Origin of the sequence: Pimelobacter simplex (assembly GCF_900114845.1) — a bacterium.
GTDB lineage: Bacteria > Actinomycetota > Actinomycetes > Propionibacteriales > Nocardioidaceae > Nocardioides > Nocardioides simplex.
Genome location: NZ_FOUK01000001.1, coordinates 722,479 through 947,192, shown reverse-complemented (window position 1 = coordinate 947,192; position 224,714 = coordinate 722,479). Strand labels below are relative to the sequence as shown.

Genomic DNA, 224,714 nt, shown 5'->3' with positions numbered 1-224,714 from the left:
CGTCGAGACCGCCCTCAAGGTCGCGCGCAAGTGGGGCTACGAGATCAAGGCGGTCCCCGCCGACAGCGCCCGCGTCGTCGTCGCGTCCGGCAACTTCCACGGCCGGACGACGACCATCGTCGGCTTCTCCGACGACCCCGACGCCCGCGGGGGCTTCGGCCCGTTCACCCCCGGCTTCGACCTCGTCCCCTACGGCGACCTCGCGGCCGTCGAGGCGGCGCTCACGCCCAGCACGGTGGCCGTCCTGGTCGAGCCGATCCAGGGTGAGGGCGGCGTCGTCATCCCGCCCGCCGGCTACCTGGCCGGCCTGCGCGCCCTCTGCACCCGCGAGCGGGTGCTGCTCGTCGCCGACGAGATCCAGTCCGGCCTCGGCCGCACCGGCGCGACCTTCGCGTGCGACCACGAGGACGTCGTCCCCGACCTCTACGTGCTCGGCAAGGCGCTCGGCGGCGGCATCGTCCCGGTCTCGGCCGTCGTCGGCGACCGCGACGTGCTCGGCGTGCTGCGCCCCGGCCAGCACGGCTCGACCTTCGGCGGCAACCCGCTCGCGTGCGCGGTCGCCATCGAGGTGGTCGAGATGCTGCGCACCGGCGAGCACCAGGCGCGCGCCGCCGAGCTCGGCGTCCTCCTGCACGACCGGCTCGCGGGGCTGGTCGGCAAGGGCGTCGTCTCCTTCCGTTCCCGCGGTCTCTGGGCAGACGTCGACATCGACCCCGCGCTCGGCACCGGCCGCGACATCTGTGCCCGGCTGCTCGCCCACGGCGTGCTGGCCAAGGACACCCATGGCTCGACGATCCGGCTCGCCCCGCCGCTCGTCATCTCGGCCGACGACCTGCACTGGGGCCTCGACCAGCTCGAAGGGAGCTTGCGATGACCGCGTCCACGAAGCGATCCATCAACCAGGTGGGGGTGATCGGCCTCGGCAAGGTGGGTGAGCTGGTCGCCGGCCTGCTGACCGACAGCGGCTTCAAGGTCAGCGGGTACGACGCCAGCCCGCGCCCCGGGCTGCGCTTCGAGACCGCCGAGCTCGACGTCAGCGATGCCGCCGCGCTGCGCGAGGCACTGCGCGGCGTCGACGCCGTCGTCTCTTGCCTCCCCTACGACCGCAACATCGAGGTCGCCGAGGCCGCGGCCGCCGTCGGCTGCCACTACTTCGACCTCACCGAGGACGTGCCGACCACCCAGCGGGTCATCGAGCTCGCCGCGCAGACACCCGGCGTCGCGTTCGTGCCGCAGTGCGGCCTGGCGCCGGGCCTGATCGGCATCGTCGGCGCGTCGCTGGCCAAGGGCTTCGACGAGATCCGGTCGATCGAGCTCAAGGTCGGCGCGCTCCCCCAGAACCCCACGGGCCTGCTCGGCTACGCGTTCAACTGGTCCGCCGAGGGCGTCGTCAACGAGTACCTCAACGACTGCGAGGTGCTCCGCTCCGGGCGGCGCCAGATGGTGCCCGCGATGGAGGAGAAGGAGCGCGTCGTCATCGGCGGCATCGAGCTCGAGGCCGCCCTCACCTCCGGCGGCCTGGGCACCATGTGCCAGACCTACGAGGGCCGGGTGCAGCGCCTCGACTACAAGACGCTGCGCTACCCCGGTCACTTCGACCAGATGCACTTCCTCTTCGACGAGCTCGGCCTGCGCGAGTGCCGAGACGAGGTCGGCCGGATCCTGGTCAAGGCCAAGCCGCCCGTCAACGACGACATCGTCTACCTCCACGCCGCCGTCGAGGGGATCAAGAACGGCCAGCCGTTCCGCGAGAACCACGTCCGCGGCTACCTGCCCGTCGAGATCCCCGACGGCCAGGGCGAGGTCCGCTCCTGGCGGGCCATCTCCTGGACCACCGCCTCCGCCGCCGTCGCCGTCGTCGAGCTCGTCGCCGAGGGCGCGCTGCCGCAGGAGGGCTTCGTGCGGCAGGAGGACATCACCCTGGACGACCTGCACGCCACGCAGGCCGGCCGCCGTTTCGCCGACTACGGAAAGATCGCCTGATGAGCACCCTCGACCTGTCCACCCGCACCCGCGAGATCCTCTCGGCGCTCGGCGCCGGTGACCCGTTCACCGACGACGGCGCACTGGTCGCCCGCTCCCCCATCGACGGCTCCGAGCTGGGCCGCCTCGCCGCCCAGAGCCCCGACGACGTCGCCGCCGCGGTCGGCGCCGCGCAGACCGCGTTCGAGGCCTGGCGCGTCGTCCCGGCGCCGGTGCGGGGTCACCTCGTCCGCGAGCTCGGCGAGCTGCTGCGCGAGCACAAGGAGCTGCTCGGCGAGCTGGTCTCGATCGAGGCCGGCAAGATCCGCTCCGAGGGCCTCGGCGAGGTCCAGGAGATGATCGACATCTGCGAGTTCGCCGTCGGTCTCTCCCGCCAGCTGCACGGCCTGACCATCGCCTCGGAGCGACCGGGCCACCGGATGATGGAGCAGTGGCACCCGCTCGGTGTCGTCGGCGTCATCTCGGCGTTCAACTTCCCGGTCGCGGTCTGGTCCTGGAACGCCGCGCTGGCGCTGGTCGCCGGCGACGCCGTCGTCTGGAAGCCGTCCGAGAAGACCCTTCTCACCGCGCTCGCCTGCCAGGCGCTGCTCGACGAGGCCGCGCGCCGCGTCGGCGCCCCGGCCGGGCTCGCCTCGGTCGTCGTCGGCGACGCCGCCGTCGGCGAGGCGCTCGTCGACGACCCGCGCGTGCCGCTCGTCTCGGCGACCGGCTCGACCCGCATGGGCAAGCTCGTCGCGCCCCGGGTGGCCGCCCGCCTCGGCCGCTGCCTGCTCGAGCTCGGCGGCAACAACGCCGCCATCGTCGCCCCCTCGGCCGACCTCGACCTCGCCGTGCGCGGCATCGTCTTCTCGGCCGTCGGCACCGCCGGCCAGCGCTGCACCTCGCTGCGCCGCGTGATCGTCCACGAGTCGGTCCACGACGAGCTCGTCGCCCGCCTCTCCAAGGCCTACGGCACGCTCTCGATCGGCTCGCCGCTCGACGCCGCCACCCTGGTCGGCCCGCTCGTCGACGACGCCGCCACCGACGGCTTCCTCGCCGCGGTCGCCCAGGCCCAGGCCGACGGCGGCCACCTGGTCACCGGCGGCGGCCGGGCCGACGGCGTCGCCGGCGGCCAGTACGTCGTCCCGGCGATCGTCGACATGCCCGCCCAGACCGACATCGTGAAGCAGGAGACGTTCGCGCCCCTGCTCTACGTGCTGACCTACCGCGACCTCGACGAGGCGATCGCGCTGCACAACGAGGTCGCCCAGGGCCTGTCGTCGGCGATCTTCACGCTCGACGTCCGCGAGGCCGAGACGTTCACCTCCGCGACCGGCTCCGACTGCGGCATCGCCAACGTCAACATCGGCACCTCCGGCGCCGAGATCGGCGGCGCCTTCGGTGGCGAGAAGGAGACCGGCGGCGGCCGCGAGTCCGGCTCCGACGCGTGGAAGGCCTACATGCGCCGCACCACCAACACGATCAACTACTCCACCGAGCTGCCGCTGGCCCAGGGGGTCGAGTTCGGATGAGCCTGATCGCCCCCACCGAGCTGCGGGCGCGCTTCGCCCGCAGCCTGTCGGCGCTCTACGGCACCGAGGTGCCGGCGTACACGACGCTGGTGGAGGTCTCCGAGGCGGTCAACGCCGACGTGCTCGCGGCGCGGGGACCCGAGGCCGAGCGCCTCGGGTCCATCGCCCGGGTGACCGCCGAGCGGCACGGCGCGATCCGCGTCGGCACCCCCGACGAGCTCGCCCAGGTGGCCCGGATCTTCGGCGCCTGCGGGATGCACCCCGTCGGCTTCTACGACCTGCGCGAGGCGAACCCGCCGATCCCCGTGGTGTCCACCGCCTTCCGGCCGATCGACGGCGCCGAGCTCGCGGCCAACCCGTTCCGGGTGTTCACCTCGCTCCTCGTCGTCGACGACCGGCGCTTCTTCGACGCCGCCACGCAGGCCCAGCTCGAGGAGTTCCTCGGGGCCCGGCGGCTCTTCCCCGACGAGCTGCTGCACCTGGCCGACCTCGCCGAGAAGGCCGGCGGTCTCGAGCCGGCCGACGCCGACCGCTTCCTCGAGCTCGCCACCGCGTCGTTCGCGCTCTCCTCCGAGCCCGTCGACCGCGCCTGGTACGACCACCTCCAGGCGATCTCGTCGGTCGCCGCCGACATCGGCGGCGTCGCGTCCACCCACATCAACCACCTGACGCCGCGCGTGCTCGACATCGACGATCTCTACCGCCGGATGACCGAGCGCGGGATCGCCATGATCGACCGGATCCAGGGCCCACCGCTCACCACCAAGCCGGCGGTGCTGCTGCGCCAGACGTCCTTCCGCGCGCTCGCCGAGCCGCGCGCGTTCCGCGAGGCCGACGGGACCGTCGTCCCCGGTGAGCTGAGCGTGCGCTTCGGCGAGGTCGAGGCCCGCGGCGTCGCGCTCACCCCCGCCGGCCGGGCGCTCTACGACGAGCGCGGCATCGACGCCTTCCCCGACACCGAGCAGGAGCTCCACGACGCCGGCCTCGCCTACTACCGCCGCGACGCCGACGGCGTCCTGCAGCCGGTCGTCTACGAGGACTTCCTGCCCAAGTCGGCCGCCGGCATCTTCGCCTCCAACCTCACCTCCGACGGCACGGTCGACGCCGCCCAGCGCGCCGCGGCGCGCGACGCGGCCTGGCTGCGCGAGGCGCTCGGGCGCGAGCTGCACGATCCCTACGCGCTCTACGCGGCGCAGGTCTGACGTCAGCCGCCCTGGCCGGCCAGGTCGGCCACGAGCCGCTCGGCCAGGGCGTGCGACGACTGCGGGTTCTGCCCGGTGTAGAGGTTCCGGTCGACCACCGTGTGCGGGCGCAGCGGCAGCCGGCCCTTCGTGTAGACGACACCGGCCTCCTTCATCCGGTCCTCCAGCAGCCAGGGCGCCTTGCGGGCGAACCTGTTGAGCAGCTCCTCGCGGTTCGACAGCCCGGTCATCCGGTAGCCCGCGAACGACGACGACCCGTCGGCCCGGTGCGCGGCGAGGATCGCGGCCGGCGCGTGGCACAGCAGCGCGAGCGGTCGCCCGCTGTCGAGGCGGCGGGTGAGCAGGTCGCCGGAGACGGGGTCGACCGCGAGGTCCTCCATCGGGCCGTGACCCCCGGGGTAGAACACCAGGTCGTAGGCGTCCGGGTCGACCTCGGCGAGCACGGCCGGGTGGGCGAGCACCGGCGCCAGCGCAGCGAGCCGCTCCTCGAGCCGGCGACGCTTGCCCGGCAGGCCGCCGGCGATGCCGAGGCTGAGCCGGTCGACCGTCGGAGCGACACCTCCGGGCGTCGCGACGGTGATCTGCCAGCCGGCGTCCTCGAAGATGCCGTAGGGCACGACCAGCTCCTCGGCCCAGAAGCCGGTCGGGTGCTTCGTGCCGTCGGAGAGGGTCCAGTGGTCCGCGGCGGACACGACCATGAGCACGGAGGTCATCGGATCTCCTTCATCGAGGTGGGGACGGGCAGGTGGAGGGCGAGCTGGCCCTCCGTCATCACGTCGAGCCGGACGGCCCGGGTCGGGCTGAGCGAGCGCAGGTCGTCGGAGACCCGGCCCGCGCCCAGCCGCAGGTCGATCCCCCGGGGCAGGCTGCGGCTGCCGGTCGCGAGCACGTTGACCTGGCTCTGCGTCGCGTGCCAGTCGCCCGCGATCGTCGTGTACGACGTCAGCGTCGCGACGTGCTCGCCGCTGCGCCGGGTGCGCTGGCGCGGGGTGGCAGCCGCGAGCGCGACGTCGGTGCCCCCGTCGTCGTTGGCCACCCGGGCCGTCGTCCGCCGGTCGTCGATGCCGACGTCGAGCCCGGTGACCCACTTGGGGAAGCCGTAGCCGTCGTGCCCGCGCACCTGGGCGATCTCGCTGCTGACCGGCAGCGAGAGCACGTACGTGTGCAGGTGGTCGTTCTTCAGGCCGGCGACCAGGTCGACCAGGCCGAGCCGGCCGTGCCGCGCCGGGCGCACCGCGATGCCGAGACCGGCCTCGGTGTAGAAGTCGATGTCGCACACGTCGTAGCGGAACAGCATGAGGGAGACCAGGCCCACCCCGGGCGCGACCTCCAGCGGCGCGAGCTCGGCGGGCAGCCGGCTCCGCAGCGTCCGCGCGGGCGCGAGCATCGTGACCCGGGCCGTGCTGATCCGGTAGTAGAAGTTCGGGGTGAGCGTCGGGCCGATCGGGCTCTCGACCCGGCTCTTGGGCAGGCCGCGGAAGAAGTCGACGCTGCTGACCCGCGGGTCGCGGGCGACCTCGTCGAGGTCGGTGGCCATCCGGTAGCGGTCGTAGAGACCGCCTGCGGGGACGGCGACCGTGCGGCCGCCGAGGTCGACGTCGACCGTGGCCGGGGCTGGGGACGGGGCTGCCATGGATTCCTCCTGCGGGATGTGTGCAGTGCTCACATCAGGATGACCGCCGATGTGAGCACTGTCAACACCCCGTCGCGGAGGACCGTCAGCCCACGTTCGCCGTAACCGCGGCGAACGCCGCCCGCACCCGGGCCTCGACCTCGCCGGACGAGCCGGCCACGAGCTTGCCGTCGAGGTAGAGGCAGGCGAGCCCGTGCGCCAGGCCCCACCCGGCGTCGGCCAGTGCGCCGGCGTCCGCGCCGGGCGCCACCTGGGCAAGCGCCTGGGCGAGCAGTTCGTTGAGCGCGGCGGCCGCGCGCACCCGCTCGTCGTTCTCGTCGTCGCACGGCGTGCCGAACATGAGCCGGAACAGCGCCGGGCGGCGCAGCGCGAAGGAGACGTAGGCGACGCCGAACTCGGCGAGGTCGTCGAGCGAGGCAGGCAGCTCGCCGTCGCCCACCAGGTCGGCCCGCAGGTCGCGGAAGCCCTCGCCGGCGAGCGCCGACTCGAGCGCGTCGCGGTCGGCGAAGTGCCGGTAGGGCGCGGTCGCCGAGACGCCGGCGCCGCGGGCGACCGCCCGCAGCGAGAACGACTCGCCGGCCTCGAGCATCTGCATCGCGGTCGTCAGCAGGGCGGCCCGCAGGTCGCCGTGGTGGTAGCCACTCTTCTCCGATGTTGACACTGCTTACTTTCGCCTCCTACGCTCGGTGAGCACTGTAAACATACCGCACCCGGAGGTCGCGATGTCGTCCCCGTCCCCCTTGTTCGCACCGCTCACCCTGCCCAACGGCGCGGTGCTGCCCAACCGCCTCGCCAAGGCGGCCATGGAGGAGAACATGGCCGCCCCGGGACAGCTCCCCGGCGCCCGGCTCGCCCGCCTGTACGAGCGGTGGAGCCGGGGCGGTGCCGGCCTTCTCGTGACCGGGAACGTCATGGTCCACGCGGCGGCGCTGACCGGTCCGGCGGGCGTCGTCCTCGACGAGCACGCCCCGCTGGAGCCCTTCCGGCGCTGGGCGGAGGCGGCCCACCGCGGCGGCGCCCAGGTCTGGATGCAGGTCAACCACCCCGGTCGCCAGGTGCAGGCGAACATGCCCGGCGTCGCCTGGGCGCCGTCCCCGGTCCGGGTCGACATCGGGCGCAACAGCAAGCGGCTGGCCGACCCGGTCGCGATGACGCCGGAGCAGATCGACGCCACCGTGGCCCGGTTCGCCACCACCGCGCGCCGTGCCGAGGAGGCCGGCTTCGACGGCGTCGAGGTCCACGCGGCGCACGGCTACCTGCTCTCCCAGTTCCTCTCGCCGCTGGCCAACCGGCGCACCGACGACTGGGGCGGCTCGCTCGAGAACCGGGCCCGCCTGCTGCTCGACGTCGTCCGCGCCACCAGGGCCGCGGTGAGCCCCGGGTTCGCGGTCGCGGTCAAGCTCAACTCCGCCGACTTCCAGCGCGGCGGCTTCGACGCGGACGACGCCCGGGCGGTCATCGACCTGCTCGCCCCGCTCGGCGTCGACCTGGTCGAGCTGTCCGGCGGCAGCTACGAGAGCCCGGCCATGACCGGCAACGCCGCCGACGAGCGCACCCGGGCCCGCGAGGCCTACTTCCTCACCCTCGCCGAGGAGCTCGCCGCCGCCAGCCCGCTGCCGCTGATGCTCACCGGGGGCATCGTCCGGCGTCCCGTCGCCGAGGAGGTGCTGGCCGGCGGCATCGACCTGGTCGGCATGGGCACCGCCCTCGCCGTCGACCCCGACCTCCCCGCGCGGTGGCGCACCGAGGCCGGCGCCGGCGCGCAGGTCCTCCTCGCGCCGGTCCGGATCAAGGACAAGGCCGTCGCCTCGACCGCCGGCATGGCGCGCGTCCGGTTCCAGCTGCGCCGGCTCGGACGCGGCCGCCGTACCCGGCCCGGGATCTCCCCCGTCGTCGCCTACCTGCGCGAGATCCCCCTGCGCCGCCGGGCCCTGCGCCGCTACCGCACCTGGCTGGCGGCCCGCCCGGCCTGACCCACGGACGCGTCAGCCGAGGCCCTCGACGTTGCGCACGAGGGCCTCGCTGGAGTGCTTGACCGCGATCCCCACCACCGGCTTGACCGCCCCGGCGATCGCCTTGCCGGCCGGGCCGCCGGGCAGCGTGTACGAGATCCACGCGTCGACGCGCGTGCGGTCGTCGTCGAGGGCGGTGAACGTCCAGCGCTGGGTGGTCTCGATCCCCTTGACCGACGTCAGCTCGACCAGGCGGTCCCGCTCCCAGGCGGTGCACTCGATGCGGGCCTTGAGGGGGACGCCGACCTTCATCACGCCGTCGTACTGGGCGCCGACGCCGTGGAGCTGGTCGGTGACCGGCTCGATCTTGCTGAGGCCGTACATCCAGTCCTTGGTGGTGCTGAAGTCGTCGACGTAGGCGAACACCCGGCTGACCGGGGCCTGGATCTCGACACTCTGCTCCACCACGTTGGTCACGCGCCGGATTCTGGCACGCCGTGGCCGCGGAACCGCGTCAGCGCGGCGGCGGCAGCGCGTCGGTCGACTCGAGCTGGCCCATCCCGGTGACCATGAGCAGGTCGGCGACGATGGCGCGGAGCTGGGACAGGATCGCCTCGACCGCCAGGACGCCGCTGCGCTCGACCTGCCCGGTGGCGGCACCGACGGCGAGCACGTCGTCGCGGGCGGCGGTGGCGATCCGGTTGGCCCGCAGCTCGTCGGCGATGGCGTCCGCGGCGGCGGCGAGGTCCGCCGCCAGTCCGGCGTACGACGGCGGCACGGGCAGCCGCCGGTAGGCGGTGATCGAGGTCTGCCGGACGAGCACGCGCGTGCTGCGCAGCGCCCGGTCGAGGGGGTCGACGAGCTCGACCATGCGGCGCAGGGGCTCGCGGTGCCGGAGCCGGAAGGGCGAGGAGTTGACCACCGACATCCCCTCCTCGGCGGCCGCCTGGAGCTCGCGGATGAGCCGGTCGGTGCCGCGGGCGTCGGCGAGCAGCTCGAGCGCCGGGGTGACCTCGCCGTCGATCATGACGTCGGACGCCGCCCGCAGCAGCTGGGCGATCTTGCGGGCGACCGTGGCGGCCTGCTCGCGCGGCCGGCGCAGCGGTGCGGCCGGGACGACCATCGCCGCGACGAGCGCGACGCCGCCGCCGATCACGGCGTCGGTCCAGCGCAGGAAGGCACCGCCGGCGCCCGGCAGCAGCACGGTGACGACGATCGACTGCACCGCGGCCTGCGAGACGAACATGATCCCGGCGTCGAGCAGCAGTGCCAGCGACATCGACAGGAACACGATGAGCCCGAGCTGCCAGGCACCCGAGCCGATCCCCGAGACCAGCACGTCGGCCATGAAGACGCCGATCGCGACCCCGAGGGTGACCTCGATGACGCGCCGCAGCCGCTGCCCGTACGACGTCCCGAGGCAGAGAACGGCGGCGATCGGCGCGAAGAACGGCAGGTGGTGGCCGAGCAGGTCCGAGGCGATGAACCAGGCGACGCCGGCCGCGATCGAGCACTGCGCGACGACCCACAGCTTGCTGCGCCAGCGATCGATCCGCCCGCTCACCGACAGCCGGCTGCGGGTCCACATCCGGTCCAGGACCCCGTCGTTCGACACCTCCACCCGCGCATCGTCCCATGCAGGGACGGGCGCGGGTGGAGCGACGGGCTCAGACCGCCTTGGCCGGGAGCACCCGCTTGGAGACGAGCGCCACGACGTCCTCGTAGCGTGAGCCGGTGAACTTCTGGAACTGGTGGAGCGCGTGCGCGTCGAGGCCGACGAGCACCCGGGCCTGGTTCTTGAGGATGCCCTTGACGATGATCTCGGCCGCGCGCTCGGGCGTCATCTTGGCGAGCTTCTCGTCGAACAGCTTCGCCGTCGCGGCCTTGTCCTCCTTGTCGGAGACCCGGGCGTTGCGGGCGATCGCGGTCTTGATGCCGCCCGGGTGGACCGACGTGACGCCGACCTTGTGCCCGGCGATGAGCATCTCCTCGCGCAGCGCCTCGGTGAACCCGCGGACCGCGAACTTCGTCGCGTTGTAGGCGCTCTGGCCCGGCATCGCGAGCAGGCCGAAGAGCGACGACAGGTTGACGACGTGGCCGTCGCCGGACGCGATGAGGTGGGGCAGGAACTCCTTGGTGCCGTGCACGACACCCCAGAAGTTGATGCCGACGATCCACTCCATGTCGTCGTAGTCGAGGTCGACCACGTCACCGGCCAGCGCGACGCCGGCGTTGTTGACGATCACGTTGACCTGGCCGAAGTGCCCGGCCACCTCGGCGGCGTACGCCGTGAACGCGGCGCGGTCGGCGACGTCGAGGTGGGCGGTGTGGACGTCGGGGGAACCGGCGTCCTTGGCCAGCGCGGCCGTCTCGTTGAGCCCGGCGTCGTCGACGTCGGAGAGCGCCAGGCGGGCGCCCTTGCCGGCGAGGTTCACCGCGAGGGCCCGGCCGATGCCGGAGCCTGCGCCGGTGATGACGACGACCTTGTTGCTGAGGTACTTCACGCGTTGACTGCCTCTCGCTGGTGGGAGACCTGGACGTCGTACTTGTCGAGGTCGAACTTGCTCAGGTGCTGCCGGAAGGTGAACGTCTGCCCCGGCCACAGGGTGGTGTTGTTGCCGAACTTGTCGAGGTACCAGCTCGCGCAGCCGCCGGTCTGCCACACGGTGGGCTTCATCTTGCGCCGGATCTGTGCCGTCCACGCGTCCTGCGCGGCCTGCGTGGGCTCGACCGCGGCGAGGCCCTCGCGACGCAGCGCCTTGGCCGCCTCGACGACGTAGCGGACCTGGGACTCGATGATGAAGATCATGCTCGAGTGGCCCAGCGCGGTGTTGGGGCCGACGATCTGGAACAGGTTGGGGAAGCCGTGGATCGTCGTCCCCTTGTACGCCGCCATGCCGCCGCCGTCCCAGACGTCGGCCAGCGTGCGGCCCTCGCGCCCGGTGATGTGCTGGGCGATCGGCGGCTCGGTGACGTAGAAGCCGGTCGCCACGACGAGGACGTCGATCGGCCGCTCCACGCCGTCGGCGGTGACGATCGCGTCGCCGGTGACCTTGGCGATCGGGTCGGTGACGAGGTCGACGTTGTCGGCGTCCAGCGCGGGGTACCACTTGTTGGAGATGAGGATCCGCTTGCAGCCGGCGCGGTAGGCCGGGGTGACCTTGGCGCGGAGCTCGGGGTCGGAGATGCCCTTCGCGATGTTCTTCCTGCCCTGCGCCTCGACGGCCTTCATCAGGACCGGGAAGCGGGCGAACGCCGGGACGCGCGCCTCGAGCGTGGCGTAGACGAGCGAGCGCAGCGCGCGCTGGGCGCCGGGGACCTTCGCGAAGACGGTCTTCTCGATGCTGCTGAACTCCCGCTCGTTGCGCGGGATGATCCAGTTCGGCGTGCGCTGGTAGACGTCGACGTGCCCGGCGACCTTCTGCAGCTCGGGCACGAGCTGGACGGCCGAGGCACCGGTGCCGATGACCGCGATCCGCTTGCCGGCGAGGTCGACGTCGTGGTTCCAGCGGGCGGAGTGGAAGATCTCGCCCTGGAAGCCGTCGATGCCCTCGATCTCGGGCAGCCGCGGCTCGGAGAGGCCGCCGGCGCCGGCGATGACGGTGCGGGCGGCGTACTCGCGCGGGCCGTCGGGGCCCTCGGTGCGGACGATCCAGCGCTGCGCGGCGTCGTCCCAGCGCGCGTCGAGGACGGCCGTGTCGAACACGAAGCGGTCGAGGGTGCCGGACTCCTCGGCGACCCTGCGGGTGTAGTCCCAGATCTCCTGCTGCGGCGAGTAGACCTTGGACCAGCCCGGGTTGAGCGCGAAGGAGTACGAGTAGAGCTGGCTCGGGACGTCGCACTCGGCACCCGGGTAGGTGTTGATGTGCCAGGTGCCGCCGACGTCGCTGTCCTTCTCGATCACGACGAAGTCGCGCTCGGCGGCCTCGTCGAGCTTGATGGCCGCGGCGAGGCCGGCGAAGCCGGCGCCGACGATGAGGTGGTCGACGTGCGTGCGACCCGGAGTAACGCTCATGGGCAGGACGCTATTGGCGCTATTGAACATCTGTCAATAGGATGGACGACGTGACCGCGACCACCCCCTCCTCCTCCGCGCGCACCCGGCTTGCGCCGGGCGAGCGCCGTACCCAGCTGCTCGACCTGGGGGTCCGGCTGCTCGCGACGCGCTCGCTCGACGAGCTCTCGATCGACCTCCTCGCCGAGGAGGCGGGCATCTCGCGCGGCCTGCTCTACCACTACTTCGGCGGCAAGCAGGGCTTCTACGAGGCCGTCGTCCAGCACGCGGCCGACGACCTCTACGCCCAGACCGCGCCCCCGTCCGAGGGCGAGCCGCTCGAGCGCCTGATGGCCTCGCTGACCGGCTACGTCGACTACGTCGTCGCCAACCACACCGGCTACCGCTCCCTGGTCAAGGCCGCCTCCGGCAGCAACGACGCCCTGCGGGCCATCTACGAGACCACCTTCACCGCCCTCGCCGAGCGCTTCTTCACCGCCGACCCCGGCGGCCTCGTCATCCCGGACACCCCGGCCGTGCGCCTGGTCCTGCACGCCTGGCAGGCCATGGTCGAGGACCTCGTCCTCACCTGGTGCGACACCCCCGCCGACCTCACCCGCGACGACCTCCTCCAGGTCATCACCGGCTCCCTCCCCGCCCTGATCGACACTCTCCCCCCGCCGAAGTAGCACGGTCCGGCGGGCGAAGGAGCACGGTCCGGCGGGCGAAGGAGGACGATCCGGCGCGCCAGGGAGCGATCGGCGGCAAGGGCGGCCGAGCCCGCCGTCCCACCAGCACCAGAACCATCCCGTTCCCGGCGACGAGGCTGTGGACGACGCCCTCGATCCCCAGCCCGACGCGAGCGCCTCGTCGTCGTACCGGCTCAAGCCGGACGCTCGACCCCGTGTCCTCCCTCCCCGTCCCCAGCGGTACGCCGTTCACCTCCGCGATGGCCGCAGCCGGCGGCCTGTCCCCGCGCGGCCTCCGGCGCCTCCTCGCCAGCGGCCAGGTCCGCCACCTTCTCCACGACGTGTACGTCGGCGCACCGACCCCCGACTCGCTCGACCTCCGCGCCCGCGCTGCGGCCTTGGTGCTCCCCGAGCACGCCGTCGTCTGCGACACCAGCGCGGCCTGGCTCCACGGGATCAATCTCGTCCCGCTGGCGGCGCTCGACGTCTCCCCGCGACTCGATGCCGTGTCGATCGACGGCAGCGCCGTCGTACGACGGCCGGGCATCCGGGGCGGCAAGCGGGTGCTGCGCCGTGACGAGATCACCTCGGTCGAGGGCATCCGCGTCACCACCCCGGTCCGTACGGCGTGCGACGTGGCCCGGCTCCGCGGTCGACTGCGCGCGATCGCGGCGCTCGATGCCTTCCGGCGCAGCTTCGCGATCACCGAGGCGGAGCTGTGGCACGTCGTACCGCGTCTGGCGGGCCATCGAGGGGTCATCCAGCTGCGCGAGCTCGTCCCGCTCTCGACCGCCCGGGCCGATTCGCAGCCGGAGTCGTGGGTCCGGCTGATGATCCACGACGAGGGCCTGCCGATGCCGCAGCCACAGGTCTGGACGATGCTGCCCGACGGGCGGCGGGTGCGCATGGAGAACGCCTACGCGCACCTCCGCATCGCCGTGGAGTACGACGGCGAGGAGTTCCACACCGCGCCCGACGACCGGGAGCACGACGAGGAGCGCCGCGAGGAGCTGCGCCGCGCGGGGTGGCTGGTGATCGTCGTACGGAAGGACGGGTTGGGGGTCCGCGAGCGCATGGTCTGGTTGCGGCGCCTGGCGTCCGCGATCAGCGACCGCGAACCCGCTCAGTCCGGCAAGCGGATGTACTCACGCGGTCCGGACGAGCCGAACCGCCACCGGCGACGCTGAATCGTGCACCCTCAGGCGCCGGAACTTGCTCCTTCGCCCGCCGGAACGCGCCCCTTCGCGGGGTAGGCGGGAGGGGGAGGGTCAGGCGTGGCCGTCGAACATCGACGTGACCGAGCCGTCCTCGAACACCTCGCGGATGGCCCGGGCGACGAGCGGCGCGATCGACAGGGTGGTGAGCTTGTCGAACTGCTTCTCGGGGGGCACCGGGAGGGTGTTGGTGATGACGACCTCGGTGGCCTTGCTGTTCTTGAGGCGGTCGACGGCGGGGTCGGAGAGGATCGCGTGGGTGGCGGCGATGATGACGCCGGCCGCGCCCTCGGCCATCAGGGCCTCGGCGGCCTTCACGATGGTGCCGCCGGTGTCGATCATGTCGTCGGTCAGGACGCACATGCGGCCCTTGACGTCGCCGACGACGCGGTTGGCGACGACCTCGTTGGCGACGTCGGTGCGGCGGGTCTTGTGGATGAACGCGAGGGGGGCGCCGCCGAGGCGGGCCGCCCAGCGCTCGGCCACCTTGATCCGGCCGGCGTCCGGGGAGACGACGGCGAGCTCCTGGTCGCCGTACTTGTTCTTGATGTAGTCGGTGAGGATCGGCAGCGCCATCAGGTGGTCGACCGGGCCGTTGAAGAAGCCCTGGAGCTGGTCGGCGTGGAGGTCGACGGTGATGATCCGGTCGGCGCCCGCGGACTTGAACAGGTCGGCCATGAGGCGCGCGGAGATGGGCTCGCGGCCGCGGTGCTTCTTGTCCTGGCGCGAGTAGCCCCAGAACGGCATGACCACAGTGATCCGCTTGGCCGAGGCGCGCTTGAGCGCGTCGACCATGATCAGGTGCTCCATGATCCACTCGTTGATCGGAGTGGTGTGGCTCTGCAGGACGAAGGCGTCGCAGCCGCGCACCGACTCCTCGTAGCGGATGTAGATCTCGCCGTTCGCGAACTCGCGCGCCTCGGTCGGGACCAGCTGCTGGTCGAGGATCTGGGCGACCTCGTCGGCCAGCTCCGGGTGTGCTCGACCCGAGAAGATCATCATGTTCTTCTCGGTCGTCCGCTTCAGACCGCTCACGTCTGTGACTCCCCTGGATCGCCGGAGCTGATGGCTACGATTCTGCCCGCTCGGCCCGGTCGTCCCCAAGTCCGGGTCCGTTTTCGGACTGTTCACCCGTGGCGTCCGCCACAGCCGGCCCGGCAGCGGCCGCCGCGGCCTCCGCCTGGGCGGTGCCCGCGCGCCGCGAGAGCACCCAGCCCTCGAGGTTCCGCTGGGGCGAGGTGCTGACCGCGAGGGCACCCGCCGGCACGTCGCGCCGTACGACGGTCCCGCCGCCGGTCGACGCCCCGTCGCCGATCACCACGGGCGCCACGAAGGTGTTGTTGGAGCCGGTCTTGGCCTGCCGCCCGACGACGGTGCGGTGCTTGTTGACGCCGTCGTAGTTGGCGAAGATCGTGCCGGCGCCGATGTTGGACCCGGCCCCGATCTCGGCGTCGCCGACGTAGGAGAGGTGCGGGACCTTCGCCCCGTCGCCGATGGACGCGTTCTTGGTCTCGACGAAGGTGCCGATCTTGCCCTTCGCGCCGAGCAGCGTCCCGGGCCGCAGGTAGGCGAACGGACCGACGGTCGCGCCGGCGCCGATCACGGCCAGCTGCCCGTGCGTGCGTACGACGCGCGCGCCGGCGCCGATCTCGCAGTCCTCGAGCGTGGTGTCGGGCCCGACCACGGCGTCCTCGGCGACGACGGTCGCACCGAGCAGCTGCACGCCGGGCAGGATCGTCACGTCCGGCGCCAGGACGACGTCGGCGTCGATCCAGGTCGTCGCCGGGTCCATCACGGTGACCCCCTCGCGCATCCAGCGGGTGACGATGCGCCGGTTGAGCTCGCGGCCGAGGTCGGCGAGCTGGGCGCGGTCGTTGGCACCCTCGGTCTGGAGCGCGTCGTCGACGGCGTGCGCGGCGACGGTGAGCCCGGCCTCGCGGGCGAGCCCGATGGCGTCGGTGAGGTAGTACTCGCCCTTGGCGTTGGCGTTGCCGATCCGGCCGATCGCGTCGAGCAGGAAGGCGGCGTCGAAGGCGAGGATGCCGGAGTTGATCTCGGTGATGGCGCGCTCGGCGTCGGAGGCGTCCTTCTCCTCGACGATCGCCTGCACGACGCCGGCCTCGTCGCGCACGATCCGGCCGTAGCCGAACGGGTCGTCGACGATGCCGCTGAGGATGCTCACCGCCGCGCCCGCGGCCCGGTGGGACGCGGTGAACTCGACCAGGGTGGTGCCCTCGAGGAGGGGGGTGTCGCCGTAGGCGACGAGCACGGTGCCCTCGCGCGGCGCGTCGGGGAGCGCCTCGAGAGCCATCCGGACGGCGTGCCCGGTGCCGAGCTGCTCGTCCTGGACGGCGAGCACCGCCTCGGGTCGCGCCTCGCTGACGTGGGGCGCGACCAGCTCGCGCTGGTGACCGACGACGGTGACGACGCGAGCCGGCTCGAGCGCCCCGACGGCGACGAGCACGTGCTCGATCATGCTGCGCCCGGCGATCCGGTGGAGCACCTTGGGCGTCTTGGACTTCATCCGGGTGCCCCCGCCGGCGGCGAGGACGATGACGGTCAGCTGGTCGGTCACCCGGCCACCTTAGTGCGGGCCGCTCAGCGTCCGTCGAGCCAGGCGAGCACCGCGAGCACCCGCCGGTTGTCGTCCCCCGCCTGCGGCAGGTCGAGCTTGGTGAAGATGTTGTTGATGTGCTTCCCGACGGCCTTCTCGGTGACCACGAGCCGGGCCGCGATGGCGGCGTTGGAGCGCCCCTCGGCCATCAGGGTGAGCACCTCGCGCTCGCGGTCGGTGAGCCGGTCGAGGGGCCGGGAGCGGGCCGAGACGAGGGTGGCGACGACCTCCGGGTCGAGCACCGTGCCCCCGCCGGCGACCTGGCGGACGGCGGCCAGGAAGGCGTCGACGTCGGCGACCCGGTCCTTGAGCAGGTAGCCGACGGCGCCCTCGCCGCCGGCGAGCAGGTCGCGGGCGTAGAGAGGCTCGACCCACTGGCTGAGCACGAGCACCGGGAACGCCGGGCGGGCCGCCCGCAGCGTGGTCGCGGCGAGCAGCCCCTCGGTGGTGTTGGTCGGCGGGAGCCGGACGTCGAGCACGGCGATGTCGATGTCGTCGCGGTCGAGCGCCCGGGCCAGCGACGGCGCGTTGTCGACCGCCTCGACGACCTGGATGCCGCCGGACTCGAGGATCCGGGTCAGGCCCACGCGGAGCAGTGCCTGGTCCTCGGCGAGCACGGCCCGCAGGGGGACTAGGGAGTCCGGCACGGCACCTCCATCCGGACCGTGGTCGGTCCGCCCTCGGGACTGTCGACGCTGAGTGTGCCGTCGAAGGCGTCGAGCCGCCGGGCCACCCCGCTCAGCCCGGAGCCGGCGGGGTCGGCGCCGCCGCGGCCGTCGTCCCCGACCAGGAGCCGGAGGGTGTCGCCGTCGTAGGAGCCGCTCACCCACGACCGCCCGGCCGCGGCGTGCTTGACCGTGTTGGCCAGGCACTCGGCGACAGCGAAGTAGGCGGCGGACTCGACCGGCGCCGGCAGCCGCGGGACGTCGACCGCGACCGCCACGGGCAGCGGCAGCGCCACGGCGAGCGCCTCGATCGCGCCGGCCAGGCCGCGGTCGGCGAGCACCGGCGGGTGGATGCCGCGCACGACCGAGCGGAGGTCGTCGAGCGCGTCGATGGTGGTCTCGCGGGCCTCGCGCAGCAGCGCGGCGGCGGCCTCCGGGTCGCTGTGCAGGAGCTTCTCGGCGAGGCCGACGCTCATGCCGACCGACGCGATCCTGGCCTGGGCGCCGTCGTGCAGGTCGCGCTCGATCCGGCGGACCTCGGCGGCGTTGTGGTCGAGCGTCTCGGCCCGGGACTCCTCGACGCGCTCGACCCGCTCCGCCAGCTCGGCCACCCGGTCGTGGCCGAGGATCGCCCGCTCGGAGCGGGCCCGGGCCGTGACGAGCGGCTCGGTGACGAACCACCAGGCCAGCAGCATCGGGCCGCTCAGGAGGAGCAGCAGGAGCCACACCCACTCCCCCGCGCTGAACGCGAGGATGAGCCAGGTGACCGGCGTGGTCAGCAGCGCCACCGGCACCAGCGACATCACGAAGCCGCCGGTCGCCGAGAAGCAGAGGAAGCCGAAGTCGCGCCACCGGGCCGGGTCCCGCACCCACCGCACCGGCCAGGCGAGCGCGAAGCTGCCGGTCGGCGCGTAGCGGGCGGGGATGGTCTCGCCCAGCACCCGGCCGCTGACCTGGCGGTGCGCGGCGGTGAGGGCGGCCGTCATCGGGACCACGGCCAGCGCCAGCACGAAGCCGACGCCGGCCAGCCCGAGCGGGATGCAGAGCAGGGTGAGGATCGCCAGCGCGAGCGACGGGACGAACGAGACGGCATAGCCGGCGGAGAGCAGCGTGAGCCGCAGTCGCTCCACCAGTCCGTCGACAGTGACCGTGGCGTCCATCGCGGGCCAGTCTGTCATCGGACGGCGCTCCGCACCGCGCCCCGCGCCGACCCCAGGGTGACCGCGGCGACCGCGGCGACGACCGCCGGGACCAGCCACAGGCCGCCGTCCGGGACGACGCCCTCGTGCCGGGCGATCGCGAACGGGACCACCGTGGTCAGCGCGGCGAGGAGCCCCAGGCCGACCCCGATCAGCGCGACGACGGCCGCCTCGGCGACGACGGACCCGCGCACCTGGCGCGGCGTCGCACCCAGCAGGCGCAGCCGCTCGAGCTCGGTCCGCCGGTGGGCGACCGTGGCGACGAACGCGTTGACCACCATGATCGCGGCGAACAGCGCGATCATCGCGACGACGACGTTGTTGAGCAGGTTGATGGTGTCGCTGTCGGGGGTGCCTGCGGGCACGCTGCGGGTGTCGATGTCCACCAGGAGCAGGGTCCCGGCGGCGGCCGCGGTCAGCACGATCACCGGTGCGAGGACGCCCGAGAGCAGGTGCGCCCGCCGCGTGGTGTTGTACGACGCCAGGTGCGCGCTCGCGCTCGACGACGCCCCGCTCAGCAGCCGGACCGGGGTGGCGCACCAGCGCAGCAGCACCGGCGCGAGGACCGCGAGGCCCACCCCGACCAGGATCGAGCTCGACCCGCTCGTCGACATGGCGGCATAGGGGTCCTTGTCGTGCGCGGTGACGGTGATCGTGATGACCGCCATGCCCAGGCCGTAGCCGATGAGCAGCACCGCGATGGCGACGCGCCACCAGCGCATCCGGCCCTGCTCGGCGACGCTGTCGCGGACCAGGACGCCCGCCGGCCCGCGGGTCGCGCGGCGGGCGGCCACCGCGGCGGCGACGCCGGCGGCGAGGAGGACGAGCAGCGCGGCGGCGCCCACGGAGGCCCGGCCGGCGTCGTACCGGGTGGCGTCGGAGACCATCCCCCCGGACTGGAGCAGCGCGAACAGCAGCCGGCCGGTGCCGGCCGCGACGAGGGCGCCGAGCACGGCACCGAGCACGGCGACGCCCGCGGCCTCGCGGGCGATGAGCCGGCGGGCCTGCCGCGGAGTGGCGCCGATGGTGCGGAGCAGGCCGATCTCCGCGGCCCGCTGGGTGGTGGTGATGCCGACGGTCGAGGCGACCGAGAAGAGCACGATCAGCGCTCCCCAGCCGCCGACGACGGCGCCCATCACGACGAGGTTTCCGGTGTCGGCGTCCGCCGCGGTGAACGAGGTCTCGACCAGCGTCGCGAACGAGCCGATCAGGGCGGTGCCGAGCAGCACCGCGAGGAAGGTCGCCGTCGCGCCGAGCGGACGGTGGCGCAGGCTGCGCCAGGCGAGGGTCGTGGTCCCGGCGCTCATCGGGCCACCACCAGGTCGTCGAGGTGCGCCATCTGACCGGCGACCGCGTCGGCGGTCGGCTCGGCCATCCGGCCCGCGACCCGGCCGTCGACGAGGAAGACCACCTCGTCGGCGTACGACGCGGCGACCGGGTCGTGGGTCACCATCACCACCGTCTGGCCGAGGTCGGTGACGCTGGCGCGCAGCATCCCGAGCACCTGCCGGGCGGTCGCGGAGTCGAGCGCGCCGGTCGGCTCGTCGGCCAGGACGACGTCCGGGTCGGTGACGAGCGCGCGGGCCAGCGCGACCCGCTGCTGCTGGCCGCCGGAGAGGCTGCCGGGCAGGTGGTGCGCCCGGTCGGCAAGACCGACCCTCTCGAGCAGCGCCCGGACCCGCGCCCGGTCGGGGCGCTTGCCGGCGAGACGCCGCGGGAGGCCGATGTTCTGCTCGGCGGAGAGGTAGGGCAGCAGGTGGAAGCCCTGGAAGACGAAGCCGATGCGCTCGCGGCGCAGCGTCGTCCGGCGCTCCTCGTCCCAATCAGTGACGTCCTCGCCGCCGATGAGGACCCGGCCGCTCGTGGGCCGGTCGAGGCCGGCGGCGCAGGTGAGGAAGGTGGACTTGCCGGAGCCCGAGGGCCCCATCACGGCGGTGAAGGTGCCGCGGCGGAACGCGAGGTCGATGCCGGCGAGGGCGACGACGCCGGCGGCGCCTTCGCCATAGGTGCGGGTGAGGCCCTGGACCTCGAGGGCGACGGGTGCGGACATGGGCTGCTCCTGGGATCTTCGGGGGGTCGGGATCGGTGTCTCCGACGCTAGGAAGATCCGGGGCCGCTCTCGATGGGCCTGATCCGCCAGTGGGGGGTGGGGTTTTCCCTACCCCCCGGCTCGGGCAGGGTGGGTGATCGTGCCCGATCTCGTCGCCGACCGTGTCCGCCAGCTCGCCCGCCGGAGCCTGGTCACCGCGGTGGTGACCGCGGTGCTCGCGGCCGCCGGGATCGTCGGTGCCGGTGTCCTCGGCTACCGCGCCTCCTCCGCGCAGGTGGCCGAGCCGGTCACGGTCACGGTCCGGAGCGAGGGCACCCACCAGGAGCGCCGCGGCGGGCGGCGCTCGCGCCGGACGGTCGAGGTCCGCCACGTCGACGTGACCACCGCGGACGGCCGCACCGGCCGGGTGAGCAGCGAGGACCTCCAGGTCGGCGACACGGCCCGGGTGTGGCGGCGGACCGACGGCGGCGCGATGTCGGAGGACGAGCCGTCCGGGCTGGGCGTCGGCGACGTCCTGCTGGCCGGCGGCACCGGCCTGGTCGGCCTGGTCCTGCTCGGCGTCGCGATCGGGTCGGCCCGGCGGGCCCGCCGGCTGCGGGCCACCGACGTCGCGAGCTCTCCTCGGGTGGCGTTCGCGCTGGACGAGGAGAAGCTGCGCGCCGAGCCGCACCGGGTCCAGCAGAGGGTCTGGCACCTTCCGCTGACGGTGACGACCTCCGAGCACCGCAAGGTGGCGGCCGGCTCGTCCCACGACCTCTTCCTCGAGCCCGGCGAGGACCCGGTCGACGTCTCCGCGGGGGCGCCCCGGCAGTGGGAGGGCCGGGTGCTGCACGCCGGCCTGCTCTCCACGGTGGTCGCACTGCGCACGTCACCGCAGGCACCGTGGTGGGTGACCGACGTCTGAGCGGGGGTAGCCTGGCCCCGACCTAGTCGGGCCGCGGAAGGTGAGCAGGCGGGTGGCGAACTCTCGGCCCTCCACACACGCAGCAGCGCTGCGTCTCGTCGCGCTCTTCATCGCCGGCATGCGGGTGGCGACGCTCGTCCAGATGGCGCCGTCGCTGGCGACCGCGCTGACCGCCGAGGACCGCCACCCGGCCACCGTGGTCACCTGGCTCGTCGCACTCGTCGCGCTCACCGTCCCCTCCGTCGTCGTCCTGCTGCGCCGGCGCCCGCTCGGCCCGGCGGCGGCCGTCGCCGACGTCGCCATCGCCGTGCTGCTGCTCGTCGCCGGGCTGTGGACCGTGCCGGTCGACCTGCGGCAGGGCACCTGGCTCGGCTTCCAGGCCGGCTACGCGATCTGCGTCGCGTGCTCGCTGCTGACCGGCGTGACCTCGCGGCGGCTCTACGTCCCGCTGCTGGCGACGCTCGCGACGGCGACCGCGGTCTACCAGGCGCCGACGGTGCACCGCTGGAGCGACGTCCCGGACCTGCTCGGCAACGTGCTCACGATCCTGGTCCTCGGCCCGCTGGCCTGGACCTGCACCCGGATGATCATCCGGATCGGCGCCGAGGCCGACGAGGCCCGCCAGCTCGCCGCCGACGCCGCCCGCACCGAGGAGGAGCGCCGGGCCCGCACCGCCATCCACAACGGGACGGCCGTGCTGCGGCTGCTCGTCGAGACCGGCGGGGACGCCGACCAGCCGGCCGGCCTGCGCCAGCAGGCCGAGATCGAGCTGAGCCGGATGCGGGCCTACCTCACCGGCGACGCCCTCCCCGCGGCCGGGACGACGAGCCTGGCCGCCGTCGTCACCGCGGCCCGCGCCGAGTTCGACGACCTGCCGATCACGGTCGTGGCCCACCTCGCCGACGAGGCCGAGCTCAACCGAGCCGTGGCCGACGACCTGGCCGCCGCGCTGCGCAGCCTGCTGCTCAACGTGCGCCTGCACGCGGGGGCCCGCGAGGTGGTGCTCCACGCCGAGGAGCACGAGGACGGCGACGGCTGGGAGGTCAGCCTCCACGACGACGGCGTCGGCTTCGCGGTCGACGAGATGTCGTACGGCGTGGGCATCCGCGACGTCGTGATCGGCCAGCTCGCCCGCTCGGGGGTGGCGACCGTCGTCGACAGCGTGCCGGGGCTCGGCACCACCGTCACCCTGACCTGCACGCCCGCCCGCAGCCCCGCCCGCACCGAGGAGCCCGTGTGACCGTTCCCCGGTTCGCCCACGTCGACGACACCACCGCGCTGCGCGCGTCGCTCGGCCTGCTGCTGCCCGACCTCGACTTCGTCTCGGCGCACCCCAACGTCGAGGACCTGCTCGCGAAGCGGCCCGCGGCCGACGTCGTCGTCCTCGACCTGCACCTGGCCACGGCCGGCCAGCCCGAGGCCGCCCAGGGGCCGGTGGCGATCCGCGCGCTCGTCGCGGCCGGCTACCGGGTCTGCGTCTACACCCAGGAGCAGCGCCGCTTCGTGCTCGCCGCCTGCCTCGCCGCGGGTGCCACCGGCGTGGTGTCCAAGACCGAGACCCTCGAGGCGACGGCGGCCGCCTTCCGCGCGGTCGCCGACGGCGAGCTCGTCGTACCGCCCGCGGTGGCGGGCCTGCTCGAGGTGCTGGTCCGGCGCGGCAGCCTCACCGTGCTCTCACCGCGCCAGCGCCAGGTGCTCGCCGCCCGCGCCCGCGGCCTGACGTTCGCCGAGATGAGCCGGACCATGTTCCTGGCCGAGTCCACGCTGCGCGGCTACTGGATCGACCTGAGCCGGATCGTCGAGGAGTACCTCCAGGAGACCTCCGCCGGCGACATCGAGCGCGCCCTCGGGCTCAGCCCCGGCGACCTGCTCGACCCCTGAGCCGGTCGGCCCGGGCCGCGGCTTCGGCCGCATGAGAGCCTGGGGGGATGAGGCAGCTGGGCCAGCTCGAGGCGGTCGTCATGGGCCGGCTGTGGGACTGGGCGCGGCCGGCGTCGGTGCGTGAGGTCGTCGACGACCTCCAGCGCTCCCGCGCCATCGCCTACACGACGGTGATGACGGTCCTCGACAACCTGCACCGCAAGGGCCTGGTCGCGCGCGAGAAGGACGGTCGCGCCTACCGCTACACCGCTGCGCTGACCCGCGAGGAGCACGCGGCCGCGCTGCTCGAGGACGTCCTGGCGCAGAGCCCCGACCGGGGCGCCACGCTGCTGCGCTTCGTCGGCCAGCTCTCCGCCGACGACCAGGTCCGGCTGCGCGCCGCGCTCGCCGACGCCGAGGCCGAGGACGCCTGACGCCGTGCTCGCCCCGCTCTCCCTGCTCGCCTTCGCGGTCCTCGCCGCGACGGCCGGCCCACGCCTCCTCCTGCGGGCCCGGTGGGTGCACCGCGCGCCCGGCTGGGGCGTGCTCGCCTGGCAGGGCCTGGCCGGCTCGGTCGTCGTCGCGGTCGCGCTGCTCGGCGTGACGCTCGCCGTCCCGCTGCCGCCGGTCGCCGCGGGCCTGTCCCGGCTGACCGGGATCCCGACCACCACCGTGGTCGCGCACTACCTCACCCCCGCCGGCCCCGAGGTCGCCGCGCTCGCGGCGCTCGCCTGCCTGGGGCTGGCGCTCCGGCTCGCCTGGCTCGCCGTCGCCGCGGTGCTCGGCACGGTCCGCGCCCGCCGCGGCCAGCACGACGGGCTACGCCTGCTCGGCCGCGAGCACCCCGACGGCTACGTCGTCCTCGACCACGCCACGCCGCTCGTCTACTGCCTGCCCGGCCGGCACCCGCGGATCGTCGTCACCAGCGCCGCCCGCGCGGCGCTGACACCCCACGAGCTCGCCCAGGTGCTCGACCACGAGCGCCGGCACCTGTCCTCGCGCCACGACCTCGCCCTGGCCGTGGGCGGCGTGCTGCGCCGGGCCTTCGCGCCCGTGCCGCTGCTGCGCACGCTGCTCGCGACCGCCCACGAGCAGGTCGCCGTCCTCGTCGAGATGCAGGCCGACGACGCCGCCCGCGACCCACGCGGCCTCGCCCGGGCACTGGTCGCCCTCGCCTGCGGAGCGCCCGCCGCGCCCCCGTCCGGCCTGGCCGCGGGCGACGTCGCCGCCCTGGCCCGGGTCCGCCGGCTGACCGGCGGCGCGGCCGGGTGGTCGCACCCGCGCAGCGCGGCGGTCGGGTCCGGCACGGCGGCCGTGCTCGCCGTCCCGGTGGTGCTGGCGGCGGCGCCGCTGATCGAGATGGTCCTCATCGGCTGCCGCGCGATGCTCGCGTGACGCGCGCCGCGGTCAGCCGAGCGTCTTCCAGTAGTACCAGAACTGCTCGATGATCAGCACCAGCACGAGCAGCACCGCCAGCGTCAGCACGAAGACGTGCCACTCCCGCAGCGTCCGCACCACCCGCGACCCCGCGACCCGGGCGCCGAGGAGCCCGGCGCCGGCGTTGCGCAGCGTGACGTACCAGAACACCGGCAGGACGACGGCCCACACGACCATGCAGTAGGGGCACAGCGCGCCGATCCGGTACAGGCTCTGGAAGATCAGCCAGCCCACGAAGCCGAGGCCGAGCGTGACGCCGGCCTGCAGCCCCGCCCAGTACCACCGCGCGAGCCGGGCACCGGCCAGCAGCGCCGCGCCCGTCGCCATGACGACCGGGAACGCCGCGATGCCGAGGAGCGGGTTCGGGAAGCCGAGCACCTCGGCCTGGTCGGTGACCATCACCGAGCCGCAGTTGAGGATCGGGTTGATGCTGCACGTCGGCACGTAGTCGGGGTCCCTGAGGAGCTCGAGCTTCTCAAGCAGGAGGACGAACGCGGCGACGAAGCCCAGCGCCCCGCCCCCGAGCAGGAGGCCGCCGAGACGCTGGTCCTCGCGCTGCTGCGGGTCGGTCATGACCGGCGTCGCGCTCACTCGCCGAGGGCGTCGACGAGGGCGCGCTCGAAGTCCGCGACCGACGCGGGCTGCAGCAGCTCGCCGTCGAGGAAGAACGTCGGCGTGCCCTGGACCCCGAGCGCCATGCCGTCGTCGACGTCGCGGCGCACCCGGCTCGCGACCTCGTCGGAGGCGTAGTCGGCGTCGTAGCGGGCGAGGTCGAGGCCGAGCTCCTCGGCGTAGTCGCGGAAGAGGTCGTCGAGCGGCACCCGCTGCTCGCCCCAGGCAGCCTGGGTGTCGTACATCTTGCGGTACATCTCCTCGAACCGGCCCTGGCGCGCGGCCGACTCGACGGCGCGCGCGGCGCGGTCGGCGTTGAAGTGCCCGGGCAGCGGGAAGTAGCGCACGACGAAGGTGACCCGGTCGCCGTACCGCTCGCGGAGGTCCTCGACGACCGGGTACGCCGCGCCGCAGGCCTCGCACTCGAAGTCGAGGAACTCGACGAGCTCGACGTCGCTGCTCCCCCGCTCGCCCAGCAGGCGGCTGTCGTCGCGCACCAGCCGGCTGTCCGCCGCCGCGCCGCCGGTACCGGTGCCGGCTCCGGCGTCGGCCGGGTCGTCGCTCCCGCCGGCCACGAGCAGTCCGGCCACCACGGCCACGAACACCGCGGCGACCAGCAGGGTGGCCTTGAGCTGAGGCTTCACGGGGGCTCCTCCGTCGTTATCTACTAAGGAGCATCGTAGAAGGTGGGCGCAAGGCGCCACGGGACCAGCGGCGCCATCGCGACCTCGACCCGCTCCTCCTCGGGCAGCCCCTCGTTGGCGCGCAGCTCCTCCTCCATCGCGCACAGCGCGCTGAGCCCGTCCGGGAACGGCCCGCTGTACTGCGTGCTGTACGCACTGCGCAGCACCAGGACGTACGGCTCGTCGATCTGGCCGGACAGCGACGCGACCACCAGGTCGACGACACGGCGGATCGCGCCCGGCGGGCGCGACGGGTCTTCGGGGTTCTCGAGCGGCGACGGCATGCCTGGGAGACACCGGCACCGCCGCGTGCTGACGCGGGTTCGGCGGCTGTCGTGCGGATCACGCCGGCGTCCCACCCGGGGAGCGACGACAGAAATCGCCACCGAATCGGCGGATTCGTGACTCTTGGCCCCGGACGTGGCGGGCGAGCGGCACGCGCTGGAAGGCTCCTCCCCAGGTGGATCGACCGAAAGTCCCGAGACACGTACGCACGCCACGTTCCCAGGAGGACCCCATGCCCATCCGCCCGCTCACCCGTCGCGCCGCCGCCCTGCTGGCGCTCCCCCCGGCCGCCGCGGCCGCGCTGGTCGCCGGCACCGCCGGCCCCTCGGCCGCCGACGACGCCTGCGTCCCGACCACGACGCTCACCGCCCCCGACGCGACCCTCGCCGACGACGGCCTCGCACTCCCCGCCGACTGGGTCGCCCGCTTCCGCGCCGCCGAGGGTGCGCTCCCGGCCGCAGTCCCCGGCGGACAGCACCGGATGCTGACGGGCTCCGTCACCGTCGTCCTCACCGAGCCCGACGGCTCGCTCGCGCACGTTCCCGGCACCTACGGCGGTGCCGGCCCGGTCGGCGACCTGACCGGCCTCGACTGGCGCGCCGGTGGTACCGGCGAGACCACGGTCCTGGCGTTCACCGCCGAGGCGCTCCCCTACGCCGACACCCTCGCCGGCTCGCTGCGCTCGGTGGTCGAGCAGCTCGCGGCGGGCCGCCCCGACCTGGCCTACGCGGGCTACGACCACGCCGACGAGACCGTCAACCACTACGCCGTGCCGCTGACGTACGCCGACGGCTGCACGGAGCGGACCGTCGTCGTCGAGGTCACCGTGCGCGAGCAGGCCAGCGGCGGCGCCCGGATCTGAGCGCCCGCGAGCTCCCCGGGTAGGAGTCGAACCTACGTCGCTTGTCCTGATTCAAAGTCAGGCGGGCCCTGCCGGCAGACCAACCGGGGATAGCAGGGCAACAGCCTAGAGGCCAGGAGCCCGGCAACGGCGACCGGCCGGATCCCACGGGACCCGGCCGGTCGTCGTACGGCAGAGAGTCAGGCGTTCGGAACGAGGCAGAGCACGATCTTGCGCTTGGCGTTCTCGACGGCCTCGGCCGGCGGCTTGCAGGTCGCCCCGGACTTGCCGACGCTGAGGACCTTCGCCACGCTCGAGCTGCCCTTGGTGGACGCGCAGGCGACCTTCTTCTCGGCGCTGATGTCGAAGCAGTCGCCCTTCTTGGCGTTGAGCTGCAGGCACAGGTCGGCGACATTGCCCGAGTTCGTGCTGCCGATCGAGATCTTGTACGGCGACTCGGTCGGGTCGCACTTTCCGTCGTCGCTGGCGACCTTGTAGGTCGCGTTCGCGTCGTCGCAGTCGAGCTCCTTGTGCTCGGCGTTGATGGTGCCGGTCACCGAGAGGCAGACGCCGACGTCGGGCGCCTTGGCCTCCTCGATCTTCTCCTGGCCCTTCGTCTTCACGAAGTAGATGCCGACGGCCACGAGGATCGCGAGCGCGATGCTGCCCAGCTTGAGCAGGATCTTCATTCCCATGCGGGTGGGTTCCCTTTCCGAGTGAGGGGCGTCTCCGAGCCACCCTCAGCAAATTTTCAGGATCACCCTAGGGGAGGCCTCACCAAATGGCCTCACCGCAACTGCTCACCGGAGCAGGTCGCGCCCGATCACCATCCGCTGGATCTGGTTGGTGCCCTCGAAGATCTGGGTCACCTTCGCGTCGCGGAAGAGCCGCTCGACGGGATACTCGCGGGTGTAGCCGTTGCCGCCGAACACCTGGATCGCGTCGGTGGTGACGCGCATCGCGGCATCGCTCGCGGTGAGCTTCGCGATCGAGGCCTGGCGCGAGAAGGGGCGCCCGGCGTCCTTGAGCCGCGCCGCGTGGAGGTACGACGCCCGCGCGCGCTCGACGTCGGCAGCCATGTCGGCGAGCAGGAACTGCATGCCCTGGAACTCGCCGATGGTCCGCCCGAACTGCTCGCGCTCCTTGGCGTAGGCCACCGCGTGCGCGAGGGCGGCCTGGGCGATGCCGGTGGCGACCGCGGCGATGCCGAGCCGGCCGGCGTCGAGCGCGGAGAGCGCGACGCGCATGCCGGCGCCCTCGTCGCCGATCAGCTGGGCCGCGGGGATCCGGGCGCCGTCGAAGAGCACCTGGGTGGTGACGTCGCAGTGCAGGCCCATCTTCTTCTCGGGGGCTCCGAACGTCATCCCCTCGGTGCCGTCGGGGACGACGAACGCCGACAGCCCGCGCTTGGGGTCCTCGGAGGTGCGGGCGAAGAGGATGTAGTAGTCGGCGCACGAGCCGTTGGAGATCCACTGCTTCGTGCCCTTGACGACGTAGTCGTCACCGTCGCGCACCGCGGCGGTGCGGATGCCGCTGACGTCCGAGCCGGCCTGCGGCTCGGAGAGGCAGTACGCGCCGAGCCAGTCGCCGGACAGCATCCGCGGCAGCCAGGCGTCCTTGACCTCGGCGGAGGCGTTGGCGGCGACCACGGTCGCGGTCAGGGCGTGCACGGAGACGCCGACGCCGACGCTCGGCCACGCGGCGGCGATCTCCTCGACCACCTGGAGGTAGACCTCGTAGGGCTGTCCCCCGCCGCCGATCTCCTCGGCGAACGGCAGGCTCAGCAGGCCCGACTGCCCCAGGAGCCGGTACGCCGACTCCGGGAACTCGGCCTTCTCCTCGGCCTCCGCGACCCGCGGCGCCAGCTCCTTGGTGGCGATCTCGCGGGCCAGCGCGAGGAGCTCCTCGGCCTCCTCGGTGGGCAGCAGGCGGTCGACAGTCGTTCCCATGCGGCCGACCCTAGACGAGCCCGCGCCCGGGGCCACCTTCGTTCGGGGGTACCTCAGTAGGTGAGCTCGACCCAGTCGTCGACGTCGTAGCGGCCGTTGGTCTGGAGGGTGATCGACTGGATGCCGACCGGGCGCTCGTCGCGGTAGGTGATGAGCGCGATGCTGGCCGGGCGGCGCAGCTTGGTGCCGATGGCGATCGCGTAGGCGGCGCCGCCCGTCGTCCCGACGGTGTAGGTGTAGCCGGTCTCGCCGTTCTCGCCCGCGACGGCGGTCGGGCCGCTCTGGACGTGGATGTGCCCGCCGATGACGAGGTCGACGCAGCCCTTCTCGAGGGCGCCCGCACCGAGCTTGGCGTCGTGGACCAGGATCGTGCCGGGCCGCTCGCCGTCGGCGTCCGCGGCGCAGGCGGCCTCGGTGACCCGGTCGGCGACCTCGGCGAAGCTCAGGCCCTTCTCGTCGCGCCAGTTGCCCAGGCCGCTCGAGCGGGGGTCGTCGACGCCGAGGAGCCGGGAGCCGCCGGGGCCCTCGACGACCTCGTCGTCGAAGTAGGTCCAGCCCAGCTTCTCGAGGTGGGCGCGGACGAAGCTGCCGTTGTCGTGGTTGCCGGCGACCGCCCAGCGGCCCTCGAAGTCGTCGAAGGCGGCCGCGACGGAGTCGAGCGAGAAGGCCTCCCAGTGGCTGCCGGTCGAGGTGTCGTCGCCGGCGTCGAACACCGTCGTCGCGCCGGCCCGGTCGGCGATGGCGCGGGCGACCTTGTCCATGCCGACGTTGTCGTGCCGGTCGGAGACGAGGACGGTGACGGTCTCGCCGTCCTCGGGCTGGCGCAGGTCGAGGCCGGCCGCGTCGTCCGCCGCGGCGGAGTAGAACTCCAGGCCCTGCCGGTAGCTGCTGATCGCGCTCTCGATCAGCCGGCGCGACTGGTCGGTGGTCGCGTCGGCCATCACCTGCACGTCGGTGACCTCGTCGGGCAGCGGGACCTCGGGGCCGACGAAGTCACGCAGGCTCTGCCACCGCTCCTCCGACGCCTCGGTGCGCCCCCAGCCCGCGGGGACGGCGACCGCGGCGACCAGCACGAGGACGCCCCCGGTCACGAGCAGTCCGCGCCGGGTGGGCAGCCGGTGCACCAGGTCGCGGCGCCGCTCGCGCCCGACCGCCGCCCACAGCAGCAGCGGCACGGTGCCGAGCGCGGCGCCCTGGAGCAGCGCGGCGTAGGCCATCGACCGCACGCTGCGCTCGACGGCGGCGACCTGGCCCTCGGGCTGCGAGGCGATCGCGGCGTACCGCGCGGTGAGCTCGTCGAGCGACTCGGTGTCGGTCTTGCCGAGCTCGATCTCCAGGCCCAGCCGGCTGCCGGACGGCATCCGCAGGTCCGGCAGCACCGGGCCGGTGCGCAGCACGATCTCGCCGGAGAAGTCCGGGCCGAGGCTCGCCTCGTGGCTCGCGACGTCGATCGTGCGCTCGCTGTTGACGAAGATCGTCGCGGCGACGAGCAGGGACAGGACGAACCAGGCCCCGACGTACCCCAGGACCTTCAGCAGGCGCAGTCGCGTCGGCGTCACGCTCAGCGCCCGGCGCGCGCCTCCGCGACGGCGTACAGCGCGACGGACGCGGCGACGCCGGCGTTGAGGGACTCGAGCACCCCCGCCATCGGGATCGACAGCAGGCGGTCGCAGTTCTCGGACACGAGCCGGGACAGGCCCTCGCCCTCGGAGCCCACGACGAGCACGAGCGGCCCCTGGACCAGGTCGGCGTCGGCGACGAGCTCGGGCAGCGACAGGTCGCCGTCGGCGGCGAGGCCGACCACGAAGCAGCCGGCCTCCTGGAAGGCCTTGATCTGGCGGGTGAGGTTGACCGTCTGGGCGACCGGGCAGCGCGCCGCCGCACCGGCCGACGTCTTCCACGCCGCGGCGGTCATGGAGGCGGCCCGGCGCTCGGGGATGACCACGCCGTGGGCGCCGAATCCCGCGGCGCTGCGCACGATCGCGCCCAGGTTGCGGGGGTCGGTGATCGAGTCGAGGATGACGATCAACGGCTTCTCACCGGCCTCGTCGGCGGCGTCGAGCAGGTCGTCGGGGTGGGCGTACTCGTACGCCGGGATCCGCGCGGCGAGGCCCTGGTGGACCGCGCCGTCGGTGAGCCGGTCGAGCTCGCCGCGGCTGACCTCGAGCAGGCCGACGCCGTGCTCGGCGGCGAGCCGGAAGACCTCGCGAAGCCGGTTGTCGCGCTCGGCGCCCTCGGCGACGTACACCGCCGTCACGGGGACCCGCTCGCGCAGCGCCTCGACCACCGGGTTGCGCCCGGCGATCCACTCGTCGCCACCGGACTTGCGCCGGCCCCGCGGGCCGTTGCCGGCGCGCTTGTCGGCCCGCTTCTTGGCCTCGGCGATCTTGTGCGCCTTGTGGTACTCGCGGTCGGTGGCCTTCGGCGTCGGGCCCTTGCCGGCCAGCCCGCGCCGGACCTGCCCGCCCGAGCCGACCTGCGGCCTCTTGCTCGACTTGCGGATCGCGCCCTTGCGGCTCGAGTTTCCAGCCATGTTCAGCTCACCGTCCAGGTAGGTCCGTCAGGGGTGTCGGTGACCTCGATGCCGGCCGCCTTGATCCGGTCGCGGATCGCGTCCGCGCGCGCCCAGTCCTTGTCGGCCCGCGCCTGCGTGCGCTCGTCGAGCAGGCCGGCGACGAGGGCGTCGACCGCGGCGGTGAGCCGGGCCTCGCCGTCCGAGCTGCCGGTGCCGGCCCACGCGGGGTCGGCCGGGTGGACGCCGAGCACGTCGAGCATCGCGGCGACCGAGCGCGCGGCCTCGGCAGCGGCCTCGTCGTCGCCGGCCGCGAGCAGCCGGTTGCCCTCGCGGACCGTGTCGTAGAGGACCGCCACGGCGGCCGGCGTCCCGAGGTCGTCGTCCATCGCGGTGGCGAACGCCTCGGGCAGCGCGCCGATCTCGCCGGTGCCGGCGCGGTCGAGGAAGGCCTCGATCCGCCGGTAGCCCACCGCCGCCTCGTCGAGCGCGTCGAAGCTGAACTCCACGTGGGAGCGGTAGTGGGCGGCGACGACGTAGAAGCGCAGCTCGGCCCCGCGGTAGCGCTCGAGGATCGCCGGGATCGAGAGCGTGTTGCCGAGCGACTTGCTCATCTTCTCGCCGGCGGTGGTGATCCACGCGTTGTGCATCCAGTACGACGCGAACGCGCCGCCCGCCGCCCGCGACTGGGCCTGCTCGTTCTCGTGGTGCGGGAAGCGCAGGTCGACGCCGCCCCCGTGGATGTCGAAGGCGTCGCCGAGGTACTTGCCGGCCATCGCCGAGCACTCGATGTGCCACCCCGGCCGCCCCGGACCCCACGGGCTCGGCCAGGACGCGGTCGCCGGCTCGGACTCCTTGCGCCCCTTCCAGAGCGCGAAGTCGCGCGGGTCGCGCTTGCCGCGCGGATCGGCGTCGGCCGCCGGCTCCATGTCGTCGACGCCCTGGTGGGTCAGCTCGCCGTAGGAGGCCCAGGAGCGGACGTCGAAGTACACGTCGCCACTGCCGTCGGCCGCCGGGTAGGCGTGCCCGCGCTCGATGAGCCGCTCGATGAGGACGATCATCTCGGGGATGTGCCCGGTCGCCGCCGGCTCGTACGTCGGCGGCGCGACGTTGAGCGCGGCGTACGCCTTGTCGAGCTCGATCTTCATCGCGTAGGCGAGGTTGTACCAAGGACGCCCCTGCTCGGCGGACTTCACCAGGATCTTGTCGTCGATGTCGGTGATGTTGCGGATGAACGTCACCTCGAACCCGCGGTGGCGCAGCCACCGCTGGAGGACGTCGAAGTTCACCGCCGAGCGGACGTGACCGACATGCGGCTCGCTCTGGACCGTCAGACCACAGACGTACAGACCCACTTTGCCCTCCTGAAGGGGCACGAAGTCACGGACTTCGCGGGTCGCGGTGTCGTACAGCCGGATGGTCACCGGGTCAGTCTAGGGATGGGCGGGGATGCACCGCGCATCGTCGGCCGGTCCGCTTGTAACTACGTGTTCATGTATCTACCTGGGGTGTCGACCACCCGGGTAGATACACGAACACGTAGTTACAAGAGCCGCCCGCCGCCCTGTGACGGGAGTGACGGGTGTGACGTACCGTGACGTGGTGCGCCGACACCTCCCCGCCCCCGTCGTCCTGGCGCTCGCCGGCTGCCTCGTCGCCGGCGGCGTCGCCGTCAGCCTGGACCGCTCCGTCGACCGCCCCGATGAGGGGGTGGCGGCGGCCGCGGTGTCCGACCGCAAGGTCGACCTCGAGCGGTACGACGCCGCGGGTCAGTGGCGGACCGGGAAGGTCCGCGGCACCCGGGTGACGGCGGACGGCGAGCTCGCCTTCGACCGGGGCTTCCGCACGACCCGGCTGGCCGGGCGCACCTACGACACCGCGCGCTGGACGAGCCCCTGGGTGGCGCCCGGGTTCTCCTACACCGAGCTCGTCGCGTCGTGGTCGGCACGCACGCCGGGCTCCAGCTGGATCGAGCTGCGGGTCCGGGGTCGCTCGGCTGCGGGCAAGGTGACGAGCTGGGACTCGCTCGCCCGGTGGGCCGCCAAGGACGGCGTCCTGAGGCGGGCGTCCGGCGGCGCCCAGACCGACGACGGCACCACACTCGCGACCGACACCTGGCGCACGGCCGGGCTGGCGTCGTACCAGCTGCGGGTCGAGGTGCACCGCCAGCGTGGCAAGCGCGCGGTGCCACGGCTGGACCTGGCGACCGTCATGACGTCCGCGCTCCCCCGGACCGCGGGGCCCACCTCCCAGCCGGGCGTCGCGCGCGGCGTCGAGCTGGCCGTGCCGCGGTACTCCCAGATGATCCACACCGGCCACTTCCCCCAGTGGGGTGGCGGTGGCGAGGCGTGGTGCTCCCCCACGTCGACCTCGATGGTGCTCGGCTACTACCGGCGGCTGCCGAGCGCGGCGTCGTACGCGTGGGTGCCGCGCGGGCACGCCGACCCGTGGGTCGACGCGGCGGCGCGAGCGACGTACGACTACGCCTACCGGGGCACCGGCAACTGGCCCTTCACCACCGCGTACGCCGCCCGCCAGGCCGGCAAGGCGTTCGTCACCCGGCTGCGCGACCTGCGCGAGGCCGAGGTGCTGGTCAAGGCGGGCATCCCGCCGGTCCTCTCGATCGCCTTCCAGCGCGGCCAGCTCAGCGGGGCGCCGATCTCGTCGTCGAAGGGACACCTGCTCGTCGTCGTCGGGTTCACCAGCAAGGGCGACGTGATCGTCAACGACCCGGCCGCGCCCACCAACGCGACGGTGCGGCGGGTCTACCAGCGCGCGCAGCTCGAGAAGGCGTGGCTCGAGGCGTCGGGCGGGACGGCGTACGTCATCCACGACGCAGCCCACCCGCTGCCGAAGGCGCCTGCCGGCAACTGGTGATCAGGCCTTGGCGGTGACGTCGATCGTGTGCCAGCCGGTCGCACCGTCGGGGACGACGTCGGCGATGGCGCCGGTCTGCACGTTGCCGTCGGCATCGACGGCACGCACCCGCAGCTGGTGGTCGCCCTCGTCGAGGGCCACCGTCGCCTGCCACTGCACCCACGTGTCGACGTTGGGCGTCGAGGCCAGCCGGGCCCGCTGCCAGGCGCCGCCGTCGACCTGGACCTCGACGGCCGAGATGCCCGTGTGCTGCATCCACGCGACGCCGGCGCACACCACGTCGCCGGCCGGCACGTCGGCGCCGGACGCCGGCACCTCGATCTTCGACGCGATCTTGACCGGCCCCATCTCGGACCAGCCCTTCTCGGTCCAGTACGCCGTGATGTCGTCGTAGCGCGTGACCTCCATGTCGACGACCCACTTGGTCGCCGACACGTAGCCGTAGAGGCCGGGCACGATCGTGCGCACCGGGAAGCCGTGCTCGATGGGCAGCGGCTCGCCGTTCATCGCGACGGCGAGCATCGCGTTGCGCTCGTCCATCATCGCCGCGAGCGGCGTCCCGCAGGTCCAGCCGTCCTCGGAGGTCTGCAGGACCGCGTCGGCGTCCGGGTGCGGCCCGGCCTCGGCCAGGATCGCCGCCAGCCGCACCCCGCTCCACCAGGCGTTGCCGATCAGGTCGCCGCCGACCTCGTTGGACACGCAGTTGAGGGTGATCCAGTCCTCGGTGATCTCGCGCGAGACCAGGTCGCGGTAGGACAGCGTGATCTCGCGGTCGACCATTCCGTGGATGCGCAGCTCCCAGTCGGCGGGCGCGATGGTCGGCTTGATGAAGGCCGTGTCGATCAAGTAGAAGGGGCCGTTCGGCGTCTGCCACGGCGAGACGCCGGGCACCCCGAGGCTCGCGCCCGGCGGCACGTCCGGCGCCGTCACGCCCTCGATGCGCAGCAGCCGGCGGCTCTCCTCGGCCCGGCGCCGGGCCGAGCCCGCCACCCGGCCGAGCAGCCCACCGCACGCCGCCACCAGCGCCACCACGCCCGAGGCCACGAAGAACCCGCGCCGACTGGGCATCGGCGCCGTGACCGGCTCACCGCTCGCCTCGACCAGCTCCCAGCGCCGCAGCCACTCCGCGAGGGCCGCCAGCGCCACCACCCACGCCAGCAGGCCCACCACGATGGGCGCCAGGTCGGTGAAAGAGGTGTTGGGCTTCGCGATCACCGCGACCGCGCCCAGCGCCGCGAGGACGACGTACCCGGTGACGGCGAGCCACCACCGCGTCCGCGCGACCCGCCCCAGAACCGCGAAGAAGACCAGCAGGAACGCCAGGATGCCGACCACGAGGACCTTCTTGTCCGCCGTGTCGAACGTCTCGATCGCCCACCGCGCGACCTTGCCGGGCGTCAGCGCGGTGATGCCCTCGGCCACCGCCACGACCGGCGCGTCCCGCACGTGCAGCAGCGCCGCCGCGGCGTAGCTGAGCGCCAGGCCCAGCAGGCCCGACAGCACGCCGGCGGTCGCCCACCAGGCACGGGATGTCCTCACGGGAGTGATTCTTCCTCATCGCCGGCGACCGGGGTGGCCTCGGGCATGATCGGCCCCGTGAACTCCTCCGGCCTCCGCATCGGCATCGGCTCCGACGTCCACCGCCTCGTCCCGCGGAGCAGCGACGACCCACCGCTGGCGCTGGGCGGGCTCACCTGGCCCGACGAGGACGTGCGGCTCGAGGGTCACTCCGACGCGGACGTCGCCGCCCACGCGGCGTGCGACGCGCTGCTGTCGGCCGCCGGTCTGGGCGACCTCGGCAGCAACTTCGGGACGGCGGAGCCGGAGTGGGCCGGCGCGAGCGGGGCGGCCCTGCTCGGGGAGACCCGCCGCCGGGTCGAGGCCGCGGGCTTCGCCGTCGTCAACGTGGCGGTCCAGGTGATCGGGAACCGGCCCAAGGTCGGCCCGCGCCGGAGCGAGGCGGAGGCGGCGCTGAGCGACGTCCTCGGGGCACCGGTCACCCTGTCCGCGACGACGACCGACGGGCTCGGGCTGACCGGGCGCGGCGAGGGCGTCGCCGCGATCGCGACCGCGCTGCTGACGGGCCTGGCAGGCTGACCGCCATGGCCGAGCACGACCACGAGGTCATCAGCGAGGACGGCCTGCGCATCCACGTGACGGTCCGCGGGCCCGCGGACGCGCCGCTGAGCGTGCTGCTGGCGCACTGCTGGACGGCGGAGGAGTCCGACTGGCACTACCAGGTCACCGACCTGCTGGCGCGCTACGGCCACGACATCCGGCTGATCACCTGGGACCACCGCGGGCACGGTCGCTCCGACCGGGCCGCGGAGGCGGCGTGCACGATCCCGCTGCTGGCGCGCGACCTCGGCCTGGTGGTCGACACCTATGCGCCCGACGGCCCGCTCGTCCTCGCCGGTCACTCGGTGGGCGGCATGACGATCACCGCCATCCCCGAGGAGCGGCCGGACCTCGTGGACCGGATCGCCGGGGCGCTGTTCGTGAGCACGACGAGCGGCGAGCTGCACCAGGTCACGCTCGGGCTGCCGGCCGTGGCCGGCGCTCTGCTGCGCGACCGGCTGCCGTTCCTCCTCGCGAACCGGTCGCGGATGCTCAGCCTCAGCCGCCGCGAGAAGTTCCCCGCCATCGAGCGCCAGGTCGCGCGCCGCTTCCTGTTCGGCCGCCCGGCCCGCTCGCGCGACGTCAGCCACGTCGTCGACCAGCTCGTGCACGCCTGGCCCGAGACGATGTCGGGCTTCTTCAAGGACATGATGGCGCACGACCGGATCGGCAACCTGGCGGCGTTCGACGACATCCCGACGACCGTCCTGGTCGGCAGCCGCGACCTGCTCACGCCCCCGGAGCACGCCGCCAAGATCGCGCGCGGCATCCGCGGCGCCCGGCTCCTGGTGGCGCCGGACGCCGGGCACTACCTGCCGTTCGAGCGGCGCGAGCTGGTCAGTGCGGAGCTGTGCGCGCTGGTCGACCGGGCGCTGGCGCGTCCGGCGCCGGGTCGGGGACGGCACCGCTCCCGGGCCTGAACCGCTTCCCCACCAGCACCACGCCCTCGACCACCCGCACCTCGTAGGTCGGCACCGTCACCTGGAGGTCGTCCAGGCAGCGCCCGGTGCGCAGGTCGAAGGAGTGCCGGTGGGCGGGCAGGGCGACGTACGGCACGGTGCCCCGCCGCCCCACGATCCCCTTGGCGATGCCCCCGCCGACGTGGCCGGCGAAGGGATCGTGATTGCCGAGTGCGTAGACGACGTCGTCGGGGGTCCGGAAGATCGCCACCGCCTGGCCGTGCACCAGTGCGGTCACTCCCCGGCCGACCCCGAGCTCGGCCATCCGGCAGATCGGTTGCCACTCCTCGGCGGCCCCGCGTCCCGTCATGGACGCGAACCTAGGACGGCCCTGTTGTCGGCAGCGTTTCGGCGTGTAACGGGGAGGAAAACCCTGGCCACTAGGCTCACGGCGTGAGCTCTCCCACCGCGGCCGTCGTCGTCCTCGCCGCCGGCAGCGGCAGCCGCGTCGGTGCCGAGGTCAACAAGGTCCTGCTCCCGCTGCTCGGGGTGCCGCTGCTCGCCTGGTCGGTCCGCACCGCCCTCGAGGTCGCGGACGTCGACCCGGTGGTCGTGGTCTGCCGCCCCGGTGAGCGCGCCGACGTCGGTACGGCGCTGCTCCCGGTGATCGGCGAGCGCGAGGTGCTGCTCGTCGAGGGCGGTGCCACCCGGCAGGCCTCCGAGCAGGCGGCGCTGGCGGTCCTCGCACCGCGGGTCGCCGACGGCAGCGTCGACGTCGTCGCCATCCACGACGGCGCGCGCCCGCTCGCGAGCGCCGAGCTGTTCGCCGCGACGATCGCCACCGCCCGCCGGTACGGCGGCGCCGTCCCCACGCTCGACCTGCCCGGCCTGCTGCCCCGCGACGGGGCCGCGGCGCCCGCCCCCGGCGGCCCCGGCACCCGGCTGGTGGGCGTCCAGACGCCCCAGGCCTTCCGGGCCGCGCCGCTCGTCGCGGCCTACGCGGCCGCCGCCGCGGCGGGCTTCGAGGGCACCGACACCGCCGCCGCGTTCGCGGCGTTCGCGGCCGTGCCCGCGGAGCACGAGGTACGGGCGGTCCCGGCCGGCCCGGCCAACCTGAAGGTGACCTTCGCCGAGGACCTGCGGGTCGCCGAGCGGCTCCTCGCCTAGGACGCGCCCCCTAGGGGCTCGACCGGCAGCCGGACCGTCACCCGGAGCCCGCCCTCCGGCCGCGCGGTGAGCGTCAGCGTCCCGTCGTGCGCCTCCGCGATGGTCTGCACGATCGCCAGGCCCAGGCCACTGCCCTGGTGGGCGTCGTCGCCGGTCCGGACCCGGTCGCTGCCGCGGCGGAACGGCTCGGCCAGCGTGGGGACGAGCGCGGGATCCAGCGGCGCACCGGTGTTCTCGACGATCAGCTCCGCCCCGGTCGGGTCGCGGCGCGTGGTCACCCGGACGCCACCGCCCCCGGGCAGGTTGTGCACGATCGCGTTGTGCACGAGGTTCGTCGTGAGCTGGAGCAGCAGCGCCGGCTCGCCCGCGACGACGGCCAGGTCGCCCGACGTCTCGACGGTGACGCCGCGCTGCTCGGCGTACGGCAGCAGCGTCTCGGTCGCCTCCTCGGCGAGGAGCGAGAGGTCGACGTCCTCGGTGGCGAAGGCGCGCTGGTCGGCGCGGCTGAGGACGAGCAGCGCCTCGGTGAGCTGGATGGCCCGGGTGTTGACGGCGTGGAGGCTCTCGACGAGCCGGCCCAGGTCGCGGTCGGGGTCCTTGCGGGCGACCTCGAGCAGGGTCTGGGTGATGGTCAGCGGCGTGCGCAGCTCGTGGGAGGCGTTGGCCGCGAACCGCTGCTGCTCGGCGACGTGCGCGTCGAGGCGGGCGAGCATGCCGTCGAACGCGTCGGCGAGCTCGCGGAACTCGTCGCGGCGTCCCGGCAGCCGGATCCGGTGCGACAGCGAGCCCGTCGCCGCCTTGCGGGTCGCGTCGGTGATCCGTCCCAGGGGAGCCAGCATCCGCCCGGCCAGGAACCACCCGCCCACCAGTCCGCACAGGAGCAGGAACACCAGCACCGCGGCCGCCTTCGGCGCGAACGCCGCCCACAGGTCGGAGCGCCCCGGCACGAAGATGTAGGCCGAGCGGAGGACGTCGTCCGTCCCGCCCGCGGTCGGCACCGTCACCGCCTGGTCGGGCACGTAGCGCAGCAGGAACAGCCACACCACCGCGAGCAGCGCCGCCCCCGCGAGCATCAGGAAGGCGGCATAGCTGAGGGTGAGCTTGACCCGGACGCTCAGCCCCGGCGCCCTAGCCATCGCCGGGCGCCCGGTCGATGCGGTACCCGACCCCTGCCACGGTCGCGATCACCCAGGGCTCACCGAGCCGCTTGCGCAGCGCCGAGACCGTGATCCGCACGGCGTTCGTGAACGGGTCGGCGTTCTCGTCCCAGGCCCGCTCCAGCAGCTCCTCTGCGCTCACGACGCCGCCGTCCGCCCCGACCAGGACCTCGAGGACGGCGAACTGCTTGCGGGTCAGCGCGACGTACCGCCCGTCGCGGTAGACCTCGCGACGGAACGGGTCGAGCCGCAGCCCGGCGATCTCGCGCACCGGCGGCCGGTGGTGGGCCCGGCGCCGGTCGAGCGCCCGCAGCCGGAGCACGAGCTCGCGCAGCTGGAACGGCTTGGTCAGGTAGTCGTCGGCACCCAGCTCGAAGCCGGACGCCTTGTCGTCGAGCCGGTCGGCCGCGGTGAGCATGAGGATCGGCATGCCGCTGCCCGAGGCGACGATGCGCCGGGCGATCTCGTCGCCGTTGGGCCCGGGCACGTCCCGGTCGAGGACCGCGATGTCGTAGGAGTTGATGCTCAGCAGCTCGAGCGCGGTGTCGCCGTCCCCGGCGATGTCGGCAGCGATCGCCTCGAGGCGCAGCCCGTCCCGGACGGCCTCGGCCAGAAGAGGCTCGTCCTCGACGATCAGCACCCGCACCTCGCCGATGCTACGAGCCCGCACATATCGCCGGCATATCGAAAATCCCATACGGCCCGGCAACGGCGTCCTGCCTTGACTCCTCGGCATGACTCTTCCCCCCCGTGCCCGCTCCGTCCTCCTCGTCGTCCTCGTGGTCGTGCTGCTCGGCGCCGTCGGCTACCGCTCCCTCACCTCGAGCTCGTCGGCGGCCGACACCGCACCCGTCGGCGACGGCGAGCTCCCCGACAACACCTCCGCCTTCGACGACGACCACGCCGGCATCACCGAGCTCGACCCGGGCCTGCTCCGCGCCCTGCGCCGCGCCGCGACCGACGCCGTGGACGACGACGTCGACATCGTCGTCAACAGCGGGTGGCGCTCGGCGACGTACCAGCGCCGGCTGCTCGACGAGGCCGTCACCAAGTACGGCTCCCGCGACGAGGCCGCTCGCTGGGTCGCCACCCCGCAGACCTCCCCCCACGTGTCCGGGGACGCCGTCGACGTCGGCCCGACCGCCGCCACCACCTGGCTCGCCCGCAACGGCGCGCGCTACGGCCTGTGCCAGATCTACGACAACGAGCCCTGGCACTACGAGCTGCGCCCGGACGCGCCCGAGCAGGGCTGCCCGTCCCGCTACCCTGACCCCACCCACGACCCGAGGACGCAGCGATGACGGGCGCGTCGCTCAGCGCGGGTCGGTGAGCGCCTCGAGCACCTGCAGGTCGGCGTCCGAGCCGATCCGGCGGGCCGCCGGCGGCGCGTCGACCAGGACGACGCGCGCGGCGCCGTACCTGTCGCGGAGGGCGGTCACCAGCGCGACGAAGTCGGTCGCGGGCAGCCGGGCGTCCGGGCCGCCGAGCAGGTCGGCGACCACCGACGTGGGCAGCACGACCGGGGAGCAGACGGCGACCAGGCCGTCCCGGTCGACGCTCGCGCCGAGGCTCTCGCCGCCGTCGGGCGCCGCGTGCGCCTCCTTGACCGTGTCGGTCACCGGACGGACGCCGACCACGACCACGTCGGCGACCTCGGCCCGGTCGGCGCACGCGCGCAGGAAGTCCGGCGGCGTCATCGGGCACAGCGGGTCGTGCAGGAGCAGCGGTCCGCCGCGCTCGACCAGCGCCTCCCAGGGCACGGTCTGGTCGAGCAGGTCGACCCCCGCCTCGCCCGCGGCCCAGGCGGCCGCCGCGACCAGGGACTCACCGTGGATCAGGCGGAACGGGAGCGCGCCACGGCCCTCCTCCACCACGATCCCGGCGACCGGGGCCGAAATGTCGACGACGTCATACGGATGCGGGTTCATCGAACCCACCGTATGACGTCGTCGATCTGCAGCGTGAGGCTGCCTCGGTCGCTCAGTGGCTCAGGAGGCGAGCACCTCGTCGAGGATGGTCTCGGCCTTGTCCTCGTTGGTGTTCTCGCAGAGCGCGAGCTCGGAGACCAGGATCTGGCGGGCCTTGGCGAGCATCCGCTTCTCGCCTGCCGACAGACCGCGGTCACGCTCGCGGCGCCACAGGTCGCGGACGACCTCGGCCACCTTCATGACGTCGCCACTGTGGAGCTTCTCGAGGTTCGCCTTGTAGCGCCTCGACCAGTTGGTCGGCTCCTCGACGTGCTCCGCGCGGAGCACTCCGAAGACCCTGTCCAGCCCGTCCTTGTCCACGACATCCCGAACACCCACGAGATCGAGGTTGTCAGCCGGCACACGGACCACGAGGTCCTGCTGGGCGACAATCCGAAGCACGAGGTACTGCCGTTCCTGGCCCTTGATCGTCCGCATCTCGATGTTCTCGATGACAGCGGCCCCGTGATTGGGGTAGACGACCGTTTCGCCGACGGTGAAAGTCATATGAGCAAAACCCCTTCCTAGGGTGACCTATCTTACCACGTCATCGAGGACTCTCCGAATGCGTTTGCGCAGGTCAGGGGCGCTATCCGTGGCTTGACAAGCACGCAGACGTATGGTCCGGCCGGGCTCGCGCGATGTGAGTCAGGTCACCGGGACAAGGCGGGTCAGCGCCCCGCAGGCGACTTCCGTGGTCAATACTGCTCGCCATGGCAAAGATGCAGCGCTGGCGACGCGGCCGCTCTGCCGGGGAGGACACGACCGTCATCGAGGCGGACGAGACCTTCGCGGAGACAGAGCCGGACGCGGAGCTCCCCCCGGCGCCCGAGCCCGATGCTCCCGACGACGAGCCCGCCGACGAACCCGTTGACGAGGCCGCCGAAGAGGCCGACGTCGAGCTCGACGACCCCGAGGTCGAGACCGACGACCAGGCCGACGACGAGGCCGACGACGAGGCCGAGGCCGAGCTGGAGCTCGAGCCGCAGCACCCCGAGCTCCCCCACGTCCCCGAGCACACCGGCCTGGCCGGGCGGCTGCTCGGCGGCCGCCGTCCGGGCGACGTCCTGGCGATCCAGCTGCTCCAGGCCGCGCACGCCAAGCAGGCGATCACCACCGCGCTCGCGATGGGCGTCGTCGCCGCGGTGACCGGGCGCCCGGCCCGCGAGGCGGGCGTCGTGGTGCTCACCGTCCTGGTCGGCCAGACCATGCTCGGCTGGCACAACGACATCGTCGACCGCCAGCGCGACCAAGCGCACGGCCTGACCGGCAAGCCGGTCGCGATGGGCCGTCTCGCCGTGGGCACGGTCTGGTACGCGATCGCGGTCGGCTTCCTCCTCGTCCTGCCCCTCTCGTGGACCACCGGCATCCGGGCCGGGTGCCTCTACCTGGCCTCGGTTGCGATCGGCATGCTCGGCAACGTGGTGCTGCGCACCGGGTTCTTCTCGTGGTGGTCGTGGGCGGCGTCCTTCGCGCTGCTGCCCGCCTACCTCTCGTACGGCGGCTGGGGCGGCCAGGCCCAGGGCTCGCCGCCGGAGCCGGCGATCGTCGCGCTCGCGGCGCTGCTCGGTGTCGGCGTCCACTTCACGCGGGCCGTGTGGGGACTGGTGGCCGACCACGAGGACGGCTGGACCTACCTGCCGCTCAAGCTGGGACTCAAGCTGGGCGCCACCCGGCTGCTCGCGCTCTCGACCGTGTTCACCGCGGGGATCGCGATCGCCCTGGTCGTCGTCGGCACCCAGGTCGGCCTCAGCCGCTGACCGAGCCACCTCGTCTCCCCGTCATCCCCGACCGCTAGAGTGAGGCCGCTCGCTCGACCCTGCGCCTCGCGCGCGTCGTCCGCGCGCACCGATGCACACCTGACCCGGAGGCCTGCCGACATGCCCCTCAAGCGCCCGACCGCGATCGCCGGACTGCTGCTGGCACTCGTGCCCGCCGCCGCGACGCTCTCGTCCTGCGGCTTCGACTACCCCACCGACCGGGTCAACACGATCGCGGCGGGCGTCAACAACCGTGACGGCGAGGTCAAGGCGCTCGGCATCCGGGTGCTCGCGACGGCCAAGGGCGAGGGCCGGCTGATCGGCGCACTGGTCAACAACGGCACCGACGACGCGTCGCTGACCGAGGTCAGCTCCCCCAGCGGCATCAGCGCCGGCGAGTTCGAGCCGATCGAGGTGGCCCCCAACGGCACCGTCAACCTGGCGCACTCCGAGCCGCAGGTCCCGCTCACCGGCGACTTCACCGCCGGCAATGTCGTCACGCTCGAGTTCACGTTCAGCAACGGTCAGTCGTTCAGCCTCGACGTCCCGGTCGTGAAGCGCTGCTTCCAGTACACCGAGATCCCGACCGAGGCCCCGTCGTCCAGCCACACCGAGAAGGCCAAGGGCGGCTCCGAGGACGGCGCCGCGGCCGACGCCGCCGCCGACGAAGAGGGTGGCCACGACGACGCCACCGACCCGAACTTCAGCTGCGCCGACGAGGCCCCGAGCCCCGGCGGCGGCGAGGCGCACTGATGACCTTCACCCTGGTCCTGCTCCGCCACGGCGAGAGCGAGTGGAACGCCAAGAACCTCTTCACCGGCTGGGTCGACGTGGCCCTGACCGAGAAGGGCCGCGGCGAGGCCGTCCGCGGCGGCGACCTCCTCAAGGAGGCCGGCATCCTGCCGGACGTCGTCCACACCTCGCTGCAGCGCCGCGCGATCAACACGGCCGCGCTGGCGCTCGACGCCGCCGACCGCCACTGGATCCCGGTCCGCCGCTCGTGGCGCCTCAACGAGCGCCACTACGGCGCCCTGCAGGGCAAGGACAAGAAGTCCATCAAGGACGAGTACGGCGAGGAGCAGTTCATGCTCTGGCGCCGCTCCTTCGACACCCCGCCGCCGCCCCTCGCGGACGACGACGAGTACTCGCAGGCCGGTGACCCCCGCTACGCCGACCTCGGCGACGAGCTGCCCCGCGCCGAGGCGCTCAAGCAGGTCATCGAGCGGCTCCTCCCCTACTGGGACGCCGGCATCGTGCCCGACCTCCGCGCCGGCCACACCGTCCTGGTCGCCGCCCACGGCAACAGCCTGCGCGCGATCGTGAAGCACCTCGACCAGGTCAGCGACGCCGACATCGCGGGGCTCAACATCCCCACCGGCATGCCGCTGGTCTACGAGCTCGACGAGGACACCCTCGCCCCGACGGTCCCGGGCGGGCGCTACCTCGACCCGGAGGCCGCTGCTGCGGCCGCTGCGGCGGTGGCGAACCAGGGTCGCTGACCCCCGGCAGTTTCACCGCCTAGGCGGTGAAACTGCCGTCAGGCGGCCAGCACCCCGTCGGCCACGACGGCGAGCATCGAGCGCGCCGCGTCGGCGCTGAGCTCGCTGTTGTCGACGACCGCGGCGACCCCGCCGACCAGCCGGCACAGCTGCATCGCGTCGACGTCGCCACGCAGCGCACCCTCGCCGGCCAGGGTGTCGACGACCCGCTGGTTGGCGTTGAGGTAGGTGCGGCACTTCGCCGCGAAGGGTGAGTCGTCGTCGCCCATGGCGCTGGTGATCCGCCAGGCGGCGCCCTTGTGGCGGGTGAGGAACTCGACGTACGCCTCGAACCACGCGAGGAGCCGCTCGCGGGGCGCGCCCTCGCCGGCCAGCGCCTTGTCGGCGGCGGCGTTGACCGTCTCGACCCAGGCCTGGATGGCGGCGTCGTAGAGCGCCTCCTTGGTCGGGAAGTGGCGGTAGAGGGTGCCGACCCCGACGCCGGCGGTCTTGGCGACCTCGTCCATCGAGACGGCGTCGTAGCCCTTCTCGCGGAACAGCTGGCGGGCGATGTCCGCGATGCGCTCACGGTTGCGGACGGCATCGGCGCGCAATCGAGTCACCTTTCCTCTTGCTAAACGGAGACACCCTCCGTATCGTGGAGGACTAACCGGAGTCATCCTCCGATAAGAGTACCTCGGCCTCCCCGGCCAGAACAGGACATCACCCTTGTCTTCCACCACGCTCACTCCCGCGGCACCCCGGGCGACCGCCCGGACCACCACCGCCGCCGGCCTCTTCATCGTGCTGCTGGCCCAGCTCATGCTGGTCCTCGACTCCGCCGTCATGAACGTCGGACTCCCCCACATCGCCACCGACCTCCACTTCGGCCCCGCATCGCTGTCGTGGGTCCTCAACGGCTACGCGCTCGCGTTCGGCGGCCTGCTGCTGCTCGGCGGCCGGCTCGGCGACGTCTTCGGGCGGCTCTCGGTCTTCTGGATCGGCCTGGCGGTCTTCACCCTCTTCTCGCTGCTCGGCGGCCTCGCCACCGAGCCGTGGATGCTCGTCACCGCGCGCGCCCTCCAGGGCGTCGGGGCCGCGATCGCCGCGCCGTCGGTGCTCGCCCTGATCACGACGTCCGCCCCCAACGAGGCCGCACGCATCCGGGGCCTCGCCCTGTTCACCGCCGTCTCGTCCGGCGGCGCCGCACTCGGCATGCTCCTGGGCGGCGTCCTCACCGACCTGCTCAACTGGCGCTGGACGCTGTTCATCAACGTCCCCATCGGCATCGCCGTCCTGCTCACCGTCCGGCGCTACGTCGTCGACACCCCGCGGCGGCCGGGACGGTTCGACGTGATCGGCGCGGTGACGTCGACCGGCGCCGCCGCCACCCTGGTCTGGACCCTGATCAAGGCCCCCGAGCACGGATGGCTCTCGGCGCCCACCATCCTCGGCCTGGTCCTCGCCGTCGCGCTCGCCGTCGCCCTGGTCGCCACCGAGGCCCGGCACAGCCACCCGCTGCTGCGCCTCGGCCTGCTCCGCAGCCGGACCCGGGTCGCGACGCTGCTCACCATGGCCGCCCTGTACGGCGGCATGCTGGCCACGTTCTTCCTGATGGTGCAGTACTTCGAGGAGGACCTCGGCTACGGGCCGCTGCAGACCGGCTTCGCCTTCCTCCCGATCCCGCTCAGCGTCTTCACGATGTCGCGGATCACCCCGCGGCTCGTCGCCCGCTTCCGGCAGCCGCCGATCATCGTCGCCGGCACCGCCGGCGTCCTCGCGGCCTTCCTGTTCCTCGGCCGGATCGACGCGTCGACGAGCTACTGGACGGGCGTCTTCCCGGCGCTGCTGGTGCTGGGCATCAGCATGGGCGGCAGCTTCATGCCGATCACCTCGCTCGCCCTGCAGGGCGTCGAGCCCGAGCACGCCGGCTCGGCGTCCGGCCTCCTGCAGACCATGCAGCAGCTCGGCGGTGCCGTCGGCCTGGCGGTCGTCGCGTCGGTCTTCGCCTCGCACGCCCAGCCGGGCGACTTCCTGGCCGGCGCGCACGCGGGCTTCGCCGCCGCCGCGATCATCGCGGCGCTCGCGCTGGCGAGTGCGGCGTCGCTGCTGGCGCGGCCTCGGCCCGTCACAAGTTTCGCCGGTTGACCGGCGAAACTCGAACCTGACCGCTGGAACTTCATCGGTCAAGCGTGAGTTTCGTCGGTCAGGTGGGAGTTTCGTCGGTCAAGCGTGAGTTTCGCCGGTCGACCGGCGAAACTCACGCCCGTCAGGCCGCCGACGGGTTGTGCCCGGTGACCACGAAGATCACCCGGTTGGCGATGGAGACGGCGTGGTCGGCGATCCGCTCGTAGTAGCGGCCGAGCAGTGCGATGTCGACGGCGGCCTCGACGCCGTGGGCCCACTCACCGGAGAGCAGCTCGGTGAACGAGGTACGGCGCAGCTGGTCCATCTCCTCGTCGGCGCGACCGAGCGCGATCGCGGCCTCGACGTCGCGCCCCGCGATGACGTCGTGCACGCGGGAGACCATGTCCTCGGCGACCGCGGCCATCCGGGAGAGGGTCGGGCGCACCTCGTCGGGGACGGCGACGTCCGGGACGCGGAGCCGGGCGATCTTGGCGACGTGGACGGAGAGGTCGCCCATCCGCTCGAGCTCGGCCACCATCCGCAGCGCGGCGACGACGGTGCGCAGGTCGCCGGCGACCGGCGCCTGCAGGGAGAGGAGCTCGAAGGCGCGCTCCTCGACCTGCTCGCGGGCGCGGTCGATGACGGCGTCCTCGCTGATCACCTTCTCGGCGATGGTCGCGTCGCCGGTCATCAGCGCCTCGGTCGCCTCGGCCACGGCGACCTGGACCCGGCGGCTGATGGCCGCGAGGTCGTCGAAGATCGCGTCGAGCTGGTCGGTGTAGGCATCACGCATGCGCGACAGCCTACGGAGGACAGGTGTCCTTCAAGCGGCGTGCGGTGAACGCGGGATGAACATCGCGAAGCACGGCCCTGCGGATTCTCAACCGTACCCGCGCCGCGCCGTACGATCGAGAGGTGGACCCGACGACGCAGGCCTTCCTGGCCGCGCTGCTCGGTGCCCTCGTGGCCGGCGGCGCCATGCTCGCCTGGCACCTGAGCGACCGTCAGCAGACCGCCTCCGCGCCCCGCGAGGAGCCGCAGCTCCCCGACGGCGTGGCCGCGGTGCTCTCCGTGCTGCGCAGCAGCGCGGTCGTCGTCGACGAGTCCGACGCGGTGGTCAAGGCGTCGGCGCCGGCCTTCGCGATGGGCTTCGTCCGTGGCACCCGGCTGCTCTCCGACGAGCTGGCCGTCCTCATCCGCCAGGTGCGCCGCGACGGGCAGATCCGCGAGACCGAGCTGCTCGTGCCGCGTGCCGGTGGTCCGCCGCGCCACGTCACCGCCCGGGTGGCCCCGCTGGGCTCGCGCCTGGTGCTGGCGCTGGTCGAGGACCGCACCAAGGAGCGCCAGGTGGACGCCGTCCGGCGCGACTTCGTCGCCAACGTCAGCCACGAGCTGAAGACGCCGATCGGCGCGATCCGGCTGCTCGCCGAGGCCGTCCAGGACGCCTCCGACGACCCCGACGCGGTCTACCGCTTCGCGTCGCGGATGCTCACCGAGAGCGACCGGCTCTCCCGCCTGATCCAGCAGATCATCGAGCTCTCCCGGCTCCAGGGCGACGAGCCGCTCGAGTCGCCGGTGCGGGTCTCGATCGACGACGTCGTCGCCTCCGCGGTCGACTTCGTCGACATGAACGCCGGCGCCAAGGACATCGAGGTCATCGCCGAGGGCGAGGAGGGCCTCAAGGTCCTCGGCAGCGAGAAGCAGGTCAGTGCGGCGGTCTCCAACCTGGTGGCCAACGCCGTGGCCTACTCCGAGCCCGGCTCGCGCGTCGTCGTCACCCGCAGGCGGACCGGCGACGACATCGAGATCTCGGTGATCGACCAGGGCATCGGCATCCCCGAGGCCGAGGTGGAGCGGATCTTCGAGCGGTTCTACCGCGTCGACCCCGCGCGCCACCGCTCGACCGGCGGCACCGGCCTGGGCCTGTCCATCGTCAAGCACGTCGCGGCCACGCACGGCGGCGAGGTGCGGGTCTGGTCCGTCGAGGGGCAGGGCTCGACGTTCACGCTCATCCTGCCGCAGCACCCGAACCACGACGAGGGCGGACCGTACGTGCGGCTCGCCCCCCTTGCGTCCGCCCCGGACTCGCCGGGCGCACGCACCGAAGATCAGGAGGAAGCCCGATGACCCGGGTACTTGTCGTCGAAGACGAAGAGAGCTACAGCGACGCCCTCGCCTACCTGCTCCGCAAGGAGGGGTTCGAGGTCGCGATCGCGGCCGACGGCAACGAGGCGCTCAAGGAGTTCGACCGCAACGGCGCGGACATCGTGCTGCTCGACCTGATGCTCCCCGGCATCCCCGGCACCGAGGTCTGCCGCACCATCCGGCAGACCTCCAACGTGCCGGTGATCATGGTGAGCGCCAAGGACGACGAGGTCGACAAGGTGGTCGGCCTCGAGCTGGGTGCCGACGACTACGTCACCAAGCCGTACTCCCCCCGTGAGCTCGTCGCCCGGATCCGCGCCGTCCTGCGCCGCGGCATCGGCGACGAGCTGCTCCCCGACACGCTCGAGGCGGGCCCGGTCCGGATGGACGTCGAGCGCCACGTCGTCACCGTCGACGGGACCGAGCAGCGGCTGCCCCTCAAGGAGTTCGAGCTCCTCGAGATGTTCCTGCGCAACCCCGGCCGGGTGCTGACCCGCGGTCAGCTCATCGACCGGGTGTGGGGCTCGGACTACGTCGGCGACACCAAGACGCTCGACGTCCACGTGAAGCGGCTGCGCGCCAAGCTCGAGCCGGAGCCGAGCGAGCCGAAGTACCTCGTCACGGTCCGCGGGCTGGGCTACAAGCTCGAGATCTGAGGCTCCGGGTCGGCGTCCGGGTCGGCCACCTCGACGGCGGCCTCGGCGGCGGCCTCGACCTCGAGCGCGACGTCGGCGGCGGGCTCGGGCGCCGCGGCCTCCGTGGCGCCCCGGCCGCCGGCGGCGACCACGCAGCCGACCAGGATGAGCGGGAAGCCGACGAGCATGCCCGTGGTCAGCCTCTCGTCGAGCAGCAGGACGCCGAGCGCGATCGCGACGGCCGGGTTGACGTAGGTGATGATCGTGGCCCGGGTCGGGCCCGCCACCTTGATCAGCTCGAGGAAGATCACGAACGCCAGGGCGGTGCACACCAGTGCGAGCACCACGATGCTCAGCCACCCCTCGGCCGGGACGTCGGTGGGCGGGTCGAGCAGCCCGAACGGCGTGTAGACGACGGCGGTGAGCGTGAGCGCGCACGCCATCACCCCCAGCCCGGACACGTCGGCGAACGAGCGCGCGAGCACCAGCGGGCCCGCGGCGTAGCAGATCGCGACGCCCAGCATCTCGGCCACGGCGAGCACGTCGATGTGGTGCACGTCGAGGCCCACCAGGCAGGCCACGCCCACGAAACCGAGCACCAGGCCGCCGGTCTGGGTCGCCGAGAACCGCTCGGCGTGGGCGGTCACCAGGAACGCGAGCGCCCCGAACAGCGGCACCGCCGCGACCAGCAGGCCGGCCAGCGAGGACGAGATCCGCTGCTCGGCGTGGCCCAGCAGCACCCACGGGATCATGATCTCGATGACGGCGAACAGCGTCAGCGGGCGCCAGCGCGCCAGCACCGGGCCGACCTCGCGCCGGACGAGCGCGATGGGGAGCAGGACGAGCGCCGCGAGCGCCGTCCGCAGGAAGACCAGGGCGGCCGGCGAGACGTCCTCGACCGCGATCCGGATGAAGAGGTAGGGCAGCCCCCAGATCAGGCACATCGCCAGGAACAGCGACCATCCGCGCTTCGTCACAGGAGCACCCTAGGGATCTGGGCCGACATCGTCGCGAAGATTTTCTGCCAACCGGTGTCGAGACCGTGCCAACGGCTCCGTCCTGGGGGTGAAGGCGGCAAGAATGGCCGTCTCGGAACCGAAGGAGCCCCTCATGGCCAAGTACCTCCTCCTCAAGCACTACCGCCGCACCGGTCCCGCGTGGGTGCCCGGCACCGACATCCCGATGGACCAGTGGTCGCCCGAGGACGTCACCGCCCACATCGCCTTCATGCAGCAGGTCGCCGACGAGCTGCGCGAGAGCGGTGAGTTCGTCGACGCGCAGGCGCTCTCGCCCGAGGGCACCTGGGTCCGGTACGACGGCGAGGGCCGGCCGCCGGTCACCGACGGGCCGTTCGCGGAGACCAAGGACCTCATCGCCGGCTGGATGGTCATCGACGTCGACTCCCCCGAGCGCGCGTACGAGGCCGCGGCCCGGCTCTCGTCGGCGCCGGGCAAGGACGGCGCCCCGATCCACGAGTGGCTCGAGGTGCGGCCCTTCATGAACGAGCTGCCGCCGACCGTCACGGAGTGACGCCGGTGAGCGACGCGCTGACGGACCTGCTGCGCACGCTGTCGCCGCAGGTGCTGGGCATCCTCGTCCGCCGCGGAGCCGACTTCGCGGCGGCCGAGGACGCCGTCCAGGAGGCCCTGGTCGAGGCGTGGCGGCACTGGCCCGCCGAGGGGACGCCGGCCGAGCCGCGCGGCTGGCTGGTCAAGGTGGCCGGGCGCAAGCTCATCGACGAGCAGCGCTCGGTCTCCGCCCGCCAGCGGCGCGAGCTGAGGGTCCACCGCGAGCCCGAGCCGGGTCCCGCCGAGGAGGCCGACGACGCCCTCCTCCTGCTCAGCCGCTGCTGCCACCCGTCGCTCACCCCGGCGTCCGCCGTCGCCCTCACCCTGCGCGCCGTCGGCGGCCTGACCACCGGCCAGATCGCGGAGGCCTTCCTCGTCCCCGAGCCCACCATGGGCCAGCGGATCTCCCGGGCCAAGAAGACCGTGTCGGGCCAGCGCTTCGACACCCCGGGCGAGGTCGGGTCGGTGCTGCGCGTGCTCTACCTGATCTTCAACGAGGGCTTCACCGGCGAGGTCGACCTCGCCGAGGAGGCCATCCGGCTCACCCGCCAGCTCGCCGCCTCCAGCGACGACCCCGAGGTCGCGGGGCTGCTGGCGCTCATGCTGCTGCACCACGCCCGGCGGGCCGCCCGTCGTACGGCGGCGGGGGCGGTGGTCCCGCTCGCCGAGCAGGACCGCAGCCGGTGGGACACCGCGATGATCGCCGAGGGCGTCGACGTCCTCCAGGCCGCGCTGGCCCGCGACGCGCTCGGCGAATACCAGGCCCAGGCCGCCATCGCCGCCCTCCACGACGACGCCGCCCGCGCCGACGAGACCGACTGGCCCCAGATCCTCGAGTGGTACGACGAGCTGCTCCGCCTCGCCCCCAGCCCGGTCGTCGCGCTCAACCGCGCGGTCGCCGTCGGCGAGGTCGACGGACCGCTCGCCGGCATCCGGATCCTCGACGGCCTGCCGGACGACCTCCCCCGCCGTGACGCCGTCGCCGCATGGCTGCACGAGCGGGCCGGGCACCACGCGGTCGCCGCCGAGCGCTACGCGGTCGCCGCCGCACGGGCGACCACGACCGGCGAGCGCGACCACCTGACCCGGCAGGCGGCGCGGCTCAACGCCGGACTTGGCGAGGGCTAGCAATGTCGTGAATCGGCGGCGGGGCGGCGGCCTGCGGCGCCACAGTGAGCACATGCGTCGTCGTGCCGTCCTCGCCTCGTTCGCGCTGCTCGGGTCGTCCCTGGCAGCGATCGCCGGAGCCACCACGGTGGCCTCCCCCGCCTCGGCGCTCGCCGAGCGCTGGTGCAGCGCTCCAGGGGTGACCGCGCCCTGCATCGAGTCGCTCACCGTCAACGGCGTGCCGAAGACCTCCGGCGCGACGGTCGACCTGCCCACGGACCTCGGCGGCTACCGCGAGCTGCACCCGGTGGTCACGGCGATCACCGCGCCCACCGACGTCGTTGACGTGGTCGTGCGGACCGGATCGTTCGTCCCCGACCGGATGTTCGGCCGGATGGGCCTGACCGACGTCGACACCGGCGGCGTGCCCGGCGACCGGTGGATCCGGATCGTCGGCACCCCGGTGATCTGGGCCGAGGGCTGCACGGCGGGCGCCTGGCCGTGGCCGTGCCCGAGCGTCGCGACTGCGGACTCGCTGGTCCTCGACGCCGACGTGGCGATGCTCGACGACCGGACCGAGTCGACCATCGGCATGTACGTCGGCACCAACGCCGCCTACAACGGCATCTTCTTCGACGAGCAGCCCGACGGCTCCCAGGCGCTGACCACCGAGGTGGTCGCGCCGCACACGTACCACGCGGGCGGGGTCGTCACGGGGAGCATCCGGTTCCGGCTCTCGTACGACCAGATGCGCAGCGACATGGGCATCCCCGACCCGGAGACGCTCACCCCCGGCAGCCTCAGCGGCACCGTCAACGGCGGCACCGGCGGCGGCGCGTTCACCACGTGGCACGACCCGGACGGCGGTGGGTTCTTCATCCAGGCGTCGGGGTTCACGTTCTCGCTGAAGAAGATCAAGGTCACGGCGGCCCACATCACGCCGACCCGTCCCACCCTCACCCGCGCGAAGCGGGTCAGCGCGAGCAAGGCGCGGCTGCGGCACACGCTGTCGACGCCGCGCGGCGCCCGGGTGACCGGCTACCTCGCGCGGTGCACCCCGAAGCACGGAGCCGTGGTCCGCGGCAAGGGCGCGGCGGCATCGGCGTCCGTGGTCGTCAGGGGACTGCGCCGCGCGACGGCGTACACCTGCCAGGTGGCCGCGCAGTCGAAGGCCGGACGCGGCGCGTGGAGCCCGGGGGTGAGGCTCAGGAGCCGCTGAACAGCGCGTTGAGGTCGCCGCCCTGGGCGGCGCCCGCGAAGCCGTCGAAGCGGCCCTCGACGAGCCGGTCGGCGGCGCGCTCGACGCCGCCCCACGCCGTGCGGGCCAAGGCGCCGCCGATGCTGATCCGGCGCACGCCGAGCGCGGCCACCCGGTCGCGGGTGAGGTCGCTCTGGGCGCCGATGAGCAGGTTGACCGGCCGGGGAGCGACCGCGGCGACGACAGCGGCGACCTGGTTGGGCGCGGTGATCCCCGGCGCGTAGAGGCAGTCGGCGCCGGCCCGGGCGAAGGCGCGGAGCCGGTCGAGGACGTCGTCGAGGTCGGGCCGGCCGTTGAAGAAGCCGTCGGCCCGCGCGACCAGGACGACGTCGTGCCCGCCGGCGTCGATCGCCTCACGGGCGGCGCTCAGCCGCTCCACCGCCACACCCAGCTCGTACGACGTCCCGTCGGCGCCGTCCTCGATCGAGAGCCCCGCGACCCCGGTCTCGACCGCCAGCGCGACACTGGCGGCGACCTCGTCGGGCGTCGCGCCGTAGCCGTCCTCGAAGTCGGCGTTGACCGGCAGGTCGGTGGCGCCGACGATGTCGGCCAGGTGGTCGAGCGCCTCGTCCCGGGTCGCCGAGCCGTCGGGGCGTCCGCGGCTCCAGGCGGCACCCGAGCTGGTCGTGGCGAGGGCGGCGAACCCGCGGTGCGCGAGGTAGCGGGCGGTGCCGCGGTCCCAGGGGTTGGGCAGCACGAAGCAGCCCCTCTCGTGGAGGGCGCGGAAGGCGGCGCGCTTCTCGGCGGTGCTCGTCATGCCGCGACCCTAGGGCCCGGCGCCGACAGGGCCCGGTGCGCACCGACGGTTAAGAAAAGGTGATTCAGGCCACGGTGCGTTCCGGACGGGTCTACACACGGAGGTGACCCCTCCTGGAAGGAGCAGCCATGCGTCGTCTCGCACTGATGACAGCAGGCCTTCTCACCGCCGGCACCCTCGCCGTCGGTCTCAGCACCGCCGGCCCCGCACAGGCGGCCAGCGGCACGTTCACCAACTCGGCGCCGATCGCGGTGACCGACAACGGCAGCGTCTCCTCGGACGTCCAGGTCTCCGGCATCGGCGGCCGGATCACCGACGTGGACGTCGTCCTCAACGGCCTGGGCCACACCCGGCCGAACGACCTCGACATCTGGCTGGTGAGCCCGGGCACGAACGCGGTCGCCGTCCCGCTGATGTCCGACACCTGCGGCAGCGCGGCCATCAGCGGCCGCACGCTCACCTTCGACGACGAGGTGGCGACCACGCTCCCCACCGGCTGCGCGACCGGTACCTACCGGCCGACCAACATCAGTGGTGGCGACACCACGCCGCCGGGTGCCACCACGCTGAGCGGCACCCTGTCCGGCTTCGACGGCCGCAACCCGGCCGGCACCTGGCGGCTGTACGTCATGGACGACACCGCGACCGAGGTCGGGACGATCAACGGCGGCGTCACGCTCAAGATCACGACCGGGCCGGCGGCGATCACGATCCCGACGGCGGGACCCGCGACGCCGTACCCGTACCAGCGCACGGTGAGCGACCAGCCCGGCCGGATCACCGACGTCGACGTCGTGCTGTCCGGGAGCTACCACACCTACCCGGACGACCTCGACATCCTGCTGGTCAGCCCCGCCGGGGCATCGGTCGTGCTCATGTCCGACGTCTGCAGTAGTGCCGACCTGGTCGGCGTGAACCTGCGCTTCGACGACAGCGCGGCGGCAGCGCTGCCGGACGGCTCCGCCTGCGTGTCGGGCTCGTACAAACCCTCGAACCAGGACGACGGCCCCGACGCCTACAACGCACCGGCGCCCGCCGGCCCGTACGGCGACGAGCTGTCCGACCTCTCCGGCGGCGTGGCCAACGGCACCTGGCGGCTGTACGTCGTCGACGACAGCAGCAGCGACGGTGGCTTCATCACGGGGGTCCAGCTGGTCGTCAAGACCGACGCCGCACCCAACACCGTGATCACCCAGAAGCCCCGCCGCACCACCAAGGCGCGCAAGGCGACGATCGGGTTCCGCTCCACCAAGGGCGGCTCGACGTTCCAGTGCAAGGTCGACAAGAAGGCCTGGAAGAGCTGCGCGTCGCCGCTGCGGCTCAAGCGGCTCAAGCCGGGCAAGCACACCGTGCTGGTCCGCGCCATCGACAACTCGGGACACGTCGACGCGACGCCGGCCAAGGTGACCTGGCGGATCAGCCGCTGAGACGCCGGTAGCAGCCGGAGCCTGAGACTGGGGGCGGATCAGTCCTGCTGGTCCGCCTCCAGCCAGCCCCGGAACGCCTCGAGGTTGGCCGTGGACTCACCGCGGTCGATCCGCCACGCCCACTCCTTGCGGATGGACGACTCGAAGCCGAGCTCGAGGATGGTGTTGAACGCGTCGTCGGCGTAGGTGAGCACCGAGCCGAGGAGCCGGTCGAGGTCGTCGGGCGTGACCGACGACAGGGGCAGGCGGGCGTCGAGGTAGATGTCGCCGTGGTGGTCGATGCCGAAGGCGACGGCGTACATCTTCATGTTGCGCTCGAGCAGCCAGCGGTAGACGCGCTCGAACTCCTCGTCGGGGCGCCGGCACACGAACGCGTGGACGCCGAGCGCGTGCGGGCCGAGGTCGAGGCGCACGGGGGTCTGGAGCTTCTTCTCGCCGGGCAGCGAGAAGCTGAAGACGCTCTCGTCGGTCTGGTCGAACTCGATCTCGTTGGCCTGCAGCCAGTCGCGCACGACGTCCGCGGGTCCGGTCATCGGGCGGCACCTGCCTCGAGGCGGAGGAGCGCATGGGCGCGCTCGTAGACGGCGAGGGTCTGGGCGGCGGTCGCCTCCCAGGAGAACTCACGGGACTGGGCGAGCGCGCCGGCGGCGAGCCGGTCGCGCAGGTCGGCGTCGCCGAGAACGCGCTCGAGGGCGAGGGCCCAGTCGTGCGGCTCGTGGGTGTCGACGAGGAGGCCGCTGCGGCCGTCGCGGACGACGGTGGTCAGGCCGCCCACCGCCGCGGCGACGACCGGGGCGCCGGAGGCCTGCGCCTCGGCGGCGACCAGGCCGAACGACTCGTTGTAGGAGGGCACGGCGACGACGCTCGCGGCGGCGTACCAGCCGGCCAGCTCGTGCTGCGGGACCGGCGGGACGAAGCGGACGACGTCGTCGATGCGCAGCTCGGCGGCGAGGTTGGCGAGCGCGGCGGGGCGCTCCAGCCCGCTGCCGGAGGGCCCGCCGACGACGGGGACGACGAGGCGCGAGCGCAGGTCGGGACGGCGCACGAGCAGCTCGGCGACCGCGCGGAGCAGCACGTCGGGCGCCTTGAGCGGCTGGATCCGGCCGGCGAAGAGCAGCACGAGGGCCTGCTCGGGGAGGTCGCGCTCGCGGCGGGCGCGGGCCCGCTCGGCGGGCGAGAGCGCGCGGAAGACCTCGGTGTCGACGCCCGGGTGGACCACCTCGACCCGGCCCGGGTCGGCGTCGTAGAGGTTGATGAGCTGCTTGGCCTCGAGGTCGGTGTTGGCGATGAGCACGTCGGCGGCCTCGACCACCTGCTCCTCGCCGATCACGCGGGCCTCCGGCTCGGGGGCGTCGCCCGCGGCCAGCGCCTCGTTCTTGACCTTGGCCATCGTGTGCATCGAGTGCACGAGCGGCACGCCCCAGCGGTCGCGCGCGAGCGCGCCGACCTGGCCGGAGAGCCAGTAGTGCGAGTGGACGACGTCGTAGTGGCCCGGCGGGTGCTCGGCCTCGGCGCGCAGGACGTCGCGCGCGAACACGCACAGCTGGCCGGGCAGCTGCTCCTTGGTGAGCCCCTCGAACGGGCCGGCGTGGACGTTGCGGACGGTCACGCCGTCACGCACGTCGACCACCGGGTCGAGCTGGGAGCTGGTGGCGCGGGTGAAGATGTCGACGGCGATGCCGCAGTCGGCGAGCCGGCGGGCAACCTCGAGGACGTAGACGTTCATGCCGCCCGCGTCCCCCGTGCCGGGCTGGTCGAGCGGCGAGGTGTGCAGGCTGATCATGGCGACACGCCCGATCGCGGCCTCTGCCATGCCACCTCCTGCGGTCGTCTGCGCCCTGCTCGCCTGATCCCGGTCGATCGGTCAACCCTCCCAGTGTGCCTGGCATTCCCGTTCGTCCAAGATGGGGTCCATGAGCACCCGCACCGCTGTCGTCACCGGAGCCTCCAGCGGGATCGGGGCGGCCACCGCGCGCCACCTCGCCCGGGAGGGCTACACGGTCGTCTGCGCCGCGCGCCGCGCCGACCGGATCGAGGCGCTCGCCGCCGAGATCGGGGGCCGCGCGGTCGTCTGCGACGTCACCTCGCCGGCCTCGGTCGCCGCCCTGGCCGAGGCAGTAGGACCGCGCCTCGACGTCCTGGTCAACAACGCGGGCGGCGCGATCGGCCTGGGCGCGGTCGCCGAGGCCGACCCCGACCAGTGGCGCCGGATGTACGACGTCAACGTGCTCGGCCTGATGCAGGTCACCCAGGCGCTCCTGCCCGCCCTCGTGGCGAGCGGCGCCGGCACCATCGTCAATGTCGGGTCGACCGCCGGGCGGATCGCGTACGAGGGCGGCGCCGGCTACACCGCGGCCAAGCACGGCACCAAGGTGGTCACCGAGACGCTGCGCCTCGAGCTGTTCGACCAGCCGGTCCGGGTCTGCGAGGTGGCCCCCGGCATGGTGCGGACCGAGGAGTTCTCGCTCGTCCGCTTCGACGGCGACCAGGAGCGGGCCGACGCGGTCTACGCCGGGGTCGCCGAGCCGCTCGTCGCCGAGGACGTCGCCGATGCGATCGCCTGGGTCGTCACGCGTCCACCGCACGTCAACATCGACGAGCTGGTGATCAAGCCGCGGGCGCAGGCCGCCCAGCACAAGGTGCACCGCGTCTGAGCGCCGCGGCGCCGAGCTCACCGGCCCCGCACGAGCCGGCGGGTGCGCAGCGCGAACGCCCGGGGCACGCCGCCCCAGGCGGTCGCCGACCGGACCGGCAGCGCGGCGTGCGCCGGCAGCACGAGCGTCATCGCCAGCTGCTGGACGTCGCGGGGGCCGCGCACGGTCGCCATCCCGTTGCGGACCTCGCGGCCGGCCCGCGCGCCCCCGAAGAGCGCGACCGGGAGCTCGTGCCCGGCGCGGGCCCGGGCCAGGACGGCGCCGGGGACCCGGTCGAGCGCGTCCCGGACCGGTCCGGGAACCGTCCCGGGCAGGCCCACGGTCGCGCGCGCGGCGGCCAGCGAGGTGAGTGCGGGCGCCGAGAGCGGCTCGGCGAAGACCGCCGGGTCACGGGCCAGGCGGCGCAGGTCGACCAGCGTGCGCAGCCAGGTCCAGCCCTCGCGGTGCCCGGCGAGGTGGCGGAAGGCGTCCGCCCGCGCCAGCGTCGGGATCGCGACGCCGCCCACCTCGACCGTCGTCCGGCGGGCGAGGAGGTCGCCGGTGGCGGGCTGGGCGCCCGGCATCGCGTCGAGGCGCCAGTGCAGGTCGACGTCGGCCCCGGCGCCGAGGTAGGTCAGCGTGTGGCCCCAGCGCTGCACGTGGCGCCAGGCCCACATCCCGGGCTCGACCCGGCCCTGCTCGTGCAGCGCCCAGCCGGCGCCGGTGAGCAGGCGGTGCGCCGCGGCCGCGGACTCCGGCCGGACCAGCAGGTCCACGTCGCCGGCGCCGCGCGCGTCCGCGTCACCGGTGGTCAGCACCGCGAGGGGGATGCCCTTGACCACCAGCGCGTCGATCCCCGCGGTGTCGAGGAGCTGCCAGGCGCGGACCGTCTCGAGCGTGTGCACCAGCCGACGCTGGCGCGCGCCCGCGAGCATCGCGTCGAGGACCCGGACCACCTCGTCCGGCAGGCCGAGCTGGCCGGACCGGGCGGCGAGCAGCTCGGGCACCCGGTGCCGTCGTACGCCGTCCACGAGGTCGTGGAGGGGCACCGCGCCCAGGGCGACGGGCCCGACGGGCGTCACGGCGCGGCCCTCCTCGGCGTCGAGCGCGCTGCGCACGAGGCGGCAGAGCAGGTCGAGGGCGGCACCGGTCACCCGGCGAGCGTGGCACGCGGCGCGGGCAGCGCTCAGCGGAACGAGGAGCCGGAGAAGGTTAAAAATGGGACGAATCGGCGATCGGGACGTGTCCTGGCCGCCCGCCGCCGCGTTGCAGTGGTGACGGAGCCACTCCCTCCACTCCGTCCCGCACCCACTGGAGCTCACATGAAGCTGACCTACGTTGCGCCCACGCTCGAGTCCCTGAGCCTCTCGGCGACCCAGGACATCGACATCGACATCGACATCACCCTCGGGCTCGGCAGCTGACCCTCAGGTTCTGCCTGGCTGCGGCGGCCGCGTGGGTCCTCCTCGGGCTCACCCGGCTGCTGACGGTGGTCCTGCCGTTCGGTGCGGTACGTCGCCTCCTCGGCGAACCGGCCGCACCGAGCGGCACCGCTCCCCCGGCGTGCCCGGACGCGACCGCGCGTGACATCACGTGGGCGCGGTCGGTCGCCCGGGCGATCCGGTACGCCGCGGCGCGGACGCCGTGGACGTCCGACTGCTACCCGCAGGCGCTGACCGCGCGCCTGCTCCTGCGGGGTGCCCGGGTGCCCCACACCGTGGTGTTCGGGCTGCGCCGCGGCACCGCGGGCGACCTCCGGGCCCACGCCTGGGTCACCGTCGGCGCCGCGACCGTCACCGGCGGCTCGACGACCGCGTGGACCCCCGTCGGCCGGTTCAGCTGGCACCCCTGAGAGATGACGACATGACCTCCCTCCACTCCGGCTACGGACTGCTCATCGACAGCGAGCTGCCGCTGCCCGACCTGGCCCCGGCGCCCGCCGCGCCCTCGGGGCCGGACGTCGTCGTCCGGCTGGGCCCGGTGGCGCCGCCGTCAGCCGCGGCCGTGGCGCTGCCCCGCGGGCTGTGGGTCGACGACGAGCGGATCGGCATCGACGTCCCCGGTGTCGGCCGATACGCGTGCGAGCACGGCGACCGGATCACCATCGCGCCCGACCCCGGCGCGACCGACGCGCGGCTGCGCCTTTTCCTGCTCGGCTCCGCGCTCGGCGCCCTGCTGGCCCAGCGCGGGCTGCTCGTCCTGCACGGCAACGCCTTCGTCGTCGACGGCGGCTGCGCGATCGTCCTCGGGCACTCCGGCGCCGGGAAGTCGACCCTGGCCGCCGAGATGCACCGCCGCGGGCACGTCGTCCTCAGCGACGACGTCGTGCCGGTCGACGCGACCGGGCGCGCCCTGCCCGGCTGGCCCCGGATCAAGCTCTGGCAGGACGCGCTCGACCGGCTCGGCGTCCCCTCGGACGGGCTGGACCGGGTCGACTCCTCGTTCGCGAAGTTCCACGTCCCGCTCGACCGGGCGGCCGGGCCGCTCGCACCCGTCCCGGTCCGCTGGATCTACGTCCTCGACCGGCACGACGGCCCGCTGCGCGTCGTCCCGGTGACCGGCGCGGCGGCCTTCACCAGCCTGCACGAGCACAGCTACCGCAACGAGATCCTGGTCGGCGCGCTGCGTCGTACCCACCTCGCGCACAGCGCCGCCCTCGTCGCGACCGCCCGGCTCGCGCGCGTCGAGCGACCGCGCGACACCGACTCGGTCGCGTCGTCCGCCGACGCGATCCTCGCCGACATCCGCCACGTCTCGGACCGAGAGGAGCAGCAGCATGCGCCGAGCAGAGCGAACCGAACGGTGGATGCGTGACCCCGCGCTCCACGCGGTCGAGATGGGCGAGGAGTTCGTGATGATGGGGCTCGCCCAGGGCGAGTACTACTCGGTGAAGGGCGTCGCCGCGACCCTGTGGCGGCACCTCGCCGAGCCGCGCGACGTCACCGAGCTGTGCGTGCTCGTCGCCGCCGAGTACGACATCACCGCCGAGCGCTGCCGCGCCGACGTCGAGGCCTTCCTCGGCCAGCTGCGCGACCGGCGGATGGTGCTCGCCGCGTCGTAGGGCTCAGGCCAGCGCGCGGTCGAGCGCGGTGGCCACGTGCAGCGACGTGCACGGGAACACCGGGATCTCGGAGTCGGCCTGGCGCACGAGCAGCTCGAGCTCGGCGCAGCCGAGGATGACGCCGCCGGCGCCGGCGTCCCACAGCTCGCTGATCATGTCGACGACGGCACGGCGGGAGTCGTCGAGGACCTTCCCGTGCACCAGCTCGTCGTAGATGATCGCGTTGAGCTCGTCGTGGCGGCCCGCGTCGGGGACCAGGACGCCGAGCCCGTGGCTGGCGATCCGGTCGGTGAAGAAGGTGCGCGACATGGCGAACTTCGTGCCGAGGAGGGCGACCGTCTCGACGCCCTCGGCCTTGCAGGCCTCGGCGACGACGTCACCGAGGTGGAGCAGGGGGATGCCGACGGCGTCCTGGACCTGCTCGGCGACCCGGTGGAAGGTCGTGGTGCAGAGCATCAGGAAGTCGGCCCCGGCCCGCTCGACGGAGATCGCCGCGTCGCGCAGGACGGCCGCGACGCCGTCCCAGTCCTCGGCCTCCTGGAGCGCGGTGACCTCGGCGAAGTCGACCGACGTCATGGTCGTCCGGGCCGAGTGGAAGCCACCCAGCCGCTCCTCGACACCGCGGTTGAGCGCCTCGTAGTACAGGGCGCTGCTCTCCCAGGACATCCCGCCGATGAGGCCGATCGTCTGCATAGCGGGAGTCTAGGGCGTGCCGACGATGCGCGGCCCACGGTCCCGCGCCAGTAGGCTGGTCGTTCGTGTCCCAGACTCGTCGTACCGATCTCCGCAACGTCGCCATCGTCGCCCACGTCGACCATGGCAAGACGACCCTCGTCGACGCGATGCTGCACCAGGCCGGTGCCTTCAGCGCGCACCAGGCCGAGGGCGTCGCCGAGCGCGTGATGGACTCCGGCGACCTCGAGCGCGAGAAGGGCATCACCATCCTCGCGAAGAACACCGCGGTGCACTACCGCGGCCCCTCCGCGCAGGAGATGGCCGACGGCGACATGGTCATCAACATCATCGACACCCCCGGCCACGCCGACTTCGGTGGCGAGGTCGAGCGCGGCCTGTCGATGGTCGACGGCATCGTCCTCCTCGTCGACGCGTCCGAGGGCCCGCTCCCCCAGACCCGGTTCGTGCTGCGCAAGGCGCTCAACGCCGACATGCCGGTGATCCTCGTCGTCAACAAGACCGACCGCGGCGACGCCCGGATCGACGAGGTCGTCGACGAGACGTACGAGCTGTTCATGGACCTGCTCGACGACTCGCACTCGCAGGACGCGCTCGACTTCCCCGTCGTCTTCGCCTCCGGCAAGGCCGGCATCGCCTCGCTCACCAAGCCCGGGAACGGCACCCTCCCCGAGGGCACCGACCTCGAGCCGCTCTTCCGGACGATCCTCGAGACGATCCCCGCCCCCGAGTACGACGCCGACGCCCCCCTCCAGGCCCACGTCACCAACCTCGACGCCTCCCCCTTCCTCGGCCGCCTCGCGCTGCTCCGGATCAAGCACGGCACCCTCAAGAAGGGCCAGCAGGTCGCGTGGATGCGCCGCGACGGCGAGGTCAAGAACGTCAAGATCACCGAGCTCCTCATCACCGAGGGCCTCGAGCGCAAGCCCGGCGAGTCCGCCGGCCCCGGTGACATCGTCGCCGTCGCCGGCATCCCGGAGATCACCATCGGCGAGACCCTCGCCGACCCCGAGAACCCCGTCGCCCTGCCGCTCATCCACGTCGACGAGCCGGCCATCTCGATGACGATCGGCACCAACACCTCCCCGCTCGTCGGCAAGGGCGGCAAGGGCCACAAGGTCACCGCCCGCCTGGTCAAGGACCGCCTCGACTCCGAGCTCATCGGCAACGTCTCGCTCCGCGTCCTCCCCACCGAGCGCCCCGACGCCTGGGAGGTGCAGGGCCGCGGCGAGCTCGCGCTCGCCATCCTCGTCGAGCAGATGCGCCGCGAGGGCTACGAGCTCACCGTCGGCAAGCCGCAGGTCGTCACCCGCGAGATCGACGGCAAGGTGCACGAGCCCTTCGAGCGCCTCACCATCGACGCGCCCGAGGAGTTCCTCGGCACCATCACCGAGCTCCTCGCCAACCGCAAGGGCCGCATGGAGGGCATGACCAACCACGGCACCGGCTGGGTGCGCATGGAGTTCGTCGTCCCGGCCCGCGGCCTGATCGGCTTCCGCACCGACTTCCTCACCGAGACCCGCGGCACCGGCATCGCGCACTCGATCTCCGAGGGCTACTTCCCCTGGGCCGGCGAGATCCGCTCCCGCCAGTCCGGCTCGCTCGTCGCCGACCGCTCGGGCGCCGCGACGGCGTACGCCATGACGTCGCTGCAGGAGCGCGGCACCATGTTCGTCGACCCCGCGACCGAGGTCTACGAGGGCATGATCGTCGGCGAGAACTCGCGCGCCGACGACATGGACGTCAACATCACCAAGGAGAAGCAGCAGACCAACATCCGGTCCGCCACCTCCGACAACTTCGAGAAGCTCATCCCGCCGCGCAAGCTCTCGCTCGAGCAGTGCCTGGAGTTCTGCCGCGAGGACGAGTGCGTCGAGATCACGCCCGAGACGGTGCGGATCCGCAAGGTCGTCCTCGACCAGAACGAGCGGGCGAAGATGGCGAGCCGGGCGCGCAAGGCGAACAAGTAGGTCCCGTAGCTCAGTAGAGGCCCCGCCCGGACCGACCGCGGTCTGGTGCGGGGCCTTTCTCCTGATGGCGTGGTGGCGCGCCGCAGGGGTTGAGGTACCTGGTTGCGGTGCTCAGTGGGCGTCGGGTTGCTGCCGGTACACCCCTGGCTCCGGGTCTTCGCTGGAGTCTGCGTGCTCTTGGGGATGTGTTCCGCGGTGGCTGACCTCGAAGTGGAAGCCGGCTGGGCTTCGCCAGACGTAGGTGCCGATCTTGGTGACCTGGTAGCGCCAGGTGCTGTGGGTCTTGGCCCGGTGGTGGCGCCGACACAACGGGACCAGGTTGCACGGGCACGTGGGCCCGCCCCTGCCGTGCGGTCTGGCGTGGTCGAGGTCGCAGCGCATCGCTGGCCTGGTGCAGTACGGGAAGCGGCAGGTGTGGTCGCGGAGCTCGACTTGCTGGCGGTGGCGGTCGGGGATCTCGTAGGCCGTCACCGGCACATGCCCGGCCAGGTCGATCACGGGCCGGACCGTCACCGACATGCCCGGTTGGGCCAGCCACTCGCGGATCTGCTGCGCACTCACGGGCTGCTGGTCCCATCGGCCGACCGGGTTGCTTCCCGCGAGGGACGTGTCCGTGATGTGCACGTTCAGCACGGCCCGGCGGCTAGGCGAGCCCTCCGCGCCGAGATCGAGCGTGAGGTCGTTCCGAGCCAGGTCACCGAGGGCCTGGGAGCGGCGCACATCCAGGCTCGCCTCGTTGCCCAGCCGGCCCAGCAGCGTGGCGCGGCGGCTGATCGCCTGGTCGAGGTCGGCACCGTCGGCGGCGTCGAGGAGGCCGTCGATCGACACCAGCCCGTTGCCGTCGGGTGCCCCGACCTCGACATAGCGATGGTCGCTCGCCGCCGCACGCTCGGCCTCGTAGCGCTCGGGGTCGAACCGGATGACCGCCTCCGCAATCAACCGCTCCAGCTGGGCCCAACCCACGCCGGAGGCGTTGAACAGCTGCCGGTCGACGAACGCGGCGGCCGCGGGGCAGAGGGGGCGGGTGGCTTCGGCGATGCGCTCAGCCCGCCACGGCGCCAACCGCCCCGCCACGACCGACGCATAGACCTGCGGGAGGCGCCAGGCGCACTCCAAGACCCGGCCGACATAGACCCGGCCGCCATCAGGCGACCGGCCGAGCACGGCCACTAGCTCCATGAGCGCGAACTCCGACACCAACGGCGCGCCCTCGCCCGCGATCGGCAGCCCGGTGTCGACGAAACCGTCCCGGATCGTCGCCGCACCCGCCCCCGGGCCGGTCACGGTGTTGCCGGCGGCCCACTCCACGATGCCCGCCCACTCGCGCACCACCGACTCCTCGCGCACCCGCACCTCCGCCCGGAGGTCGGCGAGAAGGGCGCTCGAAGTCATACTCGTATTAGATCAGGAGGGTCCGACACAAACCCGCGCCCAACCCCGGGGCCGGCCGCAGTCGGCCCGGCGGCACAGACCAGCGTCAGCCCCGCAGCACCTTCTCCATCGCCTTCCCCTTCGCCAACTCGTCCACGAGCTTGTCGAGGTACCGGATCCTCTGCATCAACGGGTCCTCAACCTCCTCCACCCGCACGCCGCACACCACCCCCGTGATCAACCCCGCGTTCGGGTTCAGCCGCGCGCCCGCGAAGAAGTCCTGGAACGTCGTCTCCGCGTCGAGGTGCGCACGCAGCTCGGCCTCGTCGAAGCCGGTCAGCCAGGTGATCACCTCGTCGAGCTCGGCCTGCGTACGGCCCTTGCGCTCGACCTTGGTCACGTAGTGGGGGTAGACGGACGCGACGCTGGTGGTGAAGATCCGGTGCACCCGAACGAGGGTAGTCGCAGCGCGCTCCCGCCACCTGGCCTCGACTAGCCTCCGCAGCATGAGCGACAACGATGTCTCCTCGGCCCGTCAGCACACTCTCGGCGACCTCCCGCGGCGCACGGCGCAGCGGGTGCCGGACAAGGTCGCGATCGTCGATCGCGGGACCCGGCTGACGTTCGCCGAGCTCGATGCGTACGTCGAGCGCACGGCCGCGGCGATGGCGGCGGCCGGGCTGGCGAAGGGCGACCGGCTGGCGCTGCTGAGCCACAACTGCCGGGAGTTCGCGGTGCTCGACTTCGCCGCGGCGCGGGCGGGGGTGGTGCTGGTGCCGATCAACTTCATGCTGGGCGCCGACGAGATCGCGTTCATCCTCGACCACAGCGGGGCGGCGGGTTTCGTCGCCGAGGACGCGCTGGTGCCGGTCGCCGACGCGGCGATCGCGGCGGCGGGCGACCCGCAGGTGCGCACCCGTCAGGCGATCCGGCTCGGGGACCCGGCCGCGCCCGTGCCGGACGGGTGGTCCGACCTCACGACGTGGCTGGAGCACGACGGGCCGGCGGTCGTCGTCCCGATGGCGGACGACGACCCGGTCCGGATGATGTTCACGTCGGGCACCGAGTCCCGGCCCAAGGGCGCGCTGCTGAGCAGCCGCTCGCTGATGTGGCAGTACGTCTCGTGCGCGCTCGACGGCTCGATGAGCCCCGACGACGTCGAGCTGCACACGTTGCCGCTCTACCACTGCGCGCAGCTCGACTGCTTCCTCGGCACGGACGTCTACCTCGGCGCGACCAGCATCATCCTGCCCGGGCCCGACCCGGCGACCGTGCTGCGGACCATCGCCGAGCACGGGGTGACGAAGTTCTTCGCGCCGCCGACCGTGTGGATCGGGCTGCTGCGCCACCCGGACTTCGACACGACCGACCTGTCGAGCCTGCGCAAGGGCTACTACGGGGCCTCCCCCATGCCCGTCGAGGTCCTTCGCGAGCTCCGGGAGCGGCTGCCCGACGTCGCGCTGTGGAACTTCTACGGCCAGACCGAGATGGCGCCGCTCGCGACGATCCTCGGCCCCGACGAGCAGCTCCCGTTCGCCGGGTCGGCCGGCCGCCCCTCGCTCAACGTCGAGACCCGGATCGTCGACGACAACGACGAGCCCGTCCCCGCGGGCACCGTGGGCGAGATCGTGCACCGCAGCCCCCACGCGACGCTCGGCTACTACCGCGACGAGGCCAAGACCGCCGAGGCGTTCCGCGGCGGCTGGTTCCACTCGGGCGACCTCGGCTACCTCGACGACACCGGCCACCTCTTCGTCGTGGACCGCAAGAAGGACATGATCAAGACCGGCGGCGAGAACGTCGCGAGCCGCGAGGTCGAGGAGGCGATCTACACCCACCCCGACGTCGCCGAGGTGGCCGTGTTCGGCGTCAGCCACCCGCGCTGGGTCGAGGCGGTGGCCGCGGTCGTCGTCCCGAAGGAGGGCGCGCACCTCAGCGAGGACGACGTCCTGGCCCACGCCCGGACGATGCTGGCCGGCTACAAGGCCCCCAAGTACGTCGTCCTGGCCGACGCGCTGCCGAAGAACCCCAGCGGCAAGATCCTCAAGCGCGAGCTCCGCGACGCGCACGCGGACCTCGCCGCGGGAGACGCGGCAGGGGCCGGAGCGGGCGACTGAGCGGGTGATCTTTGGCGCGATGGTGCGGACGCGGGGCCGCTCGGCCCTAGCGTCCGCACCATGACGCGCTCCCCCCGAATCCTCGCCTGCGGCGGACTCGCCGCCCTGCTCACCGGCGCCGTGCTGGCCTCCGTCCCGGCGCCCGCCCGTGCCGCCGGCTTCGCCGAAGCCGGGGTCCAGGTCTCGGCCAACACCTCCCTGTGGGGCGGCACCTGCACCAAGAACGCACCCTCGGACTCCACCAACGACGGCAGCCCGCTGGTCCCCAACGGTCCGGCCGTGACGAGCTCGACCGCCATCACCGCCGACTACTCACCGGCGGACGCCAGCGACCGGATCACCAACACGGCCGCCATCAGCGCGCGGACCGCCCTCACCACGTCCGGCGGCCTCCCCCGCTCCCTGACCACGACGTTCTCCGGCTCCGTCACGACGACCAGCACGAAGCCGGTGTCCGCGTGCCGGATCCACGCCACGGCCCGGGTCAACGCCGGCGCCGTCGTCGCCCTCGACCGGCCGACGTGGGTGACGCTCACCTCGACGAGCAAGGGCGTCGGCCAGGTCGAGGCGTACCTCGAGGACCCCGACAACGGCTACCGCGGGATCTACAGCGGCAACAACGACGGCACCTCCTCGACCCGGACCCTGCTGCGTCCCGGCACCTACGGCGTCAGCGTGAGCGCCACCGCCGAGCGCGGCATCGACCGTGCCTTCAGCGGGCGGACGTCGGGCAGCATCACGATCGGCTTCGCCCCGGCCGGATCCGTGGAGGCCGCCCCGTCGGGCTCCGGCACGGCGTACGTCGGCCTGCCGGCGGCACGCTCCTGCGCCACCCACGGCGCGACCGCCCGGCTGACCACGTCCAAGAAGCGGGTCAAGCAGCTGCGCTCGGTCAGCTTCACGGTCGACGGCCGCAAGGTCGCCACGGTCAAGGGCAAGCGGCTCACCCCCGGCCGCGCCGTGAACCTCCCCGTCGCCGACGCACGGCCCGCCAGCATCACCGCGACCGCCATCCTGAAGAACGGCAAGAAGCGCACGGTCACCGCGCGCTACCTGGCCTGCACCGGCTGAGCCGGCAGCTCCCGGAAGCCTCCGGCCCGGTCGGTCCGCACCCTCGGCGGATCGGCCGGGCCGGTCTTGTGACTCCTCTCACGCAATGCTAATATTCATGCGCATTGTTTAACCGAGAGGACTCGAACGTTGCGTGCCACACCCCCCGCCGAGCTCGACGTCCTGGTCGTGGGCGCCGGCTTCTCCGGTCTCTACAGCCTGCACCGCCTGCGCACCCTGGGCCGGACGGTGCACGTCATCGAGGGCGACGACGACCTCGGCGGCGTCTGGTACCGCAACCGCTACCCCGGAGCCCGCTGCGACATCGAGAGCGTCGACTACTGCTACTCGTTCGACGACACGATCGTCCAGGAGTGGACCTGGACCGAGCGCTACCCGGCCCAGCCCGAGATCCTGCGCTACATCAACTTCGTCGCCGACCGGCTCGACCTGCGCTCGGGGATCACCTTCGACACCCGGGTGACCGCCCTGCACTGGGACGACGAGGCCGCGCTGTGGCGGGTCACCACCGACCAGGGCGACCGGCTGGTCGCCCGGCACGTCGTGATGGCCAGCGGCCAGCTCTCCACGCCGCAGCTGCCCGCGATCGAGGGCATCGCCGACTTCGCCGGCACCCTCGCCCACACCGGCGACTGGCCGCGCGAGGGCGTCGAGCTCACCGGCCGTCGCGTCGGCGTCATCGGCACCGGCTCGTCGGGCGTGCAGGCGGTGCCCCAGCTGGCCAAGCAGGCCGGGCACCTCACCGTCTTCCAGCGGACGGCGCACTACGCCATCCCCGCGCGCAACCGCGAGCTCGACCCGGCGTACGTCGCCGACCTCAAGGCGCGCTTCCAGGAGTACCGCGACATCGCGCGGCACCACCCCGGCGGCACCCACCGGCACATCGGCACCGAGTCGGCTCTGGACGTCGACCCGGCCGCGCTGGAGGAGACCTTCCACGGGCTGTGGGAGCGCGGCGGCCCCGACATCCTCGCCGCCTACCGCGACTTCCGCACCGACGAGAAGGCCGCCGAGAAGGCCGGCGACTTCGTCAAGCAGCGCATCCGCGAGATCGTCGAGGACCCCGCCACGGCCGAGAAGCTGTGCCCCCGGGGCTACCCGTTCGGCTCGAAGCGCCTGGTGCTCGAGATCGACTACTACACGACGTTCAACCGCGACAACGTCGAGCTCGTCGACGTCGCGGACGACCCGATCACCCGGGTCGAGGGCAACGCGGTCGTGCTCGCGAGCGGCGCCCGGCACGAGCTCGACGTCCTCGTCACCGCCACCGGCTTCGACGCGCTCACCGGGCCGCTCTTCGCGATCGACGTCCGCGGGGTCGGCGGCCGCACGCTGCCGGAGGCCTGGGCCGACGGCCCGCGCACCTTCCTCGGCATCGGCACCCACGGCTTCCCGAACCTGTACGTCGTCGCGGGTGCCGGCAGCCCGTCGGTGCTGAGCAACATGCTGATCTCCATCGAGCAGCACGTCGAGTGGATCACCGACTTCATCGAGTACCAGTACAAGAACGGCATCACCCGTGCCGAGGTCGATACCGAGGCCCAGGACCGCTGGACCCAGGAGGTCTACGACGTCGCGGAGCCGACCCTCTTCATGAAGGGGAACTCCTGGTACGTCGGGGCGAACGTCCCCGGCAAGCCCCGGGTCTTCATGCTCTACCTCGGCGGGGTCGGCCACTACCGCGACGTGTGCGACCAGGTCGCCGCCGACGACTACGCCGGCTTCACCCTCAACTGACAGGAACGACGACGATGACTGCAGCCCAGGGCCCCCTCGCCGGCATCCGGGTGATCGAGGCGGGGTCGATGTACGCCGCACCGACCGCGGGCCGGATGCTCCGCGACTTCGGGGCCGAGGTGATCAAGGTCGAGGACCCGGCCCAGGGCGACTTCGCCCGGCAGTGGCAGCCGGCCCACGAGGGCACGGCGATCGGCTTCGCCCGGCTCAACTCCGGCAAGCGCTCGGTGGGCATCGACATGCGCCGGCCCGAGGGGCGCGCGGTGCTGCAGCGGCTCGTCGCGGACGCCGACGTCCTCATCGAGAACTTCCGGCCCGGCCGGATGGAGGCCTGGGGCATGTCGTACGACGAGCTCAAGGCCGTCAACCCGGGCCTGGTGATGACCCGGGTCAGCGGCTTCGGCCAGACCGGCCCCTACCGCGAGCGCCCCGGTTTCGGCACCGTCGCCGAGACGGCCAGCGGCTACGCCTTCCTCAACGGCTGGCCGCACACGCCGCCGACCGCGCCGCCGTTCGGCTTCGCGGACTCGATCGCGGGCATCTCCGCGGCCTACGGCACGGCGATGGCGCTCTTCGACCGCGGTCGCACCGGCGTCGGCAGCGAGGTCGACGTCGCGCTCTACGAGCCACTCATGTTCATCCTCGGCGACGCGGTGCTCAACTACACGTCCTCGGGCGAGATCATGCAGCGCCACGGCAACGCCTCCGGCGCCGCCTCGCCGCGCGGCATCTACCAGGCCGCCGACGGCGGCTGGCTCTCGATCGCCGGCTCCAACCAGGCGATCGCGATGCGGCTCTTCGAGGCGATGGACCGGATCGACCTGCAGACCGACGAGCGCTACGCGACCAACGTGGCGCGGATGGCCAACAACGAGTCGCTCCAGGAGATCGTCGTCGACTGGGTCCGGCAGCGCCCGCGCGACGAGGTGCTCGCGATCCTCGACAAGTTCGAGGTCGTCGCCGCCGCGGTCAACGACTCGAGCGACATCGTCGCCGACCCGCACTTCTCCGAGCGCACGCTGACCGCGCTCACCGGCAGCGCGCTCGGCGCGCAGGCCCTGGTGCCCGGGCCGATCCTGCACGTGCGCGACTTCGACGGCCCGTCGTACGACGGCGTGCCGGCCGTGGGCGAGCACACCGCGGACGTGCTGGGGGCGGCCGGCCTGAGCGCCGACGAGATCGCCCGGCTCGCGGCCGACGGGGTGGTCAGTGGCTGACCTGGCCGACCTGGCCGACCTGGCCGACCTGGATCCCGAGCTGGCCGCGCTGCGGGACGCGGCGGCTGCGGCGGGCAAGGCCCCCATGGTCGACCTCTCCCCCGCCCAGGCCCGTGAGCGCGTGGTCGCCGGGAACCGGCTCTGCGCGGCGGGTCCGGACGCCGGCGTCACCGTCACCGACCTCGACCTCGACCTCGTCGCGGACGGCGGGCGGCCCGCCGTCCGCGTCTACGAGAGCGCCGGCGAGCCGAGCGCCACCCTCGTCTACGCCCACGGCGGCGGCTGGGTGACCGGCGACCTCGACTACGCCGACGAGCTGTGCCGCTTCCTGGCCCACGACGCGGGACTGCGAGTGGTCAGCGTCGACTACCGGCTCGCGCCCGAGCACCCCTTCCCCGCGCCGGTCGACGACCTCGCGGCGGCCTGGGACTGGGCGCACGCCACCTACGCCGGGCCGCTCGCGCTCGGCGGCGACAGCGCCGGCGGGAACCTCGCCGCGGCGGTCGCGCTGCGCGGCACCCACCCGGCAGCGTTCCTGCTGCTGCTCTACCCGGTGCTGGGGCTGCCGGACGAGACGCCGTCGTACCGGACCCGGGGCACGGCCTTCCCCATGGGCGCCGCGGACATGCGGTGGTTCTTCGACCACTACGCGCCCGGCCGCACCCGCGGCAGGGAGCCGGGCACCGACCTGGCCCCGCTGCGCGCCACCCCCGGCGCCCTCGGCGGCCTGCCCGCGACCCACCTCGTCCTGGCCGGGCACGACCCGCTCCACGACGAGGGCGCGGCCTTCGCGGCGGCGCTCGCGGCCGCCGGCGGGACGGTCACCGTCGCCAGCCACCCGACGCTGGGCCACGGCTTCCTCCGGTTCACGGCCGTCTCCGCGGCGGCCCGGGAGGCACGGTCCGCGGTCGTCGCCCAGGCGCGACGGCTCGCCGTACTCCCCCGGATGCACCCCGAACCGACCAATTCCTGCCTATGATTCAGCAGCCCTACCCGCCGAGTCCCGGGAACGGGACCCGGACCCGGCGAACCCCGAGGTGAAGCGATGAGTGCCACTCCGATGCGGCCCCAGAAGACGGCGATGCTGCTCGCGCAGCGCATCGTCGGCGACATCAACCGGCGGGGCAACACCGTCGGTGACCGGCTGCCGCCCGAACGGATCATGCTCGAGGAGTACGAGGTGGGCCGCGGCACGCTGCGCGAGTCGCTGCGCTTCCTCGAGCTGCAGGGCGTCATCGCCCTCAAGCCGGGGCCGGGCGGCGGTCCCGTCGTCCAGAGCCCCGACTCGACCAGCCTGGCGACGTCCCTGACCCTGCTCCTGCAGTTCGCCAACGCGCCCTTCCGTACCATCGCGGAGGCCCGCGGCGGTCTCGAGCCGATGATGGCCCAGCTCGCCGCCGAGCGGATGAGCGACGTCCAGCTCGCCGACCTCAAGGCCAGCGTCGACAACATGCACGACAACCTCGACGACCAGTCGGTGTTCCTCGAGGAGAACAAGCGCTTCCACGACGTGATCGCGCACGGCTCGGGCAACGCGATGTTCGGCTACCTGGTCGACGCGCTGCTCGGCATCCTCGACGGCTCGGCCATCGGCATCGACTACCCCGAGGTGCGCCGGGTGGCGGTCCACAAGGCCCACCTGAGCATCTACGAGGCGATCGCCGAGCGCGACCCCGCTGCCTCGGCCGACGCGATGGCCGACCACATCCAGCAGTACCTCAAGTACGCGGAGAAGAAGTTCCCCGACGTGCTCGCCGCGCCCATCGTGTGGGGCACCGGCCCGTAGCCGGCGCCGCCCACCCGCAGGTCGAGCTTGTCGAGACCGAAGCACCACCTTCTCCACAGGCTGATCCGACGCACTCGACATCCACGCAGCCAGGTCCGGTCGTGGCGCGATGAATGCCTACTGCTACATCCTCGAGTGCGCCGACGGCTCGTACTACGTCGGAAGCACCGTCGACCTGGAGCGCCGCGTCTCGCAGCACCAGCTCGGACTCGGAGCCGCCTACACCCGACGCCGGCGACCGGTCGTCCTCGTCTAGTACGAGCACTACAGTCGCATCGATGCCGCATATGCGCGTGAGAAGCAGATCCAGGGATGGGGACGTGCCAAGCGCAGAGCATTGATCGAGGGCCGGAGCCACGACCTTCCGCTCCTGGCTCGATCCCGCAACGTCCTCCCGTAGGTCGAGCTTGTCGCCGATCCGGTCTCGACAAGCTCGACCTACGGGGTCCGGATGATCTCGACAAGCTCGACCTGCGGGGGCGGCGGGGCGTCAGGCCCAGGGCGAGTCGATCCCCAGCACGCCCGCGAGGGTGCCGCCGAGGACCTTCTTGGTCTCGTCGTCGGTGAGCCCGAGCGCGTCGATCGCCCGGATCTCCTCGGCGGGGCTGGTCATCGGCCAGTCCGAGCCGAAGACGACGCGCTCGGCGCCGTGCTTGCGGATCAGGTCGCGCACCCGCTCGGGACGCAGCGTGCTGAGGCTGGGCGGCCAGCTCGTCTCGAGGACGACGTCCGCGCCCGCGAGCATCTCCTCGGCGTCGTCGAGGATCTTGTAGCCGCCGAAGTGGCACGCCATCAGGCGCAGCCCGGGGAACTGGGTGGCGATGTCGCGGATCATCCGCGGGCTCGAGAGCCGGTTGGTCTCGGGCGTGCCGCCCTCGCCGACGTGGGTGATGACGGCGAACTCGTCGCCCATGGCCTCGAAGATCTCCCACAGGCGGGGGTCGTCGAGGCCGAAGCCCTGGAACAGCGGGTGGATCTTCACCGCGCGGACGCCGTGCCGGCGCAGGCTGGCGAGGTTCTCCTCGGCGGAGAGGCCGACGTGGACGGTGCCGAAGCCGAAGCGGGTGGCCGAGGTCAGGCCGGCGACGAAGCGGTTGACCGAGTCGACGTGGCGGGCCTCGTTGGCGATCCCGAGGCAGCAGCTGATCTCGACGCCGCTGGCGGCCATGTCGGCGGTGAGGCCGTCGACGGTGCCGTCGCCGCGGGCGTTGAGGTCCGGCAGCCGGTTCGCGGAGAGCGCGATCTCGGCGATCTTGTCGGGCCAGACGTGGGCGTGGGCGTCGATGATCATCGCGGGCTTCCTTCGGCGGAGGCGGGACGGAGCAGGGTCAGAGCTTGCCGGACTCGCCACCGTCGACCACGAAGGTCGCACCGGTGGTGAAGGCCGACACGGGCGAGACCAGCAGGCAGGTCAGCGGCACGAGCTCGGACGGGTCGGCCATCCGGCCGGCGGGGATCTTCGCGATCCGCTTGGCGTGCAGCTCGGGCGAGTCGGTCACGGCCTTCTGCGCGTCGGTGACGAAGGCGCCGGGGGCGATGCAGTTGACCTGGACGTTCTTGCCGGCCCACTCGGCCGCGAGGGCCTCGGTGAACCGGACGACCGCACCCTTCGAGGTGGAGTACGGGACCAGGAACGGCTTGCCGCGCAGGCCGGTGGTCGAGGCGACGTTGACGATCCGGCCGCCACCCTGCTCGATCATCCGGACGCCGGCCGCCTGGGCGAGCAGCATGGGCGCGATGACGTTGACGGTCAGCGCGTCCTTCCAGATCTCGGGGTCCTGGGTGGCGAACTTGCCGGCCGGCGCGATGCCGGCGTTGTTGACGAGGCCGTCGATCCGGCCGTGCCGGGCGAGCACCTCGGGGACCAGCGCGCGCACCGAGTCCTCGTCGCGCAGGTCGACCTCGACGGCGGAGATCCGCCCGCCGCCCTGGGCGGCCACCTCGGCGAGGCTGTCCTTGGAGCGGGCGGCCGCGACGACGTACGCGCCCTCGGCGGCCAGGGCCAGCGCCATCGCGGCACCGAGGCCGCGGCTGGCGCCGGTGACGAGGACGACGGTGTCGGTGAGCCGCAGGTCCATCAGCGGGCTCCCTTGGCCAGGCGCCGGGCGAGCGAGTCGAGGAGCACCTCGGTGGCGCCCTCGTAGACCCGCAGCGGGCGGGCGTTGCGGTAGAGCCGCTCGATCTTCGAGCCGCGGACCAGGCCGAAGCGGCCCATCGTCTGCACCGACCGGTCGACGACGGCGGCCGCCGCCTCGGTGGCGTGCACCTTCGCCATCGACGAGTAGTCGAGGTGACCCAGCGGGTCGTCCTTGGCCAGCGCCGCGGCGCGGTAGACGAAGGCCCGCGCGGCCTCGACGTCGGTCCACGACTGGGCGAGCTTCTGCGCGACCGCGCCGAGCTCGATCAGCGGGCGGCCGAACTGCTCGCGGGCGAGGGCGTGCGCCTTGGCCTCGTCGAGCGCGGCCTGGGCCAGACCCACGCCGGACGCGGCCACGGTGACGCGGAACACGGCGAGGGTCTGGAGCATCAGGGAGAACGCCTTGCCGGGCACGCCGAGCCGGTTGCCCGCCGGCACCCGGACGTCGGTGAAGGTCAGCTCGCCGAGGATGTGCGGCGCGATCAGGTCGGCACCGCGCTCGATCGAGAGACCGGGGGCGTTGCCGGGCACCAGGACCATCGACCAGCCCTCGCCCTCGCGGACCAGGGTGCAGTAGAAGTCGGCCGCACCACCGTTGGTGATGAACGACTTGCGGCCGTTGACCACCAGCTCGTCGCCGTCGGCGACCATCGTGGTCGTCACCGCCCGCAGGTCCGAGCCGACGTCGGGCTCGGTCAGCGCCAGCCCGGCGATCGCCTCGACGGCGGCCACCTTGGGCAGCCACTGCGCCTTGAGCTCGTCGGAGCCGCCCACCGCCAGCGAGTAGCTGCCGACGCCCTGCATGCCGAACATCGAGTCGAGGTGCGCCGAGGAGTACATCAGCGCCTCGCGGACGACGGCGAGGGTCAGCGGGTCGAGCGTCTCTGACGCCCCGCCGTACGCCGCCGGGACGACGTGGCGCGCCAGCCCGCTCTCGGCCAGCAGCTCGCGCACCTTGGGGTGGACCTCGACGTACTCGTCGGCCTCGTCGGCGAACGGCTCGACGGCGGCGGCGAGCGCGCGCGCCGTGGCCTGGATCTCCCGGTGCTCCGGGCTCAGGTCGAACATGGATCCATCCTCCCTGCCGCGGGGGCGGCAGTCAGTAGCGGCGGTCGGTACGCAGGTGGGCGCGGCTCAGCGGCGCTGGTCGAACTTGCGGCCCAGCACCTCGGAGACGATCCGGATGCGCTGCATGGCCGGGGTGCCGCCGGCGATCGCCCAGCCGTGGGCGTCGCGGTGCAGCCGCTCGAGGCCGTACTCCTCGGTGTAGCCGTTGCCGCCGTGGATCTGCATCGCCAGGTCGGTGACCCGCTTGCCCATCTCGTTGGCGGTGCACTTGGCGAGCGAGACCTTGAGCGGGTCGGGCATCCCCTGCGCGTCGACCGAGGCCGCGGCCTCGTCGCGCAGCAGCCGGGCGGCCTCGACCTGGAGGACCATGTCGGCGACCATCACCTGGATGCTCTGGAACTCGATGAGCGGCTTGCCGAACTGCTCGCGCTCCTGCACGTACTTCAGGGTCTTGTCGAGCGCGGCCTGGCCGATCGCCAGGCTCATCGTCGTGTTGCCCATCCGCTCGATGGAGAAGACGCCGAACAGCTTGCCGAAGCCGCCGGCCGGCACGACGATGTTCTCGACCGGCACCTCGACGTTGTCGAAGTAGAGGTCGGCCGACGGGATGCCCCGGAAGCCCATCAGGCGCTCGCCGGCGCCGAACGAGAAGCCCGGCGTGCCCTTGTCGACGACGACCGCCCCGATGCCCTTCGCGCCGGGCGCGTCGGACAGGCGGCAGTAGACGACGTACTGGTCGGCCTCGCCGCCGTTGGAGATCCAGCGCTTGTTGCCGTTGATCACGACGGTCGCGCCGGTGACCTTGGCGGTGGTGCGCATGTCGGTCGCGGCGGAGCCGGCGTCGGGCTCGGAGATGCCGACCGCCATGGTCTTCTCGCCCGAGATGATCGCCGGCAGCCAGCGCTCCTTCTGCTCGGGCGTGCCGAGGTGGTTGACCACCTGGGCGGGGCCGGTGTTGGCCTCGAAGACCTGGAAGGCCGCCGGGCGGCAGACCTTGCCGAACTCCTCGACCACGGCCAGGGCCTGGGCGAGCGGCGCTCCCGAGCCGCCGTACTCCTCGGGGTGCGCGATGCCGAGGAAGCCGAGCTCACCGAGCTGCCTCCGCTGCTCCTGCGAGATGGGCGTGCGGTCGACGTCCATCTGCTCGGCCAGCGGTCCGTAGACCTCGCTCGCGACCTGGGCAGCGAGCCGCCGGATCTCCGCATACTCGTCGTGGGTCACGACATCCTCCTTCACGGTTGTAATCATTATCCTAGATTCACCGCAGGGGATCCTGTCAAGCACCTGGTGACACTTGATGAATATCATGATAAGCATTAGGGGTGACGGAGAACAGCCCCACCGACGTCGTGATCGTCGACGCGGTGCGCACGCCCAGCGGGCGCGGGCGGACCGGCGGCGCCCTCGCCGAGGTCCACCCGGTCGACCTGCTGGCCCAGACGATCGAGACCCTCCTGCAGCGCTCCCCCGCGCTCGACCCGGGCACCGTGGACGACGTCATGGTCGGCTGCGTCTCGCAGGTCGGCGAGCAGTCCGCGACCCCCGGCCGGATGGCCTGGCTCGGCGCCGGGCTGCCGGCGCACGTGCCCGCGACGACGATCGACCGCAAGTGCGGCTCGAGCCAGCAGGCGGTCCACTTCGCGGCCCAGGCGATCGCCTCCGGCCAGGCCGACGTGGTCGTGGCCGGCGGCGTCGAGTCGATGAGCCGGGTCGTGATGGGCTCGGCCCGCATGGGCGCCGACCCCTATGGCGTCCGCGTGGCCGAGCGGTTCGCGCCCGGCCTGGTCTCCCAGGGTGTGGCCGCCGAGCTGGTCGCGGCCCGCTGGAAGCTCTCGCGCGCCGAGCTGGACGACTACTCCGTGCGCTCCCACGAGCTCGCCGCCGCCGCCCAGGACTCCGGCGCCTTCGACCGCGAGGTCATCGCTGTCGACACCCCGGGCGGACCGGTGGCCCGCGACGAGACCATCCGCCGCGGGACGACGTCCGCCAAGCTCGGTGAGCTCCGCGCGGTCTTCGAGACCCCCGAGCTGGCCGCACGGTTCCCCGAGATCGACTGGTCGGTGACCGCGGGCAACTCCTCGCAGATCACCGACGGGGCGAGCGCCCTGCTCGTCATGTCCCGGGCCCACGCCGACCGGCTCGGGCTCACCCCGCGGGCCCGCGTCCACAGCATGGCGGTGGTCGGCGACGACCCGCTCCTCATGCTCACCGGCCCGATCCCGGCCACCCACAAGGTGCTCGACCGGGCGGGCGTCGCGCTCGCCGACATCGAGCACATCGAGCTCAACGAGGCGTTCGCGCCGGTGCCGCTGGCCTGGCTCGCCGAGTTCGACGTCGACCCGGCCCGGGTCAACCCGCGCGGCGGCGCGATCGCCCTCGGGCACCCGCTCGGCGCGTCCGGGACGCGCCTGATGACGACCATGCTCCACGCGCTGGAGGACAACGACCAGCGCTTCGGCCTGCAGCTCATGTGCGAGGCCGGCGGCATGGCCAACGCCACCCTCATCGAGCGGCTCTGACCGCTCCCCACCCTGGAGGAATCGTGAACCTCACCGGAGCCTCGGCTCTCGTCACCGGCGGCGCGTCCGGACTGGGCGCCGCCACCGCGCGGCGCCTGGCCGCCGCCGGCGCCCACGTCGTCGTCCTCGACCTCAACGAGGAGCTCGGCAAGGAGCTGGCCGTCGAGCTGGGCGGCTCGTTCGCCGTCGCCGACGTCACCGACCCGGCCGGCGTCGACGCCGCGCTCGACCTCGCCGTCGAGCACGGGCCGCTGCGCGCGCTCGTGCACTGCGCGGGCAAGGGCGGCACGGTCCGCCTGGTCGACCGGGACGGCGCGCCCGGCGACCTCGACCTCTACCGGCAGCTCATCGACATCAACCTCGTCGGCACGTTCAACGTGCTGCGCCTGGCCGCCGCCCGGATGGCCGGCAACGAGCCGGTCGAGGGCGAGCGCGGCGTCTGCGTGCTCACCGCGTCGGTCGCCGCGTGGGAGGGCCAGATCGGCCAGATCCCCTACGCCTCGGCCAAGGCGGGCGTCGTCGGCATGACCCTGGTCGCCGCGCGCGACCTGGCCACCAAGGGCATCCGGGTCAACACCATCGCGCCCGGCGTCTTCGACACCCCGATCCTGGCCCGGTTCTCCCAGGAGATCCGCGACGGCCTCGGCGCCCAGGTGCCCAACCCGGCCCGCCTCGGCCAGCCCGACGAGTTCGCGATGCTCGCCCAGCAGGTGGTCGAGAACCCCTACCTCAACGGCGAGACCATCCGGCTCGACGGCGCGATCCGGATGAGCCCGCGATGAGCGCCGAGCAGGTCGAGCAGGTCGAGCAGGTCGAGCAGGTCGAGCAGCCCGATCTCCTCGTCGAGGAGCGCGGCCGGGTCCTGGTGCTGACCATGAACCGGCCCGCGGCCAAGAACGCCATGTCGATGGCGATGGCGCACCAGATCGCCGACGCGCTACAGGTGCTCGACGAGCGCGACGACCTCAGCGTCGCGGTGATCACCGGCTCCGGCGGGACGTTCTGCGCGGGCATGGACCTCAAGGGCTTCGCCCGCGGCGAGCGCCCGGTGGTCGAGGGTCGCGGCTTCGCCGGGCTCGTCAAGCAGCCGCCGACCAAGCCGCTGATCGCGGCGGTCGAGGGCTACGCGCTGGCCGGCGGCTTCGAGATCGTGCTCTCGTGCGACCTGGTCGTCGCGTCGTCGGCGGCCAAGTTCGGGCTGCCCGAGGTCAAGCGCGGGCTCACCGCGGCCGCGGGCGGGCTGCTCCGCCTCCAGCACCGGGTCCCCTACCACCTCGCGATGGAGCTGGTCCTGACCGGCCGGATGTGGCCGGCCACCGAGGCCGCCGAGTGCCACCTGGTCAACCGGCTGGCCGAGCCGGGCAGCGCGCTCGACGTCGCGCTCGCGCTCGCCGACGAGGTCGCCGCCAACGCCCCGCTCGCGCTGGCCGCGTCCAAGCAGGTCCTGGTCCGCTCGGCGGACTGGCCGCTGGCCGAGAAGTTCGACCGCCAGGAGGCGTTCGTCAACCCGATCCGCGAGTCGGCCGACGCCAAGGAGGGCGCGCTCGCGTTCGTCGAGAAGCGGGCGCCCCGGTGGACGGGACGCTGAGCGCGACCCGCACCATGCAGGCCTGGCGGATGACGGGCACCGGCGAGCCGCTGCGGCTCGACGAGGTGCCCGTCCCCGCCGCCGGTCCGGGCGAGGTGCTCGTCGAGGTGCGCGCGGCCGGGCTGTGCCACACCGACGTCGGCATCCTGCACGACGCCACCTGGACCGAGCGGGTCGGCCCGTTCCCCCTCACCCTCGGCCACGAGGTGGCCGGGGTGATCGCCGGGCTCGGCCCGGACGTCACGGGCTGGGCGCTCGGTGACCGGGTCGCGGTCAACCCGGCCGGCGCCACCCGCCCCGGCCTGGGCCGCGACGGCGGCTACGGGCCCTACGTCGTGGCGCTGCCCGCCGACCTGGTCGCCGTCCCCGACGCGCTCTCGTTCGAGCTCGCCGCGGCCGGCACCGACGCCGGGCGGGCGCCGTACCGGGCGGTGGTGGTGCGCGGCGAGGTCGGCCCCGGCGACAAGGTCGGCATCATCGGCCTCGGCGGGCTCGGCCAGGTCGGCGCCCGGATCGCGGTGCTGCGCGGCGCCGAGGTCTACGCCGCCGAGCCCAAGGAGGCGCTCTGGCCGATGGCCCGCTCCCTGGGCGTGCATGCCGTGGCTGCCGACATCACCGCGTTCGCGGACGCCGGGCTCGACGTCGTCGTCGACTTCGCCGGCTTCGGCACGACCACCGCCGCGGCGATCGACGTCGTCCGCGAGCACGGGCGCGTCGTCCAGGTCGGCATGGGCCGGCTGGAGGCGACGATCTCGACCAACGCGCTCATCCTCAAGCAGGTCACCCTGCTCGGCTCGCGCGGCGGCACCGTCGACGACATCGCCGCCGTCTACGCGATGTTCGCGAGCGGCGAGCTCTTCCCCGCGCTCGAGCTGATCGGCTTCGACGACATCCCGGCCGCCCTCGCCCGGCTCCACGCGGGCGAGGTGACCGGACGGGTCGTCGCGCGCTACCCCTGAGCGCCGGCGGTCACGAGGTGGCCGCCAGCAGCTCGGCGAGCGCGTAGGCCTGCCGGGTCGCGAACGAGAGCCGGCGCGGGGCGTAGGCGTCGCCGAGCAGGTGCAGCTCCGGCACCCGGCCGACCAGCTCGGCGTGCAGGGTGGCGTCGCTGTCGGCACCGCACGCGAGCACGACCGAGTCGACGCCGTCGAGCGCCGTGGTCGCGAACGTGTAGACGTGGCGGACGTCGACCCCGTCGGGGCGGATCGCGCGGACCTCCTCGAGCTGCCGGAAGTGCACCCCGCGCCGGTGCAGCCGGGCGAGGATGCCGCCGAGGATGTAGCGGCCGAGCAACTGGCCGGGCTGGGCGGCGCCGTAGACGAGCGTGACGTCGTGGCCGCGCTCCGACAGGAGGTCGGCCACGGTGAGCGGCGGCAGGTGGTCGTCCCGGGCGACGACGAGCACCCGGTGCCCGAGCTCCGCCGTGCCCGCGAGGACGTCGGCCGCGTCGGCCACGTGCGGCAGGTCGATGCCCGGCAGCGCGGGCCGGTGCGGGCGGGCACCCGTGGCGACCGCGACGACATCGGCACCGGCGGCGACCACGTCGTCGGCACTCGCCCGCATCCCCAGCCGCACGTCGACCCCGAGCCGTGCCAGGCGCGCCGACTGCCAGGCGAGGTACTCGGCGTACCGCTCGAACGTGGGGGCCTGTGCGGCCGTGGCGAGCTGGCCGCCGACCCGGTCGGCCGCCTCCCACACCCGCACCCGGTGGCCGCTCTCGGCGGCGAGCGCGGCGAGCTCGAGCCCGGCGGGGCCGGCGCCGACGACGAGGAGGTCGCGCGGGGCGGCCGCGACGCCGAGCGTGCCCTCGCCCCAGCGGCCGGAGACCTCGGTCTTCACGTGCGGGTTGACCGCGCAGCCGAAGGGCAGGCCCTCGGCGTACTGGCGGCTGATGCAGTCGTTGCCGCCCACGCACGGGCGGATCTCGACCGATCGGCCGGACCGGGCCTTGGTGAGCAGGTCCCGCTCGGCCAGGTAGGCGCGCGCCATGCCGACGACGTCGGCATGGCCGGCGGCGAGCACCTGCTCGGCCACGTCGACGGTGGTCACCCGCCCGGCGTAGACGACGGGCAGGCCGACGGCCTCCCGCACCCGGCCCGCGAGCCCCGACCACTGGGCGGCGTCGTAGTACTGCGGCTGGATGTAGCTCGGGTCGCCCCACGGCGAGCCGACGACGGCGTGCAGGTAGTCGACCAGGCCGGTCGCCTCGAGCAGCTGGGCGACCTCGAGGCCGCCCTGCTCGTCGTACCCCTCGGGCATCTCCTCGCGCAGGTTGAACCGGACGCCGACGGTGAGGTCGGTGCCGACCGCGTCGCGCACGGCCCGCAGCGCCTCGACCGCGAACCGGGCGCGGTTCTCGAGCGGGCCGCCGTAGTCGTCGTCGCGGTCGTTGGTGAGCGGCGAGAGGAACCACTCGAGCATGTCGTCGTGGTTGAGGTGCAGCTCGATGCCGTCGAGGCCGGCCGCGCGGGCGCGCTCGGCGCTGTAGCGGTACTCATCGATGTACTCGGCGATGTCGGCCACCGACATCACGTGCGGGCGCGTGCTGGTCAGCGGCGAGCTGAGCACCCGGCCGGGCGACTGCGGGACGCCGCCGATCACGGTGAGCTGGCTGGTCACGACAGCGCCGGCCCGGTGCAGCCGGTGGGCGAGCTCCTGGACCCGCTCGACGTAGTTGGGCTGGCGGTAGTTGCCGAGCGTCTCGGCGCCGTAGCCGCCGGTCTCGAAGCCGGGGATGACCGGGTTGCGCACCCGGCCGCGGACGCCGTCGATCCACGACGCGCCGTCGAGGGCTCGCGACTCCCAGTAGGCCATGTGCACCTCGGCCTCGGCCTCGGTCCCCCACAGGTTGCCGATGCCGGAGCCGTGCGGCGGCACCATCACCCGGTTGCGCAGGCTCATGCTGCCGATCGTGATCGGCGAGAAGACGTGCGGGTAGCGGTCGTCGCTCACCGGGCCGCCACCTCGGCGGCCGGCGTGCGGAGCATCAGCCCGGCCCGCTTGCACGACATGACGAGCACGTCGTCCTGGTTGTAGCCGCGGTGCTCGAACCACACGATCCCCGAGTCGTCCCGGCTCTCCGACCTGCGCTTGTCGACGATGGTGGTCTCGCCGCGCAGCGTGTCGCCGTGGAAGACCGGCGCCGGGAAGCGCACCTCCTCGTAGCCCAGGTTGCCGAGCGTCGTGCCCATCGTCAGCTCGGGCACGTGGAAGGCACCGATCAGCGCGACGGTGAAGAGGCTGTTGACCAGCGGCCGGCCGTGGATCGTCGTCCTCGCGTACTCGGCGTCGAGGTGGATCGGCGCGACGTTCATCGTCAACGACGTGAAGAGCACGTTGTCCATCTCGGTCACCGTGCGCCGGAAGGCGTGCCGGTAGACCTTCCCGATCTCGAACTCCTCGAAGTACAGGCCCCGCATCAATAGCTCCTCGGCAGGCCGAGCACGTGCTCGGCGACGTAGTTGAGCACCATCTCCTGGCTGATCGGGGCGATCCGCATCAGCCGGGCCTCGCGGAAGTACCGCTCGACGTGGAACTCCTTGCTGTAGCCCATCCCGCCGTGCACCTGGAGCGCCACGTCGGCGGCGTAGAAGCCCGCCTCGGCGCACAGCCACTTGGCGTAGTTGGCCTCGGCCCCGCACGGCCGCTGCTGGTCGACCAGCCAGGTCGCCTTCTGCAGCACCGCGTCGGCGGCCTCGAGCCGGATCCTGGCCTCCGCGAGCTGGAAGGACAGGCCCTGGTTCTGGCCGATCGGGCGGCCGAAGACCACCCGGTCCTGCGCGTACCGGACGCCGCGGCGCAGCGCCGCCTCGCCGATCCCGAGCATCGCGTTGGCCGCGACGACCCGCTCGGCGTTGAGGCCGGTGAGGATCACCTCGAAGCCCCGGCCGACCTCGCCGACGACGTCCTCGTCGGCGACGAAGAGGTCGTCGATGAACAGTTCGTTGCTGTCGACGGAGTTGCGGCCCATCTTGGGGATCGGCCGGATCGTCACCCGGTCCCGGTCGACCGGTGCGAAGAACACCGTGAGCCCCTCGGTACGGCGGGCGCACTGGTCCTTGGGCGTGGTCCGGGCCAGCAGCAGCATCCGCTCGGCCTGCTGGGCGTTGGAGATCCAGACCTTCTTGCCCGTGACGAGCCAGCCGCCGTCGACCTTGCGGGCGAAGGTCGACAGGTTCGTCGTGTCGGTGCCGGCGTCGGGCTCGGTGACCGCGAACGAGATCTGCAGGTCGCCCTTCGGCACCCGCGGCAGGAAGCGCTGCTTCAGGTCCTCGCTGCCGTGGTGCAGGATCGGCTCGAAGCCGAAGATCCCGATGTGGACCGAGCTGCACCCGCCCATCCCGGCGCCGGACGCGGCGATCTCGCGCTCCACGATCGCGGCCTCGGTGACGCCGAGCCCGCCGCCGCCGTACTCCTCGGGGATGGTCAGGCCGAGCCAGCCGGCGTCGGTGACGGCGTTGTAGAAGTCCCAGGGGAACTCGTGCTTCTCGTCCCGCTCGGCCCAGTACTCGTCGGGGAACTTCGCGCACAGGTCGCGCATCCCCTGCCGGATGTCGTCGTGGACCGGGTCGGTGTCGAAGTTCACGAGGGCCGCCGCTCGCCCATCGCGCCGTCCCACAGGGCGTCGAAGTAGGGCTGGAGGTCGGGGACGCCCTGGGCGTACCAGGCCGGGAAGTCCTCGTACGAGGTGCCGACGCCGTCGATGCCGAGGGCGTCGATGCGGTCGGCCCAGTCCTGCTCGGCGGTGCGGGCGGCGTCGGTCTCGACCGCCTCGTGGACGGCGCGCAGCCGGGCGACCGCGTCGTCGTCGAAGGGCGCCATCTCGCCGCCGGCGTCGTGGATCGCGGTGACCGCGGCCGCGGTGTTCTCCCAGGCGCCCTCGAAGTTGGCCTGCAGGAGGACGTCGAGCCGGTCGTACATCAGCTGCTGCGCGGCGAGCGGCAGCTCGTTCCAGCGCGCCAGGCTGATCGCGATCGAGCCGGCCGGGGAGTTGAAGCCCTCGTCCTCGGCGTAGGCGACGTGCGGGGCGGCGGGGATGAAGCCGCCGAGCGCGGCGCCGGTGACCGTGCTGTACGCGCAGTCGATCACGCCGCGCTCGAGGCCCTCGAACATCTCGGCGTAGCTGATCGACGTCGGCGTCATGCCGAGCGCCTTGGCCTCCTTGTTCTGGACCTTGCTCTGGCTGGCGACACCGCGCCCGTCGAGCGCCGACGCCGACGTGCCCGGGTCGGCGCAGTAGGGCATGTAGGCGCCGGACCCGAAGGCCGGCAGCAGCAGCTTCATGCCGTGCTCCTCGTACTCGTCGGCGACGTCGGGGGCGGCCGCGGCGAGGTCGAGCATGATCCCGTGCCACTGGAGCATCCAGTCGACGGGCGTCTGCCGCCCCAGGTGGCTGAGGTCGCCGAGGGCGTTGGCGGCCGGCAGGTCGCCGGGGACGAGCGCCGGCATCACCGAGCCGATGTCGAGACGTCCGTCGGAGAGCGCGAGGTGGACCTCGTCGGGCGGGGCCATCCCGTTGGAGTAGGTGAACTCGAAGCTGATCTTGCCGTCCGACCAGTCCTCGACGGCGGCGGCGTAGTCCTCGAAGCGGCGGCCGGTGGCCGAGCCCTTGGGGCCGGTGGACTGGATGGCCAGGGTGACCGGCTCCATGTCCGCGAGCGCCTCGGCGTACGCCGACTTGTCGGCGCCGTACTCGATGCTCGCGCCGCCCGCGTTGGTCTCCTCGGTCGCCGACGAGCCGGCGCACCCGGCGAGGGCGAGCGAGGCGACGGTCAGTCCGGCGAGCACGACGCCGCGGCGCCGCCCCTTCCGCAGTGGGAACATGTTGCGGCCACCCTTCATAGAACTGATGATGGATATAATCCTTATCAGTGATTTCGATCACGGGTCAAGGGTGGAGCAGCGCGACCGCACGCCCCAGGACCTCCCCGGCGGCCAGCCGGTCGTAGCCGGCCGGGACGTCGTCGAGCGCGATCTCCTCGACCTCGACGCGCACCTGGCCGGCGGCCGCGAGACGCAGCAGCCGGACCAGCTCGGGGCGGGTCCCCCAGAACGGCAGGTCGGTGCGCACCCCCAGCGGGAGGGCGTGCATGCCCACCGCGAGCCGGCCGCTGCCGACCCCGACGACCGACACGACACCGTTGACGGCGACCATCGCACCGGCCTGGGCGAGGCTCGCCGCCGAGCCGACGAGGTCGATCACGACGTCCGCGCCGCGGCCGCCGGTGAGCTCGCGGACGGCGTCCGGGAGCTCCGGACCGGCCGGGAGCACGTGGTCGGCACCGAGCCGCCGGGCGAAGTCGAGCTTGGCGGCCACCCGGTCCACGGCGACGACCGGGGCCCCCGCGAGCCGGGCGAGCTGGACGGCGACGTGGCCGAGGCCCCCGATGCCGAGCACCACGACGGTGAGCTCCTCGGGCGGCAGCCCGACCGCGGCCAGGGCCCGGTCCAGCGCGTGCAGGGCCGTCAGCCCGGCATCGCTGAGCGCCGCGCCCTGGGCGGGCGCGAGGTCCGGCGCCGGGAGCAGGTGGCGGGCGTCGACCGCGACGAGCTCGGCCAGCGCGCCGGGAGCACCGAGGCCGGGCGGGAACCGCGGTCCCGGCGTCCGGCAGTAGTTCTCCGCACCGGTGGCGCACGCCGCGCAGTGCCCGCAGCCGCGCGGGCCGTAGCCCACGACGGGCGTGCCGAGCGCGAGGTCGCCGGTCACGCCGGGCCCGCGCTCGACCACCGTCCCGGCGAGCTCGTGCCCCAGCACCAGGGGCAGCGCGAAGGGGTGCGCATCAGGGGATCGCGCCGCGAGCGTCAGGTCGGAGTGGCACAGCCCCGCGGCCGTCGTCCGGACGACGACCTGGCCGGCCGCCGGCCGGGGATCGGGGACCTCGCGCAGGCCCCAGCCGTCCCGGTCGAGGACGAACGCCCTCACCGGCCGGGCGCGTCCCCCCGCACCAGGCGCGCGTGCTCGAGCCAGTCGCGGGCCTTGTCGGCGTGGGCGAGGTCGACGTGCTGCCCCCGGAACCGCACGGCGCCCTCACCACGCGCGACCGCCGCGTCGACGGTGGCGACGAGGTCCTCGTAGTAGGCGACCTCGTCGTCGGACGGCGTGAAGACGTCGTTGATCACCGGGACGTGGCTGGGGTGGATCGCGATCATGCCGCGGAAGCCCAGCTGGAAGCCGTAGTCGGCGAACTGGCGCAGCCCGTCGAGGTCGGCCAGGTCCTCCCACAGCGCGGTCAGCGGGTGCAGGCCGTACTGGCGGCAGGCGAGCAGGATCCGGCTGCGCAGGTAGAGCGTCTCGGAGCCCTCGGGGGACTGGCGGAAGCCCACCGCACGGGCGATGTCGGCGTGCTCGGACGTCGGCCCGATCATCGCGCCCACCCGGGGTGAGGCGCTCGCGATCTCGAAGCAGTTGGTGATCGCGTCGACCATCTCGACAGGGACGATCATCTCCAGCCCGGAGGCGCCGTTGCGCGCCTCGAACCAGTCGATCAGCGTCTCCCAGCGCAGGACGTCGGTGGCGTCCTTGATCTTCGGCGCGAAGATCCCGTCGAGCTCGGGGCACACGACCGCCTCGAGGTCGGCGCCCGCGAGCCGGGTGGCCAGCGCGTTGGGCCGGACGAAGAGGCCGACCTCGGGGCGCTCGGCCCGCAGCTTCGGCAGGGTCTCGCGGACCGTCGTGCGGGCGCCAGGCTTGAGGTCGTGCGGGACGGAGTCCTCGAGGTCGAGGACGACGCAGTCGGCGCCGGAGGCCAGCGCCTTGAACGCCCAAGCGGGCTTGTGCGCCGGGACGAAGAGGACGGTGCGGTAGGGGTGCACGGCTCAGGCCTCGCGGTCGTGGGTGTCGGGCGTGACCCCGAGCGCGCGCAGCTTGGCCTTCTGCACGCGCTGCGACGGGGTCTTCGGCATCTCGTCGACGAAGCGGAGGTAGCGCGGGACCGCGAACGACGGGATCCGGCCGTCGCAGTGCGCCCACAGCTCGGCCGGCGTCGGCACCGGGGCGTCGCCGCCGGTGATGACGTAGGCCATCACCTCGTCCTCGCCGGCCTCGCTCGACGCGGGCACCGCGATCACCGCGCACTCGACGACGGCCGGGTGGGCCAGGATCGACGTCTCGATCTCGTAGGAGCTGATGTTCTCGCCGCGGCGGCGCAGCGCGTCCTTGAACCGGTCGACGAAGTAGAACCAGCCGTCCTCGTCGCGGCGCAGGGCGTCACCGGTGTGGAACCAGAGGTTCCGCCAGGCCTCGACGGTCTTGTCGGGCATGTTGAAGTAGCCCATCGAGCAGATGAACGGCACCTTCGGCCGGACCACGAGCTCGCCGATCTCACCGACGCCGACCTCCTCGTCGGTCTCCGGGTCGACCAGGCGCACGTCGAACCACTCGTCCGCGGCCAGGCCGGCGGCGCCCGCGGGCCGGTCGACGCCGTACGGCGAGATGATCGGCGCGGACGTCTCGGTCAGGCCGAAGACCTCGACGAAGGCCTCGATGCCGTAGCGCTCGCTCATCGGGCCGACCAGGGTCGCGGCGGTGGGCGCGGCGAAGACGACGCGCAGCGGGTTGTCGGCGTCGTCGTCGCGCCGGTCCTGCTTCCAGATGAAGTCCATCATCACGCCGATGAAGTTGGTGACCGTCACCCGGCTCTCGCGCAGCTGGTCGACCCAGCGGCTGGCCGAGAACCTGCTGCGGGTGACGAAGCGGGCGCCGGCGACCAGGGTCGGGTAGGCCGCCATGAACTGGGCGTTGCCGTGGAAGAGGGGCGTCACCGACATCCACGCGTCGTCGGGGGTCAGCCGGACGAGCGAGACGCACTCGTCGGCGAAGAAGTACATCTGCGCGTGCGGCATCGCCACGCCCTTGCTCGGCCCGGTCGTGCCCGAGGTGAAGAGCACCGAGGCGAGGTCCTGGGGCCGGACGTCGGGCAGTGCGAGCGTCGCGTCGACGACCTCGGGCGCGGTGGCGGCCTCGTCCAGCTCCTCGAACGGCGCGGCCTCCCAGCCCGCGTCGCGCAGGGTGGCGAGCGCCTGGTCGCGCGAGCCGGTGTCGATCACCCAGAACTTGCGGATCGACTTGGCAGCCTCGGCGATCGCGACGAAGCGGGCGGCGTAGACGTCGTCCACGACGGCGAGCGTGGCCTCGACCGTGCTCACCTGGTGGGCGAGGAAGTCGTGCTCGTAGGCGGTGTTGACGGGCACCTCGACCAGCCCGGCGACCGCCGTGCCGAGCCAGGTGCGGACGAACGCGGAGGAGTTCTGCGCGACCAGCACGACCCGGTCACCCGGCTCGGCGCCGGCCGCGAGGAGGCTGCGGCCGACCCGCTCGGCCGCGGTGAGCGTCTCGGCGAACGTCCAGGTCCGCCCCTCCTCGGGGCAGTCGAGCCAGACCGCGTCGGGGCGCTCGGCGGCGTGGTGGCGCAGCACCGTCGGGAGCGCCCACTCGGTGCGGTCGGCGAAGGTCGGGTGCAGGTCGCGGTAGTAGCGGAAGCTCACTGGGGGTCCTCGGTCTCGGTCTGCTGGGCGGCGCGCCGCGCCGCGCGGAAGTCGGGCTTGCGCTTGTCGAGGAAGGCGTTCGCGCCCTCGAGCATGTCCTCGCTGCCGATGGCCTGGATGAGCATCCCGAGGCCCGACGACATGTTGTCCTTCGACAGGTGCCACCACTGGTTGGAGCTGATCTTGGCGATCTCGAGGTAGCGGGGGCTGAGCCGCTCGATCTCGGCGAGCCAGCGCTCGACGGCCTCGACCAGGCCGTCGTCGGCGACGACCTCGTTGACCAGGCCCATCGCGAGCGCCTGCTGGGCGGAGTAGCGCCGGCACATCATCGCCATCTCCTTGGCCCGCTTCTCGCCGATCTGCACCGCCATCAGGTTGGTGGCGCCGAGCACCGGCGCCGAGCCGACCCGCGGGCCGGTCTGGCCGAACGTCGAGCGCTCGGTGGCGATGGCGAAGTCGCAGGCGACGACGAGCTCGTTGCCGCCGCCGGCGGCCGGGCCGTCGACCGCGGCGATGACCGGCCGGGGGCAGGCCCGGATGGCCTCGACCAGGCGCAGCGACCCGGTGAAGAGGGAGCGCAGCTGCTCGGGATCGGGCTCCCCTAGCTGGTCGAGCGCCCCGCCGGCGCAGAACGCGCCGCCGGCCCCGGTGAGCACCACGGCGTCGTACGACGCGGCGTCCTCGAAGGCCGCGATCAGCGTCCGGGCCATCTCCAGGTCGTAGGCGTTGAGACGCTCGGGACGGTTGATCGTGATCCAGCGGACGGATCCGTTCGGGCCCCTGGTCTCGACGTCGATCGCGGCCACGCGTTTCCTCCTCGGCTCGCCCACGGCGGCGTCCGCGAACGCCTAATCCATGGTTTTGATGATCAGCAATCTACGGTAACGTCCGTCACCCAGGCAAGCACAAGAGAGGGAGATCCCGTGGTGAAGGCTGCCGTGCTCCACCAGTTCGATCAACCGGTCGTCCTCGGCGACATCGAGATCGCGACCGTCGCCCCCTCGGAGGTGCGGGTCCGCACCGCCGCCACCGGGATCTGCCACTCCGACCGGCACGGCCAGACCGGCGGCAACCCCGCACTGGGACTGCCCGCGGTGCTCGGCCACGAGGCCGCCGGCGTCGTCGTCGAGGTCGGTGCGAACGTCAGCGGACTGGTGCCCGGCGACCACGTCGTCGTCGCCCCGGCCGGCTCGTGCGGCACCTGCGCGTGGTGCAGCCAGGGTCTCCCCCAGCACTGCACGCACCTGGTGCGCACCCGCGAGGACGGCACGCCGCGGCTGACCCTCGACGGCCGCCCGGTCGCCCAGTTCGTGGGGATCGGCAGCTTCGCCGAGGAGATGCTGGTCCAGGCCTCCAGCGTGGCCAAGGTGCCCGCCGCGATGCCCCTCGACAAGGCCGCGCTGCTCGGCTGCGCCGTCATCACCGGCCTCGGCGCGGTGCGGCACACGGCCGGCGTCCGCATCGGCGACACCGTGGCCGTCGTGGGCTGCGGCGGCGTCGGGCTCAGCGCCGTCCAGGGCGCCGCCCTCGCCGGCGCCGCCCGGATCGTCGCCATCGACCGGATGCCCGAGAAGCTCGAGCTCGCCCGCCAGCTCGGCGCGACCGACGTCGTCGACGCGAGCGCGACCGACCCCGTGGCCGCCGTCCGCGAGCTGACCGGCGGCGTCGACCACGCCCTCGAGATGGTCGGCCTGCCGGCCACCATCGCCCAGGCCTTCGCGATGCTCCGCACCCGCGGCACCGCCACCGTCGTCGGCCTCGCCCGCCCGGGCGACACGATCACGCTCCCCGCGCTGGACCTGCTCGCGGAGAAGAGGCTGCAGGGCTCACGCCTCGGCGGGACGCAGCTGCGCGTCGACGTCCCGCTCTACGCGGAGATGTACCTCGCCGGCCGACTCGACCTCGACCTGCTCCAGGGCGCCACCGTCTCGATCGACGGCCTCGCCGCCGCACTGGACGGCATCGACCAGGCCACGGCCGCGCGCACCATCGTCACCTTCTGAGGCGCGCCGGCGCCGCCGTCGTCCGGCTGGCGCGCCGCCGGACGCCGCCGCGCCGCAGGGGGACGCGGGGGCCGCCGACGGGGCCGGCCGGCTCAGCCGAGGTGCGCGACGGGCAGGTGCTCGCTGCCCTCGGGCTGCACGAACGAGACGGCGACCGCCGCGCCCACGGCGAGGCGGTCCTGGTCGGCCTCGGGGAGCCAGAGCGAGAGCCACGGGCCCTCGGCGAGCTCGACGACGCCGATCACGACGTCGGGCGTGGTCACGCCGTCGCGGGTGCGGCCGGGCTTGATCGTCCAGCTGACGAGGGTGCCGTGGCCGGAGGACGCGCGCCACTCGAGGTCGTCGGACTGGGTGACCGAGCAGAAGCGCGCGGCGGGCTCGGACCACTCGCCACTGCTGGGCGACCAGCGCAGGAGCAGCCGGCCCTCGGCGGCGGCCTCGAAGAACGGGGCCGAGAAGTCGTCGCGTACGACGGGAGCGAGCGCCATCGTCGTCACCGTCCCTTCGGGTGCGCGCTGAGGATGAGCGTGGAGTGGAAGTCGAGCACGCCGCCGTTGCCGCTGACCATCACGAGGTCGTGCCGGTCGACCTGGCGCTCGCCGGCCTGGCCGCGGGCCTGGATGATCGCCTCGGAGAGCGGCGTCATGCCCCACATGTAGTACGACGACAGCTCGCCGCCGCCCGTGTTGGTCGGGTGCGAGCCACCGGGGGCGATCGCCCCGCTCGCCACGAACTCGCCGCCCTCGCCCTTGGCGCAGAAGCCGTAGTCCTCGAGCGTGACCAGCGTCGTGTAGGTGAAGCAGTCGTAGATCTCGCGCACGTCGATCTCGTCGACGGAGACGCCGGCCATCTTCAGCGCCGCCGGGCCCGACTGCGCGGCACCGGTGACGAGCCCGAACTCGCTGCCGCGCCGGTTGACGTAGCCCGGGTGCGCCTGGCCCCAGCCCCACACGTGGACCGGCGGCTGGCGCAGGGTCGCGGCCCGCTCCGCGCTGGTGACGACGACGGCGACGGCGCCGTTGCTGACCAGGCAGCAGTCGAGCAGGCGCAGCGGGTCGGCGATCATCCGCGAGGACTGGTGGTCCTCGAGCGTCATCGGCTCGCGCATCTGGGCGTGGGGGTTCATCACGGCCCACTCGCGCGCGGCGACGGCGACGGCGCCGAGCTGCTCGGACGTCGTGCCGTAGGCGTGCATGTGCCGGCGGGCCGCGACGGCGTACCGCTCGGGAGCGGCCTTGAGCCCGGCCGCGAACGGCAGCGAGCCGACGCCGACCATCGCCCGCGCCTGCCCCGGGTACGCCGCACCGGCGCGCTTGCCCTCCTGGAGCGGCGCGTCGGCGTAGACGCAGACGACGACGTCGGCCATCCCGGCCTCGATCGCCATCGACGCGTACTGCACCATCTGGCCGGCCGACGAGCCGAAGCCCTGGACCGTCGCGAGCACCCGGGTGTCGCGCATGCCGAGCGTCGACTGCAGCCGCATGTCGGTGTCGTTCTTGATGCCCGGGTTGACGTAGAGACCGTCGACCTCGGACAGGTCCAGGCCGGCGTCGGCGACGGCCGAGGTGATCGCCTCGACGGCGAAGTCGACCGCCGAGCGGCCGAACACCTTGCCCATCTCGGTGATGCCGAGACCGACGATCGCGGTGCGGGGGGACTCGATGCTCATGCGGACTCCTCTCCGGACAGCGGCAGCAGGACCTCGACGGTGCCGGGACCGACGGTGACCCCGCTCGGACCCTCGCAGCGGACGGCGACCTCGACCACGCCGACCGGTCCGCCGGCGGTCTCGTCGACCCGGGTGGCGGTGACCTCGCCGAGCACCCGCATCGTCGTGCCGGCGTAGTTGAAGGAGCGCATCCGGAAGCCCCGGATCGCGCGGATCCGGCCGGCCGGGCCGCACCAGTCGCGGACCAGCCGCTCCCACGAGCTCATCAGGAACGAGGTGTTGGCGTACATCTCGTCGGCCCCGGTGCGCTGGGCGTAGGCCGAGTTGTGGTGGATCGAGTTGAAGTCGCGGTTGCTGCCGGCCGCCATCACCAGGCGGTAGACGGTCAGCGGGATCGCGACCTCGGGCAGCTGCTCGCCGACAGTGACGTCGGAGAGCCGCTTGCCGGGCAGGACGGAGGTGTCGACCGTCATCACGCCTCCTTCTTCTCGTGCGGCACGTACGCGTAGGTGCCGATCCGGATCCGGCCGACCACCTCGGGCTCGGCGCCCGCGGCCGGCTCGACGACGATCTCGCTCTCCCAGGTGAGGAAGGCGCCGCGACCGACACCGGTCTCCTTGGGCGTGCACGCGACGAGACGCTTGCCCCGGCGGCCGATCCGCTCGCCGGCGACGACCTCGCGGTCGAAGTCGAGCTCGATGTCGGTGCCGAAGAACCCGGTCGTGCGCGGGCCGAGCGGCATGTCGGCGTTGTTGATCGCCGAGTGCACGGGCTGGGCGTCGCGGTCGTCGCTGTCGAAGAGCACCTCGCCCGGCCGCCAGGCGGCCGGGATCGTCCACGCGATCACGCCGGTGGCCGGCATCGTGACGTCGCGGTAGCCCGCCGAGCGGGCGACCTCCGGGTCGGTGTGGAGCGCGCAGTCGAGCTCGAGCGGCTCGAGGTAGCGGCGGATCGCGCCGGGCTCGACGGGATCGCCGCCCCAGCTGATCGCGCCGTCGAGGAAGTCGCGGCCGATGGCGTCGGCGACCTCCTGCCAGTCCGCCTTCCAGTCCTGGTCGGTGTCCGCGGCGGCGGTCATCGCAGGATCCCTCCTTCGGTGAGTACGGCGATCCGGTCGGCGTCGTAGCCGAGGATCTCGGTGAGGACCTGCTCGTTGTGCTGGCCCAGGGCAGGCGCTGCGGCGCGCGGCCGGCCGGGCGTCTCGGAGAGCGCGTAGCGCGGCCCCTCGACGTACGTCGTGCCGTGCCGCGGGTGCGGCAGCTCGACCAGGTGGCCCCGGTGGGCCAGCTGCTCGTCGGCCGGGTAGTCGTCGCTGGTGACGGCGAGGTGGGCCGGCACGCCGACGTCCTGGAGCAGCCGCTCGACGTCGGAGGCGACCTGGCCGGCCGCCCAGCCGGCGACCGCGCCCTCGAGCTCGTCCTGCGCGGCGCGACGTCCCTCGGCCGTGGCGAGGTCGTCGCGCTCGGCGAGGTCGGGGCGGCTCATCGCCCGGGCGAGGGCACGCCACTCCCCTGTGTCGCGGACGGCGATCGCGACGAAGCGGTCGTTGCCGTCCTCGGGGCGGCAGGCGAAGACGCCGTGCGGCGCGAGCTCCGCGTCGCGGTTGCCGTGCCGGGCGGCGATCGTGCCGTCGTACCCGAAGTGTGCGACCTGGGGGGCGAGGAAGAAGATGCCCGCCTCGACCTGCGCGACGTCGATGTAGGCGCCCTCGCCGGTGCGGCGGCGGTGCTCCAGCGCGGCGAGCAGCGTGACCAGGGCCAGCCGCGGGCCGACGTAGTCGGTGTAGGGACCGAAGGTGCCCATCGGCAGCCGGTCCTCGTAGCCGGTGAGGTACTGGAAGCCGCTGAGCGACGAGCCGACGTTGCCGAAGCCGGCGAGCGTCGACCACGGTCCGTGCTGGCCGGCGATCGACGTGCTCAGCATGACCAGGTCCGGCTTGGTGGCGGCGAGGGTGTCGTAGTCGAGCCCCCACTTGGCCAGCTGGCCCGGCGAGAACGACTCGACGACGACGTCGGCCCAGGCGACGAGGTCGCGCACGACCTGCTGTCCCTCGGCGGACTTGAGGTCGAGGGTGAGCCCGAGCTTGCCGGCGTTGCAGTTGCCGAAGAGCGCGGAGCCCTCCTTGTCCTGCACGCCGCCGTGGAAGGGCTGCATGAGCCGGGCGGTCTCGACCCGAACGCTCGACTCGACCCGCACGACCTGGGCGCCGAAGTCGGCGAGCGTGCGGCCGATGAGCGGGCCGGCGACGACCCACGACAGGTCGAGGACCTTGAGCCCGGACAGCGCGTCGGTGGTCATCGGTTCAGCCATTCCTTCAGTACGACGTCGGTGTGCTCGCCCAGCCGCGGCGCCCGGCCGCGCACCCGCGGCCCCTCGGGACCGCGCACCTGCGCCATCCGCCCGGGGATCCGGACGTCCCGGTCGCCGATGTCGACGTGGCCCCAGAACCCCCGCTCCTCGAGGTGCGGGCTGGCCGCGATGTCGGCCATGTCGAAGATCGCCATGCAGAGCAGGCGACGGCGGATCGCGGCGTCGAGCACCTCGGCCTTGGTCCGGGTGAGCAGGAAGGCCCGGACCGCGGCCCGGGCGACGTCGAGGTCGTCGTGGGTGAGCTCGCCGGCGACCAGCCGGTCCGGGAGCGTGCGCCAGTCCCACGAGGCGACGGGCTCCTCGACGGCGCCCTCCTCGGCCAGCCAGGCGAACAGGTTGTTCGTGAACGCGCCGGCCGCGGGGCCCATCGACAGGTGCAGCTCGACCATGCCGTCGGCGCAGTGCCACTTCTTGAGGCTGTTGGGGGTGGCCGCGCCGCTGCCGCTCTGGTCGGTGCGGCCGCCGGTGCGCTGGCCGGGCGTCGTCTGCCACTCGGGGTGGTCGTCGCCGACCGCCGTGGCGAGGACCCGGGCGAGGGTCGCGACGCCGACCGCCTCCTGCGCGGAGACGTCGACGACCTGGCCGCGCCCGGTGGTTCCCCGGGCCAGGACGGCGAGCATCGTGCCGGCGGCGGCATCGGCTGCGGCGTGCAGGAACGCCTGCGGGACGCTGATCCGCAGCGGCGGCAGGTCGCCGTCGCGGTGCGGGGCGAGCGGGCCGCCGGCCGCCCAGACGACCAGGTCGGTGTCGGCGTACGACGCCTTGGGGCCGTCCCAGCCGAACGCGCTGACCACCGTGCAGACCAGCTCGGGACGCGCGGCCCGCAGGGTGGCGGGATCGAGGCCGAGCCGCTCCAGCAGCGCCCGCGGCCAGGAGGTGACGACGATGTCGGCCACCTCGGCGAGCCGGCGCAGGTCGGCGACGTCGTCGTCCCGGTCGAGGTCGACGGCGATACCGCGCTTGCCGGCCGCGTAGGCCTCCCAGAACATCGACGTCGGCGCCGTCGTCCCGGGCAGCGGCGGGGCCTGGCGGGCGGTCGAGCCGTCCGCCGGCTCGACCTGGACGACGTCGGCGCCCAGGTCGGCGAGGAGCCGGCCGCAGAGCAGGCCGCGCTCGTCGGTCAGGTCGAGGACGCGCAGGTGCTCAAGCATCGGCCGGTGCGGTCTCGGTGACCACGATGGCCCCCTCGGGGCACGCGTCGGCGGCGTCCTGCGCCTCGCCGACGAGGTCGGCCGGGATCTCCCAGCAGCGTCCCCGCTCGGCGACGAAGCCCTCGTCGTCGTCGGTCAGCAGCTCCGGCGCGACCGCGTAGCAGCGGCCGTGGCCCATGCACTTGGTCTCGTCGATGGCGATGAACACGCTCAGACCTCCCACTCCAGCGGCAGCGTCGGCATGCTGAGCTGCACGCCGCGCTCGGTGAGCTCGGTGCCCGGCTTGATCCGGTACTCCGGGATGCGCCGGTGCCACTCCTCCAGCACGACCTTGAGCTCGAGCCGGGCCAGGTGCATGCCCAGGCAGCGGTGCGGGCCGCCGCCGAACGCGATGTGCTGGTTGACGTTGGGCCGCAGGACGTCGAACTCGTCGGGGTTCTCGAACTTGCGCGGGTCGCGGTTGGCCTGGGCGATGCCGAGCCAGACGACGTCGCCCTTCTCGACCTGCAGGCCGTTGAAGTCCTGCGGCTCCTGCACCTCGCGGCCGGCCTGGAAGACCAGCGGGTAGAGCCGCAGGAACTCCTCGACCGCCTTGGGGATGAGCGTCGGGTCGTCGACGAGCGCCTGCCGGTCGGCGGGGTTCTGCGCGAGGTGCGTGTAGATGTAGCCCAGCGCGCTGCGCGTCGTGTCGAGCCCGGCGAGCATGAGCGTGAGGCAGATCGTGAGGATCTCGTCGTGGGTGAGCTCCTCCTCGTCGATCCGCGCCTCGACCAGCCGGGAGACCATGTCCTCCTTGGGGTCGCGCGGGTTCGCCCGGCGCTCGGTGACGGCCTCGTCGAAGTACTTCATGATGCTGGCCTTGGCCGCCTCGGCGCGACCGGGGTCGCCGGCCAGCAGGGCGCCGAAGTAGTCGTCGGACCACTCGAGGAACTGCTCGCCGTCGCTGACCGGCAGGCCGAGCAGCGCGAGGAACATGTCCGTGGGGTAGCGGATCGCGAACTCCTGGACGAAGTCGCACTCCCCCTGGTCCTTCATCTCCTCGATCAGCTCGATGCACCGCTGCTGGGCCATCGGCTCCATCCGCCGGACGGCGGCCGGGGCGAAGAACTGGTTGAGGATCCGGCGCAGCTTGACGTGCGGCTGGCCGTTGAGGTCCTGCGGCAGCAGGGGCTCACCGGTCTCGGGACGCAGCGCGCTGCGGACCGCGGTGGTCCACGTCTCGTGCTGCTGGAAGCCGGCCTGCACGTCGTCGTACCGCTGCAGCATGAAGAAGCCGCGGTCGGTGGTGTCGTTGAACAGGAAGCGGTCCTGCTCGCGGTCGGCGTCGAGCATCGCGTAGTGCTGGTGGAGCGGGGCGTGGCCGGTGTAGTCGGTGTGGCTCACGGGGCAGCCGCGGCGGGTCTGCGTCATCGGGGGTGCCGGTTCCTTTCGGGGACTCGGGTCGGACGGCGGGGCGGGCGGCCGGTCAGCCGCTCGACGCCATGTCGGGCAGCCAGGTACTGATCTCCGGGAAGAAGATGAGCACGACGGTGACGACCACGGCCATCGGCATGAACCACCAGCAGGCGTTGAAGACGTCGTTGAGGCGGATCTCCTGGCCCTGGTTGACCTCGGGCTCCTTCGTGATCTGGTGGATGATGAAGGCGAGGATGCCGACCGGTGGGGTGACCACCGCCAGCTCGCCCATCAGCACCGCGAAGGCGCCGTACCAGAGCAGCGAGACGTCGAGCGCGTGCAGCGTCGGCATCAGGATCGGGATGGTCAGCACCATCATCGGCAGCGGCTCCATGAAGGTGCCGAGCAGGATGTAGACGACCATCATCATCAGCAGGAAGGTCACCCGGTTGAGGTCCATCGACTCGACCAGCTCGGCGAAGCCGGTGCTGATGCCGGTGAGGGTGAACATCCGGGACAGCGCCTCGACGCCGACCAGCATGAAGAAGATGCCGCCGACGCTGCTGATCGTGGCGACCGAGGCGTCGGCGATCGCGCGGAACGGGCCCTTGCCCCACTTCCAGATGAACGTGATGCCCAGCGAGACGACCGCGGCGACCGCACCCGCCTCGGTGGCGGTGAAGGTGCCGGAGAACATGCCCCAGACGATGACCGCGATGAGCAGCGGGACGGGCCAGATCTTGGCCAGGCTGCCGAACCTGTCGCCCCAGGTGACCGGGCCCTGGGCGGCGGCCTCCTCGGCGACGCTGGGGGCCCAGCGCTTCGCGAAGATCACGATCATGACGGTGAAGAGGATGGCGACCAGGACACCCGGGCCGATGCCGGCGAGCAGCTGCGGCCCGATCGGGACCTCGGCGATGCCGGCGTAGATGACGAGCATGATGCTCGGCGGGATCAGCTGGCCGGGCAGACCGGCGACGATGACCGCGCCGATCGCGAGCCGCTTGTCGTAGCCGGCCTTGAGCATCTCGGGGATGCCGATCCGGGCCAGCGCGTACGCCGTCCCGACGGACGAGCCGCTGACCGAGGCGAGTCCCGCACCGGCCAGGTTGGTGCCGACGGCGAGACCGCCCGGCATCCAGCCGAGCCACTTGCGGCCGGCCACGTAGAGGCTCTCGGTGAGTCCGGCCCGCCACAGCAGGAGGCCCATCAGGATGAACATGGGCACGACGCTGAGCGTCCACTCGGCCACCTGACCGTAGGGCAGGCTCTTGAAGGTGCTCTCGACGAGCAGCTCGCCGCGCAGCGCGTACATGCCGAGCAGTGCCGGCACGATCATCGCCAGCGCGACCGGCAGGCGCAGGAAGGTCAGGCACAGCATCAGGACGATCGCGGCGATGCCGATGGCCTCGGGGACCAGCGGCAGGAACATCGCGACCGTGGAGGCGACGATCAGGACCATCGTGCCGATGAAGATGGTCCACGAGCCGGTGGCGCCGGGCGCGGTGGTGCCCTTGCCGGGGGACGGGTCCGCCGGCGGCGGTGCCGCCACGGTGTCGACAGCGGTGTCGGCGCTCATCGGGCGGTCTCCTTCTCGTTGTCGGTGTCGTTCGGGGTGCCACCGTCGAGCGGGCCGGACTTCTCGCGCTCGTGGGCCTGCATCTCGTCGAGCTCCTCGAGGAGCAGGACGTCGTCGGGGTCGGTGACCACGTGCTGGATCTCGCCCGTGGCGGCAGCCTTGACCGCGGAGTAGAGGAACTGCACGACCATCACGCCGAAGGCGAGCGGCACCAGGAAGTACGGCGGCCACGCGACGACGTCGCTGACGCCGGCCGTCTTGCCGATCTCCCGGGCGTGCACGGCCTCGCCCCACCCGAACCAGGCGAAGCCGAGGCAGACCGCCGCGGCGAGCACGGAGAGCACGGCGAGCACGTAGCGCTTGGTCACCTCGGGGAACCGCTCGTAGATCAGGTCGGCGGCGATGTGCTGGCCCCGGGCCTGGGCGGCGATGAAGCCGAGGAAGGCGATGATCGGGAGGTACCAGTACTGGGTGATCTCGAGCGTGTTGGGCAGCGGCTCGTTCTTGAACGTCCGCAGCAACGCGTTCGCGGTGATGTGGAGCATCATCGCGAAGGTCACGATGACCGCCGGGATCTCGATCAGCAGCTCCGGCTTGAGCCAGGAGGGCCGCTGAGCAGCGTTACTCATCTGTGTCTCCGTAGGGAGGAAGCCGGTGGCCCGGGCGTGCCCGGGCCACCGGAAGGGGTGAATCAGGAGGGGCGGTGCGCCGCGAGGATGTCCTCGGTGACGGCCGTCGTGTAGGCGGACATGTCGATCGAGTCCTTGTTCTTCGCCCACCAGGAGCCGAAGTCGCTGTAGGTGACGTCGTCGAAGCCGAAGCCCGCGACCTTCTCCTGCCAGGCCGTGTTGGCGTCCTGGAGCGACTTCACGAAGGCGTCGCCGTCGCTGAAGGCCTTGGTGTCGGCGAGCCCGGCGAGGAGCGACTCGTTCTCGTCCTGGAGCACCTTGCGGGCGTCGTCGTCGAACGGCGCGATCTGGCCGCCGGCCTTGGCAACCGCCTCGGCCATCGCCGCGTTGTTGACGAAGATCTTCGACTGGATGTTGGACTTCACGAACACGTCGAGACGGTCCCACAGCAGCTGCTGCGCGACGAGGGGCAGGCCCTCCCACGTGGTCTTGCTGAACACGAGCGCGCCCGGGGCCAGGGCGAAGCCGGCGTCGGGGTCGAGCGTCACGTTGGGGGCCGACTCGACGAAGCCGCCGAGGACGGCGACCGTCGGGCTCGACACCGTGCAGTCGACCACGCCGCGCTGCAGGCTCTCGTAGAGCTCGGTGTAGGGGATCGACGACGGCGAGCCGCCGAGCGCCTTGACCTCGGCCGACTGCGCCTGGCCGCCCGAGCCCACCGAGGCGCCCTTGAGGCTCGCGAGGTCGGTGCGCGGCTTGGAGCAGAACAGCGCGTTGGCGCCGGAGTTGAACACGGGGACGAGCGGGACGAGGCCGTGCTCGTCGAACTCGTCCATGATCTCGTCGGTGTCGAAGGCGACCTGGTTGGGCCACGCGTTCGAGCTGAGCACGCCGTTGATCGCGCTCTGGTCGGAGATGAAGCCACCCTCGATGAGCGCCGCGTTGGCGGGGTACTCGCTCGGGTCGTAGATCGGCAGCACCGACGCGATGTCGAGGCGGCCGTCGTTGAGCGCGTCGTCGGCCTCGCCCGGCTCGGCGATCGCGTTGGAGTACGAGACGTCGAACTTGATCTTGCCGCCCGACCAGTCCTCGATCGCCTTGTAGTACTCCTCCTGCGGCAGACCGGTCACCGAGCCCTTGGGGGCCGGCGTCTGGGTGAGGAGCGTGATCTGGTCGACGTCCTCGAAGGCCTTCTGGTAGTCGGCCTTGGAGGCGCCGGCGTCCACGCCCTCGCCCCCCGAGCTGCCCTTGCCGCCCGATTCGGCACACCCGGCCAGGGCACACGCCCCGGCCACCATCGTCGCGGTGAGCACTGCCACCTTCCGCGACCTCAGAATTCCCGTCATGAGCCAGAATCTCCGTCCTGCTGTCCCGCCCCCTCAGGGGCCGTGCGACGCCGTGACGCGCGTCACGACCTGCATAATCATTAACCTAGATTTGGCTGCCGTCAAGAGACCATGCTCATGAATTCTGCACGACCCGGAACCCGACGTTCGCCGAGGACGACCCGGGCTCCATCGGGATCCGCGCCGCGGGCCGGTAGCGGTGGCAGTACTCGTCGGCGCACAGGAAGGATCCCCCCTTGAGCACGAGGTCGGGTCGGCGGGGCGCCAGCGGGTCCGCGGGCGGCGCGCAGCAGGGCGTGTGCGAGCCGGCGTACGGCGTCGTCGTCCACTCCCACACCTGGCCCACCACGTCGACCAGGCCGAAGCCGTTGGCCGGATGGGCGCCGACCGGCCGGGTGCCCCAGCCGCCGGCCGGCAGCCGGGTCGGGAAGCCGCTCCCCCACACCACGGCGGGCACCGCGACCCCGTCTGGCCGCGCCTCCTCACCCCACGGGTACGCCGTCGCGGAACCGCCGCGCGCGGCGTGCTCCCACTCGGCCTCGGTGGGCAGCCGGCCGCCGTCCCAGGCCGCGAACGCCAGGGCGTCCTCGGCGCTCACGTGCACGACGGGGTGGTCGAGCCGCCCGTCCAGGTCGCTGCCCGGGCCCTCCGGCGCGTGCCAGCAGGCACCCGGCACGAGGCGCCACCAGGTGACCTCAGCGAGGTCCACCGGCCCGGTGGGCAGCACGAAGACGGCCGAGGCGGGGGCGACGTCCGCTGCCGAGCGGCCCAGCGCGGCCAGCCCGGAGAGCGGCCGCTCTGCGGTGGTGACGTGCCCGGTCGCATCGACGAAGGCGGCGAAGCGGCGGTTGGTCACCGGCGCGACGTCCACGGCGAGCGCGGCGACCTCGGCCGTGACGACCGGCGCCTCCTCGGCGTAGAAGCGGTCGTCGCCCATCGCGAACCTGCCGCCGGGTACCCGGACCCGCTCGGCGCCGCTCACTGCAGTCCGAGCCCCAGCTCGCGGGCCTGCTCGGCACGGGCCGCCAGCTGCTCCCAGCTGTCCGGGTCCGGGCGGTAGGTCACCGCGCGGAGCGTGCCGGTGAAGGGGAACGAGCGGCGGCGCTGGTAGAGCTCCCATGAGACCGGCGAGCGGCGGCAGATGCCGACGTCGATGCCCTCGAACGGCAGGAAGCTGAGGAACCGGATCAGGCCGGGGACGACGAGCCGCTCGGTCCCGTCGACGAGCACGGTCGCAGTCCACCGGCCGTCGGTGACCTCGACGCGCAGCTCGAGCGCCGACGAGGGCGCGTCGAGAGGCACCGGGCCGAAGCGGTGCGGGTCGCCGTACTGATTCTGCTCGAACCACAGGGCGCCGTCCTCGACCCACAGCTGGTAGCCGCCGGCCTGGCCCCCGTGCGCGAGCACGATGCCCTCATCGCCGGGCGTGTAGGCCCAGTCGACGTCGACCGACCAGCGGGTGCCCTGGACGAGCATGCTGGCGTGGTGCCGCTCCAGGGTCGGCGTGCCGGCCAGGATCCGCAGCGGGCGGGGTGCGGGCCGCGGCGGGTGCTGGAGGTGCTTGACCCCCGAGCCCTCGTCGAGCGGGTAGACCTGGTTGGCCCAGGCGGCCTCGTCGAACGCCGCCTTGAGCTCGACCACCTTGTCCGGGTGCTCCCCCGCGACGTTGCGGCGCTGGGTGGGGTCGTCGGGGGCGAAGAGCTGCCACTCCTCCTGGCTGAACGGGACGCCGGGCCGGCGGTGGGTCGCGGCCTCCCACCCGTCGCGGTAGTAGCCGCGGTTGCCGACGCACTCGGTGTACTGCTCGGTGTGCCCGCTCGGCGCGTCCGGGTCGGCGATCGTCGGCACCAGACTGGTTCCGGCCAGCGCGGACGCCGGCCGGCCCTCGCGCTGGACGGGCAGCTCGAGCCCGATCAGCTCGACCAGGGTGGGCAACACGTCGGTGATGTGGGCGTACTGGCGGCGCAGCACGGCGCCGCGCTGCGCGATCCCGGCCGGCCACGACAGGATGAACGGCGACTGCTGACCACCGCGCAGCGTGCTGAACTTGTAGAGCCGGAAGGGCGTGTTGCAGGCCATCGCCCAGCCGCGCGGGTAGTGCGGCCAGGTGGTCGGGCCGCCGAGCTCGTCGAGCCGGGCGGGCAGGTCCTCGTCGACCGCCGGCGGCACGCCGGGGCTCTGCATGTAGCCGAAGTAGGTCGCGGTGCCGGTGTCGTCGCCGCTCGCCCACGACGGCGCCGGGCGCGGCTGGTCGGTCAGCCGAGCCGCGCCGTTGTCGCTGCTGAACACGATCACGGTGTTGTCGAGCTCGCCGAGCTCGGCGAGGAGCGCCCGCAGCCGGCCCAGGCTGCGGTCGAGCGAGGCGACCATCGCCGCGTAGACCTCCATGTGCCGGGCGTGGACGGCGCGCTCGGTCGCGTTGAGCTCGCTCCAGGCCCGGACGTCGTGGCCGGCCTCGGAGTTGCGCGGCGGCAGCTCGGTGCCCGGCGGCATGACGCCCAGCTCGACCTGGCGAGCGAGACGTCGCTCGCGGACGACGTCCCAGCCCTCGTCGTACCGGCCGCGGTGCTCGGCGATGTCGTCGGCCTTCGCGTGCATCGGCGCGTGCACGGCGCCGTGCGAGAAGTAGAGGAAGAACGGCTTGTCGGCGTCGGCGGCGCGCACCTCGCGGATCATCCGCTCGGCCCGGTCGGTGAGGTCGTCGGTGAGGTAGTAGCCGTCGGGGTACTCGTCGACGTGGACCACCGAGTTGCCCTCGTAGAGCCGGTGCGGGTGATGGAAGTCGGTCAGCGCCTCGAGGAAGCCGTAGAACTGGTCGAACCCGCGCTGGAGCGGCCAGTTGTGCCGGCTGCCGGCCTCGCTGAAGTCGTCCTCGCGGCACAGGTGCCACTTGCCGACCATCAGCGTCGCGTAGCCGTTGGCACGGAAGACCTCGGGCAGCACCGGCTGGTCGACCGGCAGCTCCGAGACGTAGCCGGGGAAGCCCGGGTCGATCTGCGTCGGGAACCCGATGCCCGCAGCGTGGGCGTTGAGCCCGGTCATCAGGGCCGCCCTCGTGGGCGAGCACAGGGGCGTCACCCGGAAGTTGGTGTAGCGGACGCCGTCCTCCGCCGTCCGGTCGAGGTGCGGGGTCGGGATCTCGGAGCCGAAGCAGCCGACGTCCGAGAAACCGAGGTCGTCGGCGAGGACGACGATCACGTTGGGGCTGCCGGCCCGGGCCCGCGGTCGCTCCGGCCACCAGGGCGTGGACTCGGCCATCGTCGTGCGGGCCGTGCCCGGCCAGTCGCGGTAGGGCTCGAAGGGGGCGGGGGTAGGTCCGGTCATCGGCTTCCTCCAGGGACGAGAGCAGTGGCGAGGGCGAGCACGCAGTCGGCAGCGACCACGCAGGTGGAGACGAAGGGGATCGCGGTGGCCCGGGCGACGGCGAGCGCGACCAGCACCGCCACGGCACCGGACAACGACAGCACCGGCCAGGCCGCGCCGCTCAGGTCGTGCAGCGGCACCAGCGCGACGAGGACGGCGGCCAGCAGGGTCCGCTGCCAGGCCAGGGCGGTGCGCTCGGCGGAGCGGCTCGCGTCGTACGTCGCGGCGGACATCGCTCAGCGCGCCCCGAGCGCCAGGACGACGGCACCGCAGGCGACGGCGACCGTCACAGCGGTGACGGCCCAGGGGCCCCGGGTGGTGATCGGCGCGCCGGTCCGGGTGGCGATCTCGACCGCGCGCCAACGGCGCAGCGCCCACATCACCCCGGCGAGCGCGCCGAGGCCGAGCAGCACGGCGAGCCCGGTGCGGACCCACGGGTCGCCGGCATCGACCAGCTGCGTCACGGCGACCGATGCCGCCGCACCCGCCAGTGCGGTGCGGGTCCAGGCGAGGAAGGTGCGTTCGTTGGCGAGCGTCACTCGATAGTCGACGGCTCCCCCGTTGGCCGGCCCGGTGCGCGGAGCGGTCATCGCAGGCCGGTCATCGCAGACCGCGCCAGGCCATCGTGCCGCCGTCCACGGGAAGGATGACGCCGGTCAGGAACGACGCCGCGTCGGAGGCCAGGAAGCACACCACCTGGGCGACCTCGCCAGGCCGTCCGAAGCGGGGGATCAGGTGGGCACCGGTCATGAACCGCTCCTGCGCGACGGGGTCGGGCGCGGACGCGATCTTCTCGAGGGCCATCGGCGTCTCGATCGAGCCGGGCGCGAAGGCGTTGCAGCGGACCTCGGGCGACAGCGAGATCGCCGTCGACCGGGTGAGCTGCACGACGGCGCCCTTGCTCGCCGTGTACGCCGGCGACGCGTAGCCGGTCAGCCCCGCGACCGAGGCCGCGTTGACGATCGACGGGCCGCGGTTCGATGCGCGCAGGGCGGGTGCCGCGGCCTGCGTCGCGACGTAGACCGCCTTGACGTTGATGTCCATCACCCGGTCCCAGACCTCCTCGGGCAGGAGGTCGACGCTCGCCTTGTCGGGCGTGAACGCGGAGTCGATGACGCCCGCGTTGTTGACCAGGGTGTCGAGGCCGCCGGCGCCCTCGGTCGCGGTCGCGACCATCGCGCGCACGTCGGCCATGTCGGTGAGGTCGACCCGGACCACCTGGCCCTTGCCGCCGGCCTGCTCGACCAGGGCGAGCGTCTCCTCGGCCCCCTCGACCGCGATGTCGGCGACGGTCACGTAGGCCGCGCCCTGGCGGGCCATCTCGATCGCGATCTCGCGGCCCATCCCCTGGGCGGCGCCGGTCACGAGCACACGCTTGTCCTGCACGGGATCTCCTCGGTTGGTGGTGGTCGGTGGAGCTCAGTCGTCGTGGCGCCAGGTGACGAGCGCGTCGAGGGCCTCGACGGCCGTCCCGTCGACGCGCAGCGGGTTCACCTCGAGCGCGTCGAAGGCGTCGCCGTGCTGCTCGGCGAGAGCCGCGGCGAGCCGGCCGATGCCGGCCACGGCCGCGGCGACGGCCTCCCGGTCGGCGGTGGGACGGCCCCGGACGCCGTCGAGCAGCGCGGTGCCGCGCAGCCGGGCGAGCATCCGGAGCACGGTCGCCTCGTCGGCGGGCAGCGGAGCGAGCACGACGTCGTCGAGCACCTCGACGAGCACGCCGCCGAAGCCAACCGCGAGCAGCAGGCCCCAGTCGGGGTCGCGGGTCACGCCCACCAGCAGCTCGGTGGCCGGGGCCCGCATCGGCGAGACCAGGACGCCGTCGAGGCGCGCGTCGGGGCGGGCGGCCGCGCACGCGGCGACCACCTCGTCGTACGTCGCGGCGGCGGCGCCGGGCTCGACACCCAGGCGGACCCCGCCGATGTCGCTCTTGTGCCCGATGTCGGGCGAGACGATCTTGAGCGCGACCGCCGACCCGCACTCGGCCGCGGCCTTGGCGGCCTCGTCGGCCGAGCGCACGTGCCACGACGGGACCACGGGCACGCCGGCGGCGACGAGCAGGTCGCGCGCGGCGGCCTCGGAGAGCGGCTCGGCAGCGACAGCGGGGATAGCGACCGCGGTGGCCTCGGGCCGCGGCAGCTCTCGGCGGGCCGACCACGCGGCGATCCGGGCGACGCCGTCGACGGCCAGGCGCAGGCCGGGCACGACGTGCCCGACGCCCCCGGAGCGCAGCACCTCGCGCGTCTGCGGGCCGACCGGCTGGCTGGTCTGGGTCACGTAGAGCACCGGGACGCCGGCCTGCGCCGCGCCGGCGCCGATCGCGTCGACGTACTTCTGGCCGTAGAAGGGACGGCCGTCCTCGCGCCAGGGCAGGCTGTTGATCGCCAGCACGGCGCCGACCGAGGGGTCGGTGCCGACCGCCGCGATCGAATCGGTCCACAGCGTGGGGTCGATGATCGCGGCGCCCGTGATGTCGAGCGGGTTGTGCGCGTGGCCGAAGTCGGGCATCCGCTCCTGCAGCGCGGCCGTGGTGGCGGCGGACAGCTCGGGCAGCTCGCCCCCGACGGCCTCGGCCAGGTCGGCGACGATGTCGCAGGCACCACCGGAGATCGAGACGACGCCGATCCCGGCTCGGGCGAGCGGCCCGGTGTGGGCGGCGATGCCCGCGGTCACCAGCATCTCCTCGACGGTGTCGACCCGGACCACGCCGAGGTCGGCGAGCATCGCGTCGACCACGCGGTCGTCGCCGACCAGGGCGCCGGTGTGCGACGCGGCGGCTCGTGCGGCGAGCTCGCTGCGTCCCGCCTTGAGGACGACGACCGCCTTGCCCGCATCGGCCGCGCGGCGGGCAGCCGCGGCGAAGACCTCGGGCTGCTTGATGCTCTCCATGAAGATCGCCAGGGCGCGGACCTGCGGGTCGTCGACGAGCGCGTCGACGAGGTGCCCGACGGTCACCATCGCCTCGTTGCCCACGGTGAGCACGTGCGAGAGGCCGACGCCCGCCATCGCGGCGAACTCCTTCATCGCCCCGCAGCTCGCGCCGCTCTGGGAGATGAGGGCGACCGGCCCGGGCTCGGTCGGCGGGTCGGAGAGCGCCATCGCCGGGATGCCCGCGGCGACGTTGACCAGGCCCAGCACGTTGGGGCCGAGCATCGCGATGCCCAGCTCGCCGGCCAGGGCGGCCAGCTCGTCCTGGCGCGCACGTCCCTCGGGACCGGTCTCGGACCAGCCCGAGCTCAGCACCACCGCGGCGCGCGCGCCGGCGGCCGCGGCATCGCGCAGCGCGTCGGCGGCTGCGGCAGCCGGGACCATCACGTGGACCAGGTCGATCGTGCGACCCACCGCCACGCAGCTCGGGTACGTCGTGCGCCCGTGCACCTCGGTCCGGCGCGGGTTGACGAGGAAGGTGTGTTCCTCGTGCCCGGCCGCCACCAGGTTCTGGTGCAGCAGGGTCGAGAACGTCGACTTGTCGCTGGCACCGATGAGCGCGAACGTGCGGGGGTTGAGTAGTGCGTCCACGGACGCGGGGGTGACCACCAGTCACACCTCCTGGGGATCGGGATCGCCCACCCGGCGGCCCGCCTCGCGGCGGCCGGCCTGGTCGGCGTACTTGTCGTCGGCCATGGGGGACGGTCCGCCGGCGCCGGTCATCCCGGCGTCGATCGGCAGCACGACGCCGGTGACCAGGGCCGCGTCGTCGCTGGCCAGGTAGACCACGCCGGCGGCGACGTCGGCGGGCTGCAGCGGGCGGCCCATGTAGCGCGAGCGGTCGAGCGCGGCCGCGGCACCGTCAAGGTCGGCGGCACCGCCGGCGACGAGGTCGGCGGTCATCGCGGAGACGACCGCACCGGGGATCACCACGTTGGCGCGCACGCCGTAGGGGCGCAGCTCGGCGGCGACCGAGTTCGACAGGCCGATCACGCCGGCCTTGACGGCGCTGTAGACGTGCGCGCCCACACCGCCCATGACGCCGGCCGGGCTCGACGTCGAGATGATGACGCCCGAGCCCTGGGGCTTCATCACCCGCGCGGCGTGCTTCATGCCGAGCAGCACGCCGCGGAGGTTGACCGCGACGGTGAGGTCGGCGTCGTCCATGCGGGTGCGGTCGATCGGGCCGACGGCACCGATGATCCCAGCGTTGTTGAACATGATGTCGAGGCGCCCGAAGTGCGCGACGGCGGTGTCGACCAGGTCGCGCACCGACGCCTCGTCGCGCACGTCGGTACGGTGGAACAGGGTCCGCTCGCCGAGCTCGGCCACGAGCGCCGCACCGGCCTCGGCCTGCACGTCGGCGACGACGACCCGCGCGCCCTCGGCGTGGAACGCCCGGACCGTGCCCGCACCGATGCCGCTCGCGCCGCCGGTGACGACGGCGACCTTGCCGGCCAGGCGACCGGCCGGACCGGTCACAGCCCGACCGCGATCGACTTGGTCTCGAGGAAGGCCGCGAAGCCCTCCGGGCCCATCTCGCGGCCGATGCCCGACTGCTTGTAGCCGCCGAACGGCGAGCCGTAGGCCTGCGGGCGGCCGTTGATGCTGACCATGCCCGTCCGGACCCGGCGCGCGACCTCGACGGCGCGGCCGTCGTCCGAGCTCCAGACCGAGCCGGAGAGCCCGTAGACGGAGTCGTTGGCGATCCGGACGGCGTCGTCGACGTCGTCGTACGCGATGACGGCGACGACGGGCCCGAAGATCTCCTCCTGGGCCACCCGCATGCCGTTGTCGACGTCGGCGAGCAGCGTCGGCGGCACGAACCAGCCGCCGGCCAGCTCGGGCGGCAGCGGCAGGGTCTCGCCACCGGTCACCACGCGGGCGCCCTCCTGGCGGCCGATCGTGATGTAGCCGGCGACCCGGTCACGCTGGCGCTCGCTGACCATCGGCCCGATCTTGGTGTCGGCGGCCATCGGGTCGCCGACCTTCTGCGCGGCCATGGCATCGGCGAGCGCGTCGACGAGCTCCTTCTGCCGCGAGCGCGGCACCAGGACCCGGGTCTGCGCGATGCACGCCTGGCCGTTGACCATCATCGCCATCGGCAGCAGTGCCGGGACGACGGCGGAGATGTCGGCGTCGTCGAGGACGATCGCGGCGGACTTGCCGCCCAGCTCGAGGGTGACCCGGGCGACGCGCTGCGCGGCCGTGGCCATGATCTGCTTGCCGGCCAGGCTGCTGCCGGTGAACGCGATCTTGTCGACGTCGGCGTGCTCGACCAGGTGCGCGCCGGCCTCCCGGTCGCCCGGGATGATGCTGAGGACGCCTTCGGGCAGGCCGGCCTCGAGCAGCGCGTCGGCGAAGGCGTAGGCCGTCAGCGGCGTCTCGGGCGGCGGCTTGAGCACGACCGAGCAGCCTGCGGCGAGGGCCGGCGCGATCTTGAGCGAGGGCGTGCTGAGCGGGCCGTTCCAGGGGGTGATCGCGGCGACGACGCCCACCGGCTCCTGGGTGACCAGGCTGGCGTTGCGGCCGTCGGAGCGCACCTCGTCGTACGCGAACGTCCGCGCGTGGTCGGCGTAGTAGCGCGTGTGCCGGATCGGGTTGGGCACGTGGGCCATCTCGCTGAACCACAGCGGGCAGCCGAGCTCGGAGGTGATGCTGACGGCGAGGTCGGCCGCGCGCTTCTCGAGGTGGTCGGCGGCCCGGTGCAGCACGGCCGCGCGCTCCTCGGGGGTCGCGCGGGACCAGACGCCGGAGTCGAACGAGGTGCGGGCGGCGCCGACCGCGGCGTCCACGTCGGCCGGTGAGGCCAGGGCGGCGCGGCCCACGAGCGCGCGGGTGGCGGGGTTGCGGACCTCGATCACCTCACCGCCCCGGGGCGCCTGCCAGGTACCGCCGATGAAGAGCTCCGGCCGATCGGTCAACGACATGAGGTGTGCGCCTCCCTCTGGCGACGAGGTCGCCTCGCGGGTGTCTATTGCTGATAATGAAACATACCGTATCGTTCAGCGTGACGCCAGCCACAGAACCAGGAGTGAGTCCATGCAAGCACGTGTCGTGATCGTCGGCGCCGGCCTCGCCGGCCTCCGGACCGCGGAGCGCCTGCGCCGGGGCGGGTACGACGGCTCCCTCACCCTGGTCGGCGCCGAGCAGCACCTCCCCTACGACCGGCCGCCGCTGTCCAAGGGGCTGCTGAGCGGAGCCGACGAGCCCGCGCCGCCCCTGCTCCGGAGCGCGGAGCGGATCGCCGAGCTCGACCTCGACCTGCGGCTCGGCGTCCGGGCCACCGCGCTCGACGCCGGCGCCCGGAGCCTCACCTTCTCCGACGGCACCACCCTGACCGCCGACCACGTCGTCCTCGCGACCGGACTGCTTGCCCGCACCGTGCCGGCCTGGGCCGGCCTGGCAGGCGTCCACACCCTGCGCACCTTCGGCGACTGCCTCGCGATCCGGGCCGCCGCCGACGGGGCCATCCACGCCACCGTCGTCGGCGCCGGCGTGCTCGGCAGCGAGATCGCCGCGAGCCTGCGCGGCCGCGGGATCGCCGTCGACCTGGTCGACCCGCTCCCCCAGCCGCTGTGCCGCGTCGTCGGCGACGAGGTCGGCGCCGTGGTCGCCGGCCTGCACCGCGCGCACGGCGTCGGACTCCACCTCGGGCGCTCGGTCGCCGAGCTCACCGCCCCCGAGGGCCGGGTCCGCGGCGTGCGCCTCGACGACGGCACCCAGTGGGCCACCGACCTCGTCGTCGCCGCGGTCGGCGGCGCCCCCGACACCGACTGGCTCGCCGCCTCGGGCCTCGCCCTCGACGACGGCGTCGCCGTCGATGCCCACGGCGCCGCCTCCGTCCCCGGCATCTGGGCGGTCGGCGACATCGCCTCCGTGGCCGACCCGCGCGGCACCGGCCGGCTCCGGATCGAGCACTGGACGGCCGCCGGCGACCTCGCCGCCACCGTCGCCGGCAACATCCTCGCCACCCTGCGCGGCGACGCCCCGAAGGCGCACACCGAGCTCCCCTACATGTGGAGCGACCAGTACGACACCAAGCTCCAGTGCCTCGGCCTGCCCCGTCCCGGCGACGACGTCGTCCTCCTCACCGGCTCCCTCGACGACGGCGTCTTCCTCGCCGCCCACGTCGCGGACGGCCGGGTCCGCGCGGTCTCCGGCGCCGGGATCCCGGCCGGACTGATGCGCTGCCGGGCGGCGGTCGCGGACGCCGTACCGCTGGCGGAGCTCGTCGCCCTGGCACCCTGGGACCGGAAGAAGGTGACCGCATGACCACCCCCGACCCCACCGACCTCACCGACCTCGCCGCCCTGGCCGCCCGGGTGGCCCGGCTCGAGGAGGCCGAGCTCGCCCGCAACCTCCTCCACGCCTACGCCGAGGTGCTCGACGACCCCACCCCCGAGGCCGTCGCCGCCCTCTTCACCGACGACGGCGTCCTCTCCGTCCCGGCCGGCGACTTCGCGGGCCGCGACGCCGTCACCGCCTTCTACCGCGACCGCCTCGGCCCCGGCGCCTCCGAGAAGCGGCACTTCATCATGAACGTCCGCACCCGCCCCCAAGCCCCCGGCCTGGTCGAGGTCGCGTCGTACTTCGTGTTCACCGCCCGTGAGAGCACCACCAGCGCCCTCGGCTGGGGCACCTACCTCGACCTCGTCGAGATCACCGCCGGCGTCCCCCGCTTCCGCCACAAGACCATCACCCCCCACCTCGCCACCGACCTCACCACCGGCTGGCCGGCGCCGCCGCGCTTGTAACTACGTGTTCAGAGCACTACCCGGGGTGTCGACCGCCCGGGTAGATGCACCAACACCCGGGCAGTCGTACGAACACCCTGGTAGACGCGCGGCCGGTAGCGCGCCGCGACGGCCACGCTGACGAGGCCACACCGCCGTCGACGACCACGCCGACGACGCCACGCCGCCGACGACGACGTCCGGTCTCGCAGCGCCAACAGACACCCGTCACCGCCCCTCCCGCACCCGAGCACCGCGGTCATCCACAGGCCCACGCACCACCCCTGGCGCCGAGCCCCGCGGGAGCCCAACCTTTCTCCATGCACCCGCAGCTCCTCGCCATCGTGGCGTCCCGCGGCCTGATCACCCGGAACCAAGCGCTCGACCGCGGCACCAGCCCCGGCGACATCCGCGCCATGCTGCGCCGCGGCGAGTGGGTCCTCCTCCGTCGCGGGATCTACACCACGGCCGAGCGCTGGCGGTCCCTCGACGAGTACGTCGGCCAGCCGCGCCTGCGCGCCATCGCTGCCGGCATGGCGGCCCGGCGAGGGTGGGTGCTCAGCCACGACTCGGCCTGCCACGTCCTCGGGATGCCGGTTCTCCGGCGCGAGGCCCAGCTCGTCCACCTCACCCGGCCCGGCTGGACCAACGCCTGGACCGAGAACGGCGTCAAGCATCACCTCGCGGCCTTCGAGCAGCACCAGGTCCTCGAGATCGACGGCGTTCGGACGCTCGACGCGGCCCGGACCGCCGTCGACGTCGCTCGCGAGCACGGGATCCGCGCGGGCCTCGTCGCCTGCGATGCAGCGCTGCGCCGAGGACACAGCCACGACGACCTGCGAGCGGCGTACGCGCGGATGCGCAACTGGCCCGGCGTCCGAGCGGCGCGGGCAGCGGTCGATCTTGCCGATCGCGGTGCCGAGACGGCGCTCGAATCGCTCACGCGCGAGCTGGTGATCGAGTCGGGCATCGGTCCGCCGGAGACCCAGTTCCCGGTCCGTACCGTCCGCGGCGTGTTCTGGTGCGACCTGCGCGTCGGCAACCACGTGATCGAGGCCGACGGCTTCGGGAAGTACCGGCCTGTGGAGGCCGGCGGCCTCGCGACGGACCCGGAACGTTCGCTGCGGGACGAGAAGGTGCGTGAGCGCGCGATCGCCGACCGCGGGCTCGTCGTCACCCGGGTGATCTGGGCCGACCTGTGGGGCGCCCGTCGTACCGAGGCGATCGCGCGGCTGACGCGGGACCACCGCGAGTCGGTGACCCGGTTCGGGTCGAGGCTGGCGGCGGAGCTCCGCGAGGAGGCCGAGGGAATCCGCCAGCGCCACGGCGACCGTCGCAGCGCCTGACACCTGACGCGCCCTCCCTCGTGCGCCGGCGACTCGGCGCGCCCACCTCTACCCGGGCGCGCGCGTCTACCCGGGCCTGCCGGCATCTACCCGGGCATTCAGGCATCTACCCGGGCGGTCGACACCCCAGGTAGACGTCTGAACACGTAGTTACAAGCGCGCTCACCGGAACGCGGGGAGGACCTCGTTCTTGAACTTCTCGAGGGTGGCGAGGACCTGGTCCTGGCCGAGCTCGTACCACTGCATGCGCAGCACGATGTGGGTGAGGCCCTGGGCCTCGAGGTCCTTGAGGGCGAGGACGGCGGAGGCCGGGTCGGTGAAGAGGTACGACGCGTCGGCGACCTCGGTGGCGGCCTGGTCGGTCTGGAGGTGGCGGTAGGCATCGCCCTGCTGGGGGGCGTTGTAGGCGGCGTACTTGGCGGTGAGGGCGCCGCGGGCGGCCTGGCCGATCGCGCGGGCGCGGTCGCGGTCGTCGTCGAGGACGAGCTCGCGGCGCACCACCAGCTCGGAGGTCTCCTTGCCGAGCCGCTCGCGCTCGGCGCGGTAGTGGCCGAGGACGACGGCGAGCCGCTCCGGGGTCACGTGGGGCGGCACGATCCAGGCGTCGCCGAGGCGGGCGGCGCGCTCGGCGCCCTTCTTGTGGGGTCCCGCGCCGATCCAGACCTGCGGACCGCCGGGCTGGACGGGGGTCAGGCTGATCTTCTCGTCGACGACCTGGAAGTGCTCGCCCTCGAAGGTGACCTGCTCGCCGCTCCACAGCTGGCGGATCAGGCGCACGCTCTCGTCGTAGCGGCCGACGCGGTCGTCCATCGGGATGCCGAAGGCGGCGAACTCGTTCTCGCGGTAGCCCATGCCGAAACCGGCCACGGCACGACCGCCGGTGAGGTGGTCGAGGGTGGCGAACTCCTCGGCGACCTCGACCGGGTGGCGCAGCGGGAGGATGAACATGTTGGTGCCGAGCGTCATCTCCCCGGCGTCCTGGGCGAGCGCCGACAGCAGCGGCACCGGCTGGAGGGTCGGCATGCTGCCCAGGTAGTGCTGCAGCACCCAGATCGAGGAGATGCCGGCGTCGGCAGCGGCGCGCACCTGCTCCCGCAGCATCGACACCCGCGACGCGGGCACGACGCCCGGCGGGAAGTCGTTCATGATGGCGAGGCCGAACTTCAACGTCATTTTCCTGCTCCTGGTTGGTTCCGATGATGCCGGATCGTGGGTGGTGGCGGGGCCGGGCACTCAGCCCGTGGGGACGTCGACCAGGCCGGCCAGCGCCCGCAGACGGGTCGCGCAGTCGGCGAGCATCCCGGCGACGACGTCGGCGGTCGGCCGCAGCTCGGCGAGCCCGCCGACCACCTGCCCGACGAAGAACGACTCGAGCTCCTGCGCGCCCGCGTGCCCCGCCGCGGCGGCCCCGTCGATGACGGCCCAGGCGTCCTTGGCGAGGAGCACCTGGAGCGGCATGGCGAGCGGCTCGGGGGCGCCGGGCGCCTCCCAGGCGTCGTGCCAGGCGCTGCGCAGCTGGCGGGCGGGCTTGCCGGTCCGGGTGCGGGAGCGGACGGTGCCGTGGCTGCCCGCGGCGAGGAGCTTGCGCTTGACCGGGTCGGGCGTGATGTCCTCGCGGGTCGCCAGCCAGACCGAGCCGCACCACGCACCGGCGGCGCCGAGCGCGAGGGCGGCCGCGAGCTGTTCGCCGGAGGCGATGCCGCCGGCGGCGAGCACCGGGACGTCGTCCGCTAGGGCGACGATCTCGGGGGTGAGCACCATGGTGGCGATCGAGCCGGTGTGCCCGCCGGCCTCGGTCCCCTGCGCGACGAGGACGTCGACGCCCGCGGCGAGCTGCCGCTCGGCGTGCTCGCGCCGGCCGACGAGCGCGGCGACGACGACACCGACGGCGTGCGCCCGCTCGACCATCGACGGCGGGGGCGGGCCGAGCGCGTTGGCGACGAGCGCCACCGGGTGCGCGAAGGTGACGTCGAGGAGCTCGTCGACGCCGCCCGGCGCGATCGCGTGGGCGGTGCTGTCGGCACCGGGCGCCGCGCGCAACCGGGCCGGGTCGAGGTCGTGGCGCGCGAGCAGCTCGGCCACGAAGTCCCAGTGCTGCTGCGGGATCCGGCGCCGCTGGTCGGTCGCGGCGTCGCTGGTCCCCGCCGGCACCAGCAGGTCGACGCCGTACGGCGCCCCGCCGGTCCGCTGCTCGATCCAGGTCAGCTGGGCGTCGAGCTCGTCGGGCCGGTACGCCGTCGCCGCCAGCACCCCGAGCCCACCGGCGCGCGACACCTCCGCCACCACGCCGGGTGAGCGGCTGAAGCCGACGAGCGGCTGCGTGGTGCCGACGAGGTCGGTGAACGCGGTCCGCACGGTCACTCCCGGGGCAGGCCGAGGCCGCGGGCGATGATCCCCCGCTGGATGTCGTTGGTGCCGCCGCCGATGACGTACATGGGCGCGACCCGGATCGCGGCGTCGTAGCGACCGGCGAGCGCGGCCTCCGGACCGAGGACGTCGAGGCAGGTGCGACCGAGCTCCTCGGCGAGGTCGCCGCTGAGCACCGCGGCCATCGGCCCGGCGATGCGGGCATCGGCGGCGCTGCCGCTGCCGCTGCCGTCCATCGACCGGGTCGCGCGCAGCACGAGGGCGCGCGCGGCCTGCAGCCGGGCGGCGACCCAGGCGATCCGGTCCCGGTCGAGCGCGTCGACCTCGCCGCCGGCCGCGACCCGGGCCCGGAGCAGCGCGAGCGTCTCGTCGAAGTGCCGGCGCAGCGTCGCGGCCACGCCGCCCATCACGACCCGCTCGGCGGTGAGCGCGTCGGTGATGACCTTCCAGCCGCCGTGCACCTCTCCGACCCGCGCGCTGTCGGGCACCCGCACGCCGTCGTAGAAGACCGTGCAGGAGATCTCGCCCGACAGCGCGACATGCTGCTGGACGGTGATCCCCGGCGTGTCCATCGGGACGAGGAAGATCGTGATGCCCGCGTGGCGGGGCGTGGCGTCGGGGTCGGTCCGGACGGCGAGCCACACGTGCGAGGCAGTCTGCCCGCGGGTGGTCCACAGCTTCTGCCCGTCGATCACCCAGCCGTCGCCGTCGTCGTCGCGGACCGCGCGGGTGCGCAGCGAGGCGAGGTCGGAGCCGGCCTCGGGCTCGGAGTAGCCGAGGCAGAACGCCATCTGCCCGGCGTGCAGGAGCGGCAGGAACTGCGCCTTCTGCTCCGGCGTCCCGTGGCGCAGCAGCGAGTGCCCGATGAGCATGGTCGCGCTCATCGCGCGGTCGACCGGGCCGCCGGCGTACTTCATCTCCTCGTGGAGCACCACCTGCTCCTCGACCTCGACCGCGCGGCCGCCGTGCTCCGCAGGCCAGTTGAGGGCGAGCAGGGACTGCTCGTCCATCTCCTGACGCAGTGCCTCGACGTCGTACCCGTCGCCGCTCCGGTGCCGGTCGAGCAGTGCGCGGACCTCGTCGCGGAACGCCTCGGCGCGCGCACCGAGGTGGAAGTGCGGGAGTGCCTCGCCGGCGAGCAGGCGGCCGGCCACGCCGTCGTCGCGGCGGTCGTCGAGGCCGCCGCTGCCGAGGTGGGTGAGGTCGGTGTGCACCCGGCGGAAGAGCCAGGCGGCGTCGTGCTCCTCGAAGAAGCCGACCGCGCCGAGCGTGTGCTGGGCGCCGGCCAGCACACGCTGCGCGGCGGTCCGCGCGTGCCGGGCGGCCAGGGCCGCGGCGAGCGGGGCGTCGTCGCGGCCGGCGAGCAGCGCGCCGACGGCCTCGTCGACGAGCGCCTCGCTGGCGGACAGGTCGATCTGGCCGGCCGCCACCCGCTGCTGGACGGCGCCGAACGCGCCGATCACCCGGCCGAACTGGCGGCGCACCTTCGCGTGCTCGACGGCGAGCTCGTGCGCCCGGCCGGCGGCGGCGACCGCGCGGGCAGCGACGCCCAGGCGCAGCACGGCGACGGCCTCGGCGACGGCGGCGGGCGCGACCGTGCGCTCGGCCACGACGGCACCCGGGGTGAGCCGGCGCCACGCCGGACGGGCCAGCCCGTCGAGCGGCTCGGCGCCGTCGATCTCCCGCAGGGTGAGCGCACCGGTGAGGGTGTCGACGACGAGCACGTGGGAGGACGTGGCGGCGTCGTCGACGATCAGGGGTCCGGCGCCGAGGACGACGACGGGCCGGACCTCGCCGGCACCGATGGCGTCCGCGTGGTCGGGCAGGAGCCGGCTGGCGACGTACGCGTCGGCGAGGGGCAGCGGGCAGGCACGACGCCCCAGCGTGCGCACGGCGGCGACGAGGTAGTCGGCAGCGCCCTCGGGGCCGAGCTGGAGCCAGCCCTGCTGGACGGCGGCCTCGGCGACCTTCGTCGCGTCGCCCGTCGCGACGTCGACCGCCGCGGGCCAGAGCCCGTCGAGCACCCCCGCCACGGCGTCCCGGAAGTCGTCCACCTCGGCCATGTCCGTCCCCCGCTCCTCACCGCCGGCTCTTGCCGCGCTCGTCCTATCTATGAATACCATAGTCATGGTCGAGGTCACAGGTCCGCGACCAGAAAGCGAGTCCTCCATGTCGTTCCCCCACCTCTTCGCCCCGGTCCGGATCGGCTCCCGCACGGTCAAGAACCGGGTCGTGCTGCCGCCGCACGCGCACGTGGTCTCCAGCCTGTGGGGCAGCGACGCGGAGGCCGAGCGGCACCTGGGCTACTGGGCGGCCCGGACCTCGGCCGGCTGGGTGGACGGCGTCTCCGCGCACGTGCGCAACCACCTCATCCCCGGCTTCGAGCCCACCGGGGTGGGCGCCCAGCGCGACGGCCACTTCCGCCAGCCGTACTTCCTCGACCGGGTGGGCCGGCTCGCCGACCTGCTGCACGCCGACGACACGATCCTCACCGTCCAGATGATCCTGCAGGGCGGCATGCCGCACGCCGCCTCACCGGCGCTGAGCGGACCGGTCGTCAACCAGGTCCCCCACGGCCTGACCCGCGCCGAGATCGACTGGTTCGTCGAGGAGTACGCGCACGGCGCGCGGCAGGTCGCGGCTGCGGGGGCCGACGGCGTCGAGCTGCACCTCAACCACGACGACATGCTCGAGTACTTCCTCTCGCCGCTGACCAACCACCGCACCGACGAGTACGGCGGCGACCTGGCCGGCCGGCTCCGCTTCCCCCTGCGCATCCTCGCGGCGCTGCGCGAGGCCGTCGGCCCCGACCGGATCGTCGGGGTCCGGATCAACCTGCGCGAGGAGGAGCCCGGTGGCTACGGCGTCGACGGGCCCGACGGGGCGGTCGCGATCGCCCGCGCGCTGGAGGCGAGCGGCCTGGTCGACTACCTCAGCTGCGCGATCGGCAGCCCCTGGGGCAACCCGAGCTACATCCAGTCCCACCACCACCGGCCCGCCGAGTGGTCCGCGCTGGCCGGCCGGGTCAAGGCCGCCGTCGGACTTCCCGTGGTCTACACCGGGCGGGTCACCGGACCCGACGTCGCCGAGGAGGTCCTGGCGGCCGGGCACGCCGACCTCGTCGGCATGGCCCGCGCGATGATCGCCGACGGCGAGCTGCTCGTGAAGGCGCGCGAGGGGCGCACCGAGGACATCCGTCCCTGCGTCGGCGGCAACGAGTGCATCAGCCGGCGCATCGTCGAGGGCACCCCCTTCTCGTGCGCAGTCAACCCCGCCGCGGGCAAGGAGGCCGACCGCGCGCAGCGACCGGCCGACGTACGACGCCGGGTGCTGGTGGTCGGCGGCGGCCCGGCCGGGATGGAGGTCGCCGGGATCGCGGCCGAGCGCGGCCACGACGTCACCCTCTGGGAGCGCGACGCGGTCCTCGGGGGCCAGCTCCGGGTGGCCGCCCGGGCCCCGCGCCACGACGACCACCTCGCCTACCTGGCCTGGCAGGAGCGCCGGCTCGCCCGCGCCGGCGTCACGGTCGCGACCGGCCGCGGGGCCACGGTCGCCGACGTCCGCGCGTTCGGCGCCGACCGGGTCGTCGTCGCCACGGGGGCCACGCCACGGCGTCCCGCACTGCCCGGCGCGGACCTCCCGCACGTGCACACCGCGGTCGACGTGCTCACCGGCGCGACCGTGCCGGCGAGCGGCGCGCACGTGCTCGTCGTCGCGCAGGACGACCACCTGCCGCCGCTCTCGGTCGCCGACCACCTCGCCGAGCGCGGCCACCGGGTCACCCTCGTGCACGGCACCACCGGCCCGGCACCCCTGGTCAGCCGCTACCTGCTCGGCTCGGTGCTCGGCCGGCTCGACGCGGGCGGCGTGGTGCTGCGCGCCTCCGAGCAGCCCACGCTGATCGAGCCCGACCGGGTCACGCTGCGCAACGTCTACTCGGGCCGCACCCAGGTGCTCACCGGGATCGACAGCGTGGTGCTCGCGTGCGGCGCGGTGCCCGACACCGGGCTGCTCGACGCGCTCCACGCCGCGGGCATCGCGGCGGACGTCGTCGGCGACGCCTACGCACCGCGCCGCCTGGTGTTCGCCACCGGCCAGGCCCGCGAGCTCGCCCTCACGCTGTAGCCGCGCGGCTCAGCCGTAGTAGCTCCGGCCCTTGGCGGCAGGGACGTCGTCCCCGCCGTCGACGACCAGGCAGGCGCCGTTGACCCGGGCCGCGCCGGCCAGGAAGAGCGCGGCGGCCGCGACGTCATCCGCCGTCGTCGGGACGCCGCTCGACGACGCCTCCGCCAGCCGCCGGTACGGCGTCGCGAGGTCGTCGGCGTCGCCCATCAGCCCGGCCGACAGCGAGCTCACCGTGCCGCCCGGCGCGACCGCGTTGATCCGCAGCCCGTACGGCGCGACCTCGACCGCGACCGACTCGACCAGCCCCTTCACCGCGTGCTTCGCGGCGGTGTAGACGTGGGGGCCGAGACCACCGCGGACGCTGGCGACGCTCGCCGTGCACACGATCGCACCGTGCGCCTGCGGCCGCATCACCCGGACCGCGTGCTTGACGGTGAGGAAGACGCTCGTCAGCAGCAGGTCCGTCGTCCTCCGGAAGTCGGCGAGCGCCGTCTCCTCGATCCGGCCGGTCACGCCGACCACGCCGGCGTTGGCGAAGACGGCGTCGACCGCGCCGAGCGCCGCGGCGGCGTCGACCGCGTCCGCGACCTGCCGCTCGTCGGTCACGTCGCAGGGCACGAACCGGGCGCCGCCCCGGAGCCGCCCGACGAGCGCCCGCCCCGCGCGCTCGTCGACGTCGGCGACGACGACCTGCCCGCCCTGGACGACGATCCGCTCCACGAGCGCGGCGCCGATGCCGCGCGCACCTCCGGTGACCAGGGCGACCGACGGGCTCTGGGACATGGGACTTCTCCTCGATTGACACCCTTTCGAGGCGACATTACATTGGAATCATTATCAGAGATAGGAGCACCGTGTCTCACCCCGTGACCGAGCTCGACCGGGTCGTCATCCGCTTCGCGGGCGACTCCGGCGACGGCATGCAGCTGACCGGCGACCGCTTCACCCAGGAAGCCGCCGTCTTCGGCAACGACCTCTCGACGCTCCCCAACTTCCCCGCCGAGATCCGCGCACCGCAGGGCACGATCCCGGGCGTCAGCAGCTTCCAGCTGCACTTCGCGAGCTACGACATCCTCACGCCGGGCGACCGTCCCGACGTCCTCGTCGCGATGAACCCCGCGGCGCTCAAGGCCAACACCGGCGACCTGCCCAAGGGCGCGACGGTCATCGTGGACACCCACGACTTCACTGCTCGCAACCTGACCAAGGTCGGCTACGCCGCGAACCCGCTCGAGGACGAGACGCTCGCCGACTTCGCGGTCCACGCCGTCGACCTGACCGGGATGACGGTCGAGGCGGTCAAGGAGTTCGGCCTCTCCCGCAAGGACGCCGCCCGCTCGAAGAACATGTTCGCGCTCGGCCTCGTCTCCTGGCTCTACGGGCGCGACGTGGCCGGCACCGAGACCTACCTCGCGCACAAGTTCGCCACGAAGCCGACCATCCGCGACGCCAACGTCGCCGCCCTCCGCGCCGGCTGGAACTTCGGTGAGACCACCGAGACCTTCGCCGTGTCGTACGTCGTGAAGCCGGCCCCCGCCGCGCCGGGCCGCTACCGCAACATCACCGGCAACACCGCGCTGTCGTACGGCCTCGTCGCCGCCGGCCGGCTGAGCGGCCTGCCCGTGCTGATGGGCGCCTACCCGATCACCCCGGCCTCCGACATCCTCCACGAGCTGTCGAAGCACAAGCGGTTCGGCGTCACCACGTTCCAGGCCGAGGACGAGATCGCCGCGATCGGCGCGGCCGTGGGCGCCTCGTTCGCCGGGACCCTCGGCGTCACCGCGACCTCCGGTCCGGGCGTCGCGCTGAAGTCCGAGGCGATGGGCCTGGCCGTGATGACCGAGCTGCCGCTGGTCGTCGTCGACGTCCAGCGCGGCGGCCCGTCGACCGGGCTGCCCACCAAGACCGAGCAGTCCGACCTGCTGCAGGCGATGTACGGCCGCAACGGCGAGGCGCCGATGCCCGTCATCGCACCGCAGTCACCCGGCGACTGCTTCGCCGCCGCGGTCGAGGCCGCCCGGATCGCGATCACCTACCGGACGCCGGTGATGCTGCTCTCCGACGGCTACCTCGCCAACGGCTCCGAGCCCTGGGCGATCCCGTCGGTCGCCGACCTGCCGGCCATCGAGCCCGGCTTCGCCACCGCGCCCAACCACTCCACGACCAACGCGAAGGGCGAGCCGGTCGAGGAGTTCTGGCCCTACCTGCGCGACGAGGAGACGCTCGCGCGTCCGTGGGCGATCCCCGGCACCGCGGGTCTCGAGCACCGCATCGGCGGTCTCGAGAAGGGCGAGGGCCACGGCAACATCTCCTACGACCCGGCCAACCACGACCGCATGGTGCGCATCCGCGCCGAGAAGGTGCAGCGGATCGCCGACTCGCTGCCGCCGCTCGAGGTCGACGACCCGTCGGGCCAGGCGGACGTCCTGGTCATCGGGTGGGGCTCGACGTACGGCCCGATCGGCGCCGCGTGCCGCCGGGTCCGCGCCGCGGGTCACCCGATCGCCCAGGTGCACCTGCGCCACGTCAACCCGCTGCCGAACGACCTCGGCGCGATCCTGCGCCGCTACGACCGCGTCGTGTGCCCGGAGATGAACCTCGGCCAGCTCTCCCGCCTGCTGCGCGCGGAGTACCTCGTCGACGTCCGCCCGATCACCACGGTGCGCGGCCTGCCGTTCGGCGCCGAGGCACTGGCCCACGACCTGCTCACCCACGTCACCCGCACCGCGGAGGCTCTCGCATGACCACCGTCGACCTGCCCGCGCCGGCCCTCACCGCCAAGGACTTCTCCAGCGACCAGGAGGTCCGCTGGTGCCCCGGCTGCGGTGACTACGCCGTCCTCAAGGCCGTGCAGTCGTTCCTGCCGGACCTGGGCCTGCGCCGCGAGAACATCGTCTTCGTCTCCGGCATCGGGTGCAGCTCGCGGTTCCCGTACTACCTCGACACCTACGGGATGCACTCCATCCACGGCCGCGCACCCTCGATCGCCACCGGCATCGCCACCGCCCGCGAGGACCTCAACGTCTGGGTCGTCACCGGCGACGGCGACGCCCTCTCCATCGGTGGCAACCACCTCATCCACGCGCTGCGCCGCAACGTGAACATGACGATCCTGCTGTTCAACAACCGGATCTACGGCCTGACCAAGGGGCAGTACTCCCCCACGTCCGAGACCGGCAAGGTCACCAAGTCCACCCCGGTGGGCTCGATCGACCACCCGTTCAACCCGGTCTCGCTGGCCCTGGGCGCCGAGGCGTCGTTCGTGGCGCGCACCATCGACTGCGACCGCAAGCACCTCACCGCCGTCCTCGCCGCGGCCGCCGCCCACCGCGGCACCTCGCTGGTCGAGATCTACCAGAACTGCCCGATCTTCAACGACGGGGCGTTCGAGGGCCTCAAGGGCCCTGACGCCGCCGACCAGCTGCTCCGGCTCGAGCCCGGCCTCGAGGTCACCGTCGACGGACAGACCTGGACCCACGACCCCACCGAGGCCAACCCCACCCGCCAGTTCGCCATCTCCCGCCTCGACGGCGACCCGGACTCCCCCGTCCCGGTCGGCATCTTCCGCCAGGTCGACCGCCCGACGTACGACGACCAGGCCCGTGCCCAGGTCGCCGACGCGCTCGCCGCGGCCGGACCGGGCGACCTGCAGGCCCTTCTCGACAGCGGAGACACCTGGTCGGTGGCCGAGGAGCGCGCCTGAGAACATCAGGCGTGCCTGCACCGACCGTCCCGGGGTCCCGAGTCCAGTTCGCGACCCTGGCGGCGATCACGGTCGTCACCGGTGTCGTGAGCAGCCTCGGAGCCCCGTTGGTCCCGGCGATCGCGGCCGAGCAGGGCGTGCCGCTGAGCACCGCGCAGTGGGTGCTGACGATCGCGCTCCTCGCGGGCGCGGTGGTCACACCGGTGCTCGGGCGGCTCGGCACCGGACGGCTCCGCCGGCCAGTGGTGATCGGAGGGCTCGGCGTCGTCCTCGCCGGCACGGTGCTCGCCGCGCTGCCGCTCGGCATCGGGACGATGGTGCTCGGCCGCGCCCTCCAGGGCGTCGGCATGGCGCTGACGCCGCTCGCGTTCGCCGTCGCGCGCGACCTGTGGTCGGGCCAGGAGCTGCTCTCCCGGCTGGCCCTGCTGTCGGTCGCGACGGTGTGCAGCGCGGGTCTCGGCTACCCGGTCTCGACCCTCGTCGCTGCACACTTCGGGATCAGCGGCGCCTACGCGTTCGGCGCCCTCCTGGTCGCGGCGACCGCGCTGCTGACGCTGCGCCACCTCCCGCCCGCCCGGGACGACGGCGTCCAGCCCGTCGACGTCGTCGGCGCTCTGCTGCTGTGCACGGGGACACTCGGCTTCCTGCTCGGCGTCAGCCAGGGCGAGCACTGGGGCTGGACCACGCCCCGCACGCTCGGCACCGGGCTCGGCGGCCTGCTCCTCATCGGGGCCTGGGTCGCCTGGAGCGGGCGGCGCACCCGGCGCGGCCGGCAGCCGCTGGTCGACCTGAGCCTCGCGCTGCGTGCCGGGGTCCGCACGCCGAACGCGGTCACGGTGGCGATCGGGATCAGCCTCTACGGCCTGTTCTCGATGGTCGTGCTGCTCGTCCAGTCCGACGGGTCCGGCGGCTTCGGCCTCGACGCCGGGCTCGCCGTCAGCGGCCTGGTCCTGGTCCCCTACGCCGTCGCCAGCATCGCGGCCAACCGGGTCGCGATGTACCTGGCCCGCCGGGTCGGCACCGGCCTCCTGCTGCCGGCCGGCTGCCTCGTCTTCGGCTCGGCCTCGGTGCTGCTGGCCTGGCGCCACGACGCGCTCTGGCAGGCCCTGCTGGCGATGGCGTTGGGCGGGCTCGGCGGCGGCCTGACCTTCTCGTCGATGGCGATGCTGATCGTGCCCAACGTCCCCGCCGAGGAGACCGGGAGCGCGATGGCGTTCAACCAGCTCCTGCGCTACCTGGCGTTCTCGACCGGCGCCGCGGCGGCGATCGCGCTCCTCGCGGCGTACGGCGGCGGGGAGGCCGGCTTCGTCGCGGTCTGCCTCACCATGGCCGCGCTGTGCGTGGTGGCCGCCGTCGGCGCGGCGGCGGACCGGCGTCCCGCTCCGGTGCTCCCCTCGATCGCCTTGCACAATCCATCATAATCAATAGAATGATTGGAGTGTGCAGGTGACCGGCCTGCCCGGCCCCCAGGAGGAGACATGCCCGAGCTGATCGTCGTCGGCGTCGACGGCAACGAGCGGGCCGAGCGGGCCGCCGACACCGCGGCCCGGCTGGCTGCCGCGACCGGGGCGGGCCTGCACGTGGTCTGCGCCTACGTCCGGGACCAGGCCGCCGAGATCAGCGTCGCCGACGGCACGCACGAGGTGTCGATCGCGCGCGAGAGCGCGGACATCGCCGCCCGGGTCGCCGGTCGTCTCGCCGAGGTCGTGCCGGGCGTGACGAGCTCGGCCGTGCAGGGCCGGCCCGCCGACGTCCTGCTCGCCGAGGCCGACCGGCTCGACGCCTCGCTGATCGTCGTCGGCAACCGTCGCATGCAGGGCATCGCCCGGGTGCTCGGCAGCGTCCCGGCGGCCGTGGCGCACCACGCGCCCTGCGACGTCTACATCGTCAACACCGGCTGAGTCGGCCGGACCGGCCCCGCGCCGGCCCCGGATCTGCTGGGATGAGCCTGTGCTGCTCGACCTCCAGCTCGACGGACGCCCCGACCAGGCCCGCGAGCGCGCCCGCGCCCTCGCCGCCACCGGGGCCGCCGGCCTGTTCACCTTCGAGGGTCCGCACGACGTCTTCCTGCCCCTGGCCGCCGTCGCCGGCGAGGTCGACGCCGACCTGATGACCAACGTCGCGATCGCCATGCCGCGCTCGCCGATGCACCTCGCGCACACCGCGTGGGACCTGCAGCTGATGTCCGGCGGCCGGTTCCGGCTCGGCCTCGGCTCGCAGATCCGACCCCACATCGAGAAGAGGTACGGCGCCCGCTGGTCGCCACCCGCCGCGCGGATGCGCGAGATCGTGGCCGCGGTGCGCGCGATCCTGCACTCGTGGCAGTCCGGGGAGCGCCTCGACTTCCGCGGCGAGCACACCACCCACACCCTGATGCCGCCCACCTTCGTGCCCGGCCCCAACCCCTTCGGCCCGCCGCCCGTCCTGCTCGGCGCGCTCGGCCCCCTGATGACCCGGACCGCCGCCGAGGTCGCCGACGGCCTGCTCGTGATGCCCTTCCACAGCCACCGCCACTTCCGCGAGCGGACCCTGCCCGCCGTCGCCGACGGGCTCGCCGCGTCCGGCCGCTCCCCCGGCGACCTGGCGGTGCACCCGCAGGCGATCGTCGCGATGGGCCGCACCGACGCCGAGCTCACCGCCGCCCGTGCGGGTGTGCGCGGACTCCTGGCGTTCTACGGGTCCACGCCGGCGTACCGGCCGGTGCTCGACGTCGAGGGCTGGAGCGACCTCCAGCCCGAGCTCAACCGGCTCTCCAAGACCGGCGACGTCGCCGCGATGACCGCGCTGGTCGACGACCGGATGCTCGCCACGCTCGCGGTCACCGGCACGCCCGAGGAGTGCGCGGCCGAGATCGGCCGGCGCTTCGGCGACGTACCGGGAGTGACGCGGGTGTGCTGCTACTTCCCCGGCTACGACCCGCCGCTCGACCAGGTCGCGGCGCTGGCGGAGGCACTCCGGCCGCTCTGAGCGGGCGGTGGAAGCACCCGGGGTCGTCGCGCTCGACGACCGCGAGATCGTCGACGCCGCGACTCTCCGGCGGCGTTCCGGCGCCCGAGCGGTCCGCCGCCCGCTCGTCCCGCACGGGCCGCACCCGCGCGCTGCGCGTCGCGCACGCGGCCGATTGCCGGGCCGCCAACCCGTTCGCGTCGTGCCTGCGCGCGGTCTGCGGCGAGATCCGCGGACCGGCTGCCCGCCCGCAGGTCCAGATCGGCCCCTACCGGGTCGACCTCGCCGACCCCGACCTCGGCGTGGTCATCGAAGCCGACTCGCGCACGTGGCACGCGGGGCCGGCCGAGCACGACGCCGACGTCCGCCGCTCCACCACGCTCGTGCGCACCCGGGCGGCGCGGGTCAGCCCCCGAACGCGGGCTTCTCCTTCGCCAGGAACGCCCGCACGCCCTCGGCGAAGTCCGGCCCGCCGTACACCTCGCGCAGCAGCGGCTCCTCGTCGGCCGGCGCGGTCTCGGTGATGGCGGCGCGGCGGCGCAGCTGCTGCTTGGTGACGCGCAGCGTGACCGGGGAGGCCTGGAGGATGCCGTCGACCAGGGCGTCGACCTCGGCGTCGAGCGCCGCGCGGTCGGGGACCTCGGCGGTGAGCGCGCCCGCGGCGTAGGCGCGGTCGGCGGTGACCAGCCGCGAGGCCAGCAGCATCTCGCGGGTGAGCGACTCTCCGAAGACGGCGGCGCAGCGGTAGAGCACCGGCGAGGACAGCGCGTTGCCGAGCGTCCGGGCGATCGGGTAGCCGAAGCGGGACGACGACGTCGCGACCCGCAGGTCGGCGTTCGTGGCGACCGCGAGGCCGCCGCCGACGCAGACGCCGTCGATCGCGGCGATCGTGACCTGGGGCAGCGCCAAGAGGCCGTCGAGCATCTCCCGGATCCACGTCTCGTACTCGACGGCGTCGGCCTCGAGGAAGTCGGAGATCTCGTTGCCCGCGGCGAAGGCCTTGCCGCCCTCGCCGCGCAGCACCACGACCCGGACCGACCGGTCGTCGGCGAGCTCGTGCCACAGCTCGCGCATCTGGGCGTACATCGCCTGGGTGAAGGCGTTGCGGCGCTCGGGACGGTTGAAGGCCACCGCGACGACGCCCGGGCGCCCGCGGTCGATGATCAGGTCGCTCACGCCGGCGATTGTCCCAGGGTCAGTAGCCGTACCCGCCACCGCCGCCGCTGTCACCACCGTCGCTGCTGTCGCTGCTCGACGGCGAGGCGGGCGTGGTCATCTTGGTGCCGTCGGCCCCGACCACCCACCAGATCCCGCCGTAGCCCTGCCCGTAGGCGTCGCCGGCCTCCTTGTCGGAGGCGTAGGTGTAGAGCGGGTGACCGTCCAGGGTGAGCTGGTCGCCGCCGTCCGCGCCCTTGACCGTGCCGAGCTTCCCCTGGACGCCGTCCCCCAGCGTCGGGCTCGCCGGCGCCGGGACGGCGGGCCAGAGCCCCACGCACGGACCGGTGCACGCGCTGGTGGTCTCGCCCGGCTGGTCCTTGTCGTAGTAGTAGACGGTCCGCCCGGCCGAGTCGACCAGGACCTTGCCCGCCTCGGTGCTCCCCAGCTGCAGCGTGACACCCGAGTCGGCGGTCGGGGAGGCGGCGCCGCCGCTCCCGCCGCCGCCGTCGGAGCCGCAGGCACCCAGCGCGAGGACCGCCACGGACAGCAGGGGAAGGGCGACGGCGGCCGGCTTGTTCATCGGGACTCCTCGGGTCGGTGGATACCCGTGACACGGCGCCGGGCCCGCCGGGGTTCACCGGATCAGGGGGTTCCCGCCAGCAGCACCGTGCCGTCCTCCGCGCGCAGCTCGACCCGCTCGATGGCGGACGGCGCGAGGTCGGTCGAGCCGGCCGTCCGCGCGGTCTCGCCGGGCCCGGCCTGCCAGCGGGACACGAGCTGGCGCTGCCCGGCGTCGTCCACGACGTAGAGCGCGTAGCGGTACCGGTCGCCGTAGCTCCCCGTGTAGGTGCAGGTCATCGCGATCGCCGTGCCCCACGCGGTCGGGGTCAGCCGGACCGTGGCCCGCAGCGGGACCGGCCGCTCCGCGACCCCGGCGAGCGCGACGGTCCGCCCCGCGGGTGGCGCGTGCTCGCGGGAGCCCACGACCACCCCGGTGACCGCGCCGCCGGCCAGCAGCACGGCCGCGGCCACCCCGGCGAGGGCCCTGCGGCGCACCGGGCGCCGCGCCGGCACCCCGACCGGAGCCGGGACGACGTCCACCGGCGTCTCGGCGAGCAGCGCCGCCGCGTCGTCGTCGGGGACGAGCCGCAGCAGTCCCGGCAGCATCCCGACCTCCGCCACCGCCGCCGCGCAACGGGCGCAGTCGTCGACGTGCGCCTCGTACTCGCGGCGCTCGCTGCTCGACAGCGCACCGAGGACGTAGGCGGCGTCCCAGTCGGCGTAGGGGTGGGTGGTCACCGGGTCACGCCCCGTTCCTGGAGGGCGAGCCGCAGCGCGCGCAGGCCGTAGTGGAGCCGGGACTTCACGGTTCCCGGCGGGATGTCGAGCGCCGCGGCGATCTCGGCGACGCTGAGCCGCAGGTAGTACGCCCGGACCACGACCGCGCGGTGCTCCGCGCTCAGCGTGGCGAGCGCGTCCCCCACGAGGAGGGCGTCGAACAGCGCGTCGACCCGGTCCGGCTCGACGGTCGCCGCCGTCTCCGGAGGCTCGGCCGCCACGGTCTCGTGCCGGGCCCGCGAGGAGCGCGCCTCGTCGACGACGAGGTGCCGCGCCACCGTGTAGAGCCAGGCCCGGACCGAGCCCCGGTCGTCCTCGCGCACGTCGTGCAGCCAGGCACGCAGCAGCGTCTCCTGGACGACGTCGGCGGCGCGCTGCGGGTCACCGACCAGGCGGACGACATACCTCTCCAGCGCGGCCGCGTGCTCGCGGTGCAGCGCCTGGATCAGGTCGGGATCGCCCGGCATCGTCCACCTCCGTGGAGGACACGACGACGGGAGCCGTTCGGTTCACCGTCCCCTCCATCATGCGCTCGCGGCCGGAGCCGCGCGCAGCAGCGCGTCGCGCGCCCGGGTGCGCGAGGTCAGCAGCCCGAGACCGGCGCCCGCGGTGTTGGCGACGGCGTCGCGCCAGTCCATCACCCGGTCGGCGGTGAGCGTCCCCTGCGCGATCTCGAGCCCGGCGCCCAGCAGCACCAGGCCGATCCCGGCCACCAGGAGCGGCCGCCCGCCCCGGAAGACCTGGACCGCGCCGGCCGCCAGCACGCCGTACGCCGTGAGGTGCTGCCACTTGTCGCCGGCCGGCACGTCCGGCCCGGCCGGTGGCGAGCCCAGCGAGAGCGCGACCACCGCCGCGACGAGCAGCAGCCACAGCCCCAGCCACAGCCAGGGCAGTCGCAGCGGCTTCACGCCCGCTGCTCGCGGACCGCGAACGCCGCGACGACCCCCGCCAGCGCCCCGAACAGGTGGCCCTGCCACGACACTCCCGGCGTCCCCGGCAGGACACCCCACAGGACGCCGCCGTACACGACGAGGACGCCGAGGCCGAGCACGATCTCCCACGGCTTGCGGTCGACGAAGCCCTGCACCGCCAGGTAGGCGATCCACCCGAAGATCAGCCCGGACGCCCCGATGTGCACCGAGCCGCCGCCCGCCACCAGCCACACCGCGAACCCGCCGAGCAGCCAGATGATCGCCGTCGCCACGAGCCCGCGGACCAGCCCGGTCGCCAGCGTCAGGAAGCCCAGCACCAGCGCCGGCACCGTGTTGGCACTCAGGTGCCCCCACCCGCCGTGCAGCAGCGGCGCCGCCAGGATCCCCAGCAGCCCCTCGCCGTCCCGCGGCCGGATGCCCCACCCGTCGAGCCGGTGCGACGCCGCGACGTCGACCACCTCGATCGCCCAGAGGAGGGCGACGAAGACTCCGGTGGCGAGCGCCGCCACCTGCCAGGCCGGGCGGGTCTGCTGCTGCATGGGGACAGTGTGGCGGGTCGTCGGTCGCCGGTCAGCCGTGGCTGGCGACGTACTCCTCCAGCGCGTCGCGCACCAGGTCGGCCGGACGACGGCCCTCGCGCTCGGCGAGCTCGGCGATCTGCTGCTTGAGGGCGGGCGTGACCCGCGCCGTGATCTTGGGCGAGTGCTCGCCCGGCCCGGTGAGGGACGGCCGCCCGCGCAGCCGCGCCGCACGATCGGCGACCTCGCGGCCGTACGCCTCCGCGCCGGCCTCGTCGAGGACGCGACCGGACGGCAGGGTGATCGGGTGCTCGTCGAGGTCGAGGTCCTCGTCGTCGCCCTCGACCTCGGCCTCGCCGGCCAGGATCGCCTGCTGCAGCTCATCCTTCACGGTGCCCACCTCCTACGGAGCGGATCCGGTAGCTCGTCGGCATCGCGTGGATCACGGCCCACCCACCCGGGCGACGGTCGTCCGGGACCACCACGATCTCCAGGGCGACGCCGCGATCGTCGACGCCCACGTACGTGCGCGCGTCGCCGTCGATGATCGGCTCGTCGGCGCTGACCAGCGCCGCGATGATGTGCCCGTTGCCGACTCGATGCTTGCGGGCGGACCGGGTGACCCTGATGCGCATGCGACGAACGTAGATCCGCTGTTCGATTTGTGTCGCCCACAATAGCCCGTTCTCCACAGGCCCGCCACCACTTTCCGGGTCAGCCCCAGACCGCGACCCAGTACTGCACCCCGTACGGCGCGTCGTCGTACCGCACGTCCCCGTCGGCCAGCGGCGGCAGCCCGACCAGGCAGGTGACGTCGGCCCAGAGCTCGTCGGCGAGCGCGAGGTCGATGTGGTCGAAGGACGCCCGCAGCGCGGCGTCGAAGCCGGCGGCCCGCTCGTCGAGGTGGCCCGGCGCCTTCTCGGTGCGGGTGGCCGAGCCGTTGCCGACGACCAGGGTCCCGGTCTCGTCGGCGTCGACGACGACGGCGCCCACGGCCTCGGCCAGCGCTGCGCCGACCCGGCGGCCCGACGGACCCGAGGCGACGACGCGCACCCGCGGCCCGAGCTCGCCGACGGCGGACAGGCAGGCCGCGCGCAAGGGGGCGACCGGGTCGTCCAGCGACGCGTACGACGGCAGCAGGGCCGGCACGCCCGGCACCAGGGCCCGGGCCCTCACTGCAGGCCCCGGATCGCGCGCAGCGGCGGTCGCCGCCCCGCGATGGACCAGACCATGTCGACGGTCTGCCGGGTCTCGACGACCTGGTGGACGCGGTAGATCCGGGCACCCGCGAGCGCGCACACCGAGGTGGCGGCGAGCGTCCCGACGAGCCGCTCCCCCACGTCGAGGCCGAGGGTCTCGCCGACGAAGTCCTTGTTGGACAGCGACACCAGCACCGGCCACCCGGTGGCGACCATCTCGCCGAGGCGGCGGGTGACCTCGAGCGAGTGGAAGGTGTTCTTGCCGAAGTCGTGGGCCGGGTCGATGACGATCGACTCGCGCGCGACCCCGGCGTCCAGTGCCCGCTGCGCGTAGGCGGTGGTGTCGGCGATCGCGGCGGCGACGACGTCGTCGTACTCGATCCGGTAGGGGCGGGTCCGCGGGGTGACGCCGCCGGTGTGGGTGCAGATGATCGCGGCGTCGTGCTCGGCGGCGACGTCGACCAGCTCGGGGTCCGCGCCGCCCCAGGCGTCGTTGAGGACGTCGGCACCCGCCGCGCAGACGGCGGCGCCGACCTCGGCGCGCCAGGTGTCGACGGAGATGACGAGGTCCGGGTAGGTCGCGCGCACCTGGGCGACGAAGTCGACGACGCGGGCCTTCTCCTCGGCGGCCGAGATCTCGACGCCGGGCGCGGCCTTGATCCCGCCGATGTCGACGATCTCGGCCCCCTGCGCGACGACCTCCGCGACCCGCGCGAACGCGGCGTCCTCGGCCCAGGTCGCCCCCTTGTCGAAGAACGAGTCGGGCGTGCGGTTGACGATCCCCATCATCAGCGGGTCGTCGTCACCGAAGGCATGTCGTCCCAGCCTCATCACAGGTAGGCCTCCGCCGCCGGTCGCTCGACGGTGGGTACGACGTGCTCGACCGGCTCGAGCCCGCGCAGGTACTGGCGCAGCACGGCCGCCTCGCCCCCGGCAGCCGGCACGACGCCGGACCGGGCGAGCGCCGCCGCGAGGATCTGGGTCGCCATGCCGCCGAGGTCGCGCAGCGCCTGGTGCCGGTGCGCGCGGACCCCCAGGTCGACCTGGGCGAGGGACGACGTCCCGCCCGCGCGGACGGTGTCGACGAGGGCGGCGAGCTCGACGGCGTACCCGGTGGGGACCGACAGGCCCGCGAACCACGTCCGGCGCACGGCCCACTCGCCCGCGAGCGGCTGCACCAGCGAGCCGAGCTCGGGGAAGAGCAGCGCGATCAGCGGCCGGGCGACCAGCTCGGTGACCCGGCCGCCCTCGAGCGGCCCCTCGGCGCCCGGGCGGTCGTAGAAGCCCTTGACCAGCTGCACGCCGGGGTCGGACAGCAGCGGCCCGAGCAGGCCGGGCACGAAGTGGGTGTCCCAGTCGTGGAGGTCGGCGTCCATGAAGACGACGAGGTCGCCCGAGGTCACGAAGAGCGACTTCCACATCGCCTCGCCCTTGCCCGGGTGGGTGCCCAGGTCGGGCCGGATCTCGGCCGCGCGGTGCACCCGCGCGCCGGCCGAGGCGGCGACCGCGAAGGTGTCGTCGACCGAGTCGCTGTCGATCACCACGATCTCGTCGACCAGTGCGACCGTCTCCATGAGCGCCTCGCGCACCCGGGAGACGACGGCGCCGACGGTCGCGGCCTCGTTCCGCGCCGGGACGACGAGGCTGACCCGCTGCCCCAGCTCCACCTTGCGACCCAGGAGCACCTCGAGGCTCCAGTCGTCCCAGTGGGCGGCGCGGATCCCCATGCCGGCCAACCTACCGGCCACCCGCGGCCGGTCCGGATTCACCCGTCAGACTCGCCCCGAACTGCCAGGAGCGGTGCTACGGTCGAAGTCGTCTCGGGATGTTCGGGTGCTCCCTCCCCCCTGGAGATCGACATGGGTTTCCGCCGGTTCCGCCGCAAGGTGCGCTGCCTCCTGAGATACGGGCCACACCGGTGCCCGCACATCGAGCGCCACTCGCGCCGCCCCAAGCGGCCGCGCCGGGTGGCCGCGCAGCCACCACCCCTGGGCCGGCACGCCCGGACCTGAGCCGGACCGAGCCGGACCTCAGCCCGCGAGGTACGCCCGCACCGCGGCCGCGATCGCGCGCGCGTAGCGCTGCCGGCCGGCCGGGCTCTCCATCACCGCGGCGTCACCGGCCGCGCGCATGTTCCCGAGCTCGGCCATCACCGCCGGGACGTCGGACAGGTTGAGGGTCCCGAGGTCGGTCCGGACGTCGATCCCGTCGTCCCCGCGGTAGGTCGACGGCGCGAAGCCCGCCCGCACCAGCGCGTCCCTCAGGTCCACGGCGAGGCGCCGGGAGGGCCGCTCGATGTCGTCGGTCCACCCGGACCGCGTGCCGGGCCGGATCACGTGGAAGCCGTGCGCCCCCGACGACAGCACGCCGTCCCCGTGGATGCTCACCCGCACGTCGGCCGTCGGCCCCGGCTGGCCGGGGTTCCCGATCCGGCCGCGCTCGTCCACGCACGGGCCCCACGCGCCGGCCGCGTCGTCCGGCCGGGTGAGCACGACCCGGGCCCCCATCCGGCGCAGCTGCCGCCGGGTCTCGACGGCGACCTCCCAGGCGAAGGTCGCCTCGGGGTAGCCGTCGTCCGTCGCCGTGCCCGTGGTGTTGCAGGCCTTGGTGATCCCGCCGGCGTCGACCGGCCGGTTGATCTCGTCGGGGAACCGGGCGTTGCCGAGCCGGTGCCCCGGGTCGAGGACGACGACCTTGCCGGCCAGCGGGCGCTTCGGCGGCCGCGGCTGCGGGGTCACCGAGGAGGGCGTCGCGGAGGACGATCCGGCGCTCGGCGTACCGGCGCCGGGGGCCGGGGAGTCCGCGCCGGAGCACCCGGCCGCCAGCACGGCGACGGCGAGCACGACGGCTGCGGCGCGCCCGGTCATGCGTACCCCAGCACGTCCTTCCGCTTCTCTCCCCAGGCGAGCGCGGAGGCGATGGCCTCGTCGAGGCTCAGCTCGGTGCGCCACCCGAGCAGCTCGGCGGCCTTGTCGGCGTTGGCGAACGCGCCCGCCGCGTCACCGGGACGCGCCGGCGCCTCGACCACCGGCACCGGCTTGCCGACCACGCGCTCGACCGCGGCGAGCAGCTCGCGCACGGTGACGCCGTCGCCGGCCCCCAGGTTGATGTACGTGTACGGCGCCGCGACCGTGTCCAGCACCTTGTCGAACTCCTCGACCGCCCGCACGTGCGCGCGGGCCAGGTCCCACACGTGGATGTAGTCGCGGATGCCCGTGCCGTCGCGGGTCGGGTGGTCGGTGCCGGTCAGCGTGAAGGTCGGCCGGATCCCCAGCGCCGTCTGCGCCATCAGCGGGACGACGTGCGTCGCGTCGCGCAGGTGGTAGCCCGTCTCGAGGTCCGGGTCGGCCCCGATGGGGTTGAAGTAGCGCAGGATGATCGCGCGCAGGTCGGTGGCCTTCGCGAGGTCCTCCAGGACCATCTCCATCATCCGCTTGGTGCGCGCGTAGGGGGAGGTCGGGTCGACCGGGTCGTCCTCGGTCACCTCGAACTGCGGCGTGAGCGCGTAGAGCGAGGCCGTCGAGGAGAACAGGATCCGCGGCTTCCCGAGCGCGGTCAGCTCGTCGAACATCTCCAGCGACTTGGTCACGTTGTCGCGGTAGTACTCGTAGGGCAGTGCCACCGACTCCGGGACGACGATCCGCGCCGCCATGTGGATCGTGGCGTCCAGGTCCGGGTGCTCGGCCACCACGCGGCGCAGCAGCGCACGGTCGGCGACGTCTCCCTCGTAGAAGATCCGGTCGCCGACGTACGCACGCGGCCCGCTGAGCAGCGAGTCGAGGATGACCGGGGTGTGCCCGGCCTGCTCCAGCGCCTTCGCCGTGATCGAACCGAGGTAGCCGGCGCCGCCGGTGACGAGAACCTTCATGGGTCCAGAGACTACTGAGCCGCCCGTGGCCCGCCGCCAACCGTCATTTTGCGAACAGGATGCCCGCTCGCCGCGACATCCCCCCTTCGGTGTCCTTACGGTCACCTCCGCGGACGCGGCCCGGCGAGGGGCCCGCGCGGGACATCCGGGGGGATTCGATGACGGTGGTCGACCGGGCGCCGCGCCACCTGCGCGCGCTCCGGCCCCGACCCCTGCCGCTGGTCCCGGCCACGGTGCTCGTCGGCGACGCCGTCCTGCTGGGCCTGACCGTGGTGCTGGCGGTGCTCGGCCGCGAGAAGCTGACGCTCTTCACGCCGCCCGCGGGCGTGCGGAGCCACCTCGAGGTCGCGGCGCCGCTCATCCTGCTCGGCTGGCTGCTGACCATCGGCTTCCTCGGCGGCTACCGGCGCGAGGTGCTCGGGGCCGGCACCGACGAGTTCAAGCGGGTCTTCCAGGCGAGCCTGCTCACCTCCGGCCTGGTCGGCATCGGCTGCTACCTCGCGAAGTTCACGCTGCCGCGCGGGTTCTTCGTGCTCGCCTTCCTGATCGGCCCGGTGCTGCTGCTCCTGGGCCGGTGGGTCGCGCGCCAGCTGCTCCACGTGCTGCGCCGCCGCGGCCTGCTCGCCTCGCGCGTCCTGGTCGCCGGCTCGGTCGAGGGCAGCGACGCGATGACGCGGGTGCTGCGCCGCGAGAGCTGGCTCGGGTACGCCGTGGTGGGCGCCGTCGTCCCGTCCGGGTCGCGGGTGGTGGACGAGACGCGCACCGGCGTCCCGGTGCTCGGCGACGTCGCCGAGCTGACCGAGCTGGTCGACACGCACGCGATCGACCTGGTCCTCTTCGCGCCCGGCAGCGTCACCGACGCCGCCGAGATGAAGCAGGTGATCTGGGCGCTCGAGCGGCACCGGGTGCGGGTCGCGCTCACGCCCCAGCTCGACAACATCTCCCACGAGCGGATCGCCGTCCGGCCGGTCGGCGGCGTCCCGCTCATCCACGTCGACTCCCCCACCTGGACCGACGCCGGCGCGGTCGGCAAGCGGGTCTTCGACGTCGTCGGCGCGACGCTGCTGCTCCTCGCCTTCAGCCCGCTGCTGGCGGTCGCGGCGACGTCCGTGTGGCTGCACGACCGCGGCCCGGTGCTGTTCTCGCAGCTGCGGGTGGGCCGCGACGGCCGCCCGTTCCGGTGCCTGAAGCTCCGCACCATGCGGGTCGACGCCGAGGCGCAGGTCGCGCTCCTGATGGAGGAGACCGCCCAGGACGCCCTCCTCTTCAAGGTCAAGGACGACCCGCGGATCACCCGCCCCGGGCACTGGCTGCGGCGCTACTCGGTCGACGAGCTGCCCCAGCTCCTCAACGTGCTGCGCGGCGACATGAGCCTGGTCGGGCCGCGCCCCCAGGTCGAGCGCGAGGTCGCGATGTACGACGGCGCGATGACCCGCCGCCTCCTCGTCCGACCCGGCATGACCGGCCTGTGGCAGGTGTCGGGCCGCAACGACCTGCGGCCCGACGAGGCGATGCGGCTCGACCTCTACTATGTCGACAACTGGTCGATGCTCCAGGACCTCGCGATCCTGGTCCGGACGGCGCACGCCGTCGTCGGCGCCCGGGGCGCCTACTGAGCCGGAGGAGGGCACCCGTGAGCGACGGGCTGCGCGAGGTGCTCGACCTCCGCGACGCCGTCCGGCTGCGGGCGCTGCTGGCCGAGCAGCCCGGGCTCGCGCGCGAGCCGATCCCGGCCGGGCCCGGCCACCCGCGGGGCGCCTCGCCCCTGGGCTACGTCGCGATGCTGCGCTACGACGCCGTGCGCGGCGAGTGGCGCGACGTCGCGGGCACCGGCGCGCTCGCCCGGGCGCTGCTGAGCGCCGGCGCTCCCGTCGACGGCGCACCCGGCGATCCCGAGACGCCGCTCATCACCGCGGCCAGCTACGGCGACGCCGAGGTGGCGCAGGTCCTGGTCGAGGCGGGCGCCGACCTCGCGGCCACCGCGGCCCCGGACGCCGGCGGCGTCCCCGGCGGCACCGCGCTGCGGCACGCCGCGGTGTTCGAGATGACGGCGGTCGCCGACGTCCTCGTGGCCGCCGGCGCCACCGACCTCGTGCACGCGGCCGCGACCGGCTCCGCCGCCCTCACCGGGCTGCTCGGCGCCGACCCGCCCGAGGCCGACCGGGTCGCCGCGCTGCGGGTGGCCGCCGAGCGCGGCCGCCTCGACGTGGTCGACCAGCTGCTCGCGGCGGGGACGCCGGTCGATGGCGTCGACCGGGACGGCTCCACCGCCCTGCACGCCGCCGCCCACCGCGGCCGGCCGGACGCCGTCCGGCACCTCCTGCGGCGCGGCGCGGACCCCACCCGGCGCGACACCCGCTTCGGCGGCACCCCGCTCGACTGGTGCCGGCACCGGGCTGCCGAGCTGGGTCGCGAGCACCCCGATCACGACGAGGTCGGCCGGCTCCTGGCCCCGCCCACCCAGCGGTGAAAGCCCGCGAAAGCCCGGGCGGCGCCGAGGCGGATCGGTAAGGTCGCACCGTGCTCCCCCTCCTGTGCCCCACCCAGGCCTACGACTGGGGCTCGACCCACGCCATCCCGGGCTTCCAGCGCCGCCGCCCCGACGGCGCTCCGGTCGCCGAGGTGTGGCTGGGCACCCATCCCCTGGGCACCGCGCGGTTCGTCGACCGCCAGGGCGAGGAGCGCCCGCTGACCGAGGTCGCCGGCGAGCTCGACTTCATGCTCAAGCTGCTCGCCGCCGAGCGGCCTCTGTCGATCCAGGTGCACCCCAACTCCGCGCGCGCCCAGGCGGGGTACGCCGCCGAGGAGGAGCGCGGGGTCCCCCTCGCCGCCCCCGAGCGGGTGTTCAAGGACCCCCGGCCCAAGCCCGAGATGGTCGTCGCCCTCTCCACCTTCGACACGCTCGTCGGCTTCCGCCCGACCGCCGAGATCCTGCGCGTGCTCATGCCGCTGCCGCACCCCGTGGCCCGCGCGCTCACCAAGAAGCTGCGCGACAACCCCGGCTTCGCCGGCATCGTCCGGCTCGTCGAGGGCCTCCTCCTCGACCCGCCCAGCCCCGAGGACGTCGCCGCGATCGTCGACCAGTGCCGCGCCGCCCTCGACGACGGCATCGACATCAAGCGGGCCTACGCGACCGCCGTCGAGATCGAGAAGTTCCACCCCGGCGACGTCGGCGTGCTCGTCTCGCTCCTGCTCAACCGGCTGACCCTCCAGCCCGGCGAGGCGGCGTACCTCGACACGGGGATCATCCACGCCCACCTCAGCGGCATGTGCCTCGAGGTGATGATCGCCTCCGACAACGTCCTGCGCGCCGGGCTCACCACGAAGCACGTCGACCCGGACGGCCTCGTGCTCTGCCTCGAGGAGGGCATGTCCCGGGTCGCCCGGGTCTCCCCCCAGCTGTTCGGCACCTCGACCGACATCTTCAGCCCCAACCGCGAGTTCGCCCTCTCGGTCACCCAGAGCTCGCAGGCCGACCCGGCCGGCGTCATCCTCCCCGCCAGCGGCCCGCGGCTGCTGGTCTGCACCGGCGGCGAGGTCGCGCTCCTCAACGAGCGCGACGAGATGCTTCACCTGCGCCGTGGCGACGCGGCGTACGCCGACGACAACGACGGCGAGCTGCGGATCGTCGGCACCGGCGAGGTCGCCCAGGCCTACGCGCCCGACGGCGCGGCGGGCCGCCTCGACGACCTGCTCTGACCCGGCGGGCTAGCGCCGGCGCAGCCCCGCGAGCGCCGGGCGGACGTCGGCCAGGTAGACGCAGGCCGCGACGAGCATCGCCAGGTTGACGATCGAGAGCGGGATCGGCACCACCTGCAGCAGCACCCCGATGCCGAGGATGAGCGTCCAGGTCGCCTTGTTGAGCTTGTCGGCGGCGACGTACGACTCGCCGGAGTAGAGCAGGGCGCTGACGAACGCGAAGATCTTGACCACGAGGAGCACGAAGGCGATGCCGACGTTGATCCACATCTCCAGGCTGCTGGCCGCGCCGACGAATCCCCCGTACATAGTGGGTCGATCCTAGGGGACCGCGGGAAATGACAGCGACCCCGAGGCGGTGCCTCGGGGTCGCCGGGTGCTGCGGGGTGGTGCGGGACGGCTCAGGCGGAGGGAGCCGTGGTGGCCGGAGCGGCCTTCTTGGCGGCCGGCGCCTTCTTCGCGGGAGCCTTCTTCGCGGCCGGGGCCTTCTTGGCCGGAGCGGCCTTCTTGGCGGCCGGCGCCTTCTTCGCGGGAGCCTTCTTCGCGGCGGCCGGGGTGGCCTTCTTGACCGGGGCGGCCGGGACCTCGCCGGTGCGGAGCTTCACGACGACGCCCTCGCCGCGCTTGGCGAGGTCGGCGTAGAGCGCGGTCGCGGTGGCGACGTTGTCGTCGTACGCGCCCTTGACGCTGCTCTGGACCTTGGCCGGGAGCGCCTTGGCGTCGGCCTGGAGGTCGGCGAACGTGCTGACGGCCTTGCCCTGCAGCGACTTCGGCTCGGGGAGCTCGAAGCCCTTGACGCTGCTCTGGACGCCCGCGACGCGGGTCTGGACACCGGCCACGCGGGCGGTGACGTCCTTCTGGACGTCGGAGACGCGGGCGGTCACCTTGGCCTGCACGTCGGCGACGTAGGTGCGGACCTTCTCGACGGCCAGGTCGGTCGCGCCGACGCCGGCGTAGAGCGGCTTGGCGGCGGCCGGCGGGAGGTCGACCTTGGTGAGGTCGAGGGTCGGGAGGTCGATCTTCGGGAGGTCGATCTTGGGGAGCTCGAGCTTCGGCATTGCTGGTTTCACCCTTCGTTGGCGACGGCGTCGGAGTCCGTCTCGGTAGTGGTCGGCGCGTCTTCCGGCGCCTCTTCCGCGGCCCGCGTGGAGCCTTCCTGCTCGGCCGCGTTGAGCGCGAGGAACGATGCGTAGACATCGAGGAGCGACTGCTTCTGCCGCTCGGTGAGTCCGGTGTCGCTCACGATCGCGAGCTCCACCGATCCCCCCACGCCGTCATCGGGGCTGAGGATCCCGGCCCTGATGTAGAGCTGCTCGGCGGAGATCCGCAGGGCCTTGGCGATCTGTTGCAGCACCTCGGCCGACGGCTTGCGGAGTCCCCGCTCGATCTGGCTCAGGTACGGGTTCGAGACGCCCGCCTGGTCGGCCAGCTGCCGCAGGGAGAGGCGGGCCGAGGTCCGCTGCTCCTTGAGGTAGTCGCCGAGTGACCCGACGGTCTTCACGACCTTTCCCTTCGCCATGCGCCCATCGTGCTAGCAATAGTTAGCATCTTGCAAGCAGCCAGCACGTGAAGTCGTTCACATGTGCACGAGCGCGGACGGCGTCCCGGGCGCGCCGGTCGCCCTCCGGAGTGATCGCGTCCACCTTCCACTGTTCAAATCGGATCAACTCACTCGACTCTGTACGATCTCCCCTGTGCCAGCCCCGTCCGTCCCCCAGCACTGCCCCACGCCGCGGGAGCTCGACGACCTCGAGCTGCTCACCTCGGGGGCGGCCGCGCCGATCCGCGGGTTCAACGAGCCGGGCAGCCCGATCACGCTCTCGCTCCCCCAGGAGCTGCGCACCCACCTCGACGAGGGCAACGAGGTCGAGCTCGTCGACCCCGAGGGCCTGCCCCTGGCCCGCGTCGCCAGCGCGCTGCGCGGGCTGACCGTGACGCCGCTGACGCACGCCCAGTACGGCCCCTTCCGCCGGCTCTACCTGACCCCCGAGGCCGTCCGCGAGCGGTACGCCGGGCGCACCTTCGTGCCGGTCACCGACCTGGTCACCGACGTCCAGCTCGAGCAGCTGCGCGGCCTCGGCCCGGTGGTGCTCGTGGCGCTCGTCGGCACCGGAACGCCCGCGGTCAGCCCGGTCGGGCTGCTGCGCGCCACGCTCCGGGTCGCCGGCCTCGTCGGCGCCGACGTCGTGGCCTGCCCGCTGGCCGACCACGCCTCGCTCGCCGACCCCGCGCTGCGCATCTCGGTGCTCACGTCGTACGCCGAGACCGACCCCGTCGTCGAGCTCGGGTACGGCGGCCACCTGCTCCCCGAGGTCGCCGACATCGCGCGCGAGGAGCGCCCCCGCCCCGACGAGCAGGGCCTCGTCCTGTTCTTCACCGGCCTGTCCGGCAGCGGCAAGTCGACGCTGGCCCGCGCGCTCATGGACCGGCTGCTGGAGCAGGGCGGGCGCAGCGTGACGAGCCTCGACGGCGACGTCGTGCGCCGCAACCTCTCCGCCGGTCTCACCTTCTCCAAGGAGGACCGCGAGACCAACATCCGCCGGATCGGCTGGGTCGCCGCCGAGATCTCCCGCCACGGCGGGATCGCGGTGTGCAGCCCGATCGCACCCTTCGACCAGACCCGGCAGCAGGTCCGGGCGATGGTCGACGAGGCCGGCGGCGCGTTCTTCCTCGTCCACGTCGCCACGCCGCTCGAGGAGTGCGAGCGACGCGACCGCAAGGGCCTCTACGCCAAGGCCCGCCGCGGCGAGATCCCCGAGTTCACGGGCATCTCCTCCCCCTACGACGAGCCGCTCGACGCGAACGTCCGGGTCGACACGACCGGGCGCACCATCGAGGACGCCCTCGACGACGTCATCGAGGCACTCCGAGCGAGCGGCTACCTCGACCTGACCACCACCGCCGCCGCGGTGGAGCCCGAGGCCGCCCCGGAGCCCGCGCCCGCCCCGGCCGTCGTCGTCGAGCCCGCGCCCGTCACCGAGCCACCCGCCCGGGTCGAGGCGACGCCGCTGCGCGTGCTCTTCGTGTGCACCGCGAACATCTGCCGCTCGCCGTACATGGAGCTGCGCTCGCGGGTGCTGACCGGCGCCGAGTCCGGCATCGAGTTCGCCAGCGCCGGCACCCACGGCTTCAACGCCCACCCGGTCGACCGGACCATGGGCGCCGTGCTCGCCGAGCGGGGCGTGAGCACCGAGCTGATCAGCGGCTTCGCCAGCCGCCCCCTGACCGACGACCTGATCGAGGTCGCCGACCTGGTCCTCACCGCCGAGGCCGCGCACCGCGCGTTCGTCCTCGAGGAGGTGCCGGGCGCCTTCCGCAAGGCGTTCACGCTCGGCCAGTTCGCGGAGTCCATCGACCGGGTCGACCGGGCCCTGCACGGTGCCGACCTGGTCACCGCCGTCGGCCACCGCCGGGCGGGCACCGCCGAGCACCACGACATCCGCGACCCCTACCGCCGGGGCAAGGCGGCCGCCGACGTCTCGGCGGACCAGATCGACGCCCTCCTCCAGGCGGTGCTCCCCCGCCTGGCCCTGCCACAGACGGGTGCCTGATGGACGACCTGCTCACCCTCACCGCTCTCTCGATCGCCGCGGCCGGCTTCTTCGTCGGCATCGTCGTCGGGCTCACCGGCATGGGCGGGGGCGCGCTGATGACGCCGGCGCTGATCTTCCTCGGCGTCGGCCACACCTCGGCGATCGTCACCGCCGACCTCACCGCGGCCGCCGTCTACAAGACCGGCGGGGCGATCACCCACGCCCGCGAGGGCTCGCCCAACCTGCGGCTGGCGGGCTGGCTGATCCTGGGCTCGGTGCCGATGGCGTTCGTCGGGCCCTGGCTGGTCAAGGCGCTGACGAACGACCCGACCGAGCTCGAGAAGACGCTCAAGCTCTGCATCGGCATCGCGCTCCTGTTCGCCGCGTCGACCTACGCGCTGCGGCTCTACATCAACCTCAAGCGGGTCCGCCGCGGCGGCTCGCTGCCCGACGACAACCCGCGCATCCGGCCGCTCCCCACGTTGCTGGTCGGCATGCTCGGCGGCCTCCTCGTCGGCGTGACCAGCGTCGGCTCGGGCTCGGTCATCATGATCGCGCTGCTCATGCTCTACCCCGGCCTGTCCGCCGTCCGCCTCGTCGGCACGGACCTGGTCCAGGCGGTCCCCCTCGTCCTCAGCGCCGCGCTGGCCAATATCGCCATCCACGGTCTCGAGTGGAGCCTGGTCATCCCGCTCGTCGTCGGCTCGGTGCCCGGCACGCTGATCGGCGCCCGGCTGGCCCCGCGGGTGCCGCAGTCCTACATCCGCCGCGGCATCGTCATCGTGCTCACGATGTCCGGCGTCGCCCTCCTCTTCAAGGCCGGGCTGCACCCGTTCGGCGAGGGCCACGAGACCGCCGAGGCGCTGGTCGTCGCCGGCATCGGCATCGCGATGCTCGTGCTCGTCCCCCTCGTCTGGGGCCTGATCCGGCGCCAGCACGACCTGCCGATGTTCGGGGCCCCCACGGTCGCCGAGATCGAGTCCTTCGGCTCGCCCGAGCAGCAGCCCACCGCTCGGACCGGCGCCTAGTCCGTTCGGGCCATCGCCACGCCCGACGATCAGAGGAGCCGCCCGTGCCCACCCGCGGACTACCGTGGGGTCAGGCAAGGGAGGCCGCGATGGACGTGCTGCTGAGCATCGGAGCGATCTGGGTGGGGGCTGCTGCCCTGTTCACCTTCGGCGTGAGCCGGGCGGGCGCGCTCGACGCGCCGTTCCAGGTGGAGCGCGTGCGGCCGGTCGTCCGGCCTCAGTCGCGCCCGTAGACGTCGCGCGTGTAGACCTTCTCGGCGACGTCGTCGAGGACGTCGGTGCGCCGGTTGGCGATGATGACGTCGGCCTTCTGCTTGAACTCGTCGAGGTCGCGCACGACCTTCGAGCCGAAGAACCGCTTCTGGTCCAGCTCGGGCTCGAAGACGATCACCTTGACGCCGCGCGCCTTGATCCGCTTCATCACGCCCTGGACCGCTGACTCGCGGAAGTTGTCCGAGCCGGCCTTCATCGTGAGCCGGTAGATCCCGACCACCCGGGGCTCGCGGCGCAGCACGTCCTCGGCGATGAACTCCTTGCGCGTGGTGTTCGCCTCGACGATGGCGCTGATGAGGTTCTGCGGCACCTGGCGGTAGTTGGCCTGCAGCTGCTTGGTGTCCTTGGGCAGGCAGTAGCCGCCGTACCCGAACGACGGGTTGTTGTAGTGCGTGCCGATCCGCGGGTCGAGGCCGACGCCCTCGATCACCTGACGGGTCTCCAGGCCGTGCATCGCGGCGTAGGTGTCGAGCTCGTTGAAGTACGCCACCCGCAGCGCGAGGTAGGTGTTGGCGAACAGCTTGATCGCCTCGGCCTCGGTCGATCCCGTGAACAGCACCGGGACGTCGTCGGCGAGCGCCGCCTGGACGAGCAGCTTCGCGAAGAGCCGGCCGGGCTCGGTGTCGGAGCCGACCACGATCCGCGACGGGTACAGGTTGTCGTGCAGGGCCCGGCCCTCGCGCAGGAACTCCGGGCTGAACAGGATCGACGCGCCGGGGTGCCGCTCGCGCAGCGTGTTCGTGTAGCCGACCGGCACCGTCGACTTCACCACGACGGTGGCGGCCGGGTTCGCCGCCAGCGCCTCGGCGGTCACCCGCTCGACGGTGGAGGTGTCGAAGCCGTTGGTCTCGGGGTCGTAGTTCGTGGGCGTCGCGACGATGACGAAGGTCGCGTCGGCGTACGCCTCGCGGCGGCTGCGCGTGGCGCGCAGCGCGAGGCCGCCGGCGGCGAGGTGCTCCTCGAGCTCGGGGTCGACGACCGGCGAGCGGCCCTCGTTGACGGCGGCGACCCGTTCGTTGCTCACGTCGAGCACCGTCACGTCGTTGTGGCGGGCGAGCAGCACGGCGTTGGAGAGGCCGACGTAGCCGGCTCCGACCACGGTGATCTTCATGCTCCGAGGACAACCGCCGCGATCGAACGGCGCGCCACGTCCGCGTTAACGGCGAGCGCCCGGTTGCTGCCAATCCCACACCGACGAGATCGGCAGCCCCCACAGCCGGGGCCCGTACTGGTGGCCCACCGTCGCCGTGTTGAGCACCACCCCGCCCCGGAACCGCGGCCCCGCGCGGCGGGCCAGCGCCTCGAGCGCGACGAACTGGTGCGGTCGCAGGCTGGCGGCGGTGCGGACCTCGATGCCGTAGAGGCTGTCGTCGGGGAGCTCGATCACCAGGTCGACGGCGAGCCCGTTGCGCTCGCGCAGGTACGCCACCCGGTGCTCGACCGCGCTCGCCGGGCGCTGGCGCAGGAGCTCGGCGGCCACGCTCGCGCGCAGCAGCGGTGCGAGGGCCCGGCGGCCGGCGAACTCGGCGAGCTCGGCGGCCGAGTGCCCGGCCAGGTGCCGGGCGAGCGCCGGGTCGGCCACGACCGCCTGCGGGCGCCCGATCGCGCGCTTGGCCGCGGCCGCGCGGCTGCCCGGCAGCAGGACGACGACGCCCAGCTCGACGAGCACGTCGACGTACGGCGAGACGGTGGTGGGCGGGATCCCGGCCACGGCCCCGAGCCGGGCCTTGTTGAGCTCGCCGGCCGGTGGGTCGGCCAGCGCGCCGAGGATCGCGCGGAGCCGGTCGGGATCCATCCGCCGCCGGGCCCGCGCCCGGCGCTCGATCGCCGCCACCTCGTCGTCCAGGCCGGCGCGCTGGGTCGCGGCGACGTACGCCGGCACGTCCCACGTGCTGCGCACCTCCCCGGGCACCGAGCCGCGCGAGCCCAGCCGGGCGACGAAGTCGGCCACCACGGGGCGATCCTAGGGGCTTCCCACGGCCAAACTCGTCGATTTGTCTATCGAGCCGTCGAGAATGTCTCGGTGCAAGGCGGCGCATGGCACGATGGGCGAGCCCGGAGTTTGAGTAGAACGTGTTCTAGAAGGGATGGGCCGTCCGCGTGACAGCAGTGACGCACAGCGACTACCGCCTCAGCCAGCTGGACCAGCTGGAGGCAGAGTCGATCCACATCTTCCGCGAGGTCGCGGCCGAGTTCGAGAAGCCCGTCCTGATGTTCTCGGGCGGCAAGGACTCGATCGTCATGATGCGCCTCGCCGAGAAGGCGTTCTACCCGGCGAAGATCCCGTTCCCGGTCCTGCAGGTCGACACCGGCTACGACTTCCCCGAGGTGCTCGCCACCCGGGACAACTGGGTGAACCGGCTGGGCGTCAAGCTGATCGTGGCCAGCGTCGAGCAGGCCATCGCCGACGGCATCGTCGTCGACGACGGCAAGACCTCGCGCAACCGGCTCCAGATCGGCACGCTGCTCAACGCGATCGAGGAGAACGGCTTCACCGCCGCCTTCGGTGGCGGACGTCGTGACGAGGAGAAGGCCCGCGCCAAGGAGCGCGTCTACTCCCACCGCGACGAGTTCGGCCAGTGGGACCCGAAGAACCAGCGTCCCGAGCTCTGGAGCCTCTACAACGGCCGCCTCCACGAGGGCGAGCACATGCGGATCTTCCCGATCTCGAACTGGACCGAGCTCGACATCTGGGACTACATCGGCCGCGAGGGCATCGAGATCCCCAGCATCTACTTCTCCCACCAGCGCCGCGTCTTCCTGCGCGACGGGATGCTCCTCTCCGAGAGCGAGCACAACCCGCTGCGCGACGGCGAGGTCGCCGAGGAGCGCACCGTCCGGTTCCGCACCGTCGGCGACCTGACGCTCACCGGCTGCGTCGAGAGCACCGCCGGCACGATCGACGAGATCATCGACGAGGTCGCCATCGCCCGGGTCACCGAGCGCGGCGCGACCCGGGGTGACGACCGGTTCTCCGAGGCTGCCATGGAGGACCGCAAGAAGGAGGGCTACTTCTGATGGCTTCGACCAGCTCAACCACCGGCGACGAGAAGCGCCCGATGGACCTCCTGCGGTTCGCCACCGCCGGCTCCGTCGACGACGGCAAGTCCACCCTGATCGGGCGGCTGCTGCTCGACTCGAAGGCGATCTTCGAGGACCAGCTCGAGGCGGTCGAGGCCACCAGTGAGGCGAAGGGGTACGACTACACCGACCTCGCGCTGCTCACCGACGGCCTGCGCTCCGAGCGCGAGCAGGGCATCACCATCGACGTGGCCTACCGCTACTTCGCGACGCCCAACCGCAAGTTCATCATCGCCGACACCCCGGGCCACGTGCAGTACACGCGCAACATGGTCACCGGCGCCTCGACCGCCGACCTCGGCCTCGTGCTCGTCGACGCCCGCCAGGGCCTCACCGAGCAGTCGCGCCGTCACGCGGTGATCCTCTCGCTGCTCCGCGTCCCGCACCTCGTGCTCGCGGTCAACAAGATGGACCTCGTCGACTTCGACCAGTCGATCTACGAGAACATCTACCGCGAGTTCACCCAGTTCGCGACGAAGCTCAACGTGCCCGACCTCGAGGTCATCCCGATCTCGGCGCTCCAGGGCGACAACGTCGTGACCCGCTCCGAGAACATGCCGTGGTACTCCGGTCCCACGCTCATGCACCACCTCGAGCACGTCCACGTCGCCTCCGACCGCGACCTGATCGACGCCCGGTTCCCGGTGCAGTACGTCGTGCGGCCCAAGTCCGACGAGTTCCACGACTACCGCGGCTACGCCGGCCAGGTGGCCGGTGGCGTGCTCAAGCCCGGCGACGAGATCGTCGTCCTGCCCTCGGGCATGACGTCGAAGATCTCCAAGATCGACCTGTTCGACAAGGAGATCACCGAGGCCTTCCCGCCGATGAGCGTGACGGTCCACCTCGAGGACGACGTCGACGTCTCCCGCGGCGACATGATCGCCCGGGTCAAGAACGCGCCGACGCCGAGCCAGGACATCGACGCCATGATCTGCTGGATGACCAACGCTCCGCTGCAGCCGCGGCAGAAGCTGGCCATCAAGCACACGACCCGCACCGGCCGGGCCCTGGTCAAGGACGTCCAGTACCGCCTCGACGTCAACACGCTGCACCGCGACCAGGAGACCAAGGAGCTCGGCGTCAACGAGATCGGCCGGGTCACCCTGCGCACCACCGTGCCGCTGCTGTGCGACCCGTACTCGAAGAACCGCACCACGGGCTCGTTCATCCTGATCGACGAGGCGACCGGCGTGACCGTCGGCGCCGGCATGATCAACGGCTGACCGCAGCCAGCTGACGAACGGCGTCCACCCGCACCGGGTGGGCGCCGTTCGCGCGTCTCAGCGCGGGCTGCCGGCGTCGTAGCCGGGCCGGCGCAGGCCGGCGTAGCGCAGCGCCTGCGCGGCCTCCCACGCCGTCCCGGTCAGGGCGGTGCGGACGACGGGCGCGCCGAGGCTGCGCGCCAGCGCCAGGCGCTGGCGGCGGATCGTGCGGATGTGGTGCCCCCACGGCTTCGCGCCGCGGCTGACCTGGCCGCCGTGCAGCCGGTAGCGCACCAGCGGCTCCGGCAGCGCAGCCACCCGCTCGTGCTGGGCGATGCGCAGCCACAGGTCGTAGTCCTCCATCTGGCCCATCCGCGGGTCGAAGCCGCCCGCGCGGTGGTAGGCGGCGGTGCGCAGCACGACCGCCGAGTGCACCACCGGGTTGGAGCGGAGCAGCGCCGGGCGGATGTCGTCGCCGGTAGCGGCGCCGAACGGGCCGACCTCCGCGCCGTCGGCGTCGATCCGCAGGGCCTCGCAGCCCAGCAGGCCGACGTCGGGGTGCGCGGCCAGGTAGCCGAGCTGACGGGCCAGCCGGGTGGGCTCGGCGAGGTCGTCGGCGTCGAGCCGGGCGACGTACGGCGTGGTGACCTGCGCGAAGGCCGCCCGCAGGCCGTGCACCAGGCCGCGGCGCACGGGGTGGGCGAGCACCTCGACCCGCGGGTCGTCCCACCACGCCTCGGCGGACCGCGCGACGCCGTCGAGGACGAGGAGCAGCCGCAGCGCCACGTCCTGCTGGGCGAGGACGGAGGCGACCGCTGCCGCGAACCAGGCGTCGGTGCGGATCGTCGGCAGGACGACGGTCACCTCGGCCGGCGGCCGCCCGCTCATCGCGCCACCTCGGTGTCGAGGTAGACCCTGCGCAGCCGCTCGCGCTGGGTGCCGAGGTCGTGGTCGCGCAGGAACGCCCGCCAGGACGCGCGGTTCTGGGCCGGGTGGGCGGCCGCGTCGGCGACGGCGGCGGCGACCGCGGCCGGCGTCCCCCACGACCAGCGCGGCGAGCTGCCCGCGAAGGCCGGGATCCGGCGCACGACGATCGGCCGGTCGGCCGCGTCGGCCTCGAGCACCGACATCGGGAAGCCCTCCCAGGCACCGGTGTGGACGTAGACGGCCGCACCGGCGAGTTCGGCGACGGCCTCGGGGTGGGAGCGCCATCCGGTGACCCGGACCCCGGCCCGCTCGAGGACGGCGACGAGCGCGGGCTCGCCCGCCCCGATCCAGGTGGCGGTCGCGCCCGGGTGCGTCTGCCGCAGCCGGGTGACCACCTCGGCGAAGAAGGCGGGATCCTTCTGCGGCGAGACCCGGCCGATCGTGACGACGCGGAGCGGCCCGTTACCGGCCGCGCCGGCGACCGTCGCCCGGGCGGCGACGTTGGGCACCACCACGACGCGGCGGTAGCCCCAGGCACGGCCGAGGAGCGCCTCGCGCGGCGAGCAGGCGGCGAGGGTGTCGCAGTTGCGCGCGAGGAGCCGCTCGGCCAGCCGGTACAGCCGCCGGGCCGGCGGCGGGACGTCGCCGCGCTCGAACGCGAAGCAGTGGGGGGTGTAGACGATCCGGCACCGCGGCGTGCTCCGCACCGCGAGCCGGACGTAGCCGCCCGCGTAGGTCGAGTGGGCGTGCACGACCGCCGGCCGCACCCGACGTACGGCGGCCCTGATGGCGCGCCGGACCGCGCGGTGCCCGCCGGGCAGCACCTCGGTCGTCGCGAAGAGAGCGAGCTCGCCGGCCGGCTCGTACTCGCCGGGACGGGGCCGGAAGAGCAGGTGGTGCTCGAGCTCGGGCATGGCCCGGACGTACTGGAGCATCGAGGTCAGCGAGCCGGCCCCGAAGCTCTCGATGACGTGGAGGACCCGGGTCGTCGGGGTCATGCGGTCGCACCTCCGTGGAGTCGTCGATGGGCGAAGAGCGCCGCGCCGAGGGCGGCGAGGCAGAGCGCGGCGGCCACGGCCGCCGGTGTGCGGACGACGATCGCGGCCGCGCAGCCGAGGACCAGGGCGAGGCCGCCGAAGACGAGGCGCACGCGCAGCACCTCGCCGGCCCGCTCGAGCGCCTGGAGGCTGCCGGTCGCCGCGGCGAGCCACACGATGAACGCCCACTCGAGACCGGTCAGCGGGAGCACCGGGCGGATCACCGTCCAGCTCTCGCCCAGCAGGCGGTGGCCCAGCCCCGCCGGCACGACGAGCGAGGCGAGGCCGGCGAGCACCGAGCAGGCCGACAGCGGCAGCGCGAGCCGGGCCAGGAAGGGCCAGACCAGGTCGGGCCGGTCGAGACCGCGGCGGCGGACCTCGGGCAGCACGGCCAGCGGGAGCGAGCGGAGCACGAGGGCGACGGGGCCGAAGGCGCTCGCCGCGCCCTGCAGCGCCGCGATCGCGGTCGCACCGATGAACCGGCCGGCGACAGCCAGCACGACGATCGTGTCGACGGCCGAGAGCAAGGCGTCGAGGCCGAGCGCCAGCCGGCTGCGCCGCCACTCCCCCCACCAGCCGGCGAAGCCCGTCACCCGCGGGCGCAGGCCGAGCACGGCGAGCGCGAGCACCCCGCCCAGGGCCGCGCCGGCGGTCCAGAGCAGCAGGATCGCCGCGACGCCGAGCCCGGCCCCCGCCCAGCTCGCGAGCAGCACGCTCAGCGCCACCGCCGTCCAGGCGCCGTCGGAGAGGCAGGCCACGAGCGGGCGCCCGAGGGCGGTCGCCGCGAAGCGGCCGACGTCCTGGGTGAGGACGACGGGGGCGGCGAGCGCGAGCGGTGCGGTCACCGGCGCCAGCGCGGGGACGACGGCGGCCGACCCCAGGAAGCCCGCCCCGGCGAGCAGGCCCACGAGCGCGGCGGCGACCAGCCCGTGCCGCGCCTCACGCCGGACGGCGGCCGCGTCGCCGGCCCGCAGCGTGACGTGGACGCCGACCAGCCCGCGCATCACGGCGGTGAGCGCGTTGAGCACGAGCAGGCAGAGCGCGACGTGGCCGAACTGCCGCACCGGCGCGACGCCCGCCACCGCGAACACCACGAGGACGCTGCTCACGCTCGACAGCACCTGGTCGAGCAGGCCGAGCGAGAGCCGTCTCACCGGGCGCCGCCCGGCGGCAGCCGGTAGGCCCGGAAGTCGTGGTGGCTCACCCGGGCCGCGAGGGGCGGCAGCTGCCGGAAGTCGCCGTAGATCGCGGTCAGCACCGCCGCGGGATCGGCCGGCGCGCCCACCCGGTGTCCCTCGAAGACCACCTCGCCGGCGGGATCGACGTCGGTCGCGCGCAGCACCTCGCGGGTCCCCCACGCGACCAGGCACACCTCCCCCGCCCCGGCGTACGGCGTCCGCCGGGCCCAGCGCTCCGCCAGGGCGACCAGCCGGCCGGTCCGCAGGGGGCGGAGCACCGCGGCGGCGATGCGGAGGTAGCCCCCGGCCAGCACCGAGCGCCGCTTGCCGGGCACCGCGGCCTTGACCGCGAAGAGGTGCTGCAGCACGAGGGCCACCCGGCGGCGCACGGTCCGGGCCACCGCGCCCCGGGGCAGGCCGTCGAGCGGGAAGATGTCGACGTGCACCCCGAGCGGCACCGCGAGCTCGTGGTTCTCGAGCAGCAGGGTGCCGGTGGCGGTGTACTTCGCGTAGGGATAGGGGTAGTCGTCGTCCGCTCCCTGCGAGGTGCGCACGGTGTTGCCGGTCTCGGCGGCGAGCCGGCCGGCCATGGCGAGCAGCCGGTCGTGGTCGGGACGGGGCATCGCGACGTCGACGTCGTCGTCCCACGGGATGAAGCCGCGGTGGCGCACGGCGCCCAGCAGGGTGCCCGACCAGAGGTACATCCGCAGCCCGTGGCGCGCGCAGAAGTCGCGCAGCTCGAGCAGCAGCGCGAGCTGGAGCTGGGCGAGCTCGGCGGGGCCGAGCTCGGCGCGCCCGTCGTGCGGCGGGGTCATCCGGCCCACCAGGTGCTCCGGTACGGGACGAGGCCGTAGTAGTTGCCGATGAGCAGCACCATGTAGACGAGCGATCCGCCGAGCACGGCCGCCCGCTGCAGCCGGTCGGGCGCGGCCCGGACGAGGCCGGCCAGCGGCACGACCAGGAAGAGCGCGAAGTAGACGTCGAAGCGGGCGAAGGCGATCGACTGCGTGCCGACCACCTGGGCCGCCAGGCCGAGCGTGGCGAACACCAGGCAGCGGCGCTCGAGCGGGGTGAGCAGCGTCGCGTGCAGGTAGCAGTAGAGCACCAGCAGCAGCCGCGCGCCGATCACCAGGTAGGTGCCCAGGCCGGCCTCCTCCTGGACGACGTACTGGACGTAGCGCGGGTTGAGCAGCTCGGCGAGCCGGGTCACCGCCGGGACGGTGAGGTAGAGCTGGGCCGCGAGGAGGGCGCCGGCCAGCAGCACCGCCAGCACCCGCGGCCGGGGCTGGACGTTGCGGACCACCAGCAGCACGACGGCCACCGCCAGGGCCGAGGCGTGGACCCCCGTGGCCGCGGCGACGAGCGCGACGAAGACCCAGCGGCGCCGGTCGAGGTAGCGGGTCGCGGCGAGGAAGAGCAGCGCGGCGGCGAGTCCCTGGCGGACCAGGTTGAACGGCGCCAGGTAGCCGCCGAGCGCGACGAGCAGGAAGATCGCGGCCGGGAAGCTGCGGGTGCCGTGCTTGAGCGCGAGCACCATCGCGCCGACGGTCACTGCCGAGGTCACCCAGAACATCACCTCCGGGCCTTCTCCCACCCGGTGCAGCAGGTGCTGGAGCGCGACGAAGCCGGGGTCCTGCGGCGAGCGGTCGAGAGCCGCGCCCAGGCTGTCGCCCCCGGCCCGGAACCACAGCGCCGCGTAGAGCTCGTAGTCGGTCCCGACCCCGACGCGCGAGCCGGCGAAGACCACCAGGACGCCGAGCAGGACGAGGTCGAAGGGCGTCCACCGGGCCCGGCCGACCCGCTCGACCGGGCCGGCACCGCGACCGGCGGCCGCGGTGGTCACGGCGCCGAGGGCCGCCAGTGCGAGGACGGTGGCCAGCAGGACGAGGTAGGGCGTCATCTAGGCGTACCGCGCCGGCACGCCCACCGCCGTCGCGCCGGCGGGCACCGAGCGGACGACGACGGCATTGGCGCCGACCAGGACGTCGTCGCCGAGCGTGACCGGGCCGACCACCTTGGCGCCGGCGCCCAGCCGGACCCGGTCGCCCAGGGTCGGCGAGTCGCCCGCGGTGCGCACGTCACCGCCGGTGCCGCCGACGGTGACGCCCTGCTGGACCCGGCACTGCGCACCGATCCGGACGAAGGGCCCGAGCACGACGCCGGTCGGGTGGTAGAGCCGCAGCCCCGGGCCGACCTGCGCCTGCCAGGCCAGGTCGGCCCCGGTGAGCACGTGGTTGACCTGCTTGACCAGGTGCCCGAGCAGCGGGTGCACCCGGCCGGCGGCCTGGGCGAGGCGGAACAGGATCACCGCGAGCGCGGCCACCGTCAGCAGCGCGGCGAGGTCGGCCGGCGTCCGCACCGGCCGGTCGCGGAGCAGGCCCCGGTCCGGGCGGTCAGGCGCCATCGGCGGCCACCGTGCGGGGCGCGTAGCCGTAGCCATAGCCGTAGCCGTAGGACCGGCCCTTGAGGGGCACCCGGTTGAGCACCAGGCCGGCCACGTGGGCGTCGACCTGGTTGAGCCGGTCGATCGAGAGCCGCACCTGGTCGCGGGTCACCTTGCCGTGGCTGAGGACGACGAGCGCGCCGTCGGCCTTCGCGGCGAGCAGCGCGGCATCGGTGACCGGCAGCAGCGGCGGCGCGTCGATGATGACGACGTCGTGCTCGGCGCGCGCCCAGGCCAGGAACTCCTCCATCGCGTGGGACTGCAGCAGCTCGGCGGGGTTGGGCGGCACCGGCCCGGAGGCGAGGAACGCCAGGTCGGACTCCGGGTGCACCTGGGTGGCGTCGGCCGCGCTCAACCGGCCCACCAGGACGTCGGTCAGGCCGACCGCGCCGTCGAGGCCGAGCCGGTCGGCAGCGGTCGGGCGGCGCAGGTCGCCGCCGACCAGGAGGGTGCGGGTGCCGCCCTGGGCCAGGCTGATCGCCAGGTTGAGCGCGGTGGAGGTCTTGCCCTCCTCGGGCACCGCCGAGGTGACGACGTAGACCTTCTGCCGGCTGTCGACGTCGAGGAACTGCAGGTTCGTGCGCAGCACCCGGAACGACTCGGCGCGCGGCGCGTGCGAGGCGATCTGGGTGAGCAGCGGGGTCCGGGCGCTCGCGGGGTCGTCGACGATCGTGCCCAGCGTCGGGGCGTCGGTGAGCGCGGCGACGTCGTCGAGCGACTTGACCCGGGTGTCGAGCACGTCGCGCAGCACCGCCAGCGCGAAGCCGAGCAGCAGTCCCGCCGCGAGGCCGAGCGCCAGGTTGCGCGCCGGGCGTGGCGAGACCGGTGTGGCCGAGTAGGACGCCGCATCGACGATGGTCGCCTTGATCGGCGCCTCGCTCGCCCCGCCCGGCGTCTCGAGCTCGCGGACGAGGTCGGTGAGCTGCTCGGCGTAGGACTGCGCGATCGCCTGGGCCCGGTGCGCGTCGCCGTCGGTCACGGTGAGGTCGAGGTTGACCGTGTCGAGCACCGCCTCGGCCGAGACCGCGTCGCTGAGCCGCACGGGGTCGAGGTCGAAGCCCGTGTCGGCGACCACGCGCTGCGCGAGCTCACGGCTGGTGATCAGGTCGGCATAGGACTTCACCCGCTGCGCCGAGAACTGGCCGCCCTGCAGCAGCTGGCTGTCGTCGGTCTGGGACGTCGAGACGAACAGCCGCGCCGTCGAGGCGTACTGCGGCGACTGCAGCGCCGTCCCCACCCCCGCCAGCGCGGTCACCGCCACGGAGACCAGCACGATCATCAGCCAGCGCCGCCGCAGCACGCGCACGTAGTCACGGAGCTCCATCGCCGGACCTCCTCACCCGAGCCTTCGCGTTCGTCATCGTTCTGGGGAGCACGCGCTCGCGAGCGTCTCCGCACCGTCCTTCCTCTCGATCGTCGGCGTCACCGCGAGCGCGGTGGTGCCGACCTGTCGGGGCCCCGACCGCATGGTCCAGGCGAGATCGGCCACCTGGCCGGGGTCGAGCTGCACGTAGGTCATGCCGACCGGCCGGCCGTCGTGCTCGACCCGCTCGAGCTCGAGCGGCTCGCCGTTCCAGGTGAGCGCGCCGAGCTCGCCACCGGCCGGTGCGAAGATCCGCAGCGTCACCAGCTGGCTGCCCGCCGGGACGCCGTAGCGGCCGCCGCCGGTGACGTAGGCGGGCAGGGACGCCGCGTCGGCCGGCGCGGTCGAGCGCAGGCGCGCCTTGGCGGCGTACTTCTGCACGCCGGCCACGCACGAGGTCGCCGTGACGTCGACGTCGTAGCGCAGGTAGTAGGACATCTTGGCGCCCGTGGTGTCGTCGAGCGTGACGTCGACCCGGGGCCGGTCCGAGCCCGGCCCCGGGACGTCGAGCTCGCCCGCGACGGCGGTGCCGGCGAGCGCCGCGCGGTCGGCCGCGACGAACGAGTGCACGAACACCCGCCGCTCGTCGGCCGCCCGGCTCAGCGCGGCCAGCAGGGCCTGCGGGTCGCCGCTGCCCGCGGTCAGCCGGTCGAGGGTCGCGGCGGCGACCCGGGCGAAGAAGGCGTCCTGGCGACCGGGCTCGGGGAGGCGCAGGTAGGCGCGGTGGAGCAGCTCGTCGACCACGTTGTCGCCGCTCAGCCGGACCCCGCCGACGCGCACCGGTCCGGTCGCGTCGAGCAGGTAGCCGATCGCCACCGCGTCGACCAGCACCACGCCGTCGACCGGCCGGTCCGGGTAGCGCTGCTGCCAGCGGGCGCGGAGCAGGTCGGCGGCCCGCGGGACGTCGGGGGTCATGGTCGCGTCGACGAAGTAGGTCCCGAGCACGTCGCCGTAGAGCGCCCGCTCGGCCGCGCTCAGCGGCAGCACCGGGGCCGGTGCCTCGCCGAACGAGGCGCCGGTGACGTGGTCGCGCAGGGTCAGCCGGCCCTCGCGCGCCTCGACGTACGACGCGGCGCCGGGCAGGCCGCCGGTGCTGCGCACCTCGGCGTTGTTCTGGAAGACCAGGAGGTAGTGCCGGGGACCCTCGCCGCCCAGCATCGCGGGCAGCACCTCGGTCGCCACCCGGGCCGGGCCGAGGGCCCGCGCGGCGCGGTCGACCTGGTCCTCGAAGGAGGTGAAGCGCCGCGCCAGCGGTCTCGCGAAGCCACGGTCGTCGACCGCCGCCAGCCTCCGCCGGGCCCGGTCGAAGGCACGGTCGGCGCGCGCGACCGGCTCGACCAGGTCACGGGCGACCGCCAGGTCGAGCACCCCGTCGCGCGGCACCAGCCGGTCGAAGCTGCCCGCGGCGCGCACCAGCGGCGCGATGCCGTCGCGGGAGAGCTCGTCGAGCACCCGGCTCGTCGTGGCCACCCCCGCGGCGTCGTCCCCGACGACGGGCAGGTGGGCGAGCAGCCGCCAGGCCGGCCCGGAGGTCCGCTGCGCGGCGGCCGCCGACGCCGCCCGCAGGCCGTCGAGCTCGTCGTCGAGCCGGGTGTCGAGCCGCGCGTCGCGGTCGGTGCCGGTGTCGTCGCGGGCGGCGACCAGCCGCTGGATCGCCGCGGCCCGGTCGGCGGCGTCGGCCAGGTCGCGCTGGACCTGCCACCCCTGCCACGCCATCCAGCCGGCGAGCAGGAGCAGACCGCCGCCCACCACCGCTGCGACCAGGCGCAGCCGGGCGCGCTTCAGCATGGATCACCCTTCCGAGAAGACCAACAGGGGGCAGGCACAAGCAGAGGTCCCATGGCGGTGCCGGCCATGGGACCTCTGCTCCTCAGCGAGCGCTCAGCGGCGCACGCGGACCTGGGTGGCCACCTTGCTGCTCTTGTAGACGCCCGAGCCGGTGAACTTCACGACGCAGCGCCACACGCCGCGCTTCTTGAGCTTGCCGGTCTTGATCGCGATCGGCTTGCCGGCATAGGACTTGGTGGGACCGGCGACCTTCGTGCGGCCCTGGGTGCAGGTCACCCGGACCTTGCCGGTGGGCTTGGCCGCACCGGCCTTGACCCGCACGGTGAGCTTCGCGCGCTTGCCGGGGCCGACCTTGCCCACCTTGGCCTTGGTCGTCGTGGCGACCGTGCCCGGGTAGGGCCCGGCGTGGGCGGCGGTGCCCTGCACCCCCACCAGACCGGCGGACAGGAGCACGGCGGCCAGCAGACCGAGAACCAGCTTCTTCATCAGTTCGTCCCTCTCGACGCAAAGATCAATCCGAGCCGCGGGACAACCGTGGCCCGGGCCGGATCACCTTGGCACGATCCGGCAGGTCCGAGCCGGGATCGGCCGTGACCTTGCGCAAAACGACGATTGACGAGGGTTTCTCAGCGCTGGGGGCGGAAGTGCAGGCCGATCTCGGGGTCGACGAGGACCTCCTGGGCGGCCGGCAGGCCGTCGACGACGAGGGGCGCCGCGACGTCGGTGCTGCGCTTGACCAGGGCGAGTGCGATGGGGCCCAGCTCGTGGTGGCGCGCCGACGAGCCGACGAAGCCGAGCGCGCGGCCGCCGCCCTCGGGCAGCACCTCGGCACCGCGGGCGGGCAGCCGGTTCTCGGAGCCGTCGAGGTGGAGCAGGGTGAGCCGGCGCGGCGGGCGGCCGAGGTTGTGCACCCGGGCCACCGTCTCCTGGCCGCGGTAGCAGCCCTTGTCGAGGTGCACCGACGGCGCCCAGGCGGGCTCGCCGCCGAGGCCGAGCCAGCCGACCTCGTTGGGGATCGTGCGCTCGTCGGTGTCGACGCCCAGGCGCGGCTCGCCGCGGGCGATCCGCAGCGCCTCGTAGGCCCACAGCCCGGCCGCGGGACCCGCCGCCTCGGCGTACGACGTCAGCTGGTCGCGGGCGACCAGGTCGTGCTTGCCGCCCCCGGGACCGGGCCGCCAGGCCACCGCGAGGTCGGCGGTCACGTCGGCGACCTCGACACGGAGCATGAAGCGCATCCGGTCGAGGAAGTCGACCAGCGCGGCCGCCTTGCCCGGCTCGGTGTGGGCGGTGAACGCCTCGCCGTCGTCGACGCCGGAGAAGGCGTGCTCGACCCGGCCCTGGGCGTCGAGGAGCAGCGCGGAGACCCAGCGCCCCGGCTCGAGGCCCTCGAAGTACTGGGTGGTCATCGAGTGCAGCCAGCTCAGCCGCTCCGGGCCGCTGACCCGGACGACCTCGCGGTGGGAGAGGTCGACGAAGCCCTCGCCGGCCGCGAGGGCCCGCTGCTCGCCGTACAGGCTGCCGTAGTGGGCGGCCACGCCGGCGTCGATGCCCTCGCCGGCGACGGCGCCGGGGAGGTCGAGGAGGGGGCTGGTGCGGAGGTCGGTGCTCATGTCAGGTCCCGGTAGTGCTCGAGGAGTCGGGTGAGGGTGCCGAGGGCTGCCTGCATCTCCTCGATGTGGACGGGGTCGAGCGTGCGGAGCATCTCCTTGATGTCCGTGCTCGACACGCCCGAGGTGCGCGGCAGGTACCTCACCTCGCAAACGTCGGAGAGGTCGTCGAACTTCCCGGTCCAGTCGTCGCCCATCACGAAGAGGTCGACGCCGTGCTCGACGATGTCGGCGCGCTTCTGGTCCCAGGAGCGCTCCGGGACGACGAGGTCGACGCCCTTGATGGCGCCCACGATGGCCGCGCGGTCGTCGTACGAGACGACGGACTTCTTGCCCTTGCCGGCGTTGAACTCGTCGGTCGAGACGCCGACGACGAGCCGGTCGCCGAGCGCGGCGAGGCGCTCGATCAGCCGCAGGTGGCCGATGTGGAACAGGTCGAACGTGCCGTAGGTCAGGACGGTGGTCACGGGGCTTCTCCTTCGCACTGGGCGCACCGGCCGAAGACGGTGAGGTGGCCGAGGTCGGGGGTGAACGCCTTGCCGCGGAGCACCTCGACGAACGGCGCGGCCTCGGCGGCGTCGACCGAGATGACCGCGCGGCAGCTGCGGCAGACCAGGTGGAAGTGCTCGTGCCCGCGGGTCGAGTGGTACGTCGGCGCGCGGTCGGACAGGTGCGCGTGCCGGATCAGGCCCAGCTCCTCGAGCACCTCGAGCGTGCGGTAGACCGTCGAGGCGTTCACGGTGCTCGCGGTCTGCTGCACGTGGGCGAGCACCTCGTCGGGCGTCGCGTGCCCGAGCGCGTCGACCGCGGCCAGGATCAGCTCGCGCTGCGGCGTGAGCCGGTAGCCCTTCTCGCGAAGGGCGGCGCGCCAGTCGTGGTCGTCAGGCACGCTTGAGCCTCGCCCACAGGTGCGGCTGGAGCGCCTGGCCCATGGCGGCCATGTCGAAGGCGTAGAGGAGGTCGCCCTCGACGTTGCCGTAGAGCCGCTTGCCGGCGACGTACTCCTTGGCGGTCTCGGTGCGCGCGACGGCGTCGGTGGTCCACTCGAACTTGCCGTTGTCGGCCTGGCCCTCCCAGATCTCCGCGATCCCGGTGTTGTGGGTCAGCAGGATCTCGAAGCGGCCCTCGCCGACGGCGCGGATGAAGCCGGTCTCGATGGCCGCGTCGCGGACCTTCTCGTTGTTCTCGTCGATGATCCAGGCGCGCGCCATGTAGTGGAAGAACGGGCGGCCGTCGTGGGTGAAGATCAGCTCCTGGCCGAACTGGAAGCTGTCGATCGTGGGGTAGTCGCCATGGCCGTTGCCCCGCCAGGTGCCGAGCATCCAGGCGATGGGACCGCAGTCGGGGTGCAGGTTGTCGGGGAGTTCGAAGGCCACGACCGGTCATTCTAGGCTCTCGGCCATGGCACGCTCACTCCTCGTCAAGGTCACCTGCGGCACCGACGCGCCCGAGCGCTGCAACCAGGCCTTCACGGTGGCCGGCGCGGCCGCCGTCTCCGGCGTGCCCGTCTCGCTCTGGCTCACCGGCGAGGCGTCCTGGCTGGCCGTCCCCGGGCGGGCCGCCGAGCTGCAGCTCGACCTCGCCACCCCCCTGCCCGACCTGCTCGACGCGGTGCTGGCGGCCGGCCAGGTCACCGTGTGCTCCCAGTGCGCCGCGCGGCGCTCGCTGACCGAGGCGGACCTGCTGCCCGGCGTACGGATCGCGGGGGCGCCGGTGTTCGTCGAGGAGGCCCTCGGCGAGGGCGTCCAGGCGCTCGTCTACTGACTCCCCGCGGCAGCACCGGCGCGTCCGTAGGCTGTGCCCCGTGAAGCGCGTGCTCCCCCTGCTCCTGGTGCTCGGTCTCGCCGGCATCGGCCTGTCCGCCTGCCTGCTCCCCCGCGCGAAGGAGGAGAAGCGCGAGCCCGGGGCGGCGTACGTCGCGCTCGGCGACTCGTACTCGGCCGCCCCCTACATCGGGACGCTCGACGGCAACGACGGCTGCTTCCGCTCGCGCAACAACTACCCCCACCTGCTCGCCGAGGCGAAGGACCTCGAGCTCACCGACGTGAGCTGCTCGGCCGCGACGACCGACGCGACCGACGGCGAGCAGGTGACGCCCCAGAAGCGCCGGCTGGCGCCCCAGCTCGACGCGCTCGGCCCGACGACGCGGCTCGTCACCGTCGGGATCGGCGCCAACGACTTCAACCTGATCGGCCGGATCATCACGACGTGCGTCCAGATCGCGCGCACGGCGACCGGGCCCAGCCCGTGCACGGCGCTCGACGCCGCCGCGGGCCCGCGGAGCATCGAGAGCCGGCTCAAGGACGTGCAGGCCAACGTGACGCGCGTGCTCCAGGACGTCCAGGCCAAGGCACCGGACGCCCAGGTCGTCATGGTCGGCTACCCGCAGATCTTCCCCGACACGACGACCGGCTGCGACGACCTCCCCCTCGCCGACGGCGACCTGCCGCTCGCGCGCCGGTTCAACGAGGGCCTCAACGCCGCCGTCCAGGCCGCCGCGACGGCCGCCGGCGCCGAGTACCTCGACGTCTTCTCCGCCACCGACGGCCACGGCATCTGCAGCGACGACCCGTGGATCGCCGGCAAGAACGTCGAGGGCAAGGGCTTCGCCTACCACCCCTACGCCAAGGAGCAGGAGGTCGTCGCCGGCCTGCTCGAGAAGGTCGTCGACTGATGCGTGCGGTCCTCCAACGGGTCGCCTCGGCGTCCGTCGAGGTCGACGGTGCGGTGACCGGGGCCATCGACGTCCCCGGACTGCTCGTCTACCTCGGCGTCACCCACGACGACGGCCCGGCCGAGGTCGCCTGGATGGCCCGCAAGATCCGCGACCTGCGCATCCTCGACGACGAGCGCTCCGCCGGCGAGACCGGCGCGCCCGTGCTCGTCGTCTCGCAGTTCACGCTCTACGGCGACGCGCGCAAGGGCCGCCGTCCCACCTGGGTCGCGGCCGCACCCGGCCCGGTCAGCGAGCCCCTGTACGACGCCGTGTGCGCGGCGCTCGAGGCCGCCGGCACGCACGTGGAGCGCGGGGTCTTCGGGGCTGACATGAAGGTCGCGTCGGTCAACGACGGACCGTTCACCGTGCTGCTCGAGACGCCCTGACGCCGGCCCGGGACCTCCGGCGGCTCAGGCGGCTCAGGCGGCTCAGGCGGCGGAGCCGCGGCGGGTGAGCCGCAGCCCGAGCAGGTACATCTCGCAGCCCAGGCAGAACGCGAACACCGCGTTGAGGAAGGCCGCCACGAATGCGAGCGCCGCGGCGACCTGACCGAGCAGCACGGCGCCGGTCGCGAAGCCGATCGTGGCGACGACGGCGAAGACCAGGCCGACGGCCTGGGCGAAGCGCGGCGGGGCCGGGTCCTCGAGGTCGGCCGGCGGCGCGAGCCGCGGCCGCACCAGGTGCCGGAAGAGCAGCCCGGTGGGGGTCTTCTGGACGCCGAGCCCGGCGCCGATCGCGAAGAGGACCGCCTGCACGCCGGTGATCACGGCCGCGACCCCGGGCGCCGCGTCGGAGAGCAGCAGGGCGACCGCGAACACGACGAGCGTGATCGCGGCGGTGAAGCGGGGACCGCGCGGGTCGATTCCGTTGCCGCTGGTGGCCATCAGGACTCCTGGAGCGTGGGGAGGGCGGCGAGCACCTGCTCGCGCCGCGGGGCGCCGGCGGCGCGGGTGATCTCGTGGCCGGCGGCGTCGAGGACGAGCGTCGTCGGGGTCCGCCGGACGTCGAGCGTGCGCACCAGCTCGAGGTGCTGCTCGGCGTCGATCTCGACGTGGGCGACGCCGTCGACCTTGCCGGCGACGTCGGCGAGGACGACGCGGGTGGTGCGGCAGGGGGCGCAGAAGGCGCTGGAGAACTGCACGAGCGTGGCGCGCTCCCCCAGGGCGACGTCGGGCACGGCGTCGGCGACGGCGGTCCACGTCGTCGGGGCCGCGACGGGCGCCGTGGCGAACCGGCCGTCGACCCGGCGCCGGTACAGGCCGAAGCCGACCGCCACGACGACGGCCAGCGCGAGCAGCACGATTCCGGTCACGGTGATCTCCAACGACGACGGGGCCGTGCCCATTCCACTGCGCACCGGATCGGTCCGACCACGGTGTCCGAGGCGTGGTCGGGTTTCCGCCGCCTGAGCATCCGTCAGGTGACGGATGCCGGCGCGCCCCGGGGCGCCGGTTTCGGGCACCCGAGCCGATACCGGACGTGACCTGGCGCACATAGTTTCGGGCCATCTCGGTCAGACCGAACCCTGGAGGACCCATGAGAAGCGCCATCCGCGCGATGTCGTCACGGACCAAGATGACGATCTTCTGGCTGCTTTTCGGCGCCAGCATCCTGCTCGCCGTCGCCCCGCCGCTCTACCTGGCGGGCAGCGGCATCGACACCCCGATCCTCGGGATCCCGTTCAGCGTCGCGTACTGGATCGTCGACGCCCTGCTGGCCACCGGCGCCGTCTGGCTGCTGTGGGTCTTCGAGAACATCCGCGGCGAGGTGGGCGAGGAGCCCGAGGAGGTGGCGGCCTGATGACCTCCATGTCCGGCTCCATGGCCGTCACCCTCGGCATGCTGACGGCATTCTTCGCCCTCATCGTGTTCGTCCTCTACGCGACCAACCGCAGCGCGAAGTCGTTCTCCGACTACGCGGTCGGCGGCCGCTCGTTCAGCAGCTGGTACATCGCGATGTCGTACACCAACTCGTGGTGGCCCGGCGCGACGTACACCGCCTTCTTCGGGCTCAGCGTCGGCGCGGGCGTGCTCGGCTTCTACGCCCTGGCCTACTCGCTGCTCGGCGTCACGGCGATGTACCTGATGGCCGAGCGGGCCTGGCTCTGGGGCAAGCGCTACGACCTCAAGACCCAGCCCGACATGCTCGGCCTGCGCTTCGACTCCCAGGCGGTGCGGGTGATCGCGAGCGCGATCGGCGTCGTGTGCCTCTTCCCGTGGATCGTCCTCGGCATGCAGGCGATGGGCCTGATCTTCCGCTTCGCCAGCTTCGGCCAGTGGTCGGTGACGACCTGCCTGGTCGTGGGCGTCGCGGTGATCGCCGTCCGCCAGATCTGGACCGTGCAGATGGGCATGCGCGGCCTCGTCATCACCGACCTGGTGCAGGGCATCGTCGCCTACGGCCTGGCCGCACTGGTCTGCCTCGGCATCCTGTTCGGCCCCGCGGACGCCGGTGGGTTCATCGCGCTGAAGGACCTCCCCGACAGCCTGCTCGTCGTCCCGGGCGACGGCGGCGCGTACGGCCCCTGGTACCTCTTCTCGCTCATCGTCACCGGCGTCATCGGCTCGCTGTGCTGGCCGACCAGCTACCAGCGGATCTACACCGCCAAGGGCGTCCGGAGCGTGAAGAAGGGGACGCTGCAGACGATGCTCGTCGCCGGCGGCTTCTACCTGCTGCTGACGCTGGTCGCGCTGGCCGCCGCGTCGATGACCGACATCGTCGCCGCACCGCAGGACGGCTGGTTCGTGCTCCTCTACGACCGGGGCGGCCAGTGGCTGCTCGGCATGGCGCTGGTGATCGTGCTGGCCGCGAGCATGGGCTGGATCGACGGCTGCGTGCAGGTCTGCGGCGCGCAGATCGCCAACGACATCGTGCACGTCATCTCGCCGCGCACCGACTTCCAGCTCAAGGTCGTGGCGAAGGGCTCGATGGTCGTCTACATGCTGGCCTCGGCGGTCGTCGCGTACATCGCGTTCGACTACCCACGGCTGCAGCTGCTCGCGCAGATGTCGTACCAGGGCATCGTCCAGCTCGCCGTCCCGATGTTCCTCGGGATGTTCTGGAAGCGCGGCACCAAGACGGCCGCCCTGGCCTCGATGTGCACCGGCTTCCTCGTCGCCGCGGTCCTCACCTGGAAGTACCCCGACGACATGCCGGCCCTCGGCAGCGTCACCGGCGGCGTCCTGGCCCTGCTGCTCAACCTCGTCGTGTACGTCGTCCTGGCCTACGTGCTGCCGCAGAGCGACACCGAGAAGCGCCGCGTCGACGAGCTCTTCGAGGCGGGCAAGTCGCGGCCCGAGCCGGTCCTGTCCCCCACCGCCTGACCTACTGACCCACCCGCACCGAGCAAGGAGCTGTGCCATGACGACCACGACCACGACCCCGCAGGAGACCCACGACCGGGTGCTCGCGGCGGTCGACGCCCTCGCCGACGACCTCGTCGCCACCCTGTCGGAGGTGATCGCGATCCCGAGCGTGAACCCGAAGTACCCCGGCCAGGTGTACGACGAGGTGGTCGGCCTCGAGGGCCGGGTCTCCGGCCTGATGGGCGAGATCTACGAGGACGCCGGCGCCGACGTCGAGTACTGGGCGGTCGAGAAGGGACGCGACAACGCGGTCGGGACGCTCAAGGGCACCGGCGGCGGCCGGTCGCTGATCTTCAACGGCCACGTGGACGTCGTCCCGCCGGGCAACCCGGACCGGTGGACCTCCGGGGACCCGTTCTCCGGCCGCGTGGACGACGACCGGGTCTGGGGCCGCGGCGCCAGCGACATGAAGGCGGGCCTGGTCGCCCAGGCGTTCGCGGTGAAGGCGCTGCAACGAGCGGGCGTCGCGCTCAAGGGCGACCTGGTCATCGAGGCCGTCGTCGGCGAGGAGGTCATGGACCACGAGTGCGGTGTCACCTCGACGATCGAGCACGGCTACCGCGCCGACGCCGCCGTGGTCGCCGAGCCGAGCGGCCCGACCAACCTCGGCGTCATCCCGGTGACTCCCGGGCTGCTGTGGTTCTCGGTGACCGTGCAGGGCAAGGCGACGCACTCGTCGATGCGCGGCCAGACGATCCGCGCGGGCGGCGGCGGCAGCGCGGTCGGCGTCAACGCGATCGACAAGGGGATGCTCGTCTTCCAGGCCATGCAGCGCCTGGAGGAGGAGTGGGCCTTCACGAAGACCCACCCGCTGTTCGCGCCCGGCCACTTCACGATCCACCCGGGCGTCGTGCAGGGCGGGCCGCACGGCGTGCTCGTGCCGTTCATCCTCTCCGAGTACATGACCATCGAGTACTGCATCTGGTACCCGCCGCAGGACGACCCGGCCACCGTCAAGGCCGAGGTCGAGGCGCAGATCCGGGCGATCGCGCAGACCGACGGCTGGCTGCGCGAGCACCCGCCCGTCGTCGAGTGGAAGCTCAACTGGCCGGCCAACGACCCCGGCGAGGCCGCGCACGCGATCACCGCCGCCGTCTCGTCGGCGCACGAGCGGGTCGCCGGGCAGACGCCGTACCAGGGGCCGCCGCCGGTCGCCGGCTTCTGCGCGGTCGAGGACTGCTCCTTCCTCACCGCGGCGGGCATCCCGGCGATCAGCTACGGCCCGGGTGACCTGCGCGTCGCGCACGCCGACGACGAGTACTGCTCGATCGAGGAGGTCCGGCTCGCCGCCCGGACCTACGCGTCCCTCGCCCTCGACTGGTGCGGCACCGACTGACTCCCCCTTCCAGAACCACGAAAGGACCGATCCCATGATCGACCTCACCGGCAAGAACGCCGTCGTCACCGGCGGCTCCTCCGGCATCGGCCGGGCCATCACCACCACGCTCGCGCAGGCCGGCGCGCACGTCGTCGTCGCGGACCTCACCGAGGAGGCCCGCGAGGGCGGCGAGACGACGGCCGCGCTGGTCGCCGCGGCGGGCGGCTCGGCGGAGTTCGCCAAGCTCGACGTCACCGCCAGCGCGCACGTGGCGTCGTTCTTCGCCGAGCTCGACGAGCGCCTCGGCGGGCTCGACATCCTCGTCAACAACGCGGGCGTGCTCCGCGAGGGCAGCGTGCACGAGACCGACGACGAGACCTGGCGCACCCAGTTCCTGGTCAACGTCGACGGCACGTTCCACTGCACGCGCGAGATGGTGCGCGGCCTGCTGGCCCGCGAGAAGCCCGGCAAGATCGTCAACATCAGCTCGATCAGCGGCTTCCGCGGCAACCCGGGCTTCGCGGCGTACTGCGCGACCAAGGGCGCGATCGTGAACTTCACCCGCCAGGTCGCGCTCGACTACGCGAGCAAGGGGATCAACGTCAACGCGGTCGCGCCCGGCTTCGTGACGACCCACATGACGGCGCTGTACGACCAGGCGACCCACGACGCGCTCGCCGGGCAGACCCCGCGCGGGCGCTGGGCGAGCCCGCAGGACGTCGCCAACGCGGTGCTCTTCCTGGCCAGCCCGCTCGCCGACCACGTCGTCGGCGACAACCTGCTGGTCGACGGCGGCTGGACGATCGGCACGCCGGTCGAGCTGGACGCCTGAGGCCCGGAGAGAGGCGGATCAGGTGCGGACGAGCAAGGGGGTGGCGGTGGGCACGGCGAGCGGCACGATCCCCTCGGCCACCGCCTTGCTCGCCGCGGCCACCCGGGTCGCGCAGCCGAGCTTGGCGAGGATGTGCTCGACGTGGGTCGCGACCGTGCGCGGGCTGAGCGAGAGCGACAGCCCGATCGCCGGGTTCGCGAGGCCGGCGGCGACGAGGGTCAGCACCTGCACCTCCCGCGGCGAGAGCCGGTACGGCGCCGCCGCCTCGCGCAGCGTGACCAGCACCCCGGTCGCCAGCCGGGTGGTGCGCACCTCGTGGCACCGGCCGGCCGGCGAGACCCACGCGAACCGGGACGGCGGCCCCTCGGGGCGGGCCAGCAGCTCGGCGGTCAGCGGCGAGTCGTCGGCGAGCCAGCGGTCCCGGCGCAGCCCCGGCAGCGCCACCATCCGCCGGTCGGCCGTGATCAGGCCGGCCTCGGCGGCGTCCTCGAGGAGCTCGGTCCAGCTGTGCCCCTCGGGCGGGCGCATCGCGTCCATGAGCGGCGCGATCACGCGCTGCAGCGCGATGAGCGTCTCGACGGCGGAGTCGCTGATCGGCAACGGCGAGTCGGAGCTCAGGTGCAACGCCCCGGTGTAGCGCCCGTCGCGGGTGAACAGGCAGGTCGTCGACCCCTCGGCGAAACCGCCGGGGATGAACACCTCGTGCGCGCTGAACATGTCGCGGTAGTTGGGGATGTCGCACCACCGCAGCGGCCGCGGGTTGCGGAAGCGCATGGTGAGGAACGCCGGGTCGTCGTTGACGAACCCGTCGTTGAGGTAGGTCAGCACCGGGTCGGAGTAGCCGATCTCGGCGACCGTCAGGTGCCGCTCCTCGACCGGGTCGAACGTCGACAGGGCCGCCGCCTCGAGCGGGATGGCCTCACCGATCCGCTGCAGGACGGCGGTGGCCCGCACGGTGGCGGGGGTGTGCTCGACGCAGATGGCAGCGACGTCTGCCACCAGGTCGAGCGGCGAAGGACGGCTGCTCATCGGATCTCCCAGCTGGCGATCCACGAAGCGTACGCCCTCCGCCGCCCGTCCGGAACGGGTCGCGCGGAGCACTCAGGCGTCCGCACGTTCCTGGGTGTCCTCGAGGACGATCCGGCCGATCGTGTCGTACCGCTCGGGTGCGAACCGCTTGGCCCAGAGCGCGAACAGCAGCCCGGAGACGCCGACCGCGCCGACCACCCAGGGGGACATCTTGAACACCACGTCGCTGGCCGCGGCACCTGCCGCGAAGCCGGCGTTCTCGACCAGCAGGAAGATGACGTAGACCATGCCGATCCCGCCGATCAGCGGAGCCAGGAAGGTCCGGAACCAGTTGGCCGTCTCGGGGTGCTTGCCCTGGACGTGGAAGTACGCGATGCACGCGAACGCCGCGAGCGCCTGGACGATCATGATCGCCGTGGTGCCCATGATCGCCATGAGCGCGTAGAGCTGGCCGTAGGGGTCGCGGTCGGTGACGAAGAAGAGCAGCACGATCACGGTCGCGACGGCGGTCTGCACGAAGCCGGCGATGTACGGCGAGCCGTGCCGCGGGTGCGAGGCGCCGAGCGTCTTGCCGAAGCCGGGCACGAGGTCCTCGCGGCCGATCGCGTAGATGTAGCGCGACGCGCAGTTGTGGAAGGCCATGCCGCAGGCGTACGAGCCGCTCATCAGCAGGAACTCGAACAGGACGACGGCACCGTGGCCGAGGTGCTGCTCGACCGGACCGAAGAAGATCTGGCCGGCGGTGGTGCTGTCCTGGGCCAGGGCGACGGCGTTGTCCGGGCCGGTGCCGACGATGGCCGACCACGACACGATCACGTAGAAGAGACCGATGCCCAGCACGGAGAGCATGGTCGCCAGCGGGATGATCTTCTTCGGGTTGCGCGACTCCTCGCCGTACATCGCCGTCGACTCGAAGCCGACCCACGACCAGAACGCGAAGAACAGGCCGATGCCGGCCGAGCCGGCCACGACGAGCGTGGCGCCGGTGTCGGCGTTGGTGACGCTGCCCTGGAGGCCCTGGAAGGCGTTGAGCGGGTTGAGCGAGCCGAGCGACCAGCCGTCGGGGCCGCCGCCCGAGGCGAGGATCGAGACCGTCATCGCGCCGAGCATCACGATCTCGGTGACGAGGAAGACGCCGAGCACGACCGCGGTCAGGTTGATGTCGAAGTAGGTCAGCGCGGTGTTCACGCCGAGCATGAGCAGGGCGTACCAGATCCACGAGATGTCCAGGCCGGTGTGCGTGGCGAAGAAGCTCGCGGCGAAGAACGAGAAGATCCCGACCAGCGCGGCCTCGAACACGACGTACGCGAGGGTGGTCAGGGCCCCGGCGCCCATCCCGACCACGCGTCCCAGGCCGTGCGAGATGAAGCCGTAGAAGGCTCCGGTCGACGTGATGTGCTTGGCCATCGCCGAGTAGCCCAGCGCGAAGAGGCCGAGCACGATCGTGGCGACGAGATAGCCGGCGGGGGCGTTCGCCCCACTGCCGAAGCCGATCGCGATGGGCACGTTGCCCACCATCGCGGTGATCGGCGCGGCGGTCGCGACCGCCATGAACATGACGCCGACCAGGCCGACCGCGTTCGGCTTGAGGCGCTGGACCCCCGTGTCGGTCTCCGGTACTGCGCGCGTCTCCTCTGCAGACATGCGGACTCTCTCTCCCGTGCCCGAGGGGCACGTCCGGGTTGTGTGCTGGCTCACACCAGGCCCCGCATGCTGGCACTACCGAACAGACCAAATCAAGGTTTTGGGTCAGACAATTTTCCCAGGTTTCAACCATTGACTTTTTCGGTCTGACCAAACAGGATCCTCATCACAAGGCTTCCGACAGCCGCACGGGCGGTCGTCGACACGTAGGGATGGCGATGCACGACTACGACGCGTTCAGCTTCGACTCGAAGGCAGAGATGCTCGAGAAGTCGGCGCACTACTGGAACCCCGACAAGACGAAGTTCTGGTCGGACAGCGGGGTCGACCTGGTGATCGACCGCCGCGAGGGCTACCTGCTCTGGGACATGGACGGCCGCCGGCTGATCGACGTCCACCTCAACGGCGGCACCTACAACCTCGGGCACCGCAACCCCGAGGTCGTCGCCGCGGTGAAGAAGGCGATGGACCGCTTCGACGTCGGCAACCACCACTTCCCCTCGCTCGCGCGGACCGCGCTCGCCGAGGCGCTCGTCGAGTCGGCGCCGGCCGGGCTGACCAAGGTCGCCTACGCCTCCGGCGGCGGCGAGGCGATCGACATCGCGCTCAAGAGCGCCCGGCACGCCATGCAGAAGCGCAAGATCGTCTCGATCGTGAAGGCGTACCACGGCCACACCGGTCTGGCCGTCGCGACCGGCGACGACCGCTTCGCCAAGCTCTTCCTCGCCGACCGGCCCGAGGAGTTCCCCCAGGTCCCGTTCAACGACCTCGACGCCATGGAGCAGGCGCTCAGGGGACGCGACGTCGCCGCCGTGATCATGGAGACGATCCCCGCGACGTACGGCTTCCCGCTGCCCCAGCCCGGCTACCTCGAGGCGGTCAAGGCGCTCTGCGAGAAGTACGACGCGCTCTACATCGCCGACGAGGTGCAGACCGGCCTGATGCGCACCGGCGAGCTCTGGGGCATCACCAAGCACGGCATCGAGCCCGACATCCTGGTCAGCGGCAAGGGCCTCTCCGGCGGCATCTACCCGATCGCGGCGGTGCTGCTCAGCGAGCGGGCAGGTGCCTGGCTGCACGAGGACGGGTTCGGCCACATCTCCACGTTCGGCGGCGCCGAGCTCGGCTGCATCGCGGCCCTGACGACGCTCGACATCACGCGGCGACCCGAGGTCCGCTCGATGGTCCACTACATCGCCGACCGGGTCGGCGCCGGCCTGCGCGAGGTGCAGGCCCAGTACCCCGACTGGTTCGTCGGCATCCGGCAGAACGGCGTCGTGCTCGGCCTCGAGTTCGCCCACCCGGAGGGCGCGAAGTACGTCATGCGCCAGCTCTACGAGCTCGGTGTCTGGGCGATCTTCTCCACGCTCGACCCGCGGGTCCTGCAGTACAAGCCCGGGATCCTGATGACGCCCGACCTCGTCGAGGAGCTCCTCGACCGCACCGCGCTCGCCATCGGCCGCGCGGCCGCCGACCCCGCACTCTCGCGCCGGAGGGCCAGCTGATGTCCGACCAGACCGTCACCGCGCCCGGCGCGGCCGGGCACCTGCTCGAGCGGGCCCGCTGGGCGGCGCGCGCCTACGCGTCGTACTCGGCGGGCGACGTCGAGCGGATCGTGCGCGCCGTCGCCGACGTCGCGCACGCCCACGCCGAGAAGTACGCCGAGTGGGCCGTGCGCGAGACCGGCTTCGGCGTCGTCGAGCACAAGGTCCGCAAGAACCAGGCCTGCTCGCGCGGCATCGTCGACACCTACGCCGGCCAGGACTTCGTGACCCCGCGGGTCCGGATCGACGACAAGATCGTCGAGGTGCCGCGTCCGGCGGGCGTCGTGCTCGCCCTGACGCCGTCGACCAACCCGGTCGCCACCGTGTTCTTCAAGGTGATCCTCGCGCTGATGACCCGCAACGCCGTGGTGGTCAGCCCGCACCCGATGGCCAAGGAGTGCTGCCACGACGCGGCCCAGCTGCTGGCCCGGGCCGCGGTCGAGGCGGGCGCCCCGGACGGCATCGTGCAGAGCATCGCCGAGCCCACGATCCCCCTGGTCGAGGCGCTCATGGGCGACGCCCGCACCAACGTCATCCTCGCCACGGGCGGCACCGGCGTGGTCCGCGCGGCGTACAGCTCCGGCAACCCGGCGATCGGCGTCGGGCCCGGCAACGTTCCGGTCCTGGTCGACGCGACCGCCGACGTCCGGGCCGCCGCGCAGCGCATCGTCGAGAGCAAGGCCTTCGACAACTCGGTGCTCTGCACCAACGAGTCGGTGCTCATCGCCGAGGAGGCGGTCGCCGACAAGCTCGTGCGCGAGATGGAGCGCGCCGGCGCGGCACTGCTCGGCGCGGACGACGCGCGGCGGCTGCGCGACTACATGTTCCCCCTCGGCCGGCTCAACGTCGACGTCGTCGGCAAGGACGCCTCGTGGATCGCCCAGCAGGCCGGCATCCGCGTCGGACCGCGCACCAAGGTCCTCGTCGCCCCCTTCGAGCTGGCCGTTCCCGAGGAGCCGCTCACCCACGAGAAGCTCTCGCCGGTCCTCGGCCTGATCCGCGTCCCCGACGCGGCCGCGGGCATCGCGACCGCCCGCTCGATCATCCGGATCGCCGGCGCCGGGCACAGCGCCGCCATCCACTCCGCCGACCCCGGCACCGTGATGCGCTACGCCGCCGAGGTGCCCGTGCTGCGGGTCTCGGTCAACGTCGGCAACAGCACCGGCAGCTCGGGGCTCGACACGAACCTGGCGCCGACGATGACCATCGGCACCGGCTTCGTCGGGCGCAGCGCGCTCGGCGAGAACCTCCAGCCGAAGCACCTCGTCGACTGGACCCGGATCGCCTACAACGCCGATCCGGCCGAGGCGATGCCGGCGTACGCCGGGCTGAGCCCGTGGGCCGACCACCGCACGCCGGTGCCGGCGTACCCGGTGCCGTCGAACGACCAGCGGGGTCTCGACCGGCTCGACCACCGGAGCTCCGCCGTCGACGCGGTCGTCGACCGGCTCGGCGGCTCCGCCGATGCCGCCTTCCGTGAGCAGGTACGACGACTCGTCGTCGAAGAGCTCTCCCACCTCATCAAGGGCTGACCCATGGCTGAACTGCGTTCCTTCATCTTCATCGACCGGCTCCAGCCGCAGACCCTGTGCTACCTGGGCACCTGGATCAAGGGCACCCTCCCCCGCGCCCACATGGCCGCGCAGATCATCGAGGTCGCGCCCGGCATCGACATCGAGCCGATCACCGACGTCGCGCTCAAGCACGCCGAGGTCGCCGCGGGCGTGCTCGTGGTCGAGCGGCAGTTCGGCTACCTGGAGTTCCACGGCGAGACCGGCTCGGTCAAGGCCGCTGCCGAGGGTGTCCTCGACGCGCTCGGCGCGGACGCCACGAGCGCGGTGCGCCCGCAGATCCTGGCCAGCAAGATCATCAGCTCGATCGACCACCAGCACGCCTTCCTGATCAACCGCAACAAGATCGGGTCGATGGTGCTGCCGGGCGAGTCGATGTACGTGCTCGAGGTGCAGCCCGCGTCGTACGCGATCGTGGCGACCAACGAGGCCGAGAAGGCCGCGGACATCAAGGTCGTCGACTACCGGATGATCGGCGCGACCGGCCGGGTCTACCTGTCCGGCAAGGAGGCCGACGTCCGGCAGGCCGCCGAGGCGGCCGAGGACGCCCTGCGAGGGCTCACGTGACCTCGTCCCGCTCCCCCGACCTGCGGGCCCTGATCGCGGACGTCGTCCGCGAGGTCGTCGCCGACCTCGCCGGACCGGCGGCGGCCGCGACTCCGGCTCCGGCTCCGGTGCCGCCCGCGGCGCCGGCCCCTCCCGCCGGTGTCGCGGGTGCCGAGCACGTGACGGCGCCGCAGCTGCGCGAGCGCGTCGAGGCGGTCCGGATCGGCGACGACGCCGACCTCGACCGGTTCGCGCGGCAGCTGCTCGCCCTGTTCGAGAACCCCAAGAACCGGCAGGACCTGCGCGCCGGACGGCTGCGCTTCCGCCTCGAGGGCGGGACGACGTCCGCCGTGCCGGAGACCCGGCCCGTGCAGCGGGTCGACACCGGCGCGGTCACCGAGCGCCAGGTCAAGGCGGCCTCCGAGGCGGGCCGCCGCCTGGTCCTCGGCCGCCGCGCCGTGCTGACGCCCCTGGCGCGCGAGAGGGCTCGCGCGCTGGGGGTACCCATCGAGAAGGAGCGCTGATGCTGAGAGCAGTCGTGACCGGAAACGTCTGGTCCACCAAGAGGATCGACGGCCTGCCCAACGGCGCGTTCCTGGAGGTCGAGGTGGACGGCGGCAGCCGCCTGGTCGCCTTCGACGTCCTGGGCAGCGGCGTCGGCGAGACCGTCCTGGTCGCCCAGGGCTCCGTCGCCGCGGCCTGGTTCCCCGGCACCCCACCGCCCGTCGACGCGCTCGTCATCGGCGCGATCGACTCCCAGCCCACGGGCTGACACCCACCACCACCACCACCGCACCACCACCGCACCACCCACCGCACAACCAAGGAGCACCACATGTCCAGCACCGCCATCGGCATGATCGAGACCAAGGGCTTCGTCGCCGCGCTCGCCGCCGCGGACGCCATGGTCAAGGCCGCCAACGTGACCATCACCGACCGCCAGGAGGTCGGCGACGGGCTCGTCGCCGTCGTCATCAGCGGCGAGGTCGGTGCGGTCAAGGCCGCCACCGAGGCCGGCGCCGAGACCGCCTCGCAGGTCGGCGAGCTCGTCAGCGTCCACGTGATCCCCCGCCCCCACGCGGAGATCGGCAACCACTTCGACGTCAGCGCGAAGTAGACCGCCGTCCCCCCGCCCGTCCCGGGCACCCTGAGCACCCGAGAAGAGGAGGTCCGATGACCGCCACCCACGCCCGCACGGAGCTGCGGGTCAACCTGATGGTCGAGGACCTGCAGCCGCAGTTCGCCGCCTACCTGGGCACGCCCACGCGGGCGCGCGGCTACCCGCCGTACGCCGGCGACCACGCGCTCATCATCGAGGTCGCGCCCGCGCTCGCCATCGAGCGCGTGATCGACCTGGCGCTGCGCGCGGTGCCGACGGTCGAGCCCGGCATCCTCTTCGTGGAGCGGCAGTTCGGCGTCCTCGAGCTGCACGCGTCGTCGCTGGCCGACGTCACCGCCGCCGGCCAGGCGGTGCTCGACGGCACCGGCAGCTCGGCCAGCGACCAGCTCCGCCCGCGGGTGCTCTACCACGACATCATCGAGCACATCACCGACCAGCACGCGGTGATCCTCAACCGCAACCGATCGGGGTCGATGGTGATGCCGGGACAGTCACTCCTCGTGTACGAGATGACGCCTGCCCTGTTCGCGGCCGTGGCCGCCAACGAGGCCGAGCGCGCGGCGCCGGGCATCACGATGGTCGACGTGCAGTTCATCGGGGCGGCCGGGCGGCTGTACCTCAGCGGCACCACCGAGGACGTCGAGGTGGCCCGCGACCGGATCACCACGGTCCTGGAGTCGATCGAGGGACGGGAGCACTGATGGACACCCTCGCCGCGGCCACCGACACCCGGGTCGCCGAGCTGGCGCTGCCGTCGTACGGCTTCAGCCCGGCGCGCACGCTCCGGATGATCAACCTCTCCGAGAACGCGACGTTCCTGGTGGAGGACCCGGGCACCGACCGCACCGCGATCCTGCGCGTGCACCGGGTCGGGTACCACTCGCGCACCGACATCGAGAGCGAGCTCGCCTGGCTCGCCGCGCTGCGCGAGGAGTCCGGGGTCGCGACGTCCGCGGAGATCCCCAACCTGCGGGGCGAACGGGTCACCACGGTCGTCGACGGCGGGCAGGAGCGGCACTGCGTGCTGTTCCACCTGGTGCCCGGCATCGAGCCGGACGACGTCGCGCTCGGCACGTCCGACTTCGAGACGCTCGGCGCGATCACCGCGCGGATGCACGAGCACGCCCGCTCGTGGACGCCGCCGGCCGGCTTCCACCGGTTCCGGTGGGACTGGGAGCACTCCCTCGGCGCGCAGCCCCGCTGGGGGCGCTGGCAGGACGGCATCGGGGTCGGGCCGGCCGAGGAGGAGGCGCTGGGCGCCGCCGCCGCGATCGTCGAGGAGCGGCTCGCGTCGTACGGGACGGCGGCCGACCGGTTCGGCCTCGTCCACGCCGACCTGCGCCTCGCCAACCTCCTGGTCGAGGGCGACCTCGTCACGGTCATCGACTTCGACGACTGCGGGCTGTCGTGGTTCATGTACGACTTCGGCACCGCCGTGTCGTTCATCGAGCACGACCCGCGGCTGCCGCAGTGGCAGGAGGCGTGGCTGCGCGGCTACCGCTCGGTCGTCGACCTGTCCGCCGAGCACGAGGCGATGCTGCCGACGTTCGTCATGCTCCGCCGGCTGCTGCTCGTGGCCTGGCTGGGCTCGCACGCCCACTCCCGCGAGTGCCAGGAGCTCGGCCCCGGCTACACCGCCGGCACCGTCGAGCTCGCCCACCGCTACGTGGCGTCCGGCGGCGCCACGCTCACCTGATCCCACCCACGGAGGACCCATGTTCACCTCACTCGCTGGACGCTCCGTCGTCGTCACCGGCGGCAGCAAGGGCATCGGCCGCGGCATCGCCACGGTCTTCGCCCGGGCCGGCGCCCGGGTGCTCGTCACCGGACGCGACGAGGCGGCGCTCGAGGCCGCGTGCGCGGAGCTCGGCGCCGGGGCGTCGTACGTCGTGACGGACGTGAGCTCGCGCGAGGACTGCGACCGGATGGCCGCCACCGCGGTCGAACGGCACGGCGGGATCGACGTCCTGTGCGCCAATGCGGGCATCTTCCCCGCGGCCCGGCTCGACGCGATGACGGCCGCCGACCTGCGCACCGTGATGGCGACGAACCTCGACGGCACCGTGTTCGCCGTCCAGGCGTGCCTGGAGGCACTGACCACCAGCGGCCGCGGCCGGATCGTCGTGACGTCGTCGATCACCGGGCCCTACACGGGCTACCCGGGCTGGTCGCACTACGGCGCGAGCAAGGCCGCCCAGCTCGGCTTCGTGCGGACGGCGGCGCTCGAGCTGGCGCCGCGCGGGATCACCATCAACGCGGTGCTGCCGGGCAATGTCGCCACCGAGGGCCTCGACGGGCTCGGCGCGGACTACCTCGCCGCGATGGCCGCGAGCGTCCCGCAGAAGCGGCTCGGCAGCGTGGCCGACATCGGCAACGCCGCGCTCTTCTTCGCCACCGAGGAGGCCGGCTACATCACCGGGCAGAGCCTGGTCGTCGACGGCGGACAGGTGCTGCCGGAGTCGCTGCAGGCGCTCGAGGAGATCTGAGCGGACCTTTCGGGTACCGTTTCGCTACCTGGTCAGACCGAATCGGGCGGTTCCCGGGAGCAGCCGGAGAGGAGCGAGGCATGGCCAACGAGCACGCCGTCGCGGAGAACCTGCGGCGCCGGATGCTGACCGACATCGGCTCCGGCACGCTCCCCCCAGGCGCCCGCCTCGGCAGCGAGCGCGAGCTCTCCGAGCACTACGGCGTCAGCCGCGCGACGCTCCGCCAGGTCCTCGCCGCGCTCGAGGAGGCCGGCCTCGTGCGCCGCGTCGCCGGTCGCGGTGGCGGCACCTTCATCAACCACGCCAAGGTCGAGCACGACCTGACCAAGGTGGTCGGCGTCCCGGCCTACCTCGCCCGGCAGGGCTACTCGGCGGGCACCCGGGTCGTCGCGACCAAGATGGGCGTCGCCGACGCACCGACCCGCCGTGCCCTGCGGCTGGGCGAGGGCGACCTCGTCGTCGACGTCCGCCGGCTGCGGCTGGCCGACGGCACCCCGTTCTCGCTCGACCACGCCCGGCTCCCCGCCGACCGCTTCCCCGGCCTGCTCGAGCAGCCGCTCGGCGGCTCGATCTACGAGCTGATCGAGAACGACTACGGCGTGGTCATCGGCGACGCCGAGGAGGTCGTCGAGGTCGTCCACGCGACCGACGAGGAGGCGGCGCTCCTCGCCGTCGCCGTCGGCGACCCCCTGGTCTCGATCACCCGGACGACGTACGACACGACCGGGACGCCGTTCGAGTTCTCCCACGACCTGTTCCGCTCCGACCGCGTGCGGATCACCCTGCGCACCCCCGGCCGCGGCCTGCGCGGCATCCCCGGCGGCGACACCCCCCACTTCGCCACCATCTCCTCCGTCCCCTCCTCCTGACCCCCGAAGGAGCACGTTCCGGCGGGCGAAGTAGCACGGTTGGCCCCCCGAAGTAGCAGCGTTGGCCCCCCGAAGTAGCAGGGTTGGCCCCTCGAGAACGCAGAACGGCCCGGACGACGTCGTCGTCCGGGCCGTTGCGGCGTTGCGGGGGTCTCAGATCGCGATCAGGACCTCGGCGACCGAGCCGGTCTGCGCCTGGACGGCGCGGTCGACCGGGTCGGCCTTGGGGGCCAGCGTGCGCAGGGTCCACTGGCCGTCGCCGGCGAAGAACCGGAAGTGGCCCGTCGCGGAGGTCGGGACCTCCGCGGTGAACTCGCCGCTCTTGTCGAGCAGGCGGACGTAGGCGCCCGACACCGGCGTGGCGTCGTCGCCGGAGCCGCGCACGACCTGGCCCTGGATCACGGCCTCCTTGGCGACGTTGACGCCGTCAAGCGACAGGCCGCCGACCTTCGCGCCGCACATCAGGCGTCACCGGGCTCGTCGCCGAGCGCGATCGGAACGCCGACGAGGGAGCCGTACTCGGTCCACGAGCCGTCGTAGTTCTTGACGTTCTTCTTGCCGAGGATCTCCTGCAGCACGAACCAGGTGAGCGAGGAGCGCTCACCGATGCGGCACAGCGCGATGGTGTCCTTGGACTCGTCGAAGCCGACCTCGGCGTAGAGCGCCTGCAGGTCCTCGTCGGACTTGAAGGTGCCGTCGTCGTTGGCGTTCTTGCTCCACGGGACGTTCACCGACGTCGGGATGTGGCCGGCGCGCTGCGACTGCTCCTGCGGGAGGTGGGCCGGCGCGAGGAGGCGGCCGGCGTACTCGTCGGGGCTGCGGACGTCGACCAGGTTCTGGGTGCCGATTGCGGCCACGACGTCGTCGCGGAAGGCGCGGATCGAGCGGTCCTGCTCCTGCGCGGTGTAGCTGGTCGCCGCGCGGGTCGGCAGCTCGTCGGTCAGCTCACGGCTGTCGAGCTCCCACTTCTTGCGGCCGCCGTCCATGAGCTTGACGTCCTGGTGGCCGTACAGCTTGAAGTACCAGTACGCGTAGGCGGCGAACCAGTTGTTGTTGCCGCCGTAGAGGACGACGGTCTGGTCGTTGGCGACACCGCGCTCGGAGAGGAGCGCCTCGAACTGGGCCTTGTTGACGAAGTCACGACGGACCTGGTCCTGCAGGTCGGTGGTCCAGTCGAGCTTGATGGCGTTGCGGATGTGGCCCTTGTCGTAGGCCGTGGTGTCCTCGTCGACCTCGATGACGACGACCTGGGCGTTGTCGAGGTTGTCCTCGACCCACTGGGCGGAGACGAGGGAGTTCTCGCGGCTCATGGTGATTCCTTCGATGGTTGCGATGGTGCGGGCACGACGGTGCTGTTGCTGTTGCTGGGTGCTGATCCGGCAGCACGGCGCACGCACAGGCCAACGCCTGGGCACGGCAGTGCCACGGGAGGCGACGGGTTCAGCCGGGCGAGGCCCGGGTCGGCGGAGACCGCCGGAGATCAGAGACCCGTCAGCAGGGTCGACACAGCGCCGAGCTGACGCGGCAGTTGTCCACCGCGCGCCGCTTGGTCAGCAGCAGAGTCGTCGACATGGGGAAGAGCCTAGGCGGCTTTCCCCGAACCACGAACTCGACATTCCATATCCTGAGACGCATGTCCACTTGTTGAGATCTGGGTGCTCCCCCACCGCCGAGGTTGCTGGGTTGGCCCCCCGAAGTTGCAGGGTTGGCCCTCCCAGAATGCGCAGTTTCCCGGCCGAGATCGCAGCTGATCCACCACTGCAACCTCGACCGGGAAACCTTGCTACTTCGTGGGTCCAACCTTGCTACTTCGGGGGCGCAACCTTGCTACTTCGGCGGGTGGGTTAACGGCGCTTGCGGAAGGTGAAGGTGGCGGTGCCGGCGTAGTGCGTGGTGCTGCCGGCGTACGACGCCTTGACCCGGTAGGTGCCCGGCCGCAGGGTGCGGGCGGTGGTGCAGGAGGCCTTGCCGTTGCGGATCACCGCGGTGCACAGGGTCCGGCCCTTGCTGGTGAACACGATCCGGCCGGTCGCCCTCGGCGTCACCGAGGCAGTCAGGACGGCGGCCTGGCGGCGCGCCACGCTGGCCTTCTTGGCCTTCGCCTTCAGCTTCGCGTGGGCCTTCGGGGCGCTCGGATTGCCGGGCTGGCGCACCGACAGGACGAACGTCCGCTGGGCCGGCTGGTAGCGGGTGTCACCGGAGTACCCAGCGACGATCGGGTACGCACCCGGCGGGGGCAGGGTCCGCACCGTGCAGGTCGCGGTGCCGCGGGTGACGACGGCCTCGCAGAGGACCTCCTCGCCGTTGAGGAAGCGGACGGTGCCGGTGGCGGCCGACGGGTCGACCTTCGCCGTGAGGTGGAGCGTCTGGCCGAAGACGGCGGTGACGTTGCCCCCGCTGACCGCGGCCGGGGTCCGGTTGTCGACGGCCTCGACCACCTTCACCACCCGCGGTACGACGACCTGGTTGCCGTTCGTGTCCGCCACGACGTAGGTCAGGGGGTAGCTCCCCGCCTTCGCGATGTCGACGTCGCCGACCACCTGGATCCGGTCGGTCACGTCCCCGTCCGTGTCGTCGGTCGCGGTGACGCCGGCGAGCGGGTCGAAGGGGTCGCCGACCGTCAGCGTCGTCTCGTCGGGCAGCGCGACCGTCGGCGCGGTGACGTCGGTACCGGCGGCGGTCGCCCGGAACACCGTGCCGAACTGGCGCAGCGCACCGATCCGGTCGCCGGCGGCGGTCTTGCTCTCCGCCGTCCACGCGTAGACCTGGCCCTCGGCCAGCCCCGTCCACTCGACCGTCGCCGGCCAGCCCGAGCGGGCCGTGTCGACGCCGATCACCGTGTCCGTCGGGGTCACCACGGTGAGCCCGTCGGTCGAGAACGTCGTAGTGCGGCTGGACAGGTCGACCGGCAGCACCAGGTTGTCCTCGGCGCCGTTGTAGCGCTTCCGGTCGTCGTACTCGGTCGCCCCGAAGTTGTCGAAGTGCGGCGAGTACGTGTCGATGCTGACCTCGGCCCGCGCGACGTCGAACTGGAGCAGCCGGAGCCAGCTGGCGCCGAACTGCAGCAGGTCGGTCGCCTTGTGGTCGATGACGCCGTCGCCGTTGAGGTCGATGTTGCCCGCCGAGTCGACCTTGTCGGGCCACAGCTCGCGCGCGGAGACCTTGTAGAACTGGTAGTCCGCGAGCAGCTCGACGACGTTGTGCTTAACGGTCGCGCCGACCTTGGTCTTCAGGTTCGTGCCGACGCCGTGCTCGTGCCCGGCGAGGATCAGGAAGACGTTCGGGTTGGCGGTGACCACCTCGTCGTACAGCTTCGAGCCGTCGCCCGAGAACGTCGCGCCCCGGCCGTCCGAGGCCGTCGAGGGGGCGATGTAGGCGTGCGTGAGCAGGATGCCGTTGCGGTCGGGGTAGCGCTCGAAGACCGAGCTGGCCCAGTCCGCCTCGGCCTGGGTGACGCCGTACGACAGGCCGACCGCGACGAAGTCGAGGCCGCCGGCCGAGAACAGGACGTAGTTGTTCTGGTTGTCCTGGCCCGGCGTGAGGACGTTGCCCTGGCTGTCGGTCGTCTCGTCCCACGCGTGGTACGACGCGCCGGACGGCCACGCCTTCGCGGCGTCGTAGTAGCGCCCGGGCCCGTAGTACTTGTTGAACCGCGAGGTCGGACCGGTCTCGTTGCCGAGCTGGTTGTCGTGGTTGCCCGCGATCACCTGGTTGACGACGCCCGCGTCGTCGAGGGTCGCCTGCGCACCCGAGGTGAACTCGAACTCCTTGCGCACCTGCTCCTCGAGGCCCGGGTACAGCAGGTTGCCCAGCCCGTCCTTGGCCAGCGGGTTGTAGTAGTCGTTCTCGATGACGTCACCGGTGTGCCCGGCCCACGCGATCTTCCGCGGCCCGGCCTGCTGCGCGATCCAGCTGGTGCTCGCCTCGTAGGCCTTGGCCCAGATGGCGCGCTCCTCCTCCTGCATCACGTCGCTGGGCTCGGCGACGCCGTTCCAGTTGTCGTACGTGCCGCCGGCCGCGCCCTCGGCGAGGTACTGCGTGTCGGTGAAGTGCGCGAGCGAGAAGTCGTAGTCCGAGGGGTTCTCGAACTTGTCCTTGTCGTTCGCGGCCTTGGCGTCGCGCGGGGCGAGGTCGTCGGCGAACGGGTCGGTGCCGAGCACGAGCAGGTGGACGACGCCGCCGTCGACCAGCGCGGGACGGACGACGGCGTTGAGCACCGTGTCGCCGTCACGCACGCCGCGCGCGGTGGCGAGCTCGGCCCAGGTGGACGTCTCCTTGTTCCAGGCGTGGAGCGTGACCGAGCGCGCCGGGTCGACGACGCCCTTCCACACGACCTGCTGACCGGTGACGGCTGCGCCGACCTGGACGTCGTACTTCTGGAAGGGGAGGTCGCCGGTGGTGGGGCTCGTCGTCGCCTTCTCGTCGTCGGGCGTCGCCTTGCCGGTGAGCTGCTTGCCCTGCTCGTAGGTGAAGTCGAGCGAGGTCGGGAGCTCCTTGATGACGCCCTGGACGCCGCCGTCGGCCACGGCAGCAGTCGCCGCGCGGAAGGTCGTCGTCACGTCGCTGCCGTCGGGGCTGCTCGCGATGGCGGACAGCTCGACGCGACCCTTGCCCTCGCCGGCGCCGGTGCCGCCGCCGGTCGGGATGCTGTCGGACTCGAAGGCGATCTCGTGATTGATCTCCTTGCCGAACACGTCGATCGCGGAGACCGAGATCCGGTGCGCGCCGGCGGACAGGCCGGGACCGACCAGCTGGCCGGGGGTGATCGGCTTGCCGTCGAGCAGGTAGGTCCAGCCGGTGGCGTTGTCCTGGTGGGTGACCGTCAGGTCGAACTCGACGGGCGCCGAGATCCGGTCACCGGTGGCCGGGACCGACGAGGTCACCGCGACGCGGGCGTCGGGGTGCTCGCCGAAGGCGGCGATGTCGAGTGCCTTGACCTCCGACTCGTTGAGCGATCGCCCGTAGATGCGGGCATTCGCGACCTTCGCCTTGGCGTAGAACTGCGCGCCGGCGTTGGGCGACGAGTCGCCGCCGACGGTCCAGGCGCGCGCGGTGGCGGCCGGGAGGGTCAGCGCGCCGGTGGCCGGCGTGGTCGCGGCGAGCACGCCGTCGACGTACAGCTTGATCTCGGTGCCGTTCCAGGTCGCGACGACGTGGTACCAGCGGTTGGGCGTGATGGTCGCGCGGGCGGTCTTGTAGCCGCCGCCGATGTGCGCCATCAGGCCGACCTTGTCGTCGTTGATGTAGATCGAGTAGCCGCCGGCCTCCTTGCCGGAGCAGACGGACGCCTCGGTGCTGGTCGGCAGCGTCCCGTTGTAGCGGAACGTGCACTCGATCGACACCGCGTTGCTGATGTCGCCCCAGTGCGGGGTGAGCGCGTAGGCGTACGCGTCGGCGCCGCCGAGCGTCACGACGTCCCGGCCCAGTGCGGGATCCGCAGCGATCTTCGGCGAGCCGAAGGTCTTCACGGCGAGGTCGCGCACGCGGTCCTTGGGCGTGCCGTCGGCGAAGTCGACGTCGAGGACGTCGGCCTGCGGCACGGGGATCGCGGTGTCCCACTCGGCCGCGAGCGCCCGGACCTCGTCGGCCGACACCGCGCGCGAGAACACGCCGGATGCCGCGAAGGTGCTGGGCGGAGCGGGCTGGCCGATGCCGGTCGGGCTGGCGTCGGCGCCGACGATGAAGCGCCGCGAGGTCGCGGCCGGGAACGTGAGCGCGCCGCTCGCGGCCGTGGTCTGGGCGAGCTGGCCGTTGACGTAGAGCTTGATCTGGGCGCCGTCCCAGGTGGCGACGGCGTGGTACCAGCGGTTGCCCTCGACAGGCGTGAGCGCGCTCTTGTAGCCGCCGCCCACGTGCGCCATGAAGCCGAGGTTGCCGCCGGTGACGTACATCGAGATGCCGCCGGCCTCCTTGTCGGAGCAGAGGTCCTTCTCGTTCGAGACCGGCATCGTGGTGTCGATCCGGAAGACGCACTCGACGCTGAGGCCGGTGGTGACCTTGCTCCACTGGTCCTCGAACGGGAAGCCGACCGCGTCGTCGACGCCGTCGACGTGCATCACGGGGCCCTGCTTGGCGTCGGTGCCGAAGGTCGGCGTCCCGTAGGTGATCGGGGCCAGGGACTGGGCCTGGTCGGACGCCGCGCCGCCGGCGAAGCCGACGTCGAGGACGTCCGGGGCGGGTGCCGGCTCGGCGGCCGGGGCGGCCGCCGCGTCGGGCACGAGGGTGGACGGTGTGGGGGGCGCGGCCTGGCTGGGGGCAGCCAGCAGGCCACCGGCAGCCACGGAGGTCGCGACGAGTGAGGTCGCGATCATCCGGAGCCTGCGCATCGGTCGTGCGGACACGACGGGTCTCCTTCAGGGGTGGGGGTGGGGGTGGGAGGTGATCCGTCGCCGGCGCCGGGCCAGCAGGGCCCCGGCGGCGGCGAGCAGCAGCACGGCGCCGAGGACGCCGCCGATCTGGAGGGCGGCGCCGGTGCCGCCGGGGGTGGGGGTGGACGACGTCGGCGCGGCGCCGCTGCCGAGCGACCAGGCGTGGCTGCCGTCGTCGAGCGAGTAAACCTGGTGCTGGCCGTCGGGACCGCTGGCCAGGGTCCGGTACGCCGGGTGCAGGTCGGTGAGCGTGGACGCGCTGACGGTGACCTCGTCGGGCGCCTGCGGGCAGGTGAAGGCGATGTCGGCGCCGTCCGCGACGAGGTCGCCGACCGCGTGCACCTCCCCCGCGCAGGCCGCGCCGTCGGCGGTGACGGTGACGTGGTCGAGCAGGTAGGTGGCGAGCTCCGGGGCGTCCTGGACCTGCGCGCCGTCGTCCGGCTCGTAGGCGACCGCGCCGTCGAGCAGCACCCGGTCCTGCGGGAGCACGCCGAGGTGGATGCCGAGGAGGGTGAGGTCGTCGGCGGCACCGACCTTCCACGTCACGTGGACGACGGCCGGGTCGGCGCCGTCCCGACTGATCCCGAGGGTCTGCGGGTCGCCGAACGGGTGCGCGGCGATCACGTCGCCACGACCAGCTGACCGACGGCGAGCGTCGTCACGACGCAGCCGATCACGGTCACGCTCGCCGCGGCGAGCACCGGGGCGACCCGGGTGGCGAGGGCGAGGACCGCGCGGGACTCCGCGGCCCGGACGACGACGCTGCGCCCGGCCAGTGCGAGCAGCCCGACCCCGAAGAGGACCGTGGCCAGGCCCAGCCCGAACGTGATGACCAGCAGCAGGGCGAAGCCCGAGCGACCGGCGAAGATCCCGGTCACCAGCACCAGGAACGCGGCCGGCGACGGCGTCAGCCCGCCGGAGATGCCGAGCAGCACGAGTCCCGGCCGGCTGAGGCGGTGCTCGTGGTCCTGCCCGTGACCGTGCCCGTGCCCGTGGCCGTGGCCGTGTCCGTGGCCGTGTCCGTGGCCGTGCCCGTGACCGCCGCCGCGCAGGTGCCGGCGGAACAGCCACACGCCGACGCCGATGACCAGCACCCCTGCGACGAGCTGCAGGCCGGAGGTGAGCTGCTCGAGCGGGAGCAGGTCCGAGAGCGAGAGGAAGGTCCAGGCGAGCGCGATGACCAACACCGACACGGTGTGCATCACGGCGACCGAGACGCCCAGCCACGCGGCGTCGCGCACCTTGCCGTCGGAGCCGACGAGGTAGGCCGCGGCGAGGCTCTTGCCGTGCCCGGGCCCGACCGCGTGGGCGGCGCCGGCGGCGAAGGCGAGCACGAAGGCGACCGGCAGGAAGCCGGGCGACTGGACCAGGCTCAGGAGCCGGTCGTCGAGGGACGAGGTCGCGAGGACGTGCGCATGCACGGTCTGCGCGACCCCAGGGGGGATGGGGGGCACGGGCAACCATCGAAACGAGCCCGGTTGAAGTCAACGGTGTTGATCGATGACCGCCCGGGGGCGACCAGGTGAAGAGAAGGGTGACGGCGGGTCAGCGCACGGTGCACGACGAGCGCACGGTGGCGTTCGAGCTACCCGGCATGGCACCCGGCGACATCTCCAGGCGCGGGTTCCCCTCCTGGCCCTCGCCCGAGCGCAGGACGACGTCGACCGTCTGCGTCCGGCCCGGGTCGAGCAGGACGCCGACGCTCGCGACGCTCCGCCCGGCGTACGTCGTGACGGGTGGGTTGTCGACGCGCTGACCGTCGACCGACATCTCGACGACCTCCCCACCCACCGGCGAGCTGACGTAGACGACGAGCAGCTGCTGGCCGGGATCGGTCCGGTTCCCCGGGAAGAACTCGCCGGTGATCGTGTCGGGCAGCTCGTCGGCGTTGGGGGGCGTGGCGTTCTCGAACGTGAGCGAGACGCCGAGCGTCTGGCGCCCGCCGGTGCAGCCCCGCGAGAAGAGGGACCCGCTCTGGCGCAGGTAGTACTGCATCTTCGTCGGGCCGGCGTCGTTGACGTAGACCCCCACCTCGGGATGGCCCGGGTCGCGGCCGACGAACTCGCCGGCGATCCGGGTCCCGGCGATCTCGGCCTGGGCGGCGGGGTCGAAGAAGTGCATCCGCACCCGGCCCTCCTGGACGCCGCTGGCCAGCCCGCGGATCAGGTCGGGCGCACTGCCGCCGCCGTTGGCGAAGACGTCGAAGACGCCCTTGGCGACGGCGTCCTGGTAGTCGCTCTGGCCCTGCGTGGTCGGGATCAGCGCGTAGACCTGGTTCTCGACGCGGGCGACGACGTCCTTGGCGCCCACCGCCGGGTAGCCGGGGACGGGCACCGGGCCGAGCGTGGCGAGGAGGTAGGACACGGCGACCGGGTCGACGTACATCACGCCGTCGACGCGCTGACCGGTCACCTGCTGCCAGCGGGCGCGGATGAGCTCGGAGGCGCGCGGGAAGTCGGGGGTCAGCGTCGCGTCGACGCCGGCCGTGCCGAGGATCTCGCCGAACAGTGCGCGCTCCTCGGAGGTCAGCGGCAGGATCGGCCGCTCGCTCGCGCCGAGCGAGGCCATGTCGCGCTGGTCGACGATCTCGACCTTGCCCCGGCTGGCCCGGACCAGCGACAGCGAGCCCGGCAGGCCGCCGCTGCTGCGCGACTCGGCGTTGTTCTGGAGGACGAGCAGGTAGTTGCGCGGCTGGTCCTGACCGAGCAGCACCGGCATCAGCCGCGCCGCCCGGTAGGTGGACCCGAGCGTGCCGCGGGCGTCGTCGACCAGCGCGCGGAGCGCGGCGAAGCGGGTCTCGACCGGGCCGATGAAGCCCGACGCGTCGACGTCGTCGAGCCGGGCGCTCGCCGCGTCGAACGCGCGTTCGCTGCGGCGGGCCGGCTCCTCGAGCGCGGCCACCGCCTCGAGCGGGAAGACGTGCGCTGTCGGCTTGAACGTCTGGGCGGAGACCTGGTCGGCGGCGTCCATGACCGGCGGGAGTCCGTCGCGGCCCAGGTCGCGCAGCACCTCGGCGACGGCGGCGACGCCCTCGGCGTCGTCCCCGAGGACGGGCGTGTGCTCGAAGACCCACCAGGTCGGCCCGCTCGTGCGGCTCGCGGCCGCGTCGGTCGCCTGCTGGTAGGCGCGCAGCGCCTCGCGGGCCCCCTGGGCGTCGCCGCGCACGAGCGCCGAGCGCATCTCGCGAGCCTGCGCCTCGGCCTCCCGGAGGTCCTTCGCGGTGCCGCTCAGCGTGAGGACCGTCCACCCCAGTCCCAGGAAGAGGACGAAACCCAGCGCGATCGCGATCGTCGCGCGAGGATGGTCGCGGCGGAAGCGACGGAGCTGACGGAGCGCCCGCCGCATGCCCCGGGAACGGCGCCGCCGCCGGATCTCGGGCGACATAGGACGGGACACTAGTGGTCGATTCCTCCACATGGAACAGTGACCCCGGCCGGGAGCGGACGTTGGTCACAGGGGCGTGGCCTAGGATCACCGTGCATTGGGGCCACGCAAGACACAGCAAGGGATGGGGACTTGGATTTCAAGCAATTTCTGGCGGTGCTGAGGCGTCGCTGGATGAGCATCGTGGCCATCATCCTCATTGCTCTCGGGGTCAGCGCGGCGATCACCTTCACGCGCACCCCGATGTATGAGTCGAAGACACAGATCTTCCTGACCGTCGACGTGCGCGACACCACCGACGCCTACGCAGCGCTCCTGTTCGCGTCGAACCGCGCGGCGTCGTACGCGACGGTGGTCAAGAGCACCGAGCTCGCCGAGATCGTCAAGGACCAGCTCAACCTCAAGGAGAGCGCCGAGGTCCTGGCCTCGCGGGTCGACGCCGAGGTCGTCGACACGACGTCGCTCATCCAGATCACGGTCAAGGCCAAGAACCCACGCGACGCGGAGACCATCGCCGACCGGACCACCAAGGAGTTCATCAAGTACGTCGGCGGGCTCGAGACCCCCGGCGGCGACCTCGGCGGCCAGTCGCAGATCCTCGCCCAGATCACCGACAACGCCAGCTACAACCCCAACCAGGTCTCCCCCGACGTCGCGCTCAACCTCGTCGTCGCCGGCCTGATCGGCATCCTGCTCGGCATCGGTCTCGCCATCGCCCGCGAGCTGCTCGACCGCACCATCCGCACGGCCGACCACGTCGCCGAGCTCACCGAGTCGCCCGTCCTGGCCAGCATCGGCTTCGACAACGACATCCGCTCGGCACCGCTGCTCACCGACCTGGGCGGCTTCGCGGCCCGGACCGAGGCCTTCCGCCTGCTCCGCACCAACCTGCAGTTCATCGACCTCGACCACCAGCCCCGCTGCCTGGTCATCACCAGTGCCGTGCCCGGCGAGGGCAAGACGATGACGTCGACCAACCTCGCCGTCGCCCTCGCCCAGACCGGCCGCAACACGCTGATCATCGACGCCGACCTGCGTCGTCCCCGGGTCGCGAGCACGCTCGGCCTCGACCCCGCCGTCGGCCTCACCACGGCCCTCGTCGGCAAGACCGAGATCCACGACGCCATCCAGGTCCACGAGGCCAGCGGCCTGCACGTCCTCGCGTCCGGCGCCAAGCCGCCGAACCCGACCGAGATCCTGCAGTCGAAGATCACCCACGACCTGATCCTGCGGCTGCGGTCGTCGTACGACATGGTGATCATCGACGCCCCGCCGCTGCTCCCCGTGGCCGACGCCTCGGTCCTGGCCAAGCTCGCCGACGGCGTCATCATCGTCGTCCGCCACGCCCGGACCACCAAGGACCAGGTCAACGAGGCCATCAACCGCCTCAACCACGTCGGCGCCCGCCTCTACGGCGTCGTGGTCAACATGGTCGCCAAGCGCGCGATCGGCTCGTATTACTACTACTACTACGAGGAGACGAGCCCCTCGGGCCGCGGCGACAAGTCCGGCTCCTCGAAGTCGAACGGCTCGGGCCGCCGCCGCGCCTGACCCGCACCCTCCCCGTCGTACCGGACAAAACGGTCGTGAATCCACTGGATTCGCGACCGTTTTGTCCGGTACGACCGGGGCGATGGGAGAGGCGGCCGTCAGGGCCCCGCAGTCAAGGACGCCGAAGGCGCCGCGCAGCGGACCGAGCGCAGCGAGGGTCCTTGACGGCGGGAGACGGCCGGCTCAGCGCGGCCGCCACCGCAACCCAGCTCACCAGCGCCCAACCCTGCGACCTCGAGGGTCAAACCCTGCAACCTTGAGGGTCGAACCCTGCACCCTCGAGCGCCCAACTCTGCAACCTCGAGGGTCGAACCCTGCTACTTCGGCCGCCGGAACGCGCTACTTCGCCGCCTTGCGGACGAAGACCATGAGGGTGGGGGCGAGGGCGGGCGGGGTGAGGCGGTCGACGAGCTGGGCGACCCGCCAGGCGGGGGCGTTCGAGCCGAAGTACGTCGGCTCCGAGGCGTGCCCGTAGACGACGAGCTCGTTCGGCGCCGGGAACAAGGAGGAGAGCGAGCGGCGGGTGTTCATGCTGTAGCGGACCGGGAAGACGTCCTCGGCCTTGCGGTGCGGCTGGAGGCGGGACAGGACGCGCGTGTGCAGGTCGTTCGGTACGGCGCGCGCGCCGATGCCGATGATCCCCCACTTGTTGGGGGTGCGGGCGGCGATCCAGCCGCCGGGCTTGAGGATCCGGAGCATCTCGGCGGCGACGGTCCGGGCGTCGGTCTCGCCCACGTGCTCGAGGACGTGGTCGGCGAGGACGAGGTCGAAGGAGGCGTCCTCGAACGGCAGCAGCGCGCCGGGCTCGATCACCTGGGCCGAGGCGAGCGTCGGGTTGTCGAGGACGACGGGGTCGACGTCCACCCCGTGCACCTCGGCGACCCGCTCGTGGAACGAGCGCAGGCGACGGTGCAGCTCGGGGAAGGGCTCGATCGCCCACAGCCCGCGCCCGGCGCCGAAGTCGAGCACCCGGCTGTCGGGCGAGAGCAGCGCGTTGACGCGCGTGTAGAACTCGATGAAGCCGTCGTGGCGGGTGTATCCCCCGGCACGCACCTCCGGGTAGAGCCGGGTGAGGGTCTCGCCCGGGCGGAACGTCGATTCGGAGTCGTTCACGACCACACCTTAGATCTCTAGAGGTCCGCGAGGAGGGCGTCCACGGACGCCAGCACCCGTGCGGGAGGGATGGACACGTCGTCGAGCACGCCCTGGTTGGGCCCGTCCGGCCCGGCGGCCGGCTCGGCGACGAGGTAGCGGTAGTCGGCGCCGACCGCCTGGCAGATCGCCCACAGCCCCAGGTGGACGTACGTCGACGCGAACATCTCCAGCACCCGGACGCCGGGCCGGGCGAAGGTGAGGTTCGTCAGCGCCGCGCCGTGGGGCGAGACGACGACGTCGGCGCCGTGGAAGAGGTCGATCTGCTCCTGGACGCTGTGCTGGCCGGGGTCGATCCGGACGAACCCGCGCCGCTCCAGCTCGGGCCACAGCGCCGGCTCCTCGACGTACCGGCGGGTGCGCGGGGTGGTGCCGCGAGTGATGTAGAGGCGGCGCGGCCCGTCGGCGACGGCCCCGCTGGGGGGCAACCGCTTGCGCAGCCAGTCGACGGTGGCGGGCGGCGCCTGCAGCGCCCAGTTGGGATTGCTCGGGACGAGCAGCCGGTCGGCGCGGACGGTGCGGCCGCGCGCGGGCTGGATCAGCCGGGCCGAGACGCCGGCGAGCTCGAGGAGCTGGCGCTGGTACCCGCTGCGATGGGGTACGACGACCGCCGCGACGTCGTCGAGCGCCCGCTCGCCGAGCGTCTCGTCGAGCACCGCCAGCCGGCCGATCGCGTCGTAGAGGAAGTGGTAGTAGTTCTCGGCCGTGCCGCGGGCGGTCAGGCTCAGCGCGGTGCCGCGGACGTGCTCGACCGGACCGAGCGTGGGCCGCAGGAAGATCGGGTGCTCGCGCCAGTCGACGACGCCGAAGTAGGTGCTCGTCTCGTGGTCGAGCACCTTGCCGGGCGTGGTCGCGGCGCCGTAGTCGCCGGAGAGCCGGCCGTCGGCGATCTCGAGGGTGAAGGTCGCCGGGATCGTCGTCGCCGGCACCCGGGGCGTCGGCACGGTCGCCTCGTGGATCGCCGCGAACAGCCAGTGCCCGGCGGGCTCCCCCAGGGTGGCCGGGCGCAGCCACGGCTCCTCGGGCCGCCCGGCGTGCAGCGCGACGCCGGGCTCCCCCGCCGCGGTGGCCGCGGCCCGGGAGGTCGCCCGGCGCGGCACCCCCCGGCTGCCGAGCAGCGGCGAGACGGCGCGGAAGACGTGGCCCAGCAGCCGGGTGACCAGCAGGTGCACCCGCTTGAGGAGCGGCCACCACGGCCGCAGCCAGGCCGGGAGGCTCATCGCGCCACCAGCCGTCGTACGACGGCCCAGACCGGGCGGAAGCGGACGACCCGGCCGATCAGGACCCGCATCCACAACGGCTTGATGATCCGCTTGACCGCCCGCGAGAGCCGGCCGTCGATCTGGAGCAGGACCAGCTCGAGCTCGGCCTCGGCCTTCTCGTTGAGCGCCACCGACGCCGGGTGGACGAGCGGGAACGGCATCGCCTGCGCGGGCATCGGCTCGCGTGCGGTGTGGGTGTGGGTGGCGTCCGGGCCGAAGCCGTCGTTCTCGACGAGGTTGAGCGAGGGCGTGATCGACAGGCCCCGCTCGGACATGATCGTCACCCACCAGTGGTGGTCCCAGCCCCGCGAGTCGCCGTCGCGGTCGCCGGCGACCTGGGTGAAGTGCCGCAGCGCGGCCTCGGTGACCAGGGCGTCGGGGTGCGGCAGCACCTCGACCGGCCGGACGGCGTCCGCGGTGCGCGGGGTCGCGCCGACCCGCTCCTCGGCTCCGGCGTGGTCGCGCGGGAACACCGCCCGGTGCGCCTTCCACCGGTCGGCCCAGGTCGCCCACCCCCACACGCTGGCCCAGGTGGTGAACGCATAGCTGTCGTCGCCGAACATCGCCCGCGGGATGCCCTTGTTGTCACCGGCGACCTGCCAGACCCGCGGCTTGTCGGCGTAGCGGTCGAGCAGCTCGACGCAGAAGTCGAAGAAGGTCGGGTGCGGGATGCAGTCGTCCTCGAGCACGATCGCCCGCTCCACCTGGGAGAACACCCAGTCGAGGCCGAGCTCGACGTTGGCCTCGAGCCCGATGTTGCGCTCGGCGAACCGGGTGTGGACCCGGCCCGGCCATGGCGCCGACGTGAGCAGCTCGCGGACCTCGGCGCACCGCGCGGCGTCGTCGGGGTGCGTCGCGCGCGGACCGTCGACGACGAGGAAGACCTCCTCGGGACCGGCGGCCAGCACCGCCTCGACGGTCCGCCGGACGACGGCGGGCCGGTTGAAGGCGACGATGACGACGGGTGTCCGGAGCGGGAGGGCGGGCGACTCAGGCACGACGGCCCCTCTCTCCGAGCTGGGTCAGGAACCGGTGGGTGGCGGTCGCCGCCTTGCTGTTGACCGCCGTCCGCGCCGCGTGACGCAGCCGGGGCGAGCGCAGCACCTGGCGCGCGATCGTGGCCGCGCGGCCGCCGACCCGGCTGAGGACCAGCTCGAGCTCGCGCTCGACGTCGGTCGAGAGCGCGACCTGCGCGGGGTGGTGCAGCGGGAAGCCGATCGACGCGGCGGCGTGGTCCCGCTTGCCGGGCGCGACGCCGTGCGTGGCGTCCTCGCCCCAGCCGACGTTCTCGACCATGTTGACCGCGGGCGAGATCGCCAGGCCGCCGAGCGTCATCATCGTCAGCCACCAGTGCTTGTCCCAGCCGTGGGTCACCGTGTCGGACGACGCCGCTGCCTCCGCGAAGTGCTGCTGCCCCGAGCGGGTGACGAGCAGCCCCTCGCGCGGCGCGGCCGGCACCGTGCGGACGGGCGCGTCGCCCGCCACGTGGTCGCGCGGGAACACGGTGCGGTGCCGCTGCCAGCGGTCGGCCCAGGTCGCCCAGCCCCACACGCTCGCCCAGGCGGTGAACGCGTAGCTGTCGTCGCCGAACAGCCGGCGCGGTACGCCGAGCCCGCTGCCCGAGACCTGCCAGACGCGCTCGTCGTCGCGGTAGCGCTCGAGCAGCTCGTCGGCGTACCGGAAGAAGTCGGGACCCGCCTGGCAGTCATCCTCGAGCACGATCGCCCGGTCGACCTGCGCGAACACCCAGTCGAGGCCGAGCTCGACGTTGGCCTCGAGGCCGAGGTTGGCGTCGGCGTAGCGGCGGTGCACCTCGCACGGCCAGTCCACCTGCTCCAGCACCGCGCGCGTCGCGGCGCACCGCTCGGCGTCGTCCGGGTGCGTGGGACGCGGGCCGTCGGCGACCAGGAACAGCTGCGCGGGGCGCGCCGACCGGATCGCGGCCAGCGTCTGCTCGGTCAGCTGCGGCCGGTTGAAGGCGATGAGCGCCACGGGGGTGGTGAGCAAGCCGTTCCTCGGGGGTCTGGTGCTGGCGATGACCTGGCGGTGATCCGGTGGAAAGTCTTCCACCAGATGTCAGAACGACCCGCGCCCGATGCGGTTACAGTTGCGCGCTGTGCCCCCGATTTCCGCTGACGCCATCGTCGCCAAGGCCCGTCGTGCCAACCCCGAGCTGGTCGCCGGCTGGCTCCGCCGCCGGGCCAAGACGGGCGCGGCCCGCGCCGGCTTCATGGTCAGCCGGATCGACGAGGAGGGCCGCCGCTACGTCGAGGTGACCCACAACGACGACGTCGCGCTGCCGCCCGGCGCCGAGGCCGAGCTGCGCCAGGACAACCCGCGCCTCGCCGCCCTCCAGGCGACCTACGACGCGCTCGACCTGCCCTCCGCCGTCCACACCCAGTGGCGCCAGGGCTTCCTCAAGAAGAACCTCTCGCTCGCCTGGTTCCGCGGCGACAACGCCTACGTCTGGCAGTTCCGCCAGCTCGGCCACGCCGCCCGGATCCGGATGTACCTCGCCATGCTCGACGTCCAGGAGCGCGACAAGCTGGGCCTGTTCGACAAGCTCACCGAGGACGGCCTCTTCGGCGCGTTCACGTTCGAGTTCGGCCAGCGCCCCTCGGTCAGCCGCGACCTGCTCGACAGCATCAACGAGATCAACTACCTCGACGACCAGATGGGGCTGTCGTCGATCCAGGGCCTGCGCGTCCTCGACATCGGCGCCGGCTACGGCCGCCTCGCCCACCGGATGTCGACCGCCTTCCCCGACCTCGCGGCGTACGACTGCGTCGACGCGGTCGCCACCTCGACCTTCCTGTGCGAGTACTACACCCGCTTCCGCGAGCTGCCCGACACCGTGCGCGTCGTCCCGCTGAACGAGCACGAGAAGCTCGGCGAGCGCTACGACGTCGCGGTCAACATCCACTCGTTCTCGGAGGCCTCCCACGAGGCCGTGTGCTGGTGGCTCGACCGGATCGCCGAGCGCGACATCCCGTGGCTGCTCATCGTCCCGAACACCCCCGACGAGCTGCGCAGCACCGAGCTCGACGGCTCGATGAAGGCGTTCCGGCAGGACGTCCTCGACCGCGGCTACGAGCTCGTGGACGACCGGCCGATCCACCAGTCCGACGAGCTGCGCGAGCTCATCGACCTGCACGACCGCTTCTACCTGTTCCGCAAGAAGGCGTGAGCGGGTCTCCGGCACCTCCAACAGGCAGCAAGCTGCCGGGCAGGCGCCTCTCGCCCCGCTGCCACGCCGCGGTTGCCGCAGGCGGAGTGCGAGGCTGCCCGGCGACCAGACCGGGCACAGCCCCCTAGAGCGACCAGCTCGCGAACGACTGCCCGGTCAGCTCGCGCAGCCGGTCGACCTCCGGCTGCAGCTCGGCCCGCAACGCCGCCTCGACGGCGGGGCTGAGCTGCGGCCGCTCGATCTTCTCCCCCGTACGACGCCACGCCAGGTGCGCGACCCGGCGCGCGGCCGGAAGACGGCGGACCACCCGCACCAGCGGGCCGCGCCGGATCGCCATCAGCCAGGGGGGCAGCGCCCGCTTCTCCTCGGCGGTGTTGTGGCGTCCCCAGTCGTCGCCGGAGAGCTCGGGGCGCTCCAGGCCGAGGAAGTCGAACACCCGGCCCATCGTCGCGTCGACGTCGGCGCCGAGGTCGGCGAGGTCGACGACGAGCACCCGGTCCTTCCCGAAGGCCTCGAGGTAGGGCTCGAGCTGGGTCGCGTAGCGGCTCGACGCGACGAGCGGGCTGGTCGGCTCGGCGGGGTCGGCGAGCTCGTCGTCGAGGGGATGCTCGGCGGAGTTCCAGGCGACCATCTCGACGTGCTCGGCGATGATCCGGTCGACCGGGTCGCGCACGAGGTAGATGATCCGGGCGTCAGGCACGAGGTCGGCCATCCGGTCGACGACGCCCGGGTAGCAGGGGGCCTTGCTGTAGAAGGGCGTCGACTCCAGGCGGTAGCGGGTGCCGGGGGCGAAGCGCTCCTGGTAGGCGCCGACCCAGTCGCGGCAGTCGGGGTCGGTGAAGAAGCGCATCTCCTTCTCCTCCGAGGCCGCGATCTCGGGATGCACCGCGAGGTAGCTGTGCATGCTCGTCGTGCCGGCCTTCGTCGCTCCGACGACCAGGACGTTCGGCAGCCGGGCGGGGTCGGGCTCGACCGGCGTGGCGTCGCCGCGGCGCACCCGGTGGCGGGGGGCGACCCGCACCGTGCAGTTCGGGCAGGCGTCGACGGGGCCACCGTCGGCCGCCAGCGTCCAGCCGGTACGACGCAGCCAGGCCGGGCTCGCGATGGTCAGGACGGGCGGGACGCAGAGGTCACACTGCATCGAGACCCGGCCGTGGGCCAGGGGGGTGAGGAGCACGCGGCCGAGGATAGGGCCTCCCGGGCCCTCCGCTCCGCGGAACGGCTCCACCGGACCGACGGCGTGTGTAGGCTGCGCCGCGTGCGCCAGGCCCTGACGACCCTTGTCTTCCTGCTGCCCCCCAGCAGGCTGAAGAACCGCCTGCTGCGCAGGCTCGGCCACGTCATCCCCGACACCGCGGTCGTCGGCATCAACCTGGTCCGCCGGGTCGACCGGTTCGAGCTGGGCGAGGGCTCCCTCATCCACCACTTCAACATGTTCCGCGACCTGCGCCTGGTCAAGATGGGCATCGGCTGCCGGATCATGCTGTTCAACCAGATCGTCGGCGACTCCGGCTACGAGCCCGGCGCGACGCCGACCGACGACCTGCGCACGCTGCGGATGGGCGACGACTCCCACATCATCAGCCAGCACTACCTCGACTGCGGCGGCGGCGTGATCCTCGGCGACAACGCCTGGGTCACCGGCATCCGCTCGACGCTGCTCTCCCACGCGTTCGACCCGACCAACGGCGGCGTCATCCTCGACCCGGTGACGATCGGCGACCGCGCGGTCGTGGCGACGTCCTGCACGATGCTGCCGGGCACCGTCGTCGGCGAGGGCGCGCTCATCGCGGCCGGCTCGACGACGTGGACCGGTCAGGAGGCGAAGGGCGCCCACCTGCACGGCGGCGTCCCGGCCCGCCGGCTCGCGCCGATCGACATTCCCCGGCACGTCTACAACCGGGCCCGTTACCAAGGACCCCGTGGCGTCGTTGGCACTCCGAAGCCCCCATCTGAGTAGAGGTTCGGAATGAACGAGATTGAGCCCAGGATCGTCACGATCGTCACCGAGCTGCTGGAGCGCTCCGACCGCGAGGAGACGACCGTCTCGCTCGCCGCCACCCTGCACGGCGACGACGGCCTCGCGCTGGACTCGCTCGAGACGGCCGAGCTCTCGGCGATCCTCGAGGACGAGTTCGGCAACGACCCGTTCGGCGCGGGCCTGCTGCCCGAGACGGTGGCCGACATCGTGGCGTTCTACGCCGACGCCACCGCTGCGTCCGCATGACCACTCCCCGCACGGTCATCGTCACCGGCGGCAGTCGCGGGCTCGGCGAGGGCATCGTCCAGCACTTCCTCGACGCCGGTGACCGGGTGGCCACCTGCGCGCGCAGCGAGACCGACGCGGTCCGCGCGTGGCAGGCCGACCCCGCCTACGCCGACCGCTTCCTGTTCCGCAAGGCCGACCTGGCCGACCGCGAGCAGTCGACGCAGTTCGGCAAGGACGTCATCGCGGAGTGGAAGTCGGTCGACGTCCTCGTCAACAACGCCGGCGTGGCTCGCGACGGCATCCTCGCGCTCTTCAGCGACGACGACTCCGACACGGTCATCGACCTCAACCTCAAGGCGACGATCCACCTCACCAAGCAGGTCGTGCGCAACATGCTGGCCCACGGCGGCGGCCGGATCGTCAACATCTCCTCGATCACCGGCCTGACCGGCTACCGCGGGCTCAGCGTCTACGGCGCCACCAAGGCCGCGCTCGACGGCTTCACCCGCGGGCTGGCCCGTGAGCTCGGCTCGCGCAAGATCACGGTCAACAGCGTGGCCTCGGGCTACCTCAAGACCGAGATGAGCCACGGCCTCGACGACGCGCAGCTCAACCAGATCGTCCGCCGTACGCCGGCCGGGCGGCTCGGCGAGCCCGACGACATCGCCCGCGCGATCGCCTTCCTCGTCGACGAGCGCAACGACTGGATCACCGGTCAGGTGCTCGTCGTCGACGGCGGCCTCACTGCCTGACTACTGGCTGAGGCTCTCCTCCTCCGCGCCGATCAGCGCGAGGTACTCGGCGACGAGCGCCTCGCGCTGCTCCGGCGCGACCCGGTTGTCGTCCGTCGCGAAGGTGTGCATCAGCCGGCCCTTGTAGAACGTCAGTGCCAGGAACACCACCTGGTTGGGCGCGGCGACGAGCTGGCCGTGCAGGCTGCGCAGCCACTCCGGGTCGGAGCCGGCGTCGACGACGCCCATGTTGCTCACCACCACGCACGGCGGCCCGGCGGCGAGCGCCGCCGCGATGCGGTCACGGCCGACGGCGAGCTCGGAGACCGCGTCGAGCCGGGTCAGGTGGAAGAACAGGTCGCCCTCGCCCCGGCCCAGCGCCTCGACGACGCCGGCCTTCACGTCGGCCGCGAGCGCCCACCGGTCGGCCGGGTCGGCGGTCCCGACCCGGAACGGCCGGGACAGGACGGCGATCGCCATCGCCTGCGCCAGTGCGGGATCGCTCGGCGGCGCACCGAGGTCGGCCGGCGCGGCGAGCTGGAGCGTCGCGTCGCCGTCGCAGAGCACGTGCGCGGTGCTCGTCAGGAGCGCCGACACGACGTTGGCGAACGGGTTCGCGCCGTGAGCGCGGCCCTCGGCGACGATGCGGGCCGAGGTCGCCGGCCCCATCTCGACGTGGCGCAGCCAGGAGCGCCGCGGGACGGCGGCGTCGGGCCAGTCCGCAGGCCCCGGTGGGCCGAAGGCGGCGTTGCGGGTCTTGAGCTCGCGCAGCAGGTCGATCATCGCCGCACGGCTCTGCTGCCACGGGTGGGTCGTCGCCGGTGGGGGCGCCTCGGAGAGCTGTTGCTGCTCGGGGATCTCCTGGCCGTCGAGCAGGCGCACGAACCACTGCAGCTCGGTGATCCCGATCCGGCCGTCGATGATCGCGTGGTGCCCGTTGAAGATCACCCGCGAGCGCTCGCCGCCGGGATCGGTCAGGTAGTGGCACCGCAGCGGGACGCCCAGGTCGCAGGGTGTGTCGCCCTCCTCCTCGAACGCCCGGTCCCACGAGGAGAACGGCAGCTCGTCGTGCCGGAAGACGTCGTGGTCGAGACCGACGTCGGCGATGGTGAGGTCGTCGGTCGCGGCGGAGCGGGCGAGCACCCGCCGCGCGCGGTAGGCGTCCCAGGCGCGTCGTACGTCGTCGGGGTCGAAGCAGCGATCGAGGTCGGCCGAGATCATCGACGTGCTCGGCCAGGCCTGGTCGAGGAAGGTGTAGTACTTCTCCGCGACCGTCATCGGACGATGGGCACCCACGGTTGCTCCAGCCTCTCGGGACACAGGACGATCCTGCCCCCTGCCAACGCTTCGACCTCCCCCCGGGTGACGCATGCGCCATACTCGGCCCGGACTTTCTGCGAAAGGAACGACACCGATGATCGGGTTGCTGGAGAAGGCCGCCGCCGAGCGGCCCGGACAGGTCGCGGTCGTCACCCCCGAGGCCACGCTGACCTACGGCGACCTGCTCGACGGCGCCCGCCGGGTGGCCGGCGCGCTCGCCGAGCGCGGCATCGAGCGGTTCGCCGTCCTCGAGCCGGACGCCGGGTGGGTGCTGGGCCTGCTCGCCGGCGCGGCCGCGGTCGGCAGCGAGCCGTGCCAGTACCAGCCCGACCTCGACGCCGCCCAGTTCGCCGAGCAGGCGGCGGCGCTCGGGCACACGGTCGTCGTGACCCGGCGTACGGACCTGCCCGACGGGTTCACCGTGCTGCGGCCCGACGAGCTCTCGGCCCCGTTCGCGGGCACGCCGGCGCCCGGCGCCCCGCAGCCGGTGATGATCCGGACCACCGGCACCACCGGGCTCCCGAAGGCCGCGCGCCACGACTGGACGGTGCTCTCCCGCCGCGCCGGCGCCGCCCGCCCGCACCCCGAGCAGCGCTGGCTGCTCGCCTACGGACCGCAGCAGTTCGCCGGCATCCAGGTGCTGCTGCACGTGCTGTCCGTGCACGCGACGCTCGTCGCCCCCTTCCCGCGCCAGCCGCGCGACGGGCTGGCCGCGCTGCTCACCCAGGACGTGACGTGCGTGAGCGCGACGCCGACGTACTGGCGCTTCCTGCTGGCCGAGGCCCGCAGCGCCGGGGCCGTGCTCCCCCGGCTCGCCCAGATCACGCTCGGCGGCGAGGCCAGCTCGCCGGACCTCCTCGCCGAGCTGCACGACGCCTTCCCCGACGCGCGGATCTCGCAGGTCTACGCCTCCACCGAGTTCGGCTCGATCGCGTCGGTGCGCGACGGCCTGCCCGGTCTCGCGGCGAGCAGCCTGTGGAGCCCGGAGCACCCCGAGGGCCAGCTCCGGGTCGAGGACGGCGAGCTGCTCGTCCGCGCCGGCACCGGCATGCTCGGCTACGCCGGCGACGCCGCGGAGTCCCCGCGCGAGATCGACGGCTGGGTCGCCACCGGCGACCTGGTCGAGGTCGTCGACGGCCGGGTCCTCTTCCGCGGCCGCTCGTCGGAGGTGATCAACGTCGGCGGCGTGAAGGTCCACCCGCTGCCGATCGAGGAGCGGGTGGCCGCCGTCCCGGGGGTGCAGGTGGCGCGCGTCCACGGCCGTGCCAACCCGATGGTCGGCGCCGTCGTCGCCGTCGAGGTCGCCCTCACCGCGGAGGCGCGCGCCGACGAGAGCGCGGTCAAGTCCGCCATCCGCAGCGCCTGCGCCGACCTCCCCCGCGCCTGGCAGCCGCGCAGCATCAAGGTCGTCGACGAGGCCGTGCTCGCCGCGGCGACCAAGGGCGGCAAGACCGTCCGGGCTACTTCACCGGAGTGAGGCGGTGCCGGCCCGGCTTCGCCGGCGCCGGCTTCCGCTCCGGCTGCGGCTGCGGCTCCCCGGCCGTGGCCCGCTCGGGGACGTCGGGCAGCGGCCCGCGGCCCTTCCACATCACCGCGATCCACCAGCACACGGTGGAGACGCCGGTGCCGACCGCCATCGCCCACAGGGCGCCCTCGGCGTCGCCCCAGGCGGCGCCGATGACCATGCAGGCGCCGACGAGCACGATCGAGACGATGTCGGTGACCATCGCGGCCTGGATCCGGTGGGTGCCGATGAGCGAGGCGCGCAGGCCGCTCTGGGCGGCCATCAGCAGCACCTTGAGGCTGAGCGCGAGCATCAGCGGCTGGACGATGTCCCAGGCGTCGCCGAGCACCGCGTGACCGATCACGTCGGGCAGGAAGACCAGCACCACGAGGTTGAGGACGCCGACGACGGTGGCGATCATGATCGCCCGGCGGACGTGGCCCCACACCAGGCGCGGGTCCTCGCGGTCGCGGGCGATGTCGGCGGCGGCCGACGTCCCGACCGCCATCTGGACGGCGGTGCTCGGGGCGCCGAGCAGGGTCGCGGCCCGGAACGCGGCGACGGCGATGGGGCTGCTGAACAGCGCCATGAGCGAGGCGGTGGCGAGCGCCGTCCCGCTGGCGGCGAGGCCGCTCACCATCGAGCGCCACGAGAAGTCCCACCGCTGGCGCAGCCAGTCGCGACCGCCGCCAGTGGGCGCGCCGTTCTGGACGAAGACCCACAGCGAGGCGACGACGCCGGACCCGACCCACGCCGCGACCAGCCAGGTCAGCGAGTCGAGGTCGAGCACGCCGGCACCGACGAAGCCGACGGCGAGCAGCACGAACCACAGCGAGTCGAGCACGACCGCGCCGCCCGGGCGCTGCCGGGCGATCGCGAGGTAGCGGCCGACGTCGTGGAGCACGAGGAACGGCAGCGCCAGGCCGAAGACCAGGATCGGGCCGCCGAGCGCGCTGCCGCCGGCGAGCAGCGCGGCACCGGCCGCCACCGTCACCGCGGCGGCGAGGACGCCGAGCTGGAGGGTCGCGCTGATGATCGCCCCGGGGCGGGCGTCCGCGTCGTCGGGATGCACGAGGGCGGTCGTCGAGATCAGGCTGCGGAAGACGACCTGGGCAACCGTGTAGACCATCACGACCAGGCTGTAGCGGCCGAAGTCGGCGGCACCGAAGGCGTGCGCGACCCAGATGAGGGCCGCGATGTTCGACAGGCTGGAGAGGATCTGGTCGACGGTGACCAGGCTCAGCCGCCGGCCGGCCGAGCCGACCTGCGCGGTCATCCGCGCCGCCGTCGGAGGAGCAACCCTGGAAGCACCCGCAGATCATCGCACGCACCTGCCACCGCCGGGCGCTAACGACGGTAACGACGAGAGGCCCCGGCCGTTGTGCCATCGTGACCACCGTGGCTCTCAGCTCCGTCCTCCACCGGGCCCAAGGCTCGGTGCGGGTGCAACGCCAGCTCAGCAAGATCCGCCGGCTCCGCAGCCGCCTCGTCGACATCCCCCTCCAGCAGGTCGAGCAGGCCCGCCGCCGCCTCGAGACCGAGGACGTCGACGTCCTCCTCCTCGGCGACAGCTCCACCCTGTGCTGGTCGCTGCGCGACACCGACCGCACGCTGCTGCCGGCGATGCTCGGCCAGCGCGTCGGCAATGTCGTCACCCTCGCGGGCCCCGGCTTCGGCGCGGGCATCTACGGCGAGGCCACCCGCATCCTGTCGTCCCTGGAGCGGCGGCCCAAGGCCGTCGTCTTCACGCTCGCGCTGCGCACGAGCACCGCGACCCACATCGTCGCCGACCCGATCACCGGCTACCACCGCTCGCTCGCCGCGATGGCCAAGGTGCCCGGTGCCCGCGGCAAGGTCCGCTATCTCGGTCGTGGCGGCGCGTTCGCCACCGACGACGAGCGCGACGCCTTCCTCGCCCAGCCCGTCGACAGCGTCTGGAACGGGCCGCGCACGATCGGCTGGTACCGCGAGCAGCTCGTCGGCACCGGCTTGCCGCCGTGGCCCATCGAGCTCGAGAAGCTCCGCTTCGACTACTTCTACGGCGAGCACCTGCGCACCGACAACCCCGGCCTGCAGAGCCTCACGACGATGGCGCGCCACCTCGAGAGCTACGGCGTCCCCACCGTCGGCGTGTGGACGCGGCCGCCGATCCAGCGCGGCGAGATGCACTTCCCCGGTGAGTTCGAGGCGCACGTCCGCTCCCACAAGGTGCTTCAGGACGAGGCGATCCAGCGTGGCTCCGCGGCGATCGGGCCGATGCTCGACATCCCCCTGGACGACGAGGACTTCGAGGACAGCTTCAACGCCACCGAGCACTTCGCCTTCTCGGGCCGCACCAAGGTCGCCGACGCGATCGCCGATGCGGTGCGCTCGCGGTGAGTCCCGCGTCGTTCCGGGCGTTCGTCCGGATGCGCCGGGCCCGGCTGCGCGGCTGGCTCGCGCTGGTCCGGCTGCTGGTCGCGGCCGCACGCGGGCAGGTCGACGAGATCTGGGTGGGCGACTCCCACTCGGTCACGTTCAACACCGAGCACTCCCCCCTCCCGGGGATCCTCCGCACCGGCGAGCGCCGCTGGACCTGGCACCTCGGCCCGCGGGTCATGTACTCCATCGCGCGCGACGACTTTCCCCCCACGCTGCTGCGCGTCGCACGGCTGATCGCCCGCGTGCGCGGCGCCCGTGAGGCCGAGTGGTACTTCTCCTTCGGCGAGATCGACATCCGCTGCCACCTCGCGCCGCGCCTGGCGGACGGCGGTGACGTGGCCTTCGTCGCGACGTACGCCGACCGGGTGCACGGCCTGCTCGGCAGGCTCGGCGCCGGCCACGGGACGCTCGTCGTCCCGGTGCCGCCGTGCCTCGACAGCTACGACCACGCGGCCTTCCCCGTCGCGGGCACGCCCGAGGAGCGGATCGCGGCCCACCGGTCCGTGCGTTCGGCGCTCGTCGTCGCGGTCGGTGCCGAGCGGGCGCAGCCACAGCTGCGGCTGCTCGACCTCACCGACGCCCTCGCCGGGCCCGGCGGGCTGATGCGCGACGAGCTGACCGACGACGGCTGCCACACCAACGCCGCCGGCCGTGACGTCGTACGGCGTGCGGTGGCGGCGCTCGCCTGAGCGGTCAGAGCGTCCCGGGCACGAGCTGGTCGATGGCCGCCTGCGCGGCCGCGTCGTCCCCGTGCACGACGGCGACGTCCCAGTACGCCCGCGAGCGCGCCCGGCCGTTCGGGACGTCGTCCAGGACCCGGGAGCGCGCCGCCACCTGGTCGGTGGTGGTCTGCCCGAGCGGCGCGCCGCCGTTGGCCCACACCGCCACGTTGCGGTAGCCCAGCGCCTCCAGGCGCGGCCACACCGCGTCGGGGTCGAGGCCCGCGAGACGGGTCAGGTAGGGGTCGTACTCGAAGAACAGCACGGGGTGCGCGTCGCGCCAGGTCTCGGCGATCGCGGGGACCAGGTCGACGTCGTACCCGTCGGTGTCGGACTTGACCAGTCGCAGCTGCGCGAAGTCCGCGAACTCCGCCTTGAGCGCGGCCGGCGAGACGGTCGGCATCGCGTCGCCCACCGCCCCCTCGACGAACCGCGTGGTGCCGCCGGTGCGGACGGCCGTCGTCCCGCTGTCCTCGCCGTCGACGGTGAGCAGCGCCTCGACGACGGCGATCCGCGGGTCCTTGTCGACGTTGCGGTGCAGGAACTCCAGGTAGGCCCGGTCGGCCTCGATGCACAGCACCTTGCCGTCGGCCGCGTGCAGGATCTGCACCGCGGAGTCACCCACGTTGGCCCCCACGTCGAGCACCGTCAGCGGCGCCGACTCGGCGAGTAGCCGGGCGAGCTCGACCAGGTTCTGCCCGTACTCCGGTCCCCACGCGGCATAGTCGGGCAGCCGGTGCGACCACGGCAGCACCAGCTCGACGCCCTGCACCTCCCGCACGACGGGCCGGAACGGGAAGCGGTCGCGAATCAGCCAGCCGACGCGACGCTTGGCGGTGGAAGCAAGGGTTCCGAGTCCGGTCACTCGCCGGATGCTAGGGCATATCCGGCCCCCGGGCGCGGTGATCCGCAAACGCCACCCGCCGCTCCGCCCCCTCCCACGAAGTGCGTGGGTTGCGGGCACGAAGTGCGGGACTTGCGGGCACGAAGTGCGTGGGTTGCGGGCACCAAGCCGCATCTCGCACCCGCAACCCACGCACTTCGGACCCGCAACCGGCGCACTTCGTGGAGCGGGCCCGGCAGCAGCGGGTTCGGCCCTAGGATGTGCGTCATGTCGGGCTCCCTCGCAAATGCGACGACGACCGCCGCCCTCGAGGCGGCGCGTGACTACTACTCCCACGAGCTCGCGCAGGGCGTGGACCGCTTCCTCCTCGAGGCCCGGACGACGTGCCCGTGGTGCGGGGGCGAGCGGCTGAAGCACCGGACGACGACGCGCGACCTGCGCCAGTTCAAGCCCGGCCGGTTCCGGCTCGACGAGTGCCGCTCGTGCGGGCACGTGTTCCAGAACCCGGCGCTGAGCGACGAGGGGCTGGGGTTCTACTACCGCGACACGTACGACGGCCTCAACGCCGAGCGCGCCGAGGCCAACCTGGGCTCGATGACCGAGGTCTACCGCGGCCGCGCGAGCACGGTGTTCGACCACCGGCCCGACAAGCCGCGCCGCTGGCTCGACGTCGGTACGGCGTCCGCGCACTTCCCGGCCGCGGCGGCGCAGATGTTCCCGGGCACGGTGTTCGACGGGCTCGACATGTCCGAGGGCGTCCTGTCGGGGCACCGGGCCGGGCGGATCGCGACGGCGTACCAGGGGCAGCTGCCCGAGCTCGCCCCCGAGCTGGCCGGGCAGTACGACCAGGTCAGCATGTTCCACTACCTGGAGCACACCCGCGACCCGCTGGCCGACCTCGACGCGGTCGCCACCGTGCTGGCCGACGACGGGTGGGTGCTCATCGAGCAGCCCGACCCGCAGGCCCGCTCGGCCAAGCTGTTCGGCTCGTGGTGGGCGGGCTGGAACCAGCCCGAGCACCTGCACATGGTGACGCTGCCCAACCTGACCAAGGCGCTCGAGGACCGTGGGTTCGAGATCGTCGAGGTGGTGCACCGCGAGGCGCACATCCCGCTCGAGGCGTTCATCGTGCTGGCGACGGTCCTCAACCGGATCGCGCCGGGCGAGGAGGTGCCGTGGCGCGACGGGCGCCCGCCGCGGTTCGCGCGGGCGCGCCGGCTGGTCGGCAAGGCCCTCGCGGCGCCGTTCGTCCCGCTGGCGCGGTTCGTCGACAAGGTCGTGCTGCCGCGGATGCTGCGCAGCTACCACGCCTACCGGGTGCTGGCCCGCAAGAAGCCGGCCTGAGCCGGCGCCGGCACCAGCACCCGCGGCGCGACGGGCGTCGTCAGTCGAGCTCGCGCTTGTGCTGGACCAGCCGGCCCAGGTGCTCGATGTCGGCGTCGACCATGAGCTCGGCGAGCGCCTTGGCGTCGGTGTCGGCCTTCCAGCCGAGGACGTCGCGCGCCTTGGTCGCGTCGCCGATCAGCGCGTCGACCTCGGTGGGGCGCTCGTACGACTTGTCGTAGCGGACGTGGTCCTCCCAGTCGAGGCCCGCGCGCGCGAAGGCGTACTGGCAGAACTCCCGCACCGTCGTGCCGATGCCGGTCGCGAGGACGTAGTCCTGCGGCTCGTCCTGCTGCAGCATCCGCCACATGCCCTCGACGTACTCGGGGGCGTAGCCCCAGTCGCGGACGGCCTCGAGGTTGCCGAGGTCGAGGTGGTCGCTGATGCCGAGCTTGATCGACGCGACGCCGAGGGTGATCTTGCGGGTCACGAAGCTCTCGCCGCGGCGCGGCGACTCGTGGTTGAAGAGGATGCCGGAGACGGCGAACAGGTCGTAGGCCTCGCGGTAGTTGACCGTCACCCAGTGGGAGTAGAGCTTCGCCGCGCCGTAGGGGGAACGCGGGTAGAAGACGGTGTTCTCGCTCTGCGGCGGCGGGGTCGCGCCGAACATCTCGGACGTCGAGGCCTGGTAGAACCGGCAGTCGATCTTGGCCGCCCGGATCGCCTCGAGCAGGCGGAGCGTGCCCACGGCGTCGGTCGACGCGGTGTACTCCGGCAGCTCGAAGGAGACCTTGACGTGGCTCTGCGCGCCGAGGTTGTAGACCTCGTGCGGAGCGATGTCGCGGATCTGGTTGCCCAGGCTGACGCCGTCGGTCAGGTCGCCGTAGTGCAGGTGAAGGCTCGACGTGCCGTGCAGGTGGTCGATCCGGCTGCGGTTGAGGGTCGACGAGCGACGGACCAGCCCGTGGACCTCGTAGCCCTTCCCGAGCAGGAGCTCCGCGAGGTAGGAGCCGTCCTGACCGGTGATCCCGGTGATGAGTGCGCGCTTGGTCACGGGGGCACAGTATCGTCGCGCCTCGTGCATCTGGTCGTAGATTCCGTAGTCGTTCGCACCGGAAGCGTGACGATCGTGCTCGAGCACCTCGTCCGCGCCTGGGCCGACACGTTCCCGGACGACCGGATCTCCGTGCTCTTCGGCCCCGAGGGCCCGACCTTCCCGCTGCCCGACGGCGCGCACGCCGAGGTGCTCGACCAGCCGGGCGGTCCGCTCGGCGGGCTGTGGCTGCGCTCGGTCGCCGTACGACGGGCCGCGAGCCGGCTGGGCGCCGACGCCGTCCTCGCCGCGGTGCCGGCCAGCGGCCTGCTCGGCACGCGCAGCCCGCGCGGCGTGATCCTCTACGACCTGCGCTTCGAGCTGCGCCCCGAGCAGTTCAGCCGCAAGACCCGCATCGCGCGCAAGGTCTCCTGGCTCTGGAGCCTGCGCCTGGCCGACCGGATCTTCACGATCTCCGACCGCACGCTGCACGACCTGCGCGACCTGCACCCGTCGCTGATCGGCCGCGCCGAGACGGCCGCGCTCGGCTCCGACCACGCCCTCGCCTGGCCGCACCCGGCCACCGTCGAGGCCGACCACCCCTACGCGATCGCCTTCGGCCACTACGGCAACAAGAACGCCAACGCCGTGATCGACGGCTGGGCGCGGTTCTGCGCCGAGCACGTCGACCAGTCCGACGGCTGGCGGCTGCGCCTGGTCGGCATGGGCGCGCGCGACCGGGCCGCCGCCGAGGAGCAGGTACGACGTCTGGGCGTCGGCGAGCGGATCGAGCTCATGCCCTGGCTGGACGACGACGCCTTCGCCCGCGCGTTCGCCGGTGCCGGCCTGGTCGTGTTCCCCTCCGACTTCGAGGGCTTCGGGCTGCCGGCCGCCGAGGCGATCCGGCTGGGCATCCCCGCCGTCGTCTCGACCGACCCGGCCCTGGCCGAGGTGACCGGCGGGCACGCCGTCGTCGCCCCCTCGACGACGGCCGCCGACCTGGCCGAGGCGTTCGCCGCCGCGCTGGCCCGCACGCCCGAGCAGCTGGCGGCGGGACAGGCGTTCGCGGAGGCGTTCACCTGGCGCCGTACGGCCGAGGTGATCCGAACCGGCCTCTCCTGAGGCCGCGCACCCCTACCCTTGCCCCGGACCTGCTCCCCGCACCACTCCCTCGGAGGACCCCGATGCCCGTCTGCCCCGCCTGCGCCGGCTCCCGCATCCGCACCGGGCCCGCCTCCGGCGCGACCGGCCGCCGGATCACGGCGTGCCGCGACTGCGGCGTGCACTTCTGGGCCGACCACGAGGCGGCCGAGCGCCAGGAGGCGATCGAGCTCCAGACCGAGCTGACCGCCGAGGGCTACAGCGACTGGGTCGACATCAAGCGCGAGCAGGCCGGACCCGACGCATGGCGCGACGCCATCACCTGGATCCGCGGCGCCCTGCCGCCCACCGACGGCGCCCCGGTCATCTACGACGTCGGCGCCGGCGACGGTCACTTCCTCAGCCTGGCCCGCGACGAGGGTGGCTTCGCCGTGACCGGCAACGAGATCGCCAAGGGCGCGGTCGAGCTCGCCAAGGAGCGCTACGACGTCGACCTCGACCTCGGCGTCCTCGAGGACCTCGGCCACGTCGAGGACGTCGACGCGGCGACCCTGTGGTGCGTGCTCGCACACGTGCCCGACGGCGACCAGCTGATCCGCGAGGTCCACACGATGCTGCGCCCCGGCGGGGTGCTCTTCCTGCAGACCCCGCACTGGACCGCCGCCGACGGTGCCGCCAACGGCGTCAAGCGCCTGACCGGTGGCCGGTTCAGCAAGGTCCCCGACCGCCGGATCGCCCAGCACCACTGGATCCTGCACACCCGCCGCAGCATCACCGCCCAGCTCGAGCGTCTCGGCTTCACCGACGTCGTCGCCGAGCCCAAGCTGCGCTACACCCTGACCTCGCGCGCCTACTTCGCCTCGATGAACCCGCCCCAGTGGACCGTCGGCCCGGCGTCGTGGCTGCTCGACAAGGCCGTCGCCAGCCGGCTCGCGCCGCGGATCGTGCTCGACGTGCGGGCCCGCAAGGCCTAGCGTCAGCCGGACCGGCTCAGGCGACGATGCGCGCCGGCAGCAGGTAGTCGACCGCCTCCGGTACGCCGGTCCGCAGCCGCCGCACGTCGACGGCGACCATGTGGTCGACGAGCTCGGCGAAGGTCACCTGCGCGCGCCACCCCAGGGCAGCCGCCGCCGGCTCGGGATCGGCGACGAAGACGGTGGTGTCGGAGGGCCGCAGCAGAGCGGGATCCTGGACCACCCGGTCGCCCGGGGCGCCCAGCCCCGCGGCGGCGAACGCCCGCTCGAGCAGGTCCTGCAGCGAGTGCACGCGCCCGGTGCCGATGGGCAGGTCGAGCGGGACGTCGTGGGCGAGCTGGCGGCGCATCGCCTCGACGTACTCGCCGGCGAAGCCCCAGTCGCGCCGGACGTCGAGGTTGCCCAGGCTGACGCTCTCGCGCTTGCCGAGCGCGATCTCGGCCGCGGCGGCGGTGATCTTGCGGGTCACGAACTGCGCGCCGCGCAGGGGGCTCTCGTGGTTGTGCAGGATGCCGCAGACGGCGAAGAGGCCGTGCTCGTCGCGGGCCGCGCGGACCGCCTCGTCGGCAGCGGCCTTGGCCCGCGCGTAGGGGCTGTCGGACGCGCTGCCGTGCACCTCGGCCGACGACGCCTGGAAGAGCCGCGGCTCGACGCCACCCCGCTCGCGCAGGCGCAGCAGCGCCGCCACGAGGTGGCGCACCGGCGCGGCGTTGGTCGCCGCGGTCAGCTCGGGCTGCTCCCAGCTGCGCCCGACCGAGCTGAGCGCGGCCAGGTTGTAGACCTCGTCGGGCGCGACCTCGGCGACGAGCGCCTCGAGCGCGGCGCCCTCGCGGACGTCGAGCGGGCGCAGGTCGATGCCGGCGAGGTAGGTGCGGCGCGGGTCGGCCGCGGCGAAGCCGGGTGCGACGGTGCCCACCACCCGCCGTCCCGAGGCGCGCAGCGAGCGCGCGAGGTAGACGCCGTCCTGCCCCGCGACACCGGTCACCAGGGCGGTACGCACGTCGCGCAGCCTACTGAGCCGCTCCTGAGCGCCTGTCCTCGGAATGGGGGACACGAGGCCGTGACGCCCGCCGCGACTCCTCGTTGGTCAGGGACGTAAGGACGCTGGGGGGCGGACACGATCGATGAGGAGTGCACATGAACTCGGGACCAGTTGATGTTCTCGTCGCCGGCGGCGGCGGCTTCATCGGAGGTCACCTCGTCGCCGATCTGCTCGCCCAGGGCAAGACGGTCCGCGCCGTCGACGTGAAGCCGGTCGACGAGTGGTACCAGGTGCACCCCGACGCCCAGAACGGCGTCGCCGACCTGTCGCTCCTCGACAACGCCGAGCGGGCCACCGAGGGGGCGCGCGAGGTCTACATGCTCGCCGCCGACATGGGCGGCATGGGCTTCATCGAGAACAACAAGGCGCTCTGCATGCTGACCGTGCTCACCAGCACGCACATGCTCCAGGCCGCCCAGAAGTACGACGTCGAGCGCTACTTCTACTCCTCGTCCGCGTGCGTCTACGCCGCCGACAAGCAGACCGACCCGTCGGTGACCGCGCTCAAGGAGTCCGACGCCTACCCGGCCATGCCCGAGGACGGCTACGGCTGGGAGAAGCTCTTCACCGAGCGGATGGCCCGCCACTTCCGCGAGGACTTCGGCCTCACCACCCGGATGGCCCGCTACCACAACGTCTACGGCCCCGAGGGCACCTGGACCGGTGGTCGCGAGAAGGCCCCTGCCGCGGTGTGCCGCAAGATCGCCGAGGCCGTCATCTCCGGCAGGCACGAGCTCGAGATCTGGGGCGACGGCGAGCAGACCCGCAGCTTCATGTACATCGACGACTGCGTGAAGGGCTCCCAGATGATCCTGGCGAGCGACCTCGAGGACCCGATCAACCTGGGCTCGGCCGAGCTGGTCTCGATCAACCAGCTCTACACGATCGTCGAGGAGATCGCCGGCATCAAGTGCGAGCGCAAGTACGACCTCAGCGCGCCGCAGGGCGTCCGGGGCCGCAACTCCGACAACACGATGATCAACGAGGTCTTCGGCTGGGAGCCCTCGATCAGCCTCGCCGACGGTCTGGCCAAGACCTACGCCTGGGTCTACGACCAGGTCAAGCGCGCGCAGGGCTGACCGGGTACGTCCGGTGAGGATCCTCGTCCACGACCACAGCGGGCACCCCTTCCAGGCGGAGCTGAGCCGCGAGCTCTCCCGCCGGGGCCACGTGGTCACGCACTCCTACGTCGAGGGCTACGTCTCGGGCAAGGGCCGGCTCGCCGCCGGCCCCGGCGAGGCGATCACCTTCGAGGGGATCGGCGGCGCGAAGAAGGTCGACAACCAGCGGCTGCTGCAGCGCCTCGGCCGCGAGCTGCGCCGCGGCGGCGAGCTGGTGCGCCACGTGCGCCGGGTGAACCCCGACATCGTCATGGTCTCCAACGTGCAGATCCCGACGCTGGTGATCTTCGCGCTCGCGATGGCCGTGCTGCGCCGTCCGTGGGTGCTGTGGCACCAGGACGTCTACGCCGTCGCGGTGAAGTCGTTCACCGGCAAGAAGCTGCCCAAGCGGTTCGCCGTCGTCGCCTGGGCGTTCGAGGTCGCCGAGCGCTGGTGCTCGCACCGGGCCTCGGCGATCGTCGCCATCGCGCCGTCGTTCGTGCCGGTCCACGAGAAGTGGGGGACGGCCGACAAGGTCACCGTGATCCCCAACTGGGCACCGCTCGACGAGATCGTCCCGACCGAGCGCAAGAACGACTGGTCGATCGAGCACGAGCTCGACGACGTGCCGACGATGGTCTACTCCGGCACCCTCGGCCTCAAGCACAACCCGGCCCTGCTGGTCCGGCTCGCCCGCGCCGTGCACGACGCCGGGACGCCGGTCCGGCTGGTCGTGGTCAACGAGGGACCGGCCGTCGAGGTGCTCCGCGCCGAGGCCGACCGGCTCGCCGTCCCGGTGACGCTGCTGCCGTTCCAGCCCTACGAGCGGCTGCCCGAGGTGCTCGGCAGCGGCGACGTCCTCGTGGTGCTGCTCGAGCAGGAGGCGGGCGCCTTCTCGGTGCCGTCCAAGACCCTCTCCTACCTCTGCGCCGGGCGCCCGGTGCTGGGCCTGATGCCGGGCGAGAACCTCGCCTCCGCGCTGGTCAGCCGGGCCGGCGGCATGGTGCTCCCGCCGGCCGACGCCTCGCTGTCCGACGCGGCCCGCTGGGTCAGCGGCGTGCTCTCCGACGCCGAGCTGCGCGACGAGCTCGGCGAGGCCTCGCGCGACCTCGCCGAGCAGGAGTTCGCCCTCTCCGGATGTGCCACCCGGTTCGAGCGGCTGCTCGCCGCTCAGGTGGAGCGCCGGTGACGTGATCGGAAAACCCTCACAAAGTTGTGGTGAGACTCGTATCTCATCGGTGACTCGCTCGTTGAGGTGTTCGCGGGACGGCCTCATCCCGCCACCGGGGACAAGTGGAGGTTGCGCGTGAAGAAGCGGACGTTCGACGTCGTGGTCATCTGTCTGGCCGCTGTGGTGTGGGTGCCTGTGGTGCTCATGGCCGCACTGGCCGTGCTGGTGCTCTCCGGCCGTCCGATCTACTACCGTTCGCGGCGCTGGGTCGGACCCGGCACCGCCATCGAGATGGTCAAGCTGCGGGTCATGGTGCCCAACGCCAACAAGGTGGTCGCTCCGGTCGAGGCCGGACGCTTCCTCAACACTCCGCCGGACTCGCCGCTCTACACGCCCATCGGGCGCGTTCTCGACCGGCTGGGTCTCAACGAGATCCCTCAGTTCGTCCACGTGCTGCGCGGCGAGATGAGCATCGTCGGCGCCCGCCCGCTCACCGACGTGGTGCGCGACGCCCTCACCGACCAGCACGGCGACATCGACACCCGCTGGGAGACCCCGGCCGGCCTGACCGGTCTCCCCCAGCTCATCGGCCGCCACGACATCGACGACCACCAGCGCCTGGTGCTCGAGTCGGCCTACTCCATGCGCACCGCGCGCGACGCGAGCATCCGGCTGGACTTCAAGATCCTGCTCTTCACGGTGCTCATCACCTTCGGCCTCAAGCAGCCGATGACGTTCGAGGGCGCGCTCGCGCTCGCCCAGCCCCGCCCCCGCCGCCGGCGGGTGCACACCCCCGACCTCGCGCAGCCACTCTACGGAGCCGCCGCGCCGGAGGCCGACGTCGCCTGATCGGCGGATCGCTCCTCCACCGCACGAGAGAGAACCCCCGGGCCGATCGGCCCGGGGGTTCTGTCGCTCAGTCGGGGTCGCGGTGGCTGTGGGGGCCGTGGTCGGGGTGGGCGCGCGGCCGAGCGCGCCGCCGGTGCGCGGCCGGCGCCGGGGTAACACGCTGTTCATGGTGCTGGTCGGCGGTTGTCGTCACAAAAGGCGTGCTGGGACGGCGTGGTAGCGACGTCAAGCGGCGCCTAGCACGGTGGACAGCGTGTTACCCGGGGTTCCGGTGGCGCGGCCGCCCACGGCGGCTCCGGGGCCGGACCCGCGGCGGCGGCCCCGGCTCAGCGCATCTTGATCGCGAGGTGCCCGAAGTAGTGCCAGGCCGAGGCCAGCACGTCGTACTCGCGCATGTACGCCGAGCAGTAGTTGTCGAGCGCCTGGAACTCGTTGAGCACCGACGAGAACTCGTCGAAGAGCACGATCGTGCCGGGCACGAGCAGCGCGTCGAGGCGGGTCAGCACGTAGAGCGCCGAGGAGTAGAGGTCCGAGTCGACGTGGACGACGAGCTGGCGCTGCGGGTCGTGGTCGAACTTCTCGAGGAAGAGGTCGAGGGTCTCCTGGAACCAGCCGGGCACGAACGAGAGCCGGTCGTCCTGGATGTCGGGCAGCGCGCCGTCGACGTCGAAGTGCGCCTTGACCATCCGGCCGTCGAAGCGCTTCCAGTTCTCCGGCAGGCCCTCGAAGGAGTCGAACCCGAAGAAGCGGGACTCGGGGTGGTGGTTCATCTCGACCCAGTGCCGCAGCGAGCTGCCCTGGAAGACGCCGAACTCGAGGTAGTCGATCGGCGCGTCACCGATGAGGGAGGCGTGCACGTGGTCGTACATCGCGGTGCGCTCGGCGAAGGCCGGGGTGCCGTCCGGGACGTGCTCGCGCCGCCAGGTCTCGATCTTCGGCAGGTTCACCAGCGTGTCGAGCCGCCGGCTGTCGACGCCGATCTTGGCGATCGCGACCTTCGACTTGATCCGGAAGCTGGCCATGGCGGTCTGGAGCGGACGTGCCACAGGGGGTCTCCTGTCGGTGGGGGGTGCTGCGGTGGGCGGTCAGTGGTCCCGGACGACGAGCACGTCGGCCTGCAGGAGGCGTCCGGAGGGGTCGGAGAAGCCGGTCTCGAGGCTCTGCAGGCGGTAGCCGTGCTCGCGGAGCACCGCGATCGTCTGCTCGGCGAGCTGCTGGCCCTCGTAGAGCTCGACGAACGACACCTCGAGCTGGAGCGCGTCGAACGTCCCGAGCAGGTCGCCGGCGCCGGCGAGCACCTCGGCCTCGTAGCCCTGGGTGTCGATCTTGAGCAGCGTCCGGGCCGGGTCGACGCCGAAGCGCTCGACGACCTCGGCCACGGTGGTGACCGCGACCCGCTCGACCGCGACGTACGCCGAGTCGGGCGCGCCGTCGAGGTGGGCCTGGGTCATCTCGAGGATCGAGGACGAGTAGGAGTTGGCGGCGACGTGGATGTCGACCTCGCCCGGCTCGCGGCCGACGGCTGCGTTGACCGGGTGCCAGTGCGGGTCGCGGTGGGCCCGGCGCTCCAGCTCGGCGTAGGCGCCGGAGAGCGGCTCGCAGCTGATGATCCGCCCGTCGTACCCGGAGCGGCGCAGGCCGAGGCCGTACTGGCCGACGTTGGCGCCGATGTCGAGGACGGTGTCGTCGCCCCGGGCGGCGAGCGTGCGCGCGACCTGGCGCGTGTAGACGCCCTTGCTCACGTCGAGGTCGAGCCGGTGCAGGCCGCCGCGGATCGCGAGCTTGGCCCGCTCGCGGACCCGGTTCTTCAGGCTCTGGTCGGGGCCGTTGCTCATCGGGAGATCTCCGTCGTCGCGGTGGTGGCGGTCGAGGCGGTGCGGGCCGGGACACCGGCAGGGGCGTCCGCCGGGACGGCGGCGGCGTCCGGCGGGTCGACGTCGAACGGGTCGTCGGGACGCAGCCGGCGCATGTTCATAGCGACGAGGATGGCGGGCGCCATCGCGACCCACAGGGTGCGGTCCTCGAGCGCGGGTACCGTGGGCGTGATCGCGATGAACGCCCACGCGACGTAGGTCAGCCGCCGCCGCGGGTGGTTGCCGATGATCGGCCGGGCCATCACGAACAGCACCATCAGGTAGCCGAGCAGGCCGACCAGACCGATGCTCGCGGCGACGCCGAGCACCACGTTGTGCACGTAGATGGTCTCGGCGAAGCCGTTGCCCAGCACCGGGTGCGACAGGAACATGTCGATGCCGAAGTCCTGGGCGTTGAGGCGCGCGTTGTCGGCGACGATCGCGTCGCCCGAGCCCGCGAGCCGGCTGAGCGCGGAGGAGTCGCCCGAGCTGTCGATGAGCAGCGGCAGCGCGACGATGCCGATCGCGATGAGGAGCGCGAGCAGGAAGCCCTTGACCGCCGAGCGCTCGACGAACGGCACCATCACGACCAGCCCGGCGACGACCGCGGCCGCCGCGCGGCTGCCGCTGGTCACCACGGAGTAGACCGACAGCACGGCACAGCCCGCCACGAAGACGCGGTACCAGACCGCGTCGTGGCGCTTCCACAGGTACATCGTCAGCGCGAACGCCATCACGCCGGCCTCGCCGAAGGCGTTGGGGTGGTGGGTCAGGCCCACCGCCCGGTTGGCGATCTTGTCGCCCACCGGGGAGTAGAGGGTGCTCAGCATGTGCCCGGCGACGTAGCTCCACACGAGCGTGTCGACGATCCGCCAGCCGGGCGCCCAGATCGCGAGCAGGCCCACCAGGCCGACCAGGACGACGAGCCACTGGAAGAACTGCAGCGCGCTGATGATCGGCGACGGCGAGAAGACCGTCGACAGGATGCCCGTGGTCAGGATGATGAGGACGCCGATCGCGTAGCCCATCGGCAGCCGCACCGGGCGACCGATCAGCGTCGGCACCAGGAGCAGCACCGCGACGCCGAACAGCAGGTCGGTCGGCGTGATCGGGGTGTCCGGGCTCGGCGCGATGCCCTTGTACATCGGCGCGGTCGCGAAGGCGCCGATCATCGCCAGCAGCGCCATCCGCTCGCGCCCGAGGACGGCGAGCGCCATCACCGCCGCCGCCAGGCCCACCGCGATGACCGCCAGCACCGGTCCGCGCGCCGCGGCAGCGGCCAGGACGGCGGCCAGCAGCACCACGAAGACGGTCACCGCACGGCGCTCGACCACGCCGGTGCTGCCGTCGCCCGTCGTCGCCGAGGGCGGTCGCGGGATGGTCTGGTCGGGCACTGTTCTCCTCTGCGGGCGCGCTGTCGTCGTACCGTCAACGGCGGAAGGGAGTCTAGGGGACGGCCTTTCTCCTATCCGCCCGCGAAAGGCGGCAGGAACTCGACCGTGTCACCCGGCCGGACGACGACCGCGGCGGGGTCCTCGGACGACACCGGGCGCTCCCCGACGAGCACCGAGCACACCTGGACGACCTCCGGGAGCCGGGTGCCGGCGTGGCGGCGCACCACCTCGGCGCGCAGGTCGGCGAGGGACACCGGTCCCGGCACCGCGACCTCCTCCTCCGCCTGACCCGCCGCGGCCCGCGCGGCAGCCCAGTAGCGGACCCGGATGACCTGCGTCTCATTCACCTGGACGACCCTTCCCCGTTGCACTGTTGTTTCGGTATCGTCCCTCACCAGAAAACTGGCCGAGACCCAGCGTTGCGTTTCGGTCTCTCGACTCGGCGCCCGCGCTCGCGGCGACGCCGGTGAGGAGGCCAGCATGAGCACTCTCCTTCTCCTGACCAGCGCCCTGCAACCCTCGGCCGAGGTTCTCCCCGGTCTCGCGCTGCTCGGGCACCAGGTCAAGATCCTTCCCGCCGAGGGCAGCGCGCTGCTCGAGGCCCCCGACGCGGACCTCCTCCTCGTCGACGGCCGCCAGGACCTCGCGGGCGCTCGCGACCTGTGCCGGCTGATCCGCACGACCGGGACCGACGTCCCGGTGCTGCTGGTGGTGACCGAGGGCGGGCTCGCCGTCGTCAACCACGACTGGGGCATGGACGACGTCGTCCTGCACACGTGCGGACCGGCCGAGCTCGAGGCCCGGATCAAGCTCTCCGTCGGCCGACTCGCCGCGGCCCGCGACGCCGCGGACCCCGAGGCCCACGTGATCCGCTCCGGCGAGGTGCTGGTCGACGACGCAACCTACACGGCCAAGGTGGGCGGGCGGCCGCTCGACCTGACCTTCAAGGAGTTCGAGCTCCTCAAGTTCCTCGCCCAGCACCCGGGCCGGGTGTTCAGCCGCCAGCAGCTGCTGCAGGAGGTGTGGGGCTACGACTACTTCGGCGGCACCCGCACCGTCGACGTCCACGTACGACGGCTGCGCGCCAAGCTGGGCCCCGAGAACGAGACCCTGATCGGCACCGTCCGCAATGTCGGCTACCGGTTCGTGCTGCCCTCCAAGGAGGCCGCTGCCGAGGCCGACGCCGCGACCGTGGCCGAGCGGGACCAGCAGGACGCCTAAGACGCCTAAGACGCCTAGGACGTCCGGCCCTGCTCGTCGAAGTGGTCGGCGGTGTGCATCAGCCGGCGCACCTGCTCCCGCAGCTCCGGGCCGAGCTCGCCCCAGCCCTCCTTGTAGCCGTAGACCGATGCCAGTGAGCGCGCGTCGTAGTCGCCGTTGAAGATGTCGACGTCGGCGGTCGTGATCAGGCCCGGGTGGGCCACGCCCACCGCGGCCGAGACCCGGGTCAGCTCCTTGCGCAGCGTGCGCAGGTAGACCGCGCAGCGCTCCGCCTTCGAGACCGGGTCGAGGCCGCGGACCAGCCACGGGTTCTGGGTGGCCACGCCGGTCGGGCAGTGGTCGGTGTGGCACTTCTGCGCCTGGATGCAGCCGATCGACAGCATCACCTCGCGCGCGACGTTGACCATGTCGGCGCCCAGCGCGAACGCGACCACCGCGTTGTCGGGCAGGCCCAGCTTGGCCGAGCCGATGAACGTGATGTCGTCGGTGAGGCCCAGCTCGGCGAACGTGCCGTAGACCCGCGAGAAGCCCATCCGGTAGGGCACCGCGACCGAGTCGGCGAAGATCAGCGGTGCCGCGCCCGTGCCGCCCTCGCCGCCGTCGACGGTGATGAAGTCGACGCCGCGCTCGCGCGGCAGCATCAGCCGGGCGAGCTCCTCCCAGAAGTCCATCGCGCCGACCGCGGACTTGATGCCGACCGGGAGGCCGGTCTCCGCCGCCAGCATCTCGACGAAGTCCAGCATCGAGTCGACGTCGTGGAAGGCGGTGTGCCGGGACGGCGAGGCGCAGTCCTTGCCCTCGGGGATGCCCCGGATCGCGGCGATCTCGGGCGTCACCTTCGCTGCCGGCAGCAGCCCGCCCAGGCCCGGCTTGGCGCCCTGGCTCAGCTTGATCTCGATCGCCCTGACCGGCGCGGAGGCGATCATCTCCTTGAGCCGCGGGAGCGAGAAGCTGCCCTTCTCGTCCCGGCAGCCGAAGTACGCCGTCCCGATCTGGACGGTGAGGTCGGCACCGTTGCGGTGGTAGGGCGAGATCGCGCCCTCCCCCGTGTTGTGCAGGCAGCCCGCCGCGGCCGCCCCCTTGTTGATCGCCGTGATCGCGTTGGGCGAGAGCGAGCCGAAGCTCATCGCCGACACGTTGACCACCGAGCCCGGCCGGAACGCCTTCGCCCGCCCGCGCGGCCCGCCGAGCACCTTCGCGCTCGGCAGCGTCCAGCTGTGGTCCTGGTCGCTGGGCAGCTGGTCGGCGAACGTGCGCTGCTTGATGTAGGCGTGGCCCTGGGTGTGCTCGACGTCGACGTCGGTGCCGAACCCGAAGTAGGAGTTCTGCTCCTTGCTGGAGGCGTAGATCCAGGTCCGCTGGTCGCGGCTGAACGGCCGCTCCTCCTCGTTGCTGGTCACGATGTACTGGCGCAGCTCCGGGCCGACCTTCTCGAGCAGGTAGCGCGCGTGGCCGATCACCGGGAAGTTCCGCTGCAGCGCGTGCCGCTTCTGGACGAGGTCGCGGGCGGCGACCGCCCCCAGCGCCAAGGCGGCCCCGCCCACCGCACGGCTCAGCTTCATGAGCCATTCCTACCGCGTCGGGCCGGAGCACGTAAGCCCGGGGCGAGGGCCCCGCGATAGCGTCGAGAGGTGACCCCGGACCTCCCCCTGCTGACCGGTACACCCGCCCTCGACGCGATCGACCGGGTGCGCGAGGCCGCCCGGGAGACCGACGGGACCGACCCCCTCGACGAGGCCGCCGTGCTCCGCCTCAAGCACCACGGCCTCGACGGCATCGGCGCCTGGGTCACCGGCGAGGGCTTCGCGCTGCGCCGCGGCGACGAGATCGACCTCGCCGTCGCCCCCGATGCCCGCGGCCGCGGCCTCGGCGGCGCGCTCGCCGCCCCGGCCCTCGCCGAGCCCGGCCCCCTGGCCGCCTGGTCCCACGGCGACCACCCTGCCGCCGCGGCGCTCGCCGCCCGCCGCGGTTTCGCGCGCACCCGCGAGCTCTGGGTGATGCGCCGGCCCACCGCCGTACCGCTGCCGGGGAGCGTGGTGCCCGACGACGTACGGATCCGCGACTACGGCTCCGGCGACGCCGCGGCGCTGCTCGCCGTCAACGCCGCCGCGTTCGCGCACCACCCGGAGCAGGGCGCGCTCGACGAGGCCGGCCTGGCCGAGCGGATGGCCGAGCCCTGGTTCGACCCCGCCGGCCTGCTCCTCGCGGTGGACGACGACGGCGAGCTGCTCGGCTTCCACTGGACCAAGCAGCACGACGCGGACACCGGCGAGGTCTACGTCGTCGGCGTCTCCCCCACCGCCCAGGGCCGCGGCCTCGGCCGGGTGCTCACCCTCGCCGGGCTGCAGCACCTCGCCTCCCGAGGGGTCGCGGAGGTGCTCCTGTACGTCGAGTCCGACAACGCTCCGGCGCGGCGACTGTACGAAGGTCTCGGCTTCAGCCACGCTGCAGCGGACACCCACGTCCAGTACCGCCGAGCGGACGATTCCGAACTTTCGCCGTAACCCCCTTGCGGCTGAGTAGATTTACCTTCCATGAGCTCTGTCACCGACAACGAGCCGGAGCCCGAGGACTCCCGGCTCGACGACGCGCGCCCCGGGCGCGGTCGGGGACGTCGGGGACGGCTCTGGCGCCGCCAGGACGACGACGCGCCCGTCGTCGCCGACCTGGACCCCGACGAGGTCGCCGAGCTGCTGCGCCGCAGCAACACGTCGGTGGCCCCGGACGACGCGCCGGACGCGCCGGGTGCCGGGGACTGGTCGGACGTCATCGACCGCTCCCTCGGCCGCCCGCTCACCGAGATCGACCCCGAGGAGTTCGAGGTCACCCCGCCGTCGGCGGCGGACGACCCCTCCCTCCGCGGGACGCTGACCGACCGGCTGGAGCGGATGCGGTCGGACTCGGAGCCGGACTCGGAGCCGGACTCGCCGGCCAGGGCTGAGGAGCCCGCCGAGGTCGCTGACGAGAGCCACGACTGGGCGGCCGTCATCTCCCGCTCCACCAGCCGGCCGTTCGGGGACGCCCACGGTCTCGCGGCGCCCGAGCCTGAGCTCGCGGCGGAGCCCGCGGCGGAGCCGGACCTGGACCCGCTGACCTCCGAGACCTGGATCATCGAGGAGGCCGAGCCGCAGCCGGAGCCGCAGGCCGACCCCGCCACCGCCGAGCTGCCCGACCAGCGTCGGACCGACGAGGAGGCCGGCCAGCGCGTCATCGCCGACGCCTTCGACGGCGGCTTCGCCGAGCCGACGCCCGTTGCGCAGCCCAAGGGCCTGGCCCGGCTGCGCCGTCGTCCCGGTGGCTCGAGCGCGGCCCCGCGGCCCGAGGCGCGGCCGCTGCAGGAGTTCGTCGAGCCGCCGCTGCTCGACGAGCCGATCCCCCACATCGACCAGGCGCCCGAGGTGCCCCGCCGGCCCTCGGAGGTGCTGGCCCACGCGCGGGCCGAGATCGAGGCCGAGCTCGTCGAGTCCGCTCCCCCGGCGGCGTCCGACGAGAGCGCGGGCGCGGAGCCCGAGGTCGTCGTCCCGGACAACGCCGAGGTGGTCGCCGCCCTCGCCGCGCGGCTGCGCCGCGACGCCGAGCTGGCCGCCGCCGAGCAGGCCGCCGAGCGGGCCGCCGCCGAGGAGGCCGCGCAGCGCGCCAGCGAGGCCCGCGCGGAGGCCGACCGGCTGGCCCAGGAGCAGGCCGAGACCGCCGCCGTCGCGCACAAGGCCCGGGCCGAGGCCGAGGAGCTGGCCCGCACCGAGGCCGCCGCCCGCGAGGCCGCCGAACGTGCCGCCCGCGAGCGCGCCGAGCTGGCGGACGCCGAGTCCGCCCGCCGCGAGGAGGCCGAGCGCCACGCCGTCGACCAGGCCGAGCGCGCGGCCGCCGCCCACGCCGCCCGGGAGGCCGCCGAGGCCCACGCCCGCGAGCAGGCCGAGCTGGCCGCCGTCGCCGCGGGGGCCCGTCAGCACGCGGAGTCCGCCGCCGAGTCGTACGCCGAGGCCGCCCGCGTCGCCCACGAGGAGCGCGCCGCCGCCGAGGAGCGCGCCCGCGTGATGGCCGAGGCGGCCGCCGTCAGCGCTGCCGAGCACGCCGAGTTCGCCCGCCGGATGCTCGCCGAGCGCGAGGCCGCCGAGCGCACGTCCGCCGAGATCGCCCAGGCCCGCGCCCTCGCCGAGGAGGCCGCCCGCCAGCAGGCCGCCCTCGCCCAGGACGCCCACCGTGCCGCCGAGGCCGCCGAGGAGCGGGCCCGGATGCTCGCCGAGCAGGCCGCCGCCAGCGCCGAGGAGCACGGCGCCCTCGCCCGCCAGGCCGTCGAGGAGCGCGCGGTCGCCGAGCAGGCCGCCACCGAGCACGCCCACCTGGCCCAGGAGGCCCAGCAGGCCCGCCGCGCCGCCGAGCAGGCCGCCCTCGAGCAGGCCGAGCTCGCCCGCCTCGCCCTCGAGACCGCCGAGGCCGCCGAGCGCCGCGCCGAAGAGGCCGCCGGCCGCGCCGAGGAGCAGGCCGCCGCCCGCGTCGCCGCCGACGAGTCCGCCACCCAGCAGGCCCGCCGCGCCGAGGAGGCCCACGAGGCCCGCCGCCTCGCGGAGGAGGCCGCCCGCGAGCAGCTCGAGCTCGCCACCGAGGCCCAGGCCGCCGCCGCCTCCGCCCACACCTCCGCCGCGGCCCTCGCCGAGGAGAAGAAGGCCGCCACCGAGGCCCTCGCCCTCGCCACCGAGTTCGCCACCGAGGCCGCCAACGCCCGCACCGAGGCCGAGCACCGCGCCGCCGCCGCCCTCACCGAGCTCGAACGCGCCGCCGCCACCCACGCCGCCGCCGTCGAGACCCTCCAGGCCGAGCTCGTCCGCGCCGAGGAGCGCGCCCTCCAGCACGCCCAAGCCCGCGCCGACGCCGAAGCCGCCGCCGCCGAACAGGCCCGCGCCCGCGCCGAGGCCGAGGCCCGCGCCGCCGAGCTCGCACAGGAGCGCGAGCGCGCGCTCGCGCAGACGGCCGAGCTCGCCACGCAGATGGCGGAGATCCAGGCGCGGTTGCGGGGGGATGACGGGGAGTCGGTTGGTTCTCCGGTTGCTGCGGTTGCTCCGGTTGCCGCGGTTGCTCCGGTAGTGGAGCCGGAGCCGGTTGCCGTTGTTGAGCCCGAGCCGGAGCCGGAGCCGGTCGCCGTTGTCGAGCCGGAGCCGGCCGCGGAGCCCGAGCCCGTCGTTCAGCCCGAGCCCGAGCCGGTCGCCGAGGTTGAGCCGGAGCCCGAGCCGGAGCCGGTCGCCGTGGTTGAGCCGGAGCCGGCCGTGGAGCCCGAGCCCGTCGTCGAGCCCGAGCCCGTCGTCGAGCCCGAACCCGAGCCGGTCGCCGTCGTTGAGCCGGAGCCTGAGCCGGTCGCCGTTGCTGAGCCGGAGCCCGAGCCGGTCGCCGTTGCTGAGCCCGACCCGGAGCCGATCGCGGAGCCCGAGCCGATCGCGGAGCCCGAGCCGATCGC

At 73.2% G+C, this 224,714-nt stretch carries 225 protein-coding genes and 1 tRNA gene (1 of these 226 running past the window's edge); 96 read left to right on the top strand and 130 right to left on the bottom strand.

The features are described from left to right. The 4 genes in view from rocD to hglS are tightly spaced (each overlapping or abutting the next) and all read left to right on the top strand, a layout consistent with a single transcriptional unit that may run on beyond the window. Positions 1-874: the 3' portion of an ornithine--oxo-acid transaminase gene (gene rocD, locus BM223_RS04530; RefSeq protein WP_052138963.1), read on the top strand. 356 nt of this gene lie to the left of the window's left edge; 874 of the gene's 1,230 nt are visible here — the last part of the coding sequence; the start codon falls outside the window, past its left edge; it ends in the stop codon at positions 872-874. Next, positions 871-1,983: a saccharopine dehydrogenase C-terminal domain-containing protein gene (locus BM223_RS04525; protein ID WP_038681304.1), complete on the top strand. Its 1,113-nt coding sequence runs from the start codon at positions 871-873 to the stop codon at positions 1,981-1,983. Before rocD ends, BM223_RS04525 begins: the two co-directional genes overlap by 4 nt. Continuing rightward, positions 1,983-3,494, top strand: coding sequence for an L-piperidine-6-carboxylate dehydrogenase (amaB, locus tag BM223_RS04520; protein ID WP_038681306.1), 1,512 nt, complete (start codon positions 1,983-1,985; stop codon positions 3,492-3,494). Before BM223_RS04525 ends, amaB begins: the two co-directional genes overlap by 1 nt. After that, positions 3,491-4,696: a 2-oxoadipate dioxygenase/decarboxylase gene (hglS, locus tag BM223_RS04515; RefSeq protein WP_038681308.1), complete on the top strand. Its 1,206-nt coding sequence runs from the start codon at positions 3,491-3,493 to the stop codon at positions 4,694-4,696. The genes amaB and hglS overlap by 4 nt, the downstream gene beginning before the upstream one ends. Before the next feature lie 2 nt (positions 4,697-4,698). Here hglS and BM223_RS04510 read toward each other — a convergent pair whose 3' ends face one another. The 3 genes from BM223_RS04510 to BM223_RS04500 form a co-directional block, all read right to left on the bottom strand. Further along, the gene (locus BM223_RS04510) at positions 4,699-5,409 is read right to left on the bottom strand and encodes a type 1 glutamine amidotransferase domain-containing protein (protein WP_038681310.1); all 711 of its coding nucleotides are present in this window, start codon (positions 5,407-5,409) and stop codon (positions 4,699-4,701) included. Beyond that, entirely contained in the window at positions 5,406-6,329 is a 924-nt protein-coding gene (locus BM223_RS04505) for an acetoacetate decarboxylase family protein (protein WP_038681312.1), read from the bottom strand. The genes BM223_RS04510 and BM223_RS04505 overlap by 4 nt, the downstream gene beginning before the upstream one ends. A gap of 85 nt (positions 6,330-6,414) precedes the next feature. Next, complete coding sequence (locus tag BM223_RS04500) at positions 6,415-6,990, bottom strand: TetR/AcrR family transcriptional regulator (protein ID WP_038681314.1); 576 nt, start codon at positions 6,988-6,990, stop codon at positions 6,415-6,417. A 61-nt stretch (positions 6,991-7,051) separates the two neighbouring features. On the opposite strand from BM223_RS04500, the gene BM223_RS04495 reads away from it, so the two are divergent. Further along, a complete protein-coding gene (locus BM223_RS04495) occupies positions 7,052-8,302 on the top strand; it encodes an NADH:flavin oxidoreductase/NADH oxidase family protein (protein WP_038681316.1) in 1,251 nt (416 codons plus the stop codon). A 12-nt stretch (positions 8,303-8,314) separates the two neighbouring features. Here BM223_RS04495 and BM223_RS04490 read toward each other — a convergent pair whose 3' ends face one another. Genes BM223_RS04490 through BM223_RS04475 form a run of 4 tightly spaced genes read right to left on the bottom strand, consistent with a single transcriptional unit; the run spans position 8,315 to position 12,296 of the window. Further along, positions 8,315-8,758: an SRPBCC family protein gene (locus tag BM223_RS04490; protein WP_052138964.1), complete on the bottom strand. Its 444-nt coding sequence runs from the start codon at positions 8,756-8,758 to the stop codon at positions 8,315-8,317. A gap of 37 nt (positions 8,759-8,795) precedes the next feature. Beyond that, complete coding sequence (locus BM223_RS04485) at positions 8,796-9,902, bottom strand: FUSC family protein (protein ID WP_235319001.1); 1,107 nt, start codon at positions 9,900-9,902, stop codon at positions 8,796-8,798. Positions 9,903-9,948: 46 nt separating this feature from the next. Next, positions 9,949-10,785, bottom strand: coding sequence for an SDR family NAD(P)-dependent oxidoreductase (locus BM223_RS04480; protein ID WP_038681319.1), 837 nt, complete (start codon positions 10,783-10,785; stop codon positions 9,949-9,951). Next, positions 10,782-12,296 carry a flavin-containing monooxygenase gene (locus tag BM223_RS04475; protein WP_052138965.1) on the bottom strand — a complete coding sequence of 505 codons (1,515 nt, stop codon included), beginning with the start codon at positions 12,294-12,296 and terminating at the stop codon, positions 10,782-10,784. Before BM223_RS04475 ends, BM223_RS04480 begins: the two co-directional genes overlap by 4 nt. Before the next feature lie 41 nt (positions 12,297-12,337). On the opposite strand from BM223_RS04475, the gene BM223_RS04470 reads away from it, so the two are divergent. Beyond that, on the top strand, positions 12,338-12,964 hold the full coding sequence (locus BM223_RS04470) for a TetR/AcrR family transcriptional regulator (protein ID WP_038681321.1): 627 nt from the start codon (positions 12,338-12,340) through the stop codon (positions 12,962-12,964). Between the two features lie 215 nt (positions 12,965-13,179). Continuing rightward, positions 13,180-14,151, top strand: coding sequence for a type IV toxin-antitoxin system AbiEi family antitoxin domain-containing protein (locus tag BM223_RS04465; protein ID WP_052138966.1), 972 nt, complete (start codon positions 13,180-13,182; stop codon positions 14,149-14,151). Between the two features lie 81 nt (positions 14,152-14,232). On the opposite strand, the gene BM223_RS04460 is transcribed toward BM223_RS04465, so the two are convergent. Genes BM223_RS04460 through BM223_RS04435 form a run of 6 tightly spaced genes read right to left on the bottom strand, consistent with a single transcriptional unit; the run spans position 14,233 to position 20,706 of the window. Further along, positions 14,233-15,213: a ribose-phosphate diphosphokinase gene (locus tag BM223_RS04460; RefSeq protein ID WP_038681323.1), complete on the bottom strand. Its 981-nt coding sequence runs from the start codon at positions 15,211-15,213 to the stop codon at positions 14,233-14,235. 34 nt (positions 15,214-15,247) lie between these two features. Next, entirely contained in the window at positions 15,248-16,753 is a 1,506-nt protein-coding gene (gene glmU / locus BM223_RS04455; protein WP_038681325.1) for a bifunctional UDP-N-acetylglucosamine diphosphorylase/glucosamine-1-phosphate N-acetyltransferase GlmU, read from the bottom strand. 23 nt (positions 16,754-16,776) lie between these two features. Then, positions 16,777-17,418 (bottom strand): response regulator, encoded by a 642-nt coding sequence (locus tag BM223_RS04450; protein WP_082004014.1) that lies wholly within the window; start codon positions 17,416-17,418, stop codon positions 16,777-16,779. 5 nt (positions 17,419-17,423) lie between these two features. Beyond that, entirely contained in the window at positions 17,424-18,635 is a 1,212-nt protein-coding gene (locus BM223_RS04445) for a sensor histidine kinase (RefSeq protein ID WP_038681329.1), read from the bottom strand. Next, positions 18,632-19,963, bottom strand: a complete 1,332-nt coding sequence (locus BM223_RS04440; RefSeq protein WP_038681331.1) for an FtsX-like permease family protein — start codon at positions 19,961-19,963, stop codon at positions 18,632-18,634. The genes BM223_RS04445 and BM223_RS04440 overlap by 4 nt, the downstream gene beginning before the upstream one ends. Then, complete coding sequence (locus BM223_RS04435; protein ID WP_038681333.1) at positions 19,960-20,706, bottom strand: ABC transporter ATP-binding protein; 747 nt, start codon at positions 20,704-20,706, stop codon at positions 19,960-19,962. The genes BM223_RS04440 and BM223_RS04435 overlap by 4 nt, the downstream gene beginning before the upstream one ends. Before the next feature lie 139 nt (positions 20,707-20,845). Between BM223_RS04435 and BM223_RS04430 the strand changes: the two genes are divergently transcribed. From BM223_RS04430 to BM223_RS04410, 5 genes are read left to right on the top strand one after another with little or no spacing between them, the layout of a single operon-like run. Further along, positions 20,846-21,610, top strand: a complete 765-nt coding sequence (locus BM223_RS04430; RefSeq protein ID WP_141267350.1) for a hypothetical protein — start codon at positions 20,846-20,848, stop codon at positions 21,608-21,610. Between the two features lie 52 nt (positions 21,611-21,662). Next, a complete protein-coding gene (locus BM223_RS04425; RefSeq protein WP_052138968.1) occupies positions 21,663-22,850 on the top strand; it encodes a sensor histidine kinase in 1,188 nt (395 codons plus the stop codon). Then, positions 22,847-23,491, top strand: coding sequence for a response regulator transcription factor (locus tag BM223_RS04420; protein ID WP_038681337.1), 645 nt, complete (start codon positions 22,847-22,849; stop codon positions 23,489-23,491). The genes BM223_RS04425 and BM223_RS04420 overlap by 4 nt, the downstream gene beginning before the upstream one ends. 47 nt (positions 23,492-23,538) lie before the next feature. Further along, a complete protein-coding gene (locus BM223_RS04415) occupies positions 23,539-23,904 on the top strand; it encodes a BlaI/MecI/CopY family transcriptional regulator (RefSeq protein WP_038681339.1) in 366 nt (121 codons plus the stop codon). Positions 23,905-23,908: 4 nt separating this feature from the next. Beyond that, entirely contained in the window at positions 23,909-24,865 is a 957-nt protein-coding gene (locus tag BM223_RS04410; protein WP_052138969.1) for a M56 family metallopeptidase, read from the top strand. A 12-nt stretch (positions 24,866-24,877) separates the two neighbouring features. Here BM223_RS04410 and BM223_RS04405 read toward each other — a convergent pair whose 3' ends face one another. The 3 genes from BM223_RS04405 to BM223_RS04395 are packed head-to-tail and all read right to left on the bottom strand — an operon-like array spanning position 24,878 to position 26,486. Next, positions 24,878-25,480 carry a vitamin K epoxide reductase family protein gene (locus BM223_RS04405; protein ID WP_038685213.1) on the bottom strand — a complete coding sequence of 201 codons (603 nt, stop codon included), beginning with the start codon at positions 25,478-25,480 and terminating at the stop codon, positions 24,878-24,880. A gap of 14 nt (positions 25,481-25,494) precedes the next feature. After that, positions 25,495-26,163: a DsbA family protein gene (locus BM223_RS04400; RefSeq protein WP_038681341.1), complete on the bottom strand. Its 669-nt coding sequence runs from the start codon at positions 26,161-26,163 to the stop codon at positions 25,495-25,497. Between the two features lie 23 nt (positions 26,164-26,186). Next, positions 26,187-26,486 carry a hypothetical protein gene (locus BM223_RS04395; protein WP_038681343.1) on the bottom strand — a complete coding sequence of 100 codons (300 nt, stop codon included), beginning with the start codon at positions 26,484-26,486 and terminating at the stop codon, positions 26,187-26,189. Between the two features lie 233 nt (positions 26,487-26,719). Here BM223_RS04395 and BM223_RS04390 point away from each other — a divergent pair, with 233 nt between their 5' ends. Then, on the top strand, positions 26,720-27,349 hold the full coding sequence (locus BM223_RS04390; RefSeq protein ID WP_038681345.1) for a hypothetical protein: 630 nt from the start codon (positions 26,720-26,722) through the stop codon (positions 27,347-27,349). 11 nt (positions 27,350-27,360) lie between these two features. Here the strand turns inward: BM223_RS04390 and BM223_RS04385 are convergent. The 6 genes from BM223_RS04385 to cysS all read right to left on the bottom strand — a co-directional run bounded on the left by BM223_RS04385 (position 27,361) and on the right by cysS (position 33,213). Beyond that, positions 27,361-27,439 (bottom strand) — tRNA-Gln (locus BM223_RS04385). Positions 27,440-27,528: 89 nt separating this feature from the next. Continuing rightward, positions 27,529-28,023 (bottom strand): LppU/SCO3897 family protein, encoded by a 495-nt coding sequence (locus BM223_RS04380; protein ID WP_141267351.1) that lies wholly within the window; start codon positions 28,021-28,023, stop codon positions 27,529-27,531. 105 nt (positions 28,024-28,128) lie between these two features. After that, entirely contained in the window at positions 28,129-29,277 is a 1,149-nt protein-coding gene (locus BM223_RS04375) for an acyl-CoA dehydrogenase family protein (RefSeq protein WP_038681349.1), read from the bottom strand. Between the two features lie 53 nt (positions 29,278-29,330). Beyond that, positions 29,331-30,836, bottom strand: coding sequence for a metallophosphoesterase (locus tag BM223_RS04370; protein ID WP_052138970.1), 1,506 nt, complete (start codon positions 30,834-30,836; stop codon positions 29,331-29,333). Positions 30,837-30,838: 2 nt separating this feature from the next. Next, complete coding sequence (gene rlmB / locus BM223_RS04365; RefSeq protein ID WP_038681350.1) at positions 30,839-31,810, bottom strand: 23S rRNA (guanosine(2251)-2'-O)-methyltransferase RlmB; 972 nt, start codon at positions 31,808-31,810, stop codon at positions 30,839-30,841. A 2-nt stretch (positions 31,811-31,812) separates the two neighbouring features. Then, on the bottom strand, positions 31,813-33,213 hold the full coding sequence (gene cysS / locus BM223_RS04360) for a cysteine--tRNA ligase (protein WP_038681352.1): 1,401 nt from the start codon (positions 33,211-33,213) through the stop codon (positions 31,813-31,815). 178 nt (positions 33,214-33,391) lie between these two features. Here cysS and BM223_RS04355 point away from each other — a divergent pair, with 178 nt between their 5' ends. Further along, the gene (locus tag BM223_RS04355; protein WP_141267352.1) at positions 33,392-34,666 is read left to right on the top strand and encodes a C39 family peptidase; all 1,275 of its coding nucleotides are present in this window, start codon (positions 33,392-33,394) and stop codon (positions 34,664-34,666) included. Here the strand turns inward: BM223_RS04355 and BM223_RS04350 are convergent, their stop codons facing one another. Continuing rightward, a complete protein-coding gene (locus BM223_RS04350) occupies positions 34,667-36,205 on the bottom strand; it encodes a molybdopterin-dependent oxidoreductase (protein ID WP_052138972.1) in 1,539 nt (512 codons plus the stop codon). A gap of 45 nt (positions 36,206-36,250) precedes the next feature. On the opposite strand from BM223_RS04350, the gene ispF reads away from it, so the two are divergent. Together ispF and BM223_RS04340 are read left to right on the top strand one after the other, a co-directional pair. Further along, the gene (ispF, locus tag BM223_RS04345; protein WP_038685218.1) at positions 36,251-36,763 is read left to right on the top strand and encodes a 2-C-methyl-D-erythritol 2,4-cyclodiphosphate synthase; all 513 of its coding nucleotides are present in this window, start codon (positions 36,251-36,253) and stop codon (positions 36,761-36,763) included. Between the two features lie 5 nt (positions 36,764-36,768). Beyond that, positions 36,769-37,704 (top strand): alpha/beta fold hydrolase, encoded by a 936-nt coding sequence (locus BM223_RS04340; RefSeq protein ID WP_052138973.1) that lies wholly within the window; start codon positions 36,769-36,771, stop codon positions 37,702-37,704. Here BM223_RS04340 and nirD read toward each other — a convergent pair. Continuing rightward, positions 37,622-38,053, bottom strand: a complete 432-nt coding sequence (gene nirD, locus BM223_RS04335) for a nitrite reductase small subunit NirD (protein WP_082003775.1) — start codon at positions 38,051-38,053, stop codon at positions 37,622-37,624. The genes BM223_RS04340 and nirD overlap by 83 nt on opposite strands. A gap of 83 nt (positions 38,054-38,136) precedes the next feature. Between nirD and BM223_RS04330 the strand changes: the two genes are divergently transcribed. Further along, a complete protein-coding gene (locus BM223_RS04330) occupies positions 38,137-38,850 on the top strand; it encodes an IspD/TarI family cytidylyltransferase (protein ID WP_038681356.1) in 714 nt (237 codons plus the stop codon). Here the strand turns inward: BM223_RS04330 and BM223_RS04325 are convergent. Together BM223_RS04325 and BM223_RS04320 are read right to left on the bottom strand one after the other, a co-directional pair. Next, complete coding sequence (locus BM223_RS04325; protein WP_038681358.1) at positions 38,847-39,986, bottom strand: sensor histidine kinase; 1,140 nt, start codon at positions 39,984-39,986, stop codon at positions 38,847-38,849. The two genes, BM223_RS04330 and BM223_RS04325, sit on opposite strands and share 4 nt — an antisense overlap. Continuing rightward, a complete protein-coding gene (locus BM223_RS04320; protein WP_038681360.1) occupies positions 39,979-40,653 on the bottom strand; it encodes a response regulator transcription factor in 675 nt (224 codons plus the stop codon). The genes BM223_RS04325 and BM223_RS04320 overlap by 8 nt, the downstream gene beginning before the upstream one ends. An 88-nt stretch (positions 40,654-40,741) precedes the next feature. Between BM223_RS04320 and BM223_RS04315 the strand changes: the two genes are divergently transcribed. After that, the gene (locus BM223_RS04315; protein ID WP_038681361.1) at positions 40,742-41,308 is read left to right on the top strand and encodes a M15 family metallopeptidase; all 567 of its coding nucleotides are present in this window, start codon (positions 40,742-40,744) and stop codon (positions 41,306-41,308) included. 12 nt (positions 41,309-41,320) lie between these two features. Here the strand turns inward: BM223_RS04315 and BM223_RS04310 are convergent, their stop codons facing one another. Together BM223_RS04310 and BM223_RS04305 are read right to left on the bottom strand one after the other, a co-directional pair. Continuing rightward, a complete protein-coding gene (locus BM223_RS04310) occupies positions 41,321-41,935 on the bottom strand; it encodes a 2-C-methyl-D-erythritol 4-phosphate cytidylyltransferase (protein ID WP_038681364.1) in 615 nt (204 codons plus the stop codon). A 60-nt stretch (positions 41,936-41,995) separates the two neighbouring features. After that, complete coding sequence (locus BM223_RS04305; protein WP_028654642.1) at positions 41,996-42,481, bottom strand: CarD family transcriptional regulator; 486 nt, start codon at positions 42,479-42,481, stop codon at positions 41,996-41,998. A gap of 206 nt (positions 42,482-42,687) precedes the next feature. Between BM223_RS04305 and BM223_RS28835 the strand changes: the two genes are divergently transcribed. The 3 genes from BM223_RS28835 (at position 42,688) to BM223_RS04290 (ending at position 45,233) form a co-directional block, all read left to right on the top strand. Then, positions 42,688-43,734: a UbiA prenyltransferase family protein gene (locus tag BM223_RS28835; RefSeq protein WP_235319010.1), complete on the top strand. Its 1,047-nt coding sequence runs from the start codon at positions 42,688-42,690 to the stop codon at positions 43,732-43,734. Positions 43,735-43,854: 120 nt separating this feature from the next. After that, positions 43,855-44,487, top strand: coding sequence for a copper chaperone PCu(A)C (locus BM223_RS04295; RefSeq protein WP_038681368.1), 633 nt, complete (start codon positions 43,855-43,857; stop codon positions 44,485-44,487). Beyond that, positions 44,487-45,233: a phosphoglyceromutase gene (locus BM223_RS04290; RefSeq protein ID WP_038681369.1), complete on the top strand. Its 747-nt coding sequence runs from the start codon at positions 44,487-44,489 to the stop codon at positions 45,231-45,233. The genes BM223_RS04295 and BM223_RS04290 overlap by 1 nt, the downstream gene beginning before the upstream one ends. 38 nt (positions 45,234-45,271) lie before the next feature. Here the strand turns inward: BM223_RS04290 and BM223_RS04285 are convergent, their stop codons facing one another. Then, a complete protein-coding gene (locus BM223_RS04285) occupies positions 45,272-45,835 on the bottom strand; it encodes a TetR/AcrR family transcriptional regulator (RefSeq protein WP_235319019.1) in 564 nt (187 codons plus the stop codon). A 106-nt stretch (positions 45,836-45,941) separates the two neighbouring features. Here BM223_RS04285 and BM223_RS04280 point away from each other — a divergent pair, with 106 nt between their 5' ends. Next, on the top strand, positions 45,942-47,360 hold the full coding sequence (locus BM223_RS04280; protein WP_038681373.1) for an MFS transporter: 1,419 nt from the start codon (positions 45,942-45,944) through the stop codon (positions 47,358-47,360). 121 nt (positions 47,361-47,481) lie between these two features. Here BM223_RS04280 and phoU read toward each other — a convergent pair whose 3' ends face one another. Continuing rightward, positions 47,482-48,132 carry a phosphate signaling complex protein PhoU gene (phoU, locus tag BM223_RS04275; RefSeq protein WP_038681375.1) on the bottom strand — a complete coding sequence of 217 codons (651 nt, stop codon included), beginning with the start codon at positions 48,130-48,132 and terminating at the stop codon, positions 47,482-47,484. 122 nt (positions 48,133-48,254) lie between these two features. Between phoU and BM223_RS04270 the strand changes: the two genes are divergently transcribed. Both BM223_RS04270 and BM223_RS04265 read left to right on the top strand, forming a co-directional pair. After that, positions 48,255-49,466, top strand: coding sequence for a sensor histidine kinase (locus BM223_RS04270; RefSeq protein WP_038681377.1), 1,212 nt, complete (start codon positions 48,255-48,257; stop codon positions 49,464-49,466). Then, on the top strand, positions 49,463-50,140 hold the full coding sequence (locus BM223_RS04265) for a response regulator transcription factor (protein ID WP_038681379.1): 678 nt from the start codon (positions 49,463-49,465) through the stop codon (positions 50,138-50,140). The genes BM223_RS04270 and BM223_RS04265 overlap by 4 nt, the downstream gene beginning before the upstream one ends. Here BM223_RS04265 and BM223_RS04260 read toward each other — a convergent pair. Further along, on the bottom strand, positions 50,122-51,096 hold the full coding sequence (locus tag BM223_RS04260; protein WP_038681381.1) for a DMT family transporter: 975 nt from the start codon (positions 51,094-51,096) through the stop codon (positions 50,122-50,124). The two genes, BM223_RS04265 and BM223_RS04260, sit on opposite strands and share 19 nt — an antisense overlap. A gap of 133 nt (positions 51,097-51,229) precedes the next feature. Here BM223_RS04260 and BM223_RS04255 point away from each other — a divergent pair, with 133 nt between their 5' ends. The 3 genes from BM223_RS04255 to BM223_RS04245 are packed head-to-tail and all read left to right on the top strand — an operon-like array spanning position 51,230 to position 54,013. Beyond that, complete coding sequence (locus BM223_RS04255; RefSeq protein ID WP_038681382.1) at positions 51,230-51,649, top strand: YciI family protein; 420 nt, start codon at positions 51,230-51,232, stop codon at positions 51,647-51,649. A gap of 5 nt (positions 51,650-51,654) precedes the next feature. Then, on the top strand, positions 51,655-52,815 hold the full coding sequence (locus BM223_RS04250) for an RNA polymerase sigma factor (RefSeq protein ID WP_038685227.1): 1,161 nt from the start codon (positions 51,655-51,657) through the stop codon (positions 52,813-52,815). Between the two features lie 52 nt (positions 52,816-52,867). Next, complete coding sequence (locus BM223_RS04245) at positions 52,868-54,013, top strand: fibronectin type III domain-containing protein (protein WP_038681384.1); 1,146 nt, start codon at positions 52,868-52,870, stop codon at positions 54,011-54,013. Here the strand turns inward: BM223_RS04245 and BM223_RS04240 are convergent. Beyond that, on the bottom strand, positions 54,000-54,809 hold the full coding sequence (locus tag BM223_RS04240; RefSeq protein WP_038681386.1) for an isocitrate lyase/PEP mutase family protein: 810 nt from the start codon (positions 54,807-54,809) through the stop codon (positions 54,000-54,002). The two genes, BM223_RS04245 and BM223_RS04240, sit on opposite strands and share 14 nt — an antisense overlap. A 146-nt stretch (positions 54,810-54,955) precedes the next feature. On the opposite strand from BM223_RS04240, the gene BM223_RS04235 reads away from it, so the two are divergent. Continuing rightward, on the top strand, positions 54,956-56,236 hold the full coding sequence (locus tag BM223_RS04235; RefSeq protein WP_038681388.1) for a hypothetical protein: 1,281 nt from the start codon (positions 54,956-54,958) through the stop codon (positions 56,234-56,236). 38 nt (positions 56,237-56,274) lie between these two features. Here BM223_RS04235 and BM223_RS04230 read toward each other — a convergent pair whose 3' ends face one another. Both BM223_RS04230 and mshA read right to left on the bottom strand, forming a co-directional pair. Beyond that, positions 56,275-56,769, bottom strand: coding sequence for a type III secretion system chaperone family protein (locus BM223_RS04230; protein WP_038681389.1), 495 nt, complete (start codon positions 56,767-56,769; stop codon positions 56,275-56,277). Next, positions 56,766-58,049 (bottom strand): D-inositol-3-phosphate glycosyltransferase, encoded by a 1,284-nt coding sequence (mshA, locus tag BM223_RS04225; protein WP_038681392.1) that lies wholly within the window; start codon positions 58,047-58,049, stop codon positions 56,766-56,768. The genes BM223_RS04230 and mshA overlap by 4 nt, the downstream gene beginning before the upstream one ends. 100 nt (positions 58,050-58,149) lie before the next feature. Between mshA and BM223_RS04220 the strand changes: the two genes are divergently transcribed. Beyond that, positions 58,150-58,890, top strand: a complete 741-nt coding sequence (locus tag BM223_RS04220; RefSeq protein ID WP_038681394.1) for an SDR family oxidoreductase — start codon at positions 58,150-58,152, stop codon at positions 58,888-58,890. Between the two features lie 17 nt (positions 58,891-58,907). Here BM223_RS04220 and BM223_RS04215 read toward each other — a convergent pair whose 3' ends face one another. Further along, complete coding sequence (locus tag BM223_RS04215) at positions 58,908-60,023, bottom strand: nucleotidyltransferase family protein (RefSeq protein ID WP_038681395.1); 1,116 nt, start codon at positions 60,021-60,023, stop codon at positions 58,908-58,910. A gap of 266 nt (positions 60,024-60,289) precedes the next feature. Here BM223_RS04215 and BM223_RS29670 point away from each other — a divergent pair, with 266 nt between their 5' ends. From BM223_RS29670 to BM223_RS04200, 3 genes are read left to right on the top strand one after another with little or no spacing between them, the layout of a single operon-like run. Next, entirely contained in the window at positions 60,290-60,721 is a 432-nt protein-coding gene (locus BM223_RS29670; RefSeq protein WP_342351427.1) for a lasso peptide biosynthesis B2 protein, read from the top strand. A gap of 11 nt (positions 60,722-60,732) precedes the next feature. After that, positions 60,733-61,683, top strand: a complete 951-nt coding sequence (locus tag BM223_RS04205; protein ID WP_052138976.1) for a phosphoenolpyruvate carboxykinase (ATP) — start codon at positions 60,733-60,735, stop codon at positions 61,681-61,683. Then, positions 61,676-61,930 carry a PqqD family protein gene (locus tag BM223_RS04200; protein WP_052138977.1) on the top strand — a complete coding sequence of 85 codons (255 nt, stop codon included), beginning with the start codon at positions 61,676-61,678 and terminating at the stop codon, positions 61,928-61,930. Before BM223_RS04205 ends, BM223_RS04200 begins: the two co-directional genes overlap by 8 nt. Positions 61,931-61,933: 3 nt before the next feature. Here BM223_RS04200 and BM223_RS04195 read toward each other — a convergent pair whose 3' ends face one another. Beyond that, the gene (locus BM223_RS04195) at positions 61,934-62,623 is read right to left on the bottom strand and encodes an aspartate/glutamate racemase family protein (RefSeq protein ID WP_038681398.1); all 690 of its coding nucleotides are present in this window, start codon (positions 62,621-62,623) and stop codon (positions 61,934-61,936) included. 65 nt (positions 62,624-62,688) lie between these two features. Here BM223_RS04195 and typA point away from each other — a divergent pair, with 65 nt between their 5' ends. Continuing rightward, a complete protein-coding gene (gene typA, locus BM223_RS04190) occupies positions 62,689-64,593 on the top strand; it encodes a translational GTPase TypA (protein WP_038681400.1) in 1,905 nt (634 codons plus the stop codon). A gap of 111 nt (positions 64,594-64,704) precedes the next feature. Here typA and BM223_RS04185 read toward each other — a convergent pair whose 3' ends face one another. Together BM223_RS04185 and BM223_RS04180 are read right to left on the bottom strand one after the other, a co-directional pair. Further along, positions 64,705-65,985 carry an HNH endonuclease signature motif containing protein gene (locus tag BM223_RS04185; RefSeq protein WP_038681402.1) on the bottom strand — a complete coding sequence of 427 codons (1,281 nt, stop codon included), beginning with the start codon at positions 65,983-65,985 and terminating at the stop codon, positions 64,705-64,707. A gap of 85 nt (positions 65,986-66,070) precedes the next feature. Further along, on the bottom strand, positions 66,071-66,412 hold the full coding sequence (locus BM223_RS04180; protein ID WP_038685235.1) for a DUF2200 domain-containing protein: 342 nt from the start codon (positions 66,410-66,412) through the stop codon (positions 66,071-66,073). Between the two features lie 58 nt (positions 66,413-66,470). On the opposite strand from BM223_RS04180, the gene BM223_RS04175 reads away from it, so the two are divergent. The 7 genes from BM223_RS04175 to BM223_RS29665 all read left to right on the top strand — a co-directional run bounded on the left by BM223_RS04175 (position 66,471) and on the right by BM223_RS29665 (position 74,148). Beyond that, positions 66,471-68,081, top strand: coding sequence for a fatty acyl-CoA synthetase (locus tag BM223_RS04175; protein WP_038681404.1), 1,611 nt, complete (start codon positions 66,471-66,473; stop codon positions 68,079-68,081). A gap of 60 nt (positions 68,082-68,141) precedes the next feature. Beyond that, positions 68,142-69,152: a hypothetical protein gene (locus tag BM223_RS04170; RefSeq protein ID WP_038681406.1), complete on the top strand. Its 1,011-nt coding sequence runs from the start codon at positions 68,142-68,144 to the stop codon at positions 69,150-69,152. 129 nt (positions 69,153-69,281) lie between these two features. Beyond that, positions 69,282-70,889, top strand: coding sequence for a flavin-containing monooxygenase (locus tag BM223_RS04165; RefSeq protein ID WP_038681408.1), 1,608 nt, complete (start codon positions 69,282-69,284; stop codon positions 70,887-70,889). Positions 70,890-70,903: 14 nt separating this feature from the next. Next, positions 70,904-72,106, top strand: coding sequence for a CaiB/BaiF CoA transferase family protein (locus BM223_RS04160; protein WP_038681410.1), 1,203 nt, complete (start codon positions 70,904-70,906; stop codon positions 72,104-72,106). After that, positions 72,099-73,085 carry an alpha/beta hydrolase fold domain-containing protein gene (locus tag BM223_RS04155; RefSeq protein ID WP_200887007.1) on the top strand — a complete coding sequence of 329 codons (987 nt, stop codon included), beginning with the start codon at positions 72,099-72,101 and terminating at the stop codon, positions 73,083-73,085. The genes BM223_RS04160 and BM223_RS04155 overlap by 8 nt, the downstream gene beginning before the upstream one ends. Before the next feature lie 66 nt (positions 73,086-73,151). After that, positions 73,152-73,892: a FadR/GntR family transcriptional regulator gene (locus BM223_RS04150; RefSeq protein WP_038681413.1), complete on the top strand. Its 741-nt coding sequence runs from the start codon at positions 73,152-73,154 to the stop codon at positions 73,890-73,892. A 109-nt stretch (positions 73,893-74,001) separates the two neighbouring features. Next, the gene (locus tag BM223_RS29665) at positions 74,002-74,148 is read left to right on the top strand and encodes a GIY-YIG nuclease family protein (protein ID WP_082003779.1); all 147 of its coding nucleotides are present in this window, start codon (positions 74,002-74,004) and stop codon (positions 74,146-74,148) included. Between the two features lie 234 nt (positions 74,149-74,382). Here the strand turns inward: BM223_RS29665 and BM223_RS04140 are convergent, their stop codons facing one another. The 4 genes from BM223_RS04140 to BM223_RS04125 all read right to left on the bottom strand — a co-directional run bounded on the left by BM223_RS04140 (position 74,383) and on the right by BM223_RS04125 (position 78,318). Next, positions 74,383-75,183, bottom strand: coding sequence for an amidohydrolase family protein (locus BM223_RS04140; protein WP_038681415.1), 801 nt, complete (start codon positions 75,181-75,183; stop codon positions 74,383-74,385). 37 nt (positions 75,184-75,220) lie between these two features. Then, complete coding sequence (locus BM223_RS04135) at positions 75,221-75,970, bottom strand: SDR family NAD(P)-dependent oxidoreductase (protein ID WP_038681417.1); 750 nt, start codon at positions 75,968-75,970, stop codon at positions 75,221-75,223. Further along, on the bottom strand, positions 75,970-77,097 hold the full coding sequence (locus BM223_RS04130) for an acyl-CoA dehydrogenase family protein (protein WP_038681419.1): 1,128 nt from the start codon (positions 77,095-77,097) through the stop codon (positions 75,970-75,972). The genes BM223_RS04135 and BM223_RS04130 overlap by 1 nt, the downstream gene beginning before the upstream one ends. Before the next feature lie 66 nt (positions 77,098-77,163). Next, entirely contained in the window at positions 77,164-78,318 is a 1,155-nt protein-coding gene (locus tag BM223_RS04125; protein ID WP_200887008.1) for an acyl-CoA dehydrogenase family protein, read from the bottom strand. Positions 78,319-78,419: 101 nt separating this feature from the next. Here BM223_RS04125 and BM223_RS04120 point away from each other — a divergent pair, with 101 nt between their 5' ends. Genes BM223_RS04120 through BM223_RS04105 form a run of 4 tightly spaced genes read left to right on the top strand, consistent with a single transcriptional unit; the run spans position 78,420 to position 82,163 of the window. Further along, positions 78,420-79,616, top strand: coding sequence for a thiolase family protein (locus tag BM223_RS04120; RefSeq protein WP_038681422.1), 1,197 nt, complete (start codon positions 78,420-78,422; stop codon positions 79,614-79,616). 23 nt (positions 79,617-79,639) lie between these two features. Continuing rightward, the gene (locus BM223_RS04115) at positions 79,640-80,398 is read left to right on the top strand and encodes an SDR family NAD(P)-dependent oxidoreductase (RefSeq protein ID WP_038681424.1); all 759 of its coding nucleotides are present in this window, start codon (positions 79,640-79,642) and stop codon (positions 80,396-80,398) included. Then, the gene (locus tag BM223_RS04110) at positions 80,395-81,204 is read left to right on the top strand and encodes a crotonase/enoyl-CoA hydratase family protein (RefSeq protein WP_038681426.1); all 810 of its coding nucleotides are present in this window, start codon (positions 80,395-80,397) and stop codon (positions 81,202-81,204) included. Before BM223_RS04115 ends, BM223_RS04110 begins: the two co-directional genes overlap by 4 nt. After that, positions 81,189-82,163, top strand: coding sequence for a zinc-binding dehydrogenase (locus tag BM223_RS04105; protein WP_200887009.1), 975 nt, complete (start codon positions 81,189-81,191; stop codon positions 82,161-82,163). The genes BM223_RS04110 and BM223_RS04105 overlap by 16 nt, the downstream gene beginning before the upstream one ends. Before the next feature lie 10 nt (positions 82,164-82,173). Here the strand turns inward: BM223_RS04105 and BM223_RS04100 are convergent, their stop codons facing one another. From BM223_RS04100 to BM223_RS04065, 8 genes are all read right to left on the bottom strand, one after another. Next, complete coding sequence (locus tag BM223_RS04100) at positions 82,174-84,156, bottom strand: FAD-dependent oxidoreductase (RefSeq protein ID WP_038681429.1); 1,983 nt, start codon at positions 84,154-84,156, stop codon at positions 82,174-82,176. Next, positions 84,153-84,623 (bottom strand): MaoC family dehydratase, encoded by a 471-nt coding sequence (locus BM223_RS04095; RefSeq protein WP_038681431.1) that lies wholly within the window; start codon positions 84,621-84,623, stop codon positions 84,153-84,155. The genes BM223_RS04100 and BM223_RS04095 overlap by 4 nt, the downstream gene beginning before the upstream one ends. Beyond that, positions 84,623-85,789: an acyl-CoA dehydrogenase family protein gene (locus BM223_RS04090; RefSeq protein ID WP_038681433.1), complete on the bottom strand. Its 1,167-nt coding sequence runs from the start codon at positions 85,787-85,789 to the stop codon at positions 84,623-84,625. The genes BM223_RS04095 and BM223_RS04090 overlap by 1 nt, the downstream gene beginning before the upstream one ends. After that, on the bottom strand, positions 85,786-87,027 hold the full coding sequence (locus BM223_RS04085; protein ID WP_052139418.1) for a TRAP transporter substrate-binding protein: 1,242 nt from the start codon (positions 87,025-87,027) through the stop codon (positions 85,786-85,788). Before BM223_RS04085 ends, BM223_RS04090 begins: the two co-directional genes overlap by 4 nt. Before the next feature lie 64 nt (positions 87,028-87,091). Continuing rightward, entirely contained in the window at positions 87,092-88,126 is a 1,035-nt protein-coding gene (locus tag BM223_RS04080; protein ID WP_052138978.1) for a zinc-binding dehydrogenase, read from the bottom strand. Then, positions 88,123-89,016 carry an HpcH/HpaI aldolase/citrate lyase family protein gene (locus BM223_RS04075; RefSeq protein WP_038681435.1) on the bottom strand — a complete coding sequence of 298 codons (894 nt, stop codon included), beginning with the start codon at positions 89,014-89,016 and terminating at the stop codon, positions 88,123-88,125. Before BM223_RS04075 ends, BM223_RS04080 begins: the two co-directional genes overlap by 4 nt. Positions 89,017-89,019: 3 nt before the next feature. Further along, the gene (locus BM223_RS04070; RefSeq protein ID WP_038681437.1) at positions 89,020-90,687 is read right to left on the bottom strand and encodes an AMP-binding protein; all 1,668 of its coding nucleotides are present in this window, start codon (positions 90,685-90,687) and stop codon (positions 89,020-89,022) included. Further along, the gene (locus BM223_RS04065; protein WP_200887010.1) at positions 90,684-91,493 is read right to left on the bottom strand and encodes an enoyl-CoA hydratase/isomerase family protein; all 810 of its coding nucleotides are present in this window, start codon (positions 91,491-91,493) and stop codon (positions 90,684-90,686) included. The genes BM223_RS04070 and BM223_RS04065 overlap by 4 nt, the downstream gene beginning before the upstream one ends. Positions 91,494-91,610: 117 nt before the next feature. On the opposite strand from BM223_RS04065, the gene BM223_RS04060 reads away from it, so the two are divergent. Further along, a complete protein-coding gene (locus BM223_RS04060; protein ID WP_200887011.1) occupies positions 91,611-92,690 on the top strand; it encodes a zinc-binding dehydrogenase in 1,080 nt (359 codons plus the stop codon). A gap of 92 nt (positions 92,691-92,782) precedes the next feature. On the opposite strand, the gene BM223_RS04055 is transcribed toward BM223_RS04060, so the two are convergent. From BM223_RS04055 to BM223_RS03965, 19 genes are all read right to left on the bottom strand, one after another. Then, positions 92,783-93,178, bottom strand: coding sequence for a Zn-ribbon domain-containing OB-fold protein (locus BM223_RS04055; RefSeq protein ID WP_038685249.1), 396 nt, complete (start codon positions 93,176-93,178; stop codon positions 92,783-92,785). 5 nt (positions 93,179-93,183) lie between these two features. Further along, positions 93,184-94,359 (bottom strand): thiolase C-terminal domain-containing protein, encoded by a 1,176-nt coding sequence (locus BM223_RS04050; RefSeq protein ID WP_038681439.1) that lies wholly within the window; start codon positions 94,357-94,359, stop codon positions 93,184-93,186. Beyond that, the gene (locus BM223_RS04045) at positions 94,356-94,832 is read right to left on the bottom strand and encodes a hotdog family protein (RefSeq protein ID WP_052138979.1); all 477 of its coding nucleotides are present in this window, start codon (positions 94,830-94,832) and stop codon (positions 94,356-94,358) included. Before BM223_RS04045 ends, BM223_RS04050 begins: the two co-directional genes overlap by 4 nt. Next, positions 94,832-95,437 (bottom strand): FAS1-like dehydratase domain-containing protein, encoded by a 606-nt coding sequence (locus BM223_RS04040; protein ID WP_038681441.1) that lies wholly within the window; start codon positions 95,435-95,437, stop codon positions 94,832-94,834. Before BM223_RS04040 ends, BM223_RS04045 begins: the two co-directional genes overlap by 1 nt. Beyond that, the gene (locus BM223_RS04035) at positions 95,434-96,657 is read right to left on the bottom strand and encodes a CaiB/BaiF CoA transferase family protein (RefSeq protein WP_038681443.1); all 1,224 of its coding nucleotides are present in this window, start codon (positions 96,655-96,657) and stop codon (positions 95,434-95,436) included. The genes BM223_RS04040 and BM223_RS04035 overlap by 4 nt, the downstream gene beginning before the upstream one ends. After that, complete coding sequence (locus tag BM223_RS04030; RefSeq protein WP_038681445.1) at positions 96,654-97,880, bottom strand: CoA transferase; 1,227 nt, start codon at positions 97,878-97,880, stop codon at positions 96,654-96,656. Before BM223_RS04030 ends, BM223_RS04035 begins: the two co-directional genes overlap by 4 nt. After that, positions 97,873-98,088: a ferredoxin gene (locus BM223_RS04025; RefSeq protein WP_038681447.1), complete on the bottom strand. Its 216-nt coding sequence runs from the start codon at positions 98,086-98,088 to the stop codon at positions 97,873-97,875. Before BM223_RS04025 ends, BM223_RS04030 begins: the two co-directional genes overlap by 8 nt. A 2-nt stretch (positions 98,089-98,090) precedes the next feature. Continuing rightward, positions 98,091-99,290, bottom strand: coding sequence for a cytochrome P450 (locus BM223_RS04020; protein WP_038681449.1), 1,200 nt, complete (start codon positions 99,288-99,290; stop codon positions 98,091-98,093). A 55-nt stretch (positions 99,291-99,345) separates the two neighbouring features. Next, positions 99,346-100,854, bottom strand: coding sequence for a TRAP transporter large permease (locus BM223_RS04015; protein ID WP_082003780.1), 1,509 nt, complete (start codon positions 100,852-100,854; stop codon positions 99,346-99,348). Beyond that, the gene (locus BM223_RS04010; protein WP_052138981.1) at positions 100,851-101,483 is read right to left on the bottom strand and encodes a TRAP transporter small permease; all 633 of its coding nucleotides are present in this window, start codon (positions 101,481-101,483) and stop codon (positions 100,851-100,853) included. Before BM223_RS04010 ends, BM223_RS04015 begins: the two co-directional genes overlap by 4 nt. A gap of 62 nt (positions 101,484-101,545) precedes the next feature. Further along, a complete protein-coding gene (dctP, locus tag BM223_RS04005; protein WP_158510225.1) occupies positions 101,546-102,802 on the bottom strand; it encodes a TRAP transporter substrate-binding protein DctP in 1,257 nt (418 codons plus the stop codon). 142 nt (positions 102,803-102,944) lie between these two features. Next, entirely contained in the window at positions 102,945-103,811 is an 867-nt protein-coding gene (locus BM223_RS04000; protein WP_038681454.1) for a formylglycine-generating enzyme family protein, read from the bottom strand. After that, positions 103,808-106,153 (bottom strand): arylsulfatase, encoded by a 2,346-nt coding sequence (locus tag BM223_RS29660; protein WP_038681456.1) that lies wholly within the window; start codon positions 106,151-106,153, stop codon positions 103,808-103,810. The genes BM223_RS04000 and BM223_RS29660 overlap by 4 nt, the downstream gene beginning before the upstream one ends. Continuing rightward, positions 106,150-106,425: a DUF202 domain-containing protein gene (locus BM223_RS03990; protein ID WP_038681458.1), complete on the bottom strand. Its 276-nt coding sequence runs from the start codon at positions 106,423-106,425 to the stop codon at positions 106,150-106,152. Before BM223_RS03990 ends, BM223_RS29660 begins: the two co-directional genes overlap by 4 nt. Positions 106,426-106,428: 3 nt before the next feature. Beyond that, on the bottom strand, positions 106,429-106,782 hold the full coding sequence (locus BM223_RS03985) for a DUF202 domain-containing protein (protein WP_075018462.1): 354 nt from the start codon (positions 106,780-106,782) through the stop codon (positions 106,429-106,431). A 10-nt stretch (positions 106,783-106,792) separates the two neighbouring features. Next, on the bottom strand, positions 106,793-107,578 hold the full coding sequence (locus tag BM223_RS03980) for an SDR family NAD(P)-dependent oxidoreductase (protein ID WP_038681461.1): 786 nt from the start codon (positions 107,576-107,578) through the stop codon (positions 106,793-106,795). Positions 107,579-107,611: 33 nt separating this feature from the next. Then, positions 107,612-109,708: an acetate--CoA ligase family protein gene (locus tag BM223_RS03975; RefSeq protein ID WP_200887013.1), complete on the bottom strand. Its 2,097-nt coding sequence runs from the start codon at positions 109,706-109,708 to the stop codon at positions 107,612-107,614. 21 nt (positions 109,709-109,729) lie between these two features. Beyond that, positions 109,730-110,599, bottom strand: coding sequence for an SDR family oxidoreductase (locus BM223_RS03970; RefSeq protein WP_038681466.1), 870 nt, complete (start codon positions 110,597-110,599; stop codon positions 109,730-109,732). Next, complete coding sequence (locus tag BM223_RS03965) at positions 110,596-112,047, bottom strand: aldehyde dehydrogenase (RefSeq protein WP_075018461.1); 1,452 nt, start codon at positions 112,045-112,047, stop codon at positions 110,596-110,598. The genes BM223_RS03970 and BM223_RS03965 overlap by 4 nt, the downstream gene beginning before the upstream one ends. 112 nt (positions 112,048-112,159) lie before the next feature. Here BM223_RS03965 and BM223_RS03960 point away from each other — a divergent pair, with 112 nt between their 5' ends. From BM223_RS03960 to BM223_RS03950, 3 genes are all read left to right on the top strand, one after another. Further along, positions 112,160-113,392 carry an NAD(P)/FAD-dependent oxidoreductase gene (locus BM223_RS03960; protein WP_038681468.1) on the top strand — a complete coding sequence of 411 codons (1,233 nt, stop codon included), beginning with the start codon at positions 112,160-112,162 and terminating at the stop codon, positions 113,390-113,392. Next, positions 113,389-113,874, top strand: a complete 486-nt coding sequence (locus tag BM223_RS03955; protein WP_038681470.1) for a nuclear transport factor 2 family protein — start codon at positions 113,389-113,391, stop codon at positions 113,872-113,874. Before BM223_RS03960 ends, BM223_RS03955 begins: the two co-directional genes overlap by 4 nt. A gap of 299 nt (positions 113,875-114,173) precedes the next feature. Next, complete coding sequence (locus tag BM223_RS03950) at positions 114,174-115,199, top strand: type IV toxin-antitoxin system AbiEi family antitoxin domain-containing protein (protein WP_038681472.1); 1,026 nt, start codon at positions 114,174-114,176, stop codon at positions 115,197-115,199. Between the two features lie 162 nt (positions 115,200-115,361). Here the strand turns inward: BM223_RS03950 and BM223_RS03945 are convergent, their stop codons facing one another. The 3 genes from BM223_RS03945 to BM223_RS03935 are packed head-to-tail and all read right to left on the bottom strand — an operon-like array spanning position 115,362 to position 119,629. Then, complete coding sequence (locus tag BM223_RS03945; RefSeq protein ID WP_038681473.1) at positions 115,362-116,372, bottom strand: LLM class flavin-dependent oxidoreductase; 1,011 nt, start codon at positions 116,370-116,372, stop codon at positions 115,362-115,364. 60 nt (positions 116,373-116,432) lie between these two features. After that, positions 116,433-117,554 (bottom strand): nitronate monooxygenase, encoded by a 1,122-nt coding sequence (locus BM223_RS03940; protein WP_038685259.1) that lies wholly within the window; start codon positions 117,552-117,554, stop codon positions 116,433-116,435. A gap of 2 nt (positions 117,555-117,556) precedes the next feature. Further along, entirely contained in the window at positions 117,557-119,629 is a 2,073-nt protein-coding gene (locus tag BM223_RS03935) for an acyl-CoA dehydrogenase family protein (RefSeq protein ID WP_038681475.1), read from the bottom strand. A gap of 106 nt (positions 119,630-119,735) precedes the next feature. Here BM223_RS03935 and BM223_RS03930 point away from each other — a divergent pair, with 106 nt between their 5' ends. Continuing rightward, positions 119,736-121,691 carry an oxidoreductase gene (locus BM223_RS03930; protein WP_200887014.1) on the top strand — a complete coding sequence of 652 codons (1,956 nt, stop codon included), beginning with the start codon at positions 119,736-119,738 and terminating at the stop codon, positions 121,689-121,691. A 9-nt stretch (positions 121,692-121,700) separates the two neighbouring features. Here the strand turns inward: BM223_RS03930 and BM223_RS03925 are convergent, their stop codons facing one another. Next, positions 121,701-122,474, bottom strand: coding sequence for an SDR family oxidoreductase (locus BM223_RS03925; protein WP_075018460.1), 774 nt, complete (start codon positions 122,472-122,474; stop codon positions 121,701-121,703). Between the two features lie 41 nt (positions 122,475-122,515). On the opposite strand from BM223_RS03925, the gene BM223_RS03920 reads away from it, so the two are divergent. The 5 genes from BM223_RS03920 to BM223_RS03900 are packed head-to-tail and all read left to right on the top strand — an operon-like array spanning position 122,516 to position 128,361. Continuing rightward, on the top strand, positions 122,516-124,435 hold the full coding sequence (locus tag BM223_RS03920; protein ID WP_371861512.1) for a 2-oxoacid:acceptor oxidoreductase subunit alpha: 1,920 nt from the start codon (positions 122,516-122,518) through the stop codon (positions 124,433-124,435). After that, the gene (locus BM223_RS03915; RefSeq protein WP_075018459.1) at positions 124,432-125,394 is read left to right on the top strand and encodes a 2-oxoacid:ferredoxin oxidoreductase subunit beta; all 963 of its coding nucleotides are present in this window, start codon (positions 124,432-124,434) and stop codon (positions 125,392-125,394) included. The genes BM223_RS03920 and BM223_RS03915 overlap by 4 nt, the downstream gene beginning before the upstream one ends. 11 nt (positions 125,395-125,405) lie before the next feature. Next, on the top strand, positions 125,406-126,815 hold the full coding sequence (locus BM223_RS03910) for an MFS transporter (protein WP_052138985.1): 1,410 nt from the start codon (positions 125,406-125,408) through the stop codon (positions 126,813-126,815). Between the two features lie 57 nt (positions 126,816-126,872). Then, on the top strand, positions 126,873-127,295 hold the full coding sequence (locus tag BM223_RS03905) for a universal stress protein (protein ID WP_038681483.1): 423 nt from the start codon (positions 126,873-126,875) through the stop codon (positions 127,293-127,295). Between the two features lie 49 nt (positions 127,296-127,344). Next, the gene (locus BM223_RS03900; RefSeq protein WP_038681485.1) at positions 127,345-128,361 is read left to right on the top strand and encodes a TIGR03617 family F420-dependent LLM class oxidoreductase; all 1,017 of its coding nucleotides are present in this window, start codon (positions 127,345-127,347) and stop codon (positions 128,359-128,361) included. A 384-nt stretch (positions 128,362-128,745) separates the two neighbouring features. On the opposite strand, the gene BM223_RS03895 is transcribed toward BM223_RS03900, so the two are convergent. The 13 genes from BM223_RS03895 to galE form a co-directional block, all read right to left on the bottom strand. Continuing rightward, entirely contained in the window at positions 128,746-129,516 is a 771-nt protein-coding gene (locus tag BM223_RS03895) for an enoyl-CoA hydratase-related protein (RefSeq protein ID WP_038681487.1), read from the bottom strand. Between the two features lie 19 nt (positions 129,517-129,535). After that, positions 129,536-130,078 carry a COG4315 family predicted lipoprotein gene (locus tag BM223_RS03890; protein WP_052138986.1) on the bottom strand — a complete coding sequence of 181 codons (543 nt, stop codon included), beginning with the start codon at positions 130,076-130,078 and terminating at the stop codon, positions 129,536-129,538. A 62-nt stretch (positions 130,079-130,140) separates the two neighbouring features. Beyond that, positions 130,141-130,797: an anti-sigma factor family protein gene (locus BM223_RS03885; protein WP_038681489.1), complete on the bottom strand. Its 657-nt coding sequence runs from the start codon at positions 130,795-130,797 to the stop codon at positions 130,141-130,143. Next, a complete protein-coding gene (locus BM223_RS03880; protein ID WP_038681491.1) occupies positions 130,794-131,303 on the bottom strand; it encodes a sigma-70 family RNA polymerase sigma factor in 510 nt (169 codons plus the stop codon). The genes BM223_RS03885 and BM223_RS03880 overlap by 4 nt, the downstream gene beginning before the upstream one ends. Before the next feature lie 57 nt (positions 131,304-131,360). Then, the gene (locus BM223_RS03875; RefSeq protein ID WP_038681492.1) at positions 131,361-131,744 is read right to left on the bottom strand and encodes a VanZ family protein; all 384 of its coding nucleotides are present in this window, start codon (positions 131,742-131,744) and stop codon (positions 131,361-131,363) included. After that, positions 131,741-132,307, bottom strand: a complete 567-nt coding sequence (locus tag BM223_RS03870) for a rhomboid family intramembrane serine protease (RefSeq protein ID WP_038681494.1) — start codon at positions 132,305-132,307, stop codon at positions 131,741-131,743. Before BM223_RS03870 ends, BM223_RS03875 begins: the two co-directional genes overlap by 4 nt. A 31-nt stretch (positions 132,308-132,338) precedes the next feature. Further along, entirely contained in the window at positions 132,339-132,677 is a 339-nt protein-coding gene (locus BM223_RS03865) for a ribbon-helix-helix domain-containing protein (protein ID WP_083427843.1), read from the bottom strand. Further along, complete coding sequence (locus BM223_RS03860; protein WP_038681497.1) at positions 132,667-132,921, bottom strand: hypothetical protein; 255 nt, start codon at positions 132,919-132,921, stop codon at positions 132,667-132,669. Before BM223_RS03860 ends, BM223_RS03865 begins: the two co-directional genes overlap by 11 nt. A gap of 79 nt (positions 132,922-133,000) precedes the next feature. Next, on the bottom strand, positions 133,001-133,462 hold the full coding sequence (locus BM223_RS03855) for a class III extradiol ring-cleavage dioxygenase family protein (RefSeq protein ID WP_038681498.1): 462 nt from the start codon (positions 133,460-133,462) through the stop codon (positions 133,001-133,003). After that, positions 133,459-134,316 carry a dihydropteroate synthase gene (folP, locus tag BM223_RS03850; RefSeq protein WP_200887015.1) on the bottom strand — a complete coding sequence of 286 codons (858 nt, stop codon included), beginning with the start codon at positions 134,314-134,316 and terminating at the stop codon, positions 133,459-133,461. The genes BM223_RS03855 and folP overlap by 4 nt, the downstream gene beginning before the upstream one ends. Then, positions 134,316-135,212 carry a glucosyl-3-phosphoglycerate synthase gene (locus tag BM223_RS03845; RefSeq protein ID WP_038681502.1) on the bottom strand — a complete coding sequence of 299 codons (897 nt, stop codon included), beginning with the start codon at positions 135,210-135,212 and terminating at the stop codon, positions 134,316-134,318. The genes folP and BM223_RS03845 overlap by 1 nt, the downstream gene beginning before the upstream one ends. Before the next feature lie 303 nt (positions 135,213-135,515). After that, the gene (locus tag BM223_RS03840) at positions 135,516-136,352 is read right to left on the bottom strand and encodes an N-acetylmuramoyl-L-alanine amidase (RefSeq protein WP_038681504.1); all 837 of its coding nucleotides are present in this window, start codon (positions 136,350-136,352) and stop codon (positions 135,516-135,518) included. Beyond that, positions 136,349-137,353: a UDP-glucose 4-epimerase GalE gene (gene galE / locus BM223_RS03835; protein WP_038681506.1), complete on the bottom strand. Its 1,005-nt coding sequence runs from the start codon at positions 137,351-137,353 to the stop codon at positions 136,349-136,351. The genes BM223_RS03840 and galE overlap by 4 nt, the downstream gene beginning before the upstream one ends. A gap of 158 nt (positions 137,354-137,511) precedes the next feature. Between galE and BM223_RS03830 the strand changes: the two genes are divergently transcribed. From BM223_RS03830 to manA, 3 genes are read left to right on the top strand one after another with little or no spacing between them, the layout of a single operon-like run. Beyond that, positions 137,512-138,969 carry a sugar transferase gene (locus tag BM223_RS03830; RefSeq protein ID WP_052138988.1) on the top strand — a complete coding sequence of 486 codons (1,458 nt, stop codon included), beginning with the start codon at positions 137,512-137,514 and terminating at the stop codon, positions 138,967-138,969. 17 nt (positions 138,970-138,986) lie between these two features. Beyond that, positions 138,987-139,823, top strand: a complete 837-nt coding sequence (locus BM223_RS03825) for an ankyrin repeat domain-containing protein (protein ID WP_038681508.1) — start codon at positions 138,987-138,989, stop codon at positions 139,821-139,823. Between the two features lie 50 nt (positions 139,824-139,873). Next, positions 139,874-141,052, top strand: a complete 1,179-nt coding sequence (gene manA / locus BM223_RS03820) for a mannose-6-phosphate isomerase, class I (protein WP_052138989.1) — start codon at positions 139,874-139,876, stop codon at positions 141,050-141,052. A 9-nt stretch (positions 141,053-141,061) separates the two neighbouring features. On the opposite strand, the gene BM223_RS03815 is transcribed toward manA, so the two are convergent. From BM223_RS03815 to BM223_RS03805, 3 genes are all read right to left on the bottom strand, one after another. Then, positions 141,062-141,361 (bottom strand): DUF2516 family protein, encoded by a 300-nt coding sequence (locus BM223_RS03815; RefSeq protein ID WP_052138990.1) that lies wholly within the window; start codon positions 141,359-141,361, stop codon positions 141,062-141,064. A gap of 92 nt (positions 141,362-141,453) precedes the next feature. Beyond that, on the bottom strand, positions 141,454-142,110 hold the full coding sequence (locus BM223_RS28830) for a hypothetical protein (protein ID WP_052138991.1): 657 nt from the start codon (positions 142,108-142,110) through the stop codon (positions 141,454-141,456). Between the two features lie 8 nt (positions 142,111-142,118). Continuing rightward, complete coding sequence (locus BM223_RS03805; RefSeq protein ID WP_269465043.1) at positions 142,119-142,553, bottom strand: helix-turn-helix domain-containing protein; 435 nt, start codon at positions 142,551-142,553, stop codon at positions 142,119-142,121. A 193-nt stretch (positions 142,554-142,746) separates the two neighbouring features. Between BM223_RS03805 and cysC the strand changes: the two genes are divergently transcribed. The 3 genes from cysC to BM223_RS28825 all read left to right on the top strand — a co-directional run bounded on the left by cysC (position 142,747) and on the right by BM223_RS28825 (position 145,846). Then, complete coding sequence (cysC, locus tag BM223_RS03800; protein ID WP_038681512.1) at positions 142,747-144,603, top strand: adenylyl-sulfate kinase; 1,857 nt, start codon at positions 142,747-142,749, stop codon at positions 144,601-144,603. Beyond that, complete coding sequence (locus tag BM223_RS03795; RefSeq protein ID WP_052138992.1) at positions 144,603-145,613, top strand: sulfite exporter TauE/SafE family protein; 1,011 nt, start codon at positions 144,603-144,605, stop codon at positions 145,611-145,613. The genes cysC and BM223_RS03795 overlap by 1 nt, the downstream gene beginning before the upstream one ends. Positions 145,614-145,702: 89 nt before the next feature. Then, positions 145,703-145,846, top strand: coding sequence for a hypothetical protein (locus BM223_RS28825; RefSeq protein ID WP_158510226.1), 144 nt, complete (start codon positions 145,703-145,705; stop codon positions 145,844-145,846). On the opposite strand, the gene BM223_RS03790 is transcribed toward BM223_RS28825, so the two are convergent. Further along, positions 145,831-146,997: a nucleotide sugar dehydrogenase gene (locus BM223_RS03790; protein WP_038681514.1), complete on the bottom strand. Its 1,167-nt coding sequence runs from the start codon at positions 146,995-146,997 to the stop codon at positions 145,831-145,833. The genes BM223_RS28825 and BM223_RS03790 overlap by 16 nt on opposite strands. A 45-nt stretch (positions 146,998-147,042) precedes the next feature. Next, entirely contained in the window at positions 147,043-147,840 is a 798-nt protein-coding gene (locus BM223_RS03785; protein ID WP_038681516.1) for a DUF4143 domain-containing protein, read from the bottom strand. A 146-nt stretch (positions 147,841-147,986) separates the two neighbouring features. Here BM223_RS03785 and cysD point away from each other — a divergent pair, with 146 nt between their 5' ends. Continuing rightward, positions 147,987-148,904 (top strand): sulfate adenylyltransferase subunit CysD, encoded by a 918-nt coding sequence (cysD, locus tag BM223_RS03780; RefSeq protein ID WP_235319030.1) that lies wholly within the window; start codon positions 147,987-147,989, stop codon positions 148,902-148,904. Next, on the top strand, positions 148,904-150,190 hold the full coding sequence (locus BM223_RS03775; protein ID WP_052138993.1) for a sulfate adenylyltransferase subunit 1: 1,287 nt from the start codon (positions 148,904-148,906) through the stop codon (positions 150,188-150,190). Before cysD ends, BM223_RS03775 begins: the two co-directional genes overlap by 1 nt. A 57-nt stretch (positions 150,191-150,247) precedes the next feature. On the opposite strand, the gene BM223_RS03770 is transcribed toward BM223_RS03775, so the two are convergent. The 13 genes from BM223_RS03770 to BM223_RS03710 all read right to left on the bottom strand — a co-directional run bounded on the left by BM223_RS03770 (position 150,248) and on the right by BM223_RS03710 (position 161,888). After that, on the bottom strand, positions 150,248-151,057 hold the full coding sequence (locus BM223_RS03770; protein WP_052138994.1) for a glycosyltransferase: 810 nt from the start codon (positions 151,055-151,057) through the stop codon (positions 150,248-150,250). Next, positions 151,054-152,094, bottom strand: coding sequence for a glycosyltransferase (locus tag BM223_RS03765; protein ID WP_075018458.1), 1,041 nt, complete (start codon positions 152,092-152,094; stop codon positions 151,054-151,056). Before BM223_RS03765 ends, BM223_RS03770 begins: the two co-directional genes overlap by 4 nt. Beyond that, complete coding sequence (locus tag BM223_RS03760; protein ID WP_038681524.1) at positions 152,091-153,287, bottom strand: MATE family efflux transporter; 1,197 nt, start codon at positions 153,285-153,287, stop codon at positions 152,091-152,093. The genes BM223_RS03765 and BM223_RS03760 overlap by 4 nt, the downstream gene beginning before the upstream one ends. Beyond that, positions 153,284-154,126, bottom strand: a complete 843-nt coding sequence (locus tag BM223_RS03755; protein ID WP_141267365.1) for a LicD family protein — start codon at positions 154,124-154,126, stop codon at positions 153,284-153,286. The genes BM223_RS03760 and BM223_RS03755 overlap by 4 nt, the downstream gene beginning before the upstream one ends. Then, positions 154,123-155,211, bottom strand: coding sequence for an EpsG family protein (locus tag BM223_RS03750; protein WP_038681528.1), 1,089 nt, complete (start codon positions 155,209-155,211; stop codon positions 154,123-154,125). The genes BM223_RS03755 and BM223_RS03750 overlap by 4 nt, the downstream gene beginning before the upstream one ends. Next, entirely contained in the window at positions 155,212-155,715 is a 504-nt protein-coding gene (locus BM223_RS29655) for a serine O-acetyltransferase (RefSeq protein WP_052138995.1), read from the bottom strand. Next, positions 155,705-157,078, bottom strand: a complete 1,374-nt coding sequence (locus BM223_RS03740; RefSeq protein ID WP_038681530.1) for a tyrosine-protein kinase domain-containing protein — start codon at positions 157,076-157,078, stop codon at positions 155,705-155,707. The genes BM223_RS29655 and BM223_RS03740 overlap by 11 nt, the downstream gene beginning before the upstream one ends. Positions 157,079-157,111: 33 nt before the next feature. Further along, on the bottom strand, positions 157,112-158,905 hold the full coding sequence (locus BM223_RS03735) for a DUF4012 domain-containing protein (protein WP_052138996.1): 1,794 nt from the start codon (positions 158,903-158,905) through the stop codon (positions 157,112-157,114). A gap of 93 nt (positions 158,906-158,998) precedes the next feature. Beyond that, positions 158,999-159,391, bottom strand: a complete 393-nt coding sequence (locus tag BM223_RS03730; protein ID WP_038681532.1) for a hypothetical protein — start codon at positions 159,389-159,391, stop codon at positions 158,999-159,001. A gap of 140 nt (positions 159,392-159,531) precedes the next feature. After that, positions 159,532-160,515, bottom strand: a complete 984-nt coding sequence (ygfZ, locus tag BM223_RS03725) for a CAF17-like 4Fe-4S cluster assembly/insertion protein YgfZ (RefSeq protein ID WP_038681534.1) — start codon at positions 160,513-160,515, stop codon at positions 159,532-159,534. After that, positions 160,512-160,979, bottom strand: a complete 468-nt coding sequence (locus BM223_RS03720) for an adenylyltransferase/cytidyltransferase family protein (protein WP_038681536.1) — start codon at positions 160,977-160,979, stop codon at positions 160,512-160,514. Before BM223_RS03720 ends, ygfZ begins: the two co-directional genes overlap by 4 nt. Further along, a complete protein-coding gene (locus BM223_RS03715; protein WP_038681537.1) occupies positions 160,976-161,401 on the bottom strand; it encodes a Fur family transcriptional regulator in 426 nt (141 codons plus the stop codon). The genes BM223_RS03720 and BM223_RS03715 overlap by 4 nt, the downstream gene beginning before the upstream one ends. Further along, complete coding sequence (locus BM223_RS03710) at positions 161,394-161,888, bottom strand: heme-binding beta-barrel domain-containing protein (protein WP_038681539.1); 495 nt, start codon at positions 161,886-161,888, stop codon at positions 161,394-161,396. The genes BM223_RS03715 and BM223_RS03710 overlap by 8 nt, the downstream gene beginning before the upstream one ends. A 25-nt stretch (positions 161,889-161,913) precedes the next feature. Between BM223_RS03710 and BM223_RS03705 the strand changes: the two genes are divergently transcribed. The 3 genes from BM223_RS03705 to dtd are packed head-to-tail and all read left to right on the top strand — an operon-like array spanning position 161,914 to position 163,614. Continuing rightward, the gene (locus BM223_RS03705; RefSeq protein WP_038681541.1) at positions 161,914-162,276 is read left to right on the top strand and encodes a DsrE family protein; all 363 of its coding nucleotides are present in this window, start codon (positions 161,914-161,916) and stop codon (positions 162,274-162,276) included. 40 nt (positions 162,277-162,316) lie between these two features. Beyond that, positions 162,317-163,186, top strand: a complete 870-nt coding sequence (locus BM223_RS03700) for an SGNH/GDSL hydrolase family protein (RefSeq protein WP_052138997.1) — start codon at positions 162,317-162,319, stop codon at positions 163,184-163,186. Continuing rightward, complete coding sequence (dtd, locus tag BM223_RS03695; RefSeq protein WP_038681543.1) at positions 163,186-163,614, top strand: D-aminoacyl-tRNA deacylase; 429 nt, start codon at positions 163,186-163,188, stop codon at positions 163,612-163,614. Before BM223_RS03700 ends, dtd begins: the two co-directional genes overlap by 1 nt. Positions 163,615-163,656: 42 nt before the next feature. Here the strand turns inward: dtd and BM223_RS03690 are convergent, their stop codons facing one another. Beyond that, complete coding sequence (locus BM223_RS03690) at positions 163,657-164,112, bottom strand: DUF4395 domain-containing protein (protein WP_038681545.1); 456 nt, start codon at positions 164,110-164,112, stop codon at positions 163,657-163,659. Beyond that, positions 164,112-164,540 carry a thioredoxin family protein gene (locus tag BM223_RS03685; protein WP_038685287.1) on the bottom strand — a complete coding sequence of 143 codons (429 nt, stop codon included), beginning with the start codon at positions 164,538-164,540 and terminating at the stop codon, positions 164,112-164,114. The genes BM223_RS03690 and BM223_RS03685 overlap by 1 nt, the downstream gene beginning before the upstream one ends. A gap of 224 nt (positions 164,541-164,764) precedes the next feature. Here BM223_RS03685 and BM223_RS03680 point away from each other — a divergent pair, with 224 nt between their 5' ends. Genes BM223_RS03680 through BM223_RS03665 form a run of 4 tightly spaced genes read left to right on the top strand, consistent with a single transcriptional unit; the run spans position 164,765 to position 168,743 of the window. Beyond that, positions 164,765-165,028: a hypothetical protein gene (locus BM223_RS03680; protein WP_038681547.1), complete on the top strand. Its 264-nt coding sequence runs from the start codon at positions 164,765-164,767 to the stop codon at positions 165,026-165,028. Next, positions 165,028-166,551, top strand: a complete 1,524-nt coding sequence (locus BM223_RS03675) for a sodium:solute symporter family protein (RefSeq protein ID WP_200887016.1) — start codon at positions 165,028-165,030, stop codon at positions 166,549-166,551. Before BM223_RS03680 ends, BM223_RS03675 begins: the two co-directional genes overlap by 1 nt. A gap of 37 nt (positions 166,552-166,588) precedes the next feature. Further along, entirely contained in the window at positions 166,589-167,929 is a 1,341-nt protein-coding gene (locus tag BM223_RS03670; protein WP_038681548.1) for an ArgE/DapE family deacylase, read from the top strand. Between the two features lie 34 nt (positions 167,930-167,963). Then, complete coding sequence (locus tag BM223_RS03665; RefSeq protein WP_038681551.1) at positions 167,964-168,743, top strand: SDR family NAD(P)-dependent oxidoreductase; 780 nt, start codon at positions 167,964-167,966, stop codon at positions 168,741-168,743. 18 nt (positions 168,744-168,761) lie between these two features. Here BM223_RS03665 and BM223_RS03660 read toward each other — a convergent pair whose 3' ends face one another. Both BM223_RS03660 and BM223_RS03655 read right to left on the bottom strand, forming a co-directional pair. After that, a complete protein-coding gene (locus BM223_RS03660) occupies positions 168,762-169,772 on the bottom strand; it encodes a response regulator transcription factor (protein WP_038681553.1) in 1,011 nt (336 codons plus the stop codon). Positions 169,773-169,844: 72 nt separating this feature from the next. Next, positions 169,845-171,416: an APC family permease gene (locus BM223_RS03655; RefSeq protein ID WP_038681555.1), complete on the bottom strand. Its 1,572-nt coding sequence runs from the start codon at positions 171,414-171,416 to the stop codon at positions 169,845-169,847. Positions 171,417-171,634: 218 nt separating this feature from the next. Between BM223_RS03655 and BM223_RS03650 the strand changes: the two genes are divergently transcribed. From BM223_RS03650 to BM223_RS03605, 10 genes are all read left to right on the top strand, one after another. Continuing rightward, positions 171,635-172,921: a class-III pyridoxal-phosphate-dependent aminotransferase gene (locus tag BM223_RS03650; protein ID WP_038685291.1), complete on the top strand. Its 1,287-nt coding sequence runs from the start codon at positions 171,635-171,637 to the stop codon at positions 172,919-172,921. Then, a complete protein-coding gene (locus tag BM223_RS03645; protein ID WP_038681557.1) occupies positions 172,921-174,492 on the top strand; it encodes an aldehyde dehydrogenase family protein in 1,572 nt (523 codons plus the stop codon). Before BM223_RS03650 ends, BM223_RS03645 begins: the two co-directional genes overlap by 1 nt. Before the next feature lie 3 nt (positions 174,493-174,495). Continuing rightward, the gene (locus BM223_RS03640; protein WP_038681558.1) at positions 174,496-175,098 is read left to right on the top strand and encodes a BMC domain-containing protein; all 603 of its coding nucleotides are present in this window, start codon (positions 174,496-174,498) and stop codon (positions 175,096-175,098) included. Then, on the top strand, positions 175,095-175,601 hold the full coding sequence (locus tag BM223_RS03635; protein WP_038681560.1) for a hypothetical protein: 507 nt from the start codon (positions 175,095-175,097) through the stop codon (positions 175,599-175,601). The genes BM223_RS03640 and BM223_RS03635 overlap by 4 nt, the downstream gene beginning before the upstream one ends. Beyond that, positions 175,601-175,849, top strand: coding sequence for a EutN/CcmL family microcompartment protein (locus BM223_RS03630; RefSeq protein WP_038681562.1), 249 nt, complete (start codon positions 175,601-175,603; stop codon positions 175,847-175,849). Before BM223_RS03635 ends, BM223_RS03630 begins: the two co-directional genes overlap by 1 nt. 63 nt (positions 175,850-175,912) lie before the next feature. Continuing rightward, positions 175,913-176,194, top strand: coding sequence for a BMC domain-containing protein (locus BM223_RS03625; RefSeq protein ID WP_038681564.1), 282 nt, complete (start codon positions 175,913-175,915; stop codon positions 176,192-176,194). A gap of 56 nt (positions 176,195-176,250) precedes the next feature. Then, positions 176,251-176,898: a microcompartment protein gene (locus tag BM223_RS03620; RefSeq protein ID WP_038681566.1), complete on the top strand. Its 648-nt coding sequence runs from the start codon at positions 176,251-176,253 to the stop codon at positions 176,896-176,898. Beyond that, positions 176,898-177,893: a phosphotransferase enzyme family protein gene (locus BM223_RS03615; protein ID WP_038681568.1), complete on the top strand. Its 996-nt coding sequence runs from the start codon at positions 176,898-176,900 to the stop codon at positions 177,891-177,893. The genes BM223_RS03620 and BM223_RS03615 overlap by 1 nt, the downstream gene beginning before the upstream one ends. 19 nt (positions 177,894-177,912) lie before the next feature. Further along, complete coding sequence (gene fabG, locus BM223_RS03610; RefSeq protein WP_038681570.1) at positions 177,913-178,683, top strand: 3-oxoacyl-ACP reductase FabG; 771 nt, start codon at positions 177,913-177,915, stop codon at positions 178,681-178,683. A gap of 80 nt (positions 178,684-178,763) precedes the next feature. Then, positions 178,764-179,552: a GntR family transcriptional regulator gene (locus BM223_RS03605; RefSeq protein WP_038681572.1), complete on the top strand. Its 789-nt coding sequence runs from the start codon at positions 178,764-178,766 to the stop codon at positions 179,550-179,552. A gap of 153 nt (positions 179,553-179,705) precedes the next feature. On the opposite strand, the gene BM223_RS03600 is transcribed toward BM223_RS03605, so the two are convergent. From BM223_RS03600 to BM223_RS03575, 7 genes are all read right to left on the bottom strand, one after another. Beyond that, entirely contained in the window at positions 179,706-180,014 is a 309-nt protein-coding gene (locus BM223_RS03600) for a DUF1416 domain-containing protein (protein WP_038681574.1), read from the bottom strand. Further along, positions 180,014-180,862 carry a sulfurtransferase gene (locus BM223_RS03595; protein ID WP_038681577.1) on the bottom strand — a complete coding sequence of 283 codons (849 nt, stop codon included), beginning with the start codon at positions 180,860-180,862 and terminating at the stop codon, positions 180,014-180,016. Before BM223_RS03595 ends, BM223_RS03600 begins: the two co-directional genes overlap by 1 nt. A 181-nt stretch (positions 180,863-181,043) precedes the next feature. Next, a complete protein-coding gene (locus BM223_RS30205) occupies positions 181,044-181,124 on the bottom strand; it encodes a putative leader peptide (RefSeq protein ID WP_372449664.1) in 81 nt (26 codons plus the stop codon). 272 nt (positions 181,125-181,396) lie between these two features. Then, positions 181,397-185,893 carry a LamG-like jellyroll fold domain-containing protein gene (locus BM223_RS03590; RefSeq protein ID WP_141267366.1) on the bottom strand — a complete coding sequence of 1,499 codons (4,497 nt, stop codon included), beginning with the start codon at positions 185,891-185,893 and terminating at the stop codon, positions 181,397-181,399. Positions 185,894-185,905: 12 nt separating this feature from the next. Then, complete coding sequence (locus BM223_RS03585) at positions 185,906-186,544, bottom strand: hypothetical protein (protein WP_038681579.1); 639 nt, start codon at positions 186,542-186,544, stop codon at positions 185,906-185,908. Further along, entirely contained in the window at positions 186,541-187,374 is an 834-nt protein-coding gene (locus tag BM223_RS03580; RefSeq protein WP_052139000.1) for a HoxN/HupN/NixA family nickel/cobalt transporter, read from the bottom strand. The genes BM223_RS03585 and BM223_RS03580 overlap by 4 nt, the downstream gene beginning before the upstream one ends. A gap of 91 nt (positions 187,375-187,465) precedes the next feature. After that, complete coding sequence (locus BM223_RS03575; protein ID WP_038681583.1) at positions 187,466-189,304, bottom strand: DUF4012 domain-containing protein; 1,839 nt, start codon at positions 189,302-189,304, stop codon at positions 187,466-187,468. Positions 189,305-189,343: 39 nt separating this feature from the next. Here BM223_RS03575 and BM223_RS03570 point away from each other — a divergent pair, with 39 nt between their 5' ends. Continuing rightward, positions 189,344-190,855 carry a tyrosine-protein kinase domain-containing protein gene (locus tag BM223_RS03570; RefSeq protein WP_255319143.1) on the top strand — a complete coding sequence of 504 codons (1,512 nt, stop codon included), beginning with the start codon at positions 189,344-189,346 and terminating at the stop codon, positions 190,853-190,855. Positions 190,856-191,194: 339 nt separating this feature from the next. Here the strand turns inward: BM223_RS03570 and BM223_RS03565 are convergent, their stop codons facing one another. From BM223_RS03565 to BM223_RS03550, 4 genes are read right to left on the bottom strand one after another with little or no spacing between them, the layout of a single operon-like run. Then, positions 191,195-191,968, bottom strand: coding sequence for a class I SAM-dependent methyltransferase (locus BM223_RS03565; protein ID WP_052139002.1), 774 nt, complete (start codon positions 191,966-191,968; stop codon positions 191,195-191,197). Between the two features lie 17 nt (positions 191,969-191,985). Continuing rightward, positions 191,986-193,227 (bottom strand): glycosyltransferase family 61 protein, encoded by a 1,242-nt coding sequence (locus BM223_RS03560; RefSeq protein ID WP_038681589.1) that lies wholly within the window; start codon positions 193,225-193,227, stop codon positions 191,986-191,988. Then, positions 193,224-194,267 carry a glycosyltransferase gene (locus BM223_RS03555; RefSeq protein WP_052139003.1) on the bottom strand — a complete coding sequence of 348 codons (1,044 nt, stop codon included), beginning with the start codon at positions 194,265-194,267 and terminating at the stop codon, positions 193,224-193,226. Before BM223_RS03555 ends, BM223_RS03560 begins: the two co-directional genes overlap by 4 nt. After that, positions 194,260-195,276 (bottom strand): glycosyltransferase family protein, encoded by a 1,017-nt coding sequence (locus BM223_RS03550; protein ID WP_052139004.1) that lies wholly within the window; start codon positions 195,274-195,276, stop codon positions 194,260-194,262. The genes BM223_RS03555 and BM223_RS03550 overlap by 8 nt, the downstream gene beginning before the upstream one ends. Positions 195,277-195,385: 109 nt before the next feature. Between BM223_RS03550 and BM223_RS03545 the strand changes: the two genes are divergently transcribed. After that, positions 195,386-196,456 (top strand): putative sugar O-methyltransferase, encoded by a 1,071-nt coding sequence (locus tag BM223_RS03545; protein ID WP_038681591.1) that lies wholly within the window; start codon positions 195,386-195,388, stop codon positions 196,454-196,456. Positions 196,457-196,580: 124 nt separating this feature from the next. Here BM223_RS03545 and BM223_RS03540 read toward each other — a convergent pair whose 3' ends face one another. After that, positions 196,581-197,633 carry a sulfotransferase family protein gene (locus BM223_RS03540; RefSeq protein WP_038681593.1) on the bottom strand — a complete coding sequence of 351 codons (1,053 nt, stop codon included), beginning with the start codon at positions 197,631-197,633 and terminating at the stop codon, positions 196,581-196,583. An 81-nt stretch (positions 197,634-197,714) separates the two neighbouring features. Here BM223_RS03540 and BM223_RS03535 point away from each other — a divergent pair, with 81 nt between their 5' ends. From BM223_RS03535 to BM223_RS03525, 3 genes are read left to right on the top strand one after another with little or no spacing between them, the layout of a single operon-like run. Further along, positions 197,715-198,416: an acyltransferase gene (locus BM223_RS03535; protein ID WP_038681595.1), complete on the top strand. Its 702-nt coding sequence runs from the start codon at positions 197,715-197,717 to the stop codon at positions 198,414-198,416. A gap of 9 nt (positions 198,417-198,425) precedes the next feature. Further along, positions 198,426-198,683, top strand: a complete 258-nt coding sequence (locus BM223_RS03530; protein ID WP_038681597.1) for an acyl carrier protein — start codon at positions 198,426-198,428, stop codon at positions 198,681-198,683. Beyond that, positions 198,680-199,417 (top strand): SDR family NAD(P)-dependent oxidoreductase, encoded by a 738-nt coding sequence (locus BM223_RS03525; RefSeq protein WP_038681599.1) that lies wholly within the window; start codon positions 198,680-198,682, stop codon positions 199,415-199,417. The genes BM223_RS03530 and BM223_RS03525 overlap by 4 nt, the downstream gene beginning before the upstream one ends. Here the strand turns inward: BM223_RS03525 and BM223_RS03520 are convergent, their stop codons facing one another. After that, positions 199,418-200,674, bottom strand: coding sequence for a phthiocerol/phthiodiolone dimycocerosyl transferase family protein (locus BM223_RS03520; RefSeq protein ID WP_038681600.1), 1,257 nt, complete (start codon positions 200,672-200,674; stop codon positions 199,418-199,420). A 136-nt stretch (positions 200,675-200,810) separates the two neighbouring features. Here BM223_RS03520 and BM223_RS03515 point away from each other — a divergent pair, with 136 nt between their 5' ends. Beyond that, on the top strand, positions 200,811-202,193 hold the full coding sequence (locus BM223_RS03515) for a class I adenylate-forming enzyme family protein (RefSeq protein ID WP_038681602.1): 1,383 nt from the start codon (positions 200,811-200,813) through the stop codon (positions 202,191-202,193). On the opposite strand, the gene BM223_RS03510 is transcribed toward BM223_RS03515, so the two are convergent. Continuing rightward, a complete protein-coding gene (locus tag BM223_RS03510; RefSeq protein ID WP_038681604.1) occupies positions 202,177-203,496 on the bottom strand; it encodes an MATE family efflux transporter in 1,320 nt (439 codons plus the stop codon). The two genes, BM223_RS03515 and BM223_RS03510, sit on opposite strands and share 17 nt — an antisense overlap. Positions 203,497-203,618: 122 nt before the next feature. On the opposite strand from BM223_RS03510, the gene BM223_RS03505 reads away from it, so the two are divergent. Next, a complete protein-coding gene (locus BM223_RS03505; protein WP_141267369.1) occupies positions 203,619-204,599 on the top strand; it encodes a hypothetical protein in 981 nt (326 codons plus the stop codon). Continuing rightward, positions 204,596-205,330, top strand: coding sequence for a hypothetical protein (locus BM223_RS03500; protein WP_038681608.1), 735 nt, complete (start codon positions 204,596-204,598; stop codon positions 205,328-205,330). Before BM223_RS03505 ends, BM223_RS03500 begins: the two co-directional genes overlap by 4 nt. A gap of 4 nt (positions 205,331-205,334) precedes the next feature. Here BM223_RS03500 and BM223_RS03495 read toward each other — a convergent pair whose 3' ends face one another. After that, the gene (locus BM223_RS03495; RefSeq protein WP_038681609.1) at positions 205,335-206,225 is read right to left on the bottom strand and encodes an FkbM family methyltransferase; all 891 of its coding nucleotides are present in this window, start codon (positions 206,223-206,225) and stop codon (positions 205,335-205,337) included. A gap of 246 nt (positions 206,226-206,471) precedes the next feature. On the opposite strand from BM223_RS03495, the gene BM223_RS03490 reads away from it, so the two are divergent. Further along, entirely contained in the window at positions 206,472-207,548 is a 1,077-nt protein-coding gene (locus BM223_RS03490) for a methyltransferase domain-containing protein (RefSeq protein ID WP_038681611.1), read from the top strand. Positions 207,549-207,588: 40 nt separating this feature from the next. Here BM223_RS03490 and gmd read toward each other — a convergent pair whose 3' ends face one another. Then, complete coding sequence (gene gmd, locus BM223_RS03485) at positions 207,589-208,581, bottom strand: GDP-mannose 4,6-dehydratase (protein ID WP_038681613.1); 993 nt, start codon at positions 208,579-208,581, stop codon at positions 207,589-207,591. 75 nt (positions 208,582-208,656) lie between these two features. Between gmd and BM223_RS03480 the strand changes: the two genes are divergently transcribed. Together BM223_RS03480 and BM223_RS03475 are read left to right on the top strand one after the other, a co-directional pair. Next, positions 208,657-209,682 (top strand): glycosyltransferase, encoded by a 1,026-nt coding sequence (locus BM223_RS03480; RefSeq protein WP_170222522.1) that lies wholly within the window; start codon positions 208,657-208,659, stop codon positions 209,680-209,682. A 62-nt stretch (positions 209,683-209,744) separates the two neighbouring features. Continuing rightward, a complete protein-coding gene (locus BM223_RS03475; protein WP_038681617.1) occupies positions 209,745-210,635 on the top strand; it encodes a class I SAM-dependent methyltransferase in 891 nt (296 codons plus the stop codon). Between the two features lie 16 nt (positions 210,636-210,651). Here the strand turns inward: BM223_RS03475 and BM223_RS03470 are convergent, their stop codons facing one another. Beyond that, positions 210,652-211,635, bottom strand: coding sequence for a GDP-mannose 4,6-dehydratase (locus BM223_RS03470; RefSeq protein ID WP_052139005.1), 984 nt, complete (start codon positions 211,633-211,635; stop codon positions 210,652-210,654). A gap of 137 nt (positions 211,636-211,772) precedes the next feature. On the opposite strand from BM223_RS03470, the gene BM223_RS03465 reads away from it, so the two are divergent. From BM223_RS03465 to BM223_RS03455, 3 genes are all read left to right on the top strand, one after another. Next, positions 211,773-212,756: an NAD-dependent epimerase/dehydratase family protein gene (locus BM223_RS03465; RefSeq protein ID WP_038681619.1), complete on the top strand. Its 984-nt coding sequence runs from the start codon at positions 211,773-211,775 to the stop codon at positions 212,754-212,756. A 13-nt stretch (positions 212,757-212,769) separates the two neighbouring features. Beyond that, positions 212,770-213,966 carry a glycosyltransferase family 4 protein gene (locus BM223_RS03460; RefSeq protein WP_038681621.1) on the top strand — a complete coding sequence of 399 codons (1,197 nt, stop codon included), beginning with the start codon at positions 212,770-212,772 and terminating at the stop codon, positions 213,964-213,966. Positions 213,967-214,083: 117 nt separating this feature from the next. Continuing rightward, positions 214,084-214,797: a sugar transferase gene (locus BM223_RS03455; protein ID WP_038681623.1), complete on the top strand. Its 714-nt coding sequence runs from the start codon at positions 214,084-214,086 to the stop codon at positions 214,795-214,797. Between the two features lie 326 nt (positions 214,798-215,123). On the opposite strand, the gene BM223_RS03450 is transcribed toward BM223_RS03455, so the two are convergent. The 4 genes from BM223_RS03450 to BM223_RS27795 all read right to left on the bottom strand — a co-directional run bounded on the left by BM223_RS03450 (position 215,124) and on the right by BM223_RS27795 (position 218,391). Continuing rightward, entirely contained in the window at positions 215,124-215,843 is a 720-nt protein-coding gene (locus tag BM223_RS03450; RefSeq protein ID WP_052139006.1) for a TylF/MycF/NovP-related O-methyltransferase, read from the bottom strand. A gap of 39 nt (positions 215,844-215,882) precedes the next feature. Continuing rightward, positions 215,883-216,632 carry an FkbM family methyltransferase gene (locus tag BM223_RS03445; protein ID WP_052139007.1) on the bottom strand — a complete coding sequence of 250 codons (750 nt, stop codon included), beginning with the start codon at positions 216,630-216,632 and terminating at the stop codon, positions 215,883-215,885. After that, the gene (locus BM223_RS03440; RefSeq protein WP_038681625.1) at positions 216,629-218,044 is read right to left on the bottom strand and encodes an O-antigen ligase family protein; all 1,416 of its coding nucleotides are present in this window, start codon (positions 218,042-218,044) and stop codon (positions 216,629-216,631) included. The genes BM223_RS03445 and BM223_RS03440 overlap by 4 nt, the downstream gene beginning before the upstream one ends. A 71-nt stretch (positions 218,045-218,115) precedes the next feature. Then, complete coding sequence (locus tag BM223_RS27795; protein WP_052139008.1) at positions 218,116-218,391, bottom strand: MoaD/ThiS family protein; 276 nt, start codon at positions 218,389-218,391, stop codon at positions 218,116-218,118. Between the two features lie 133 nt (positions 218,392-218,524). Between BM223_RS27795 and BM223_RS03430 the strand changes: the two genes are divergently transcribed. Continuing rightward, the gene (locus BM223_RS03430; RefSeq protein WP_038681628.1) at positions 218,525-219,265 is read left to right on the top strand and encodes a winged helix-turn-helix transcriptional regulator; all 741 of its coding nucleotides are present in this window, start codon (positions 218,525-218,527) and stop codon (positions 219,263-219,265) included. A gap of 14 nt (positions 219,266-219,279) precedes the next feature. On the opposite strand, the gene BM223_RS03425 is transcribed toward BM223_RS03430, so the two are convergent. After that, entirely contained in the window at positions 219,280-220,827 is a 1,548-nt protein-coding gene (locus tag BM223_RS03425) for an FMN-binding glutamate synthase family protein (RefSeq protein ID WP_038681630.1), read from the bottom strand. Between the two features lie 69 nt (positions 220,828-220,896). Here BM223_RS03425 and mshD point away from each other — a divergent pair, with 69 nt between their 5' ends. Both mshD and BM223_RS30015 read left to right on the top strand, forming a co-directional pair. Beyond that, positions 220,897-221,769 (top strand): mycothiol synthase, encoded by an 873-nt coding sequence (gene mshD / locus BM223_RS03420; RefSeq protein WP_235319052.1) that lies wholly within the window; start codon positions 220,897-220,899, stop codon positions 221,767-221,769. 30 nt (positions 221,770-221,799) lie between these two features. Continuing rightward, on the top strand, positions 221,800-224,714 hold a 2,915-nt coding region (locus BM223_RS30015), incomplete at its 3' end, for a coiled-coil domain-containing protein (protein WP_483407014.1).

What these genes read in the sequence shown, in the direction of transcription:
- BM223_RS04525 (WP_038681304.1), top strand. Translation starts at nt 871, where the DNA reads ATGACCGCGTCCACGAAGCGATCCATCAACCAGGTGGGGGTGATCGGC.
- amaB (WP_038681306.1), top strand. Translation starts at nt 1,983, where the DNA reads ATGAGCACCCTCGACCTGTCCACCCGCACCCGCGAGATCCTCTCGGCG.
- hglS (WP_038681308.1), top strand. Translation starts at nt 3,491, where the DNA reads ATGAGCCTGATCGCCCCCACCGAGCTGCGGGCGCGCTTCGCCCGCAGC.
- BM223_RS04510 (WP_038681310.1), bottom strand. Translation starts at nt 5,409, where the DNA reads ATGACCTCCGTGCTCATGGTCGTGTCCGCCGCGGACCACTGGACCCTC.
- BM223_RS04505 (WP_038681312.1), bottom strand. Translation starts at nt 6,329, where the DNA reads ATGGCAGCCCCGTCCCCAGCCCCGGCCACGGTCGACGTCGACCTCGGC.
- BM223_RS04495 (WP_038681316.1), top strand. Translation starts at nt 7,052, where the DNA reads ATGTCGTCCCCGTCCCCCTTGTTCGCACCGCTCACCCTGCCCAACGGC.
- BM223_RS04475 (WP_052138965.1), bottom strand. Translation starts at nt 12,296, where the DNA reads ATGAGCGTTACTCCGGGTCGCACGCACGTCGACCACCTCATCGTCGGC.
- BM223_RS04470 (WP_038681321.1), top strand. Translation starts at nt 12,338, where the DNA reads ATGGACGACGTGACCGCGACCACCCCCTCCTCCTCCGCGCGCACCCGG.
- BM223_RS04445 (WP_038681329.1), bottom strand. Translation starts at nt 18,635, where the DNA reads ATGACAGACTGGCCCGCGATGGACGCCACGGTCACTGTCGACGGACTG.
- BM223_RS04440 (WP_038681331.1), bottom strand. Translation starts at nt 19,963, where the DNA reads ATGAGCGCCGGGACCACGACCCTCGCCTGGCGCAGCCTGCGCCACCGT.
- BM223_RS04435 (WP_038681333.1), bottom strand. Translation starts at nt 20,706, where the DNA reads ATGTCCGCACCCGTCGCCCTCGAGGTCCAGGGCCTCACCCGCACCTAT.
- BM223_RS04415 (WP_038681339.1), top strand. Translation starts at nt 23,539, where the DNA reads ATGAGGCAGCTGGGCCAGCTCGAGGCGGTCGTCATGGGCCGGCTGTGG.
- BM223_RS04405 (WP_038685213.1), bottom strand. Translation starts at nt 25,480, where the DNA reads ATGACCGACCCGCAGCAGCGCGAGGACCAGCGTCTCGGCGGCCTCCTG.
- BM223_RS04395 (WP_038681343.1), bottom strand. Translation starts at nt 26,486, where the DNA reads ATGCCGTCGCCGCTCGAGAACCCCGAAGACCCGTCGCGCCCGCCGGGC.
- BM223_RS04390 (WP_038681345.1), top strand. Translation starts at nt 26,720, where the DNA reads ATGCCCATCCGCCCGCTCACCCGTCGCGCCGCCGCCCTGCTGGCGCTC.
- BM223_RS04380 (WP_141267351.1), bottom strand. Translation starts at nt 28,023, where the DNA reads ATGGGAATGAAGATCCTGCTCAAGCTGGGCAGCATCGCGCTCGCGATC.
- BM223_RS04375 (WP_038681349.1), bottom strand. Translation starts at nt 29,277, where the DNA reads ATGGGAACGACTGTCGACCGCCTGCTGCCCACCGAGGAGGCCGAGGAG.
- rlmB (WP_038681350.1), bottom strand. Translation starts at nt 31,810, where the DNA reads ATGGCTGGAAACTCGAGCCGCAAGGGCGCGATCCGCAAGTCGAGCAAG.
- ispF (WP_038685218.1), top strand. Translation starts at nt 36,251, where the DNA reads ATGATCGGCCCCGTGAACTCCTCCGGCCTCCGCATCGGCATCGGCTCC.
- BM223_RS04340 (WP_052138973.1), top strand. Translation starts at nt 36,769, where the DNA reads ATGGCCGAGCACGACCACGAGGTCATCAGCGAGGACGGCCTGCGCATC.
- nirD (WP_082003775.1), bottom strand. Translation starts at nt 38,053, where the DNA reads ATGACGGGACGCGGGGCCGCCGAGGAGTGGCAACCGATCTGCCGGATG.
- BM223_RS04325 (WP_038681358.1), bottom strand. Translation starts at nt 39,986, where the DNA reads ATGGCTAGGGCGCCGGGGCTGAGCGTCCGGGTCAAGCTCACCCTCAGC.
- BM223_RS04315 (WP_038681361.1), top strand. Translation starts at nt 40,742, where the DNA reads ATGACTCTTCCCCCCCGTGCCCGCTCCGTCCTCCTCGTCGTCCTCGTG.
- BM223_RS04310 (WP_038681364.1), bottom strand. Translation starts at nt 41,935, where the DNA reads ATGAACCCGCATCCGTATGACGTCGTCGACATTTCGGCCCCGGTCGCC.
- BM223_RS04305 (WP_028654642.1), bottom strand. Translation starts at nt 42,481, where the DNA reads ATGACTTTCACCGTCGGCGAAACGGTCGTCTACCCCAATCACGGGGCC.
- BM223_RS28835 (WP_235319010.1), top strand. Translation starts at nt 42,688, where the DNA reads ATGGCAAAGATGCAGCGCTGGCGACGCGGCCGCTCTGCCGGGGAGGAC.
- BM223_RS04295 (WP_038681368.1), top strand. Translation starts at nt 43,855, where the DNA reads ATGCCCCTCAAGCGCCCGACCGCGATCGCCGGACTGCTGCTGGCACTC.
- BM223_RS04290 (WP_038681369.1), top strand. Translation starts at nt 44,487, where the DNA reads ATGACCTTCACCCTGGTCCTGCTCCGCCACGGCGAGAGCGAGTGGAAC.
- phoU (WP_038681375.1), bottom strand. Translation starts at nt 48,132, where the DNA reads ATGCGTGATGCCTACACCGACCAGCTCGACGCGATCTTCGACGACCTC.
- BM223_RS04265 (WP_038681379.1), top strand. Translation starts at nt 49,463, where the DNA reads ATGACCCGGGTACTTGTCGTCGAAGACGAAGAGAGCTACAGCGACGCC.
- BM223_RS04255 (WP_038681382.1), top strand. Translation starts at nt 51,230, where the DNA reads ATGGCCAAGTACCTCCTCCTCAAGCACTACCGCCGCACCGGTCCCGCG.
- BM223_RS04245 (WP_038681384.1), top strand. Translation starts at nt 52,868, where the DNA reads ATGCGTCGTCGTGCCGTCCTCGCCTCGTTCGCGCTGCTCGGGTCGTCC.
- BM223_RS04240 (WP_038681386.1), bottom strand. Translation starts at nt 54,809, where the DNA reads ATGACGAGCACCGCCGAGAAGCGCGCCGCCTTCCGCGCCCTCCACGAG.
- BM223_RS04235 (WP_038681388.1), top strand. Translation starts at nt 54,956, where the DNA reads ATGACAGCAGGCCTTCTCACCGCCGGCACCCTCGCCGTCGGTCTCAGC.
- BM223_RS04230 (WP_038681389.1), bottom strand. Translation starts at nt 56,769, where the DNA reads ATGACCGGACCCGCGGACGTCGTGCGCGACTGGCTGCAGGCCAACGAG.
- mshA (WP_038681392.1), bottom strand. Translation starts at nt 58,049, where the DNA reads ATGGCAGAGGCCGCGATCGGGCGTGTCGCCATGATCAGCCTGCACACC.
- BM223_RS04220 (WP_038681394.1), top strand. Translation starts at nt 58,150, where the DNA reads ATGAGCACCCGCACCGCTGTCGTCACCGGAGCCTCCAGCGGGATCGGG.
- BM223_RS04205 (WP_052138976.1), top strand. Translation starts at nt 60,733, where the DNA reads ATGACCTCCCTCCACTCCGGCTACGGACTGCTCATCGACAGCGAGCTG.
- BM223_RS04200 (WP_052138977.1), top strand. Translation starts at nt 61,676, where the DNA reads ATGCGTGACCCCGCGCTCCACGCGGTCGAGATGGGCGAGGAGTTCGTG.
- BM223_RS04195 (WP_038681398.1), bottom strand. Translation starts at nt 62,623, where the DNA reads ATGCAGACGATCGGCCTCATCGGCGGGATGTCCTGGGAGAGCAGCGCC.
- BM223_RS04185 (WP_038681402.1), bottom strand. Translation starts at nt 65,985, where the DNA reads ATGACTTCGAGCGCCCTTCTCGCCGACCTCCGGGCGGAGGTGCGGGTG.
- BM223_RS04175 (WP_038681404.1), top strand. Translation starts at nt 66,471, where the DNA reads ATGAGCGACAACGATGTCTCCTCGGCCCGTCAGCACACTCTCGGCGAC.
- BM223_RS04170 (WP_038681406.1), top strand. Translation starts at nt 68,142, where the DNA reads ATGACGCGCTCCCCCCGAATCCTCGCCTGCGGCGGACTCGCCGCCCTG.
- BM223_RS04160 (WP_038681410.1), top strand. Translation starts at nt 70,904, where the DNA reads ATGACTGCAGCCCAGGGCCCCCTCGCCGGCATCCGGGTGATCGAGGCG.
- BM223_RS04150 (WP_038681413.1), top strand. Translation starts at nt 73,152, where the DNA reads ATGAGTGCCACTCCGATGCGGCCCCAGAAGACGGCGATGCTGCTCGCG.
- BM223_RS29665 (WP_082003779.1), top strand. Translation starts at nt 74,002, where the DNA reads ATGAATGCCTACTGCTACATCCTCGAGTGCGCCGACGGCTCGTACTAC.
- BM223_RS04140 (WP_038681415.1), bottom strand. Translation starts at nt 75,183, where the DNA reads ATGATCATCGACGCCCACGCCCACGTCTGGCCCGACAAGATCGCCGAG.
- BM223_RS04135 (WP_038681417.1), bottom strand. Translation starts at nt 75,970, where the DNA reads ATGGACCTGCGGCTCACCGACACCGTCGTCCTCGTCACCGGCGCCAGC.
- BM223_RS04130 (WP_038681419.1), bottom strand. Translation starts at nt 77,097, where the DNA reads ATGTTCGACCTGAGCCCGGAGCACCGGGAGATCCAGGCCACGGCGCGC.
- BM223_RS04110 (WP_038681426.1), top strand. Translation starts at nt 80,395, where the DNA reads ATGAGCGCCGAGCAGGTCGAGCAGGTCGAGCAGGTCGAGCAGGTCGAG.
- BM223_RS04095 (WP_038681431.1), bottom strand. Translation starts at nt 84,623, where the DNA reads ATGCGGGGCCTGTACTTCGAGGAGTTCGAGATCGGGAAGGTCTACCGG.
- BM223_RS04085 (WP_052139418.1), bottom strand. Translation starts at nt 87,027, where the DNA reads ATGTTCCCACTGCGGAAGGGGCGGCGCCGCGGCGTCGTGCTCGCCGGA.
- BM223_RS04055 (WP_038685249.1), bottom strand. Translation starts at nt 93,178, where the DNA reads ATGGCGCTCGCTCCCGTCGTACGCGACGACTTCTCGGCCCCGTTCTTC.
- BM223_RS04050 (WP_038681439.1), bottom strand. Translation starts at nt 94,359, where the DNA reads ATGAGCATCGAGTCCCCCCGCACCGCGATCGTCGGTCTCGGCATCACC.
- BM223_RS04045 (WP_052138979.1), bottom strand. Translation starts at nt 94,832, where the DNA reads ATGACGGTCGACACCTCCGTCCTGCCCGGCAAGCGGCTCTCCGACGTC.
- BM223_RS04040 (WP_038681441.1), bottom strand. Translation starts at nt 95,437, where the DNA reads ATGACCGCCGCCGCGGACACCGACCAGGACTGGAAGGCGGACTGGCAG.
- BM223_RS04035 (WP_038681443.1), bottom strand. Translation starts at nt 96,657, where the DNA reads ATGACCACCGACGCGCTGTCCGGGCTCAAGGTCCTCGACCTGTCGTGG.
- BM223_RS04030 (WP_038681445.1), bottom strand. Translation starts at nt 97,880, where the DNA reads ATGCTTGAGCACCTGCGCGTCCTCGACCTGACCGACGAGCGCGGCCTG.
- BM223_RS04020 (WP_038681449.1), bottom strand. Translation starts at nt 99,290, where the DNA reads ATGACGCAGACCCGCCGCGGCTGCCCCGTGAGCCACACCGACTACACC.
- BM223_RS04015 (WP_082003780.1), bottom strand. Translation starts at nt 100,854, where the DNA reads ATGAGCGCCGACACCGCTGTCGACACCGTGGCGGCACCGCCGCCGGCG.
- BM223_RS04010 (WP_052138981.1), bottom strand. Translation starts at nt 101,483, where the DNA reads ATGAGTAACGCTGCTCAGCGGCCCTCCTGGCTCAAGCCGGAGCTGCTG.
- BM223_RS29660 (WP_038681456.1), bottom strand. Translation starts at nt 106,153, where the DNA reads ATGACCGGACCTACCCCCGCCCCCTTCGAGCCCTACCGCGACTGGCCG.
- BM223_RS03990 (WP_038681458.1), bottom strand. Translation starts at nt 106,425, where the DNA reads ATGTCCGCCGCGACGTACGACGCGAGCCGCTCCGCCGAGCGCACCGCC.
- BM223_RS03985 (WP_075018462.1), bottom strand. Translation starts at nt 106,782, where the DNA reads ATGACCGCTCCGCGCACCGGGCCGGCCAACGGGGGAGCCGTCGACTAT.
- BM223_RS03965 (WP_075018461.1), bottom strand. Translation starts at nt 112,047, where the DNA reads ATGTCGTTGACCGATCGGCCGGAGCTCTTCATCGGCGGTACCTGGCAG.
- BM223_RS03960 (WP_038681468.1), top strand. Translation starts at nt 112,160, where the DNA reads ATGCAAGCACGTGTCGTGATCGTCGGCGCCGGCCTCGCCGGCCTCCGG.
- BM223_RS03955 (WP_038681470.1), top strand. Translation starts at nt 113,389, where the DNA reads ATGACCACCCCCGACCCCACCGACCTCACCGACCTCGCCGCCCTGGCC.
- BM223_RS03950 (WP_038681472.1), top strand. Translation starts at nt 114,174, where the DNA reads ATGCACCCGCAGCTCCTCGCCATCGTGGCGTCCCGCGGCCTGATCACC.
- BM223_RS03945 (WP_038681473.1), bottom strand. Translation starts at nt 116,372, where the DNA reads ATGACGTTGAAGTTCGGCCTCGCCATCATGAACGACTTCCCGCCGGGC.
- BM223_RS03935 (WP_038681475.1), bottom strand. Translation starts at nt 119,629, where the DNA reads ATGGCCGAGGTGGACGACTTCCGGGACGCCGTGGCGGGGGTGCTCGAC.
- BM223_RS03930 (WP_200887014.1), top strand. Translation starts at nt 119,736, where the DNA reads ATGTCGTTCCCCCACCTCTTCGCCCCGGTCCGGATCGGCTCCCGCACG.
- BM223_RS03925 (WP_075018460.1), bottom strand. Translation starts at nt 122,474, where the DNA reads ATGTCCCAGAGCCCGTCGGTCGCCCTGGTCACCGGAGGTGCGCGCGGC.
- BM223_RS03915 (WP_075018459.1), top strand. Translation starts at nt 124,432, where the DNA reads ATGACCACCGTCGACCTGCCCGCGCCGGCCCTCACCGCCAAGGACTTC.
- BM223_RS03905 (WP_038681483.1), top strand. Translation starts at nt 126,873, where the DNA reads ATGCCCGAGCTGATCGTCGTCGGCGTCGACGGCAACGAGCGGGCCGAG.
- BM223_RS03890 (WP_052138986.1), bottom strand. Translation starts at nt 130,078, where the DNA reads ATGAACAAGCCGGCCGCCGTCGCCCTTCCCCTGCTGTCCGTGGCGGTC.
- BM223_RS03880 (WP_038681491.1), bottom strand. Translation starts at nt 131,303, where the DNA reads ATGCCGGGCGATCCCGACCTGATCCAGGCGCTGCACCGCGAGCACGCG.
- BM223_RS03870 (WP_038681494.1), bottom strand. Translation starts at nt 132,307, where the DNA reads ATGCAGCAGCAGACCCGCCCGGCCTGGCAGGTGGCGGCGCTCGCCACC.
- BM223_RS03860 (WP_038681497.1), bottom strand. Translation starts at nt 132,921, where the DNA reads ATGCGCATCAGGGTCACCCGGTCCGCCCGCAAGCATCGAGTCGGCAAC.
- folP (WP_200887015.1), bottom strand. Translation starts at nt 134,316, where the DNA reads ATGAGGCTGGGACGACATGCCTTCGGTGACGACGACCCGCTGATGATG.
- BM223_RS03845 (WP_038681502.1), bottom strand. Translation starts at nt 135,212, where the DNA reads ATGGGGATCCGCGCCGCCCACTGGGACGACTGGAGCCTCGAGGTGCTC.
- BM223_RS03840 (WP_038681504.1), bottom strand. Translation starts at nt 136,352, where the DNA reads ATGACCGGGCGCGCCGCAGCCGTCGTGCTCGCCGTCGCCGTGCTGGCG.
- galE (WP_038681506.1), bottom strand. Translation starts at nt 137,353, where the DNA reads ATGAAGGTTCTCGTCACCGGCGGCGCCGGCTACCTCGGTTCGATCACG.
- BM223_RS03830 (WP_052138988.1), top strand. Translation starts at nt 137,512, where the DNA reads ATGACGGTGGTCGACCGGGCGCCGCGCCACCTGCGCGCGCTCCGGCCC.
- BM223_RS03815 (WP_052138990.1), bottom strand. Translation starts at nt 141,361, where the DNA reads ATGTACGGGGGATTCGTCGGCGCGGCCAGCAGCCTGGAGATGTGGATC.
- BM223_RS28830 (WP_052138991.1), bottom strand. Translation starts at nt 142,110, where the DNA reads ATGCCGAAGCTCGAGCTCCCCAAGATCGACCTCCCGAAGATCGACCTC.
- BM223_RS03795 (WP_052138992.1), top strand. Translation starts at nt 144,603, where the DNA reads ATGGACGACCTGCTCACCCTCACCGCTCTCTCGATCGCCGCGGCCGGC.
- BM223_RS28825 (WP_158510226.1), top strand. Translation starts at nt 145,703, where the DNA reads ATGGACGTGCTGCTGAGCATCGGAGCGATCTGGGTGGGGGCTGCTGCC.
- BM223_RS03790 (WP_038681514.1), bottom strand. Translation starts at nt 146,997, where the DNA reads ATGAAGATCACCGTGGTCGGAGCCGGCTACGTCGGCCTCTCCAACGCC.
- BM223_RS03775 (WP_052138993.1), top strand. Translation starts at nt 148,904, where the DNA reads ATGGCTTCGACCAGCTCAACCACCGGCGACGAGAAGCGCCCGATGGAC.
- BM223_RS03770 (WP_052138994.1), bottom strand. Translation starts at nt 151,057, where the DNA reads ATGAGCGGGCGGCCGCCGGCCGAGGTGACCGTCGTCCTGCCGACGATC.
- BM223_RS03765 (WP_075018458.1), bottom strand. Translation starts at nt 152,094, where the DNA reads ATGACCCCGACGACCCGGGTCCTCCACGTCATCGAGAGCTTCGGGGCC.
- BM223_RS03755 (WP_141267365.1), bottom strand. Translation starts at nt 154,126, where the DNA reads ATGACCCCGCCGCACGACGGGCGCGCCGAGCTCGGCCCCGCCGAGCTC.
- BM223_RS03750 (WP_038681528.1), bottom strand. Translation starts at nt 155,211, where the DNA reads ATGACGCCCTACCTCGTCCTGCTGGCCACCGTCCTCGCACTGGCGGCC.
- BM223_RS29655 (WP_052138995.1), bottom strand. Translation starts at nt 155,715, where the DNA reads ATGGCGCCTGACCGCCCGGACCGGGGCCTGCTCCGCGACCGGCCGGTG.
- BM223_RS03740 (WP_038681530.1), bottom strand. Translation starts at nt 157,078, where the DNA reads ATGGAGCTCCGTGACTACGTGCGCGTGCTGCGGCGGCGCTGGCTGATG.
- BM223_RS03735 (WP_052138996.1), bottom strand. Translation starts at nt 158,905, where the DNA reads ATGCTGAAGCGCGCCCGGCTGCGCCTGGTCGCAGCGGTGGTGGGCGGC.
- BM223_RS03730 (WP_038681532.1), bottom strand. Translation starts at nt 159,391, where the DNA reads ATGAAGAAGCTGGTTCTCGGTCTGCTGGCCGCCGTGCTCCTGTCCGCC.
- ygfZ (WP_038681534.1), bottom strand. Translation starts at nt 160,515, where the DNA reads ATGAGCACCGACCTCCGCACCAGCCCCCTCCTCGACCTCCCCGGCGCC.
- BM223_RS03705 (WP_038681541.1), top strand. Translation starts at nt 161,914, where the DNA reads ATGGCACGCTCACTCCTCGTCAAGGTCACCTGCGGCACCGACGCGCCC.
- dtd (WP_038681543.1), top strand. Translation starts at nt 163,186, where the DNA reads ATGCGTGCGGTCCTCCAACGGGTCGCCTCGGCGTCCGTCGAGGTCGAC.
- BM223_RS03690 (WP_038681545.1), bottom strand. Translation starts at nt 164,112, where the DNA reads ATGGCCACCAGCGGCAACGGAATCGACCCGCGCGGTCCCCGCTTCACC.
- BM223_RS03680 (WP_038681547.1), top strand. Translation starts at nt 164,765, where the DNA reads ATGAGAAGCGCCATCCGCGCGATGTCGTCACGGACCAAGATGACGATC.
- BM223_RS03675 (WP_200887016.1), top strand. Translation starts at nt 165,028, where the DNA reads ATGACCTCCATGTCCGGCTCCATGGCCGTCACCCTCGGCATGCTGACG.
- BM223_RS03670 (WP_038681548.1), top strand. Translation starts at nt 166,589, where the DNA reads ATGACGACCACGACCACGACCCCGCAGGAGACCCACGACCGGGTGCTC.
- BM223_RS03665 (WP_038681551.1), top strand. Translation starts at nt 167,964, where the DNA reads ATGATCGACCTCACCGGCAAGAACGCCGTCGTCACCGGCGGCTCCTCC.
- BM223_RS03660 (WP_038681553.1), bottom strand. Translation starts at nt 169,772, where the DNA reads ATGAGCAGCCGTCCTTCGCCGCTCGACCTGGTGGCAGACGTCGCTGCC.
- BM223_RS03655 (WP_038681555.1), bottom strand. Translation starts at nt 171,416, where the DNA reads ATGTCTGCAGAGGAGACGCGCGCAGTACCGGAGACCGACACGGGGGTC.
- BM223_RS03650 (WP_038685291.1), top strand. Translation starts at nt 171,635, where the DNA reads ATGCACGACTACGACGCGTTCAGCTTCGACTCGAAGGCAGAGATGCTC.
- BM223_RS03645 (WP_038681557.1), top strand. Translation starts at nt 172,921, where the DNA reads ATGTCCGACCAGACCGTCACCGCGCCCGGCGCGGCCGGGCACCTGCTC.
- BM223_RS03640 (WP_038681558.1), top strand. Translation starts at nt 174,496, where the DNA reads ATGGCTGAACTGCGTTCCTTCATCTTCATCGACCGGCTCCAGCCGCAG.
- BM223_RS03630 (WP_038681562.1), top strand. Translation starts at nt 175,601, where the DNA reads ATGCTGAGAGCAGTCGTGACCGGAAACGTCTGGTCCACCAAGAGGATC.
- BM223_RS03625 (WP_038681564.1), top strand. Translation starts at nt 175,913, where the DNA reads ATGTCCAGCACCGCCATCGGCATGATCGAGACCAAGGGCTTCGTCGCC.
- BM223_RS03620 (WP_038681566.1), top strand. Translation starts at nt 176,251, where the DNA reads ATGACCGCCACCCACGCCCGCACGGAGCTGCGGGTCAACCTGATGGTC.
- BM223_RS03615 (WP_038681568.1), top strand. Translation starts at nt 176,898, where the DNA reads ATGGACACCCTCGCCGCGGCCACCGACACCCGGGTCGCCGAGCTGGCG.
- fabG (WP_038681570.1), top strand. Translation starts at nt 177,913, where the DNA reads ATGTTCACCTCACTCGCTGGACGCTCCGTCGTCGTCACCGGCGGCAGC.
- BM223_RS03605 (WP_038681572.1), top strand. Translation starts at nt 178,764, where the DNA reads ATGGCCAACGAGCACGCCGTCGCGGAGAACCTGCGGCGCCGGATGCTG.
- BM223_RS03600 (WP_038681574.1), bottom strand. Translation starts at nt 180,014, where the DNA reads ATGTGCGGCGCGAAGGTCGGCGGCCTGTCGCTTGACGGCGTCAACGTC.
- BM223_RS03595 (WP_038681577.1), bottom strand. Translation starts at nt 180,862, where the DNA reads ATGAGCCGCGAGAACTCCCTCGTCTCCGCCCAGTGGGTCGAGGACAAC.
- BM223_RS30205 (WP_372449664.1), bottom strand. Translation starts at nt 181,124, where the DNA reads ATGTCGACGACTCTGCTGCTGACCAAGCGGCGCGCGGTGGACAACTGC.
- BM223_RS03575 (WP_038681583.1), bottom strand. Translation starts at nt 189,304, where the DNA reads ATGTCGCCCGAGATCCGGCGGCGGCGCCGTTCCCGGGGCATGCGGCGG.
- BM223_RS03560 (WP_038681589.1), bottom strand. Translation starts at nt 193,227, where the DNA reads ATGAGCCTCCCGGCCTGGCTGCGGCCGTGGTGGCCGCTCCTCAAGCGG.
- BM223_RS03530 (WP_038681597.1), top strand. Translation starts at nt 198,426, where the DNA reads ATGAACGAGATTGAGCCCAGGATCGTCACGATCGTCACCGAGCTGCTG.
- BM223_RS03525 (WP_038681599.1), top strand. Translation starts at nt 198,680, where the DNA reads ATGACCACTCCCCGCACGGTCATCGTCACCGGCGGCAGTCGCGGGCTC.
- BM223_RS03520 (WP_038681600.1), bottom strand. Translation starts at nt 200,674, where the DNA reads ATGACGGTCGCGGAGAAGTACTACACCTTCCTCGACCAGGCCTGGCCG.
- BM223_RS03515 (WP_038681602.1), top strand. Translation starts at nt 200,811, where the DNA reads ATGATCGGGTTGCTGGAGAAGGCCGCCGCCGAGCGGCCCGGACAGGTC.
- BM223_RS03510 (WP_038681604.1), bottom strand. Translation starts at nt 203,496, where the DNA reads ATGACCGCGCAGGTCGGCTCGGCCGGCCGGCGGCTGAGCCTGGTCACC.
- BM223_RS03490 (WP_038681611.1), top strand. Translation starts at nt 206,472, where the DNA reads ATGTCGGGCTCCCTCGCAAATGCGACGACGACCGCCGCCCTCGAGGCG.
- BM223_RS03475 (WP_038681617.1), top strand. Translation starts at nt 209,745, where the DNA reads ATGCCCGTCTGCCCCGCCTGCGCCGGCTCCCGCATCCGCACCGGGCCC.
- BM223_RS03465 (WP_038681619.1), top strand. Translation starts at nt 211,773, where the DNA reads ATGAACTCGGGACCAGTTGATGTTCTCGTCGCCGGCGGCGGCGGCTTC.
- BM223_RS03445 (WP_052139007.1), bottom strand. Translation starts at nt 216,632, where the DNA reads ATGAGCAACGGCCCCGACCAGAGCCTGAAGAACCGGGTCCGCGAGCGG.
- BM223_RS03430 (WP_038681628.1), top strand. Translation starts at nt 218,525, where the DNA reads ATGAGCACTCTCCTTCTCCTGACCAGCGCCCTGCAACCCTCGGCCGAG.
- BM223_RS03425 (WP_038681630.1), bottom strand. Translation starts at nt 220,827, where the DNA reads ATGAAGCTGAGCCGTGCGGTGGGCGGGGCCGCCTTGGCGCTGGGGGCG.